This is a genomic window from Cupriavidus sp. PET2-C1, assembly GCF_054515855.1.
This window is the reverse complement of sequence record NZ_JBTNRJ010000003.1, coordinates 860,215-1,030,280: the sequence shown is the minus strand read 5'-3', so window position 1 is coordinate 1,030,280 and position 170,066 is coordinate 860,215. Positions and strand designations below refer to the sequence as shown.

General features: G+C 60.8%; 138 protein-coding genes, 2 tRNA genes and 23 pseudogenes (1 of these 163 running past the window's edge). 65 read left to right on the top strand and 98 right to left on the bottom strand.

Annotation, left to right across the window (positions count from 1 at the left end; genetic code table 11):
- Positions 1–11 precede the first annotated feature (11 nt).
- Positions 12–833: a cyclase family protein gene (locus ACX12D_RS38515; RefSeq protein WP_459377020.1), complete on the bottom strand. Its 822-nt coding sequence runs from the start codon at positions 831–833 to the stop codon at positions 12–14.
- Positions 834–874: 41 nt separating this feature from the next.
- Positions 875–1,807: a beta-keto acid cleavage family enzyme gene (locus ACX12D_RS38510; protein ID WP_447432955.1), complete on the bottom strand. Its 933-nt coding sequence runs from the start codon at positions 1,805–1,807 to the stop codon at positions 875–877.
- Between the two features lie 289 nt (positions 1,808–2,096).
- Here ACX12D_RS38510 and ACX12D_RS38505 point away from each other — a divergent pair, with 289 nt between their 5' ends.
- The gene (locus tag ACX12D_RS38505) at positions 2,097–3,011 is read left to right on the top strand and encodes a 3-hydroxyacyl-CoA dehydrogenase family protein (RefSeq protein WP_459377018.1); all 915 of its coding nucleotides are present in this window, start codon (positions 2,097–2,099) and stop codon (positions 3,009–3,011) included.
- Between the two features lie 34 nt (positions 3,012–3,045).
- Here the strand turns inward: ACX12D_RS38505 and ACX12D_RS38500 are convergent, their stop codons facing one another.
- A complete protein-coding gene (locus ACX12D_RS38500) occupies positions 3,046–3,795 on the bottom strand; it encodes an IclR family transcriptional regulator (RefSeq protein WP_276268219.1) in 750 nt (249 codons plus the stop codon).
- A 692-nt stretch (positions 3,796–4,487) separates the two neighbouring features.
- Between ACX12D_RS38500 and ACX12D_RS38495 the strand changes: the two genes are divergently transcribed.
- Positions 4,488–5,099 carry a type IV pili methyl-accepting chemotaxis transducer N-terminal domain-containing protein gene (locus tag ACX12D_RS38495; RefSeq protein WP_459377017.1) on the top strand — a complete coding sequence of 204 codons (612 nt, stop codon included), beginning with the start codon at positions 4,488–4,490 and terminating at the stop codon, positions 5,097–5,099.
- Here the strand turns inward: ACX12D_RS38495 and ACX12D_RS38490 are convergent.
- From ACX12D_RS38490 to ACX12D_RS38480, 3 genes and pseudogenes are all read right to left on the bottom strand, one after another.
- The gene (locus tag ACX12D_RS38490; RefSeq protein WP_459377016.1) at positions 5,083–5,835 is read right to left on the bottom strand and encodes a nucleotidyl transferase AbiEii/AbiGii toxin family protein; all 753 of its coding nucleotides are present in this window, start codon (positions 5,833–5,835) and stop codon (positions 5,083–5,085) included. The genes ACX12D_RS38495 and ACX12D_RS38490 overlap by 17 nt on opposite strands.
- Before the next feature lie 115 nt (positions 5,836–5,950).
- On the bottom strand, positions 5,951–6,571 hold the full coding sequence (locus ACX12D_RS38485; RefSeq protein WP_441639647.1) for a type IV toxin-antitoxin system AbiEi family antitoxin domain-containing protein: 621 nt from the start codon (positions 6,569–6,571) through the stop codon (positions 5,951–5,953).
- 454 nt (positions 6,572–7,025) lie between these two features.
- A pseudogene (locus ACX12D_RS38480) lies at positions 7,026–7,431 on the bottom strand (transposase); the annotation flags it as partial.
- A 454-nt stretch (positions 7,432–7,885) separates the two neighbouring features.
- Between ACX12D_RS38480 and ACX12D_RS38475 the strand changes: the two are divergent.
- The 5 genes from ACX12D_RS38475 (at position 7,886) to ACX12D_RS38455 (ending at position 24,141) form a co-directional block, all read left to right on the top strand.
- Positions 7,886–8,542: a TonB family protein gene (locus ACX12D_RS38475; protein ID WP_459377452.1), complete on the top strand. Its 657-nt coding sequence runs from the start codon at positions 7,886–7,888 to the stop codon at positions 8,540–8,542.
- Position 8,543: 1 nt separating this feature from the next.
- Positions 8,544–9,056, top strand: a complete 513-nt coding sequence (locus ACX12D_RS38470) for an RNA polymerase sigma factor (protein ID WP_459377015.1) — start codon at positions 8,544–8,546, stop codon at positions 9,054–9,056.
- Positions 9,057–9,170: 114 nt separating this feature from the next.
- Positions 9,171–10,157: a FecR family protein gene (locus ACX12D_RS38465; protein ID WP_459377014.1), complete on the top strand. Its 987-nt coding sequence runs from the start codon at positions 9,171–9,173 to the stop codon at positions 10,155–10,157.
- Positions 10,158–10,448: 291 nt separating this feature from the next.
- Positions 10,449–23,405 carry a filamentous haemagglutinin family protein gene (locus tag ACX12D_RS38460; RefSeq protein WP_459377013.1) on the top strand — a complete coding sequence of 4,319 codons (12,957 nt, stop codon included), beginning with the start codon at positions 10,449–10,451 and terminating at the stop codon, positions 23,403–23,405.
- 106 nt (positions 23,406–23,511) lie between these two features.
- Positions 23,512–24,141, top strand: coding sequence for an RNA polymerase sigma factor (locus ACX12D_RS38455; RefSeq protein ID WP_459377012.1), 630 nt, complete (start codon positions 23,512–23,514; stop codon positions 24,139–24,141).
- A 117-nt stretch (positions 24,142–24,258) separates the two neighbouring features.
- Here the strand turns inward: ACX12D_RS38455 and ACX12D_RS38450 are convergent, their stop codons facing one another.
- Together ACX12D_RS38450 and ACX12D_RS38445 are read right to left on the bottom strand one after the other, a co-directional pair.
- Complete coding sequence (locus tag ACX12D_RS38450) at positions 24,259–24,780, bottom strand: hypothetical protein (protein WP_459377011.1); 522 nt, start codon at positions 24,778–24,780, stop codon at positions 24,259–24,261.
- A 47-nt stretch (positions 24,781–24,827) separates the two neighbouring features.
- Positions 24,828–25,106, bottom strand: a complete 279-nt coding sequence (locus tag ACX12D_RS38445) for a ribbon-helix-helix protein, CopG family (RefSeq protein WP_459377010.1) — start codon at positions 25,104–25,106, stop codon at positions 24,828–24,830.
- Positions 25,107–25,503: 397 nt separating this feature from the next.
- Here ACX12D_RS38445 and ACX12D_RS38440 point away from each other — a divergent pair, with 397 nt between their 5' ends.
- Both ACX12D_RS38440 and ACX12D_RS38435 read left to right on the top strand, forming a co-directional pair.
- Complete coding sequence (locus ACX12D_RS38440; protein ID WP_459377009.1) at positions 25,504–25,941, top strand: universal stress protein; 438 nt, start codon at positions 25,504–25,506, stop codon at positions 25,939–25,941.
- A 131-nt stretch (positions 25,942–26,072) separates the two neighbouring features.
- Positions 26,073–26,495, top strand: a complete 423-nt coding sequence (locus tag ACX12D_RS38435) for an ACT domain-containing protein (RefSeq protein WP_459377008.1) — start codon at positions 26,073–26,075, stop codon at positions 26,493–26,495.
- Positions 26,496–26,636: 141 nt separating this feature from the next.
- Here the strand turns inward: ACX12D_RS38435 and ACX12D_RS38430 are convergent, their stop codons facing one another.
- Entirely contained in the window at positions 26,637–26,930 is a 294-nt protein-coding gene (locus tag ACX12D_RS38430; RefSeq protein WP_459377007.1) for a hypothetical protein, read from the bottom strand.
- Positions 26,931–27,131: 201 nt separating this feature from the next.
- On the bottom strand, positions 27,132–27,335 hold the full coding sequence (locus tag ACX12D_RS38425) for a CopG family transcriptional regulator (RefSeq protein ID WP_267600412.1): 204 nt from the start codon (positions 27,333–27,335) through the stop codon (positions 27,132–27,134).
- Between the two features lie 149 nt (positions 27,336–27,484).
- Here ACX12D_RS38425 and ACX12D_RS38420 point away from each other — a divergent pair, with 149 nt between their 5' ends.
- The 5 genes and pseudogenes from ACX12D_RS38420 to ACX12D_RS38400 all read left to right on the top strand — a co-directional run.
- A complete protein-coding gene (locus ACX12D_RS38420; RefSeq protein ID WP_459377006.1) occupies positions 27,485–27,865 on the top strand; it encodes an HPr family phosphocarrier protein in 381 nt (126 codons plus the stop codon).
- A 37-nt stretch (positions 27,866–27,902) separates the two neighbouring features.
- A complete protein-coding gene (locus tag ACX12D_RS38415; RefSeq protein WP_459377005.1) occupies positions 27,903–28,718 on the top strand; it encodes a fused MFS/spermidine synthase in 816 nt (271 codons plus the stop codon).
- Positions 28,719–28,783: 65 nt separating this feature from the next.
- Entirely contained in the window at positions 28,784–29,929 is a 1,146-nt protein-coding gene (locus ACX12D_RS38410) for a DUF1275 domain-containing transporter (protein ID WP_459377004.1), read from the top strand.
- A gap of 148 nt (positions 29,930–30,077) precedes the next feature.
- Positions 30,078–31,934, top strand: coding sequence for an RNA polymerase sigma factor RpoD (gene rpoD, locus ACX12D_RS38405; RefSeq protein WP_459377003.1), 1,857 nt, complete (start codon positions 30,078–30,080; stop codon positions 31,932–31,934).
- 4 nt (positions 31,935–31,938) lie between these two features.
- Positions 31,939–32,151 (top strand): annotated as a pseudogene (locus ACX12D_RS38400) (sigma-70 family RNA polymerase sigma factor); the annotation flags it as partial.
- Positions 32,152–32,283: 132 nt separating this feature from the next.
- Here ACX12D_RS38400 and ACX12D_RS38395 read toward each other — a convergent pair.
- From ACX12D_RS38395 to ACX12D_RS38375, 5 genes and pseudogenes are all read right to left on the bottom strand, one after another.
- Positions 32,284–33,734: pseudogene (locus ACX12D_RS38395) on the bottom strand (ISNCY family transposase).
- A 119-nt stretch (positions 33,735–33,853) separates the two neighbouring features.
- Complete coding sequence (locus tag ACX12D_RS38390) at positions 33,854–34,042, bottom strand: hypothetical protein (protein ID WP_459377002.1); 189 nt, start codon at positions 34,040–34,042, stop codon at positions 33,854–33,856.
- A gap of 352 nt (positions 34,043–34,394) precedes the next feature.
- Positions 34,395–35,603 carry a benzoate/H(+) symporter BenE family transporter gene (locus tag ACX12D_RS38385; protein ID WP_459377001.1) on the bottom strand — a complete coding sequence of 403 codons (1,209 nt, stop codon included), beginning with the start codon at positions 35,601–35,603 and terminating at the stop codon, positions 34,395–34,397.
- A gap of 176 nt (positions 35,604–35,779) precedes the next feature.
- Positions 35,780–37,270, bottom strand: a complete 1,491-nt coding sequence (gene pdxR, locus ACX12D_RS38380; RefSeq protein WP_459377000.1) for a MocR-like pyridoxine biosynthesis transcription factor PdxR — start codon at positions 37,268–37,270, stop codon at positions 35,780–35,782.
- A 197-nt stretch (positions 37,271–37,467) separates the two neighbouring features.
- On the bottom strand, positions 37,468–37,926 hold the full coding sequence (locus ACX12D_RS38375; RefSeq protein ID WP_459376999.1) for a GNAT family N-acetyltransferase: 459 nt from the start codon (positions 37,924–37,926) through the stop codon (positions 37,468–37,470).
- A 1,634-nt stretch (positions 37,927–39,560) separates the two neighbouring features.
- Between ACX12D_RS38375 and ACX12D_RS38370 the strand changes: the two genes are divergently transcribed.
- Positions 39,561–40,130: an inclusion body family protein gene (locus ACX12D_RS38370; protein WP_441641168.1), complete on the top strand. Its 570-nt coding sequence runs from the start codon at positions 39,561–39,563 to the stop codon at positions 40,128–40,130.
- Between the two features lie 625 nt (positions 40,131–40,755).
- Positions 40,756–41,142, top strand: a complete 387-nt coding sequence (locus tag ACX12D_RS38365; protein WP_459376998.1) for a nuclear transport factor 2 family protein — start codon at positions 40,756–40,758, stop codon at positions 41,140–41,142.
- A gap of 90 nt (positions 41,143–41,232) precedes the next feature.
- Here the strand turns inward: ACX12D_RS38365 and ACX12D_RS38360 are convergent.
- The 4 genes and pseudogenes from ACX12D_RS38360 to ACX12D_RS38345 all read right to left on the bottom strand — a co-directional run bounded on the left by ACX12D_RS38360 (position 41,233) and on the right by ACX12D_RS38345 (position 43,142).
- Positions 41,233–41,956: pseudogene (locus tag ACX12D_RS38360) on the bottom strand (IS6 family transposase).
- A gap of 52 nt (positions 41,957–42,008) precedes the next feature.
- Entirely contained in the window at positions 42,009–42,173 is a 165-nt protein-coding gene (locus ACX12D_RS38355; RefSeq protein ID WP_459376997.1) for a hypothetical protein, read from the bottom strand.
- A gap of 69 nt (positions 42,174–42,242) precedes the next feature.
- Positions 42,243–42,362, bottom strand: coding sequence for a hypothetical protein (locus ACX12D_RS38350; RefSeq protein WP_459376995.1), 120 nt, complete (start codon positions 42,360–42,362; stop codon positions 42,243–42,245).
- 657 nt (positions 42,363–43,019) lie between these two features.
- Positions 43,020–43,142, bottom strand: a complete 123-nt coding sequence (locus ACX12D_RS38345; RefSeq protein ID WP_459376994.1) for a hypothetical protein — start codon at positions 43,140–43,142, stop codon at positions 43,020–43,022.
- 534 nt (positions 43,143–43,676) lie between these two features.
- Between ACX12D_RS38345 and ACX12D_RS38340 the strand changes: the two genes are divergently transcribed.
- A complete protein-coding gene (locus ACX12D_RS38340) occupies positions 43,677–44,696 on the top strand; it encodes an extracellular catalytic domain type 2 short-chain-length polyhydroxyalkanoate depolymerase (RefSeq protein ID WP_459377451.1) in 1,020 nt (339 codons plus the stop codon).
- 331 nt (positions 44,697–45,027) lie between these two features.
- On the opposite strand, the gene ACX12D_RS38335 is transcribed toward ACX12D_RS38340, so the two are convergent.
- The gene (locus ACX12D_RS38335; protein WP_459377450.1) at positions 45,028–45,180 is read right to left on the bottom strand and encodes a hypothetical protein; all 153 of its coding nucleotides are present in this window, start codon (positions 45,178–45,180) and stop codon (positions 45,028–45,030) included.
- A 28-nt stretch (positions 45,181–45,208) separates the two neighbouring features.
- Positions 45,209–45,556 carry a hypothetical protein gene (locus ACX12D_RS38330; protein ID WP_459377455.1) on the bottom strand — a complete coding sequence of 116 codons (348 nt, stop codon included), beginning with the start codon at positions 45,554–45,556 and terminating at the stop codon, positions 45,209–45,211.
- 199 nt (positions 45,557–45,755) lie between these two features.
- Here ACX12D_RS38330 and ACX12D_RS38325 point away from each other — a divergent pair, with 199 nt between their 5' ends.
- From ACX12D_RS38325 to ACX12D_RS38300, 6 genes and pseudogenes are all read left to right on the top strand, one after another.
- Positions 45,756–46,736 (top strand): Bug family tripartite tricarboxylate transporter substrate binding protein, encoded by a 981-nt coding sequence (locus tag ACX12D_RS38325; protein WP_459376993.1) that lies wholly within the window; start codon positions 45,756–45,758, stop codon positions 46,734–46,736.
- 11 nt (positions 46,737–46,747) lie between these two features.
- Positions 46,748–48,229 carry an N-acyl-D-amino-acid deacylase family protein gene (locus tag ACX12D_RS38320; RefSeq protein ID WP_459376992.1) on the top strand — a complete coding sequence of 494 codons (1,482 nt, stop codon included), beginning with the start codon at positions 46,748–46,750 and terminating at the stop codon, positions 48,227–48,229.
- Between the two features lie 118 nt (positions 48,230–48,347).
- Positions 48,348–50,255: an amidase gene (locus ACX12D_RS38315; protein WP_459376991.1), complete on the top strand. Its 1,908-nt coding sequence runs from the start codon at positions 48,348–48,350 to the stop codon at positions 50,253–50,255.
- A gap of 125 nt (positions 50,256–50,380) precedes the next feature.
- Positions 50,381–51,340 (top strand): LysR substrate-binding domain-containing protein, encoded by a 960-nt coding sequence (locus ACX12D_RS38310; protein WP_459376990.1) that lies wholly within the window; start codon positions 50,381–50,383, stop codon positions 51,338–51,340.
- A gap of 735 nt (positions 51,341–52,075) precedes the next feature.
- Positions 52,076–52,339: a hypothetical protein gene (locus tag ACX12D_RS38305; protein WP_459376989.1), complete on the top strand. Its 264-nt coding sequence runs from the start codon at positions 52,076–52,078 to the stop codon at positions 52,337–52,339.
- 23 nt (positions 52,340–52,362) lie between these two features.
- Positions 52,363–52,482: pseudogene (locus ACX12D_RS38300) on the top strand (MBL fold metallo-hydrolase); the annotation flags it as partial.
- Here ACX12D_RS38300 and ACX12D_RS38295 read toward each other — a convergent pair.
- A complete protein-coding gene (locus ACX12D_RS38295) occupies positions 52,478–52,930 on the bottom strand; it encodes a heavy metal-responsive transcriptional regulator (protein ID WP_441639690.1) in 453 nt (150 codons plus the stop codon). The pseudogene ACX12D_RS38300 and the gene ACX12D_RS38295 sit on opposite strands and share 5 nt — an antisense overlap.
- 143 nt (positions 52,931–53,073) lie before the next feature.
- On the opposite strand from ACX12D_RS38295, the gene ACX12D_RS38290 reads away from it, so the two are divergent.
- Positions 53,074–53,967 (top strand): MBL fold metallo-hydrolase, encoded by an 894-nt coding sequence (locus ACX12D_RS38290; RefSeq protein WP_459376988.1) that lies wholly within the window; start codon positions 53,074–53,076, stop codon positions 53,965–53,967.
- A gap of 237 nt (positions 53,968–54,204) precedes the next feature.
- Here ACX12D_RS38290 and ACX12D_RS38285 read toward each other — a convergent pair.
- From ACX12D_RS38285 to ACX12D_RS38275, 3 genes and pseudogenes are all read right to left on the bottom strand, one after another.
- Positions 54,205–54,520 (bottom strand): annotated as a pseudogene (locus ACX12D_RS38285) (catalase/peroxidase HPI); the annotation flags it as partial.
- A gap of 108 nt (positions 54,521–54,628) precedes the next feature.
- Positions 54,629–54,814 (bottom strand): annotated as a pseudogene (locus ACX12D_RS38280) (hypothetical protein); the annotation flags it as partial.
- Positions 54,815–55,099: 285 nt separating this feature from the next.
- Positions 55,100–55,522, bottom strand: a complete 423-nt coding sequence (locus ACX12D_RS38275; protein WP_459376987.1) for a GNAT family N-acetyltransferase — start codon at positions 55,520–55,522, stop codon at positions 55,100–55,102.
- A gap of 436 nt (positions 55,523–55,958) precedes the next feature.
- Here ACX12D_RS38275 and ACX12D_RS38270 point away from each other — a divergent pair.
- Positions 55,959–56,212: pseudogene (locus ACX12D_RS38270) on the top strand (H-NS family nucleoid-associated regulatory protein).
- Here ACX12D_RS38270 and ACX12D_RS38265 read toward each other — a convergent pair.
- Complete coding sequence (locus ACX12D_RS38265; protein ID WP_459376986.1) at positions 56,101–56,625, bottom strand: plasmid pRiA4b ORF-3 family protein; 525 nt, start codon at positions 56,623–56,625, stop codon at positions 56,101–56,103. The pseudogene ACX12D_RS38270 and the gene ACX12D_RS38265 sit on opposite strands and share 112 nt — an antisense overlap.
- A 182-nt stretch (positions 56,626–56,807) precedes the next feature.
- On the opposite strand from ACX12D_RS38265, the gene ACX12D_RS38260 reads away from it, so the two are divergent.
- The gene (locus ACX12D_RS38260) at positions 56,808–57,311 is read left to right on the top strand and encodes a helix-turn-helix transcriptional regulator (RefSeq protein WP_459376985.1); all 504 of its coding nucleotides are present in this window, start codon (positions 56,808–56,810) and stop codon (positions 57,309–57,311) included.
- Between the two features lie 325 nt (positions 57,312–57,636).
- Here ACX12D_RS38260 and ACX12D_RS38255 read toward each other — a convergent pair whose 3' ends face one another.
- Positions 57,637–57,888 (bottom strand): hypothetical protein, encoded by a 252-nt coding sequence (locus ACX12D_RS38255; protein WP_459376984.1) that lies wholly within the window; start codon positions 57,886–57,888, stop codon positions 57,637–57,639.
- A 139-nt stretch (positions 57,889–58,027) separates the two neighbouring features.
- On the opposite strand from ACX12D_RS38255, the gene ACX12D_RS38250 reads away from it, so the two are divergent.
- Both ACX12D_RS38250 and ACX12D_RS38245 read left to right on the top strand, forming a co-directional pair.
- A complete protein-coding gene (locus tag ACX12D_RS38250; RefSeq protein ID WP_459376983.1) occupies positions 58,028–58,291 on the top strand; it encodes a hypothetical protein in 264 nt (87 codons plus the stop codon).
- A gap of 105 nt (positions 58,292–58,396) precedes the next feature.
- Positions 58,397–58,603 (top strand): annotated as a pseudogene (locus ACX12D_RS38245) (transposase); the annotation flags it as partial.
- 150 nt (positions 58,604–58,753) lie between these two features.
- Here ACX12D_RS38245 and ACX12D_RS38240 read toward each other — a convergent pair.
- A complete protein-coding gene (locus ACX12D_RS38240; RefSeq protein WP_459377449.1) occupies positions 58,754–59,965 on the bottom strand; it encodes an MFS transporter in 1,212 nt (403 codons plus the stop codon).
- Between the two features lie 119 nt (positions 59,966–60,084).
- On the opposite strand from ACX12D_RS38240, the gene ACX12D_RS38235 reads away from it, so the two are divergent.
- On the top strand, positions 60,085–61,041 hold the full coding sequence (locus ACX12D_RS38235) for a LysR family transcriptional regulator (protein WP_459376982.1): 957 nt from the start codon (positions 60,085–60,087) through the stop codon (positions 61,039–61,041).
- A 342-nt stretch (positions 61,042–61,383) separates the two neighbouring features.
- Here ACX12D_RS38235 and ACX12D_RS38230 read toward each other — a convergent pair whose 3' ends face one another.
- A complete protein-coding gene (locus tag ACX12D_RS38230; protein ID WP_459376981.1) occupies positions 61,384–62,583 on the bottom strand; it encodes a Fic family protein in 1,200 nt (399 codons plus the stop codon).
- A gap of 275 nt (positions 62,584–62,858) precedes the next feature.
- On the opposite strand from ACX12D_RS38230, the pseudogene ACX12D_RS38225 reads away from it, so the two are divergent.
- A pseudogene (locus tag ACX12D_RS38225) lies at positions 62,859–63,203 on the top strand (transposase); the annotation flags it as partial.
- 63 nt (positions 63,204–63,266) lie between these two features.
- Here ACX12D_RS38225 and ACX12D_RS38220 read toward each other — a convergent pair.
- The 13 genes and pseudogenes from ACX12D_RS38220 to ACX12D_RS38160 form a co-directional block, all read right to left on the bottom strand.
- Positions 63,267–64,427 carry a hypothetical protein gene (locus ACX12D_RS38220; RefSeq protein WP_459376980.1) on the bottom strand — a complete coding sequence of 387 codons (1,161 nt, stop codon included), beginning with the start codon at positions 64,425–64,427 and terminating at the stop codon, positions 63,267–63,269.
- A 712-nt stretch (positions 64,428–65,139) separates the two neighbouring features.
- The gene (locus ACX12D_RS38215; protein ID WP_459376979.1) at positions 65,140–65,871 is read right to left on the bottom strand and encodes an IS6 family transposase; all 732 of its coding nucleotides are present in this window, start codon (positions 65,869–65,871) and stop codon (positions 65,140–65,142) included.
- A gap of 177 nt (positions 65,872–66,048) precedes the next feature.
- On the bottom strand, positions 66,049–66,249 hold the full coding sequence (locus ACX12D_RS38210) for a DUF2905 domain-containing protein (RefSeq protein WP_459376978.1): 201 nt from the start codon (positions 66,247–66,249) through the stop codon (positions 66,049–66,051).
- A gap of 133 nt (positions 66,250–66,382) precedes the next feature.
- Entirely contained in the window at positions 66,383–66,703 is a 321-nt protein-coding gene (locus tag ACX12D_RS38205; protein ID WP_441639674.1) for a Rieske (2Fe-2S) protein, read from the bottom strand.
- Position 66,704: 1 nt separating this feature from the next.
- Complete coding sequence (locus ACX12D_RS38200; protein WP_459376977.1) at positions 66,705–67,073, bottom strand: SUF system Fe-S cluster assembly protein; 369 nt, start codon at positions 67,071–67,073, stop codon at positions 66,705–66,707.
- A 4-nt stretch (positions 67,074–67,077) separates the two neighbouring features.
- The gene (sufU, locus tag ACX12D_RS38195; protein ID WP_441639672.1) at positions 67,078–67,527 is read right to left on the bottom strand and encodes a Fe-S cluster assembly sulfur transfer protein SufU; all 450 of its coding nucleotides are present in this window, start codon (positions 67,525–67,527) and stop codon (positions 67,078–67,080) included.
- A complete protein-coding gene (locus ACX12D_RS38190; protein ID WP_459376976.1) occupies positions 67,527–68,795 on the bottom strand; it encodes a SufS family cysteine desulfurase in 1,269 nt (422 codons plus the stop codon). The genes sufU and ACX12D_RS38190 overlap by 1 nt, the downstream gene beginning before the upstream one ends.
- Entirely contained in the window at positions 68,792–70,123 is a 1,332-nt protein-coding gene (sufD, locus tag ACX12D_RS38185; RefSeq protein WP_459376975.1) for a Fe-S cluster assembly protein SufD, read from the bottom strand. The genes ACX12D_RS38190 and sufD overlap by 4 nt, the downstream gene beginning before the upstream one ends.
- Entirely contained in the window at positions 70,120–70,890 is a 771-nt protein-coding gene (gene sufC / locus ACX12D_RS38180; protein WP_441639669.1) for a Fe-S cluster assembly ATPase SufC, read from the bottom strand. The genes sufD and sufC overlap by 4 nt, the downstream gene beginning before the upstream one ends.
- A 78-nt stretch (positions 70,891–70,968) precedes the next feature.
- On the bottom strand, positions 70,969–72,417 hold the full coding sequence (gene sufB / locus ACX12D_RS38175; protein WP_459376974.1) for a Fe-S cluster assembly protein SufB: 1,449 nt from the start codon (positions 72,415–72,417) through the stop codon (positions 70,969–70,971).
- 23 nt (positions 72,418–72,440) lie between these two features.
- The gene (locus tag ACX12D_RS38170; RefSeq protein WP_459376973.1) at positions 72,441–72,914 is read right to left on the bottom strand and encodes an SUF system Fe-S cluster assembly regulator; all 474 of its coding nucleotides are present in this window, start codon (positions 72,912–72,914) and stop codon (positions 72,441–72,443) included.
- Between the two features lie 256 nt (positions 72,915–73,170).
- A pseudogene (locus ACX12D_RS38165) lies at positions 73,171–74,256 on the bottom strand (IS630 family transposase).
- A gap of 223 nt (positions 74,257–74,479) precedes the next feature.
- Positions 74,480–74,644 (bottom strand): FmdB family zinc ribbon protein, encoded by a 165-nt coding sequence (locus tag ACX12D_RS38160; RefSeq protein WP_441639666.1) that lies wholly within the window; start codon positions 74,642–74,644, stop codon positions 74,480–74,482.
- A gap of 272 nt (positions 74,645–74,916) precedes the next feature.
- Between ACX12D_RS38160 and ACX12D_RS38155 the strand changes: the two genes are divergently transcribed.
- The 5 genes and pseudogenes from ACX12D_RS38155 (at position 74,917) to ACX12D_RS38135 (ending at position 77,318) form a co-directional block, all read left to right on the top strand.
- The gene (locus ACX12D_RS38155) at positions 74,917–75,357 is read left to right on the top strand and encodes a hypothetical protein (RefSeq protein WP_459376972.1); all 441 of its coding nucleotides are present in this window, start codon (positions 74,917–74,919) and stop codon (positions 75,355–75,357) included.
- A 227-nt stretch (positions 75,358–75,584) separates the two neighbouring features.
- Positions 75,585–75,779: a hypothetical protein gene (locus ACX12D_RS38150; protein ID WP_441639664.1), complete on the top strand. Its 195-nt coding sequence runs from the start codon at positions 75,585–75,587 to the stop codon at positions 75,777–75,779.
- 36 nt (positions 75,780–75,815) lie between these two features.
- Entirely contained in the window at positions 75,816–76,163 is a 348-nt protein-coding gene (locus ACX12D_RS38145; protein WP_459376971.1) for an MTH938/NDUFAF3 family protein, read from the top strand.
- Between the two features lie 104 nt (positions 76,164–76,267).
- Positions 76,268–76,975 (top strand): annotated as a pseudogene (locus ACX12D_RS38140) (SDR family oxidoreductase); the annotation flags it as partial.
- Positions 76,976–77,069: 94 nt separating this feature from the next.
- A complete protein-coding gene (locus ACX12D_RS38135) occupies positions 77,070–77,318 on the top strand; it encodes a hypothetical protein (RefSeq protein ID WP_441639661.1) in 249 nt (82 codons plus the stop codon).
- A 199-nt stretch (positions 77,319–77,517) separates the two neighbouring features.
- Here the strand turns inward: ACX12D_RS38135 and ACX12D_RS38130 are convergent, their stop codons facing one another.
- From ACX12D_RS38130 to ACX12D_RS38110, 5 genes are all read right to left on the bottom strand, one after another.
- Positions 77,518–77,766 (bottom strand): H-NS histone family protein, encoded by a 249-nt coding sequence (locus tag ACX12D_RS38130; protein WP_459376970.1) that lies wholly within the window; start codon positions 77,764–77,766, stop codon positions 77,518–77,520.
- A gap of 66 nt (positions 77,767–77,832) precedes the next feature.
- Positions 77,833–78,132, bottom strand: coding sequence for a hypothetical protein (locus ACX12D_RS38125; protein WP_459376969.1), 300 nt, complete (start codon positions 78,130–78,132; stop codon positions 77,833–77,835).
- Entirely contained in the window at positions 78,129–79,475 is a 1,347-nt protein-coding gene (locus ACX12D_RS38120) for an MFS transporter (protein ID WP_459376968.1), read from the bottom strand. Before ACX12D_RS38120 ends, ACX12D_RS38125 begins: the two co-directional genes overlap by 4 nt.
- A gap of 10 nt (positions 79,476–79,485) precedes the next feature.
- The gene (locus ACX12D_RS38115; RefSeq protein ID WP_459376967.1) at positions 79,486–79,797 is read right to left on the bottom strand and encodes an alpha/beta hydrolase family protein; all 312 of its coding nucleotides are present in this window, start codon (positions 79,795–79,797) and stop codon (positions 79,486–79,488) included.
- A 285-nt stretch (positions 79,798–80,082) separates the two neighbouring features.
- Positions 80,083–81,237 (bottom strand): ATP-binding protein, encoded by a 1,155-nt coding sequence (locus tag ACX12D_RS38110; RefSeq protein ID WP_459376966.1) that lies wholly within the window; start codon positions 81,235–81,237, stop codon positions 80,083–80,085.
- Between the two features lie 358 nt (positions 81,238–81,595).
- Between ACX12D_RS38110 and ACX12D_RS38105 the strand changes: the two genes are divergently transcribed.
- Both ACX12D_RS38105 and ACX12D_RS38100 read left to right on the top strand, forming a co-directional pair.
- A complete protein-coding gene (locus ACX12D_RS38105; protein WP_459376965.1) occupies positions 81,596–81,856 on the top strand; it encodes an H-NS histone family protein in 261 nt (86 codons plus the stop codon).
- A 21-nt stretch (positions 81,857–81,877) separates the two neighbouring features.
- A pseudogene (locus ACX12D_RS38100) lies at positions 81,878–82,045 on the top strand (ISKra4-like element ISBte1 family transposase); the annotation flags it as partial.
- A 79-nt stretch (positions 82,046–82,124) separates the two neighbouring features.
- Here ACX12D_RS38100 and ACX12D_RS38095 read toward each other — a convergent pair.
- Positions 82,125–82,421 (bottom strand): hypothetical protein, encoded by a 297-nt coding sequence (locus ACX12D_RS38095; RefSeq protein WP_459376964.1) that lies wholly within the window; start codon positions 82,419–82,421, stop codon positions 82,125–82,127.
- Between the two features lie 393 nt (positions 82,422–82,814).
- Between ACX12D_RS38095 and ACX12D_RS38090 the strand changes: the two are divergent.
- The 7 genes and pseudogenes from ACX12D_RS38090 to ACX12D_RS38060 all read left to right on the top strand — a co-directional run.
- Positions 82,815–83,135: pseudogene (locus ACX12D_RS38090) on the top strand (transposase); the annotation flags it as partial.
- Complete coding sequence (locus ACX12D_RS38085; RefSeq protein WP_459377448.1) at positions 83,102–83,530, top strand: transposase; 429 nt, start codon at positions 83,102–83,104, stop codon at positions 83,528–83,530. The pseudogene ACX12D_RS38090 and the gene ACX12D_RS38085, both read left to right, overlap by 34 nt.
- Positions 83,531–83,876: 346 nt before the next feature.
- A complete protein-coding gene (locus ACX12D_RS38080; RefSeq protein ID WP_459377447.1) occupies positions 83,877–84,959 on the top strand; it encodes a type IV toxin-antitoxin system AbiEi family antitoxin in 1,083 nt (360 codons plus the stop codon).
- A complete protein-coding gene (locus ACX12D_RS38075) occupies positions 84,947–85,816 on the top strand; it encodes a nucleotidyl transferase AbiEii/AbiGii toxin family protein (RefSeq protein WP_459376963.1) in 870 nt (289 codons plus the stop codon). The genes ACX12D_RS38080 and ACX12D_RS38075 overlap by 13 nt, the downstream gene beginning before the upstream one ends.
- Positions 85,817–85,897: 81 nt before the next feature.
- Complete coding sequence (locus ACX12D_RS38070; protein WP_459376962.1) at positions 85,898–86,218, top strand: H-NS histone family protein; 321 nt, start codon at positions 85,898–85,900, stop codon at positions 86,216–86,218.
- 229 nt (positions 86,219–86,447) lie between these two features.
- Positions 86,448–86,753, top strand: coding sequence for a hypothetical protein (locus ACX12D_RS38065; protein WP_459376961.1), 306 nt, complete (start codon positions 86,448–86,450; stop codon positions 86,751–86,753).
- Positions 86,754–87,023: 270 nt separating this feature from the next.
- On the top strand, positions 87,024–87,245 hold the full coding sequence (locus tag ACX12D_RS38060) for a DUF3079 domain-containing protein (protein ID WP_459376960.1): 222 nt from the start codon (positions 87,024–87,026) through the stop codon (positions 87,243–87,245).
- Between the two features lie 504 nt (positions 87,246–87,749).
- On the opposite strand, the gene ACX12D_RS38055 is transcribed toward ACX12D_RS38060, so the two are convergent.
- Both ACX12D_RS38055 and ACX12D_RS38050 read right to left on the bottom strand, forming a co-directional pair.
- Positions 87,750–88,892: a 3-deoxy-7-phosphoheptulonate synthase gene (locus tag ACX12D_RS38055; protein ID WP_459376959.1), complete on the bottom strand. Its 1,143-nt coding sequence runs from the start codon at positions 88,890–88,892 to the stop codon at positions 87,750–87,752.
- Positions 88,893–89,150: 258 nt separating this feature from the next.
- Positions 89,151–89,477: an acyl-CoA thioesterase gene (locus tag ACX12D_RS38050; protein WP_459376958.1), complete on the bottom strand. Its 327-nt coding sequence runs from the start codon at positions 89,475–89,477 to the stop codon at positions 89,151–89,153.
- Between the two features lie 13 nt (positions 89,478–89,490).
- Between ACX12D_RS38050 and ACX12D_RS38045 the strand changes: the two are divergent.
- Together ACX12D_RS38045 and ACX12D_RS38040 are read left to right on the top strand one after the other, a co-directional pair.
- Positions 89,491–89,629 (top strand): annotated as a pseudogene (locus ACX12D_RS38045) (IS5/IS1182 family transposase); the annotation flags it as partial.
- A 455-nt stretch (positions 89,630–90,084) separates the two neighbouring features.
- Positions 90,085–90,369, top strand: a complete 285-nt coding sequence (locus ACX12D_RS38040; protein WP_459376957.1) for a hypothetical protein — start codon at positions 90,085–90,087, stop codon at positions 90,367–90,369.
- Between the two features lie 19 nt (positions 90,370–90,388).
- On the opposite strand, the gene ACX12D_RS38035 is transcribed toward ACX12D_RS38040, so the two are convergent.
- The 7 genes from ACX12D_RS38035 to ACX12D_RS38005 form a co-directional block, all read right to left on the bottom strand.
- Positions 90,389–90,760, bottom strand: coding sequence for a hypothetical protein (locus ACX12D_RS38035; RefSeq protein ID WP_459376956.1), 372 nt, complete (start codon positions 90,758–90,760; stop codon positions 90,389–90,391).
- A 19-nt stretch (positions 90,761–90,779) separates the two neighbouring features.
- Positions 90,780–91,403, bottom strand: a complete 624-nt coding sequence (locus ACX12D_RS38030; protein ID WP_459376955.1) for a PIN domain-containing protein — start codon at positions 91,401–91,403, stop codon at positions 90,780–90,782.
- Between the two features lie 684 nt (positions 91,404–92,087).
- Positions 92,088–92,309 carry an IS1096 element passenger TnpR family protein gene (locus tag ACX12D_RS38025; protein ID WP_459377446.1) on the bottom strand — a complete coding sequence of 74 codons (222 nt, stop codon included), beginning with the start codon at positions 92,307–92,309 and terminating at the stop codon, positions 92,088–92,090.
- Between the two features lie 650 nt (positions 92,310–92,959).
- A tRNA-Ile gene (locus ACX12D_RS38020) sits at positions 92,960–93,038 on the bottom strand.
- Between the two features lie 2 nt (positions 93,039–93,040).
- Positions 93,041–93,114, bottom strand: a tRNA-Gly gene (locus ACX12D_RS38015).
- 287 nt (positions 93,115–93,401) lie between these two features.
- Positions 93,402–93,725, bottom strand: coding sequence for an H-NS histone family protein (locus ACX12D_RS38010; protein WP_459376954.1), 324 nt, complete (start codon positions 93,723–93,725; stop codon positions 93,402–93,404).
- A 186-nt stretch (positions 93,726–93,911) separates the two neighbouring features.
- A complete protein-coding gene (locus ACX12D_RS38005; RefSeq protein ID WP_459376953.1) occupies positions 93,912–94,595 on the bottom strand; it encodes a hypothetical protein in 684 nt (227 codons plus the stop codon).
- Positions 94,596–95,878: 1,283 nt separating this feature from the next.
- Between ACX12D_RS38005 and ACX12D_RS38000 the strand changes: the two genes are divergently transcribed.
- The gene (locus ACX12D_RS38000; protein ID WP_459376952.1) at positions 95,879–96,067 is read left to right on the top strand and encodes a hypothetical protein; all 189 of its coding nucleotides are present in this window, start codon (positions 95,879–95,881) and stop codon (positions 96,065–96,067) included.
- 571 nt (positions 96,068–96,638) lie between these two features.
- Here the strand turns inward: ACX12D_RS38000 and ACX12D_RS37995 are convergent.
- The 6 genes and pseudogenes from ACX12D_RS37995 to ACX12D_RS37970 form a co-directional block, all read right to left on the bottom strand.
- Positions 96,639–97,129 (bottom strand): annotated as a pseudogene (locus ACX12D_RS37995) (DNA-binding protein); the annotation flags it as partial.
- Between the two features lie 239 nt (positions 97,130–97,368).
- Positions 97,369–97,620, bottom strand: coding sequence for a hypothetical protein (locus ACX12D_RS37990; protein ID WP_459376951.1), 252 nt, complete (start codon positions 97,618–97,620; stop codon positions 97,369–97,371).
- 797 nt (positions 97,621–98,417) lie between these two features.
- Positions 98,418–99,785 carry an AbiJ-related protein gene (locus ACX12D_RS37985; protein WP_459376950.1) on the bottom strand — a complete coding sequence of 456 codons (1,368 nt, stop codon included), beginning with the start codon at positions 99,783–99,785 and terminating at the stop codon, positions 98,418–98,420.
- Positions 99,786–99,796: 11 nt separating this feature from the next.
- Entirely contained in the window at positions 99,797–100,666 is an 870-nt protein-coding gene (locus tag ACX12D_RS37980) for a hypothetical protein (protein ID WP_459376949.1), read from the bottom strand.
- Entirely contained in the window at positions 100,654–101,682 is a 1,029-nt protein-coding gene (locus ACX12D_RS37975) for a hypothetical protein (RefSeq protein ID WP_459376948.1), read from the bottom strand. The genes ACX12D_RS37980 and ACX12D_RS37975 overlap by 13 nt, the downstream gene beginning before the upstream one ends.
- 201 nt (positions 101,683–101,883) lie before the next feature.
- On the bottom strand, positions 101,884–102,627 hold the full coding sequence (locus ACX12D_RS37970) for a hypothetical protein (RefSeq protein ID WP_459376947.1): 744 nt from the start codon (positions 102,625–102,627) through the stop codon (positions 101,884–101,886).
- A gap of 140 nt (positions 102,628–102,767) precedes the next feature.
- Between ACX12D_RS37970 and ACX12D_RS37965 the strand changes: the two genes are divergently transcribed.
- A complete protein-coding gene (locus ACX12D_RS37965) occupies positions 102,768–104,429 on the top strand; it encodes a hypothetical protein (RefSeq protein ID WP_459376946.1) in 1,662 nt (553 codons plus the stop codon).
- A 139-nt stretch (positions 104,430–104,568) separates the two neighbouring features.
- Complete coding sequence (locus tag ACX12D_RS37960) at positions 104,569–105,435, top strand: glycoside hydrolase family 75 protein (protein ID WP_459376945.1); 867 nt, start codon at positions 104,569–104,571, stop codon at positions 105,433–105,435.
- A gap of 32 nt (positions 105,436–105,467) precedes the next feature.
- Here the strand turns inward: ACX12D_RS37960 and ACX12D_RS37955 are convergent, their stop codons facing one another.
- From ACX12D_RS37955 to ACX12D_RS37910, 10 genes and pseudogenes are all read right to left on the bottom strand, one after another.
- Positions 105,468–105,869, bottom strand: a complete 402-nt coding sequence (locus ACX12D_RS37955; RefSeq protein WP_459376944.1) for a hypothetical protein — start codon at positions 105,867–105,869, stop codon at positions 105,468–105,470.
- Between the two features lie 71 nt (positions 105,870–105,940).
- Entirely contained in the window at positions 105,941–106,273 is a 333-nt protein-coding gene (locus tag ACX12D_RS37950) for a DUF5710 domain-containing protein (protein ID WP_459376943.1), read from the bottom strand.
- A 9-nt stretch (positions 106,274–106,282) separates the two neighbouring features.
- Entirely contained in the window at positions 106,283–106,729 is a 447-nt protein-coding gene (locus tag ACX12D_RS37945; protein ID WP_459376942.1) for a hypothetical protein, read from the bottom strand.
- 29 nt (positions 106,730–106,758) lie between these two features.
- Positions 106,759–107,406 carry a hypothetical protein gene (locus ACX12D_RS37940; RefSeq protein WP_459376941.1) on the bottom strand — a complete coding sequence of 216 codons (648 nt, stop codon included), beginning with the start codon at positions 107,404–107,406 and terminating at the stop codon, positions 106,759–106,761.
- 178 nt (positions 107,407–107,584) lie between these two features.
- Entirely contained in the window at positions 107,585–117,565 is a 9,981-nt protein-coding gene (locus ACX12D_RS37935; RefSeq protein WP_459376940.1) for a calcium-binding protein, read from the bottom strand.
- A 2-nt stretch (positions 117,566–117,567) separates the two neighbouring features.
- Positions 117,568–118,092 (bottom strand): hypothetical protein, encoded by a 525-nt coding sequence (locus tag ACX12D_RS37930; protein WP_459376939.1) that lies wholly within the window; start codon positions 118,090–118,092, stop codon positions 117,568–117,570.
- Between the two features lie 79 nt (positions 118,093–118,171).
- Complete coding sequence (locus ACX12D_RS37925; RefSeq protein WP_459376937.1) at positions 118,172–119,605, bottom strand: HlyD family type I secretion periplasmic adaptor subunit; 1,434 nt, start codon at positions 119,603–119,605, stop codon at positions 118,172–118,174.
- Complete coding sequence (locus ACX12D_RS37920; RefSeq protein ID WP_459376936.1) at positions 119,602–121,770, bottom strand: type I secretion system permease/ATPase; 2,169 nt, start codon at positions 121,768–121,770, stop codon at positions 119,602–119,604. The genes ACX12D_RS37925 and ACX12D_RS37920 overlap by 4 nt, the downstream gene beginning before the upstream one ends.
- 780 nt (positions 121,771–122,550) lie before the next feature.
- Positions 122,551–122,858 (bottom strand): annotated as a pseudogene (locus ACX12D_RS37915) (H-NS histone family protein).
- A gap of 255 nt (positions 122,859–123,113) precedes the next feature.
- Positions 123,114–123,563, bottom strand: coding sequence for a hypothetical protein (locus tag ACX12D_RS37910; protein WP_459376934.1), 450 nt, complete (start codon positions 123,561–123,563; stop codon positions 123,114–123,116).
- Positions 123,564–123,709: 146 nt separating this feature from the next.
- Between ACX12D_RS37910 and ACX12D_RS37905 the strand changes: the two are divergent.
- A pseudogene (locus ACX12D_RS37905) lies at positions 123,710–124,108 on the top strand (OB-fold nucleic acid binding domain-containing protein); the annotation flags it as partial.
- Between the two features lie 112 nt (positions 124,109–124,220).
- On the opposite strand, the gene ACX12D_RS37900 reads toward ACX12D_RS37905, so the two are convergent.
- The 5 genes from ACX12D_RS37900 to ACX12D_RS37880 all read right to left on the bottom strand — a co-directional run bounded on the left by ACX12D_RS37900 (position 124,221) and on the right by ACX12D_RS37880 (position 126,563).
- Positions 124,221–124,448: a hypothetical protein gene (locus ACX12D_RS37900; protein WP_459376933.1), complete on the bottom strand. Its 228-nt coding sequence runs from the start codon at positions 124,446–124,448 to the stop codon at positions 124,221–124,223.
- Positions 124,429–124,986, bottom strand: a complete 558-nt coding sequence (locus tag ACX12D_RS37895) for a hypothetical protein (RefSeq protein ID WP_459376932.1) — start codon at positions 124,984–124,986, stop codon at positions 124,429–124,431. Before ACX12D_RS37895 ends, ACX12D_RS37900 begins: the two co-directional genes overlap by 20 nt.
- A gap of 33 nt (positions 124,987–125,019) precedes the next feature.
- Positions 125,020–125,274 carry a hypothetical protein gene (locus tag ACX12D_RS37890; protein ID WP_459376931.1) on the bottom strand — a complete coding sequence of 85 codons (255 nt, stop codon included), beginning with the start codon at positions 125,272–125,274 and terminating at the stop codon, positions 125,020–125,022.
- 178 nt (positions 125,275–125,452) lie between these two features.
- A complete protein-coding gene (locus tag ACX12D_RS37885; protein WP_459376930.1) occupies positions 125,453–125,641 on the bottom strand; it encodes a hypothetical protein in 189 nt (62 codons plus the stop codon).
- Positions 125,642–125,843: 202 nt separating this feature from the next.
- Positions 125,844–126,563: a hypothetical protein gene (locus tag ACX12D_RS37880; protein WP_459376929.1), complete on the bottom strand. Its 720-nt coding sequence runs from the start codon at positions 126,561–126,563 to the stop codon at positions 125,844–125,846.
- Positions 126,564–126,846: 283 nt separating this feature from the next.
- Between ACX12D_RS37880 and ACX12D_RS37875 the strand changes: the two genes are divergently transcribed.
- The gene (locus tag ACX12D_RS37875; RefSeq protein ID WP_459376928.1) at positions 126,847–128,175 is read left to right on the top strand and encodes an HNH endonuclease; all 1,329 of its coding nucleotides are present in this window, start codon (positions 126,847–126,849) and stop codon (positions 128,173–128,175) included.
- A 7-nt stretch (positions 128,176–128,182) separates the two neighbouring features.
- A complete protein-coding gene (locus tag ACX12D_RS37870; protein WP_459377445.1) occupies positions 128,183–130,351 on the top strand; it encodes a phage integrase family protein in 2,169 nt (722 codons plus the stop codon).
- A gap of 274 nt (positions 130,352–130,625) precedes the next feature.
- Here the strand turns inward: ACX12D_RS37870 and ACX12D_RS37865 are convergent, their stop codons facing one another.
- Positions 130,626–130,877, bottom strand: a complete 252-nt coding sequence (locus tag ACX12D_RS37865) for a hypothetical protein (protein ID WP_459376927.1) — start codon at positions 130,875–130,877, stop codon at positions 130,626–130,628.
- A 138-nt stretch (positions 130,878–131,015) separates the two neighbouring features.
- Between ACX12D_RS37865 and ACX12D_RS37860 the strand changes: the two genes are divergently transcribed.
- The 3 genes and pseudogenes from ACX12D_RS37860 to ACX12D_RS37850 all read left to right on the top strand — a co-directional run.
- A complete protein-coding gene (locus ACX12D_RS37860) occupies positions 131,016–131,279 on the top strand; it encodes a hypothetical protein (protein ID WP_459376925.1) in 264 nt (87 codons plus the stop codon).
- A gap of 177 nt (positions 131,280–131,456) precedes the next feature.
- Positions 131,457–131,972: pseudogene (locus ACX12D_RS37855) on the top strand (DNA polymerase Y family protein); the annotation flags it as partial.
- A 9-nt stretch (positions 131,973–131,981) separates the two neighbouring features.
- Positions 131,982–132,362, top strand: a pseudogene (locus ACX12D_RS37850) (PHP domain-containing protein); the annotation flags it as partial.
- A 149-nt stretch (positions 132,363–132,511) separates the two neighbouring features.
- On the opposite strand, the gene ACX12D_RS37845 reads toward ACX12D_RS37850, so the two are convergent.
- The 10 genes from ACX12D_RS37845 to ACX12D_RS37800 all read right to left on the bottom strand — a co-directional run bounded on the left by ACX12D_RS37845 (position 132,512) and on the right by ACX12D_RS37800 (position 146,567).
- Entirely contained in the window at positions 132,512–137,620 is a 5,109-nt protein-coding gene (locus tag ACX12D_RS37845; protein ID WP_459376924.1) for a HEAT repeat domain-containing protein, read from the bottom strand.
- Between the two features lie 594 nt (positions 137,621–138,214).
- Positions 138,215–139,612, bottom strand: a complete 1,398-nt coding sequence (gene cap4, locus ACX12D_RS37840) for a CD-NTase-associated endodeoxyribonuclease Cap4 (protein WP_459376923.1) — start codon at positions 139,610–139,612, stop codon at positions 138,215–138,217.
- Positions 139,609–140,079, bottom strand: coding sequence for a M67 family metallopeptidase (locus ACX12D_RS37835; protein ID WP_459376922.1), 471 nt, complete (start codon positions 140,077–140,079; stop codon positions 139,609–139,611). Before ACX12D_RS37835 ends, cap4 begins: the two co-directional genes overlap by 4 nt.
- Entirely contained in the window at positions 140,079–141,809 is a 1,731-nt protein-coding gene (locus ACX12D_RS37830) for a ThiF family adenylyltransferase (protein WP_459376921.1), read from the bottom strand. Before ACX12D_RS37830 ends, ACX12D_RS37835 begins: the two co-directional genes overlap by 1 nt.
- On the bottom strand, positions 141,809–142,825 hold the full coding sequence (locus ACX12D_RS37825; RefSeq protein ID WP_459377444.1) for an SMODS domain-containing nucleotidyltransferase: 1,017 nt from the start codon (positions 142,823–142,825) through the stop codon (positions 141,809–141,811). The genes ACX12D_RS37830 and ACX12D_RS37825 overlap by 1 nt, the downstream gene beginning before the upstream one ends.
- Positions 142,826–143,225: 400 nt before the next feature.
- A complete protein-coding gene (locus tag ACX12D_RS37820) occupies positions 143,226–143,753 on the bottom strand; it encodes a hypothetical protein (RefSeq protein WP_459376920.1) in 528 nt (175 codons plus the stop codon).
- Positions 143,750–144,178 (bottom strand): helix-turn-helix domain-containing protein, encoded by a 429-nt coding sequence (locus ACX12D_RS37815; protein WP_459376919.1) that lies wholly within the window; start codon positions 144,176–144,178, stop codon positions 143,750–143,752. Before ACX12D_RS37815 ends, ACX12D_RS37820 begins: the two co-directional genes overlap by 4 nt.
- Entirely contained in the window at positions 144,168–144,545 is a 378-nt protein-coding gene (locus tag ACX12D_RS37810; protein ID WP_459376918.1) for a type II toxin-antitoxin system RelE/ParE family toxin, read from the bottom strand. Before ACX12D_RS37810 ends, ACX12D_RS37815 begins: the two co-directional genes overlap by 11 nt.
- A gap of 388 nt (positions 144,546–144,933) precedes the next feature.
- On the bottom strand, positions 144,934–145,242 hold the full coding sequence (locus ACX12D_RS37805) for an H-NS histone family protein (RefSeq protein ID WP_459376917.1): 309 nt from the start codon (positions 145,240–145,242) through the stop codon (positions 144,934–144,936).
- Positions 145,243–145,499: 257 nt separating this feature from the next.
- Complete coding sequence (locus ACX12D_RS37800) at positions 145,500–146,567, bottom strand: DNA-binding protein (RefSeq protein ID WP_459376916.1); 1,068 nt, start codon at positions 146,565–146,567, stop codon at positions 145,500–145,502.
- A 144-nt stretch (positions 146,568–146,711) separates the two neighbouring features.
- Between ACX12D_RS37800 and ACX12D_RS37795 the strand changes: the two are divergent.
- Positions 146,712–147,937, top strand: a pseudogene (locus tag ACX12D_RS37795) (tyrosine-type recombinase/integrase).
- Positions 147,938–149,230: 1,293 nt separating this feature from the next.
- Here ACX12D_RS37795 and ACX12D_RS37790 read toward each other — a convergent pair.
- Together ACX12D_RS37790 and ACX12D_RS37785 are read right to left on the bottom strand one after the other, a co-directional pair.
- Entirely contained in the window at positions 149,231–149,935 is a 705-nt protein-coding gene (locus ACX12D_RS37790) for a pyridoxamine 5'-phosphate oxidase family protein (protein ID WP_459376915.1), read from the bottom strand.
- Between the two features lie 331 nt (positions 149,936–150,266).
- Positions 150,267–151,010 carry a gamma-glutamyltransferase gene (locus ACX12D_RS37785; RefSeq protein WP_459376914.1) on the bottom strand — a complete coding sequence of 248 codons (744 nt, stop codon included), beginning with the start codon at positions 151,008–151,010 and terminating at the stop codon, positions 150,267–150,269.
- A gap of 2 nt (positions 151,011–151,012) precedes the next feature.
- Here ACX12D_RS37785 and ACX12D_RS37780 point away from each other — a divergent pair, with 2 nt between their 5' ends.
- The 4 genes from ACX12D_RS37780 to ilvA all read left to right on the top strand — a co-directional run bounded on the left by ACX12D_RS37780 (position 151,013) and on the right by ilvA (position 156,517).
- Positions 151,013–152,473 (top strand): amidase, encoded by a 1,461-nt coding sequence (locus ACX12D_RS37780; protein WP_459376913.1) that lies wholly within the window; start codon positions 151,013–151,015, stop codon positions 152,471–152,473.
- A 160-nt stretch (positions 152,474–152,633) separates the two neighbouring features.
- Positions 152,634–153,455, top strand: coding sequence for a pyrroline-5-carboxylate reductase (proC, locus tag ACX12D_RS37775; RefSeq protein WP_459376912.1), 822 nt, complete (start codon positions 152,634–152,636; stop codon positions 153,453–153,455).
- Between the two features lie 236 nt (positions 153,456–153,691).
- Positions 153,692–154,699 (top strand): nitrilase-related carbon-nitrogen hydrolase, encoded by a 1,008-nt coding sequence (locus tag ACX12D_RS37770; RefSeq protein ID WP_459376911.1) that lies wholly within the window; start codon positions 153,692–153,694, stop codon positions 154,697–154,699.
- Positions 154,700–154,954: 255 nt separating this feature from the next.
- Positions 154,955–156,517, top strand: a complete 1,563-nt coding sequence (gene ilvA / locus ACX12D_RS37765) for a threonine ammonia-lyase, biosynthetic (RefSeq protein ID WP_459376910.1) — start codon at positions 154,955–154,957, stop codon at positions 156,515–156,517.
- A 291-nt stretch (positions 156,518–156,808) separates the two neighbouring features.
- Here the strand turns inward: ilvA and ACX12D_RS37760 are convergent, their stop codons facing one another.
- Both ACX12D_RS37760 and pdxR (ACX12D_RS37755) read right to left on the bottom strand, forming a co-directional pair.
- Complete coding sequence (locus ACX12D_RS37760) at positions 156,809–157,567, bottom strand: maleate cis-trans isomerase family protein (RefSeq protein WP_459376909.1); 759 nt, start codon at positions 157,565–157,567, stop codon at positions 156,809–156,811.
- A gap of 266 nt (positions 157,568–157,833) precedes the next feature.
- Positions 157,834–159,450, bottom strand: coding sequence for a MocR-like pyridoxine biosynthesis transcription factor PdxR (gene pdxR / locus ACX12D_RS37755; protein ID WP_459376908.1), 1,617 nt, complete (start codon positions 159,448–159,450; stop codon positions 157,834–157,836).
- A 266-nt stretch (positions 159,451–159,716) separates the two neighbouring features.
- Between pdxR (ACX12D_RS37755) and ACX12D_RS37750 the strand changes: the two genes are divergently transcribed.
- Both ACX12D_RS37750 and ACX12D_RS37745 read left to right on the top strand, forming a co-directional pair.
- Entirely contained in the window at positions 159,717–160,415 is a 699-nt protein-coding gene (locus ACX12D_RS37750; protein WP_459376907.1) for a pyridoxamine 5'-phosphate oxidase family protein, read from the top strand.
- Positions 160,416–160,566: 151 nt separating this feature from the next.
- The gene (locus ACX12D_RS37745) at positions 160,567–161,091 is read left to right on the top strand and encodes a pyrroline-5-carboxylate reductase family protein (protein WP_459376906.1); all 525 of its coding nucleotides are present in this window, start codon (positions 160,567–160,569) and stop codon (positions 161,089–161,091) included.
- Positions 161,092–161,163: 72 nt separating this feature from the next.
- Here ACX12D_RS37745 and ACX12D_RS37740 read toward each other — a convergent pair whose 3' ends face one another.
- From ACX12D_RS37740 to ACX12D_RS37725, 4 genes are all read right to left on the bottom strand, one after another.
- Positions 161,164–162,033 carry a TauD/TfdA dioxygenase family protein gene (locus ACX12D_RS37740; RefSeq protein ID WP_459376905.1) on the bottom strand — a complete coding sequence of 290 codons (870 nt, stop codon included), beginning with the start codon at positions 162,031–162,033 and terminating at the stop codon, positions 161,164–161,166.
- 545 nt (positions 162,034–162,578) lie between these two features.
- On the bottom strand, positions 162,579–164,201 hold the full coding sequence (locus ACX12D_RS37735; protein WP_459376904.1) for an N-acyl-D-amino-acid deacylase family protein: 1,623 nt from the start codon (positions 164,199–164,201) through the stop codon (positions 162,579–162,581).
- Between the two features lie 8 nt (positions 164,202–164,209).
- Positions 164,210–165,178 (bottom strand): tripartite tricarboxylate transporter substrate binding protein, encoded by a 969-nt coding sequence (locus tag ACX12D_RS37730; RefSeq protein WP_459376903.1) that lies wholly within the window; start codon positions 165,176–165,178, stop codon positions 164,210–164,212.
- 92 nt (positions 165,179–165,270) lie between these two features.
- Positions 165,271–166,242, bottom strand: a complete 972-nt coding sequence (locus ACX12D_RS37725; RefSeq protein WP_459376902.1) for a Bug family tripartite tricarboxylate transporter substrate binding protein — start codon at positions 166,240–166,242, stop codon at positions 165,271–165,273.
- Between the two features lie 366 nt (positions 166,243–166,608).
- Here ACX12D_RS37725 and ACX12D_RS37720 point away from each other — a divergent pair.
- Positions 166,609–166,832 (top strand): annotated as a pseudogene (locus tag ACX12D_RS37720) (hypothetical protein); the annotation flags it as partial.
- Positions 166,823–167,505 (top strand): annotated as a pseudogene (locus ACX12D_RS37715) (helix-hairpin-helix domain-containing protein); the annotation flags it as partial. The pseudogenes ACX12D_RS37720 and ACX12D_RS37715, both read left to right, overlap by 10 nt.
- 249 nt (positions 167,506–167,754) lie before the next feature.
- On the opposite strand, the gene ACX12D_RS37710 reads toward ACX12D_RS37715, so the two are convergent.
- Complete coding sequence (locus ACX12D_RS37710; RefSeq protein ID WP_459376901.1) at positions 167,755–168,726, bottom strand: Bug family tripartite tricarboxylate transporter substrate binding protein; 972 nt, start codon at positions 168,724–168,726, stop codon at positions 167,755–167,757.
- A 659-nt stretch (positions 168,727–169,385) separates the two neighbouring features.
- Between ACX12D_RS37710 and ACX12D_RS37705 the strand changes: the two genes are divergently transcribed.
- Positions 169,386–170,066, top strand: the 5' portion of a protein-coding gene (locus ACX12D_RS37705; protein ID WP_459376900.1) for an NAD(P)/FAD-dependent oxidoreductase. It continues 618 nt past the right edge of the window; 681 of the gene's 1,299 nt are visible here — the first part of the coding sequence; its start codon is at positions 169,386–169,388; its stop codon lies off the right edge, out of view.

Here is a 170,066-nt window from a genome sequence, read left to right as displayed (position 1 = left end):
GGCCGCTACCGTTACAGACCGCTTTCGATACGGAAGGACTGGCTCTTGTCCTGCATCGCCACCACACGTACGATGCATCCGTCCCCCTTTACCCAGCGCCAGGGGAACGCCGCTATCGTTACCCGCTTCCCGGTCACCTTGTCGAGATCGCCGCCGACATTCTCGATACCAGGGATACCCGCTGCGAGCAGCGCCCGATGCGCCGGCTCCCAGTACGGGAAGTCCTGCTCGACGGAGCGGCCCGTTTCACGCTCATACTCCTCGCATACCCGCGGCAAGAGCGGGCCGACACCGTGGCGGCCGATCGCAGTGCCCAGCGGATGGTCAAGGGCTTGCTGGTCGACGCCGACCATCTTCACGCCTTTCTCGGCCAGCCATTCGCCCGCTTCCTTGTACAGGCCAGGAGAGTAGGCGTAGTACTGGCTGTTGTCGCCGTAGTGATGGTGCCAGCCGGTGTTGATCATGACGATGTCGCCCCTCTGGATCTTCGGATAGGCGTTCTCCAGGTCCTTGGCCGTGATCACTTCCCACTTTTTCTTGGGAATGCTGACCACCACGCCTGTGCCGAAGAAACGGTCCAGCGGGATCTCGTCCAGGAACGGCGTGCCTTCGATCACGTGGGCAGGCGCATCGATATGCGTACCGCTGTGCATGACGGTGGTAATGCGCTGCGTCAGCACGCCGGACTTCGCCATGTAGTGGATCCGTTCGATCTTCACGTCTTCGAAGTACGGCCAGTTCGGTACGCCGTGGCCCCAGGGGTGGCTCAATTCGACGAACTCGACGCCGTCGGTGTTGGAAGGGGGCGTGGCGGGGTATGCGGATGTCGACATGATGTCTCCGTTGTGGAAAGGATGGCGTGATTTCAATGGGTTCAGAACGCGACGTTGTCGCGCCCTTTGAGTTGCAGCATGGATCGCACTTCGGCGGGCGACGCGATATCGAAACCGAGTTCTTCCAGGATGTGGCGAATCTTCCTGACCTGCTCGGCATTGGACTGCGCCAGCTTGCCGCGCCCGAGGTACAGGCTGTCTTCGAGACCGACCCGCACGTTCGCCCCCATGATCGATGCGTAGGTCAGCAACGGCATCTGGTGGCGCCCGGCACCCAGCACGGACCAGTAATAGTCGCGTCCGAACAGGCGGTTAGCGGTCTCGCGCATGAACGTCACGTTCTCGGCCGCGGGCCCGATACCGCCCAGGATCCCGAAGATCGTCTGGACGAAGAACGGCGGCTTCACCAGGCCGGCGTCGACAAAGTGGGCCAGGTTGTACAAGTGCCCCACGTCATAGCACTCGAACTCGAACCGGGTCCCGCATCCTTCGCCAAGCTCCAGGAGGATGCGTCGGATGTCCTTGAAGGTATTGCGAAAGATCGTATCTTCCGTGCCCTCCACGTATGGCTTCTCCCAATCGTGCTCCCACCGGGCGATCTTCGACGCGACAGGGTGGATCGAGAAGTTCATCGAGCCCATGTTGAGCGAGGCCATCTCGGGTCGCGCGCGCAACGGAGGCGCGAGCCGCTCCTCCAGCGTCATCTTCGTGCTGCCGCCGCTGGTGATGTTGATCACGGCATCGGTCTGCCGCTTGATCTCCGGAAGGAACTGCATGAAGACGTCGGGATCGGCACTCGGGCGGCCATCCAGCGGATCGCGCGCATGCAGATGCAGGATCGACGCTCCCGCCTGCGCGGCGTCGACCGCCTGCTGCGCGATGTCCTGGGGCGTGATTGGCAGATAGGGCGACATCGTGGGCGTGTGGATAGCCCCCGTCACCGCGCATGAAATGATGACCTTCTCAGCTGCCATGGCTGTCTCCTGTTTATGTGTACCACAATGTGGTTATTGTGTATCGCTTTGCGGCTACTTTATGGATCGCCGTCGACGTTGTCAAGCGTGCCGGCAGTGGGTTTCCCTGTGACGCGTCCAACGGGAGACATGCAATTCCCTCGCAGCCCATGCCAGGACTGGGAATCCGGATGTTCGACGGCGTTTACCCTTGGTTGACCGATGCCGGTTTGCTGCTTATTGTTAACCGTTATACGGTACATGCGTACCGTATAACGGTTAATTAATGAGGGAGAAGATATTGAATTCAATGTGTATCGGTGTCGTCGGTGCCGGGCTGATGGGCCACGGCATCGCGCAGGTATTCCTGGAGGACGGCCGGTTCGATGTGTGCGTCTACGATGCCGCGCCAGGCTTGATTGAAACGGTGCAGGAGCGTATCGCTTCCAATCTGAAAGCGCTGGGACGTCCCGCTGCGTCTTTCGCAAAGCTCAAGCTGAGCGACGACATCGGCGAAGCTTTATCCGGCTGTCAGATCGTGTTCGAGGCAGTGCCCGAGAAACTCGAGATCAAGCATCACGTCATGCGCCAGATCGAGGCGGTCGTATCTGGCGAGTGCATCATCGCGTCGAACACTTCCGTCATACCCATCGGCCATATCGGCGAAGCTGTCAGCAAAAAGGATCGCCTCGTGGGAACTCACTGGTGGAATCCACCCTTTCTCATCCCGCTGGTTGAAGTCGTGCAGGCGACGGCAACGAACCGGCAGGTCGTCGAACGCACGATCTCGCTGCTGGAATCGGTCGGCAAGGTGGCGGTACACGTCAAGAAGGATGTTCCCGGCTTCGTCGGCAATCGCTTGCAGCATGCGCTCTGGCGCGAGGCAATCGCCCTTGTGTCGCAAGGCATTTGCGATGCGCGGACGGTCGATCTGGTCGTCAAGAACTCGTTTGGCCTGCGGCTGCCGGTATTAGGGCCGCTGGAGAATGCCGACCTGGTCGGGCTGGACCTGACGCAGGACATTCACGCCGTTATCCTGCCGACGTTGGATAGCACGTCGTGGCCGAACCGTATCGTGACGAACAGCGTGCGCGACGGCAACCTCGGCATGAAGTCCGGGAAGGGATTCTACGAATGGACGTATTCGAGTGCGCAGGGCGTCAGGGAGCAGCTCCTGGCGTATCTTGCCACCGCCCTAAAGGAACGCGGCGATGCCCAGACGTAAGGCGTAGCCTTGGGGAACAGGGCCGGAACCTGGGTCAGGCCCTGCGCAGCGGTCCTGCCAGGAGCCGCGCCCTGCATTCCACAAGCTTCTCGGTGAGAAGCGCTTCGCTTTGCACGAAACGGTGGGTCGGGGTCGGCACCGAGATGGCGATGCGCTGGTCCATTGGCCCGAGCAAGCCGATTGCGACGGCACAAATCCCCAATGAGTTCTCCTCGCGGTCCACGGCGACATGGGTGGCCCGCGTTGACTCAATATCCTTTGCGAGATCGTCCCAGCTGCGAAGGGTATGCGGTGTCAGCTGCTCGAACTTCAGCTTGCCTTTCACCTTGGCCAGGGCCGCGTCATCCAGCATGGCGAGCAGGGCCTTGCCATTCGCCGAGCAATGCAACGGGAAAGCGGCTCCGACAGCGGAAACGGCCCGCAGCACATGCGTGCCCTGTACCTGATCGATAAACACCGCCTTGTTCTGATCCAGTATCGACAAGTCCACCGTTTCTCCCGTTGCTTTCGACAAGTCGACAAGCGCATCGCGGACCAGATCCGCGATCTCGAACTTCGTCGCGTTGGCCAGTGAGAGGATAGCCGGACCCAGCCGCACACCACTGCCGCCCGAAGCGGACATTGTCAGACCCTCCGCGCCCAGGGCATCGACAATCCGCTGCACGGTGGAGCGCGGCAAATCCACATCTTTTGCAATGGCGCCAAGACTCAGGCCGCCTGGGTGGCAGCTCAACGTGCGCAGTATTTCCGCCGCCCGCGCAATGACCTGGATGCCCGCCCTCACGGCGCGGGGATCCTCTCCGGGGGATTCGGAGAGCGGGGTGGGGGACGGTGCCGCGGCGGCGACCGATGACTCTGACTTCCGCATTCTTCAATACTCAAATGGTTGCACGGATGTGGGACGGCGGAAGAGAAAAAATCTGCCAACTGCCACGCTGAGGCAGCTCCTTCGTGCTCGGCGCGCCGGTCCCTGGGCGGAATCTCATTGCAGCAGCGTTATGCATGGAGACTTATGGATGCATCAAGGACACCTGCTGCCCCGAAACACGGGTTCAGGAAAGCAGATGTGGATTATAGATCAACGTAGATTGCGCGCCTCACTTGACCGTCGCGCAAGAACTGTGCCGCTCCACCCCGCATTGGAATGCGGCACCCTGACAACCTGGGAGAACTTCTTATTTCGGTCGCATTCGAGCGCCGCGAACCATGACCTGAGCGGCAGACTCACAGCCGAAAAACGAGACGCTCAAGTGAGCCCTGTCATGATCGCATCGCAATACCCAGTGCTAACACCACGTGGATTCGTGATCGGCTGTGACTGGGTGCCACGATCGGGGGCATGGCTCAGCTCGCGCACCATCTTCGAAGAGTCCGAGAATGTAGTCGTGCACTCGCACTATCCGTGGATTGCGCATGGATACCTTGTTCCACACAAGGTGGAGGTATTGGTAGTCGACACTACCTGCAAGGCATGGCATGAACGCTTTCTCTACCCAGTCACCCGAGGCCGAAATGTCCGCCGAGACCATCGGCGGATTGATCAACCTTTCCGGAAGGCAGCGCATGCTGTCGCAACGGATCGTGCTCCAGATATTGCTCGCTTCGCGGGGGAACACTGCCGCGCTCGATATCGCACGCAAGTGCCTGTCAATGTTCGAATCGGCGCATTCGGATCTCGTAACGGGCAATGAGCGTTTGCCCGGCGCATTCTCCGGCGCTTTGCAGCAACTATACTTTGGTAGTCCGCGCGTTGACGCGCGTATCCGTAAATTCATCGCCCAGGTCGGAACAGCGATAGATGCACCACTGGCCGACACCAGCCGGCGAGCGCCATCCCTCGACGTGCTGGTGGCGCAGGCCACACCAATGCTTGAGCTGCTGCAGACCATCACGCTGGCCTACCAGGAGGAGATGCACCGTTGCGAGGTCGCTGTGCGCAAACGCCACACCGACCTCGTCGAGCGCCTCAGCGGTATGCCTATTGGCCGAAGGTCAAGGCCGCGGTGGAGAGCTGGACTGGGGCGGCGCGCTGAGCGAACTGAATCGGGCCGCCGCGTGCCGTCAATCTTAGTTAGGCGGCGGAAATAAGCCGTGCGCGAGCAGCGTGCGGCATGAGGAAGGCCGCGAGATCCGCGACAACGGTGTAGAGCGGGGGAACTGCCGCCAGGTCGCGGGCGAACGCGAGCCATTGCGTTTGCTTGGCTTTGTCGTTGGCGAAATCGGGCGATAGGGCAAACGGCGGATCGGCCGGGATATTTGTTTTTCGGCGAGCAAAGGTCGCAGCTATTGCCGCGGCCAATCGCCCGTCATCGAACTCGAAGCTTTGGCTGAGGAACCAGATGTCGTAGAAGTCTTTAAGACGGGTGTTCGCCATGCCAAGCATCACCATCGCTTGGAACTTCTCCGCAACAACGGTTTCCCGTGCATATGCGCGAAGGCGAGGCTCGGGTTGATCGAGCAAGACCCGAAGCTGGATCTCTTCTGTTCCTGGCTCGGTTGCATCTCCAAAGCCAATATCGATCACCACCGGGATTCTCGCACCGGCGAGCTGTGCGGTGGTACGCAACCGCAGACCTCCATAGTCAGTGTCCTCGCGAATCGCCTCTGCTCTCAGGCCCGCAGCGTCGAACGAGATGCCGTCGTCCGCAGCTAGCGCGCACACTTCGGCGAAGGTCGCTAACAGGTGGTCGGCTTCGGACTCGCCGAAGCCAAGGAAGTCGACGTCACGAGTTGGTCGATGCGGATCCTCGAACCAGCTTGTCATGAGCATCGCGCCTTTTAGCACAAAGCGGTCGCGGTGTACGGAGATGCCCAGTCGGAACAAGAGGCGCTCTATCGCATAGCGAGTGAGAAGCTAATCGAACTGCTGGCCTCGCTGGCGCGCGAGAGTCAGAAGTCGGGCGCGAACTGACGAACCAATGTCGCGAAGCGGCTTTTGCTCAGGCATGGGAAACCATTGCTGTTAAGTACGGTTCTAGAATCTTCCAGACACCGGCATCTGCTGCATGCTGGGCAATTTCTGCCGGAGTCGCTTTTTTCTGCATCAGGGCTTCGCGGAGCCCTTCTAGCGCGGTATTTAAGCCGACTTTCTTCCGGTACCGGAACAGGTCAGCAATCGTCCTGGCAACGCTAAAGACCGGAACCGATACGTTGTCGATCGCATGCCGCTCCGTGTCCGGGTCATCACGGGGGGCAGGAGATCGGATGAATCGGACCGGAGGATAGTCGAAGCTTGGCTTCCAGTCCTTCTGGCCAATAGCCATCCAAACCTTGGCTGGGATCTGGTCAGTTAGCTCATGGAAAGCCAACGCCGAAGTGAGGCAGATGACTCCGCTGGGCACAAGTTTTGACGCCAGCGCCAGGGTATGCTGTAGGCCCAGAGGAGCATCTGCGAGTTGGTAAACGCCCCGGGCCAGGCGAACTGCAACACCGTCGCGCTCAAGGCGGGCGATCGTCGTCGCTGTAACGCCGATCTCGCGCATCTCGCTTGCTCGCACCAGCCCTCTGGCTCGAAGTTGAGCTACTGCGCGCTCTCGCTGAGAGGATGAGGACGTTGACATTTTGATACAAAACCTCGGATGGTTTCCAATATTATCCGAGGTTTTGTATCATGGCAAGCTAGCCGTCATCCTCCGGTCTCCGACAGCGCACGTGCTTTGCAAGGCGCTTCTAACCTTCGGATACACCGCTATTCGCCAGACGGCTGGTTCTGGAACGGCTGCCCATTGGCCGCCCCCGTCTCCAGTAGCGCTCGCGCCTCACACGCCCTACGCAAGCCGGGATACCTCACCGAGATCGTTTCCAGGATGCGCAGGCGCAGAGCCTTCCGCGCCTCCCTTCTGGTTGTGTTGCAGCCATCATGGCACTTCGATGCCAACTGGCGGCTTCCGCCGCAGTCTCGGGACGGGAAAGTCCCTCCATTCGATCACCCCTGCCAGCGAACGATAGGGTCTTGCGTCTGTTCCGGGAAAACACCTTGAGCAGGCGCCCTCGCGAATGCATTGACATAACGCCCGGTCTCGCGCACGGTCATGCCACGGGCGTACATGGCGATGATCTTGTCGTCGAACCCGGTGAAACGCCGCTCGTGCTTGGGAATCAGGATCGGATCGAAGCTGCCGTCACGATCGCGCGGGATCTCTACCCGCAGCGGGCCGTCCTCGGTCAGGACGGTCTTGGCGCTCTTGCCGTTGCGTTGGTTGGCTATGCCCGCCGGGCGCCCAGCGCCCGGCGGGTAGCCTAGATGATGGCCTAGCTCGGCGCCCAGGGCCCGCTCGATCAGGGCCTTCTTGAACGCCATCGAGGCGTCCTGAACCGCCTCAGCTGTCATGGGGCCCTTAACGAAATGGGCGATCAGGTCTTCGGGAATGGCCGGCAGTTCACGGTCTGCGGCTTGGCTGGTCTTCGTCTTGCGTGGCATACATGCTCCTTGGCGACATGTTATGCCCTAAACACAAAATCTCTGACAGGCCCTCAAGTTTGGATGCAAATCAACACCGAACAGAAATCCTCTATTAATTAATAGCTTACGAGGACCCATCAGCGCTGATGATGGGCTTGCGAACCGTCGCACATTGCACCAAAATCAAAGCTCCCCCGAATTGGATAGCCGTCGATGTAACACGGTCGTCACATTCTGGCCCCACCATGGGCGTTTCCAAACATGGTGCATCTGCCTTGCCGCCTCGACCCGTCCCTCTGTTATGTACTCTGCAGCGCCGCTGTCGAGACGACGGCGTTCGCGGCAATGCGGGGCGCCAGGATCGGTCAGGGTGCGGGCGAACGCGGTAGGACTGAGCCGGCAGGGGCCGGCGCTCTGGATACTGTGCGGGCTCGCCGCCTCTGCATCGGCACACGGTGACAGCGCCCCAGTGATGCGTTCGGCCGGCGAGCAGCCCGCGTCCCCTGCCGCCCATCCACCCGGCCAACTCCTGGATTTCGACATCCCGGCGCAGCCATTGGCCGCGGCGCTCAACCGCTACGCTTCCCTGTCTGGATGGCCGATCCTGTTTCACGGCAGGATGGTAGCCGGGCGCACCTCGTCGGCCGTGCAAGGGCGCTATCGCCCAGAGGCCGCGTTGCAGCGCCTGCTCGACGGCACCGGCCTCGCGCCGGAGAAGGTGTCGGGCGGTCCGGCCGATGCCTACGTCCTCAAGGAGTCCGACGCGCAGGCGATCGTCGCTCGTGCCGCTGCGCCCGCGGTGGATCTCGACTATGGCGGCCGGATCCAGGCCCATATCTGGCAAGCTCTGTGCGCCGATGCGCGCACCGTGCCTGGAACCTACCGTTCCCTTCTGCGCTTTCGCGTGGATACGAGCGGCCGCGTCCACGCTGTGCGCATGTTCAGCTCGACCGGCGATGGGCGTCGCGACGCCGCAGTGCTGGAAACCTTGCGGCGTGTGCGTATGGACCGGTCGCCGCCGCCCGGGATGGCGCAACCGCTGACCATGCTTGTCCTGCCGCTCGATCAGGCTGGCGGGCCACGTTGCGTCGATGCCCGCATCGATGCCGATGCGACCGGGGCGTCCTGACATGACCGAAGACGCACGCATCGTGCTGACAGACTATTTGGCCAAGCACTATGGCAATCTCAGGCGGCGCCTGACATGGCTGCTGGGAAACGGCGACTTAGCCGGCGATGCGCTCCAGGACACCTGGCTGCGCCTGCACGCGAAGGAAAACGAAGGTCCAATTCAAAGTCCCGCCGGCTACGTGGTGCGCATGGCCGTCAACATCGCGGTCGACATCCAGCGCCGTCAAAGTCGGTCCGTGCCGTTCGATGAGGTCAGTGCCTTGATGGAACAGGCCGATCCGGCGCCCAACCCGGCGCAGACAGCCGAGATCCGCTGCGATCTGGAGACGATGCTCAAGCTGATGGAGCGCCTGCCCGAGCGCCGCCGCAAGATCCTCATGCTGGTTCGCCTGGAGCACCTGCAGCAGAAAGAGGTGGCCAAACGCCTGGGAATTTCGAAGAGCGTCGTCGAACACGAACTAAGGCGTGCCCATGATTTTCTGGACCGGCACATGCACAATGACAAAAAATAGTTGGAGGTTTTGCGTGCTGTCGTTCGTCCTAGCTTATGCCAGGTTCAACCGCCCGTCCCATGTTCCTGCCCGCGCATGCGGGCTGGCGTGGGCATTCGGCTTGACGCGATGAAGATGTCCGTCGACGATCAGGCCGGCTCGGCCGATGCGCTGCAGAGCCAGGCCCGGGTCTGGCTGCGCCTGCTCACCTCGACAGAGGTGAAAGCGTATGACACCGAGGGTTTCCAGCGCTGGCTGCGCAGCAGCCCTGCGCACCAGGCGGCGTTCAGTGAGGCCAGGCGACGCTGGGACGCGCTGGAGCCGGCATCCAGGGCATTCCTGCTCAAGCACCCCAAAGCGGCCCAGGCGCATGTCATCGCGCTGCACGAAGCGCACCACGGCCGCCGGGCGTTCCTGGCCAGCGTAGTCAGCGCGGCGGCCGTGGCTGGCGTGGCGTTTGCCTATCCGCCAGCAAGGCTCTGGCCCGCCCCCGCTGAATGGGGGGCGGACGACCGCACCCGCACCGGCGAGCAGCGCGCGCTTGCCCTGGCCGACCGGGTTCATGTCACCCTGAACACCCAGACCAGCATCCGGCGCCGGGCTGCCGGGGTCGGGACCTCGGGCATCGACCTGCTCGGGGGGGAAGCAGCCATCGACCTGTCGGCCGGCGGCCAACCCTTCGCCGTCGTGGCGGGCGCCGGCCGCAGCCTGGCGCAGTCGGGACGCTTCGAGGTCAGGTACCTGGACGGCAAAGTGTGCGTGACGTGTATCGCGGGAACCGTGCGGGTGGAGCATCCCGCGGGGGCGAGGGTATTGAATGCCCGCCAGCAAACTGCATACGACGCTCACGCGCTCGGCAGCGTGGCCAATATCGAGCCGGCGGCCCTGTCAGCCTGGCGCCGTGGAGAACTGGTGTTCAACGAGTCCCGGTTGATCGATGTGCTCGCGGAGATCAATCGCTACCGGCCAGGCCGCGTCGTGTTGATGAATGCCGCCGCGCGCAACGGCCCGGTCAGCGGCCGCTTCCTGATTGCATCCCTGGACTCGGTGCTTGCCCAGTTGCAGCAGATGTTCGATCTGCACGCGCGGCTGCTGCCGGGCGGCTTGCTCATCCTGACCTGAATCCCCGGCCAGACCGTGACAGCGGGACGGTGCGCACGGCGCACCGTCCGCTTCGTTGTGCCACCTCGATTGCGGCGTGGGCGAGCTGAATCTGCGCACGCGCGCGAAAGAGCAAAAAAAGTTGGAGGTTGTTGAGGTTGACGTTCGTTCTAGCGTATCGGGATATTTCTTGAGCGTTGGCGATCTGCAAGTTGCGCGTCTCGAAATCCCAAGGACATGGCTGTCCGTGACGCCGTTACCCGGCGGGACAGTCCATCGACGTTGATTTCAACTATCGGGCGGCAATTTCACATGAGCACACGCGGACATACCGGCGCAGCAGCGAGAGCAGGAAGCAGGGCGCAAGCGGGGCAGGCATTGCGGCTGGCGCCGGTGGCGCGCGCCATTGCCTTGACGCTGGCTGCCGGCGGCGTGATCGGCGACGCGCAGGCACAGCGGGCATTCAGCCCGGACTGGTTCGCGGCCAAGGGGGCTGCGCAGAACGCGGCGGCAGCCACCGGCAAACTGCCCAACGGCATGCCGGTGTCGCAGTTGGCCAGTCCGCAGGAGCAGCAGCAAAGGGCCGATGCCCAATTGCAGCGCTCCATCGACAACCTGAACCTGGCTGCGCGCGGCATCGCCGCGCAGCAGGCGGCACAGGCTGCTGCGCGCGAGGCTGCCCTGAAGGATGGCGCGGCGATTCCCGACGGGCTGGCCGAAGGCGGCCTGAAAGTCGACACCAATGCCTTGACCGCCGGATGGCACAACGCCAATGCCCCGAAGCAGACGGTGGCCGATGGCAAAACTACGGTCGCCATCGATCAGAGCGCCGACCGCGCCATCCTGAATTGGGAAACCTTCAACGTCGGCAAGAACACCACGGTAGCCTTCCAGCAACAGAAGGACTGGGCCGTGCTCAACCGCGTCAACGATCCCAACGCGCGTCCCTCGCAGATCCAGGGGCAGATCAAGGGCGATGGCACGGTGATGATCGTCAACCGCAACGGCATCGTGTTCAATGGCAGCAGCCAGATCGATACGCGCAACCTGGTGGCGGCCGCAGCCCGCATCGACGACGAGCAGTTCAGGAGCAATGGCATCTTCAGCCCTGGTACGGCCGCCAGCTTCACCAACGCGCAGGGCAAGGTCGACGTCCAGGCCGGCGCGCGGATCGCCACGCCGGCGTCCGCCAAGTCCACCGAGGGCGGCGGCTATGTGCTGCTGCTGGGCAAGGAAGTCCACAACGCGGGCGACATTGCCACCCCGAAGGGCCAGGCGGCCCTGGCTGCGGGCGACAGCTTTGTCATCAAGAAGGGCGTCGGGACCGGCGGCAACCAGGGCTCGACCACGCGCGGCAACGAGGTCACCCCGCAGTTCGATACCGGCAGCCTCGCCGGCAAGGTCACCAACACGGGATTGATCGTGGCCGGCGAAGGCGACATCACGCTCGCCGGGCGAGACGTGCAGCAACACGGCGTGGCGCTGACCACCACCACCGTGAATACCCGCGGTACCGTGCACCTCAATGCCATCGGCAGCGCCGGCAGCGCCGGCAGCGTCGTGCTCGGGGCAGGGGCCACCACCGCCGTAGTCATCGGAGATGACGGAAAGACCACGGCCCTGGACAGCCAGCGCGATGGCCTGCGCGGTCCGGCCGTGGCCAGTACCGAGAACATCGTGCTCGTCACCGACCGCCGCGACCAGTCGCGCATCGAGATCGCCAGCGGCGGCACAGCCGACTTCCAGCAGGACTCCCTGACGCTGGCCACCGGCGGCCAGATCGTGGTCAACGCCGCCCAGCGCAGCCTGGTGCGCGAGCGAGCCAGGATCGACGTCGCCGGCGCCGTGGGCGTGAGCCTGGCCATGGAGAGCAACAACATCAAGGTCAACGTCCAGGGCAACGAGCAGCGCGATGCGCCCGGCAATCGGGACGGCAAGCTGCTCAACAGCAACGACGTGTGGATCGACCGCCGCAGCCTGGTCTTCGTGCCCAAGGGCACCAACGGCTACGACAGCGACCGCTGGTACACCGCCGGTGGCTTGCTGGAAGTCGGCGGCTACCTGGGCACGCAGGGCCACAAGGTGGGCGAGTGGATGGCCCAGGGCGGCACCGTCAGCTTTGGCGGCAACGACGTCGTCACTCAGGCGGGCTCCAACATCAACCTCTCCGGCGGCACGCTCAACGTCCAGACCGGCTTCATCCATCAGACCTGGCTCAAGGGTGCCGATGGGGGCCTCCATGAAGTTTCCAGGGCGCCGGGCGACCAGCTCTACACGGGACTCTATAAAGGCTTCGAGGATGAACACAAACGGTGGGGAGAGAAGGCCACCGGGTATTTCTACAGCCCCCTGATCGGCGCGCAGCGGCGGCTGGAGAACGGCTACACGGTCGGCCGCGACGCCGGCAAGCTGGTCATCGCGACCGGCGCCGCAGTACTCGAAGGCGACATCATCGGCGAAGCGTTCCAGGGCGCGCGCCAGACCCAGACCCCGCAGGCGGCGCTGGACGGCTACAGCCAGTCGCACAACGCAGCGGCCGCAAGGGGCGGGCTCGTCGTCGGGCAGTACCTGCCCATGTACGACAAGCGCACCGGTTTGCTGCACCACAGCCTGGGCGCGGTCATGGGCCAGGTCGAATTCAAGGACACGCAGGATCGCATTGCGGCAGGCCTAGGCCTGGACACGGCATTGCCGGCGGATCGTCAGGGCAAGCTGATGCTGGACGCCAGCCAGCTCAATGGCTTCGAGCTGGGTGCGATCAAGATTGCGGCCAAGCACAAGATCCTGGTCGAAGCGGACCTGAACGTGGCCGCGGGCGGCAAGATCACGCTTTACGGCAACGACGTGGCGGTAAACGCCGGCATCACCGCGCATGCCGGCACCATCCAGCTAGGCAACGTGCTGAGCCAGATGGCCAGCAATGGCAGCATGGAGGACACGTTCCTCCCGGCGTCCGCTGGCATCCCCGCTGGCGTCACCGTGCGCGAGGGCATGACGCTGGACGCCAGCGGCTTGTGGAGCAACCTGCTGCTGAATCCGGGTGATGGCAGCGGCTTGCCCTACCGCAACGGCGGCAGCGTGGTCGTGCGCAGCAGCGGTGGCGTGGTGCTACAGACGGCAAGCGTGATCGACGTGAGTTCGGGGGCGGCCGTGCTGGCCAACGGCAAGACGCAGGGCGGCAAGGGCGGCGATGCGACACTGGAAGCCAATGCAAACAGCCCTGCCCACACGGGTGCGCTGACGCTCGATGGGGCGCTGCGCGGCCATGGCGTGGAGGGCGGTGGCACGCTGCGCGTGCGCGCGGGGAAGATCTGGATCGGCGACGCGCCGCACGACACGGGAACCGAGCCCGGCATGCTGGTGCTCGGCGGCGGCTTCTTCGACAAAGGTTTCTCGGCTTACGACATCGCTGGCAAGGCCGGCTTGACCGTGGCCGATGGGGCCCGGGTCGATGTGACGATGCCGGTGTATCGCTTCGGCGCGGATGCGCAACGCAGCGACAGCAAGGCGGGCGGTGCGCTCGCGCTGTGGACGCCCGCGTTGTATCAGGAGAACCCATCCAGGGGCGTCATGGCGCAGCGCAAGGGCGCGAGCCTGAGCTTGCAGGCAGGTGCCGCGCAGTCAGCTGCCGCGGACATGGCAACCGTGCAGGCCGTCATTGGCCGCGGCGCGGTGATCAACGTGGATCCGGGCCAGGCGCTCAAGGTCGCCAGCATCGGACAGCTGACGGTCGATGGCACATTGAATGCCTGGGGCGGCAAGATCGCCCTGACCGGTGTGACCGTGCTGTCGCCAGAGGCCGAATCGGCGGAGGCAGCGGGCCACGGCCGCTCCATCTGGATCGGCGAGCATGCGGTGCTGGATGCGGCGGCCCGCGCGTTCAGCGCAACGGATGCGCGCGGGCAACGCTATGGGCTGGTGCGCGGCGGAGGCAGTATCGTGATCGGCGGCGAGATCGATCCCGCCACGGGCACTGCTTCGGCCGGCAATTTGTTCGTGGTCGTGCGCGAGGGGGCGTTGCTGGATGCCTCGGGTACGCAGGCGCGCCTCGATATCGCGGGGCAGGGCGCGGCAACCGTCGCCAGCCATGGCGGCAGCATCTCGCTGGCATCGAACAATGGCCTGTACCTGGATGGCACCCTGAAGGCCGCGGCAGGCGGTGCGGGTGCCGCGGGCGGCACGCTCGCGGTAGCGCTGGATGCGCCGCTCTATCGCACGGATGCTGCCGCGCGTGTGCGCCAGGCGCGTGAGTTCATTCTGACCCAGGACCAGCCCGCCGGGCAATTGCCCGGCGGCGCCGACGCTGCGGCCAGCGGCCTTGCCTACGGCCACGCACGGCTGGGTGCGGGACAGGTTACGGCTGGCGGCTTCGACAACCTCTCCATCCTCAGCAACGGCATCGTCAGCTTCGACGGCAATGTGTCGTTGTCGCTCGGCCAGAGCCTGAATCTCTATACCGGCTCGCTGGCGCTGGCCGATGGCGCGGCGGATGCTTCGCGGATTCATCTGGCCGCTCCCTATATGCGGCTCGCCGGCGTGGGCGCCATCGCCGCCGCCGACGGCAAGATCCGTCCCACCGTGCGCGACGGCATATCGGGCCAGGCGTCCGCAGGGCAACTGCGGATCGAAGCCGGCGGCGTGCTGGATCTGCGCGACAACCTGAGCGTCGGCGCGCGTGGCGGCGTGGCAGCGACCGAGGGGCTGCCCGCTGTCGTCGATCGCCGCGCCTTCGACCGGCTGGAGCTGGTCAGCCACGGCGATCTGCGCTTGCTGGGCGGCACGGTCACGGGGCAGAACACGACCTTGAACACGCCGGCCGATCTCTATCTGGCCGCCGCACAGATCTATCCGGCGATAGGCGCCACCGCCACCGTGCGGGCGGGCTACCTGGGGACCAACTCCGACTTCGACCAGAACCGCAAGCTGGTGATCGGCCGTACGGCGGACGGCGTGCCGGCCGTGCCCTATTCCGCCTTCGGCACCCTCAACCTGGGCGCCGCCGTCATCGAGCAGGGTGGCGTGCTGCGCGCGCCGCTAGGCGGGATCACGATCGGCATGGAGACGGGTGCCAGCCGCGCCGCCACGCAATCGGTACGTCTGTTGCCCGGCAGCCTGACGTCCGTGAGTGCCGATGGCCTGGTGCTGCCGTATGGTGGCACCGTGGATGGCGTGACCTGGCAATACAACGGCGAGCAGGTGGGCCTGCTAGGTGCTGGCGGTACGTCCTTTACCGGCGCGCTTCGCGTGGGCGTGACATTACTGGGCCGCGCGATCGACGTGCAAAGGGACGCGGTGCTGGACCTGTCCGGCGGTGGCAGGCTGTTGGGCGCAGCCTTCGTCTCCGGGCGTGGCGGCTCCACAGATGCGCGCTACCATCCGCTGATGCAGACCAGCGCCGGTGGCAGCTTCACCTTGCCGGGGCTGGCGACCAATCCGGTCTATGCCATCGTGCCCGGCATGCAGCCCGTCGTGGCGCCTGCCGGCGGCGAGGGCGGCGCTGGCGTTCCCGCGCCAGGCCAGCAGGTCACGATTGCCGCGGGGGTGCCCGGCTTGCCGGCAGGTACCTACACGCTGCTGCCTTCCACCTATGCGCTGTTGCCGGGTGCGTTCCGCGTCGAGATCAACGGCCAGGCCGGTGCTGCGGCAAGCGCAGCCAGCGCCGTGGCCATGCGCAACGGCTCCTGGTCCACCCCGGGCCAGTTCTCGATTGCCGGCACGGGTATCCGGGACGCGCTGTCCCGCCGGCTTGTGGTGACGCCGGCCGACGTGCTGCGCACCTACTCGCAGTACAGCGAGACCAGCTTCGCCGACTTTGTCCGTGCCGATGCGGCGCGCGTGGGCGTCCCGAGGGCGGCACTCGAGGCGGATGCCAAGACGCTGAGGCTGCAATTGGTGGCGGGCAATGGCGCCGCGGACGATTTCAATTTCAATGGCCTGGCGCGGTTCCATCCGGCCGCGAACGGATTCGGCGGCACCTTGGCTGTCACGAGTCCTTCTTCGGATATCGAGGTACTGGCCGCCGGCGTACAGCCTGGCGCCGGCAGCAACACGGTCTCTCTCCATGCCGCGGACCTCAATGCCGTTGGCGCGGCGCGCATGGTCATCGGCGGTCTGCCGTGGGTGAAGTACGGCCAGGGCGGAAACCTCGTGCAGTTCGATGCGGTGGGGTCGGCAAACGCAGTCAACCTGCGCCAGGGCGCCAGCCTGTCGGCGGCCGAGGTGTTCCTGATCTCCACAGTGCGAGAGACCTCGCAAGCGGGTGGCATCCGGGTCGAACAGGGCGCCTCCATCAACACCCTGGGGCGCGGCAAGGCGGCCTACGATTCGGGCGACGGTTTTGTCTATCAGCCTGGCAACCGCGGCGTGCTGGCGGTGTCGAACGGCCGTTTGCAGATGCTGGCACCGGAGAGCATGACGAGCGGTTCGCCAGGCAGCATCCTGGTCGGCGGCTGCGCGCGGCCGGTCTGCGCCGGCACGACTTCCTTGTATTCGGAAGGCACCATTGCCTTCGCCACCAGCAACGAGTTCGAACTGGGCGATGCGGTGCGCTACGGCACCCGCCACCTGGCGCTAGCGGTTGGCGGCATCAACGTGGGCAGCGCCGCGGCGCTGGCCGCGGCGGCGGCGCGCCGGGCTCTGCCATCGGGGCTGACCCTCGACCAGGACGTGATGGATCGCCTGCTGCGCGGCGATACCAGCACTGGCGCGCCGGCCTTGCAAACGCTGTCCCTGACGGCTGCCCAGTCGTTCAACTTCTACGGCGACACCACGCTGAGCACGCTGGGCGCCAGCGGCAAATCGCTGCTCGACAATCTTGCGCTGACCACGCCGGCTATCTACGGCCATGGCGATGCCGGCGACGTCGCGCGCATCCGCACCGGCACGCTGGTCTGGAACGGCACCACGGCATTGCCGGGCGCGGTGGTGGCCGAGGGTGCCGGCACCGGCGCCGGCACCCTCGATATCCAGGCGCGGCGCATCGAATTCGGCTATGGCCCGGACACGCAGCCCGATACCGTGGCGGACGCTGCGCGCCTGGTGCTGGGATTTGCCAACGTCAACCTCAACGCCAGCGAGCGCGTCACCGCGAATCACAAAGGCAGCCTGGCGGTGTACCAGGCACAGGGCGCATACGAAACCGGCAAGGGCTTTGCATACAGCGGCGGCAACCTCAGTATCGCGACCCCGCTGATAACCGGCGAAGCCGGTTCGGTCAACCGCATCACCGCGGGCGGCGCCATCAACGTGTCGGCGCCGCCCGGCAGAGGGGCCGCATCGGCGATGCCGGCCATCGACGCCTTGGGCGCCGAACTGGCCCTCTCCGGCAAGCGCATCGTTCTGGACACCACCGTGGTGCTCCCGAGCGGCAAGCTGACGCTGAGCGCCGACAACGACCTGACCCTCGCCAATGCCGCCCGCATCGACGTGGCCGGCCGCAAGGCGACCTTCATGGACGTCGACAAGTACAGTTGGGGCGGCGATGTCATCCTCGAAAGCCGCGCAGGCAATATTCGCCAGGCCGAAGAGTCGGTCATCGATCTGTCGGCACAGCATAACCAGGCGGGTACCCTGAAGGCGGTGGCCGTGGCGGCATCGGCCGGACTGGTGGATCTGCAAGGCAAGGTCCTGGGCGGCAGCAGCGGCCGTTACGACGCGGGCGGCACGGTCATGCCGTACAAGGCCGGCGGCGTCGAAATTCGCGCCCAGGGCATCGGCGACTTCGCCGCCCTGAACCGGCGCTTGAATGACGGCGGGGTTTTCGGCGCGCGCAGCTTCCAGTTGAAGCGGGGCGATCTCACCATCGGCGACGAGATCAAGGCCGGCATGGTCAACGTCTCCGTCGATGACGGTAGCCTGACGGTGGCCGGCACCATCGATGCCAGCGGAGAGCGGGTCGGCAGCATCCGCCTGGCCGGCAAGAACGGCCTGACCATCGCCGGCACGGCTTTGCTGGATACGCATGGCAGCGCGCTGCGGGTGGACAGCTACGGCAAGATCATCGACGCGCCCAATCGTGCGTTGATTGAACTCAATTCGGGCAACGGCCCGCTGACCCTGGCCAGCGGAGCGCGCCTGGACCTGCGCCACGGCACCGATGTGGCGACCGGCACGGGCAAGGGCCAGAACGACGGGGTGGCGCGTGGCACGCTGGAGCTCAACGCGCCGCGGATCGGCAGCGGCGGCAAGGTCGACGACGCCAATGCCCCGACCTATGGCGACCTCGCCATCGATGCCCGTGACAGCCTGAGCATCCGGGGGGTGCGCGCCATCGCGGTGAACGCAACGGCCCGCTACACCGATGCGCTGCCTGGTACCTCGCCCGCCGCCAGCGGCCGCCCGTACCAGGTGATCGACCAGGCCTACCTCGATGGCAAGCACGCGGACAGCAAGGCGTTCATCGATGCCGCGCTGGGCAACGGCGCGTTGCTGAACGGCAAGCTGGCCGGGCTGAATAACGCCAGCTATGCCGATGCCTTCCACCTGCGCCCGGGCGTGGAGATCGTCAGCAAGACGCCGGATGGCGACCTGATCGTCAGCGGCGACCTGGATCTCTCCGGCTACCGTTATGCAGGCGTCAATCCGCACAACCGGAAGACCGCCGTCTACGGCTCGGGCGAACCCGGCTCCCTGGTGATCCGCGCCGGGGGCAACCTGGAAATCTACGGCAGCATCAACGATGGCTTTGCACCCCCGCCCGCCACCCCGGACGACAACGGTTGGGTCCTGACGCCTGGCCGCCAGGCCTATGGCGGCGACGTCGTGGTGCCCGGCGCCGGCGTGGTGCTGGCCGAAGGCACCTTGTTCCCGGCAGGCAAGACGCTGAACTATGCGTTGCCGATCCAGGCCATCATGATGGCGTCGGGGACGATTCTGCCTGTCGAAGGCACGCTCGGTGCGCCGCTGGAGTTGCCTGCCAACACCGTGCTCAGGGCCGCCGTGCGCGATAGCGCGGGCAACGTCGTCTATGCCGCCGGCACGCTGGTGGCCAAGCCTGTCACGCTTGCCGCGGGCATGAAGCTGGACGCCGGCACGCTGCTGCCCAACGCCGCGTCGCTGGCGGCCATGACTTGGCCTGCGGGGGTGCCGCTACCCGGACGGGCGAGCTTCAACACCAACCCGGACGGCGTGCTGTTGGCGGGTGCGCTGCCGCTCAAGGTGGGCGCGTTGATTCCCTCGGACACCAACGTCAAGCTGCCGGGCGATGCCTTGTCGGTGCCATTGCGTACCGTCACCGGCGCCAGCCAGGGCAGCAACTGGGCGGTCGCCGCGATGCTGCCCGAGGGTTCGCTGTCCTGGTCCATGCGCCTGGTGTCCGGTGCCGATATCCAGGCAGCCGATACGCGTGCTATCAAGCCGGCCTTCGCCGGTGATCTGGTTCTGGCCGATACGCACTATGCGCTGTACGAAACCCACGACAAGATCGTGATCCCCGGCACGCCAGCGCGGCCGGGCGGCGCCTGGTACTGGAACGCGCTGGGTGCGGAACTGGGGTTCGAGCCGGGCACGCCGGTCCCCGCCAGTGAAGAGAGCTGGTGCGCCGTGGACGCGTGCATCCGGTACAACTACGTATGGAACGAACTGGGTGTGTTGATCGATCCCGCCTTTACCGCGGGCAAGCCGGTTGAAGCCATCTATGAGTCGTTTTGCGGCGAAGGCGTGTGCACGTCGCTGGGCGAGCCCATACCCGCCGTACCTGACCGGGTCATCGTCGGCCCGGTCAAGCAGGTCTCGCCGATCAGCCAGCATTTCAGCGTGCTGCGCACCGGCACCGGCAATCTGGACCTGATCGCGGCAGGCAACGTGGCCATGCGTTCGGCCTACGGCGTGTACACGGCTGGCGTGTCCACGGCATCGCTGGCGGATGCTGTCGCGTTCGACCAGGCACGCAGCCGGTCGCGCGATGGCACGACGGTGCTCGGCAGTGGCGGGTCGGCCTACGAGCATCTGGTCAATGACAGTGCCGGCAGTCCGTATGCCGCGTGGTACCCCGACCATGGTGGCAATGTGCTGGTGCGCGCCGGTGGCAGTCTCACTGGCGATATCGTCAGCCAGCTCAGCCTGCCGCGCCAGGAAGACGCGCGTGCGCAAGCTGTCGCCGGCAACCTGGGCAACTGGCTCTGGCGCCAGGGCACGGGAGACACGGCTGGCGTCGATCCGATTGCCGCCAGTTGGTGGATCAATTTCGGCACCTACGTCAAAGAGGCCGGCGGCGCCAACACCCTCCATCCCGATCGCGACGTCATCAACGTGTTGCCGATGCTAGTGGGCTTCACCGGCGTCGGCACGCTGGGCGGCGGCAACCTGACGGTCGATGTGGGCGGCAATGCCGGCATGATGGCGCGGCGCGGCTCCAGCGACGGCACCTCCTCACCGCGCAGCGAGGGCCTGGTGCTCGCGGTGGGCAGCACCGGCCGCGTCGCGCCGGGCGGTCGGTTGCTGCTGACCGGCGGCGGCGACATGGATGTCCGTATCGGCGGTGACCTCAACCCCGGCTTGCGTGCGCGGGCGGCGATCAGCCCGGGCACGTCCTCTACCGCTTCGACCGACTTCTTCAACCAGAACGTGAATCTGAACGGCGTGCTGACCAACCTGCGCGGCGGCCTGGATCTGCAGACCGGCAGCCTGGGCGGCATCGCCATGAACTATGGCGGCATCCCACTGACCAACGACCTCAAGGAGGGGCGCGCCTACAACCCCTTCAACGCTACCCTGGGTACAGCGACTGGCGGTGTGGTGCTGATGCTGGGCGACGCTGCGGCGAGCCTCTCCACACGGGGCGACCTGGTGCTGTCGGGTACCGGCGATCCCGGGCGGATCTCGACCCGGAGTTCGTCGGGCTTTACGTTCGACGGCAAGCCCTACGCCGATGGCGGCTACGGCTGGTTTTCGCTGTGGACGGACCGCACGGCGATCCATCTCTTCTCCGCCGGCGGAAACCTGACGCCGAGCGTGCAGTTGGGAACCGTTAGGTCGCAGGTTTCGGGCAACGCCAGCGCCACCGATGGACGCTTCCTCTTTCCCTCGCAGTTGAGCAGCGTGGCCGCCAATGGCAGCATCTTCCTCGGCAAATCGGCGCTGGGCGGGCAGGACAGCTACGACACCGCGCACTCGCTGTCGCTCGCCCCCGCGGCTACTGGCAGCCTGCAGTTGCTGGCGGGCGATTCCATCTATGCCAGCGGATACGCCGTCACCCAGTCCGGCGCCAGTCTCTCCGCGCTCCCGACGCCGTTCAAACCGGCGTTCATCGGCTTCGACTACTACTCGCAAGAGACGGGTGCGATCCCCTATGTCACCAGCAACGTGGCCAGCGACGCGATCAGGCCGACCATCATACAGTTCCCGCTGTTCGCCTTCGGCGCCAACACGGCAGCGGCGCGAGCCGCCGGCGATCGCGATCCGGCGCGCTTCTACGCCGCGCAAGGCGACATCGTTGGCCTGCGCACCGGAGAGATTCTCGCCTTCACAAGTGGCCAGCGCACGGGACAGACCTGGTATGAGTCTGCCGGCCCCGTCTGGATGATGGCCGGACGCGACATCGTCAACGCCGGCACGCCATTGGGGCAGCCGGTATCGATGCCGCAAGCGATCGCCAATACGCTGGCCCAGTCTCAGGGCGGTGGCACCAGCGCTGGCAACCTGTTCGTGCACAACAGCCCGAACGACGTCTCGGTGGTCTCGGCCGGCCGGGATATCCTGCGCAGCGCGTTCAGCGTAGCCGGCCCCGGCACCCTGGAAATCAGTGCCGGGCGCAACATCCTGATGGAAGACAAGGCCGCGGTCACCAGCCTCGGCGCGGTGGTGCCGGGCGATGCGCGGCCAGGTGCCGGCATCGTGATGCAGGCCGGCCTGGGCGCCCGCGGCGCTGACTACGCCGGCTTCGTGAAGCGCTACCTCGACCCGGCCAACCAGGCCGAAGCCGGCAAGCCCCTGGCCGCCCAGCCCGGCAAGGTTGTCCATGGCTACAACCGCAGGCTCGCGCTGGCCGACTGGCTGCGCGCCGAACACGGCTACAAAGGCGAAGACAAGGACGCGCAAGCCTTTCTCGTCGCGCTCCAGGCCAAGCGCGATGCCGATCCCGCTCAAGCGAGGCGCCTGCTGGCCAACGACTACCAGCTGGCCGCTCAGTTGCATCTGGTGAACTGGCTGGAAACCCGCTACCGGTTCGACGGTTCGGAAGATGCCCTCGCGTTCTTCAACCGCTTGCCGCCCGAGCAGCAGCGCATCTATATCCGCGGCGTGTACGCCGCCGAGTTGCGGGCCGGCGGCCGCGAGCATAACGACGCCGGCGGCGCGCGCTACGGCAGCTATCTGCGCGGGCGCAATGCCATCGCGGCGCTGTTCCCGGGCACCGACGCGCAGGGCAGGCCCATCGCGTACCAGGGCGACATCACGATGTACGGCGCTGCCGGGGTCAACACCCTGTTCGGCGGAGATATCACGATGCTGACCCCGGGCGGCCACCAGGTGTTCGGCATCGAGGGCGCGGCCCCGCAACCGGTGGCGGGTGTCATCCCGGGCGTCATTACCCAGGGCGCGGGCAATATCCACCTGTATGCGCAGGACCACATCCTGCTGGGCCAGAGCCGGATCATGACGACCTTTGGCGGCCACATCATGGGCTGGTCGGCCGAGGGCGACATCAACGCAGGCCGCGGCGCCAAGACCACCGTGGTCTACACGCCGCCCAAGCGTGTCTACGACCAGTGGGGCAACGTGACGCTGTCGTCGGGTGTACCGAGCACCGGTGCAGGCATTGCCACGCTCACCCCGATTCCGGAGGTCCCGGCAGGCGACGTCGACCTGATCGCCCCGCTGGGCACGATCGACGCCGGGGAAGCGGGAATCAGGGTCTCCGGCAACGTCAGCCTGGCTGCCTTGCAGGTGGTGAACGCAGCCAATATCGCGGTCCAGGGCCGGGCCACCGGCATCCCCGTCGTGGCGGCGGTAAACGTGTCGGCGCTGACCAGTGCCAGCGCGGCCGCATCGCAAGCCAGCGCGGCCGCGCAGGACGCGCTGCAGCGCGAGCGCGCAACGGCTCGCCAGGCATCGCCTTCGATCTTCACGGTGCGGGTGATCGGGTTCGGCAATGAGCCGGTGCAGGGCGATGGCGCGATGCAACCAGCGCCTGCGGCCGGTGGCCAGTCCGGAGCCGCCCGATATGACATGGCGAACCCCGTGCAGCTCGTCGGCAATGGCCAGAACTTCGATGCCGGGGGCTGGGCGCGATTGACGGACGACGAGCGCCGGCAACTGCGGCAGGACCACTGAGCCAGTTTCAACGCGATGTTCCCGGCCTTTACCCGCACCGCGGGGGCAGGGCGGGAACCCCTTTGCCGACTTGACCCTTCGCCGACGAACACAGAAGCAGTCCGCCATGGCCATGAACATCCTGTATGACCTGGAAGCCCCTGAGGGGGACGAGGGAGATGAGGCGGCGAACGAGCCGCTGGACGAGGCGCAGCGCCGCATCCAATTGCAGGGCTTCCTCACCGCGAACTACGGCCTGCTGCGGCGCAGGCTGGCGCGCCATCTGGGTTGTCCCGACATGGCCAGCGAATGCCTGCACGACGCCTGGCTGCGTCTGGGTGACATGGACGTGCGCACGGCCGTGCGCAACCCCGAGGCCTACGTCTACCGCGCGGCCTGCAATGTCGCCATGGACCGCATGCGCAGCAACCGGTCCTGGCAGTTCACGGGCGATGCCGGCGCCGAGCTTGAACACCTCATGGACCCAGCGCCCGGTCCGGACCGTGTCGCCGAAGCCCGCCGCGACCTGGCAGCGGTGGAGCACACCATGCAGCGCCTGCCGCGCCGGCAACGCGCCGTCCTGATAGCCCTGCGCATCGACGAGATGACACGCCAGGAAGTAGCCGCCCGCTTTACCTTGTCACTGCGCAGCGTGGACACCGCGCTGCGTCAGGCCCTTTTCTACTGCGCCGAGAACACCGGCCAGGATGTGCACGCAGGGGTGAGCACGCCCCGGCGGCGTGCCCTGCGGCCGTAGCGGGCACAACCCTGAAACATGACCCTCCACCTTGGATGGGCTGCCTCCTGGCTGCGGCGGAAACTGGCCCTGCCGCCGCGCTGGCCTGCTGTCCAACGATGGGCGAGGGGCGGAGGCCTACAGCCGCGACGACGCCAGCCGCGCGGCGAGCCCAAGGAAGACCACTCCCGCAAACGCTCCACTACCCAACGAACCTTGCCCAGAGCGCCACATGAACGACGACAGCGCCATGGTCTCCCACATGACCATGAAGGAGTAGGCGTCGTCGGCCAGGATGACACCGGCCATGCTGGCCAGGAACAGGTGATATACCAGGCACAGCAAGCCTGGCGGCATGCCCTCGCCCTTGCGGAAAACTCCGGCTGCAAATATGGAGATGTCCACCGCAGCACCACCGATCACCATTAGGAAATAGGCGGAGAGGCTGTCGAGCCGGATGTGGAAGGGCAGTGCTGGCAGTCCAATAGTTAGCACGGCGACCTCGGGCGTGCCAAGCACAGCGGCAAGTGCCAGGCCGAAAAGCGCCAGCCCAAGCAATCCGCCGGGCGGGAAAAGAACGCGAGACACCAGGGTCAGCCGCTGCACAGCGGCAACGCCTGCGGCCCCGACGAGCAACCAAGCCCCCACAACAACAAGCATCCAGTCAATATGGGCCAGTGTGCGACAGGGGGCACGTTGCTCATGGCCTAGGCCTTGCGACGTGTGGCGCGCCGTCTGGTGGGGGGAGGCGCTTCGGGCTGCGCCGGCGCCTGGGCTTGCGGCGGTGTTCCGCCGTCAGCGGGCTCAGTATTGCCCACGTGCGACCCGCTGGGCACGTACTGGACCCCATGTTGAGCGAGGTATTCGCGGATGAGCTGACGCACCACCTGCGATGCCGTCAGATCCTGTTGTGCGCAAAGGCGCTCGAAAGCGGCCTTCTTGTTGGGATCGATGAGCAGCGTCATCCGAGCAGTCTTGATCTCCATGGCGCCTCAACATGCCAATACGATGGTCAGATGCGTCACATCATACATGAACGCCATGCGAGCCAAAAGTGCTTGCCGCCACCGCAGCTCACCGTTAACGAAGCGGCGGCAAAGATTGCTAATTGCCTGCGACAACCTAGCATACGGGATGAAGATTGCATATGCTATAGAACCTAATGCGATGCAGTAACAGTGTAATCTCCATGTTAATCTTATTAACATATTCCGTACCAAAATGACCTTGTGCGCAGGCGCGCCCTAGCCGGTCTTTGGAACCTTTGCTCACGTGGCATTTCGCGAGAATCCTCATCTGCCTGAGGGTGACGAGGCGTGATCGATAGGGAACGGTGATCGACTCTTTCGATGGTCTCGAATCCTGGCAGACAAGGAGAAAGATATGTTTACGCATCTTCTGCTCGCAGTCGATGGCTCTTCTCTGTCCGATGCCGCCTGCCATAAGGCGCTTGCCCTTGCGCAGCAAATGAACGCCCGGGTTACGGCGCTTCGGGTTGGCCCGAACTACCATGTTCTGACCTATCACACTGAAATGCTGACGGACACCCGAGAGCGTTTCACGCAGGAATCCTGGGAGGAAGCCACGAAATATCTGCAGGGCGTGGCGCAGGAAGCCGCTGCCGCAGGGGTGCCCTGTGATACGACGTATCTGGTCAACGATCACCCGTACGAAGCCATCATCAAGACGGCCGAGGATAAGGGCTGTGATCTGATCGTGATGGCGTCGCATGGGCGGCGCGGCGTGCAGGGACTCGTGATCGGCAGTGAGACGCATAAGGTCCTGACTCACAGCAAGATCCCTGTGCTGGTGTATCGCTAGGCGCCATGGCATCAAGGCGCGTTAGGCATGCCATGGGCGTTGATTCGCTTGGAAGCAAGCCGCGACAGGATAAGGAACCGACCGGGGTAGTGACCATTTCCACCGGCCGTGTGGAGGACGGAGACGCGACCATGGAACTGCTTGTGGAACAGGTGGAGGTTTGGGTGGCAGGGATTCCGGATAAGCCCGGCGGACTGGCCGGGGCCTTGGCCCCCTTGCGCGATGCGGGAGCCGACCTGCAACTCATCATCGCGCGGCGCAATCCGGACAAGCCTGGCGAGGGCGTTATATTTGTCACCCCGCTACGGGGTGATAGGGAGATCGTGGCAGCCGCACTGGCGGGCTTCAACGCGACACAAACGCTGCACTGCGTTCGTGTGATGGGGATCAACCAACCGGGTATCGCATCGGCGCTGACGGAGAAGCTTGCCGAAGCGGGTATGAATCTGCGCGGGTTCTCCGCTTCGGTGATCGGTACGCAGTTTGTTGCCTATGTCGCAGTCGACTCGCAGGCGGAAGCCAATAAGGCAGTTGAGCTTCTCCAGACTGCTTGAGGTTCCACGACCAAGCACAAAGGGGCGCGATGGAGGCCGATGAGATGTATTTCACATGGCCCGCTGAAGGGGCATTGATATGCGCTCCTGCGGCACCAAGGCCTATTGCCGAACTCGGCGCGTCGACACCGGCGCCATTGATCATAGGCTCGTCCTCAGCCCAATGCGTCGCAATAGTGCCTGAACAGCGGCTGTGGCGACGTCGTCCGTTTCTTTTACGTCCTTGAGCACCGTCTGAATCCGGAAGGCCAGCGCTTCGGCAAGCCTTGCTGCAGTGGCGCGCAGCGGACAAGAGTCGCCTCTCGCGTAAAGGGCAACATCTCTGAGCAGAGCGTCACCCCGATAGATGACCACCAGCACCTTCGGTTGGTAGCTACCGTCGTCGAGCGCTTTTGCGCGTGGCGTGACGCGATAAGTAACCGCCGGCTTGTACATGAATGTCCCCCGATAGTTGCCAGACCCTGGTTCCGGTCTCGGCATGCCGTAAAGCCAAGGATGAGCTTGAGGCCAGCACCACGCATGGAAGGCCCCGATTGGGGCGGTAGGCATCTCGGGATGCCTCGCAGTGGTCATTGCCAGTGCGATGCCGAGGCCGACCTGCAGGGTGAGGCTGGAAATCCGCTATGCGGGCATCGGTCACTCGCGGTCTTTCTTAGCCAGAACCGTGGCGCCAACCTGGGGCCGGGTGGCATAGACCACCCCATGCTGCTCCAAATAGTCGCGGATCAACTGTCGCACCACCTGCGACGGCGTCTGATCCTGCGCCGCGCACAGGGTTTCAAAGGCTTTCTTCTTCACGGGGTCGATCAATACGGTGAAACGGGCGGTCTTGGATTCCATGCGCTCTAGAATAGTATTGTATGATAATAGCATTATCATTATATACAACTGTGCGGACCGATGCAGCCTGTGGTTACATGGCTTCATGTCCCAAGATGTTGGCCCCCGACAGAAGCCTGGAAGGCATGGAAAGCCTCGCGATGTGAGCTATGGTGCGCTCGCTGGCATTGTTCGTGCATACCCAGGCGAGCTTGTTTGGCTGTTTGGCCAACGGTGGCAAGTCAGAAGGCCTAATGTATGCAAGTTGCTTAGAGGCCGCTTTTTTATTTGAGGGCGACGTGGTAGACGCGACAATTGAAATAACCAATCGCACGGGCTTGCAAGGTCGCGGCTCAGCGCGGCTAAGCTTTACCGCCGCCCAGTTCGAGTCCGAGATTCTGCTTGTCAGCAATGATTGCTCGGCGAACGCCAAGAATGTGATGGACGTGATGGGGCTCTCGGCGCGGGCGGGGACCCAGGTGCGTATTCAGGCCACCGGCCCGGATGAAGTCGCTGCCGTGCAAGTCATCGCCGCGCTGCTGATGGAGTGATGAATTGAATACCACCACGCCTGATCGAGCTCCCCACATGGACCCCAATCGCACGTCCTTTGAAGCCTACTTAAAGTTTCTCTCCGAAGCCCCTGACGACGGCACCCCGACTGTGCTGGAAACCCCGCTTGCGCTTTCACTGCATTTCGATGCGCTGGCGACCCAGAGCATCATGTCGCGGCATGACCCCGACAAGCTTGTCCTCGGCTACACACGGACGATGATGGCTTTTCTGCTGCTGCAGCCGGCACCCACCAGGATCTCGATGATTGGCCTGGGCGGGGGATCATTGCTCAAGTATTGCTATCGGCATCTTCCGCAGGCTAAGGTTGTTGCCATTGAAATCGATCCGGCAGTGATCGCCTTGCGCGATACGTTTCACATTCCGCCCGACGACGAGCGGCTCGAAGTGGTCTGCGCGGATGGCGCCGAGTATGTCAAGAGTCAGGACGCGCGGCCGGAGGTCATCCTGGTGGATGGCTTTCTCGCCCATGGCATGCCGGCGCAACTGGGGAACGCCGCCTTCTACGCAGCGTGCCATGCGCGGCTCGCCGACGACGGGGTATTGGTGGCCAACTACCTCGACAGCGATACCGATATCCCGTTCTACATGGAAGAGATCCGTTCGGTGTTCGGCGAGTCATTTTCCATTGCCCTGTCCGAGGACAGTTGCAACTACACGCTGTTCGCGTGGAAGGGGGCGCGGGCGCTTCCCTCCCAGGACGAGTTGCTGACGCGGGCTCGCATCCTGGAAACCACGCATCCGCTGAATTTGCGATCGGCCGCGCGTCGCCTGAAACAGGGCAAACGGCTCGCGTCAGATCACACATTCTGGCAAAAGCTCACGGGCTGATGAGCTTGCGGGCCGATGTTGGATAGACACGGTCTGAACCGAAGGTAACGCCCACCGATGCGACCATGCCGATCCGATACTTGCGCAGACTGACTGGAAGGGAGCGCAGTCCAGAAGCCAACCGGCAACTGGCGCGTTATCTTGCCTTTGTGGCGGGCGCCACCAATGCAGGCGGATTCTTGGCGGTGCAGCAGTACACCTCCCATATGTCGGGCATCGTGTCTGCCATGGCCGACAATCTGGCGCTCGGCAGTGTCGGGCTCATTCTGGACGGCCTCGGTGCCTTGTTATCGTTTCTGGCGGGCGCGGCCTGCTCTGCGATTTTGATCAACTGGGGGCGGCGCGAGCGCCTGCACAGCGAATATGCGCTGCCTTTGATGCTGGAGGCGGCGTTGCTGGTATGTTTTGGTCTGCTAGGCAGCAATCTCGAACATCACGAATGGCTGTTCGTGCCGGCGACGGTCATGGTGCTTTGCTTCATCATGGGGTTGCAGAATGCCATGATCACGAAGCTCTCGAAGGCCGAGATCCGGACCACGCATATCACGGGGATGGTCACCGACATCGGCATTGAACTGGGTAAGCTGCTCTACTGGAACCTGGCCAAAGCCGATGCTGCCAAGCCCATTGTGCTGGCCGACCGGAGAAAACTGCGTGTGCTCGTGACGCTGGTCGCACTGTTCTTCACCGGCGGTGTCGTTGGGGCTGTGGGGTTTCGGCATGTCGGGTTCAGCGTCACCCTCCCATTGGCCACCTTGCTGCTCGCCCTTGGCGCGGTACCAGTCATGGATGATGTGCGAATCCACATATTGCGCTCGGATTTCCTCCCGCGGCTGGCCGCACGCGCGCGCGCATGGGCACGCGAGGTCAAGCGAGACGTCCACGCGGTGTGGTTGGCAGCGCGTGATCCTCGCACGCCTTGGTATGCGAAAGCGCTAGCCTTGCTGGTGGCCGCGTATGCCTTATCTCCCATTGACCTGATTCCGGATTTCATCCCGATCCTGGGCTATCTGGATGATGTGGTGCTGGTGCCCCTAGGTGTGTTGCTGGTGGTCCGGTTGATCCCAGCTGAGGTGATGGAACAGCATCGCGCCGCCGCAGCGCTCGCTGCGGAGCGCCCCGTCAGTCGCGTTGCGGTCGTCGTGATTGTTGCGCTCTGGCTTGGCGCGGCCGCGATGGTGGTGGCCTGGTTGGCTCGCCTGCGTGTTTGACTCGAACGCTCGAAGCAGGAGTGACGTACCCACGGTCGGCCAACTTGGTGCCAAATTGGGAACGGCACGATGGCCTGGAGCCATCGATAACGTGCTTGGGGAATGCTGTGAATGGGTGCGCCTCCCGTGCCCGACTTTTGTGTGTCAGATGAACGATAACCAACAAACGAACCTGATTACGCTGATTGCGCTCGGCAAGGAGCGCGGATTCCTGACCCACGGTGAAATCAGCGACCATCTTCCTGACGGCAAGGACCAAGCCAGCATTACCGACAGAATTCTGGCGATGTTGGTGGAGCTTGGCATTGAGGTCGTGGATAGAGCGCCTGCCGACACGATGCTGTTAATCGAGGACGCGCCGGTCTCAAGCTCCGATGAGGCCACATTGGAGGAAGCTACCGCAGCCATCACGCAGAGCGATAACCGATTCGGTCGTACCACCGATCCTGTGCAGATGTATCTGCGGGAAATTGGCGCCGTCCAGTTGTTGACTCGCGAGAACGAGGTAGAGATCGCAACCCGCCATGAAGAGGCAATCATGGAAATGGTTGACGCAATGGCGAGGTGTCCAACCGTCGTCTCCGAGCTCTTAGCCATGGCCGAGCAAGTCGAGCGCGACGAGTTGGCCGTAGATGACCTCGCTGATCACGTCGTCGATGCCCAAACCGTTCCCGCTGACAATCCGGGCACGGATACCGGGTTACGGCTCGACGCCAGAGTAGGTGAGGAAGATGGAGAGCCCGATGATTGCGCCCAGAGTCCGAGCACCGCCTCGGAGGCGACGTCGACTGCCGCTCTGAAGCGTGACGTACTTGAGTGGCTCACCATCGTACGAGCACAGTTTATCGAATCGACCGCATCCCACGGGCCTCATGAAGGTGGCACGCTCCGGGATAGTCAGGCGCTGGCAGCGATTCGATGTGTGCTCGCCAAGCTGCGCTTCAGCCCCATCGCGATTGAGCGGCTCAGCCGAGTCCTCAATGTGCATCTTGAGGATGTTCGTCAAACGGAACGGCGACTTGCTGGGATCTTGATCGGTCAATGCGGCATGACACGCGATGAGTTCGCGCGGCGCTTAAAGGGTCGTGAAATCCAGTTCGACTGGCCGGAAGCGCTTGGGGCGGACTGTCCAACCTCCAACGGTTTGCTTCCGCGGCAGATTCTGGAAATCCAGGCGCTGCAGCAACAACTGCTTGCCATAGAATCTCGCGCCGCTATTTCCCTTGAGGATCTGAGGGAAATCGGCCGGCTGGTGACAGGAGCGCGGGTCAAGGCTCGCCGAGCAAGAGCCGAGATGATCGAGGCTAACCTTCGCCTGGTCGTCTCCATCGCCAAGAAATACGTCAATCGTGGCTTGCCACTGTTGGATCTCATTCAAGAGGGCAACATCGGGCTGATGCGGGCGGCGGACAAATTCGACTTCCGCCGTGGATATCGATTTTCGACCTACGCGACCTGGTGGATTCGCCAGGCGGTGACTCGCTCTATTGCTGACAAGGCACCCACCATCCGTATCCCGATGCACCTCGTGGAGGTCGTTGGAAAAATCAATCGGGCCTCGCGCGAGTGCTTCAGTGAAACCGGAGCAATGCCGACGTCGGATGTCTTGGCGGCCAAGGTGGGGATGAGCGAGAAGAAGATCAAGTCCATTTTAAACGTTGTCAAGCAGCCGGTATCACTTGATATGCCGGTTGGGGAGAGCGGGGATGCGTTGCTGGGAGACACGTTGGCGGACGAGATCACCGCCTCTCCTCTTGATGCGGCAGTTCAAGCGGGGCTCAAGCGGGACCTGGAAGCCGTCTTGTCGACGCTGGGTGCGCGGGAGGCGAAGATTTTGCGGATGCGCTTCGGGATCGGCACGGCGACCGAGTACACGCTGGATGAGATTGGCCTGCAATTCGGCGTGACCCGCGAACGTATTCGGCAACTGGAAAGCCAGGCCCTGCGAAAGCTACGGAAGCCCGAGAGCACCGAACGCCTGAATGCCTATCGCGGCGAGTCATGAATGCCTTCGCCTGGTCGTCTCCATCGCCAAGAAATACATCAATCGTGGCTTGCCACTGTTGGATCTCATTCCAGAGGGCAACATCGGGCTGATGCGGGCGGCGGATAAATTCGACTACCGCCGTGGTTATCGATTTTCGACCTACGCGGCCTTGTGGATTCGCCAGGCGGTGACTCGCTCTATTGCTGACAAGGCACCCACCATCCGCATCCCGATCCCAAGCTTCTCGGCAGCACGCCAGACCATCAGGCCGTCCTCCACGACGGGGGTGCGGACATTCTGATTTGGCCTTTACACACAAAATGTCCAGGCTGTTTTTAAATGTCAGTCGGCCGGCTAATTAGAAATGTCAGTGCGATCGTGCTTTTTGTGGTTTCCCCGTAACGCAGTCGAGCTGGCCGGAAGGGGAGAAGCCGGCACAGGGTGGGGCGGTGGTGCCGGCCAGGGCGCGCTCCAGATCCAGCCGATTGATCAAGCGCTGGCGCTTGGTGTTCTGGGCGGGGTGCGCCGGGCGCGGCGGATCGCCCGAGATCGTGCGCGACGGGCCGGCGGTTTGCCGGCTATCGCGTAACGCCTGGACCTTTGCCGCGATGGCCAGCACGTGCCCCAGCCGCTTGTGCTCGACGATCGCGCCCTGGTCGATCTGGGCCAGCCGGTCATAGGTGGTGTAGGGCAGGGCAGCGCCATCGGCCCACAGTTCGATCCTGCCGTCCGGATACTCGGCCACCTCGATATAGCGGTGGATCAGGCGGCGGTGCTCGGGCCGGTCCTCCAGCAGGTACATCACCTTGTCGTACTGCAGCGTCAGGCTGGCCGACACCTTGCGCCATTCGCGCCAGCTAAAGATCCGGCTCAGGTCCTCGTCGCCACGCAGCGGCCGGTGCGCATCGAAGTCGCTGCGCGGCGGCTTGGCGAAGCGCGCATTGAAGTCGCTGACAAAGGCCGGCGCAAAGGCGTTGGCGGCTGGCAGGGTGCCAATGCCGCGCAGGCGCAGTTCCTTGACCAGGCGATCCTGCAAGGTGCCATCATCCGCTCCACGCGGCCCTTGGCGGGGCTGGAATTGGCGCACAGGATGTCGATGTTCAGCTCGAACAGGGCGCGCCCGAACTGCGTGTAGCCGCGCCCCTCGGCGGCATCCTTGGCATTGACCCGGAAAATGCCCGCCTTGTCGCTGTAGAACGCCAGCGGCTTGCCGTGGCGCTCGACATAGGCCCGCGTCGCCTCGAAGTACGCCGGCGTCGATTCGGTCGGCACGAACAGCAACTGCATCAGTTGGCTGGTGGCATCGTCGACGTACACCAGCAGGGTGCAGGCCGGCGCCCGCTCCTCGAACCAGGCATGGTCGCTGCCGTCGATCTGCACCAGTTCGCCCAGGCAGGCACGGCGATTCCTCGGCTGATGGACCTTGGGCGGGCGCAGCTTGCGCGGCACCCAGAAGCCGGCGTCGATCATGATCCGGCGCACCGTCTCCGTGGCCAGGTCGATGCCATGGCGCTCGCGCAGCTTCTCGGCAGCCAGGGTCGGGCCGAAATCGGCATAGCTGTCGCGGATCAGGCCGCGCACGCGCGCTTCCAGACCTGGCGGCAGTTGCCGATTGCTATCACGGCCGCGCTTGCGGGAGGTCAGGCCGCTGGGCCCGTCTTCCTGCAAACGCAGCACCAGGCGCCGGACATGGCGCGCCGTCAGATCCAGGCGCTCTGCGGCGCGCCATTGCGCCAGCAGGCCCTCGGCCGTTGCCTGAATGACCTTGAAGCGGTCAACTTCGCGCAGACTCATGGTGATCAACCCTCGATCCTTCATGGCGCGCTCCCGTCCAACACAGGCGCTACCAGTATAGGTCTATCCAGAGGACATTCTGATATGGCTGAAACCGGACATTCTGATTTGGCCTTTACAACAAAGTTCGCCGATAATAAGGCTTATGTTAAATTTTGGAACGTGTTAGCAAATTGGAGGCAGGCCATGGACGCTGAACGCCCGAAGCCATCGACTGGCTGCTGGACCAAGCCGAGCGCCTGCGCCGCGGCAATCCGGACGCCCACCAACTGCTGCTGCGCGTTGGTCAGTTGCTGGACCTCGCCGGCGGCGCGATTGGTTAGCGCCGCCATTGACCGCTTGGTATTTCTCTCGTTGATTTACCATCGGTCGAATTGCCGAGCTGATTGATTTCAATTCAGGGCGCGAAGCTCGCAGTGGAGATCGCACTCCGCGGCGGCAGTTCCGGGCTGCCGGTGGATCGGGATCACCGCGCGATGGACGACTTCGAGCGAGGGAGCTGAAAGGATGCCGAATCTGGCGGCGCCGATGGCTGCCAAATCATGCATGGCAGTCAAACGCGCCAAGCCGCCGCCTGGCCGGGTGAATCACCTTGCTGTTTCGCACCAGAACGCGACTCAGGCCACGGCTCCCCGCCCACAGATGCGCGACGGCAGCGCGACGCCGTGGAGTGAAAATCTGCACTTACTTGGCCACGGCCGCCTCATTCAGTGTCTTGCGACCACCATAGATCAGCAGATGCACCACGAGGCCTGCCACGAGCCCCCAGAACGCACCGCCTACGCCCAGCAAGGTCACGTTGGCTGCCGTTGCCAGGAAGGTAATCAGTGCCGTCTCGCGTGTGCGGGCATCGGCCATGGCATTGGCCAGGCTGCCTCCGATGGCGCCGAGCAGGGCCAACCCCGCCAAGGTCGTGATGAAGGAGCGCGGCAGCACCATGAACAAGGTGGCCAGCGTGACGCCGAAGATGCCGACCGTGACATAAAGAATGCCGCACACCAGTCCGGCGAGGTAGCGTTTCGACGGATCCTGGTGAGCGTCCTTGCCGGTGCAGATCGCCGCGGTGATGGCCGCCACATTGAAGGCGTGCGAGCCGAACGGGGCCATGATGAGCGAGCCTAGTCCGGTCACGGCGAGAATCGGGGTGGCGCTGGTCTTGAAGCCGTCGTTGCGCAGCACCAGCATGCCAGGCATGTACTGTCCGGTAAGCGTGATGACGAACAGGGGTAGCGCCACACCCAGCAGCGAGCCCACGGAGAACTGCGGCATTTCAAAAACGGGAGCGGCCAGGCTCAGGTGAACGCGCTGCACGTCGATTCTGTCCTGCGCAATGAGCATGGCCATGCCGATGACCAGGATTCCGACCACGGCGAAGCGCGAGGTGAAACGGCGCAGCGCTGCGTAGGACACCACCAGCACGACGACCAGCAGCGGATCGGCGCTTGCGCCGCCGAACGCATTTACGCCGAACTGCAAGAGGATGCCGGCAAGCAATCCGGCGGCAATGCCGCCGGGAATCAACCGCACCAGGCGCTCGAAGGCGCCGGACATGCCGAGCAGAGTGAAGCCGATAGCCGAGATGACGTAAGCCCCGATCACTTCGCCATAGGGTGTGTACGGCATGATCGTTGCCAGGAAGGCGACGCCGGGCGTGGACCAGGCTGTGATGATGGGTTCGCGATAGCGGTAGCTCAGCCAGGCTCCGGTCAAGCCGACGCCGATGCTCACTGACCAGACCCAAGAGGCCGTTTGCGCCGGGCTGAGCCGGGCAAGCTGGGCGGCCTGGAAAACCAGGACGAAGGTACCACCGTAGTTGACGATGACGGAAATCAGTGCGGCGACCGCCGGTGCCACAAAGTCGTCGAGTCGTAGTCTTGCTCTTGATCTGGTCACGCGGGCCGGTCCTTCCTGATGGGGTTGCGGTTTCAGGGAGGAAAGTGCTGCCCTCCCCTCACCTCGAAGAGGGGTAGCTTAGCCTTCATCCGGACCGCTTCATCAGTCCAGTTCTTATGAAAAGACCAGACCGCATTGGCCATGCGGTCCGATGCGTTCCGCCCACCATCGAACAACTACGCAATGGCTCTGGCCAAACGCCGGGTGGCGGTATCAATCTCGTGGGGAGTGAGCGCGGAAAATCCGAGCAACCATCCACCGGCGACGGGGCGGTTGGCATAAAGACGGCTGAGTCCGGGTAGCTGGATGCCGGCCCGTGCCGCTTGCCTGACTGTGTCCTGCTCTGACCAGCCCTCGGTCAGCAGGCAGGGCATCTGCAATCCGCCCGGGGGCAAGTGGGCCGTCACGATGCCGGACAGGTGCCGCTGAACGGCATGGGCCATCGCTTCACGCCGCACCGCATAGATTCTTCGCATGGAGCGGACGTGAGCACCAAAATGGCCGGCGTCCATGAAGCGTGCCAATGTCAACTGGGCGATCTGCGGAGTGTGACCGTCCAGGATGCTTCTGGCATAGGTCATTGGTTTGACCAGTTCATGCGGCAGCACCATGTAGCCCATGCGCAAACCGGGATACAGGGACTTGCTGAATGTGCCCAGGTAGATTGTTCTCTGATACGTATCCAGCCCTTGCACGCAAGCGGTCGGTAAGCCTTCGTAGTGAAACTGGCTGTCGTAGTCGTCCTCGATGATCCAGCCCTGTCGCTCGGCCGCCCAGGCCGTCAACTCGAGGCGACGCTCCAACGCGAGCGTGGCACCCGTCGGGTACTGATGCGAGGGAGTGACGTAAATGGCATTGGCGCCGCTCCTGTCCGCGCGCAGGCGATCCGTGCGCAGCCCTTTCTCGTCCACGGGGACCGGCACGATCTTGAGTTGTGCCATCTCAAACGCCTTGCGCGCACCGAAATAGCCAGGGTCCTCCATAAGGATGGGCTGGTTGGCATCGGCCAGTACCTGGGCGCACAGGAAGAGTGCCTGACGGGTGCTGGTCAGCACCAGCACCTGATCCGCCGTCACCCTGGCCCCGCGCTCCTGATTGAGATAGTCCGCGATAACCTGGCGCAGCGGCTCGACGCCTTGCGGGTCGCCATGCAGAAGAACGCTGGAGCGGCAGTCCTTGACGGCCTGACGCTGCAACCGTTCCCAGATTTCCACAGGAAACGTGCGGGTTTCAGGCAGCCCCGTGGCGAAGGCCTTGACCACCTGCTGATCCGACACGCCGCCGTTGGCAAGGATATCCGCGCCTCTTCCACTGAGCGCCGCAGGCTGGGTGGCCTTCGGACGCAGCGCTGCGGACGTGCTGCCATGTCTCTTGCGCGTCCCCAGCAAGCCTGGCCCAAGCTTGTCCGAGACGAAACTGCCGGAGCCTTCGCGCCGGCAGATATAGCCGTCCAGCTGCAATTGGACGTAGGCCATCTCCACGGTATCCCGCGACACGCTCAATGATTGCGAGAGTGTGCGGGTTGCAGGCAGGCGGCAGCCGGGCGCGAGGGCGCCATTCAATATCAGTTGACGCAGCGCGCGTTGCACGCGGACACGCAGCTCCAGCGATGCCAGCTTCGGATCGGCAATGTGAATTTTGAGCGTTTCCAGTTCGATGCTGAGCATGATGCGGTCTGCCAATATTCGGCAAATCTATCTATAGAGCGGTTCATTCTGCCTGAATCGACCGGACTTCACTGGACAGGCCTGCCCTGCACCGTCACCACGCGGAAGCCTCTCGTGCCTTGCCGATGAAGTGTCCGGGCATGATCCCGGACGCGACCTTGACCAACAACGCTGAATCGCCCGCGTGGCTGGAAGTGCTATAAAGTCATGCGATACTCAATGAAACCGGAATCTTGAGCAACCCAGTTGTATAGCTTTTGAGCACGCTTATTGGTTGCGTGCGTATGCCAGTACAATCGCGCGCATTGGTGTTGTTGCGCAAAGTTTTGCACCCATTCGATCAGCAGCTTTCCCGTGCCTGCACCGCGAATCGTCGGCGCGACATATAGATCCTCGAGGTAACAGTAATCGGCCACTGACCATGTCGAGCGATGCAGCACCGAATTGACCAGGCCGATAATCTGCTTGTCCTTGACGGCAACGGAAGAAAATACAGGTTCGTCTGGATCGAGGAACCGATTAAAGGTCGATCTCGTGATACCTTCCTCCAGATTCACTTCGTAGAAATTCTGATAGGCCAGCCAGAGCTTCTGCCATTGCTCGTAGTCGCTGCCTTGAACTTCTCGTACTATCACCGAGCTCTGATTGTTGTCCATTGCGATCTTCCATACCAGGATTGAAGATGGAGAGCTTAGCCCTCATCTGGACTGCTTCATCAGTCCAATTTTCGGGAGAGGACCAGACCGCATTGGCGGTGCAGCCCGCGGGATGCCAGATGATTTGCGTCGCTTTGCAGCGTCGAGTTCGAGTCCCCATCCGCACGGTACTCATCTAGCGCATCCAAGAATAGGGAAGAATCTGGACTCAGCGCAGCGCCATTGATCAGTTCCCGCACTGTGAGTAGCGTGGCACTCTCGATTGCGGCCTGTTGCTTGAAGACGGTCGATTTTTCAATGCCAGGCTCGCCAAGCAGAACCACATAGGGCCAGTCCCGCAGATCGCTGACGACCTGTACGGTTGAATTTCCGTTTTTTGAGAATGCAAATTATCGAGATAAGTGCACATAAGCATACTTATGCTTCGTGTTATGCGCAATGCAGCACTTTTATATATTCTTGATAACTTTTTTATCAAGAACAGCATTTTTCATTTCTTCCGCATAGTTTTAAGTGTCTCATGCGACATCTATCCTCCGGGGCGACGGGATGGTGCGACTTTCACATATGAAAGTTATGAGTCGATACCCTCTAAATGCGCCTATTACGTCATGTACGGGGGACGTGTAAGTTGGAGGTATCCGTACTTCTACACAAGAATCCGGCGGTGATTGCCCAGTGAGCCCATTGCCCTCACGCCCACTTCTTACCGGTCGGGACCCAGGCTGGAGCCTTGCGGGTTCATGGAAAGCTTCTTTTATTCTGAGTGGCCGATCCGGATCGCTTGGCACCCTTCCTGACGATGTAAGTTGCCAGTTCGGGCGCCTTGCCGCTGCCGACATTCCGCGCCAATGTGCTGAGCGATGAAAACCCGGGCGGCGTCGGCGGGCCGCGACGCCGCCCATTGCCGCCGCGTTCGCCAACGCAGCTTCCCGTCTTACCGGAACGCGCCTCAATGCGATGCGGCTGGAACTAAAAAGGGACTGGACCGCTTGACTAGCTGAGAAGCCATATCCCGAATTTCCATTTCGCCAGAGCTGGGCCGATTGACCCCCTAGCGTTGATCGCCACACGCAACCATCGTGTACGACCCGATCGCAGAAAACCTCGACCGCCTCGCCGCAAGCCTCATCCACATGCTGCCTACAGGGCTTGCTGAGGCCTATCTTGATGGAGTACCCCCCTATATAGGGGATTCGGAAAAATAATAACTCTTTCGCGTTATGAAATAGCGCCTCAATGCTCGATAGTTACGTCTGATATAAGCCTGACGAATTTGCAATGAGTCACGCGCTGGCCTAGTCTCCACATCGTGACGAAACAAAACGCCGCGCTCCGGTGTCCGGTATTGATCGCCTGAATACCGATAATCAGAAAATACGCTGAATCATACCGCGCAAATCAGATTGAGCTCCGTTGAAAACGCGATGTATTTTTTTAATAAAATCGTCGCCGATGTTAGTTTTTATATGACCAATGAAGATTGGACTTCGATTTTAATTATGGGGAGGAGAATATATTTTTATTAGTTTTATATCAGTAATGATGTATTGATTTTTGACAATATTTATCGTGAAATTCACCGGGATTTCCGAAAACCGGAAAAAGAGTAGGCGCGAAGCGAGGAGACCATCATGGCAGAAGCTAATGCACCCGTCAAAGGCAAGGCAGCCGTAGATTCAACCCAGAGCATCACCATCAATGTGATGACAACGATGAATGTCGAAGCCATCATTGCTGCCAATGGCTCATTGAGTCAGAACCCAACGAGTCCCACATCGATCGGGCATGGGAACATCTACATGGTTTCCGACGACCCCCGCGGCTGGAGCACAGGGGGAGACCCCGGCAACATTTCGCTCAACGCCCACGTCAACGATACTCTGTCATTTTACTGCAGCAGCACGTCCGGAAACTCGGACAGCGCGGCTTTTATCTACAGCCTATCGGGTGGTGGTTCGGTTCTCAATAACCCGGTGGTTAACGTCATCACGCTTCAAGGAGCCGCTCAACCGACGTCGCCTAACGGCTATCCTTTCAAATTTGTTCCGGAGAGCTTCTCCAGGTGCGATACCCTAGTAGCTAGCAAAGGCACGGCGCAGAACTTCTGGGCTTGTGCCGCACTGTTCACTGTAGATGACGATAACGAAAACCAAGTGTTAGCTGGATACGTTACCTGGGACCCGACCGTGGTCGTGGCTTGATTATTTGACGGCTTTTTCGGCAATTGATGCGGGGCTGGCACTCTCATTTATTCTCCAGTCCCATCAAACCGCTCCATCCTCGCGCTCTTTACCAATATCAGCGTGAGGGGGGCGATCAATCTACCTGAGATAAGCGTCAACAAGATTGATAGGCAGCATGTCGAAGAGGCTTGCGACGAGGCTGTCAAGGCCTGGCGGACTGGGGGCGGGCAAGCACCGCCATGCGGTTGACGATGCCAACTAAACCTTGAGCATCGCCGCATAGCCGTGCACCACCTTCGCTTGCGCCGTAAGCCAAGAACGCCTGAGCCTTTCCGGAAAGGCGAATATGGGCACCACGGATGCGCCCTTGGGGACACCACCGTCATTCTTGGTAACACCCGGCGCGGCATCATCGCGATTGAAGCCATTCTGCGCGGCATCCTTGCATTGTTTTTGGCGCTGGGCCAGCACAGCCGGCGACGTACGCTCACGAAACGGTAGGTGTAGATCACATTGCGAGCCGCCCGCGGTTAAACCCAGACGTCAACCCCGGCACCACAGCCCTTGAATGGGGGACCATTGCGCTCTAAGTTGGAGACACCCGCCCCTGCGATCGCAGGGCCGGAGCGTGCAACCGGAGACAATGATGACAACCCCGATTTCTGTCGTGAAAACAGCCTATGAGGCGTATGGCCGCGGCGACGTCAATGCCATCCTCGATCTGGTGGCCGACCAGGTCGACTGGAAAATGGTAGGGCCACCGCAGATTCCCTACACCGGGCAACGCACCAACAAGGCCGAAGTCGCCAGCTTCTTCGCACAGCTCGCGCAGGCGGACGACACAGAAATCTTCGAGCCGCGAGAGTTTATAGAGTCAGGCGAGCATGTGGTTGTACTCGGCTTCTTGCGGGGAACCGCGCGTCCTGAAGGTAAGTTGGTTGAAACCGAATGGGTGCACGTCTTCACGGTCGCCGACGGCAAGATTCGGCGCTGGAAGGGCTTCGCCGATACGTCGATCCGCTTTCTATAAGGTAAGACCGGCAATTTTCTACCCGTCGGATTCCCAGGCTTTGTCAACTTGGCAATATCGACACAAGGCAGTGGGGAGCGTGCCCACTGCTCAGGAGACGGTTGACGGATTCTTGGCCACGTCAGTGAATTTATTCCAAGTAGCGAATCGCGCAACGAGGTGTTTGCGGTAGAGCGAAGCGCGTAGCAGATGCCGTTTCAGCACGAAGTGCTGCCGGATTGGCTCGAAGCTGGACAGGAAGTTTTGTATGCGCTTCGGATCGCGGAATCCACGCATGCGCAGCTCGCGTTCGCGGGTCGGCTAGTGGCTGTTCTCGGTGCGATTGTTCACGCGGACGGGGGCCTTTACGAACACGTGCCTGATGCTGGCCAATTCGGGGATGTCGGCCCTTGCGGCCGGGTAGCCGCGCAGCTGGTCGGTGACGATCTTGCGCGGCGCCGGGCACGCGCGGGAAGAAGCGTTCGGCGGCGGCCTTGTCGCGCCGCGTCTGCGGCAGGATGTCGAGTTCGGCGGCGCCATGGTCGTCGACCGCCCGCCACAGCAGGTAGAACTCGCCGCGCAGCGCCACGAAGATCTCGTCGAAATGCCACGTGTTGCCTGGCTTGCGCCGTGCGGCTTTCACACGATGCGCGAACTCCGCGCCAAAGTTTTCGCACCAGCGGCGGATCGTCTCGTAGCTGACGATTCCGGCGCGCTCGAACAGCAATTCCTCGATGTCGCGCAGGCTGAGGCGGAAACGGAAATACCGGCGCACCGCACAACTGATGACGACGGCGGGAAAACGGTGACCGTGATAGAACGAGTTCTTCTTCATCGCGCCATCCTACGCGACCTCCCCAACGTGACAGTGCCCGTGATCTCCCTCCTTAGATTTGATTGACCAGGGGCTGGAGCGTGAGCCGAAAGGCCGCACGCGCGGCGGCCTCGGCGCGGTCCGCGTCATCCTTGGCCGCCAGGCAGTCGGCCTCGGTCACGGTGGCATCGCCGTCGAGGAAGCGCAGCGTCAGCGCGATACCGCGCATTGGCTTCACGCAGCGCGGCGTACGCACCCGGGCAGGTCTCGGCGATCTGCAGGTTGAACGGGCCAGCACTCATGGTTCTCATCGATCCTCCACATTGTGGGGACGGCCTCGCATCGGTAGACGACGAGCGCAGGCACCGACGCGGAAATGCTCCACCGTCTGCCCGGCGTTGACAGCCCACTGCAGCCACGCCGGCATGGCGCAGCGACCGTCCCAGCCCTGCCCCTGCACGTTGCGCTAGCGTGCCGCGCAGGGCGGTGGCAGTGGCTTCGGCAACGCAGCCGGCGGCTTGCGGGTCGGTCAGGGTCAGACCGTGCTGGGCCATCTGGATGCGGAACCAGCCTATCGCTTGCGCGCGCTCGATATCGATCGATATGGCGTAGGTGAATGGATTTGGGGCGACGCCCGATGCCGCGTCGAGTCGTCTTGGAAAAGCATTGGGCTTCAAGGTTGTCCGGGGGCGGCTGTTGTGTCAATCCGCGCCGGCGGGAGCGTGTGGCTCGCCCTCTTTGCTTAAGCCTTAATCAAATCCGCAGAGGCCGCCTGCTACCTGCCCCCGCGCGGCTTGTCCACAGGCTTGTCCCCGCGTGCGGTGGATAAATCAGCCGACACCCCCGCCGTCCTCCCTTAGATCGGCCCGGGCTTGAACTTGGTGCGCGTCACCGGCATCCGGCGCTTGGCACCTACCAGGCGGCGCGTCGTGGAGGCTTCTGCGGCCCGCCGTACGGCCGCTTCCAGTTCCGCCTGCAACCCTTCTTCTGCCGCCTGCACTCGCTCGAACGCCTGCCCTGCCTCCGCCTGTAGCCGCGCCCGTTCCTCGGCTTCGGCCTCGGCGGCGTCTAGCGTCCGCGCCTGCTAGGCCTTCTGGCGCAGCGTGTGTTCGTGGTCGATCTCGCCCAGCGCGCGACGCTCGCTGGCCCGCTCCTGCGCCACTGCGACCTGCGCGCGCGTGTCCAGTTCCGTCGAGGACTGGAACACGCGCTTATCACGAGCTGCATGCGCCCTAATGCATTCTAAACGAAATTAAAAATTAATTATTTCAGATTTTATTTATTTTAAATTCTTGTCTCGGATGGAAGTTAACGGCCAATACATAGGTGTTTCACATGACAATCAGACGACACCGTTGCAAATATCGCACGCAAGCATAAATATAAGCTCGGCACTCTCTTGAAATGACGATAATGTTGCACAGCACAAGACCAAGCACAAGTAGGGGCCTTAAAACGTCGCAGCCCGGTATCGGTGCGCACAAATGCAGTGCATTAGCCAAAACTTCCTGTCGGAATTCGACGATGCAGGCGCTGCATATGGCCGTGATGTTGTGATGTCAATAGCCGTAGTCGGCTCCACATCGCGGATCCACAGCACGGCGCTTTTGAAGCACGACCGCGTATGCGAGGTCCCGCCCTCCTTTCGATTCGCCGGCGCCAATGGGCAATAGAGTTCTTAGTCGGTGTTGTCCTTTAGTGCAATTTCTGTTTCGACCGTTGTGCCACAGGAGCTACCATGATGAAATCGCTTCGCACCCTTACCATTGCTGCCTTTGCGCTCGCTGCTCTTCCTCATACGGCGTTGGCCGCCGATGCGCTGCCCTCCTTTGCTGGTGACCAATCGCAGACCTCAGTCTCCGGCCTATCATCGGGCGCCTTCATGGCAATCCAGTACCAGGTCGCATACTCGGGCTCGGTAGTCGGTGCAGGCGTTGTAGCGGGTGGGCCGTATTATTGTGCAGCTGGGAACATTCTCAACACGACCATCTGCATGGGGCAAGTGCCGTTCGTGCCACCGAATCCAGCATTGATGGTAGCCGCCGCGACGGGTTTTGCGTCGCTCGGTCAGATTGACCCCCTATCGAATTTGCAGAAGGCCAGGGTCTATGTATTTAGCGGAACCAAGGATACCGTCGTGTACCAGCAAGCAGTCGACGCGACAGTGTCGTTCTTCAAGGAGGCCGGCGTTCCTGCGTCTAACCTGCAGTACGTGAACAACGTGCCAGCCGGCCACGCATTCATCACGCCAGCGTTCGGCAACGTGTGCTCGGATAACGCATCTCCATATATCAGTCATTGCGCGATCGGCAAGCAAAAGTACGATCAGGCCGGCGCGTTGCTGCAGCAGATCTACGGCACGCTGAACAAGCCGGCGAAGAACTTGTCAGGGAGAATCGTGCCGTTCAACCAGCGCGAATTCGCGACGACCGCGACGGGCATGGCGGACACGGGCTTCGTCTATGTGCCAAATTCATGCGCTCAGGGGGCAACGTGCAAAGTCCACGTGGCATTCCATGGGTGCAAGCAGTCCGAAGCCGTTGTCGGAAATGATTTTTACGCGAAGACGAACTACAACTACTGGGCGGACACGAACAACATCCTCGTGCTGTACCCGCAGGTGAATTCGTCTACGGTTCCCTTCAATCCGCAAGGCTGCTGGGACTGGTTCGGTTATACCGGCTCCGATTACGCGCTGAAATCGGGGTCACAATTGAGCGCAGTAAACGCCATGGTCGGCAGGCTGCTCTCAAAGCCGTAATGCACGGCGGCTGCCCGTGCGCCCTTGGTGTTGCCTGTCGCAGCTGGCAACACCAGAGTTTGCGCCCGACAATGAGAAATGAGCCCAGCGCTCAAGCAACAGCTCGCGCTCGCGCTGGTGCTAGTGAATGTTGGTGACGTCGATGAACCGGTCAGCCATTTGGAAATGACTGGGCGATGAGCCAAGCGTCCTGTCGAATGCCGGTTTGCTGTACTGGAGTCCGATGTGTCGTTCAACTTTCCTTTGTGTTCGTGAAGCATGAACAACACAGAATATTGAACGAACGCCCAATGTATGGACATCTTCTATGTCTCCGGCTCCGATCAACTGGCTACCCTGACCTGGCGCTGGCTCTGCTGGCTTGCCGGGCTGGCGAAAACGCTTGCCCTCCGGAAGACGATTCGACAATTACGCGGTGCTGCCAGTCATCACCAAAGTCATAGTGATGTTCGAATTCGGTGGCCGAGCCGAGCGCACGGTTCAGCCGAGCGCCCTTCTCCGACCGCAGGCCTTCATCCAGTCGCTAGTCGCTGTTCGACAAAGGTATCCGCGGTGGCTGGCAGGCCCGACAGCCCGAGATACTTGGCACGGTCGCGCTCCCACTCCTTGGCGGGGATGAGCATTTGGTCGCCATCACGAAAGCGCATCGAGTGGTCAATGCCGTGTGGCCCACCAACGCTCAGCCCATCCTGGGCCATCCGGACGCGGATCCAGGTGATCGCTCGCGCGCGCTCGGCCACCGCAGCCACGCCAGCACAAAGCGTGGCGTATCCCACCCAGAAATGTTCCACGGTCTGTCCGGCGTTGACCGCCCGCTGCTGCCAGTCGGGGATGACGCCCCAGACTGGCGGTACGCGCACCGGGATGTCATCCTCGCCCGGCAATACATTCCGCCACGGAATAAATCACCACCGATATTTCATTTTGGCCCGGGACCGACGCCGGCCATACTGCAGGCACCAGATGGCACGCCGCAAGACACGGCGCCCAAGAGGGGCGCCTTGCCGGCCCGGACAGAATGCCACTCCAGCACTACCCATCCCCTGGAGGAATACCCCGATGACTTCGTTTGCGCGCCACCCCCTCGCCACCCTTGCGGGCACCGTCCTCGCCGTAGCGGCGTGGATGCCTTCCGCTCATGCCGCCTGGCCCGAGCGGCCCGTCCGGCTGATCGTACCCACCGCGCCGGGCGGATCGCCCGACTTGCTGTCCCGCCTACTTGGCAACGAGCTGTCCAAGCGGCTGGGCCAGCCCGTCGTTATCGAGAACCGGCCCGGCGCCAGCGGCAATATCGGCATGCAAGCGCTCTTCGCCGGCACGCCCGACGGCTATACCATCGCCTACGGCAACAACGCCACGCTCGCCACCAACCGCGCACTCTACGGCAAGTTGCCCTACGACCCAGATAAGCTGGTGCCCGTGATTGGGCTGGTGACCACCGTCAACCTGCTGGTGGTGACGCCGACACTTCCGGTGAAATCAGTGCCGGAGCTGATTGCCTATGCGCGCAAGCATCCCGGCGAGCTGTCGATGGGTTCGGCGGGCAACGGCACCACAGGCCATCTGAGCGGCGAACTGTTCAAGACCCTGACCGGCGTCCAGATCGTCCACGTGCCATACAAGGGCAGCGCGCCCGCCATCCAGGATCTGCTTGGCAACAATGTGCAACTGATGTTCGACAACATCCCCTCGATCGGGCCCAGCGTGCAGGCTGACAAGGTGCGCGCGCTCGCGGTGACCTCACTCAAGCGCTCGCCGCATTTCCCGCAGGTGCCCACGCTCGATGAGGCCGGCGTGAGGGGCTACGAAATGACCGCCTGGAGCGGCCTGGTGGCGGCGCCCGGGACGCCCGCCGAGGTGATCGCACGGCTGAACCGCGAGGTCAACGAGATCCTCAGGGAGCCGGCCTTCCGCGCCCAACTCGACAGGCTCTCGTTTGAGCCACTTGGCGGCACGCCGCAGCAGTTCCAGGCCCTGATCTCATCCGAGACCAGGAAGTTTGCCGAGGTGGTCCGCAAGAGCGGCGCCCGGATCGATTGAGTGCACTTGCCATGACCGTCATGACCGAATCCTCCGACTTGCCGACCTTTGACCTGCTAATCCGCGGCGGCGACCTGATCGACGGCACCGGCGCGCCGCGCCGGGCGGCCGACATCGGCATTCGCGACGGCCTCATCGCCGCCATTGGCGACCTGTCGGGCACCGGCGCGCGCGAAACCATCGACGCCACCGGCCTGGTAGTGGCGCCAGGCTTCATCGATAGCCACTCTCACGACGATTGGATGGTGTTCAGTTCGCCCGCGATAGCTGCCAAGGTCACGCAGGGCGTGACCACGGTCATCACCGGCAATTGCGGCATCAGCCTGTTCCCGCTGGTCACCGAGGAGACTCCACCTGCCCCGCTGAATATGATGCGGGGCGGTTACCGCTTCGATTCGGTAGGCGCCTATCGCGAAGCCTTCGCACAGCAGCCGGCGGCAGTCAATGTTTCGGTGCTGATCGGCCAATCAACACTGCGAGCCCGGCATGTTGCCGACCTGCAGCGCGCGGCCAATGACGAAGAAATCGCTGCCATGCGCGACGACGTGGCGCGTGCCATGCGCGAGGGCGCCATTGGCGTGTCCACCGGCACCTTCTATCCGCCTTCAGCAGCGGCACCGGAGGAGGAGATCGTGCGCATCTGCGAGCCACTCAAGCAACACGGCGGCGTCTACGTAGCGCATATGCGCGACGAGAGCGACAAAGTCAGCGAAGCCATCGACGAGACCGCCCGCATCGGCCAGGCGCTCGGCGTGCAGACGGTTATCTCGCATCACAAGCTGGTGGGCAGACGCAACCATGGCCGCAGCCGCGAGACCCTGGCCAAGGTCAGCGCACTGTCGCGGCAGATGCCGCTTTGCATGGACTGCTATCCCTACGCGGCGTCGTCCACCATGCTGCGTCCCGAACGCGTGGAGCAGTGTGAACGCATCCTTATCACTTGGTCCGGCCCACATCCAGAAGCGGCGGGACGCTACCTGGAGGACCTGGCACAGGAATGGGGCTGCTCGCGGCGCGAAGCTGCCGATGCCATGGTGCCAGGCGGTGCGGTCTACTTCATCATGCACGAGGACGACGTCCGCGACATCCTCAGCTACGCTGACACCATGGTCGGCTCCGACGGCATTCCCTACGACGAAACGCCGCATCCCCGCCTGTGGGGCACATTCCCACGCGTGCTCGGGTTGTATTCGCGCGACCTCGGCCTGTTCCCGCTGGAGCGTGCGGTGCACAAGCTGACCGGCCTCCCGGCGCAGCGCTTCGGGCTCGAGGGGCGCGGCGTGCTCGCCGCGGGCAACGTAGCGGACATCACCGTCTTCGATGCCGCACGCATCGAGGACCGTGCCACCTTCGAGGCACCGCAGGCACCCTGCGTGGGCGTGCACCATGTACTGGTAGCGGGGCAGCCAACGCTCGCTGAGGGGACGCCGACAGCGCAGCGCCCCGGGCGCTTTGTGACGTCGATATTGGTGTCGACCACGCCACACGGCTAACGCGTCCTGCGCGCCGCGCCCACGCGCAACAGATCAAACATCGACGCCGGAATGCTAGCGTCTTCCGGCGTCTTGCATGCTGGCCGCCGACACACAAGAGCTTCCAATGAACCTGCCAATGAAGAACCATTTGAGCCGCCTGATCCTTGCCGCGACCTCCCTTTCCGTATTGGTATCGCTAGCCGCCATAGCGAAAGTGCCCGCCTCGGCTACCAGCACCCGCGACGACGTTTTCGAGCGCTCCATCGACGAACTCCAGGCGGCGCAGGTCTCCGGCAAGACGGACTCGCGCCGCCTGGTGCAGGCCTACTTGGCGCGCATTGCCGCTTACGACCAGGCTGGCCCTGGCTTGAACGCCGTCCTACGCATCAACCCTGCCGCGCTGGCGCAGGCCGACGCGCTCGACCGCGAACGCCGCACCAAGGGCCCGCGCGGCCCACTGCACGGCATTCCGGTGCTGATAAAGGACAACTTCGACACCGCCGACATGCCGACCTCCGGCGGCGCGCTGGCGTTGGCCACCCTGCAACCCGCCGCCGACGCGTACCAGGTGCGCCGCTTGCGCGAAGCCGGAGCGGTGATCCTTGGCAAGACCGCCATGCACGAACTAGCGGCTGGTATCACCACGGTGTCGTCGTTGACCGGCGCCACTCGCAATCCATATGACACCAACCGAGTGCCCGGCGGCTCTAGCGGCGGAACAGCAGCGGCTGTGGCCGCCAGCTTCGCCGCGGCCGGCATGGGTTCGGACACCTGCGGCTCGATTCGTATCCCGGCCGCAAACCAGAACCTAGTTGGCCTGCGCGTAACCGCCGGGCTGTCCAGCCGCGCTGGCGTGATGCCGCTATCATCGACGCAGGACGTGGCCGGCCCGCTGGCGCGTACTGTGACCGACTTGGCGGTAATGCTAGACGCCACAGTCGGCGCCGATCCAGCCGACCCGGTCAGTGCCAACTCAGCCGGCCATATTCCCACCAGCTACCGCGACTCCCTGCGTGTCGATGCACTCAAAGGTGCGCGCATTGGCGTGCTGCGAAGTTTATTCGGAAATGCTCCGGAGGATGAGGAGATTGGCGGGATTGTGCGCAAGGCGGTGGACGCAATGCGTGCGCAGGGCACCGAGGTGGTGGACGTGACGGTGCCCGACCTAGACGCACTGCTGGCAGACAGCAGCGTGATTCCCTACGAGTTCAAGTTCGACCTGGCCGATTACTTGGCGCAAGAGCCCAACTCCCCGGTGCATTCACTCGACGATATTCTCGATCGCGGGCTACAGCACGTTCAACTGGACGCACCGCTTCGCCTGCGCAACCAGACCACCGTACGCGACAGCGAGGCCTATCGCCAAGCGCTTGCGAGGCGCGCCACGCTACGCGCGTCCGTGATCGCCGCGCTGGCCGCGCAGAATGTGGATGCGCTGGTCTACCCCTCACTGCGCCGCAAGCCTGTACGCATCGGCGAGGCCCAGACCGGCGCCAACTGCCAACTGAGCGCGAGCACCGGTCTGCCTGCCATCGCCGTGCCCGCTGGCTTCACGAGCGACGGCGTGCCGGTCGGCATGGAAATGCTGGGCGGCGCCTTTGCCGAGCCGCGCTTGCTGGCGCTGGCCTATGGTTGGGAGCAGGTCACACAGCCACGTCGCGCTCCGTTCAGCACGCCGCCGCTGGTGGACGGCCGCGCGCCGCACCCGCTGCACGGCGACGTGCGCATCGCCCAAGGGCATGGTGCCACCGCCGACGTGCGCCTGCGCTACAACTTACTCAGCGGCGAGTTGCATGTGACCGCCCGCGCACAGCGGGCGGCCCCGTCCGACGTGATTGCCATTACCCTGCAGCGGGGAGACGGCGAGCGAGCGGGCCCGGTGCTGGCAGTACTGACGCGCAGCGGCCAGTTGAAGAGTGACAGCACGCTGACCCTGCGTGGCCAGGACCGCGAGGACCTGCTGGCCGGAAAGCTCTACGTGCATCTTTACACGCGCGCCTCGCCGCTCGGAGCTGGGCGCGCACAAGTTCGCTTGATGCCCTGAAGATGTCGGAAGTACGCATCCGACAGGGCGCGCGCGGCACGTGCCTCGCGCGCCCTGTACTATGATGTCGGATCATTCGCGTCACCATTGGCGGCAATGGCCGATTGCCGCCCAGGAACCATCAAATGAGAAGCACCAGCGGCAGGCACCTGCCCGCCCTCACCCATCTGGTAGCGTTCGAAGCCACGCTACGCCTCGCCAGCGTGACCGAGGCCGCCGAGGAGTTGTGCCTGACCCAGAGTGCTGTCAGCAAGCAACTCACGGAGCTGGAGGACTACCTTGGCCTGCCGATGCTGAAACGTCGCAAGGGCTCAGTGACACCCACCCAAGCTGGAGAGCAATACCTGCACGCGGTTCGGCGGGTCATCGCCGATCTGGAGGAGGCGACCCTGGAAGTGATGACGGGTCGCGGCCGCGGAGGGCGGCTCGATATCTCGGTGCCGGTGTCGTTGGGTAATATCTGGCTACTGCCTCGCCTGCTGCGCTTTGCCAAGCAGCATCCCCATATCCAGGTCAACGTCACCACCAAGGTCGGCCCCGTCGACTTGCGCGCCTCCCGCCTCGACGCCGCCATCATGTACTGCGGTGGTCCTGCCGAAGGCCACTTCGGCGTCAAGGTGATGCCGCTAGCCCTGTTCCCCGTATGCGTGCCCGAACTCCTCCAGAGCGGCGAGAGCGGCGAGGCCGCGCTGCAGCGCCTGCCGCTGCTGCACCAAACCGCCGCGCTGGAAGCTTGGACCGCCTACTTCCAGATCATCGGCATTATGCCCCCGCGCGTGCTGCGCGGCCCTCGCTACGCGCTGCTGACCATGGGCTTGCAGGCCGCGCTGGGCGGGATGGGGGTGGCCCTGCTGCCAGAATACGTGACCGGCGAAGACCTGGCCGCCGGGCGACTCGTGCGGCTGTTGCCAGCCACTTATATCTCGCCCAAAGCCTATTACTTCGTCTGCCTGCAGGAGAAGTGCAACAGCCCCGCCGTCCAAATTTTCATTTCGTGGCTGCTACAGGAAACCGGAGGAAGCGCGCAAGACCAAGCATCCGACGCGGACAACCTTGGTGACCTGCCGACGTCACCCTCCCTGTAGGTTTGCTAAGGCAGTGGGATCGGTTAAGCGAACAAAGTTCAGAGTTGAGCGAATCTAGATAATCTAGCTGATGGAGGAGGTCAGGAAGCACGGGGGTATCGAGCTGTTCTGGACCTTCGGGGGCGGGACGGTCCCGATGCTCCGGTACCCTCTCGCTTTCTACGTCGGTGCACTGACTACAATTGTGCAACAGCTTGCTGCACAAATTCAGGCTTGGCGAACGTACACCTGGCTGTACCTCCATTCGAGCAACGGGCCTCGACTTAGAGACCGCGCCAAAGCGGGGACTGACTAAGCGGCAACGCGGTAGCTTTTTGTGCCCTGGCGATGAGGGATAGCGGCAGCTCAGGACTCCATACACCGGGCACGCGGCGCCTCGTCAGCATCCACAGCGTCTTCGGAAACGGTTCGATTCCGAAGGCGGCTGTGCATCGCCTCGCATCGGATCAACATCGTTGCCGCGGGATCCTCTTCAACGCCGGCACTGCCAGATTCCGCGGCGACCCACAGATATACTTGTCGGGAGACAAGGGCGACAATCACAATTGTCGCGCCGACGCCGAAGGCTCGGACTGCAATTTGGAGGTATTGCGCCATGGCTAAATTGGACCGTATAGCGGGAGGTGCCTGCAGTGAGACTACACGAGGATGTCTCGGGAGGGTGCCACGCCGTTGCAGGATTGACACAATACGTTTCGCCGCGGCGGAGTTGAATAGCACGTTGGGTGACAGCGTATGGCGGTACTGAAGAGAAAGTCCCAAAAAACAATTGAGGCCTTACCGACTGGCCGCTACTGGGCCACGCCACGCGCGCCCTTCCCGCTGGACGGTCCCAATGGCCATGATGAGGTCTTCCCCGGCGCCCAATGCGTGAGCGACGGCAAATGGGTCACCTTCTATAAGGACGGGGAAGAAGTCTGGGCGTGCAATGCCGTGTATGCTGCCGCCCATTTCGACTTTGCATCGGTTCCCACCCACCGCTCGCCGACGGACAACTAGCCATTCGAAGACCTCATCATGAACTGCAGCCATTCCTCGGCGGGCAAATCAGGACGATGGCATGCAGGCATGGAAAAGGAATGGTTGGCTTGCTGATGGAGCACGGCGTCGGCTACCTTATCGTGATGCCGGGAGAGCCTAGCCGCGCTTACTGCGGCGCGCTGAGATTCTCCTATCCGTATGCAACTTGGCCTTATGGATCGCGGGAGCCTTAGTCGCGGATGCAATGGTGACCGGAGCGTCCCGAGGACAGGACAGCGAGTTGGCCGTTGCGACCAACTCGTTTCTCAAGGACTGAAGCTCCTTGATATGAGCATCGATTTGTCCGATCTTGGCACTCAAGCGTTGCTCGATCTCGGCTCGGCCAAACTTGCCGTTAAGTAATTGCGGGATTATTTCTCGAATCTCCGCAAGCGAGAACCCGAGCGTTTGCGCGCTACGGACGAATTGAATGCGCCGGATGGCCTCTGCGTCGTATGAACGATAGCCATTGTCCAGCCGGGCGGGTGGCTCCAACAGTCCCACCTTTTCGTAGTGGCGTAGGGTATCCGTAGTTGTGCCAACTGCCCTCGCCAGCTCGCTGATATTCACCTATCCCCCGTCAATGCGACATGCCTGATATTTCTTGACCTTGGAGTGTACACCAAGGCTTAAGGTACGCGTGGGATTCAATCCACAGGATCCCAGAACCATTTGAAAAAGGTGACGCCATGCTTCGTAGGCTAGTTCTTCTATTGCTGTCCACCATTGCCATGCCGGCTATCGCCGCCAATGGCTCGCCACCAGGCAGCCACTCGACTTCGATCCAGCCCAAGGTGGCCTTTTCGATCATCAGAACTGCGGAGCTATCTGTTATAGAGGCTCTGGTCTACACAGGTGGGAGCTTCACTCGCAAGGTGAGCAATAACTTCTCTGCGTTCCTGGTGAAACACGGTAATGACACCTTCCTGTTTGACTCAGGGCTGGGCTCGAAGGTGGCCGATCAATATCGGAAATCTATGCCTTGGTGGCAAAGTCTATTTTTTAAATACGAGGACCCGGTCGATCCGGTGATCGACCAACTATTGCGCGCCCGCATGGAACCCGTTCAAACGATCATCCTAAGCCACAGCCACTGGGATCATGCCAGCGGCATTAGCGACTTCCCTAATTCCACGGTGCTGGTGCATCCCGCAGAACTGTCGATGATAGACGACCCTACTGATGGAGTTGGCGGCAGCTGGCGCTCGCAAGTCAGCGCGAAATCGATCAAATGGAAAACCCTGGCATTTGAACCGGTGCCGTACAGAGGGTTCGCGAGCAGCCGGGATCTCTATGGAGACGGCACGGTCGTGCTGGTTCCTCTTCTCGGTCATACGCCCGGTTCGATCGGCATGTTTATATCAGTCGACTCCGGTACACAGTACTTCCTGGTGGGCGATGCAGTCTGGAATGCGAAGGCATTGAAGCTTGGTGGCCCGAAGTTCTGGGCAGCGCGGTGGTTGGTTGATGGTGATATTGAACAAACACAAGATGCTGTGGAGCAGATTCGCGCGCTGATAGACAGACATCCAGATATTGTCGTGGTGCCGGCGCACGATGGGCACGTACAGACGTCACTGGGATACTTTCCAGCCTGGGTTGAATGAGCATTTGCCCGCCGGCGCTCGCGATCGCACCTTCTTGCCCTGAACCTCGTACGGAGCCTGGATTTCGGGACGCTCGGAAGGAGCAGCTAAGGTGCTACTCCAGCCACCAATGCGCCTCCTGGCGACTCTGTGCGCTGCATCACGCTCGCTGCCAGAACCAGGCAGCGATCACGTCTGTTCAAGCCCGGACGGGCGCCGAACGTGGTGCGGCGCCCATATTTGCCCCTTACTTAACGCTCATTTACGCAGATCGAAGCGGCCGAGGTTCATCACCTTGACCCAGGGCAGCGACGAAGTCCTTGACGAACTTATCCGCCCCGTCCTCGCTTGCGTAGACTTCGCACAGGGCCCAGAGCTGAGCATGTGAGCCGAACACCAGATCAACCCGCGATCCGGTCCACTTGACCTGCCCCGTCTTACGGTCACGTCCCTCGAACACATCCCGGGCGAGCGCCTTCCATTCCACGCCCATGTCGAGCAGGTTGCGGAAGAAGTCGTTGGTCAGCGTTTCCGGGCGGTCGGTGAAGACGCCGTGCGCATCTTTCCCTGTATGGGGTAGCTTTGATTTCGGTGCAATTTGCGACGGTTCGCAAGCCCAGCATCAGTGCGGGAATGCCCCCGTAAGTTATTGATTAATATAGAATCTCTGTTTTTCCATCGATCAACCGCAAACGGCGTCATTGCGAACTCGATTTCGGCACGCAGCGCTTGTTTTGGGTGCAGTTTGTGACGGCAGTAGTTGTCCGACGTAGCGCTCAACTGGGAAGCGAAAGACGCCCCGGAGATCGATGCCCTCTAGCCGTGTTCGGGCGATTGGCCCGAACGACTCGGGTGGCCATTTTTCGCGGAGCGTTTATTATTTCAAATTATTGAAAACGGATAAATATCGGAGATCCCGAAATAGCTGGATTGCAGATGTTTTCCTATTATAGAAATTCTGGCTTCTCGCTCTAGAGTCGAAAAATTATTATCCGACACTATATATAAATCCAAATCCGCTCAATTCTTTTCAAATGGAGCGGAGAGAGTAACGCTTTGCGGTCTGCTGCAGACCGAGTCCGGTCTGCGGAGCAGGCTATCATCTTGTCCAGATGAGAAAGTCACAGATAGTCACGAATGGCAAACTCGTAGCTTATGCAGACAAAAGAAAGTACGGCCCATCAGGTCCAAGCTCCTCTCGGAGAATTTGCCATCCTTGGGATTTGTAGAACTGCATTGCGTTAGCGTTGGCCTTGAGGCATTTGAGCGTCGGCGTGTTGGAGAAATACTTAGTACAGCTATCCAGGAGCGCTCGACCTACCCCTTGGCGTTGGGCCGTTGGATGAACAAATAGATTGTGCAAAAAGCTATCAGCTTCCCAGATTGAAGCAAAGCCAATAATCTCTATTCCTTCGATGGCTACTAGGATTTTCTCGCCGCTGGTATGCACATCAAAATCTATCGTTTGGTGTAACTCGACATGATTCCAGAAGAAAGTGGCGTTCCGAGTGATCACATATAAATGTTGCAATGCCTCTCGATCAGCCTCTTTAAATTCACGTATTAAAATACTCATCCTAAATCGATACTAGGGATAAACGTCTGTTCGTGGCCGGATGCGGGCTCGTACATTCTAACCCGCCGGATGCGTTGCGTGGCCGGTTGCGGGCCGCCGCCGGCATCGGTACCGTCACGCTCGCCAAGCAGATCAAGGGATTCTTCACGGCCTGCGCTGGTACGCTGCGGCTGGCTGACCCGCGCGGCGCGGCTGTATGCCGCTAGCACACACTGGCTGCGGCATACACATATTCCCATGCGCTGGCGGCCGGGGCGCCGCTCGAGGTGGTGCAACAGAATGCGGGCCACGCCTCGCTCGACACCACAACGCGCTACGTGACCACCGAGGCGGCGCGGCGCATGGCGGCGATGCAGGCCGTGTGGGATGCCGGCAATGATGATTGATTGTGCGGCCCAAATCGTTGCACCTTTCCGACTCCCAAAACGTTATACCTATGTCTCTTGAGATTGAGCGCGCCGCAGCCACGGTCTGGATCCGTGTGCAAATGGCCAGGCACGGCCTGACCCTGATCGACCTGCTGGCGGCCGGCTGCTTCGCCGAGAAGGCGGCGCCTCCGCACCCGCGCCAACGCGCACCTACCGCGACGCCGAAGGGCAGAAATGGGACGGGCAGGGCGAGATGCCGGCCTGGCTGCAGCGGGCCGTCAATGCGGGGCAGTCGGCGGAGCATTTCCGGGTCGGCGCGTAGCGGCCCTCTGCCTTCTCGCTGGTGGCGGCTCCTGGCAGCCCGCCAGGATGTTGCCGCAGCCTACGCCGCTCCACCCGTATCTCGTGGCGCCACCACGCATTGAAGTCAGACACATAGACGAAGCCTTCGTGTTCGCGGAGACGAAACGCGGTCAGCGGCAGTTCGTTTGCCGCGGTGGAGAACTGCAAGACGCCCTCATGAGCTTCGCCGTAACGCCTGCCACGAATGCTGAACGTGTGCGGATGCTCGTCGGCCCAGCCCATGACTACCTGGATGACATTGTGCAATTGTCCGAGCGTCAAGTGCTCAGGAACGAGGACGCGTCGCCAAACCGGCGGGCTCAGGCCGCTCAGGCTGATTCGCAACTGGAGAGCGGCGATCGCTGGTGGAGGAGGATCGAAGGACATGAGCATGACAGAAAGGCCGCCTGCGCCCCAGGGGTTAGGGTCCGTGGCGTCACAGTAAAGCAGTCCGCGGCCTGCAGGTGGGCCAGGGTCAGGCCGTGCTGGGCCATCCCTCTAGCAGGCCAATTACCGAAGGAACATTTGTCCGTAGATGTCGTCTATACCTGACACATCGATCGGAAATTCTCGCCATGAACCCTGCCCTCCTGGGTAATACCATTCAACACAAGCGGATCGCCCTTGGCCTGACCCAACAGCAACTGGCGGATATGGCCAAACTGTCGCGACAGTCCCTAAACGGCATCGAGCATGGAACCGTGAACGCCACGCTCGAGACGCTGGGCCGTCTGATGGACGTCCTCGGCCTGGCGCTTGATGTGTACGATCCCGAAGCCGACCGCCAGGCCAGGGGCACGCCGACCCGCGCGCTATGGATGGCCGTGAAGGGCGCAAACGTCGGTTACACGGGCGAGCTCACGCCTGAGCAGCTTGAATGGGCGCTGGCTACTGGCGAGGTGCCGGCGGAGTTTCGGCCGCAAGTAGCCCAGGTCTTGGATGAGGCGCCACTGCAGCTCGTCACCAAGGTAGTGGCCGAGGTGGCGGCGAAGCAGCACCGGAAACCTGCCGACATCTGGAAGAACCTCAGACGGCTCGCGCAGTCATTGACGGCGACACGCGGAGGGCTGTGGGCATGAAGATTGAGCACCAGGGTGACGTCTGGGAGAGCCAATTCCCCCACGCCTTCACGCTGATTGAGGAGATCAGGAAGCATGAGGTATCGAGCCGTTCTGGACCTTCGGGGGCGGGACGGTCCTGATGCTCCGGTACCCTCTCGCTTTCTACGTCAGTGCACTGACCAATTGTGCAGCAGCTTGCTGCACAGCTTCAGGCTTGGCGAACGTGCACCTGGCTGTACCTCCATTCGAGCGATGGGCCTCGGGAGACCGCGCCAAAGCGGGGACTGACTAAGCGGCAATGCGGTAGTTTTTTGTGCTCTGGCGATGGAGGGATAGTGGCAGCTCAGGACTCCATACAACGGGCACGCGGCGTCTCGTCAGCATCCGCAACGTCTTCGGAAACAGGTCGATTCCGCAGGCGGCTGTGCATCGCCTCGCACCGGATCAACATCGTTGCCGCGGGATCCTCTTCACCGCCAGCACTGCCAGATTCCGCGGCGACCCGCAGATATACTTGCCGGGAGACAAGGGCGGCAATCACAATGATGGCGCCGACGCCGAAGGCACGGACTGCAATTTGGAGGTATTGCGCCATGGCTAAATTGAACCGTACAGCAGGAGGTGACTGGCAGTGAGACTACACGAGAATGTTTCGGGATGGTGCCACGCCGTAGCAGGATTGACACAATACGTTTCGCCGCGGCGGAGTTGAATAGCACGTTGAGTGACAGCGCATGGCGGTACTGAAGAGAAAGTCCCGAAAAGCAATTGAGGCCTTACCGACTGGCCGCTACTGGGCCACGCCACACGCGCCCTTCCCGCTGGACGGTCCCAATGGCCATGATGAGGTCTTCCCCGGCGCCCAATGCCTCAGCGACGGCAAATGGGTCACCTTCTATAAGGACGGGGAAGAAGTATGGGCGTGCAATGCCGTGTATGCCGCCGCGCATTTCGACTTTGCACCGGTTCCAATCAACCGCTCGCCGACGGACAATTGAGAGTCTGACGATTCCCCTGGCCGTGGGGTACGTTTCGCACCCTACAAACAGTCGAGTCCATTTCTCGCGGACCGTGTCTCTATGCGGCTGCCCACCAGTGGTGGCAAGATGCGCGAGGATGGCGTGGTGTGCAACAAGGCGGTCTATCTAGTCTTGGGCGTGCTGTCCAACGGCACGCGCGACACCCTGGGCCGGTGGATCGAAACCACCGAAGGCGCCATGTTCTGGATGAAGGTCTTCAATGATCTCAAGATGCGCGGCACGCAAGATATCCTCATCGCGGTCGCCGACGGCCTCAAGGGCATGGAGGAGCGATGCTATGAACCTGTCCGGAGCGGCTCCCAATCTGATGCTCGCATTTACGGGGTCCAGCCGCGACAAACTCGCTCGCCTTGTGATGAAACGCAAGCATGTCGTTCTACGGCTCACGCGTGACGCCCTTCCCCCTGCTGGATCGAGAGTTCACCGACGCGGGCCAGACGTAAACCCATAGATGTTCGCGCGCCAAGCAGTGAGGAAACCAATCATCAGTATCAACAGCACTACCCAAGGAAAAGATTTAGCACCTGCGGACTCAAGCAGTATCCCGCCAATAATCCCGCTGCCGGCGAACGAGAGATTGAATACCGTTACCAGCATGGATTGCGCAACGTCAGCACCATTACCCGCTGCATCGGCCAATGCGGTTTGCAACAACGTCGGCGCACCGCTAAAGCTCAAACCCCAGATCGCCACACCAACGCATATGACTACAAGCGACGTGCTTCCCAAGCCGAATGTCAGTGAAACCAAGGCAAAAGCACCCAGTCCGGTCAGCACCAGAAGGCGCAGCCATCGGTCAACCAGAGAACCGACAAGCCATATGCCGAACATGGCAGACATGCCAAAGATAAGCAGTACGGAGTCTACATTGCCGGCTAGCCCAACCGATGCCAGGAAGGGAGCGATATAGGTGTAGAGAATGTAATGCGGAAGAATCCAAGCCATCACGACGAACAGCACAGGTCGCACGCCAGGAGTGGCAAGGACTTGCCTCATTGGCAAACGACCGTCGGCCGTCTGGCCGGGATAGTCGGGAACCGCCCAGAGAACCCAGCCCATTAACACCAGGGTCATTCCCGACATGATGCCAAAAACGCTGCGCCAGCCGATCATGGTTCCGAGCCAGGCGCTCAACGGTACGCCAACCGATAACGCTAAAGGGATGCCAACCATTGCCACCGCAAGCGCGCGGCCCTGCATGGACACGGGAACCATACGGCGTGCATAGGTTGCCAAGAGACTCCAGGCAAGCCCCGTGGCAAGCCCCACTGCGAATCGCGCAACCAGTGTCAGTACATAGTGCGAGGACGCTGCCGTTATCGCATTGCAAACGAGAAATGCAACCAGCACCAGCAACAGGACATGCCGCCGTTGCCATTTGCTCGTAGCTGCCGTCAACGGGATAGCGGCTATTCCTGAACCGAGTGCGCAGCTCGTCACAAGCTGCCCAGCCCAAGCCTCGGTCACATGAAATCCTTGAGCAATCTGCGGAAGCAAGCCAGCCGGCACTGTCTCGTTCGCCGTGGCAATAAAACTAGCCATCGTTAACGCCAGCAACCCTGACATGGGAAGCCGGCCTGCCGGCGCCACATACTCGATCCTCTCCGCTACCGTACCGCTACTCTCGTCCATCATGCCGTCCACCTCTCGCTGTCGTCTTTCAGTCAGGGTTGCAAGGACGTAGTTTGGCTGGTACATATAGATTTGATAATTGGGGCGTATATTGAATCAAATTCAAATCTAAATGAAAGATGGCGACCGATCGACTAGGTGATATGCGTTTGTTCGTGGAGGCGGCGGCACTTGGCAGCCTGTCTGCCGCGGGCCGCAAGCTGGGCTTTTCGCCAGCCGCTGCGAGTGCTCGGCTGACCAAACTGGAAGCTGCGCTCCGCACGAAGTTGCTCGATCGCAGTACAAGGCAATTGCGTTTGACAGAAGAGGGCCGGCTATATCGTCGACATTGCTGCATCGCCCTGAGAGCCATTGAAGACGCCGAAGACGCGCTCCATGCGAGTCAGAATGCGGTGCGTGGAAAAGTTCGTATTTCGGCATCAGCCGATTTTGGTCGTCATCAGCTTAATCAATGGCTGGAAGACTTCATCCGTGCGCAGCCAGAATTGAAAGTCGCCCTGACGTTGACCGACTCGCTCTCGGAGCTGCTGCACGATGACGTAGACTTCGCGGTTCGTTTTGGAAAGCCAGATAACGATTCGCTCATTGCACGTCGGCTCGCGCCAAACTGGCGGGTGTTATGCGCGTCTCCTGAATATCTGGCTAAACACGGTACGCCACGTACCCCGGCAGACTTGGTTACACATCAGTTCGTCATCCTAGTCACGGCTGCCGGCCCCCTGAACGAATTTCATTTTGCGTCAGCGGGAAAGCACTGGACTCACACGGTAGCGATGGAAAATGCGTGGGAAACCAATGACGGTGCGTTGGCCCGTGCATGGGCACTGGCAGGATATGGCATTGCCCGCAAGACGATCTGGGATGCGGCTGAGGATATTCGTGCTGGCACACTCAAGGCCCTGTTACCAGATTTGATCGAAAGCGAGCCAGGAATCTATGCTGTATTCCACCAGAATCGGTACATGACTCCCCGCGTGCGGGCGTTATTGGATTTTCTGATAGACCGATTTCAGCACGCATCCGACGATATTCGAGCCGATCTCCCTTCACCATTGACATCCGCAAAGACAGGTTGATGCAAGCGGGCGCGTCAGATGAATCAGGCCTTCGCGACTCGGTAGCCGGCGCCCGGCCGGGACTCCCATGGCTTAGCGAATGAAAGGGACTTCCCCGTCCCGAGGCTGCGGCGGAAGCCGCCAAACCGCATCAAGGTGCCATGATGGCGTGTCGAAATGCCATCACGACCACAGGAGGGGAAGCCTCATGTCCATTGTTACCGTGGGTATCGTGGAAGTCCCCCCATTCGATGACCCCTATCAGGACCCAGGACATCTTCAAGCGTTGATTTCTCTGGGCTGTTGACCAAGTTTGTAGCACCTTCCTTGTCTTGACGGCGCGCCGTCGTGACGGAAAAGTGGCTATACGGCCTCACCCGGATCGGGCTCCATAGCTACACCATGCGTCCATCCCGGCACGTTGATGTAATAGCGCACCGCTTTGCCCACACCGTGGCTCCACAATTGCCCGCCCGTGACCATCTCCGAAAGGTCGCGTGTAGCCGTGGCCTTTGATACGCCGGTCATCTTCATGTACTTCTCAGCGTTCAGGCCGCCCAGGAAGCCACCGTCCCCGTCGTCGAGAAGCCGCTGCAGCACCTTGCGCTGCCGCTCATGAATCCCGCTGCCCTCATACTTCTCCCAAAAGCGCCTCTTCTCGATCGCTTGGTCGATGACTTGGCTCGCGGCATGACATGCCGCCGTGCATTGGCGCGCAAACCACCGCACCCACGATGTCACGTTGGCGTCACCACGTTGAGCTTGATTGAGGGCGTCGTAATACGCCGAGCGCGAGGTCAGTAGCTGCCGCGAAAGACTGTAGAAGCGCACCGGTTGTCGCAGATGCTGTGCCATGGCCATATCAACGATGGCCCTCCCAATACGGCCGTTGCCGTCCTCAAACGGGTGAATGCTCTCGAACCATAGGTGCGCAATAGCAGCCCGAGCGAAGCCATCGATCAGCTTACTGTCCGACGTCAACGGCAAGGCCTGCGCCGGCGAGGACTCTGCAAACCACGCGAGGAAGCGCGTCATCTGCGCTGGCACGTCCTTTGATGGGGGTGCCTCGTAATGCACCACTTCACGGCCTGGCGGATCGCTTACGATTTGCATCGGATCGTCATGGTCGCGGTATCGGCCGACGGCGATTCGGTGGATGCCGGACGTGCCACCAGGGAATAGCGCAGATTGCCAGCGGTACAAGCGGTCCTTATCCAGGGGCAGATCAAACGCTGTTGTGGCATCGCTGATGACCCCAACCAGCCCATCGACATGGCGGTCGGTGGGCCCCGACGTCGCCAAGCCAAGCCGTCTCATCACTGACGACCGGACAACATCGAGCGACAGGCGCTCCCCTTCAATGGCGGCCGTGGCCACCACCTCATCGGATAGCGCATCCAGCGCGACCTGGCTGGTACTTCCAAGGCCAATGGCCATGGCCTTGCCTTCGACGACACCGTGCATCCGGTAGGCCTCCGCCAAGTCAGGCGCGATCATCTGCGCGTCATAAATGAAGTCAGGCCATTCTGCGCGGCGCCAGATCCAGGAAGAATTCGTGCTCATGAGCCGCATTTTGCCATATTCGGCTCACATAGTGAGCCGCTTTTCAAGATTTGCGGCTCACGTTTGACGCCACATGTGGGTTGTTTGTCAAGGTTGCTTGAATTGTCGTAGCGCCAGTTAAGTTCAAATGTCAGCACGGACGTGCCTTTTTTTGCGGGGTTGCGTTCTTCTATGGGTTGTCCCTACGGCGGTGGTGCTGCCGCGGCTGATTCTGATGGAATCGCTGCTCCATTGCGGCTAGCCATCGTCGCCATGTCGCGGGAAGGTACCGCCGAATGGGGGAATTGGGATTGAACCTGTCGACAAAGCGCACGCGCAAGCGCGAGTTCTTGGATGAGATGAGTCAGGTGGTCCCCTGGGCAGATCTGGTTGCCCTGATCGAACCCCATTGCCCCAATAAGAGGACCTGACGCCCACCATTTCCGATCGGGACGATATTGCGCGTTCACTTCCTGCAGCAGTGGTTCGATCTGTCAGATCCGGCCATGGAAGAAGCGCTTCATGATGTGCCGCTCTATCGCGAGTTCGCTGACCTGGACGGTGCCATGGCGCGGTTGCCAGACGAAAGCACGATCTTGAGATTTCTTCACTTGCTGGAGCGGCACGACTTGGCCGCCCAGCCGGGTCAGGTCACCAAGTCGTTTCGGTGACCGCTCGCCTGGCGCATCGCATTGCCGCGTTCTTCAGGACGTCAGGCCTCTGGCGCGGAGCCAATTCAGCCACGCTTGATCTTCGATCTCGTACGACCCTCGCGACTCTTTCCATACGATCTCGCGCTCACGAAGGGCGTCAATCGCATTTTGAACCGTCCCAGCGCTGACGCTCACATGATCCGGCACAAGGGCCTTGTACGCGGAAATGGCGCTCTCTCCGAAGGGAGAGAATTGACCATCCTTGCCAGCCATGACACGCACTACCGCCTGCTGAAGTGGCGACAATGATGTGAAGTCGTTTTCGACGTCATGCCACAAGCGCTCCTGGACGAGCGTCGCGTCATCCTTGAGCCGGGTACTGAGCTTTGGCGATTCGTTCGCCAGTGCGATCGTGCCAATCAGGTGGCGCAGCAACTCCGGGCGATGCCCGACCATCACGAAGGCTTCGTAGACGGCCTCCGGCTCAAACTGATTGCCCCCGGCGAGCGCCCGGTTCACGCTCTTGGTAAATTCGTCGGTAAAGTTTCTATCGAGCAGCGGGAACGGCGTCACCTGAGAGCCGTAGAACGGCATGCGTGAATTCATGACCAGGTGCGCGAGTTTGTCCCGGCTTGAGCCGGTGAAGACCAGCATGAGGTCCGGGGCCTTGCCCGAAACGTTCATCGCGTCACGCGCCGCCTTCAGGCCGAACATTGCCTCCACGCCCTTCTCCGTGGTCAGAGCATGCTGCGCTTCATCAACGATCAAGAGAACCGGTTGCTTGGCGGCCTTGCGCAGCGCCTCAAGGGTCTGCGTGAGCGTAACGCCCGCAGGCAATCCCGTGGTGGTGAGGTCTAACCCAAGGGTGCCCATGACGGTGACCTTGGTGAGGCCGACGGCCTTTGCGGCTTTGCCCACGACACCGGCGTGATCGGCAATTTTGTGCTTGATGGCGTCGGCGATCAGCTCGCCCGGGTCGTGCGCCTTGTTCGACCATAAGTCGACATACACGGTGACCCAGCCGCGCTGCTCGGCAGCTGGCGTAAGGTCCTCGCGCAGGAACGTGGACTTCCCTACCCGGCGCGGCGCCGCGAGGAACAGGCCCGAGCGGGCATCCTGGATTCCCTCACCGGCCAGGGCTGCGCAGAAGCTTGCCGCCAACGCGGGGCGGCGAAAGGTGTAACGTTCGGAGGCGGCGGACGGCTCGGACATGCGTCTTCCTGGTGCGTTTATCAGCATTTATCCTATCAAGATAATTTATCCTTTGCAAATAAATAATGATAAATGCCTGATGAGGCATATGCGCTCGGGAGCGGGGCGTCTTGGCGCCTCCCAGGAATACCCACTCACGTGGCCAGCAGATTACGAAGCGCGTTTTGCCGCCGGCATAGCACAGAAATCCGCTGACCGAGGGGCGCACCTAGCCCAGGTGCCGGGTGGAAGGTCTAATAGCACTGCCTGCCGGCTCAGCGCAACGTGGCCAGTTCGCCGTTGCTGCCTTTGCTCGTGGTTCGCCAGATTGTAAATGGTCGTTTTGAGAGCCCCCAACCCGCAGATGGCCAACTGTACGGTCAATTTCCGCTCGGCATCGTCCAGTCCTCCACCACTAGCCGAGGGACGCGCCGGAACGTCTGGTCATTAGTCACCAGCACCGCGTCAGCCTTGGCGAGTACGTCCTCCAGGCTGGCGCGTGCGACCGCCCGCTACCGTCACACAGGGGGGAACTGCGGATCGGTTAGGATTGCTGCGAGTTCAGGACGCCATACATCGGGCACGCGGCGACTCGTCGGCATCCGCAGCGTCTTCGGAAACAGGCTGATTCTGCAGGCGGCTGTGCATGGCCTCGCATCGAATCAACATCATTGCCGCGGGCTCTGTCAACTTGCCGATAGGAAGACAAGGCTGTGGCGAGCGTGCCCATTGCTCAGGAGGCGATTGATGGATTTTGGGCCACTTCAGTGAATTCGTGCCAGGTAGCGAATCTCACGGCGAGGTGCTTGCGATAAAGCGAAGCGCTAAGCAAATGACGCTTGAGCGCGAAATGCTGGCGGATTGGACCGAAGTTCGAGAGGAAGGCCTGGGTGCGCACCCGGTCGCGGAATCCACGCATGCGCCGCTCCCGCTCACGAGTCGGCTGGTGGCTGTTCTCGGCCCGATTGTTCACGCGGGCGGCGGCCTTCACGAACACGTGCTTGACGTTGGCCAACTCCGGGATGTCGGCCTTTGCGGCCGGGTAGCTGCGCAGTTGATCAGTGACAATCTTGCGCGGCGCCGGGCAGGAACGCAGCACGAACAGGAAGAAACGTTTGGCCGCGGCCTTGTCGCGGCGCCTCTGCGGTAGGATGCCGAGTTCGGCGCCATGCTCATCGACCGCGCGCCACGGCAGGTAAGGTTCGCCGCGAAGCTTTACGAACATCTCGTCCAGATGCCAGGTGGTGCCCGGCTTGCGGCGCGCAGCTTTGACGCGATGCGCGAAGCCCGCGCCGGACTTGTCGCACCAGCGGCGAATCGTCTCGTAGCTGACGATCACGCCGCGCTCGAACAGCAATTCGTCAATGTCACGCAGGCTGAGATTGAACCGGAAGTACCAGCGTACCGCGTGGCTGATGACTACCGGCGGGAAACGGTGGCCGTGATAGAGCGATTTCTTCCTCATCGCTCTATCTTACGCGACCGGCTTCCCAACGTGACAATGCCCGAACAACAACGCCACAGCCCGCGGATTGGCGGTTCGGTCCTAAGAGAGGCTGGTCTCGCGGGAAGGCCGGTCAACTGTGTGCGGTTCCTGCCGCAATCACGCGCCGACACCCGGGTAACAGACCAGGTGCCGGCTTCACCGACCTATTAACCAAAGAATGAACGATGCCGCCGCACTGACGAGCAGCGAAGTCGTAATCGGAAGGTACAGGTGAAAATTATGACGATGAATAACGATATCCCCGGGCAAGTGACCGAATCCGAGCCCGGACAGCCAGGGCCAGAGCAGTCCTCCAGCTACCACGATCAGGCCAAGGACGATAAGCATGCGCGACATGGCCGACCTCCGCATGTTGGATAGTGCACGGTATCCGCTCTCGCCGACGTCGCGTAGCGTGCGGCTGCCAACCGAAGCTGCTGCCCGGAAAGCTGAAGAGGGATTTGGGATTGGAGATGAAGCACGTTGCCACCTAGTCCCAGCGATCATCCTTGACCTGCACCTTGCCGCCCACGACCCGGACCGGGAAAATCGCCACCGGGTCGTATGCCGGAGGAGATAGCGCCGCCCCCGTGATGAGGGAAAAATGCGCGCCGTGGCGCGGGCAGACGACCTCCTGGCCTTCGACGTCGCCGCCACAGAGAGGCTCCGCCTCGTGGGAACACATGTCCTCGACCGCGTAGTAGTGGCCACCCACATTGAATACCGCGACCTGCAAGCCGTCGACGTCAACCGTGCGGCACGTCCCGGGCGCGAATTCGTCGGCCGCGGCGACATCGATCCATTCGCTCATCTCAGAGCAACCCCAGTTCCAGCCGCGCCACCTCGCTCATCCGCTCTCGCGACCAAGGCGGATCCCATACCAGTTCAACCTCGACCTCATCCACGCCGCCAACTTCCATGACGGCACTCTCGACCACGCCGGGGAAGGTCTGCGCCACCGGGCAGCCCGGCGCGGTCAGCGTCATGCGGATGCCCACCTTACCGGCGGATTCGTCCACGGACAGGCTGTAGACCAGTCCCAGGTCGTAGATATTGACCGGGATCTCCGGGTCATAGACGGTGCGCAGCGCCTCTATCACCCGGCCCTCCATCGTGTCGGGGCCAGGCTCGAGCCTGTCTTCATGCACCTCGGCCTTGCGCAGCCAATCGATCATGCTCATCGCATCACTCCGTTGAGACCGGCTGGGCGCTGCCTTGCAAGGCGGCTTGCATGGCATGCCAGGCCAGCGTCGCGCACTTCACACGTGCCGGAAACTCCCGTACGCCGCCCAGCACCGCCAGCTTGCCCAGCGGCGCGCCGGCCTGCTCCGCGCCAGATCCGGTCACGAGTGAATGGAAGCCGGAAAACAGCGCCTGCGCCTGCGCCTCGGTCTTACCCTTGAGCGCCTCGGTCATCAGTGACGCCGAGGCGGTGGAGATAGCGCAGCCGGAACCCTCGAAGCTCGCATCCTCGATCACGCCATCGCTGACCTTCAGGTACAGCCTCAGCCGGTCACCGCACAGCGGGTTGAACCCCTCGGCGCTGCGGTTCGCCCCCGTCAGCCGCCTGCAATTGCGGGGCGAGCGGCTGTGGTCGACCACAACTTCCCGGTAAAGATCGAGTAGATCGGACATCAGGCAAATACCTCCTGTGCCTTGCGCACGGCACGGAACAACGCATCCACTTCCTCTCGCGTGTTGTATAGCGCGAAGGATGCCCGCACCGTGGCAGGCACACCGAACCGCTCCATCACGGGCATCGCGCAATGGTGGCCCGCACGGACCGCAACGCCTTCCAGGTCGAGGATGGTGCCGGCATCATGGGGATGCACGCCATCCAGGACGAACGAGAGAATGCTCGCCTTTTCCGCGGCCGTACCGATGATGCGCAGGCCGGCAATCTGCGCCGCCTGCCCGGTGGCGTAGGCGAGCAGCGCGTGCTCGTGGGCCGCGATGGCTTCCAGGCCAACCGCGCTCACATAGTCGATCGCCGCGCCCAGGCCGATCACGCCGGCGATATTGGGCGTGCCGGCCTCGAACTTGAAGGGCAGCTCGTTGTAGCTGGTCTTGCGGAATGTGACCTCGCGAATCATGTCGCCCCCGCCCTGGTAAGGCGGCATGGCATCGAGTAGCGCGGCCTTGCCGTAGAGCACGCCAATGCCGGTGGGGCCGTAGAGTTTGTGCCCCGAGAATGCGTAGAAATCGCAATCCAGCGCCTGCACGTCAACCTTGAAGTGCGGCACGGCCTGGGCGCCGTCGACCAGCACCGGAATGCCCCTGGCATGCGCCAGTTCAATGAGGTACCGCACCGGGTTGACCGTGCCGAGGGCATTGGAGAGATGGGTCACGGCAACCAGCCTGGTGCGTGGGCCAAGCAGGCGCTCGAATTCTTCCAGCAGCAGTTCGCCCGCATCGTTGATCGGCGCCACCTGCAGGATGGCACCTGTGCGCTCGCACAGCATCTGCCACGGCACGATATTGGAATGGTGCTCCATCGCGCTGATCAGGATCTCGTCGCCGGCCCGCAGGCGCTGTCCGTAGCTCGCCGCCACCAGGTTGATCGCCTCCGTGGTTCCGCGCAGGAACACGATCTCCTCACGCCGGGCCGCATGGATCAAGCCTTGCGTAGCGTCGCGCGTCGCCTCGTAGGCATCGGTTGCTAGTTGGCTCAGGGTATGCACGCCACGATGGATGTTGGCATTGAGCGCGGCGTAGTAATGCGCCTCGCAGTCAATCACGCTCTGTGGCTTCTGGCTGGTGGCGGCGTTGTCCAGATAGACCAGCGGCTTGCCGTTGACCGTCTGCCGCAGGATGGGGAAGTCCCAGCGCAGCCGCATGACGTCCAGGCCAGCAGCCGGTGCCGTACCCCACAGGGCCCTGAGTTCATGCGCGACCGTGTTCATGTCAGCACCCTCAGCGGCTCGGGCAAGTGGCCGCGCAGGAGCGTCTCCAGCCGCGCGCGCAAGGAAACCACGCCTAGCCGGTTGACCATCTCTTCGGCGAAGGCGAAGGTCAGCAGCGCCCGCGCCGACGCATCGTCCAACCCGCGCGAGCGCAGGTAGTAAATCTGCTCGGGATCGAGCTGGCCGACGGTGGCGCCGTGGCTGCATTTGACGTCGTCGGCGTAGATCTCCAGCTGTGGCTTGGTGTCGACTTCGGCATGCTCGGACAAGAGCAGGTTGCGGTTGGACTGGTGCGCATCGGTACGCTGGGCATCGGCATGCACCACCACCTTGCCGTTGAACACGGCACGCGAGGCGCCGGACAGCACGCCTTTATAGAACTCGCGGCTCTTGCCTTCCGGCCTGGCGTGGTCGATACGGGTGTGGTGGTCGATATGCTGCCGGCCGCCGGTCATGTACAGCCCGTCGAGCGAGCATTCGGCGCGCTCGGCATTCAGCCCGACCTGGATGTCGGCCCGCGCCAGAGCGCCGCCCAGGGCGAACGCACTGGAGGTGAAGTGGCTGCCGTGCTGCTGGTCCATATTCACGCCGGCGATGTGGAACGCCTTGAGGCTCTCTTGCTGCACCTTGTGATGTTCGACGTGCGCGCCACGCGCGGCGATGATGTCGGTAACGCTATTGGTGAAATAAGCGAGGCCGTCCACACCCACGTGGTGCTCCACGATGCACACACGGCTGCCTTCTTCCGCCATCACGAGATTACGCGTATGGGTGACCAGCTCCGGCTCGGTGGCGATGAACAGCAGGTGGATCGGCGCGTCGGCAGCGGTGCCGGCGGCCAGGCGGATATAGGCGCCATCGGCCATGAACGCGGTGTTCAAGGCAGCGAAGCCGGACGGGTAGTCGCTCGCGGGGCGGCAAAGCAGCGCTTCCACAGGCTCCGGTGTGCGCTCCAGCATGGCGGCGAGGCTGAGGAGTTCAGCCCCTGCCGGCAGCATACCGATACGCGACCATTGCGGCTGGTGGCGGCCATTGACGAATACCATCAGGTACGCGCCGGGCAAAGCGAGCGTCTCGATCCGCGCAGCCAGGGCGGCGTCCGGCTTGTCGCCAGACTGCGCCGGCCCCGCGGCAAAGCGGCTTCGCTCGATCGCGGCCACGCTGCTGTATTTCCAGTCCTCGTGGCGCAGCGTCGGCAACCCGGCTTGCGCGAAGTGTTCCATTGCCTGCTTGCGCGCGCGCGCAAGCCAGGCCAGCCGCCGGCCGGGCAATGCAGCCTCGACGCGGGCGAATTCGGCAAGATAGTGTTCCACGCCGGTTGCGCTCATGCCGAGGCCTCCACGCCAGCGAAGGCCGGCGCCTCCATCCCCACGTAGCCATGACGCTCCAGTTCGAGCGCCAGCTCGGGCCCGCCGGACCTGGCAATGCGGCCCTGCGCCAGCACGTGCACGCGATCCGGCACGATGTAATTGAGCAGCCGCTGGTAGTGGGTAACCAGTACGATGGCGCGTTGGGGGCCGCGCATGGCGCCGATGCCGCTGGCGACGATCTTGAGCGCATCGATGTCGAGGCCGGAATCGGTCTCGTCGAGAATGGCGAGCCGTGGCTCCAGCACCGCCATTTGCAGGATCTCGTTGCGTTTCTTTTCGCCACCGGAAAAGCCCTCGTTCACGGCGCGGTAAAGCAGGCTTGGGTCCATCTCCATGAGCCTGAGCTTGTCCTTGACCAGCGCGAGAAAGTCCATGGCATCCAGCTCCGGCTCGCCGCGATGCTTGCGGATCGCGTTGAGCCCTGCCTTGAGCAGATAGATGTTCGAGACGCCGGGGATTTCCACCGGATACTGGAAGGCCAGGAAGACACCCGCGCGTGCCCGCTCTTCGGGCGGCATGCCGAGCAGGTTCGCGCCATCGTAGAGAACTTCACCCGCGACGACGACGTAGCGGTCCCGTCCGGCCAGCACATGGGCAAGGGTGCTCTTGCCGGAGCCGTTGGGGCCCATGATGGCGTGCACTTCCCCAGCCTTCACGGTAAGGTCGATGCCGTGCAGGATGGGCTTGTCGTCGACTGAGACGTGCAGGTTGCGGATTTCAAGCATGGCTGGCCTCTTGCTCCAATGTGGCTCCGACACGACGCCAATGCGGCTCCGAGGTAGCGCGTCCCGCGCGCTCCCTTCTTAGCCGATGCTTCCCTCCAGGCTGACGCCCAGCAGCTTCTGCGCTTCCACCGCGAACTCCATCGGCAGTTCCTTGAATACTTCCTTGCAAAAGCCGTTCACGATCATCGATACCGCGTCTTCGGGGCCGATACCGCGGCTTTGGCAATAGAACAGCTGGTCCTCGCCGATGCGCGAGGTGGAGGCCTCGTGTTCGACGCGCGCGGTGGCGTTTTTCACCTCGATATAGGGAAAGGTGTGGGCCGCACACTTGTCACCCAGCAACAGCGAGTCGCACCGCGAGTAGTTGCGCGCGCCGCCGGCGCTCTTTGCCACCTTCACCAGCCCGCGATAGGCGTTCTGGCCGTGGCCGGCCGAAATGCCCTTGGAGAGAATCGTGCTCCGGGTATTCCTGCCGAGGTGGGTCATCTTGGTACCGGTGTCGGCCTGCTGGTAGTGGTTGGTCAGCGCCACGGAATAGAACTCCCCGACCGAGTCGTCGCCCTGCAGGATCACGCTTGGATACTTCCACGTGATGGCCGATCCGGTCTCGACCTGGGTCCACGAGATCTTCGAGCAGGCACCGCGGCAGTCACCGCGCTTGGTCACGAAGTTATAGATGCCGCCCTTGCCATCCTTGTCGCCCGGATACCAGTTCTGCACCGTCGCGTACCGGATCTGCGCACCTTCCAGCGCGATCAGTTCCACCACCGCGGCATGCAGCTGGTTTTCGTCGCGCATCGGCGCGGTGCAGCCTTCCAGATAGCTGACATAGGCGCCCTCGTCGGCAATGATCAGGGTGCGCTCGAACTGGCCGGTCTTCTGGGCATTGATGCGAAAGTAAGTGGACAACTCCATCGGGCAGCGTACTCCTGGCGGGATATAGCAGAACGACCCGTCGCTGAACACCGCCGAGTTGAGCGTGGCGAAGTAGTTGTCGGTGTAAGGCACTACCGTGCCGAGGTACTGCCGCACCAGCTCGGGATGCTCCCGCACCGCCTCCGAGAACGAACAGAAAACAATGCCGAGCTCGCCCAGTTTCGCCTTGAAGGTGGTTGCGACCGAGACGCTGTCGAATACCGCATCCACGGCGACGCCCGCGAGCAACTCGCGCTCCCGCAAGGGCACGCCCAGCTTCTCGTAGGTGCGCAGCAACTCCGGATCGACCTCGTCCAGCGTCTTGGGCCCGGCTTTTTGGGAGCTTGGCGCGGAATAGTAAGCAATTGCCTGATAGTCGATGGGCGGGTGCCTGACCGTCGCCCAGTGCGGCTCGGACACCGTCAGCCAATGACGATAGGCCTTCAGGCGCCACTCAAGCATGAACTCCGGCTCGTCCTTCATGGCCGAGATCATGCGGATCACGTCCTCGTTCAACCCGCACGGCACCGTGTCCGTTGCCACGGACGTGTAGAAGCCGTGCTGATAGCCTTGGCTGATCAGTTCGTCGAGCTTGTGTGCGGGGGTTGCCATGTTCTGCCTTCGGTCGCCTTGCGTCACTCGAACGCCTGCTTACTACGGCCGGCCGCCTTCCAGGCGTGCAGCGCGCCGATATCCACCGGATGCAACGTCGGTTGCGTCATGTCCGCCAGCGTTACGCCATCTAGGGCATGAAAGATCGCCAGGCTGATTCGCTGCCAGTTCGCACGGACGGAACACATTCCTTCCTGGGCGCACAAGCCGGCCGCAATGCTGCATTCGGTCATGCCGGCAGGGCCTTCCATGGCGTCAATCACCTGCGCGATCGAGATCTCCTGCGGCGACCGCGCCAGCAGGTAACCGCCCTTCGCGCCGCGCAGCGAATGCAGCAGCTTTTGTCGCGCAAGCATCTTGAGGATTTTGCTCGCGGTGGGCATCGACACGCCAATCTCGGCCGCAACCTCGGCGGCACTGCAGATCCGGCCCGGATCGCGCGCCATGTGCGTCATGATCACCGTGCCATAGTCGGTCAGTTTGCTTAGTCTGAGCATCTTTACCCCAAGCTACTCCCTGCTAATTAGAACTGATCTGGTCCTGTATGGTTCCTATGAAGGGTTCCGCCGCGATGCGACCTCCAATCCCCCGCTTATCGAATCTGGCAAGTCACGCGTGACTCGGCCGGCAGTCAGAGCATGTCGGGTTCAGCGTATTGGCGCAGAGCCTGATTCGGATGGTCGCCGCCTATGTGGACCCAATGGTGATGAAGGAGACCTCTGTCGGTGGCACAGCCTGCGAGCCGGCATGAACCTAGTGTAGTGTTGCATTCTGTTTGGAACTTAAGCGGCGGTTGGCGCGAATGACCTTCTGCAGGATGTCGCGAGCGCTCTTGGTCGAGATGAACGGCTTGGGGTTGGTGTTGTGGTGAGCGATGTACCCATTGATGGCGGCGATCAGTTCCGGCACGCTGGTGAATACGCCGCGGCGAAGTCGCTCGGTCGTGATATCGCGGAAGAACCGCTCGACCATGTTCAGCCATGACGCCGAGGTAGGCGTGAAGTGCATGTTGAATCGCGGATGCTTTGCCAGCCAGTCCTGCACCGCAGGATGCTTGTGCGTGGCGTAGTTGTCGGCGATCAGATGCAGCGTTTTGTCCTTGGGCGTCTCACGGTCGATCTTGCGCAGGAACTTCAACCACTCGGTATGGCGGTGGCGCTGCTGGCACTGGGCAATGACCTGGCCATCGAGCACGTTGAGCGCGGCAAACAGCGTGGTCGTGCCATTGCGCTTGTAGTCGTGGGTCATGGTTGCCGCGCGCCCATTCTTCAGCGGCAGCCCGGGCTGTGTGCGGTCCAGCGCCTGCACCTGACTCTTCTCGTCGCAGCACAGCACAAGCGCGTGCTCGGGTGGCGACATGTACAGACCCACGATATCTTCAAGCTTCTCGACAAACTTCGGATCGCGCGAGACCTTGAAACCGCGCACAACATGGGGTTTCAGGCCGTTGGCACGCCAGTGCCGTGAGACGCTGGCCGCGCTAACACCCAACTCGACAGCCATCTTGCGAGTGCTCCAGTGCGTGGCCGCTTCGGGCTTGCTCTGGGTGGTCAGCTCCACGAGGCGAGAGACGTCCACCTTTACCGGCGGCGCTCCACGTGGAAGGTCACGCTCAATGCCCGAGAGTCGCGACTGGGCATAGCGCTCGCGTTAGCGCGAGATCTGCACCCGGCCCACGCTCAGTTGCTCGGCAATGTCCTTGCTCTGCATCCCCTCAGCCGCAAGCAGCACGATACGCGCACGCTGCACCAGCCTCACGCTGGTAAGCGTCGAACGAACCTGCCTCGTCAACTCGGCGCGCTCCTCGTCGGTCAGCACAATCTCAGGGGCAACTCGCATTCGCGCTCTCCACTCTGCTCCGAAGTTGAACATTGGAGGCATGCGAGCATCGTAAGCTCATTCAAGAATGCAACACTACACTAGCACAACACCCAGCCGGGCAACATGGCAAGGTAGGCCAGGCAGCCCGCGAACATGGCGGCCAACAGCGGAATCCCGGTTGCTACGGCATCCGTCCCCTAACCGTCACGATTTCGCCCTCGCCATCAAGGCTGGGCAGACCTCAGCTCTTTCTCGCCGTCTTCGCAACAAACGGCGTCGGCATGTGCTGTACCGTTTTGCTGCCGCACTTGGGGCAAGATGGGTGGGCGATTTCATGTTCGGCGAGATGTTCCGCGCGGTCGAAAACCTCACCGCATTTCTCACAACGGTACTGATAGGTGGGCATGACGCGCCTCCAGCCTGCTTGGTGCACGGACTCGCTGCATCTTGCGATGCCAGCGACTTCCGGCAGTTCGGCACTCCATTCTAGGATACCGTCTCGGGCAGCAAAGGCGATAACGGAATATCTTTTCCATGGCGTTCCCGGGTTTCCGTCCTGGCGGATCTCCTGGCAGTCTCGCATGCCCGGTACCACCCCGGTACCACATCAGGCACCTACGCTTCACAGCGCGCTCTTTGCGTGCTTATTATTGAAACATACGCGTGCTTGCACAAAGCATGGCCACGATCGTCGGTCAGGAGTTGACGATGAAAAAGCCGCACAAGGTGGACTCTGGCAAGACGCGGCGAACCGGATCACCGGTTCGGCCGCGCACGGATCGCACCATTCCCAGCATCCTGGATTCCACTGAACTGGAAGACGTGTGGGAGAACATCGAGGAGGCCGTTGACGAATTCACCGAACGGGCGGCGGAGCCGATCGATTTCCCCCATGGCCATGACCCAAACGAGGATGACGCGCCAGAAGAAAGCATGAACGAGATCACGCGCGCCGCCGAGAGTATTCCCGCGGATACCCCCGCGGACCGGGCGGACCGGAGCGCGGAGCGCGAAGAGCACCCGCCTGCGCCGCCCAACATCGATGACGTACTGGACAAGGACCTGATTCCCGATCCTGCCGACGATGCGCCACGCGCCGGGAAGCATCGCAAGCGTTAGGACACGCGATCCATGGCCGCTGCCCGCGCCCGCTCCAGCGGGGAACGGTCTGCCCCAGCTTGCAGGGTGCGCGGCCAGGCGTGCCCCCTATACTCAAAGCGTAACAGGCAATACCTCGCGTGACGGCGGCGCAGAACATGAAGGGCAATCGCGGCGTCATGCCAAGCGAGAACGCGGCAGCATGGCAGCCTGGAGCAGGCTTCGCTGCCAGCCGATAAGGATGCACCATGAGCAATCATCGGTACGTGGTCATCATTGACCAACCCAAGGACGTCTCGGACGAGCAGATGGCCGAATACATCAAGCTTGCCATCAGCGCCTGGGGCGCGGGATTGCCACCGCCGCCCCAGGACAGCCCATTCTTCGACCTGGACGTGGTTGCTGTAACCAGCACCGGCAAGCTACACAAGAACGAATCATGAGCCACTGTCACCGCCCGCGTCCCAGTGGAGGTACGTATGCGCTTCGAAGCATTTTCCTTTGGGTCCGTCTGTATTGACGGCGTGACTTATCAGCATGACGTGGTCATCGATCAGGGTGAGGTTCGCAAGCGAAAGAAGAGGCCATCCAGGCAATTCCGCGAAGCCTTCGGGCACACACCGCTATCAGTCAGGGAAGACATACCCTGGAATTGCAGCCAACTGGTTATCGGCACCGGCACCGGTGCATTGCCGGTGATGGAAGATGTGAAGCAAGAGGCCAGGCATCGCCACGTCAAACTGGTCATTCTTCCAACCGCCGAAGCCATCGCAAGGCTGGCGGAGCACCCCCGCGGCGCCAATGCGATCCTGCACCTCACCTGCTAGACACAATGTATTGACGCCAGCATCGAACTGGCCGCTTGCTTCATGCGCCGGGTGGCCATGATGTCCGACGCCGATGCCGCCCTCGCCGATAAGGAGGCGCCAGCATGGACAGCCAACCGATCACCGTCATCACCGGCGCGAGTCGCGGCCTGGGCCGCGCAGCCGCGAGCCATCTGGCCACCGTGGAAGGCCACCTGGTCGTTGCCACGGCGCGCAAGCCGGCGGACCTTGATGCGTTGCGAGCCCGGCTCGCGCTTACCGGCCACTCGCTCGCATGCCGGCCGCTCGACGTCACCGACACGCATTCGGTGGCCGCGCTGGCCAAGTGGCTGGCCGAACGCTTCGGCCGCGTGAACGTGCTGATCAATAACGCCGGCGTCTTGCTCGATCACGACAGCGCCAACTTGCTCGAACTGCCGCTCGAGACCTTGCGCACCACCCTGGAGACAAATCTCTTCGGCGTGCTGCGGGTCACACAGGCATTGGCGCCCCTGCTGCGCGCCAGCCGCGCCGGCCGGGTGGTCAATCTGGCTTCCGACATGGGCCAGCTCGCGGAGATGACCCGCGGCGTGCCGGCCTACCGTATCTCAAAGACGGCGCTGAATGCCGTCACGCGCATCCTCGCCGACGAGATGGCCAACAGCGGCGTCAAGGTCAACTCGGTGTGCCCTGGCTGGTGCCGGACCGACCTGGGTGGCCCCGATGCACCGCGTTCTCCCGAGCATGGCATCGACACCGTCGTCTGGCTCGCGACGCTGCCTGAAGCCGGACCCAGCGGTGGCTTTTTTCGCGATCGCCAGCCGATTCCGTGGTCGCGCGGCGCGCCCGAATGCGCGCCTTGCCACTGCAGCGTTGACGCTTGTGCTATCTTGGAAAAGTCGAGCGTTCAATATCGGGGGACGCCAAATGTCAGTGATCGCACCGGACGAAAAAGCGGATTTCGTCGCTATCTTGCATCGTCACCAGCTTGCCGAAGCCGACTTTTTGCTTCAGGAAACCGACACGCCCGACGTCGTCGACGAGGTCTACCCTCTCCAGGGCTATGTCACCATCATCCGCAAGTCGACGCTCAAGGAAAGGGAATACCGAATCGGACATGGCACCGCGTGGACCATCGAATTTGAAAAAGATCTGGCGCGAGGTACGTTCGGCTGAACGGGATCGGAATCGGGAGTGGCCAAATCCGGGGGCGCTTTTTGTGCAGCATGGCCCCCGCACTTGAGATGGGCGGCCCTTTCGCTCGTCGTTGCTGATCGTTGATCGATCTGCAGCGGGACCGATGGACCGCAGGCGTCGGGGAGACGCCGTCACGGTTCTGTCAAGGTTTGCCTACGCACATTGATAACCGACATCACTACCCGACCCGGTAAAACTCTTTACTCTGCCCCGCATTGACCGCCCGCTGCAGCCAGTCGGGCATGTCGCCCTGCCCGTCCCAACTCTGCCCCGCGGCATTGCGGTAGCAGACCGCCGGCGGCGGAGGCGACGGCGACGGCGGATCGAAGCATCCCGCCGCTTCCAGCTCCTCCATGGTCAGCCCATAGTCCGCCATCTGATCCTGGATCCAGCGAATCGCCTCCGCCCGCTCATTGTTCGCTGTCATTGCTGTCGTCACTGCTGTCGCTGCCGTCATCCGGGTTCGAGGCGGCCGTCGGCGCGCCCCTGCTTTTCATCTTGCTGTTCGCCCTGCTTGTCGCTCGGCTTCTCGGTCGACCTCCCACGCCTGGTAGAGGTTCGACGAGCCCTCCAGCGCATCGGGATACCGTGCGGCCATCAGGTCCCAGGGCGTCTTGTAGCCCTCCTGGAAGGACAGGCCCTTGCCGTAGGGGCCGTAGGTCATGATGACCGGGTACTCGCCCGGCGCGATGGGCCTGTCGACGTCGGCCCGCAGCACGATGCCATCGTCCATCTCGATCGGCACGTCCCAATCGATGGCCATGTTGGCGCTAATTTCCGCTGCTTGTGTCATAGCGCTGATACTCCTTGAACTTGATATGGAAGCCTCGGCCTCCGGGCGGCGAAGATCATGACGATGGCCGCGGCGGCATAGAGCGCGACCACCATGAGCAGGCTGGACGTGTTGCTGCCCGTCGAGGTCCGCAGCCAGGTGCTGATGGAGGGCGTCACCATCGGCGCGATGTTGGCGAGCGAACTCACCAGCGCGAGGCCGCTGGCCGCCTGTTCCTTCGGCAGGTACTCGCTGACGAAGGAGAAGAAAATCGGCGTCGTGGAAGCCGTGCCGATGGTCGCGAGCGAGAGCAGTGCGATCGACACGGCCACGCCGCCGTTCAGGCAAGCGATGCCGAGCAGGCCGGTCGCGATCAACGCCACGCCGGCCACGAAGTGCCAGCGCCGTTCGTTGTATCGGTCGGAGCTGCGGCTCATGAGCATCATGCCGACGGCGCCGACGACGTTCGGGATGGCTTGCAGCAGGCCGATGTGGAAGACGTCTTTCACGCCCCAGCTTTGGATCAACGTCGGTACCCAAAACACCAGCACGTAGACCGCGCCGAGGTACAGGAAACAGATGAACGAGAGCACATAGACCTTGGGATCGCGCAGCAGGGCTCCGAGAGCGCCGTGGCGACTGCCTCCCCCGGTCCGACCATCCCTAGCGAGTCGATCGGCCAGCAGCCTCTTCTGCTCGAGGGTGAGCCATTTGGCCTCAGCCGGGCTGTTACTCAGGCAGGTGTAGCAGAGAAAGCCGATCAGCAGGCATGGCGCACCATTGACGATGAACATCCATTGCCAGCCGTGGTAGCCAAGAAAGTCGTTGCCGAACTTTATCAGCGCACCATTGATCGGGCCGATGAGGATGCCGGAGATGACCGCAGAGGTCATGAACATTGCGATGGCCCGGCCGCGCCGGGCCGGCGGGTACCAGTAGGTAAAGTAGAGGACGACGCCGGGGAAGAAGCCCGCCTCGAAGGCGCCGAGCAGGAAGCGCAGCATGTAGAACTGCCAGGGTGTTGTAACCCAGGCCATGCCAGTGGCGCAGGCACCCCAAAGCACCATGATGCGCAGGATGGTCTTGCGCGCGCCGATCTTCTCCAGGAGCAGGTTGCTCGGCACCTCGAACAGCAGATAGCCGACGAAGAACATGCCCGCGCCGAGGGCGAAGACCTGATCGCTGAAATGCAACTCATGCTTCATCTGAAGCTGAGCGAAGCCGATGTTCACCCGGTCGATGAAGGCAAAGCAGTAGGCAACCAACAGCAAGGGCAGGATGTGCCAGTTGATCTTGGAGAAGAGCATTTTTTCCTCGGGGCTCTCCACCACAACGCCATCTTCAGGAAAGGAAAATGCGGCCATATACTCCCCGTCAGGCGTTGGCGCCCGGTTTCTTGTTCGATGAACCGCCAAGTTGCTCGGCTGCGAACTCCGCCGCCAGGGCGCCAGCGATTGTCAAGTCGTTCTGCTTGGAGTACAGGCTCGTGTGCGAGACGTTGGGCAGCACCGCCACGCCCTTCTTCACGATCGCCTTGGCGTAGTGCGGCATGACGATCTCCTTGACGTAGCACCAGCCACCGCCCATGACCAGCAGAGGGAACGGGCCCTCGCCTTCCGGCAACACAAGATCGGCGCGGACCTTGATGCCCTGGCTCAGGAATTCAACTTCGCGCTGAGTACTCATCTTTGTCTCCAATGTTCGATAGGTGGCGCGCTACCCCGCGCAGCGGCCAGAAATTACCGAAAAGCAAGACGGCTCGAAAACCTGCGTGGACCGAAGGCCACATCGAATTGAGGGTCGGCCGGGATTCGGAATCACCCGAATATGAGACGCGGACGAAGCGGTGACAACGTGGCTCGCTGCGCTAGAGCGAGCGCTCGAGCGGCCGACCCGTCGCGCACATAAAAGTCGCGTTCTTTATTACTTCCAGCCTTATGTGTCATTTCCGGCTTTATCCCGGCATGCGCCCTATGCCGCCGGCACTGGCTTCAGCATTCCCGCCTGCTGCATCAGACTCGCCAATCCGGTCTCCTCGAGCGCGTAGACGCCGCGCGCTGCCCGCCATACAAGCGCTTTGTCCTGGAGCGCAGAAAGCGCCTGCTGGGCATTCGAAACATCGACTCTCGCGTCGGCGCCCGGGTCAATCGCCTTCAAGACGGCGTCATACGCCTCCATGGTGGCCGCCTCGAACGGCGCGTAATTGCTCCCCCGAACGGCCATGACTCGAAGAACTGTGGATTGAAGCGGCGTCAGACTGTGAACCACGCGCATCTGTTCGGTGTTGCTGACCGCGATCTGCTCTTCAACCGCGGCCGCAAATCTCGCGGGGATGTCTCCTGCCGGAAGTCCGAATTCAAACCGAAGCGCATCAGCCGCGGCACCCAACAGTTCCGGGCGGAAAGCGGCTCGCTTGAACAGCTCGAACACCTCTGCCGGGTCGAGTTTGGCTCCCAAGTCAAGTCGATCACAGAACCATTGGACATAGGCCATGTCCAGCGCCGGGAAGTTGACGAGGGGAGCTCCGTAGAACGCCTGGTCTCGGCTATTGCGGAGCATGGCCAGCTTCTCACGATTGGAGCCCGTCGCGACGATTCGCAGACCCTTATGTCTGCTGCTATTCAGTTCATCCCGCGCGGCCTTTAACGCGAACAGGGCGTCGTTCCCCTTCTCACTGACAATCGCTTGCTGCGCTTCGTCGATTACCAGCACAATGGGCTTGCCCGCATCATCCGATAGGGCGGCAAGTGCCGCCGACAGGGAAATCCCTTCGCCAAGGCCAACCCGATCAAGGGAGAACGACATCCCGCCAACCGCGACTTTCTCCATTCCGGCAGAGCGAGCGAGTCGCTTAATGACGCCTTCATGGCTCGCGAGCTCGGCCCGCACGGCCCCGACAATGACCTCTCCTGGGTCAGCTCGGCGGTCTTCCCACAGATCGGCATAGACTACAAGGGCACCGAGGTTCTCCAACGCCGGCCGCAGATCCTCCCTTAAGAAGGTCGACTTGCCGGTTCGTCTTGGCGCCGCCAGAAAAAGGCCGGAACTGGACGCGGAAGTCGGTGAGACCGTCAGAATTTTGGTGGCCAACTCTGTTGCTAGTGCCTCTCGTTTGAAGACCTCCATCCGCGCGGTCCCTAGGAATATGTTCGATTAGACCAAACTATAGTCGATTATAGTCAAGGTCGCTAATTTGTGGAGTTTGGGCCGTATCTGTACGGTTTCGCCGCTCATTATGTAAATCTTGCAGCACATACTAGAGGGCGAAGCGAGTCTGTCGCGATGGAGCGCTGACGTGGCGGGCACTGGGTATATCCCAGGGCTCCTTTGGGGGAGCACGGCGGCAGTTGGGAACGCCACATTTCCTCGTAAGGAAGGCCGCGCCCTGTTTGGCCGCCGTCCCCCATCAACCCTGACGTCCAACGCTGTCAGGCGACGGCAAGACGCCAGATCCGGCGCTGCCCCAAATCTATTCACCTACACCATGTCGATCGAAATCGAGCGCGCGCAAGCGATTACCTGGATCCGCATCCAGTTGGCCCAGCATGGGCTGAGCCTGGCTGACTTGCAGGCCGCCGGCTGCTTTGCCGAGCCACCACCGACCCCAACGCCAGGAGCGGTGCGCTACCGCAATGCGCACGGGCAGGGCTGGGACGGCCGCGGCGCCATGCCGGACTGGCTGCAGCGGGCGATCCACGCCGGGCAGACGATGGAACATTTCCGGGTAACCGCGACGCAGCCATAGCTGATCACTGTCGCAGCGCCGGAGTCCCGGCCGGCCGATCGTATGTTGAGTTTCCTTCGACGTGAAGGTGTGCAACCTAGTCAACCGGTGACCTTCCTGTCGGACGGCGGGGATACCGTACGGTTTGCCCAGCTCGGCTTTGGTGACCGCGGTGAGTACGTTCTCGATTGGTTCCACATCGCCATGCGGGCAGGGGAAGTCCCTTCCATTCGATCACCCCGATGACGGCCTCCAACTCTGCGCTCGATCGGGTCAGCACGTATTGCCGCTACTTAACGTGCAGGATCACGAGTCCCTCTGAGATCGTTGGGGCACTTGCGCCGTTGCCTGCAGCGTTCTGTGCGATCCAATCCTTAGCCTTTTGGCTGCTTTCATCAACCCCAGTCTTGTCATTGCAAACGGTAACTGAGAAGCCAAATTCACCATCCTCGCTTCGGGCCAGTGTGTAGCTGACAAAGCCTTGGACCGAATGCATCAGCGATTCGATCTCAGGTGTGCGCCTCTCCAACAAATCGAAGAGTTCCTTAGTGCCTGCTCCCGAATATGCTCTTATTACAGTGTGCATGATATATCACTCACTTTGATGCCCTGGAGTTGGCGCGAATACGGTGCTGGGTGGAACCCTTAGTCAGTAGTCAATGCGGCCAAGAGGTTGTTCTACGCCCCGATTCATGTTGGCCAGTAGATGCCAGAAGGCTGCTTTACATAGGAGCTGATTTGCATTCGGCCCCCCATCAGGAACAACTTTGGCGGCGAATAGAAAAAATGCCAATGATTTCCGGAGAATTTCCGTCTGTCCGCCAACGGGCGAGGGAATTGAGGGCTATGAGTGACCTCCTGGTTCCTCCGGTCATCTGTACGAAGGTGTGCCGGTTCGTTCCGTCCTACCGCCAAATCTGGCCATCGACGAGAGCGGTGATGGATCCCTGGGCAGCGTGTCGTTTATTGAGCGCTTACGATGCTTCTGTTCCCATCGCAGGCATTGACTACCCTCGTTCCTTCGACGAATTCCAGACATGGTTTCAGTCCGATGCCGACTGCCTGGATTACCCGCGGTATCGAGCCGGGGTTGATCGGAGGACGCGCTCAAGGCAAGAAGGTACTAACCTGTATTGCAGTCGAGCTCCTGCAGCCCAGCGGGCTCGGCCGCTGCCGTATGGTACCCATTGCGAATGCCGCGACGGAGTCACTGCAGGCGTTCGTGTTAGCCAACGTGGAGCCAGGGGCAACGGTGGTCACCGACGGTTGGCCGGGCTACCGGGGATTGGAGCAGAACGGCTACATTCATGTAGCGTCGCAGCCAGCGGGCAGCGGGCAGCTCGCGCGCGTGGGGAAGACCCGGGCGCGCTGTTGCCAGGCGTGCATCGAATTGCATCCCTGGCAAAGCGCTGGCTGCTCGGGACGCACCAAGGAGCGGTGGACGCTGCGCACTTACCCAGCTATCTCAACGAATTCGTGTTCCGCTTCAACGGCCGACGTTCACGCAGCCGCGGGCTGCTGTTCTACCGGATCTTGGAACTCGCTGTCGCTCATGACCCCGTGCGCTACCAAGACCTGACGCACAAGAAGAGTCCCAAGGCCGTGCGTCCGACGCCACCTCGGAAACGCGGACATCCTCCCAGTCTCGATCGCCCCCGGCAAAATCGGCCGTGGAGACGTGATGACTCCGGTTAAATGGATACCCCAGATCTTTCTTATCATGAAACGGAAAAGTGCCGCTTACGTTGCCGTATGGCACTTTCGGGCCCGGAGGCCGTGGGGCTTACCGCTCTATAAGGGTCGCGCGACGGGGCTGGAGCCCCAACAGGCGCTGCCCTGTGGGACGTGATGTGGGCGGAAGACGCATCCATAGGCGTGACCGATGAGTTGCCTCAAGCAGATCTTTGCATCAGGTACGGGTCCAGGGGTAGATGAGTTTGCCCCTCAATTTCAACAGAATGATGTCTTTCAGCATCTGTTGAAAGCCTTAGCTTCAATGAAAGTTCTTGACGCATTTCACTCAACGACCTACATTCAGCAAATGCTGAAAACCGTAGATTCACTGAAGGACGCCAACATCCAGGGCCGAGAAGCCCTGGACCGTCTGCTTGCGCAGATCCCGATCATCGAACTCGATGAGGTCCGGGAGGAGCAGCCTATTGCAAATCACCGGATCGACCTGATTGCTAATATCCGGGCCGCCGGGCAGTCGTATCACCTGTTTTGCGAGGTGTTGTCCAACGGACAACCGCGCTACGTCAAGAACGCCCTGCTGATGGTTCGGGACGCTGCGAGCTATGGCGGCCCAGGAGCAGTGCCCCTCATCATTGCTCCTTACTTCTCTCCCGCAACCCGGGAGATGTGTCGGGAAAGCGAGGTGGGCTATCTCGATCTGGAGGGAAACGCCCGGATCGCGTTCGGTGGGGTTTTCATCGACCGCCAGGTCTCCGAAAAGCCAACCGTCGAACGCCGCGAGCTCAGATCCCTGTTCAGGCCGAAGTCGGCGCAAGTGCTTCGAGTGATGCTGCGCGAGCCAGATCGTCCCTGGCGCGTTGCGGAGCTTGCAGAAGCCAGCGGCGTAAGTCTGGGTCACGTGAGCAATGTGCGCACCGGATTGCTGGATAGGGAATGGGCCAAGGCGACCAGCGACGGCCTTTATCTGTCTCAACCCGGCGCCCTACTGGACGCATGGCACGACAGCTACGAGGCGCCAGCAGGCGAGCGCAAACGGTTCTACACAACGTTGCACGGGAGCGCGTTGGAGGAAGCTGCACGCGAAGTGATGGGCGGAGGATGCCAGAAAAGGGATGCCGTCTTTGCATCCTTTTCCGCTGCCAACTGGCTCGCGCCCTATGGCCGCACCGGTACACACTACTTCTATGCCACCGAGACAGGCCTCGAGAAGCTCAAGACAGCCCTGAAGCTAGCTCCCGCTACCAAGGGGGAGAATGTCATCATCACGCTTCCGAAAGACGAGGGCCTACTGTCCGACACCGTTGAGCCGGCGCCGAACGCCATCTGCACAAGTACAGTCCAGACCTACCTGGATCTATCCCTTGCTGGTGAACGCGGCGAAGAGGCCGCCCAGCATCTACGCCAAGAAAGGATGATATGGCAGGCATAGTCCCGCAGGAACCGCAGTCCGCAGCCGAATATGATGATCGCACTACCGCTGCAGTGAAATCGGTCCTTGTGGAAATCGGCCAGATCCTCGGCACCTTCCAGGGCAAGTTCGCTGTCATCGGCGGAGCAGTGCCCTGGCTGCTTCTCGACAACGAGGAGATGCGCCACGTGGGTACGATCGATGTGGACCTGAGCTTGGATGCCGAGGCACTAGCCAACAACGAGTACGCCACGCTCGTCGAAGCCCTGATGGAGCAGGGGTACATTCAACGTGAGGGGCTCAGACGTTTTCAACTCGTTCGCCAGGTTCCTGCGCAGGACAGCGGCCCGGCCATCGACGTCGTCGTTGATTTCCTGATGCCACGGCATGCCGAGATCGAGAAGAACATTCCCCCGCTGATCGATAACTTCGCAGTCCAACGCGCAGATGGCGCCGACCTGGCGACGCGCTTTTACCAGATGGTGGCGGTGTCCGGGCCAATGCCGAACGGCGGCACGAACAAGGTAGAAGTCGCTGTGTGTTCCATTCCCGCCCTGCTGGCCATGAAGGGGTATGCGCTGAATGGCCGTTTGAAGCAGAAGGACGCCTATGACATCTATTACTGCGTGCGGAACTACCCAGGTGGAATTGGTGCCCTGGCAGAGGCCTGCCGGCCGCTCCTTGACGAGAAAAGTGGTGCGACAGGATTTCGTTACATCGCCGCGAAGTTCGACGAGTTTGACGGTTTCGGGGCGACCTCGGTGAGGCAGTTCGTTGAGGACACCCAAGTCCTAGGCGATCGAAGCCCAGAGCAATGGCAACAGGACGCCTTCGGGCAGATCGACGCGCTTCTTCGTGAATTGAAGCTGCGCGAGTAGCGCGTTGACATAGTACAACGGCCTGCGTTGGGCTGATTACGGCCATGCTGTAGGATTACTCATTTCCAACGGAGAGAGAAAATGGCGACATACAAGCAACTATTGGCCGAGAAAGAGAAAGTCGAAGCCCAGCTGGTCGAAATCCGCGCCGCTGAGGTTGCTGATGTGATCGAGAAAATCCGCGTCCTCATGGCGGAATACGAACTCACGGTCGAAGACATTACGCCGAAACGCCGCCGCGGCAGACCGGCGGGAACGAGCGCAACGACCGCTGCCGCCCCAAAGACAGAATTGTCCCCGAAATATCAGGACCCCAAGACAGGCGCAACCTGGTCAGGCCGTGGCCGCGCTCCGGCCTGGCTCGGGAAGAACCGGGACAAGTTCCTGATCCCCGAAGCCTAACCGGAGCGGGCACCCTCCCCTGGGTGGGTTGGCGGCATCCGTCTACAGGTCGCCTAGACTGTTATGCCCTGCATCAAACAGGCGATAGCAGATCTCCGTGCCTTTGGCGGTCAGATTCACCGCTCCTCCATATATCTGATAATGTCCTTATCACATATAGCGGTGGTGTCCGATGACTGCTGTCAACCTGCCCCTATCCGGTCCCGTCCTCCAGGCAATCAGCCCGTGGATGGCCTACTTCCCGATGTTCGGTAGCCAGGTCGGATCCTACACCGTCAATGTTGGCGCCTCGTCCAATCCGGACATCGAGAAAGCGGTGCTGGATGTGGCGAGCTACGGCAAGCAGATCGGCCGGATCAGCGATGCATTTCTCCTGTTGCTCAAGCATGTCGACCTGAACGATCTGCCGCCGGAGGAGGCCGCCGCACTCGAGATCCTCAGGCAAATGCCCAAGGAAGCTCACGCGCTGCGCGACTTTCAGCACATGCTGGCCGGCATCGCGGAAGTGAAAGCGCGGCATGCGCGCCATGGGTGATTCGGCCATGAGCGACGCCGTCGTTGCCCGCGTTGCCAGGATTGCGCCGGCGCCTCTGCACCGATTGCCCGTGCTGGTCACGGCGGCTGGCGAGCGGGCCAACATGCGATTCATCGAGTTTCTTTGCGTTCGCGATTCGCAACCCGCACACGCGCCGGGCCTACGCGAGGGTTGGCCGCAGGTCCTACTGCGGCCTTGATCTCGGTCAAGCAGCCCCGCGCGTGATGGCAGCATACTGCCATCTACAGATGGCAGTCGAGGCTGTGTCCCATGGTCAAGAAATTCCCCCTCCACCCCAAGCATCCCGAGCGCGTTTGCTGGGGCTGTGACAAATACTGCGCCGTCCATGCGATGGGTTGTGGTAACGGATCGAGCCGCACGCAGCACCCAGCGGAATTGCTGGGGGACGACTGGTACTTGCATGGGGATTGGGACATCGACGCCAGCGAGACGACAGGGCCTACACAAGACATAGACCAAAACTCGGGCTGATCGATAGTGGGTTCGCTCTTGCGCGCCGGCTTCGCGTCAGTGCCTGAGAGAAGGTTTCTTTCGGTCCCCTAGAGGAGCGTTTCACTAGTCTTGGCCAGTCGCGCGGCGCTGAGGGTTGCCCAGTAATGCCCAGGTCTGCATGCCCCTGTCGATCGCCACTTCGAAAGCCATGTCGCCCGGCAGATCGATGTGCCGCAATGGGGAAGCCCTTGTAGTACTTTCCATGGAAAAATGGCGGTAGCGGAGCGCAGAGTCACCTGCAGCAAAGCAGGTCGCCGCAATGAGTCTCTCGCGTTCGGTGTATTTGTAAGTTCCTGATCGAATTATTATTCGTGACAAACAGCAAGAAGATGCACGGAAACCCACCATATACGGCGACCCGTGACATATGGATCATTGCTCATCCGCCTCAAGCGCCGGAACGTGGCAGCCAGCCAGGATGTTGCCGCAGCCTACGCAGCTCCACCCGTATCTCGTGGCGCCACCACGCGTTGAAGTCATACACTACTGCTTCGCATTGCGCCCGCGGCGCGCTTTGACGGCCTCGCTAAGCATGTCCAGTACTGCCACCGAGTCATCCCATCCGATACAGGCATCGGTAATGCTTTGTCCGTATGTCAATGCGGACGGATTGTGCTCGCCCGGGTTGAATTTCTGCGCACCGGGGACCAGGTGGCTCTCGACCATGACCCCGAAGATGGATCGATTGCCGCTGCTGATCTGTTGCGCCACATCGCGCGCGACATCGACCTGCCGCTGGTGCTGCTTGTTGCTGTTGGCATGGCTGAAATCCACCATCAGTAAGCTGTCCAGCCCGGCCGCTTCCAATTGCCTGCATGCGGCCGCCACGGACTCCGCATCGTAGTTGGGGGCCTTGCCGCCGCGCAGAATGACATGGCAATCCGGGTTGCCCTTGGTATGTACCGTCGCCACCTGCCCGTTTTTGTGCACCCCCAGGAAGTGGTGCGGTCGAGAAGCGGCCTGGATCGCGTCGATGGCAATCTTGATATTCCCGTCAGTGCCGTTCTTGAAGCCGATCGGCGCCGACAGACCCGAAGCCAGCTCGCGGTGCACCTGGCTTTCCGTGGTGCGGGCACCAATCGCGCCCCAGCAGATCAGGTCGCCGATGTACTGCGGTGAAATCACGTCCAGCAACTCGCCGGCCGCGGGCAAGCCAAGGCGATTGATCTCAACCAACAGGCTGCGTGCGATGCGCAGGCCCTCGTCGATGCGATAGCTCTCATCCAGATAGGGGTCGTTGATCAACCCTTTCCAACCGACGGTGGTGCGGGGCTTCTCGAAATACACACGCATCACGATCTCAATCGACTCGGCATGCCGCTGCCGCTGCGCCATCAACAGCCGCGCGTACTCGAGCGCCGCCTGCGGATCGTGGATCGAGCACGGCCCCATGATCACAAGCAGCCGGTCGTCCTCGCCATGCTGGATGCGTGCGATGCGCTGACGTGTCTGCGTGACCAGCGATTCGACGGCCGTGTTGCGGATGGGGAAAAAACGGATCAGGTGTTCTGGCGGAGGCAGCGGAATGATGTCGTCGACGCGGGCGTCGTCGGTCACGCTGGTGCGATCCGGCGGCGCTTGCCAACCCTCGGCGATGGTGGGCGGAGATTTTTGTGGGTCATTCATGGCTAGCTCTTGGAACGGAGAAAAAAACGCCGGTAAGTGCCGGCGGTCCAGGTTCGGCGGCGCCGCTTCGATCCATGCTCGGCACCTTGCTCCGCCGGTGCGGTGCGAGCGCCTGGCGAAGGAATTGAAACAGGATGGGCCGATCGGAAATCCTGCACCATCGGAACGGTAGGCGTCAAGCACGAAGCTGCATGGATGAGACCTTCCGAACATCCCGCCCATGCGTTCACCGTCCGCGTGCACAGCGGGGCAGACTGCTTACGGCTCGGAACGCGTCTCCCTGCCCGCCAAGGCCTCGATACATCGCTCACGGACGCTTGCCGGCGCGGGTGCGGATCGTCCGGATTGCTTGTCCACCCACACCCAGACCGCGGTTGCCGTAACGAAATGGATGTCGGGGTGGGACGCGTCACGTATCTCGAAGCAAAGGTCGACACTGCTCCTGCCAATCCGAGTGCAATGCACCGAGACACGCAGTGTTGCGGGATAGCCGATCGGCACATGAAACGTGCAGCCGACATTGGCGACCACCGGCATCAGTTCTGGGACCTCGGTCGCGGTCCCTAGCAGGCTCGCCCACTGCATCCGGGCCTCTTGGACTCACTCGTGGCCCCACAACTTCCGTCGTCTTCGCATTCGCTTCGATCGGCGGGCACGACATTCACGAAGCGCTCTTGAAACTCGGCTGCGCTCTCGTCTGCTGGAACAGCTCCAGGCGTACGGCGCAGCCTTATTGAACTGGCCTCTAAGCTCGATTGGAATCGCTTTGACATTGAGTTCGCACGTGCTACGCGGTACTGCGACCGTAATCCGCCCTCGACTGCCAGGGAGGCGACCCTAAAAGAATTGACGTCTGCAGCATTTCGGGAGTTTTTGATAGACCCCTTCAAGCGAGGAAGACATAACCCTCCTGGATCACTTAATTAGATATAAGAACGCCCCCAAACCAGCACAGACACAAGCCTTCTACGCGAATTTCGTGCAGGGTGGATCGCCAGAGTTGAGGAAGAAGGCGTGACCACCGCGACGGAAGTAATCGTCCTTACCCTACGTTCGACAGTGGCGGTGCTACGGGCCGGGTATGTGCCGGAGCTGCATCCGCCGGCTTTCGGCTAGTTGTCAGTTGATCGCCGACGTGATGAAGCCATGAAGACCGAGTACAGTCACGCATTGCCATCAACCGGAGCACATTGTGGACGACAAGCCAAGCGCCAGCTACAAGGGGTTCGACATTTATCCGCTGGTCTACCAGCACGCAGCGGTTCGGGAGTGGCACCAACCTAAGGCAGATCGGAGCTTCAATGCGTCCGTTGTCATTTGCCGCGAAGGGCAGAAGCCAGGTACGGAGCATTCGCGTGTGTTTCCTTCGTCGGCAAAGCCTTGGGAAAACATCGGTGCGGCACGGCGGGGGATGTTGTCATTTGCCCAGGACATCATTGATGGGCGTGTGCCAGGCCAAACGGTGGGTGGGCTGTAAGCCTGTCCTGCATCAACGCTCAGTTCCTCAATCCATGCGCTCGCTGCAGCACCTTCTTCGCAGCGGCAAGGAGCTCGGTGTCGGTGTCCACGTTCCGAACCAGTTCGATCACGACTGACTTGCCTTCACGCAGGGCAATGTCGATGTCCCTATGTATCTGGCGGAAACGCTTGCCGTTCCTTGGCGCTCGGCCGTCCTGCATTCTCCGCAGGTTGTCGTCATAGTTGGAAAACGGGGCTTTGGCACCGTCCCTGCTCATGCCAACGTAGATGACCTGCATGTCAGATGCGGCACCATCGACGATGCCGATTTGGAACAACAAGGGAAGCGAAGGGTCGACAGAGCTGGTGCGTAGTTCGAAGCCCAGTGGACTGAATTTCTTATCTGTCATGAAGCGGCAATGCTGTTGGCTAGAAGTGATAGCAAATGGCGTTGTTGGCTTCGGAGACTAACTTCCGGCGGAACATGTCGTCGACCAGGTCTGCCAGTTCCGCCTTGGGAAGTTTGTTGCCAAAGACGGTGCTCACATACTTGACGAGCGTTGCCTTCTTCCTCGGTCTCTTGTTCTTCTCGACCCTGCCGAGGTTGGCTCTTACGCGATCCAGTTCCTTGCTTGCCGGGGAAGACGTCTTTGGTGATGGATCGGGCGTCCTTACTGCTGCCGTGGGCGGAGCCCCGTATATTTCACTGACAGCAGCAACACGTCTGCAGGGCACGCCAAGCGTGCCGATGTGCTTGACCAGGGGGTCGTAGCCTTTGTCCCTGGCCAAGATGACGAACTCGTTGGCTTCATTGCGCTCAAAAACACGGCCGATATGAAAAGCCATGCAGAAATCCAGCGCATTCTTGCCGATGCCAGTTACGCGATGCCATTGCACCCGTGCACCGAGATTCTGGAGCCGAGTGGTCAGATCAAGAGAGGCGCTCTTCTGGTTAGTGCCGTAAAAGATGGCGATCCTGTAATCCGACGGGAGGAGATGGACATCGATTGTCTGAACATTCTCAAAATCCATCAGCAACAGCGGCTGTGCCATGTGACCCCTGATTCTTCTTTTCTTGTTGGGCGATTCTATCCGATTGCTGGCAATGCGATTGCAGCAGTAAGGAGGGGCTGGCGAACCGTCTGGCTCGCCCGGCACTGTTCGCAGGACGTGTTGGGCACCACCCTACCCACCGGCACACCAATTCTTACAATTGTCGCGTGTCTCTAACGGTATCCTCGAAGAAGAGTTACCTATTCCTGTAAGTGAAAGAGTTCATGAAACGCCTTGCCGTCCTGTCCGTTGCCGCCGCCGCCCTTCTGAGCGGCTGCGCCGTTGTTCCATACGATGATGGGTACTACGGTGGCTACTCTGCCCCGCACTATGGTGGATACCCTGCTCCCGGCTACGGAGCGTATTTCGATTGGAGCAACGGCGGGTACGAGGGCGGACGCCCAGACAGGGACCGACGAGAACGCCGTGATTGGGACCGGGGTGACCGGCGTGGCTCGAGCCAAGGGGATAGGGGGGGCTGGGGCTCCGGCGATGACCGAGGGGGAGGCCGTGGCTGGAGTCGGGATCGTGGGCAGGACCGAGGGGATAACCGTGCCGGAGGGCGTGCCCGTGACCAAGGGGGAGACCGTGGCAGGGGCCGAGGCGGCGACCGAGATGGCGGTTGAACTGGCCGAGCGTTAGTTCAAAGCGTCTCTGCCTCTCTCGTAGGTCACGAGGCTCCCGTTACCGAATCGCCCGCAGCCTCGCATTCACTGCATTGACATCAAAGCCGGCCGGGTCGAAGACGCCGCCCACCCAGCTTCGGAAGTCATCGTGTTGCGCATGGGTCTGGTCCTGGAGGGCTGCCAGGAATTCCGCATAACGGGGTAATCGTTCGAAACGTGCAAAATGTAACGGCGACTCCCCGGGAAGCCGCTTCCAGCAAGGCTTTCCGGTTCGCTTCACTTGAGAAAATTGCTTCTTCTGCAAGCTCTTGAATCACAAGCGTTTTGGGAGCCCAAACGTATCAATCTGCTCGAGAAGGACGATTACCCCAGAGCGGGCCGCGAGGGCCCGAATTTGGCGTACGTTGAGTTCGCGGCGCCCTTTCAGGATTTCCGAAACCACGCCTTGGCTGCCGATTGCCGCACTTGTTCCGCGATGACTCCGAATCGGTGAACGCTTCAAACAGAGTGGTGGTCGGGATTCGTAATTATGCTCCGCAGCGCATAATCCCTTTCCGGCCGACCCTCGGCATGGACCACGTTTATGGGAGAATCTAGCCTTTTCCCGGGCCGTGCGTCCCGGAACAGCTATGCCTTGAGGCTCCAGACCGCAGTATCGCGAAGGGGCATCGGTGTGTCTCGGATGCGTTGCGGCACCGCCCTCTTTCCGGGTTGCGGGTAGACGTAGGCGGGTAGATACTGACTACGGGTGACTAAGGGTTACCCGATTTCTTCATGGACGTTTGGCCCTCTACCCGCCCGGCTGAGGGCCTTTTTCTTTGTGGGCGTCTCTGCTGTCTTGCGGCCTGCCGATGATAAAAGCCTCTACAAGGCTGATACTACATTAAGCCAAAACGGGCGGAATCAGAGCGAGAGTAGCTCTTCGTTAATTGGTGGGCCTCCCGTGAGTCGAACACGGCACCAACGGATTATGAGTCCGCTGCTCTAACCAGGCATGAGCTAGAGGCCCGATGGAGCGGGTGAAGGGAATCGAACCCTCGTCATAAGCTTGGAAGGCTTCTGCTCTACCATTGAGCTACACCCGCGCGCGATGCGCGGCATGATAGCAGCTACCCCAATCGGTGTGGCACGATTTGTTCGGTTAGACAACCCTAACCGTTCTGCGCCACCCTCGAATTGCGGCCCCAAAGTAATCGGCTTGCCACGAGCGGTCATTAGGGGACGGCGCCATCTTGACGCCGCATTTATGGATAATCGGCTCCCCGGACTCCTTGGTATCGATGCCCCTCTTCGAACCAAAGCTCGGGGCTCAAGCGGCGCGGCTATCTGCCAATAACCGCGGCAAAACGACGGTCGTTGGGCCGCCCTGCACTCACGCTTCCGGAATCAAGAACTTGTCGCGATTCTTACCGAGCCAAGCCGGTGCACGGCCACGGCCAGTCCAAGTTGCGCCCGTCTTGGGGTCTTGATACTTTGGCGGCAGGGATGTCTTGGGTTTTGCCGGCGCCTTAGCCACCGCGTCTGCTGCGGGACGGCCACGGCGACGCTTTGGAGCGATGTCGTCGGCAGTCAACTCGTACTGTGCCATCAGGGCTCGAATCTGTTCGATAACGCCAGCGACTTCTGTTGCTCGCACTTCGACGATCTGAGCCTCGAGTTTTTCCTTTTCGGCAAGCAGTTGTTTGTATGATGCCATTGCTTTCTCCATTTCTATGGTAACTTCAGCATCGTACATTATTTTGAATATTGCAACACGTTCAAACGATATATCGAGGTCTACACCAATCAAGGGATAATGTAGCCCTAGCCTTCAATTCGCAATGCTCTTCGCATCGAGTTCCGTGCGATGTGAGAGCAGTGCGGCGTACAGCGAAAAACGAGTTCACGCTCGTCTCGCGCGCGGGTTGGCCTTGGCGTGTTCGATCGCCTTAAGTGTTTCTGAGTCGAGGACTGCCTGGGCGTCGGACGGAATGGCAAACAGTTTGCCATCGATGTCATGGACGTGTAGCGGCTCATGGGTGACCGCATCCGTCACCAGCGCGCGGCCGGTCAGGCGCAGGGCGGCTTGAAGATGTGATTGTCCCGAGACGATCCGGTAATTGCGCCCATCTGATCGTCTCACCACCGCGTCAGTGGGGATCTCGCTGAGCTCGATAGTGCCGAATCCGGGGAGCGACATTTCCTCGATGCGATTCTTGATGCAGGCGACCATCACGGCGACGCCGGGGCGCTCGGATGCCGCAAGCCGTTCATATTGCCCGAGGAGGATGTTGGCCTGTTCGATTGAGGGCGTTGTGTAGACATAGGATTGGATGGCGGTCGGCGGCCGAGTCAACCGGGTCGCCATGATTGCGAATGCCCAGTCCCTTTTGTAGTTGCAGTGTGGGCAAACCCAGCCGTACTTGGTGGCAATCAGGATGCCAGGGGCGCCACCTTCGACTCCGTGGCGATGGTCGGCGCTGTTCCTGCAGGTGAAGGCGTGCAGAACCGGGCCGCCGAGGCCGACCTGGTTCTCGTTAAGCTTCTGGACCTGATCGTCGGTGAACGGTGCGCGAATGTAGCTCATGGCATTTGAGAAGGCAGTTTCGGCGTGGTGTAGCGATCGCCGCGCGGTCGGCTCCCGCCACGCTCGGGAGTCTGCCCGGCGGCTAACAAATTGGGCGCCAGGACGTACTGCGGCCGCCGCCTCTTTCCAGTTTATGCCCGGGAGAAGGTCTATGTTGCCTTGGCCGGGTCCGAACCTCTTGTGTGCTCCGACCTAAATCCATTCCGCCTCCTCGAAGCAGCCAGGAAAATCTGCCCGTCCTGTTCGCGGCGATGGGGAGGGATGGAAACCGCCGTCCCCTTTGCCTCGCGCAGGAATCCGGCCCGCGGATATGTGCCCGCAGACTACACGCCACCGGCGCCCTGGGGCTCAGTGCCGCGTCAGTGGCCGCGATCTTTGGCATTGTCGATTGGCCTCCCGGCTCGCCGCGTCCAGCGCAGACTGCGAATCGTCGGATATGGCAACTGCCGACCATCGGCTTCGTGCGCTGCAGCATTTTCCCAGTGGCTGCATCTTGGGGTCTTCATATGTTCGATGAGATTTGGCCTGGGGCCAAGATAAGCACACGCGGGCGGAGATCGCGGCTTGGTCTGCTGGAGCGGCCCTCGCGCGAGCACATGACTCTGCTGATCGAACATCCGACCTAGCTAGACACCATAGGCGATTTTTCCGAGACCCTGGCCAAGCGTGCCCGCTTCGAGGCCGCGGTCCTTGGCGAGCCAGGCCATGAGCCTGGACGCGGCCAATCTCAAGGAGATCGTGCCGGAGAAACGTCACACAGTGGCGCTGTTCAACCATATACGGGTATGGGCACAGGACGATCCGACCGCGTGCTCGACATCGTCGCCGAGGGCAAGGTGCCCCCCTTTGGGCGATGTGGAGCGTCTACGAGAAGGCTGCGCCGAGGTCTGTGCCTTCAGCGACAAGAGCTATTTGCCCCTGCTGCGGCCGACCCAGCGCCTGCCCGTGCTCGCGGTAGCGGTCCATCCACTTCGTCAACATCACCACCTCATGCCGGGCTCCAGGCTTAGTCGAGAATCGGGTACGCAGTTCTATCTAGAGAGCAGATTGGCCGACTCACTTTCCCGGGAATCGCAGATATCTCCGCAGCACGGTCCGGAGCCGTCACGATGGTCCAATGTGCTCCGGACGAAAACTGCCACAGCTTCTCCCAGGCGACCGGGACCGATCCCCCGCCCCCTGCAGTGGGGTGACGTCACGGCCGCACGGGGCTATCATCAATACGCGTATCGTGACGCGCTATGACGCGATCGGACGTGTCCATGCAACGATGAGTACTGGTCATGGCACCCAAAAGCCTGATGTTTCCCTTAACAAAATGTCCGACGACGTCCGTAGAGGCACTAGTCAAGCAGATCCGCCGCCTGGACGCCGGCAAGGTAGTCATTATCGGGGGCGATCCGCTCAAGGCGCAGGCACTGAGGGACAAGCTCGCCGTCGGCGGCATGGTTGTGAACGTGGCCGCCCAGTGAATGGTCGGAGTTAGGCGACGCCCAGCGGGCAAAGGATCTCGGCGGACCGCGTTCGCCGGCGATGCGATGTTGGCCTTGGCCGTCGGACTCGCCGAGTCTGACGAGCCAGCAGCTCCCGGCACCGCCAAGGCGGCGGAGTTGGCGGCGGCGGCCTACGTTCGTCGAACTTCCAACGAGAGTCCGGTTGAGGTCAACGAAGTGCCCAAGATCGCGGGCGACAGAGCCCTGGTTCGAACGGTGTATGGCGCGAGGAAGGGTTGTACCGTAGGACTCGTTCGTGATCCGTCCGACGCGAAGTACGGGTGGTCCGTGCGATCCTCCTAGTGCTTTACTGGGGCTTGACCGGAGGCTTTTCCCCACCGCGATGTAGGCTAAGGTGTTATGGATTCTAAGGTGTTATGGATTGGTTTCCCGATTGCAGCCAGCCGCATATGGAGGGAGCGGCGCTAATGCTTTCCGATGATGCTCTATTAATAAGTGCTGTATTTATAACCCACAAAAAAACACCTCGATCGACTCAAGGTGGTATCCATTGGTCCGCTGCGCAGAAAGGAGAGAGCGACGCTCCTGGTCAGCCGAGCCGAATTGCGTTAGGTGCCGCACAGCGCTGGCTTGCCCCATCGTTGCCGTCATGTGGGCTGAGGGGGGGCGCCGGCGCACCCGGTTCTTCATTCGTGATCGGCCCTTGGCCATCGGCCTTCCGCCGCGCGCCCGTCCGCTCGCGCGACGCCACGCGCAATTCTGCCAGTAGCTGGCGCGCCAGCGCCGCTTCGGCTCCGGCCCGCTCGGCCTGGCGCTGCGCTCGCTCGACGACCACGAGCCGACCGGCCAGCGTCGCTGTCTGCGCCAGTTCCGTGCGAAGGTCTTTGGCCGCGTGCTCGCTCTTCTGCCTCGCGGCGCGTTCCTGGGCGATGCTCACCTGCCCGCGCGCCCGTTCCAGTCCGGTCGAGAATTGGGTACGTAGCTCCACCAGCGCACGGCCAGCTGACGGCTAGCTGCCTCCAGCTCCGCCCGCCCAGCCTCCAGCCGCGCCTGGGTTGCGGCATGCGCTTGCCGCTCGGCGTGGCGCACCTCCGATGTTGACCTTGTAACCCCGCTGCGGTAAGCGCCCTTGGCGAGGATATTCGCCAAGGCTGGGCGCGTGCGAGGGGCGTTTACGGGGACGTCCCGGCCCAGCCGCATGCCGGCCACAGCGCCGACCGTGATTCCGGAGTCAAATGGCACCAGGGCTGGCGCGCGGGACGGCCCATCAGCGTCACACACGGAGCGTGAATTGCAGACTGCTTACGTTTGCTGCGAGTTCAGGACTCCATACAGCGGGCACGCTGCACCTCGTCAGCATCCACAGCATCCTCGGAAACAGGCCGATTCTGCAGGCGGCTGTGCATGGCCTCGCATCGGATCAACATCGTTGCAGCGGGATCCTCTTCACCGCCGGCAATGCCAGCCTCAGCAGCGACCCGCAGATATACTTGCCGGGAGGCAACGGCGACGATCACAAGGATGGCTCCGACGCCGAAGGCTCGGACTGCAATTTGGAGGTATTGCGCCATAGCGAACTTGCACCGTATAGCAGGAGGTAATTGGCAGTGAGGCTACACGAGGATGTCTCGGGACGGTGCCACGCCGTTGCGGGATTGACACAATCCGGCTCGCCGCGGCGGGTCGGATCGCGCGTTGCGTGACAGCGCATGGCGGTATTGAAGAGAACGTCCCGAAAATCGATCGCGGCCCTGCCGAACGGCCACTACTGGGCCACGCCACAGGCGCCCTTCCCGCTGGACGGTCCAAACGGCCATGATGAAGTCTTTCCGGGCGCCCACTGCATCAGCGACGGAAAATGGGTCACCTTCTATAAGGGCGGGGAAGACGTATGGGCCTGCAATGCCGTGTATGCCGCCGGCCATTTCGACTTTGCACCGGTTCCAACCCGCCGCCCGCCGAGGGAAACTGAGGGTCGGATGTTCCCCAGGCCGTGGGGTACGTTTCGCCCCCTCCAAACAGCCTAGACATCCATTTTTCGGCGACCGGGCGTTATGTTCAATGCTGCTTCCGCGCGAAGACTAGTGCCTCTGGCAACTGTGCTGCCGCCGGTGTCCCGTAGTAGCTCCTCGTACATGCGTACGGAGAGTCTTGTAACAACGATAGAGGGTTCGGAGCAAAGGGATCGTCGCCGACGTCAGGCCGACTCACTGGCCGATATAGTGCAACAGCTGACGAGGCAGCGAACAGGTGCGCAGCCTCGGCCGGATCACCGAAGCGCCTGGCCGGGCTATCACAAGCCACGGTCGCCACCGGGCCGGCCTAGCCGACAGTATGGCCGCTTGCATGCAGGAAGACCCGTTGGATGTCAGCTCGTTGGAACGCCGTAGCGCTTGAATAGGGCCTCGAAGAATGCTTTCACGTCGGCCTTCGCTGTGGGCGGCTGCAGTTCCGCTGCCCCGAAGCGAAAAACTTCATAGCCGGCGAGCTTGAGTTCGCGGTCGGCCTTGACCATCTGTGCATAGCGCTGCGCGTCAGCGCTGCCCGTGGCGTCTGCATAGTGGTGCTTACCGTCGACCTCGATCACGACCCGCACGCCCTGCGGCAGCAGGAGCAGAAAGTCCATGCGAAACCTCAGAAGCGCATCTGGCCCTCGCTCTTTGACCGTCCGTGGGTCCCAATGCAACCAGACTTCGGGCAGCAGCGCCGGCAGTTTGGGCACAGCACTGCGAAACCCCTCGAAGAAGGCATCGAACAGCAAGATTTGCGGTGGAGAGTTGCGTGGCAAGCTGGCCTTGAGACGCGTGTACAGCGAGCGCTTGGCCTGCGTGGCGTCGGCGATCTGCTCTGCTTCGCCCCACCACTGCTGCAGATCGTTCCAGCGTAGCCCGTCATTGCCGATGGGCCGGTCATAGACGAGCACTTTGTCCGCATTGGTGACGATCTCGACGTCGTTGTCCAGCGCGTCGCGAAAGCGCAGGTCGGGCTTGTCGGGCGAGGCGAAGATGAGATTTTTCGGCTGGCCTTTGGTCGTTGCGTGCAGTGAGACCAAGGAGAAGATCGGGTAGCCGCCTTCCGAGTCGGTCTCGCGCAGCTCGACGCCGCAACTGCGCAGCGGCTCGTTAACACAGGCGACGAAGTGGCGTTGCGCGGCCTCGTCGGGGCGCACGTCGGCCGAAGCCAGTCCCTCCAGAAGCAGCGCGAATCGCAGGTCGGAGGCGTCATACGCGCCCAACTGGTCGAACAGCACCTCAGCCGGCCAGTCCTCCGGGTTGCGATGGACGTGCTGCTGGATTTCAGCGCGCAATCCCGTGGGCTCTACGCCCAACAGGTGCATCCAATCATCGGCATCCAAGATCCACAGCCGCTCCAGCAGTTCGTCGAACCTGCGGGCATCCCCATACAGCTCTTCGCTATTGAGCCTGCGCGCGACCTCGCGCCGATACCGCTTCGGAATAGGTGGACAGGGGCTGTCGCTCCAGAGGATGTCCTGAATCTGGTTGCGCGTAGTGGCGTTGGGTGCGTGGCGCACCAACAGCTTGCGTGCAACGGCCGGCAGGTCCGGGTCCGCTACAGCGTCGAAGCTGGCGGCTATGCGTTCGCGCTTGGAACCATCGGCGCCAGGCGCAGACAGCCCCAATTCTTCGCAAAGCGTCGGCAGCATGGTGTGGGTGCCGGCATCCTTTAGCGCGGTGACGAGAGGCTCCAGCAGGTTGCGAAGTCGCGCGTAGTCCATTGGCGTGCGACTCAACCTCGCAGCGCCATGGCGCGCAGCAGCGCGTCGATCTGCCCGAACGCATCCTGCTGCCACTGTTCGGGCGTGCGATCGCCCAGCGCATGCGTGTCTTCGACGAAGCGCCTCACGCAGGTGGGCCCGTAACCCTCGAAGGTGTCGAACTTGTCGGCGATGTGTCGGAAACCGCGCTCGCCACTGGCATGCCCCAGCAGTAGGCGACATTCCTGTGCCAGCACCTCGATACCGCCGGGGTAGTTTCGCACGCAGTAGTAGATGTCGTAGGCGTCCTTCTGCTTGTAGCGGCCCGCCAGTGCGTGACCTTTCATGGCCAAAAGAGCGGGAATTGAACACACCGCGATCTCCACCCGGTTGGTTCCGCCGTCGGGCATCGGCCCTGCCACAGCGACCAGTTGGTAGAACCGCATCGCCAAGTCGGCGCCGTCCGCCCGCTGCACAGCGAAGTCGTTGATCAAGGGAGGATCGTTCTTGACGATCTCCGAGTCGCGCGGCATCAAGAAATCGACCACGACGTCGATCGCTTCCCCACCATCTCGTGTCGCAACCTGGCGAACCAGCTGGAAGCGCCGAAGCCCCTCGCGCTGCGCGTATCCATGGCCTTGAAGCGCGCCAATCAAGGTCGCGTACTCGCCATCGCCGAGTGCTTCCGCATCCAGTCCTACGTCCACGTCGAGCGTGCCGACGTGCGGCATATCCTCGTTGGCCAGCAGCAGCCAAGGAACTGCGCCGCCAATGATGGCGAACTTGCCCTTGAAGCTGCCAAGGATCTGGCCGATCTCGATCAGCACCGACTTCACGGCTGCGGTCGTCCGGTCGTCGTATTCGGCGGCCGACTGTGGTTCCTGGGGTGTCATTTGGGCCATGAGAGCCTTTCTAGGCGCAGGTGCTCGGCGGCCTCAGCGCCGCGTTCGCCCGCAATGGATAGATCAAGGTAGGTCTGGACCGGGCTCGTGCAAATCGCGCCCGGTGCAGGTTCAACCGTGTCAGCGAGCAGACCCAAGTCCTTCGGGACGGTGACGACCACGTTCTCCCCCTTAGAGACAGTCGCGAGCTTCAGTGCGGCTTGGAGCTTGCGCAGACCGTCTTCGTCAGCGAAGAAGTAGTGGGTGCCGGTTCGCCCATAAGGCGCAAGCCACTGTGCCGCCGAAAAGGACGCGAAGGCAGTATGTCCCTGGCCGTCTTGTGTGCCCAACGCATTGCGGGCCGCGTCTTCCAGTGCGCTGCCATGCAATGGCGTGTAGAACCGCAGCCGCTCACCTGACGGCGGAGTGTAGCTGTCCCGCCATGCGTCAAGCAGTGCGTCGGGCGCTGAGAGGACGAGGCCATCGTCCGAGGCGCTCGCCCATTCCCGATCAATCAAGCCGGTGCGCACATTGCTGACGTGCCCCAGGCTGACTCCGGAAATTTCCGACAACTCGGTGACGCGCCAAGCACGGTCGGGCTCGCGCAGCATGGCGCGTAGAACCTGGGCCGACTTCGGCCTGAACAGCGACTTTAGTTCGCGTTGTTCGGCCGCGGGCTTGTCTGCCACCATGCGTTCGATGAACACGCCGCCGAAGGCGATCCGGGCGTTTCCCTCCAGGTCGAGATAGCCGACGCCCTTTTCTGCGCACAATTGCCTCACCGCAGGTGAGAGGTAGGGTGCGATAAAGACGGGCGTCGCCTGCGGGGCTCGCTCCGCCACGTAGTTACGCAGTTCGAGTAGCGCGGAACGGGCGTACCGCGGTTGGCCGTTCGACTTGTACTCGCAGATGAGCAGGTGCTGCCGCCCGTCCACGAGCAACCGGGCGATCAAGTCCGGGCGCCAATCGCCGGACACGGCGGCGGCATCGATGCCTTCGATCTTAAGGATCGGGATCTTCTCAAGCAGCCGTCGCAACGCCTCGCCAGCACGGGCTTCTGCCTATTTCATTGGATGAGCCTCTTTCAGCATTCGCTGAAAATACCATATTTTTTGAAATATGCCCAATATTTTCACTGAATCGCACGTTTTCACCAGATGCTGAAAGTTGCGTTTGCGGTGAAAGTCTGGGCATGGTAGCCGCCACGGTGAGCCTTACCGAGCCGCTTAAGAGGCTCATTAGGCACGGCCAACGACAGCACCGACTCTGCCGCACTGGCCTTCTTGCCATACCCGAAAGTGCGTCGGCGCAAGTACGAACTCTGGCAGGTCGACACGCCTCATCCGCAATTGCTGCTGGTGTTGATGCAGAACATCAACATCCGTCAGACCTTGGAAGACTTCGCGTCGAAGATCCGCAGTCTCCCAAAGAAGCTCCGAGACTTCCGTGAACTCAGCCTCAGCCATCCGTTCGAAAACAGCACCCTCGACCTTAAGTTTCAGCCCGTTTGAGGTGACATCCTCTTCGAGCTGGCAAAGTGCATCGACGAAGAGCGGAAAAACCGTGTCATCACTCATGGCCGAAGAGACGAATTTCAAGGTCTCTTGGACTCGCGTGACGATCGCCTCTCGCTCCTCCGTGCTCCGCTTGAAGAACCGCTTCTTGACATATTGGGCGACTTCGCCTGAGGTGAAACCCTTCAGGCTGTCGATCGGCACGCCATGGCGGCGAAGGGATGAGACGGTTGTCCCAACAGTGTCCTCGCGTCCAGCCAGGAACACGCGCGTCTGCCCCAATTCGGCGTTCAGTGCCTTGATGGACTCCACGAAAGGAACGAGTTCAAAGCTGGACGACATCATGCTTAGCAGCTCATCGATTCCGTCAATCAGGATCAGCAGGCTGCCGCTGATAAGCAAGAGGTCGAACACCTTTCGATTGGCCGGAGCGCGCATCGGCATGGCGCCGGCAGTGCTCAGCGCCATGGCATGAAGCTCGCAAAGCTCAAACAGCGAAGCAACATGCCAACCACGTAGCTTCACCCTACTTTGGTGGGGAGCGTAATTTTCAAATAGCGAGCGAAACTAAGAGTACATAGAAAAACCATCCGGTCCGGGAGAGTGCCATGATATTGAAACGTCTGCCCATCATGGCCGCTCTCACCACGGCTGCCTGCTGTGCAGCCCCAGTTGCAGAGTCCAAACATCAAGCAACGCCTGTTGAATTTGGCTATGTTGCGGAGCAAGGAAAGTCGTGCTCACCAGACACTGGCAACCTAGATGGATGCGTCAAGCAGATCAATGGGTTTCAAAAGAAGTACTGGCGCTTGGCACTGGTACCTGACGAAGGAATCACGAGGCCCGGATATACCCCGCCGACTACTTGGCAAAGCCTTGTACGCGGCATCCATAAAAGCGAAACCATTGTTGCGTCTTCGCTTTACGTAGAGCGAGCCGATGCCTCGTTCGAAGTTCCACTGGTAGCACTTAAGATCACCAACAACGAGCAAGCTAACGACACGTTGCCGAAACGGCCACAGATGCTAACACCATGGTTTCTCGGCGCGCGAGACGCAGTAGTGGACGCAAATGTTGCGCCAATGACAACTCTTGTCAGCAACAATACCTCAAACTTTGTCGACGTTGCTCGAGGCGCCGTTCAAGTTGTTGCCTTGTTCAATCCTGTCACTGCAGCGGTCCTGGCACTGCCCAGCACAAAGACCGGGCTCGACGGTCTCAGCCGTTTTGAAGAACGCATGAATGAAGCCCGCGCGGGATCGCATACGCTGACAGCCCAACTTCGTAGGATCTACCCCCAGTATTTGCGTGACATCACTGTTTACGAGCAAAACGTCACTGGTGAAGGGTCCAAGCAGGTGCTGTATCGCGTTCGGCCTGTCACGCGGGACTCGCTGTTTGTCACGTCCGTAACAGACGATCTGGCGCTGTCAAACATTCAAAGAATCAAGGTACCCTCTCCGTCCGGTCAAGCTGTTCCTCCAAGCACGACAGCTGGACAGGGGGCAAACGAGCCTCAAAGCGTACAGTTGCTCTCCTTGCTGTCCACTCAGTTTCCCATCCCCGCTACCGGTCAGATATCCACCGAAACCTGCGATGCGGTGCTGGCAAAGCTCTCTGACTATGAATACAACGAGCTTGATTCCTCGTTTATTACCGCGGCTTGGCTGTCAACGAAGGGATGGGACACCACTCTGAGTCGACGCGACCCGGATGATCATTGTTACCATCGCGTTGCCTCCGGCATGTCCGGAACCACCTACGCAGCTCGCCTACTCAAGCCTCGGGATGAACTGGATCGCACGCAGAAGGAAGAGGAGCAGGAAAGTCGCCAAAATTTGATGGCAACGTCACGAAAATTCTTCGACGAAATTACCGTATTACTGGATGGGAAGAACACTGAGCTTTCCAAAACGAGGTTTGCGGATAGCGTGACAATCTCTGCCGGTGCCAGCGCACCGGAGCTAGACACATTCTTCGATGCGGACCTTGCCAAAGCCCCGAGGGTCGCCTACGCGTCGGATCTAGCTGCGGTGCTGGCGAGCCCCGAAAAGCCTTACCTTTACTACAAGCGTAGCTCATTGGACAACTGCTACCAACTCCTGCCGAATACGGTCAGCTCAACAGTGCAAGCTCGGTGCTTCTACGTGCAGCGTGCCGACGGTACCAAGCAACGGTACTCTGTCATGATCGGGCTGGACCGCTCGTTGTCGGATACCGATGGTGCAGACGCCAGAATCGTTTCGATTCAATTTCAACAACCTTTATAGCGACAACCGAGCAACAACAACGTCTCATTGCCAAACGACTTACATAGCCAGCGCTACCGTGACATAGTGATTGCCACGGGGCAACGTAACGCGATAGGCAGCACCGCGATCTCAGACAATCGATAGTCAAGGACGTTACATGCACCCACTAGCATTCGCCTTCACCGTTGCGGCACTTGCCCTTCCAACTCACAGCAACGCGGAGACCTTCCAGCCCCTCCCTGCATCACGCGAACTGCTCAGCGGCATTGACCTATCTGGAAAACCAGTCGCTCAGAGTTTCAAGAAGGATTTCGATGATTGCGACAAGATTCCTCATCACGTTCGAGGCAAACCGCAGGCCCAGTGCATGGGACGCCGCAAAGTCCTCCCGAAGCCGGGCGGCAATGGTCAGCCGACATGGACAAAGGACGAGAAACTCCCTGGAGTAGACCCGAACAACAATACAACCCTATTGAAGCTGGTGAGTGGAGCAATACTCTTCGACGCTAAGATGGCCCTCGATGCGGACGGATCGGACTACGCCAAGAAGCGCGCCAAGTTTCCCGATAGTCCGGACACATCCTTACGGTATTCAGACCGCACGAGCCTTGACGCGGACAAGGTGGCGTATGCGGTACTGCCGCTGGGATTCCCCGAGGCTACAGGCCTAACTCTCGGAGATGTTGCTGCGATCATCTACCGAGACAAGATCACTTACGCGATCATTGGCGATCAAAGCAAGCCATTTCGGATCGGTGAAGGCTCCATCCAGCTTCATGAGGCTCTTGAGCAAAACGGCTGTCTCAGGCGAGATCAAACCGGTGTATGCACGCAACCGAAGGGCCATAGCATTCCCAGAGACGTCATCTATCTTGTGTTTCCGGGAACCAGATCCGCCCTGTGCCCAACATCACAAGCGCCCATCGACCCCCACAAGCTCTGTTCAGAGATCACGCCTGCCAACATCAACCAGCGTGTAGCCGAGGTAGGCAAGACTGCGTTTGAAGAACTAAAACGCAACTGATGACACGGGTAGCTTGGCACCTGCCTCTCGCCTTACCGGCAAACAGGCTTTTGAAGGCTGCGCGCTATCGCTTGTGACTCCGTGACAGTCTTGTATGCTTCAAGCTGCCCGAGGGCCGTATTGTACTTGGTCGCGGCCGCGTCGGCTTGCCTGACCTCGCTGAGACAGGAGACGTTTAGGGATCCGATCAGTGTGGATCGGCACTTAACGACTGCTTCCATTGCCTTGGCGTGCTCGTTCGCGGCTTCAGTCATCGTCCGCCCGACGTGCTCCACGTCGAAACCAGAGGACATGGTTTCGATCTTCCGATCGCCCTCCGCGCGCTCCTGCGCGGAGACACATTCCGCGCCCGGCGACTGCGCCATGGCCACCCTGCTTGCGAGTGCGATTGCTGTGAAGCCGCGGGCGAAGAATATTAATGATTTCTTGTTCATGTTCACTGTGTGCAAATGCGAGCCAGAGTAGGAGCTGCTTTTCCGAGAAGGCAAGCTCAGAGCCGGCGCTCCTATCGGAGCCAGCGCCGGAAGCGGTTCAGATCGGCACCGATGGGCGCCACCCAGATATTGTTGGCGAGATGCCTGCGGGCGCCCAGTGCGCGGGCACGATCAATGTCGGCGAGCGGCACGTTCAGGACGGTTTCCTGGACGGCCCACTCCGGCCGATATGCGGCGTGGCTATGCCGGTCGTGGATCAGGTGATTGATCTCTCCGTCGGGCAGACCCGCTGCCAACAAGCGCGCCTTCTGCGCATGGATCAGCGCGGTCAGATCGGCCCCGCTGTGCACCGCCTCACGCAGCAGGCTCTGGAAGACCGCCTTCTCTTCATCAAGGTTGAACATGCTTGGTCCTCACGTTTCGCCCCGCGCGGATCGCCATTGCACAATGGCCGGTATGACGAGGCCGGCGAGCCGACGCGTGTCAGCCTCTGTGCCCGAGTAGTTGAACGAAAGAGATATCGTTACAAGTGCGGCACGTTCGATGATGGAGCGAGCGCTCTGGAGAAGGTCTCGAATGTCGTCGTCGCTGCAGAGATCCCCGGTCGCCCACTTGTTCGATCGGTTGAACAGGTCAAGGCAAAGGTCAAAGATCAGCGGTCTGTCGAATTGCACCTGAGCAAGCTGGCCTGCATTGTCGTGCATGTACTCGTGGGCTCCGGCCTCGGTCAGCAGCCGTTCACCAAGGCCCGGCTCAGTGCCCGTTTGCTTGCAGAAGAAGTGCACCTCTGTCACCAGTTTCCGGATCACGGCTGGTGCGATAAATGAGTCGTATTGGATGCGCTCTTTGTTGCGAACCATTGCCTGGATTTCCGTAAGGTCGGCCGCTATCAGCCGTGCATCTTGCCGCGCGCTTCCACAGACGAGGTCAAGTCGCAAAGCACATAACAGAAGCCCGGAATATCCTCGGAGCGAGGAATCTGCCGACCAGCAGCGGTCTTGGCCTTGCCATCGCGAATTCGCTGGAGATACCCCAACGCCTGTTCGATGGGATCCTTCTCCTCCCCTTGTGCCGCGTCGTTTCTCATCTGCCGCTTGATTTCGATGATCGACAACGTCGCGGGCGGCGTTCTTTTGTCTTCGGCCACCAACAGACGTTCATCGAAGACATTCAAAATGCAAATATCCGGCTCTTTCGTCTCCACACAATCGGTTATCGGCAGTGAAGAAAGTGGGCGATCCGACGCCAGGAAATTGTGAAACGCGAGACGCTCATCAATCAGCCAAAGATTACAGCTATCGAGATGGATCTCATGTGACGTCTTTCGCAATGGCATAATGAGCTCATGAATTAACTCTTCCTTTGCGTACTTACCTTCAGCATCGCGCTCAATAGCCTTGTCCAGGATATCAATGATATCCTGGCGGTGAAACACATAGCTAGCCAAGTCAGATTTCTTAATATCGTCTGCCTTCTTCAAATACTCTGCCAATCTTGCCTGGTATTGAACTGGTGACTCACCGCTATTGAAGTTCATTACCGCGTGCCCTTCGGATAGAAAGCTGCTTTCAATCTCTGACAATTGCTGCGGATCGGACAGATCGACTGCTCTGCTAGATGGTCGCCTGTCTTGCTCGCTGGCTGGCTCAGAACTGCCGGGTGTACCTACAGCACAAGGGTTGTAGGTACACCCGCCGAATCTGCTTGACGCTACTTTACTTCCAGTTGGCGGCAATCGCTCCTTCTAATGCATCGCGGTAGTTTTGAGGAAGCGTGGACTGTCCGGACGCCGGCGGGCTGAATGCTGCCATGGCACTTACCAGATTCTCCACCTGGCTATCCAACAACAACTTCCCATCCGCCGTTTTGAACTGCTCCACGTGATAGGCCGAGCCGGAGTACCAGTTGGAGATAGTCACTTTGTCGGCGGAACCGATGACGTTGACTTCCAAGTCCGAGCTGACACGACGGAGCCACAGTTGATCGGCAGCGATGTCCGGGCCAAACTCAAGAACATCCGCATTACCGATCGCTGCATCAAATTCGGAAATGCGGTCTTGGCCTGCGGTCCTATCGAATCTGTACAAATCGTTTCCAAGGCCGCCGTCCAACACGTCATCGCCGGCGCCACCAATGAGAATGTCGTTGCCATTACCGCCATTGAGCGAATCGTTGTCGGCACCGCCATCCAGCAGGTCATTGCCGTCACCGCCATTGAGCGTGTCGTCGCCGGCTTCCCCGTAGACCTTGTCGTCGCCGCCGAGCGCCGAGATCGAGTCGTTGCCACCGCCAGCGTACAGCGTCTCGCCCACGCCGCTGAAGGAGAGGTTGTCCGCTCCCTCCGTCATCCGGATTGGGTAGGCCGCGTACAACTCGGCCACCGACAGCGTCTTGCCGTCCGAGAACTGGAACTGGTCGACCGCGTAGGCACTGCTGACAAAGTGATTCTGCAACGTCAGCCGGTCCGACTGGCCGTAGGTTAGGATCAGATCGTTGCCCGAACGGGTCACCCCGGTCAGGTCGGTCGAGTTGACGTTCTCGAAGCGCACAGTGTCGACCCGGCCTGCGCCGGTGTCGTACTGACTGATCAGGTCTTGCCCGCTGCCGACGCGGAACACAAAGGTGTCGTTGCCATTGTCGCCGCTCAGCGTGTCGTTGCCGGCTCCGCCATCCAGGACGTCGTTGCCGTTACCGCCATTGAGCGAATCGTTGTCGGCACCGCCATCCAGCAGGTCATTGCCGTCGCCGCCATTGAGCGTGTCGTTGCCGGCTTCCCCGTAGACCGTGTCGTCGCCGCCGAGCGCCGAGATCGAGTCGTTGCCACCGCCAGCGTACAGCGTCTCGCCCACGCCGCTGAAGGAGAGGTTGTCCGCTCCCTCCGTCATCCGGATTGGGTAGGCCGCGTACAACTCGGCCACCGACAGCGTCTTGCCGTCCGAGAACTGGAACTGGTCGACCGCGTAGGCACTGCTGACAAAGTGATTCTGCAACGTCAGCCGGTCCGACTGGCCGTAGGTCAGGACCAGGTCATTGCCAGAGCGCATCACCCCGGTCAGCCCGGTCGAGCTGACGTCTTCGAAGCGCACGGTGTCGATCCTGCCCGTGCTCGTGTCGTACTGGCTGATCAGATCCTGTCCACTGCCTATGCGGAATACATAGATGTCATCGCCAGCACCACCGTCAAATTTGTCGTTGCCGACTCCGCCATCGAGCACGTCGTTACCTGCTAGGCCTTCAACTATGTCGTTGCTACCGCCCCAAACAATCGCGTCGTCACCTGACGTGGCACCCGTTGCTATATTGCGAATGGTGGTTGTATCCCAGACAGTCTTGTCATTGAACTGGATTTGATCGATCTGATACCCGCTGACGAAGTGATTGGTGATCTTGATTTGATCGCTCGTTGTTCTCAGTGAGACGATCAGATCGTTGCCAACGCGATTCAGGGAGAGATCGCTAGGAGTGATTTCGGCGCCGAGCAACAGTGTATCGACCTTGCCCGCCGTGGTGTCGGCGCTGGAGACGGTGTCCTTGCCCGAGCCGCGGCCGAACAGGTAGACATCGTTGCCGGTGCCGCCGTCGAGCGTGTCGTTGCCGGCACCACCGTCCAAGGTGTCATTGCCGTCACCGCCGGACAGCCGGTCATCCCCGTCGCCGCCGAGCAGCACATCGGCCCCGGCCTCGCCGTTGAGCGTGTCGTTCTGCGTGCCGCCCAACAACGTGTCGTCGCCAGCGCCACCGTTCAGGGTATCGGCACCGTCGCCGCCATCGAGCGTGTCGTTGCCAGCGTACCCATACAGCGTGTCGTCGCCGGCCAGCCCGGAGAGCGTGTCCGCCGTGGCATAGCCTTGCAGCGTATCGTTGTCCGCGCTGGCCACCTGCACCAGCGCCTTGATGGCCGCCACATCCCAGGTCGCGCCGTCGGCAAAGCGGATCTGCTCGACCTGGTAGCCGTAGGTGGCGTCGTTGTAGAAGTAGTTGGCGACGGTGAGGATATCGGCGCTGCCCTTGAGGGTCAGCACCAGGTTGTTGCCGTCGCGCACCGCCTTCACATCGTCGGCGGTGATGCCATTGCCCAGCTGGATGACATCCTGCTTGCCCGCCGTGGTGTCGGCGCTGGAGATGGTGTCCTTGCCCGAGCCGCGGCCGAACAGGTAGACATCATTGCCGGTGCCGCCGTCGAGCGTGTCGTTGCCGGCACCACCGTCCAAGGTGTCATTGCCGTCACCGCCGGACAGCCGGTCATCCCCGTCGCCGCCGAGCAGCACATCGGCCCCGGCCTCGCCGTTGAGCGTGTCGTTCTGCGCGCCGCCCAACAACGTGTCGTCGCCAGCGCCACCGTTCAGGGTATCGGCACCGTCGCCGCCATCGAGCGTGTCGTTGCCAGCGTACCCATACAGCGTGTCGTCGCCGGCCAGCCCGGAGAGCGTGTCCGCCGTGGCATAGCCTTGCAGCGTATCGTTGTCCGCGCTGGCGACCTGCACCAGCGCCTTGATGGCCGCCACATCCCAGGTCGCGCCGTCGGCAAAGCGGATCTGCTCGACCTGGTAGCCGTAGGTGGCGTCGTTGTAGAAGTAGTTGGCGACGGTGAGGATATCGGCGCTGCCCTTGAGGGTCAGCACCAGGTTGTTGCCGTCGCGCACCGCCTTCACATCGTCGGCGGTGATGCCATTGCCCAGCTGGATGACATCCTGCTTGCCCGCCGTGGTGTCGGCGCTGGAGATGGTGTCCTTGCCCGAGCCGCGGCCGAACAGGTAGACATCATTGCCGGTGCCGCCGTCGAGCGTGTCGTTGCCGGCACCACCGTCCAAGGTGTCATTGCCGTCACCGCCGGACAGCCGGTCATCCCCGTCGCCGCCGAGCAGCACATCGGCCCCGGCCTCGCCGTTGAGCGTGTCGTTCTGCGCGCCGCCCAACAACGTGTCGTCGCCAGCGCCACCGTTCAGGGTATCGGCACCGTCGCCGCCATCGAGCGTGTCGTTGCCAGCGTACCCATACAGCGTGTCGTCGCCGGCCAGCCCGGAGAGCATGTCCGCCGTGGCATAGCCTTGCAGCGTATCGTTGTCCGCGCTGGCCACCTGCACCAGCGCCTTGATGGCCGCCACATCCCAGGTCGCGCCGTCGGCAAAGCGGATCTGCTCGACCTGGTAGCCGTAGGTGGCGTCGTTGTAGAAGTAGTTGGCGACGGTGAGGATATCGGCGCTGCCCTTGAGGGTCAGCACCAGGTTGTTGCCGTCGCGCACCGCCTTCACATCGTCGGTGGTGATGCCATTGCCCAGCTGGATGACATCCTGCTTGCCCGCCGTGGTGTCGGCGCTGGAGATGGTGTCCTTGCCCGAGCCGCGGCCGAACAGGTAGACATCGTTGCCGGTGCCGCCGTCGAGCGTGTCGTTGCCGGCACCACCGTCCAAGGTGTCATTGCCGTCACCGCCGGACAGCCGGTCATCCCCGTCGCCGCCGAGCAGCACATCGGCCCCGGCCTCGCCGTTGAGCGTGTCGTTCTGCGTGCCGCCCAACAACGTGTCGTCGCCAGCGCCACCGTTCAGGGTATCGGCACCGTCGCCGCCATCGAGCGTGTCGTTGCCAGCGTACCCATACAGCGTGTCGTCGCCGGCCAGCCCGGAGAGCGTGTCCGCCGTGGCATAGCCTTGCAGCGTATCGTTGTCCGCGCTGGCCACCTGCACCAGCGCCTTGATGGCCGCCACATCCCAGGTCGCGCCGTCGGCAAAGCGGATCTGCTCGACCTGGTAGCCGTAGGTGGCGTCGTTGTAGAAGTAGTTGGCGACGGTGAGGATATCGGCGCTGCCCTTGAGGGTCAGCACCAGGTTGTTGCCGTCGCGCACCGCCTTCACATCGTCGGTGGTGATGCCATTGCCCAGCTGGATGACATCCTGCTTGCCCGCCGTGGTGTCGGCGCTGGAGATGGTGTCCTTGCCCGAGCCGCGGCCGAACAGGTAGACATCGTTGCCGGTGCCGCCGTCGAGCGTGTCGTTGCCGGCACCACCGTCCAAGGTGTCATTGCCGTCACCGCCGGACAGCCGGTCATCCCCGTCGCCGCCGAGCAGCACATCGGCCCCGGCCTCGCCGTTGAGCGTGTCGTTCTGCGTGCCGCCCAACAACGTGTCGTCGCCAGCGCCACCGTTCAGGGTATCGGCACCGTCGCCGCCATCGAGCGTGTCGTTGCCAGCGTACCCATACAGCGTGTCGTCGCCGGCCAGCCCGGAGAGCGTGTCCGCCGTGGCATAGCCTTGCAGCGTATCGTTGTCCGCGCTGGCCACCTGCACCAGCGCCTTGATGGCCGCCACATCCCAGGTCGCGCCGTCGGCAAAGCGGATCTGCTCGACCTGGTAGCCGTAGGTGGCGTCGTTGTAGAAGTAGTTGGCGACGGTGAGGATATCGGCACTGCCCTTGAGGGTCAGCACCAGGTTGTTGCCGTCGCGCGCCGCCTTCACGTCATCGGTGGTGATGCCATTGCCTAGCTGGATGACATCCTGCTTGCCCGCCGTGGTGTCGGCGCTGGAGATGGTGTCCTTGCCCGAGCCGCGGCCGAACAGGTAGACATCGTTGCCGGTGCCACCGTCGAGCGTGTCGTTGCCGGCGCCACCGTCCAGGGTGTCATTGCCTCCATAGCCGTACAGGCTGTCTGCACCGTTGCCTCCGAGCATCGTTTCGGCCCCATCCGTGCCATTCAGTCTCTGACCGCTTGGTAGCGTGGCTGTCAGATTCGCAAGCACGGCTGCATAGTTCCAGCTGGTGTCATCGCCAAATTGAATGCGATCCACCGTGTAGCCCGCGGTGCTGGCACCATGCTGATAGAAGTACGAGGAGACGCGCAGGCTGTCGTTCGTGCCGTTGATGGTGACGATCAGGTCATCGTTCTCGCGGCGCAGCGTCACATCTGAGGCCTTCAGGCCCGTCATCTGGATCACATCCAGCTTGCCCGTCGTGGTGTCGTTCGGTGCGTAGTTGTTGATAGTGTCCTGGCCGGAGCCAACGCCGAAGACGTAAGTGTCCGACCCGTATCCGCCAGTCAGGCTGTCGTTGCCGGCGCCACCGTCGAGCGTGTCGTTCCCGTAGCCGCCGTCCAGCGTGTCGTTGCCTTCCTGGCCCAGCAGGGAGTCGTTGCCATCTCCACCGTACAGGCTGTCGGCACCGGTACCACCTCTGAGCGTGTCATTGCCGACATCGCCGTACAGGGTGTCGCTGCCCGCGCCACCATCCAGCACGTCATCGCCGCCCCTGCCGCGCAGCGTATCGTTGCCGTCCAGACCATTCAGCGTGTCGACCGTTTCATAGCCCGTCAGGCTGTCATTGTCTGTGGTCGCCAGCAGGACCCGGGTCTTCACCGTCGCGATGTCCCAGGCCACGCCGTCGGCGAACTGGATGCGGTCCACCGCGTAACCGTAGGTGCTGACCCCATCCTGATAGAAGTAGGATGAGACGCGCAGGCTGTCGTTCGTGCCATTGATTGCAATGACTAGGTCATCGTTCTCACGGCGCAGCGTCACATCCGAGGTCCTCAGGCCCGTCAGCTGGATGACATCCAGCTTGCCCGCCGTGGTGTCGTTCGGTGCGTAGTTGTTGATGGTGTCCTGGCCGGAGCCGACGCCGAAGACGTAAGTGTCCGACCCGTATCCGCCAGTCAGGCTGTCGTTGCCGGCGCCACCGTCGAGCGTGTCGTTGCCGTAGCCGCCGTCCAGCGTGTCATTGCCTTCCTGGCCCAGCAGGGTGTCGTTGCCATCTCCACCGTACAGGCTGTCGGCACCGGTACCACCTCTGAGCGTGTCATTGCCGACATCGCCGTACAACGCATCGCTGCCTGCACCGCCGTCCAGCACATCGTCGCCACCGCGCCCGCGCAGGGTATCGTTACCCTCCAGACCATTCAGCGTGTCGACCGTTTCATAGCCCGTCAGGCTGTCATTGTCCGTGGTCGCCAGCAGGACCCGGGTCTTCACCGTCGCGATGTCCCAGGCCACGCCGTCGGCGAACTGGATGCGGTCCACCGCGTAACCGTAGGTGCTGACCCCATCCTGATAGAAGTAGGATGAGACGCGCAGGCTGTCGTTCGTGCCATTGATTGCAATGACCAGGTCATCGTTCTCACGGCGCAGCGTCACATCCGAGGTCCTCAGGCCCGTCAGCTGGATGACATCCAGCTTGCCCGCCGTGGTGTCGTTCGGTGCGTAGTTGTTGATGGTGTCCTGGCCGGAGCCGACGCCGAAGACGTAAGTGTCCGACCCGTATCCGCCAGTCAGGCTGTCGTTGCCGGCGCCACCGTCGAGCGTGTCGTTGCCGTAGCCGCCGTCCAGCGTGTCGTTGCCTTCCTGGCCCAGCAGGGTGTCGTTGCCATCTCCACCGTACAGGCTGTCGGCACCGGTACCACCTCTGAGCGTGTCATTGCCGACATCGCCGTACAGGATGTCGCTGCCCGCGCCACCATCCAGCACGTCATCGCCGCCCCTGCCGCGCAGCGTATCGTTGCCGTCCAGACCATTCAGCGTGTCGGCTGTTTCATAGCCCGTCAGGCTGTCATTGTCCGTGGTCGCCAGCAGGACCCGGGTCTTCACCGTCGCGATGTCCCAGGCCACGCCGTCGGCGAACTGGATGCGGTCCACCGCGTAACCGTAGGTGCTGACCCCATCCTGATAGAAGTAGGATGAGACGCGCAGGCTGTCGTTCGTGCCGTTGATTGCAATGACCAGGTCATCGTTCTCACGGCGCAGCGTCACATCCGAGGCCTTCAGGCCCGTCAGCTGGATCACATCCAGCTTGCCCGCCGTGGTGTCGTTCGGTGCGTAGTTGTTGATGGTGTCCTGGCCGGAGCCGACGCCGAAGACGTAAGTGTCCGACCCGTATCCGCCAGTCAGGCTGTCGTTGCCGGCGCCACCGTCGAGCGTGTCGTTGCCGTAGCCGCCGTCCAGCGTGTCGTTGCCTTCCTGGCCCAGCAGGGTGTCGTTGCCATCTCCACCGTACAGGCTGTCGGCACCGGTACCACCTCTGAGCGTGTCATTGCCGACATCGCCGTACAGGATGTCGCTGCCCGCGCCACCATCCAGCACGTCATCGCCGCCCCTGCCGCGCAGCGTATCGTTGCCGTCCAGACCATTCAGCGTGTCGGCTGTTTCATAGCCCGTCAGGCTGTCATTGTCCGTGGTCGCCAGCAGGACCCGGGTCTTCACCGTCGCGATGTCCCAGGCCACGCCGTCGGCGAACTGGATGCGGTCCACCGCGTAACCGTAGGTGCTGACCCCATCCTGATAGAAGTAGGATGAGACGCGCAGGCTGTCGTTCGTGCCGTTGATTGCAATGACCAGGTCATCGTTCTCACGGCGCAGCGTCACATCCGAGGCCTTCAGGCCCGTCAGCTGGATCACATCCAGCTTGCCCGCCATGGTGTCGTTCGGTGCGTAGTTGTTGATGGTGTCCTGGCCGGAGCCGACGCCGAAGACGTAAGTGTCCGACCCGTATCCGCCAGTCAGGCTGTCGTTGCCGGCGCCACCGTCGAGAATGTCGTTGCCATTGCCACCGCTGAGGGTATCGTTGCCGGCGCCTCCCAGAAGAGTATCGTCGCCGTCCTGGCCGCTTAGGCTATCTGCCCCGCCTAGTCCAAAAAGAATATCGTTTCCACTACCACCAGTCAGTACGTCACTTGTGCCGTTGCCTAACCAAGTTCTAGACAACGATCGAATGCTCGTGAGAAACGATTCCTTCTGGACGGAGTCAGGAATGGACAACCAAAGCCGTTCAACTCGCTCCCATCCATCCCAGGCAGGCGGTAGTGAACTGCCATTGCTAATAACTCGATTAAAATCAATCAGGTCGGAAATCTGAGAAAAAATATCCTGGTTTGCTGAAGAATCAAATAATTGTTTCACGCGATCAAATGATAGCGTTGGATCTCCATTTTTGTCAAAAATCAACTCAATTGCCGCTATATGTGGCTTGAGTCTGGTCTGAGTTAACAGCGCGTCGTAAACCGAACCTTTGATGGCATCAAGGGACTGTTGTAGCAGATCGCGCCGGGTAGACCACAATTCGAGAGATGGCGAAGTGGTAAGGAGTGTTTCTGGTTCGGCCTTGCCATTAAAAATGGATGTGATGGCCAGAAGCCGTTCTTCCGCCAGAGTGACTGAACTGCTCGCGTTTGGATGTTGGTCTCTCCAACCCTGGACGAAACGGTGCGTACGATCATAGTCGAGATCGCTCGTTCTTGCCCATGCTTCAATCAGTCCGTCAAGAAGATCCAACTGCTCCTGCCTGCTTTGCGTACTTGCGTATTGGTGCAGTATTGCCCGAAGTGCGGTCCCGGCGGTCGTATCGAGACTCGCAGCCTGCCTTAGATCTCTGACGCGGCCTGACCCGTGCAGGTTCGGAAGTGCGCTAACGTCGTTGCGAATCGGAACGTTATCATCGTATGCCCGATGAAAAGTATCTTCACCCAGATCAACATCGGCCATGTTACCGACGTCCCCTAGGGACCCTGTACTCCCATCGCCACGGGTGAACGTTCCGATATCAGCAATGCGATTCCCGTCCGAGAGGATTTGATTATTCTTTTCCGCTTTCGTATTGAAGGCGGTAATCCCAAGCTGATCCAGTGATAACAACTCTCCAGCTTGACTGACGCCATCCTGATTGAGATCGCGCCACACGCGCAGTTTGGCCCAGTTAGCGTCCTGACTATTGACCTTTCCATCCCCATTGGAGTCTTGGTCTCTCAGCGCCTCAAAACCATCTCTTGCGCGCTGTCCAGACGCCATGATTGTCGAATCCCCGAACAACTCCCCACCGTTGTCGATCTTGCCATTGTTATTTCGATCGAACACCAGAAAGCCGTCATCCGGCCTCACCCAGCCCGTTCCATTGCGGATACCGTCGCCGTCGTGATCGAAGAGCACCCCGCTCGCGCTCGCCCCCACAGTCTCCAGGCCGTCTCCATCCAAGTCGAGCGTCAATGGATCCCGTCGTTGCTGCGCCCGCTGCGCCAAGTCGTAAGCTTGAGAAGAGGCATCGCTGATCGCGCCATCGCCATGGCCGAGCGCTTTCATCATTTCCGAGATGTTGGATGGAAACTTAAATACATTATCCCAAAATGGGATTGATCCTTCCTGGGGTATACCTAAACGGGGAGCAACCGAAGTCTCCCAAAGATACTCGCCGAGCTTGGCGCCAACGAGACCCATGCCCGCCGCGAGCCACCACGGTGCGGTAGTGGCTACCATGGCACCGACTGCCATACCTGCGAGGATGCCGAGTGCCTTCTCTCCAACCTCGTAGGAAGATGCGCTGGGACCTTTTATGGTGTTCAACAGATCTGCCGCATCGACAATCACGCCTAAATTCGAGCTAAGGGCTTTTATGTTCTGTGATACCGGGGCCGCTGTCCGCGAAAAATCGTTGTACCAATCTATGTTGTCAAGCGATTGAGTTACCGCTTGAATCCTAGACTGAACCATATCACTGCCATGCTGCTTCTGGAGAATACTAAGCTCGGAGCTTAGTGCTGATGTCACCCTATCCCACGCTTGGGCCATTTCATGGTTTACGATGGCTGAACGAATTTCCTGTCTAGCAAGATCGTTAGCGGCCGAGATAAGGCTATTGAGTTTTTCGGAAGCGCCCCCCAACATTTTCCCAAGATATTCCGCTGAACTGCCTGCGGCATCCCATCCGTCCATCTCATTCCAAGCCATGCTTATCTCCTTCCTTTGCGCAGAACTATGAATAAAAATTCAACCATGGCACAAGCACCACCAACCAGTGCGCCTGCATTTAGCCCGGATAGCCACCAACCGGTCAGATACAGTGCAGCCCTACTTCTATTTACTGGGGCTATTTCGAACTGCATTCCCGGATTTATAAATAAACAAAAATAGGCGCAAGTTAGTGCAATTAAAATAGTGGCAAAGAATTTTGAGGAAAAGCGCAGCTTTGATTTGCCGCGCGTGATCTCACTTCCATGATTAATGTAGAATTCTTTGGCGGCGAAGAATCCAATGATTGAGTATGGAATAGCTAGCGCCATCATCAGCGAGAAGTACAAAAATGAGACGCATGGAAATGACGATTTGATTGTATAAAATTTTATTGGCGGAAATGTAGATTGAATCCAGCCAAGTCGATTGACTAGACCTCCGTCGCAGGCCGCATCGCCAGCAAAGAAAGGAATTGCTCCAATTATATATATCGGCGCGAAGCAAATAAAACGTCGATAATTCATTTCTCTTGTTTATATCGGTGAGGTTGATGTGATTGATACAGAAGGTCGGTCTGAGTATGGATCGATATACAAATACCCTTCATCGCTCTTTCAAGCTCTCTGCTTTTTTAATTAGAAGCGGAGACAGGAAGAACTCGATAATTCGGCGCTCCCCCGTTTTTACTTCCGCGGTAACTGACATTCCGGGGGACAATCGCACTGATTTTCCATCCACGTCAATACTTGTCTTGGCCAGCCGAATCCGCGACGAATAGATCAACCCGCGCTTTTCATCGTTGATCGCATCGCTCGATACAGCAGCGACCGTTCCATCTATCGTTCCGTACTTCGTATACAGAAAAGTCTCGACCTTCACGGTCGCCGGCTGTCCAGCAGTGACGAAGCCAATGTCCTTGTTTTCCAGAAAGGCTTCGATTTCCACTGGATTGTCTTTGGGTACCACGATCATCAGTGGCTGTGCTTCCGTCACCACACCACCGACCGTGTGCACGGCAAGCTGCTGAACGGTGCCATCCACAGGCGCCACGAGTCGCGTCAGCATTGCCCGCATGCGCGCCTTGCTCACTTCCTGGTCAAGCGCAGCAATCCTCTGTTGTGCCTCATTCAGGCTATCGAGGTGTGTTCGCCGGGTCTCAGCCGCGAGCGCGGCCAGCTGACCACGCGCCTCTGCGATCGAGGCTTCGATCTCCCTGAATCGGCTGCGCTGTGTTGCCAGATCGCCCTCCTGTTCGAGGCGCACCTGCTCGCGTTCGTAGTAACCATGCCTGGACACGAAGTTCCGCTCGACCAGCTCCTTGAAGTCCCGCGCGCGCTGTTGGGCGAGGGGAACGGTCTGCTCAAGCTTGTGAATCAGTTCGGTGGTGGACTGACGTTCTGCCTCGCGCCGCAGAAGCTCGGCCTCCATGCGCGAGCGCCGGGAGACATATTCTGCATAGTGGCCCTGCAGTAGTATGCTGGCCTCCCGATACTCCACGTCGGGAATGCCAGCTGGCTGCGCCATGACAGGAGTCGCGCGGCCGTCAATTGCCGCGATCATCGCGCGGGATCGAGCGATCTGCAGGGTCGCAGCTGTGTGTTCGGCCTGAAGACGATTCTGATCCGCCTGGGCGGCAGTTGGGTCAAGTTCGACAAGTAAGTCGCCAGCCTGCACTTCCTGGCCGTCCGTGACATGGATCCCGGTGATTTTTGCCGTTTCCAGGGGCTGGATCACCTTGGTGCGGTCATTCGGCACGATCTTGCCCTGGGCGGTCGCGACGATATCGATCTGCCCAAGAACAGACCAGGCCAATGCGATAGTGGAAAACGAGATCAGCAGCCACATGACCACGCGGGGGGCCGGAGAGACGGGAGACTCCACGAGCGAGAGCGCAGCGGGCAGGAACTCGGCTTCCACGCTGCTGTATCCAGCTGGCTCCAGGCCCCTGCGTTCTCGCCAGACATGCGAGAACACTCGTGTGTAGCGTGCCAGAAGATCCGCTAATGCTTGAAAGCGTAGAACGAGGTTTCTCATCATCCGGCCTGTAACGCGTGCAGCTTGGCGTAATGCCCATCAGATTTCCCGAGCAGATCCGCATGCGAGCCGACCTCAACGATCCGGCCATGTTCCATCACGACGATACGGTCCGCATCCCGGACCGCCGACAGTCGATGCGCGATGATCAGCACTGTGCGCCCCCGGCAGATGGATTTCATGTTGTCCTGGATGATGCGTTCGGACTCATAGTCGAGTGCGCTGGTGGCTTCGTCGAAGATCAGGATGCGCGGATTGACCATCAAGGCACGGGCAATCGCGATACGTTGTCGCTGTCCACCGGACAGGGTGGCGCCATGTTCGCCGACCAGGGTGTCGTAACCCTCTGGCAGATCTGAAATGAACTCATGAGCGCCAGCCAGCCTTGCTGCGCGTATCACAGCTTCCAGCGGCACCCCTGGGTCCGTGAGGGCGATGTTTTCGCGGATCGTGCGGGCAAACAGGGTATTGTCTTGTAGTACGACGCCTATCTGGCGCCGCAACGAAGTCACATCCACCAGCGCCAGGTCGATGCCGTCAACTAGGATACGTCCCTGCTCCGGTGTAAATAGCCGTTGAATCAGTTTGGTAAGTGTGCTTTTTCCTGAGCCGGATCTGCCGACAATGCCAATAACTTCGCCAGCCTCCACGGAGAGCGACACGCTGCGCAATACCTCCGGCATGTCGGGCTTGTAGCGGAATACCACGGCATCTAGGTCTACACGGCCGCGGATCGGAGGTAGTGCGGATTTGGTTCCGACGGTCTCCGTGCGCGTATTGAGGATGTCACCCAGGCGCTGCACCGAAATGCCGGTCTGCTGGAAGTCGGTCCAGAGTTGCGCCAGACGCATAACCGGCTGGGCGACCTGTCCGGCTAGCATGTTGAATGCGATCAGCTGACCGACGGTAAGATCTCCGCCGATCACGAGCTTCGCGCCAAAGTACATTGTTGCCACCGTCACGAGCTTGCTTACCAACGTGACGCCGCTGTTGGCCAGCGTGCCGATCGTAGTGGTGCGAAAGCCGGACGACACATAGGCCGCCAGCTGGTTGTCCCATTTGCGAGTCCACTGCGGTTCGACGGCCATCGCCTTGACCGTATCAATTCCACTGACCGTTTCCACCAGGAAGGCCTGATTCTCAGCGCCCCGATTAAACTTCTCGTGGAGCCTGGCCCGCAGCATTGGTGTCCACGAGATCGATAGCAGCACGTAGCACGGTAGCGACAGCACGACTATCAGCGTCAGCCGGCCGCTGTAGTGGAACATCACCGCCAGGAAAACAAATGAGAACAGCAGGTCCAGCACCAGGGTGATGGCATTGCCTGTCAGGAAGCTTCGAATCGTCTCCAACTCACGCACGCGAGCGACGGAATCCCCAACCCGCCTCGCCTGGAAATAGGACAACGGCAAGGAGAGCAGGTGGCGGAAAAGCTTCGCACCCAACTCCACGTCGATCCTGCTAGTCGTATGCGAGAAGAGATATGTGCGGAGCGAGGTGAGGACAACCTCGAAGGTAATGACGACGAGGAGGCCAACCGCAACGACGTCGAGAGTGGTGAAGCCACGATGCACCAATACCTTGTCCATCACCACTTGAAAGAACAGCGGCGTGATCAATGCGAAGACCTGCAGAACGAGGGAGACGATCAGCACCTCACCTAGCAGGCGGCGGTATTTGACGACGGCGGGAATGAACCAGGTGAAATCGAACTTGGCGAGGTCGCCCGCGATTGAGGCTCGGGAGGCGAACAGGATAAGTTCCCCGGCCCACCAATGGCCGAATTCGTCAGTCGAGCGCACTACGGGGCGTTGTGATTCAGGATCGTGAATCAGGTATTTATCTTCATCCACCTTGGCGAGGACGAGGAACCTCCCATCCTTTCCGACGGCAATCGCTGGCAGCGCTGCTTTACTCAGACGCTGAGTACCTACGCGACTTGCCTTGGCGGACAGCCCCAGCTTTCTTGCCGCTAGCACTAATTCCTGTTTGGATAAACTGGCGCCGCTGCGGAATTCGTGGTCGATCTGGGCTTTCTCAACGGCCAGGGAGTGGAAGCGGGCGATCAGGCACAGGCATTCCAAGCCCGTATCTACAACGGATGGACGCAGTTCTTCCTGGGTCTCACCATTGTCGGAGACCAATGCAAGAGGCGGACGTTCGCTCATACCCGATCAGCCAAAGCAAGCTGTGAGCGGTGACCGTGGGCGGAAGATGGGAGGCGGCGGCATATTGCGCGCACGCGCGCATACCGCTTCAAGCTGAATGCAAAGCTGAATCATGACCACCCCGAAATTCCCTGAAGACTGCGTTTTGTCTATGTTGTTTCTGGCGGCCTGGGGCATGCGGAAGGAAGATTGATCAGGAAAGAAGACTGATCAACGAAACCTTCACGTAAGCCTCGGCTGCTCGTTAGCCGCGAGTCTGTCATGCCTTTGAATGTAGTTCAAGTGAAACTTATTACAGATGTTCTGTAAAAGATGCATTTGATTTTACGTTGTTAATTTCTGTAGTTAGTAATATTTAATTCTTTGCCCTCCCCCGTCCGCTTGCTGATCTGTTTATGATGCGGATCCATGTGATCGCTTGCGCGCGTTCGATTTCGATTGCCTTGGTGAGGGTGAAGAGATTCAGGACAGTTCCGGATCCCGCGGTATGCCGTCTTCTGAAAGCGCCGGACCGGCACGAAGGATTGCGGCTGTGGAGATTCGTGCCGACACTCGGCCCCCGCGCGGTGGATAAATGCCATCAGGCACCTCCCGCCCCCCCTCAGGCCAGGCTGGGCTTGAACTTGGTGCGCGTCACCGGCACCCGGCGCCTGGGCGATACCAGGCGGCGGGCCGCGGTGGTTTCCGCATCGGCTCGCTCAGCGCGCCGGACTGCAATCTCCAGTCCTGCCCCCAGCCGAGGGATAGCCGGGATTCGTCAAAAATCCGCCGCACCTCCGGCTAACCGTATGACTTCAAATCGGCACCTCCCCTCGCGGCGCGCTCCGTTACCCCGGCGATGGGCACCCGGAAATGTTCCACCGTTTGCCCGGCGTGGATCGCCCGCTGCAGCCAGTCCGGCATTGCGCCGCGGCCGTCCCAGCCCTGCCCGTGCGCGGGCGATAGCGTATCGCTCCAGGCGATGGGGTCGGTAGAGGCTCGGCAAAGCAGCCGGCGGCCTGGAGGTGTTCTAGGGTCAGGCCGTGCTGGGCCATCTGGATGCGGATCCAGGTAATCGCTTCGGCGCGCTCGATTTCGATCGACTTCATTTTAGGTGCACAGATTCGAGGAAGCTGCGGAGCAAGATCCTGCGTTGTCGTCTCAAAGACCGTTGGGCCTCCACATTGTGCCGGCGGATCGCTGGTGTAAGGCCCCCCGCCCGCTTGGGGATTGGGAATCACGTGCCCACCCCCTGCTCAAAAATGCATCAGACCCTGGGAGCCCGCCGGGCATCTGGTCCTCGCGCGGTTTGTCCACAGGCTTGTCCCTTTGTGCGGTGGACAAGTCCTCGCCCCCTCCCCTCCTCATGCCGACCCCGCCTTGAACTTCAATTTGGTCTTGGCCGCTGGCACCTGGCGCCTGGTCGTTGCCAGGCGCCGCGACGCGGTGGCTTCGGCTTGTGCGCGCTCGGCCTGCCGCAGCGCCGCTTCCAGTTCGGCCCGCAGCCCTTCTTGCTCCGCCAGCCCTCGTCCGAGCGCCTGCTCGGCCGCCGCCAGTTGCTGGCTAAGCGTATCGCGCTCGGCCTGCAGTCGCACCCGCGCCTCCGTGGCGGCCACGGCAGCGTCCTGCGCCCTCGCCTGCATGGCCACCAGCTCGGTGCGCAGGTCCGCGACCGCCTGCTCGGCCTCCTGCCGCAGCGTGCGCTCCTGGTCGATTTCGCGCAGCGCGCGGCGTTCGATGGCGCTGGCGCGCTCCTGTGCCACCACCACCTGCTCGCGGGTGCGCTCCAGGTCCGCCGAGAACTGCGTGTGCATCTCGCCCAGTTGCCGCTCCAGCGCCTCGACCTGACGCTTGCTCTCGTCGTGACGCGCCTGCGCGCCGCGTGGGCCTGGCGCTCGGCGTCCAGTTCCCCTTGTAGCGCCGCGCGCGCTGGACGGCGTCGAACTCGGCCTGCACGGCGGCGGCCTATCGATCGACGAGCTTGACCCTCAATCGGCATCCGCTGGCGCTGTTGCGTCGACATCTGGCCGGCCGGCGCTTTGAGCCGGCGGAAACGCTATTCCGCTATCAAGACCGGCAACTTGCACGCGGCGCTGGTATCGTGACCGTGCCGCAGCGCCCAGGAACCGCGAATGGTGTGCTGTTCATGACCATCGAGGATGAGACCGGCTCGGTCAACGTGATCGTTTGGCCGTCGGATCTGAAGCGGTTCCGCAATGAGGTGCTGGGCGCTCGGCTCATCAGTGTCCTGGGCCAGTGGCAGTGCGAGGACGAAGTGCGGCACCTCGTGGCAAAGCGGTTGGTGGATCTCACACCTCTGCTAGGCCATCTGGAAACGAGTAGCCGTGATTTCTGCTAGCGGACGGAAGCAGCTAGATTCAAAACACCATGCCAATAATGCAGTTATCGGCATGGACGCTGAGCAAAAAAAAGCCTCCCGAAGGAGGCTCGTCATGACGCTGCGCCCTGCCCTACTTGACTGTCATGCGGGACTTGCTGACCGTGACACGCAGGGTGCCGGTATAGGCGCTGCGCACCGGCTTGGATGGCTGGGCCTGGCTTGCCGCGGAGGCGGCCTGCGACAGCAGCGCTTGCAGGCCGCGCTGCTGCATGGCCACGACTTGCGGGCGCAGCTGCTTGCTCGGCTTGCTGACCTGCGTCGAGCGGGCCGGCAGAGTATTACGCGCGTTCAAAGCCATAGAAACCTCCTTTGTCCTGAGCCGGTCGAGTCACGCACCGGAACTTAGGGCCATAGCGCCCCTTCTCGAAGTGCTTGCCTAGCCTATTGTAAAGCAGATCCAACTGCCCCGATTGCGGCATGAAGAAATACTGCGGCACGTCCGGGTAAGCGGCGGCGTGGATAATCAGTGATCTGGCCAGCACATCACAGAACTGCCAGATCATCCCCGGCTCCGGCAGTGGCCAACTGAGCGGGTCGAACATGGTGTCGGCATCCGCTTCAGCCCGCATGAACTTCACCAGGCGCGCGCCCGCGGCCGGCGCGAAACCGTCCGCCCATTCGTCGGCGGTCTCCTGCACCCACTGGGGGTCGCCGCCGGCGTAGGCCAGCACGTCGGCGAAGAAGACCACGAAACGCACCGGGCCGAACGTGATCCCGATCGCCTCGATGCCACCGTCTAGCGGCGTCGGCTCCGTGATGCCGACGAAGGTGGGATCGTTTGCCGGCTGGCCCGCGAACAGGTCGACCAGCAGCGCCGGCGTGATGTAGTGATGCATGGATGCGTAGAGTCGGTCCGCCAAGTGGCTATTCTAGCGCTTGCGGAGTTGCTCGCGCTCCACCTCCGTCAGCTGGTCGCGGTGCAGGTAGGCGCCCGGAACTGGGGGCACGCTAACGAGCTTCGGCGCGACGCCGTCCTTGCCCTGCTCGGCGCCGACGAGCCCCACAGCCTGGCCTTCCGCCGTCAATCCCCAGGCAGCCAAATGCCATACCGTGGGCGGGCTGTTGGCCAAGACATGGGAATGGACAAAGAACCAGTCGGTGGCGGGAACGATCTGCGTGTACATCTGGCACTCCTCGTTGGGGGGGAAGAGGTACCTTACGGCACCTGGCCGCCGGAACTGAAGCCAATCCCCGAGGCCGTCGTGCGCACCGCACGCATACCATGCACTGGCCCGAAGCCTCTTGGTTCCGCCCCCTGACGCGCGTGACCGCGGCGTCGGGTGCTGGGCTTACGGCCATCGTTTAGCCGCGCTCCGGTGGTTTGCTGTGCTGCCGCGCCAGCAATCCGAAGCCGTCGGGCCCCTCCAAGCGAACGGTGTCCTGGCCCTGCTCTTCCCACTCGTCTTGCCGTTGCCCGCCATCGTTGGGCACGGGCACCGGCTCATTCCGCAGCACCGCGGACAGCACCTCGTATTGACAGTACAGGGTCACGTCCCATCGGGTGCCATCCGACCACACAACGTGCTGCAGGCGGCCCGCGCAGACCGCGTCCCCCCCGCGGCCGGGGCGCCAATCCAGCTCAGTAAATCGGCCCTCCAGTTCTTTGAGCGCGCGCTCGAAACGGAGGTGCCGGGCACGCGACCCTGGGCGATCCCACTTTGACACCCTGAACTCGGCCTCCATGGCCGGCAGATCAAGCAGCCGGCAAACATGGCGCTGGCGCCACAGTGGCAAGTCCACCGGGGAACTCACCATGGACGACGGTGGAGCGGAACCGCTTGCGCCCGTCGGGTCCGGGCAGTTCGTTGGCGACCAGCCGCCCTTCGGTGGGCCTCAGATAGCGACGGCCCGGTAGCGTGAGGCACTGGTGACGATTGGGCCAGATCTGCCGGGTCCAGTCCGCCTGCGCGTCGGCGTCGGAGACGGGAGCGCGCGAGCCCTTGGATTCCACCAGGCACACGGCGGCCGCCGCGCGGGCGCTGGCGTGGCGAAAGCAGACGAAATCGGGGTGGGCGCTGGCCGTCGGGCCGCCGCAATCCTCCCAGTGCGCCAGCCAGTCGTAGCCAGCCGCGGCCATTTGCAGCAGCGTCAGGCCGGCGCCGAGCGTGCCGGACAAGAACGGTTTCACGAAGTCCTTGAGCCGACCATAGTCGGCCGTCACAAAAATGCCGTCGCGGTCCGCGTCGCACACACTCAGCGCGGCCTCCGCCGTCGCGGCGGCGGCGGCCAAACCGGGGCCACCCAGGGTCAGCCCCAGTTTATTGGCCCGCTGCATGGCCAGGTAGAGCCTCCAGGAGCTGATGAGGGGGGCGCCGGTGGCGGACGGCGTGCCCTCGTCCCATTTTGGAACCGGGGGCGGCGTTAGGAGGTGGAATTCTTTGTGGATCGGGATCGGGACCGGGACCAGCACCATGACGAGGCGAGACGGGAGTGGGCAGTGCCGCATTGTCACCGATTGGGGCTGAAGTATGGTCTTGGCTCCACTTCTAAGACGTAAATGTACGTTTTCGCTGTACATGATAACTGTACTTATCAAGCACTATAAAAATAAGGTACGGGTCACCTAGCACACCCCACATGCCTCACCCTAAAATGTGACGAATTCGTTCGCGCACGACCGAGCAATTTCCTCCTCAAAGCTCGGAAACCCGCACCGGCATTGGGCTGGCGGGCTCGCGCGACCACCACGAGACCCCATGCCCGCCCGCGACCCCGACACCCTGCAACAACTCACCCGCGACCACTTTCAAGCGGCCGCCGAGGCCTGGAACGCCGGAAGGCGGGCAGCATCACTGCGCTCGAGCACCGACTGGACGGTCGAAATCGGCGGAAGTTGGTATCCGACCAAGGCGATCACCGGCGTCGCCCACGAACTCGCCGGCTTTGGCGAACTGACCCGCGCCACATTGGCCGGGGACGCCGCACGCCGCCGGTTAAAGGCGCTCGGCTTCGAACTCGAGCGACGTCTGTCCAAGGATGCCGTGAAAGCGGACCATGTCGAAGCCGCCGCCCGCGATCTGCTTGCCGCCGGTCAAACCGAGGCCTATGAATTCCGCGGCAACCGGTGGCTCGTCCAGGTCGGGGACCACTGGTACGGATACCGGAACCTTGTGCGCCGGGCCGCCCACTGGGCAGGCCTGCCCGAGATCCGTGACATGAACCTCACCGAACCGCAGGGCGGACGCTGGCGCGATCGGCTGCGCGAACTGGGCTTCCGCCTCAGCGACGAGGAGCGCGAAGGGCAGCCGATTGCGCCCCTGACAGAAGCCACGGCCGACGACCTGACGGCGGACGCGGTGCGCGCCGCTGCTGCAGCCTGGGATGCCAAGGACAGCGCTTTCCAGCAGGCGCATGCCTCTACCGGCTACAACGTCTGGATCGACGGCGAGCCCTATCCGCCTAAGTCGATCGGGGTGTTGGCCTCGGAGTCGCTCGGCCTGGCGCCGCCAACGGGGTACGGCTACGGCACCATGAACGGGCCGTGGTATCCGAAGCTGGCCGCGCTCGGCTTTCCAGTCCTGCCCAAGGGCGAGGCCCCGGAAGGGAACGGGCAACGGGAAAGCCGAACCGCCGCAGACGTGGAAGAGCTCAAGGCCGACCCATCGCTGGACGCCACCACAAAACAGCGCCTGGTGGATGCACGCCTGGGCCAGGGCCGCTTTCGCAGCCAGCTGGAAGGCCACTGGGATGCGGCGTGCGCCGTAACCGGCGTTCGTGTCCGCGCCATTCTGCGGGCCAGCCACATCCAGCCGTGGGCCGCCAGCGACAATGAGGAGCGACTTGACCCTCACAACGGCCTGCTACTGGTGGCAAACCTGGATGCCCTGTTCGACCGTGGCCTGATCAGCTTTACCGACGACGGCACGTTGCTGATTGGCAAGGGCCTGCCAGACGACGCCGTGCGGGAGCTCGGCCTGACACAGTTGCGCCTGCGGGATAGCGCCAAGGGGGATGCCGCCCGGCGTGCCGCATTCCTGCGCCGGCACCGGGCAAAGTACAGCTACGACGATGCCACGAGTGCCTGAACTGGCCATGGTCGCCGCCACGCAAGATTCCGAACTCGCCCCGTTGGAACGAGGCCCACGCCGCCGGCGGCGCTCTGTCACCCGCCGGCAACTGCACCGCGGCCACTTCGGCTTTTTGCGCGCCATCATCCAGGGCCTGCATGCGCGCCCTATGTGGGAACGCTATCTGCTGGACGAGGGCGAGATCGAGGCGGAAGCCGAACTGCCCGCCGCTGCGCCGGATGCGGGGGATGAAGGTGATGACGAAGCGCCGCTGGAGGACCGTGCCGCGCGGCGCTTTGCCGGCCACCCCAAAGTGCGGCGCGTTACCGTCTGGCTGCGCGGCGAACTGGCCGCCGCCGCCGGCCGCGCCGGGCGCTACGGCATGGCCCGGCTGGTGCGGGCCGACTTGCGCCCCGGTTTGCGCGACCCTGGGCGCCCCGGCGAGGGTCTGCCCGCGCTGGAAGCGTTCGCCGCCGAGGCCGGACTCAATGGATTTTCGCAGACCGAGCAGCTCGAAGCCTACCGCGCGCGTTTCGGCCGCGCCCTCGACCGCGAGGCGAAGCGCGCCGCGCTGATGCGCCGCCAGCTGGAAGCGCTCGACTGGCTGGAAGGCCAGTACGCGCAGCCGGTGCTGGCCGCCGACGCCTGCCGCGCATGGCTGGCCCATTCGCTGGCCACGCGGCTGGAAGCGGCGGGCGTGGCCACGCTGTCCGACCTGATCGACCGCATCAACGGCCTGGGCAGCGGCTGGGCCCGCAGCCTGCCGGCCATCGGCGCCGGCAAGGCGCGGGCGATCGAGGCGTTCCTGCGCACCCACGCGGAGACGCTGGGCAAGGGCATCGGCGCCCACGTGGCGGTGCCGCGCCGCCAGCGCTGCGCGCACGAGCTCGCCGCCGTGATGCCACGCGGCTCCCGCGAGGGGGCGTTGGTGCCCTTGGACCAGCTCATCATGCCCGCCGAGCTGGATGGGCGCGCCGGCGCCTACCGCCTGCCGCAGGCGCGCTGCCTGATCGGTGCCCACACCGACTATGAAGCGGTGCTGACCTGGCTGCGCTCCAAGCCCGGCCTGCCGCCCGAGCAGGTGGCGCGGCTGCGCGAGCGGCGCCGCGATCTGGGGTCGGTGCCGGGTCAGTTGGACTGGCTGCACTACTTGTCCAATACCCAGCGCGCCTACCGCAAGGAGGCCGAGCGCTTCCTGCTGTGGGCGCTGCTGGTCCGGCGCAAGCCACTGTCCTCGATGGACACCGACGACTGCCTGGCCTATCGCGACTTCCTGGCCGCGCCGCTGGCGCACTGGTGTGCGCCCCGCTCGCGCGAGCGCTGGAGCCCGCTGTGGCGCCCGTTCGAAGGGCCGCTCAATCCGCGCGCCCAGTCCTATGCCGTCGGCGTGCTGGCCAACCTGTACCGCTACCTCAACGACAAGAACTACCTGGCCGGCAATCCGTGGCTGGGCATCCACGTGCCGAAGCGCGCCAGACCGGAGCTGGACGTGGGGCGCAGCCTGACCGAGGACCAGTGGGCCTTCGTCACGGGCTGCCTCGCGCGCCTGGCGCCAACCTCCGCCAACCAGCGCCTGCAGGTGGCCCTGCCGCTGCTGTATGCGACCGGCCTGCGCCTGTCCGAGGTGATCTCCGTCACCACCGACGACCTGGAGCGGGTCAGCCTGCCGGGTGCCGACGGCGGCGAGCGCGAGGAAGGCTGGTGGCTGACCGTGCTCGGCAAGGGCAACAAGCTGCGCCGGGTGCCGGTGCCGGACGCCGTCATCGACGCCTTGGCGAATTATCTACAGGCGCGCGGCTTTGCCGCCGACCCGGCCGCGAACCGCCTGGCCGGCGGCGTGGCCCTGCTCGGGCATGCGACCGACCAGTCCGAGCGGGCGCCATGGGCCAGGCGAGATACGGCCGGCGCCGACGCGGGACTGGCCACGACGACCCTGTACCGGCAGATCAAGCGGTTCTTCCAGGCCTGCGCGGCCGAACTGGCGCCGGTCGACGACCGCAGTGCGAGGCGGCTTGCGGCGGCCAGCACCCACTGGATGCGGCACACCCACGTCTCCCATGCGCTCGCCGCCGGCGCGCCGCTGGAGGCGGTCAGGCAGAACGCCGGCCACGCGTCGCTCGACACCACCACCCGCTACGTGACCACAGAAGAGGCGCGGCGCATGGCGGCGATGAAGACGTTCTGGGCCCATTGAGTCGGCCGCGTTTTCGACGCACTACTAGGGATCCCATTGATTTGATTCAATTTGCGGGGTAGCGCCCCCTCCAAAGCGCCCTTGGGGAGGATACTCGCCATGGCTTGGCGCGTGCGAGGGACGCTTGCGGGGCGGTCCCGGCCCAGCCGCATGCCGGCCATATACGCGCCGACCGTGATTCCGGAGCTAAATGGAACCAGGGCTGGCGCGCGGGACCGCCCATTAGCGTCACACACGGAGCGTGAGCTGCAGACTGCTTACGTTTGCTGCGAACTCAGGACTCCATACACCGGGCACGCGGCGCCTCGTCGGCATCCGCAGCGTTTTCGGAAACAGGCCGATTCTGCAGCCGGCTGTGCATCGCCTCGCACCGGCTCAACATCGAATCTGTGGATTCCCCTTCAGCGCCGGCAATGCCGGCTTCAGCGGCGACCCGCAGATATACTTGCCGGGAGGCAACGGCGACGATCACAAGGATGGCGCCGACGCCGACGGCTCGGACTGCAATTTGGAGGTATTGCGCCATAGCGAACTTGCACCGTATAGCAGGAGGTAATTAGCAGTGAGGCTACACGAGGATGTCTCAGGACGGTGCCACGCCGTTGCGGGATTGACACAATCCGGTTCGCCGCGGCGGGTCGGATCGCGCGTTGCGTGACACCGCATGGCAGTACTGAAGAGAATGCCCCGAAAATCGATCACGGCCTTGCCGAACGGCCACTACTGGGCCACGCCCCACGCGCCCTTCCCGCTGGACGGTCCAAACGGCTATGAGGAGGTTTTTCCCGGCGCCCAATGCATCAGCGACGGCAAATGGGTCACCTTCTATAGGGACGGGGAGGAAGTATGGGCATGCAATGCCGTGTATGCTGCCGCCCATTTCGACTTTGCACCGGTTCCCGCCAACCGCTCGCCGACGGACAACTGAGGGTCGGACGGTTCCCCGGTCCGCCGGGTACATCGCCCCCTCCAAACAGTCGAGTCGATTTTTCGCGGACCCGGGCGTTATGTCAAATGAGCCGGCTTGCTCGGAGCATGTGGGGTCCCCCAACTACTGACCGTGAGAGCCCTGTTTGACCGTTTCCGGCAGCCACCGGCGCCGTTGCTCGGTCTCGACGCGCCGATGATCGCCGTGCGCCTGACCGTGACCGACGTCCAGGCCAAGGCGCCGCCCAGCGAGTCCTTGTTTCCGGAGCCGGGCGGCACGCCGGAGGACCATGCGCGCGTGATGGAGCTGCTCGCGGCGCGTCTCGGCGCCGAGAACATCCTGCGCCCCGAGATGCGCGCGGATTATCGCCCCGAGGTCGCCAATGCCTGGGTGTCGGCGGTCGGCAAGCCCGGGCCCGCAATGGAGGCGCCACAGTTGCCGCGGCCAGCCTGGTTGCTGGACAAGCCGATCGCCCTGCTGATGCGTGATCACCGTCCTTTCTACGGCTCGCCGCTGCGCATGGTCTCCCCGCCGGAGCGCATCGAGGCCGGCTGGTGGGGCGGCGAGCTGGTGACACGCGACTACTATGTGGCCGAGGGCCGCGACCACACGCACTACTGGGTCTATCAGGAGCGCATGGGGAGCCGGGATGGCGACGAGGCGCACTGGTACCTGCACGGACTCTTCGGGTGAGGTGTGTTGATGACCTCCCCTGCCACCGGCAGCGGCCTGCCCGACTATGCCGAGCTTCACTGCCTCTCGAATTTCTCATTCCTGGACGGCGCCTCCCGCGCCGAGGAACTGGTGGAGCGCGCCGTCCAATTGGGCTACAGCGCGCTGGCGCTCACCGACGAATGCTCGCTGGCCGGCATCGCGAGGGCACATACGGAGGCCAAAAAGCACGGGCTCAAGCTACTCGTGGGCGCGTCCTTCCAGCTGACCAATGCCGACGGCAGCCCTGCCCTGTCCTTTGTCGCGCTGGCCCGTAACCGCGAAGGCTACGGCAACCTCTGCGAACTCAGCACGCTGGCACGCACCCGCACGGCCAAGGGTACCTACCTGCTGACACCGCGCGATCTGGCTGGGTTTGAGAGTGGTGTTGTTGATGGGGTTGCGTACTGGAGCGTTCATCGTCGTAGTTGGAATATCGCGCATTTTCTTGGGCCAATCGACATGGGAGGCAAAGTCGCCCCCAAATGCTTGACATTTAAGGGGACAATGGCTAGCGACAGCTATGTGCGAAAAAGCCGGTCAGCCTCGTTCTCCAGGATGTCAACGATATCATTGCGGTAGTGCGTTAGCGTCCAGCGCCGGAACAACTGAGTCTCAATGGTGCGATACATTCGTGAACTTCGACATAGTGTCTTGAGCACATCATCGCGTTGGTGACCGTCCATCAGACCCCGCAGTATCTCCTCCAAACGGATGTCCCAGTCGCGTATGTTATCGAAGCGAGGGTGACGCGACAGTCGATGGAATGCCACCCAAAAATCGATATTCTCATTGTGCTGCGCGCTTGGTTCTGCCAGATTAAATCGACCGTGCCAGCGAGCAAGCAGGCCCTCAAGAACGTCATCGACAGCAGAAGATCTAATATGGCCCGCAACGGTGCACAGTCCCACCAAGAATGCATCGTGTCCTGAACCTAGATATCGAGTCAGAAACGGGACCATGCTTTCGTTCACCACAGGTTGGATGTTCTCGGCGCGGATTTTCGAACTCAAGATCGAAGGCATAAGGATACCCTCGTACCTCGCCATCTCCCGGTAAAACACCGTCAGATCACCGCACGCCGCGAGACAATCGACAAATTTGCCAGCATAAGCGTCAAACCTATCTTCCTCGAGCATTCTGCTATGCCATGGAATCGGCAGATCCCAACGATTAGCGGCAGCAATTGCTGGACGCAAGGAAGCTCTAAGATTCGCACGATTCTCCTTGCGGTTATGTTGGCCATCATTGACCAAATAGCCACTTGTCGTAAATCGCAGAAACGCAGGCTTTCGCGTCGAATCACGAACATAGTCATTTTCAGGGTCCAGATCGCGTATGAGTTCCTTGTACCGATCTTCGGACTCAAAGAACAGCCGGAGAGGTAGCGAATCATCGAGCTTTATCGAACCATCAAGGGCCGCTTCAATCTCACGAACAGTCACTTCGACAAATTTTCGTCTCACTACTTCCGGCGTCGTTGTTGATGTAGTTGCCTGCCCAGCCAATGGTTGCGAGACGACAATTCCAAACGTATCCGGTACGAGGTTCTGCATCAAACCATTTGATCTCCACGGGGACGCCGCGATGATTGCACCAACGCGCTCGCGTAGAGGGGGATCGTTGCGTTGGTTATGTCGGAGTTCCAGAACACAACGCATGAGGTACCACGCACTGTATGCGGTGCTCGCCTCTTCCTCGATAAGGTCGTAACGACCTGCCATGCGCAACGACCGCAACAAAGCAGCCTGCACAATGGGAATCTGCAGCCTGTCGATGAACGCATCCACCCCCGCTTTGGAGGAGGGATAGTTGTGAGCTATCAACTGCTCGTACATCCACGTGGCGACCTCTTGCCCCGGCGACAGTTGTCCTTGCAGGACAGCGTGAGGCAGGGTGTCATTGAACTGCTTCGCCACGAAGTCGACAAATTGTGCCTTCTCGTCCAGAAACTCCTCGAACAAAAACGGAAGCCCGTTGGACAACAGATTCAGGGCTAGCTCATGCCCTTCCAGATTGTATGTTTTATCACCGTCAAAAGGAGACCGCTCCTTGCTTAAAGACCCGCGAATCTTCTCGAGCGTCGGCTGCTCGGCAAGCCGGCCAGCCGCAAGCACTGCTGCACGCCTAACCTGCCACCGTTGGCTCATATCGGTGGCTACATCTGCAATCTCGCCTGCCTCTCGTACATCGCGCAATCGACCCGCCATGATGCTCCGCCAGATTCGCGCGGAAGGAACACGAGACCAATCAATCTGTTTCATCACCTCTGCATCTGGATGACTGGAAGCGATTGCGACAACGAGACCTTGTGCCATCGCCACATCAGTTTCTACGGCGAGCCGAGCCACAAGATCATAAAGTGCGTGTCTGTCTCGCACTTGCGCCAACGTGGTGATGGCAGCCACACGAACGTTTGGATCAGAATGATCGAGGGCCTCTAGGAGCAATCGACGAGCGTCTGTGCCTCCGAGCCGTCCAAAACTTGCGACGAGAGGTCCAAGTGTGATGTTCTTATCGCCCAACTTTATCTTCCGAGCTACAGCTGATATCCCTGCGCTAAACGGACGAAAAACCGACCAGTGCAGAATAAGAAACTCCCAAAGATCTGCGTTGGTTGGGTCACTCAGTTTCAGCTTCTCGAGCAATACTCCTATATCTGATCCCAACGCAAGAATGGGGAGAACTGCAGAAATTCTATCTTTTACTTCGACAGTGGTATCGAGGATTTTCTTCTCGTATTCAGCTCGATTGACAAGCCATGGAACCAACACTGGAAGGAACTCAAAAAATGTACGGGTTGACTGGTCGAATGTCTTCGCGCCATCACAAAGCTTAAGTAACGATGGTTCGCCTAGGGCTACCAATACGCGCGCGGCACCCTGCATGACCGCAGGCTCTGGGTCTGAATCCCTCAGCAGTTGAATACAGAACTTCCTCAGCGCATGACGCTGCGCCCAAATTAGTCCGAGGAGTGGTTCCAACAACGCGGATCTCCGCACGAGCATCTGCGAGCTATCCCGCGACGGCAAGGCGGCGAGAAACTCCCTGGTTCTGGCTAATTCAACCACATGTAACCGAATGCTGTGCGACGGACCTCGATCGCGCATAAGCAACCCAGGATTTTTTTCGAGAAACCCGAAGGCGACCCGCATCACATCCCGGTTTCCACTAGCGACAAAGATCGGTAACATACGACGCTTCGCGTCGGGGCTTTCACGGTTAAATAGGTTTACACATCCCTGCGAGAATGGAATGTTCGCTTGGGAAATGGCCATTTGCAAATATCCAAATCGCTGATCCCAGCTGGCGTCAGTCTCCGGTACCTCCAATGAATACTCCAGAAGCTGCAGCAACCTGTCTGAATCACTATATAGAATTGCCCGCATCAGGTTGCTGGTCCAAGAGAAATCAACGCTTGACTCAGGAGGTGACGATGTTCTAAGCAGCTCGATCAAAGCGTCTGCAACGTCCGGACTCGCGCCACCCTCAAAGAACTGGGGTAGAAAGTAGCTCCGACCATTCTCTTTGGCATAGGCAAACAGCCCAATTGCCTCCTCCTTGGAGATTAGCTGATGCGCCACAGCGTAGTCTCGCAACGCAGACCATGACCGTCCTTGAAGGAATTCATCCCTCGCCACCGCACAGGCTTCGCTATGACGATCCGCTGCATCAAGATGAAAAACCACAGCCGGAACATCCTGTCTCCGAGCGTACCAGTTTGCCAGTTCAGCATGAGCCGCTCTGCCGACACTGAGCGGGAGGTAACTCTCCAGTCCCGCTCTAACTGTCTCATGCATCTCGAAGGAGGTTTCGTCATAACGTCGAAGCAGTGCAAGGTCACGCATTTCAACGATCGCGCGCCGGACATTGTCGTTCGGGAAGGCGGACGCTGCCTCCGGGGCAGAAAAAGGTAAAACGAAACATACGAGCTTCTGAGCTGCATTCAGCGCCGCGATGGAAATACGCTCGAACCGTTCGACGTCCGCCCTTCCAATCATCTCTTCGGGCGATGCGCTATCCAGGATTTGTTGCGCGAGATTCTGGGACATGTCCGCAATACTTCTCGCTCTAGCCGCTACGAGCCCAGTGGAGCGCCCCTTTGTGACACGCCCAAACACGTTCCACAGTGATTCACGGGACAAACTTGACTGACGCGCTCTCGCGAGACGAAGAAACTCTTCGAACTCGAATCCGCGCACGTCGACCTGAACCACCCCGAGTGCTTCCCGATCAAACTCTGAAAATTCCTTGAGCGTTCGCTCCTGCCCCAAAGCAATAACTCGACAGCTCGCCTGCCCCTTCGCAATCTGACGCACAAATGTACAAAGGTCGCGCGAGAACTCCGAGTCGCAGCCTCCCTCCACAAGATCCAAAAATATGGATACCGGCCGATTGAGGTCTGAAAGGGCGCGCGCAACTCTAATCGCCGCACGTTCGTTCGAACTGGTTCCGTCGACAGCAGAGTCGAATGCGAAGTCAGCGCCAAAGCGACGCAGGCGAAACGTGAGACCAGCCAGTACATGCCGGAATCGCGTAGCCTTTCGTATCTCCACATAATATGAGAGATTCTGCTCGCCCTCCTTTTCGATACGCTTAATCGCTTCCGCGGCGAGACTTGATTTTCCAGAACCAGAGACACCAACGACCTCGACGATCTTCGAATTCGGCGCCAGAAGGGCCGAAGTTATGTCATTTCTGTTAATGTGGTCCGTCTCTAGCTCAGGAGGAACCTTGATTGGAATCATCTCGGGCCATACTGTACCGATTTCATAGTCAAACTCGTTACCTCCAAAACTTCGACCGTGCTGTTTCGAAATATCGCTGATGAATCCGCGCAAATTTCGAAACAACGTGTCCTTGACGATAGTCGGGTTTAGTCGATACTGTGCCGAAAGGCGTGTGTTCACCCGGTCAACCACTTCGCTCTCAATTCCGTTGCTCTCCTTTAACTCTATGCGACCAAGTAGTAAGGGCAGACTGACCTGCAACCCGTCGATAGCGCGCTGATAGACATCGAGTTCGATCGCGTCCAGCCCTCGTCTCTCTGCAACTAAGCGAAAGGCGGCAACCATCTCCTGAATGTTTTCTTCGATGGTGAAGCCAGATACGGGAGACGGTCGCCAAGCCTGTAGCCGCTTCTTCGCGGTTTTCCCCAGTCCCGCGAACTTGATGGTTTCGTTTCGCCCCAGAAGGTGTATCAAGGTCAGGTAAGCCTGAGCGGGTGCCGCCTGGCCGAGTTCGATAACGGAGGTGAGATCAGGGGAAACTTTATCGCCGAGAATCCAAATTTGGCGGCAAAACGGGCGTCGGAGCCGCTCGATGGACTGCGGGATCAGTTCGCTTACGGCCTCCGCTATCGTCCATGCGGAAGGAGAAAGCTCACCAGTCTCACTCTGGCGTGGCTTCTTGATTTGCACATGCACGACGTTTTGGATCGGCCCAAGCCCCTCGAACAGATCAAGGTCGTCCTCGCCTTCGGGTCGGACAAAGCCGTCCTCCCCCCACGTCGCAAAGTGGGTCATTATTTCGTCGAGTATCACAGTGGCCTGATAGTCAAAGCCACGTATCGCCGTTTCCCCGCCTGACATACTAATTCCCCTGAAAATCTTGGGCGTGTGACTTCCCAACTTGATCGTCGGCGTCTTCTTCGGATTAAGTCCGAAGCCGATGTTTACAACGATGCCGATAAGACCGCATCCTAGCGTCGATCGTAGACCAGGTGACGAGGCTGGCCAGAAGTTCTTGCTTGTTGGAAGAAAACGCCTAGTCGTCCGCGTTTCCGGCTCCGTTGAGACCGATCATTCGGGACCGCCGACATGTCCATGTGAGAAAAATGCGCCGTAGCCACCTGACCAACGCCGACAATCGAGTGACGGCAATGGCCGACCGTGCGACGGACACGGTCGCCGACGAAGGTCGGATTATCGATGCGGATTCAACGTTCGAATGTCCCACTGTAAGCCCAGGCCACCAACCGAAGCTGGCCGGACTCGGCCGCATGCCTTCCGGGCGACGGCCATCGTCGCAGACCGACGACCCCTTGCGGCCATTCGAGTTTCGCTTGGCCAACATCTGCTTTGCAGTGCGGCTGCGGTCCGTCGCTGCCGAAGCCAGTACTACCGCTACAGAGCATCTTGCTGTCAACCATCGCAGCGGCGGCGGGCCGCACTTAATGACAGGTATCCAGGCGTTTGCCGATACATCCCCTCACCGAATGATGCTCAGTCGAGCTGCACGGTTGGAATGTACTTCCCTTGGTCCCAGTCATAGAGCTGGATACACCCGACACCATTGAGCCGATGTCCAAGTCCCATGGCGAACAAGGCCGGTGCCTTAATAAAGAGGTGCACCCGCTGCAGTTGATGGCGCCCACGGAACTCGGATAAGGAAATCTTGGCCTCGCTCACCGCGGTATTCAGGCTTGCGATGTCTTTAATGACAGACGCTGACACCAATGATAGTTTCGGTGAGCGACTCAATCCGAAGGCGTTGGCATTGGCTGCAACATCAGCGTTCGAGCCGTTCGGAAAGCTTATGGAGGCAACCCCCTCTACACCCAGCGTCGACGCCGCGTCCTCGTTGACCGTGAAGAACGGTCCCGGAGCCTTGTCGTGCATTGAGGTGTCGTACATCTGGTCGTTGTGGTCCAGAGTGAGCGTGAAGTTCCGAGTTGCCGAGAAGCAGTAGCCCAGCAGGCAAGCTAGCGACATCCGATGCTTTGCCGACAGCCGCACCCCTCGACGCCCGCGGCTTGCGTGAAGGAAGTCTCCAACCTCGCTCAAGCGCTGCTGCAGCTGGACCCACGCCGTTTGGCCAAGGCTTCCTCGCTCAGGGCCATTAAACACTGAGACATCCAAAGCGAGAGGGCCAAGCTCGAATCCAGCGGGTGCCAGATGAAGGTCAGACGGCGTAACACGCCATTCGTCGGCAACGCTTGGCGCATAGTCCACGAGCGCTGCTTCGAGGTCCCGGCGGGTGACGATACCCTTGACCGAGGTGTCGACCAGTTCCTTGCACTTCGCCCGGAAGGCTGCGGTTTCCCGTCGGTTCATGTTCAAGCTGGGTAGATGCTCTTCCAGCCTAGTACCAAAGCCGGCATCGACGTTGTCGTCCCGGTACTGGACGAACGATACTCGATCCAACACGAAGCGCGCCATCTCAAGCGTCTGCCCGAACTTGACAATGGTATCCAGAATGTCGGCTTCTGCCGTGGCTCGAATGCTAGAGTCGGCATTGAGCGCTACTGCGGGGCCACGATACCGATTGAGCTTTCCGAGGAAGGCCTGGTACTCTCCAACGAAGTCGCCGCAGAGCAGCACGAATTGCACGTACTCCGCGGGGGACTTTTCGTGCAGCTCCCGAAAATGAGCGACCTCCGACCAGAGTTCGGTCTTCGTCAGTTGGTGGCGTTTTGCCTCATACAGCACGCAATACGTTCCGCCGCCTGGCCGGAAGTAGCGTATCTCGACATCTCCCAGCAACTCGCTGACAGCTTGGTTGAAAGCCCCTTGGGCGAGAAAGCGCGGAATGTGCTCGAGCAAGAACGCGTCCTGATACTCAAAGCCGTTTCGGGCCACTACGCCGCCAGTAGCCTGACGCTCAAAGAGTGCGGAGTTCATGGGTTGCCTTCAAAAACCAGAGTCGACAGCGCAAAGGAGCCGTCTGGGAGATAGGTGTGCGCACTGCCCTCTAGCTCATCCCGGCGTGAAAGCTTAAAGATGAGCAGGACCACAAAATTTGCCCCGACGCGCACGTCCTTCACGATATCCAGCATCGACAGGTGGTCCGTCGTGCTGGGCTGCACCGAGAAACTCGGGTGCGAGTGCCACTCGCCGAGGTAGTTGAACCGAGCGTAGTCATGGCCGGACTGGCGAAAGAACTTCCCGAGGGCACGCAAAGCTGACTGAGTATCCCTAATGAAGCTAGCGAAACGCCCTCCACCTTGCACCGTCAGATACCGGACGGCGAAATGACCCGGGCCCACGTGCTCTCCCATCAGGACGCCACCGCATTCGTCAGTGCCAGCGGCCTTGAGCGCCTTCCGCAGTGTCCGCTGCACGTCCGTCGGAATGCTGACCGTCAACATTACTTCGTGCCGAACACGTTGATGAGTTCTTTCAACGCCGACACGGATTCCCGTGAGTCAGCTGGTACCTCGGGGCCTTCCACGGCGCGCGGGCAAGCAATCGGGTGCGTGTCGAAAGGTGCCTCAAAAATCCAAGCCTTCTGGTAGCCAAACAGATAGGCGGAGTTGGGAAATCGAGGCGCCTCCGTACCCACTAGAGCGTCGATGGCGAACTGCGCCAACGACGCCGACAGAGCGCTTACCTCCGCGTCCCCAGCAACGAACACCTCGTCCTCCACCTCGGCATCGTAGGCTTGCGAATGCTGGAAGGGTGCTTCAGGCATGCCGGCGAGGTACGCATGAATCGCTCTGCGGATTTCCAATGGGTCCGCGTCGAAGCCGGGCAGGCTGCGCGCCATGAGAGCTCCAATGCCTCCGGCAAACACTTCGCCCCAGACGACGGGAACCTTGCGCCGTGTACAGATGGCCGCTATGGACGAGAACACTTTCGGGCTCGCTGTGGCATCGATGACGAGATCACACGCTGCGATTTGCTCAAGCACCGTCGTGTTGTAGGAGGAGCTCTCCTGCCCAGCGAAGCGGAACGTGCGGCACGCTACCTCCGCAGCGGGGCGAATCAACTGTACTGCGCTTTGGACCGCGTCCACCTTGTCGTAGCCCATCGAGGACCAATCCAGCTGATTACGCGTCAGATTCGATGGCTTGAGGATGTCGTCGTCGATGAGCAGAAAGCACGTTATGCCGGAACGCGCCAACGACACGGCGATCTTGCTGCCAACGGAACCGAGGCCGACAATCGCCACCTTCTTCTGAGCCAAGGTCGCATTGCGTTCCGGCTGCCTGACCTGGCCCCTGTCGGTGCAATCCACAGGGAAGTAGTCGAATACCGTGCTGCCCTCAGTGTTCGTGGCAACCGCGATGGGCCGAAGCCGAAGTTGTTCATCTGCCAACAGCAGGAAGCCCGATTGCAGATCGTCATTCGGCCACGGCCAGCAGCCCTTTGCCTTCAAGAACTCCCGAAGGATAGCCTGGTCTTTGACAACCTTAGGCAACGAGGCCCACTCGTCGCACCAGACGACGAACCCCTTTCTAACCCACGAAGAGGCCGCAGCCGGGTCAGAAAGCTCCTTGGGCACGCCCAACTGCGTGGGTGAAGCGTCATCACCGAGCTGAGTAGCCACCGCAACGAACTCGCGCCGTCGATGCAACGTCCCCACTGCAAGAGCAATGGGCGCCGTGCGGGGTGACGCTTCGAGGGCTGTCTGCAGCTCCTGCGTGATGAGGAACCGCAGGTACTCGTATCGCGCGCGCTGCCCAAGCGTCAACTCGTGCCGCGACGGCGCAGCCACGCCGATGACAGGTCCAAACTTCTCGTATGCCAACAGCTTGTGGGTGCTGACCATCAGGTCGGCGCCCGTCACGCCTGGGTGCCAGTTGTCCGGTCCCCACTCGAGGCAGAGCGTACCCGTTGACGGGTATTGATGCGCGCTCCATGACTCATCGGGTTTACGCGGCCGCACATACGCCGGCGCCTGGGGGAACAGGGCCGGGTAGACCAAGACCGCCTCATGCACCTTGTCGTTAACCGTGATGTCGAAGTCAACACAGACATCCTTGGCCTCGGTGAAACCCCATTCCAGCTTGGTCAGCCACCCGGAAGTGCCCGCGAGCTCATCTAGCCCGCGGGTTTCCGCGCGCATGCGAATTGGCTCTTCGAGCAGCAGCCGCATCACGCAAATCCAGCCGGTTTGTTCGGCGGTACTACGGCGATGGCTGGAAAGGCCAAGCCAATACCGGCACTGGCTGTGACCGCGGGACGCAACATGCCCGCCTTCTGGACAGGCTTGCGGAATCGGTCACCGAGAACCCGCTGCCAAAGGGTCAAGGCCTTGTCTGCATCGGTTTCCCGCTGGGCGCGACGCACAACCGCGGCGTGAGCTTCGGCCATGTCGTAGAACCGCTTGAACTCTTCCGGCTTGACTCGCGAGAACACGTTGTTGCCCGAGACGCTGGGGTCCTCCAGATGAGGTACTTGACCGGATTGGACGGTCCACATGTACTCGTCGCGAACTGCCTCGAGGAACTTGGCGAACAACTCTTCGTAGCTGGTCTCCTTGTAGTCCATGTGCTTGGCGACGAGCGTCTCCAGGATGAAACCCTTTGGGCGCTTGAGGTGTGGCAGGTTCTCGCGACGCCACCACTTCACCAGCTTCACAAGGGGAACGAAGTAGCCGTTGGCCTTCTTGTTCACAGCACTGGCCCACTGGTTATGTCCCATCGGATTGGTGACCAGCCACTGCTCCTCGCTCTTGTCCGCAATGAGCCAACCACCCTGTTGCCAAGGACTGGGGATGACTGGTACGACGTCCATCTCGACCGAGCCCAAGGATACGCAAATGGAGCGGCGATTCGCCTCGACGTCCGTGTATCCCAGCGATTTCACCGCCTTGCGCAGGGTGCGGATAACATCGCTCGGCAGATCGTAGTGCGCGTGGTTCGTGACAACAATGATGTCCACGTCTGGGCGGCGCACCGTACCGTCGGTTTGCCGCGGCCGCAGTGCCGTGTTACGGGCATAGGAGCCGGATAAGTACGTGTTGACATGGATGTCTTTGTAGGTCTCGTGCTTCTCCAGCTTCGCACGTAGGTTCGAGTGCGCGCTGATGCAAACCGACTTCGTCGTCGGGCTGGGCTCTATCTCGGACAAGAAGTCGATAAATTGCTGCTGCGTGGCCACGGGTCGCATCTCCGGAAATAGCTCTCGCGGCATGCGAGTTATCAACACTATATGCATGGTTACGCTGCAGGTCAACACACTACATGTAGTGTTTTTTGAAGAATTGGCTCTCTAAAACTCTTCCATATAGGGGTGATCGTACTTCCCGTGCAATTTCTGGCGGTTTGTCACGGAAAATGCCGATATATCGGGGACTTTCAAATACACCGATCGCGAGAGACTCGTCGCGGCGAAAAGCCTTGCTGCAGGCGACTCTGCGCTCTGCGACCGCCATTTTTCACACGGAAAGTACTACTACCCTGGTAAGGGGGTGGATGCACTTGGCATCGCTCCATTATGAACAAAGCCTCCCGCGTTGGGGAGGCTTTGTCAGCAGTCTGAAGCCCCGGCAAATCCGTGGCTCTTCCTTTTACTTTTTTGGTTGATGACTCTTCGGTACGCGATAAGAAGGAATTGTTGGGATGGGGACCTGAAATCGCATCGCCAAATCCTGGGCAAACTGTCGATAGTAAGGCCACAGGTGATAAGGCATGTTGTGCGAAGCAAACTCCTCAACGCCATCTTGCGGCAAATCGTCGGGCTTCACATTAGCGACCGCATACTCCACGGCGAATTCGGCCTGTAGGTCGAGGACCACATCCTCGTCATTAAGCTCCTCCGAATCGTCGGGTACGCCCTCCTCACCAATACGGACGATCCTAGTGCGCGTGCACACCAGAAACTTCATGAAGCTGGCAGCCCGCGCATCCTCGTCGCCTTCCCCTGGATAGGCGATCTCAGCAACAGAGATATCGCCCGTCGTCCAGTTAATTCGAGTAAAACTGCCAAAAACCTGACGGCGATCGAACCATGGTGCTACCTTGGCCTCCACCTTCGTGGGATAGGCGGCCTGGATATGCAAGTTGGGAAGCACCTTCTCTAGGGTTTCTTGATTCATGCTGCTTTGCGACGCTCAACACCCGAAGTGAAACTGTCGTTTGCACCTTTGACAAGCTTAAGCCGGTGGCTTCGCACGACAATTCCTTCCCGTGGCGCGAAGTCTTCATGCGCTGCGGTCACGCTGAATGTCTGCTTTCTCGAAGCAGGCGCGTTGGGCTCCAGCTTAATGTCAAGATGCATCTCCAGCGCATGCGCGATTTCCGATGCCGTCGCGATGGTTACGTTGTGGTTGCCACCGAAGAGGCGGCTCAGGAAAGAAGGTTTCTTTTCCAGGCGTTCGGCAAGAGCCTTTTGAGTCAGCCCCGATTTCTTCATTGCTTCAACGAGCTGGCGCGACAAGTCGAGTAGCGCGCGCTCCGTCCAGTACTCATGAGATTGCCGTGCCCGCTGAAACGCTTCCTTATAGCGGTTGCTAATCTTCATCGTCCTCTCCTTCGACATACTCCAGGGTACCGTCCTGCTTGGCTGCCTGATACTCAGCGTGCACTTTCTGCGCAGCCTTGATCAGGTCCTTGGAGGTCTTCCCAGACTTTCCACCAGCCTTGTAGAACAGCTTCGACAGCACAATCACCTTCCCTGCATCGTAAAAGTACAACAAACGAAGAGTGCCGGTGACATCAAACTGCCATATCTTCGGGTCGTCGCACACATGGTGCGTTCGGTTTTCAGCAAAGGCCTCTGGCCCGTGCTTTGCCGCATGCTCAAGGAACGCAAAGCATCGCTCAGCATCCTTGGCGGTCGCCAACCCGGCGAGCACGCCATCGCCACGAGCGTTTAACAACTCGTACACGGACCACGTGTCCTGGACAACGGCAGCTACTCGCAAGATATTAACTTATAAGTGAATCTTCAAGGGGGAAAGTACCACGGAATTGGTGGTTTTTCTCGGTGCATGCCATACGTGTGCCTCAAGGGCGGCACAGCGGACCTCATTCTAAGGCAGATGTGCTGCTTAGAGTCCTGGTATATTTTCCGCCCTCTCTAGGCTGACGAACCCGACCTTGGACACTGCACCGGCGTTAGCCGTTGATTCTGAATAGTTTTTCGCTGACACCCGCGTATGGGGACTGCAGCGCCGACGCCGAAAACCGCCTGTTTGCCGTCCTTCTCGAGGGATGGCCTAGATTCGTGTTTGTGCTCTTCAGAGCATAATCGTCAAAAATCCGCGACATTCCCCACTAACCGTTTGATTTCACATCGGAACGCCCCTTCACGGCGCCCCCCTTTGTTTCGGCGATGAGCACCCGGAAATGTTCCACGGTCTGCCCGGCATTGATCGCCCGCTGCAGCCAGTCCGGCATGGCGCCGCGGCCGTCCCAGCCCTGCCCGTGCGCGTTGCGGTAGCGCACCCCACCAGGCAACGTCGCAGGTGGCGGCTCGGCAAAGCAGCCGGCGGCCTGCAGGTCGGCCACGGTCAGGCCGTGCTGGGCCATCTGGATGCGGATCCAGGTAATCGCTTCGGCGCGCTCGATTTCGATCGACTTCATTCTTAGGTGCACAGATTTGAGGAAGCTGCGGGGCAGAATCCTGCGTTGTCGTCTCAAAGACCGTTGGGCCTCCACATTGTGCCGGCGGATCGCTGGTGTAACGCAACCCGCTCGCTTGGGGATTGGGAATCACGTGGTCACCCCGCCGCTCAAAAACTAATCAGACCCGAGGAGCCCGCCGGGCATCTGGTCCTCGCGCGGTTTGTCCACAGGCCTATCCCAGCTCGCGGTGGACAAATCCTCGCCCCCTCCCCTCCTCAGGCCGGCCCCGCTTTGAACTTCAACTTGGTCTTGGTCGCTGGCACCTGGCGCCTGGTCGTTGCCTGGCGGCGCGACGCGGTGGCTTCCGCTTGTGCGCGCTCGGCCTGCCGCAGCGCCGCATCCAGTTCGGCCCGCAGCCCGTCTTGTGCCACTTGCGCTCGCTCGAGCGCCTGCTCGGCCGCCGCCAGTTGCCGGCTGAGCGTGTCGCGCTCGGCCTGCAGCCGCGCCCGTGCCTCGGCACCGGCCACGGCCGCCTCCTGCGCCCTCGCCTGCATGGCCGCCAGTTCGGTGCGCAGGTCCGCGACCGCCTGCTCGGCCTTCTGCCGCAGCGTGCGCTCCTGGTCGATCTCGCGCAGCGCGCGGCGCTCGGTGGCGCTGGCGCGCTCTTGTGCCACCACCACCTGCTCGCGGGTGCGCTCGAGGTCCGCCGAGAACTGCGTGTGCATCTCGCCCAGTTGCCGCTCCAGCGCCTCGACCTGGCGCTTGCTCTCGTCGTGACGCGCCTGCGCGGCCGCGTGGGCCCGGCGCTCGGCGTCCAACTCCCCTTGTAGCGCCGCGCGCGCGCGCTGGACGGCGTCGAACTCGGCCTGCACAGCGGCGGTCTCCTGCTCGGCCACCACCACCGCGGCCCGCGCCTGGTCGCGCTGCGCTTCCGCCTCGCTCGCCTGTAGCCGCGCCTCCGCCCGCAAGGCGGCCAGCTCGCCGCTAGCGGCCTCGTTGGCGGCCTGCCAGATCGACTGCACGGCGTCGGCCGCGATCGCCTTGAGCGCATCCGGCAGCCCGGGCTGGTCAATGGTCACGCGCATCTTGCCGCGCAAATCCTGCCAGAACTGCGCCAGCACTTCGGTCGGCGTGCCCATGCTGCCCTTGCGCACCAGACCGTAGAGCTTGTTGGCGGTGGGCGTGATGCCATACCGGAAGAACAGCAAGGCGCAGACCTCGCGGTAGAGCGCGCGAGTCTCGGGGAACTGCGCGCGCAGGGTGGCCACGTCGGCGGCGAGCTGGGCCTCGGGGACGGTGTCGCTAGGCGTGGGCGGCGGGTGATCGAGCGGGCTGGCGGTCATGTTCTACATGGAACGTTCGTGGAGTTTTCTATTATATTACTACGTAATACGTTAATTTATTGAGTAAATTGCCATATTTTTAGACATAAGTGGGCTTCTGTCTAGAATTAGGTCTACACTCACGCCATGACGCCCGCCGCACCGATGGAACCCACCCCGCTCCCCCACCCTGTCTTCGCTGCCCTGCCGGCCACCCCGATCGAGCGCTTGCGCCTGCCCGCCGCGCTGTCCGGCGCCGCCGGCAGCAACCGGGCCCGCAGCGGCACCCCACAGATCTCGGCTGCCGACGATCTGGCCGCCGTCACCGCCTGGCTGGCTCGCTATACCGACACGCCGGCCACGCTGCAGACCTATCGGCGCGAGGTCGAGCGCTTGCTGCTGTGGGCCGTCCTGCAGCACGGCAAGCCGCTGTCCTCGCTCACCCATGAGGACCTGCTGCTGTACGAGCGTTTCCTGGTCGATCCCCAGCCGGCCTGGCGCTGGGTGATGGCATCGCGCAAAAAGCTCGCGCGCGGCGCGCCCGACTGGCGGCCGTTCGCCGGCCCGCTCTCCCCGGCCAGCGCGCGGCACGCGATGGTGATCCTCAATGCGCTGTTCGCCTGGCTGGTGGACGCCGGCTACCTCGCCGGCAATCCGCTCTCCCTGGCACGCAGCCGGCGCGGCCAGTCCAAGCCCCGCATCACGCGCTACCTCAGCCACGCCATGTGGCAGACAGTCAAGGACACCATCGAAGCGATGCCGGGTACGAGCGACAGTGCGACCGAGCGCGAGCGCCTGCATGCGGCGCGCTGCCGCTGGCTCTTCACGGTGCTGTATCTCGGCGGCCTGCGCGCGGCGGAAGTGGCCGAAACCCGCATGGGCGCCTTCTTCTGCCGGCGCGACCGCGACGGCGTGGAGCGCTGGTGGCTGGAGGTGACCGGCAAGGGCAACAAGACGCGGCTGGTGCCGGCGACAGATGAGCGATCGTGGAGCTGGCGCGCTATCGCGAGGCGTACGGCCTGCCACCGGCACCGCACCCCGGCGAGGCGCGCCCCATCGTGCTGCCGATCATCGGCAAGGAAAAGCCCTTGTCACGCGGTGCGCTGCACCTGGTGCTGAAGGAAGTCTTCGGGATGGCCGCCGCGCGCCTGCGCTCACGCGGCCCGGAGTGGGAAAGCCGGGCCGCGGTGCTGGCCAGCGCGTCGGCGCACTGGCTGCGCCATACCGCGGGGTCGCACATGACCGACCAGCAGGTGGACCTGCGTTTCGTGAGGGACAATTTCGGGCATGCATCCATCTCGACCACCAGCGCCTATCTGCATACGGAGGACGATGCGCGGCACGAGGCCACGCAGGAACGCCACCGGATCGGGTGGACGCGCGAAGGGTGATGGGCGCCGCTCTGGCCAGCATGCCTGCTTTGGTGAATGCCCGCCGCGGCTTGGGCGGCAAGGTGAATCGCGAGGGACGGCTACAATCTCAGCTCGTTTTTAATGGCTGGGCATGATAGGCTTCGAACAACTGGCGGCACTGAAGGAATAACTGGCAATGCAAGCCAAGGCCGCGCCACCGGCCAAGACGCGTTGCGCACCGCCGAGGGCTTCAGCCCGCCCGACTAGGCCCGTGAATGAGCCCGTTAAGCCCGTCGATCCGGTGCTGCAAGCCATTGTGAAGTTGCAGAAACGCTTCCCGGCAACCTTTCCGGGGTGATCGTACTTTTGATGCGAAATCTGGCGGTGTGGCACCAAAAATTCATACGAATCAATGGATTGCAAAAACGCCTGCCGCGCTTCGTGCGGCAGACCAGACAGCCTTGTTGCAAGCGACTCTACGACTGGCTACCGCCAGATTTGGCACCAAAAGTACGCCTACCCCTCTATCGGTACCTGGGAGCGTAAGGCGCGTCCACGCAGAGAGTCCAAAGCACATATGTCGGCCGTGTCGCGCGCACCTTGCCCGCTTCGCGATCGGGCAGCCAGGGACCGATTTATAGCGAACGCCTGTTTTCCTGCCACTCTGGTTTCATAGCGGGCCTCGGGGTAGGGTTTCGAATCACGGCTTGGCATCGACACGCCGACTCGGGCCCTGCATGCGCAATCCTTCCCTGCCCTGAAGGACTGAGCTGTCGCACCCTCGGTCATGACGGTCAAGCATGGGCACCGAACGAAACCAACACTACCAGGGCGATTTCCGCCAGTGAGCCAACGATTTTCTTTACGGTTTCCGGGATTTGCAAAATCATGTTCTGTGTTTCTTGAAAGATAGCTGCATAAAATAAGTATATCTATCGCCACGGTACTTTACCGGCGCGATTCGCAATGCTTTGGCTAGACGAAAGATCCACCAGACATAGAATATACCTTGCGCCGATATTGGTCAGCTGAGGGCCGCCTCAAAAATCGACGTCAGAATCAGATTTACCGGACAAATAGCACTGAGATTTTGATTAGGTCGCTTAATCGACGAATCTGGACTAAAGGCGCCCCCAAATGCCATGGTGATAAGCCAAAATATTTGCACCACTCCTGAATTCCTGCCACTTGCAGACCGAAAGGCATTCCGAATTCGTCGACCCCACATGGGGTGCTTATGGCAGGATGGGTTGTCAACGTTTATCGCGGAGGTTATGCACCCGCCTCCAACGACAACAATCGATGTCAATCTCTCCGAGCCAAAGTACATTCTTATTCTTTAGAAGAGTACGGCGTGCGGAGCTTTCCGGTGGACGCCAGGTTTGCTACGTAATCAGGGACGGCGATACCTGCGGGCAGGTCCGGGGCATCCTCTGCTCCACTGGTCTTGTAGGTCATAGGAATAGCGCCTGCCCACACCGGGAAGTTTGCGTCCTCCGGATCATTCGGGAAACCCTCGCGCGTTTTAGCAGTTGCTTCTTCGATGTCCATGTAAAGGATCGAGGTCGCCTTGAGTTCCTGCGACTGCATCGGACGCAACGTGTCCCAGCGTCCAGGGAAGAGACCTTCGATGAAGTGCTTCAACGCTGCCTTTTTCGCTTCCTCCCCTTCTAGAATCTGGGCCTTGCCAAAAGCCATGGCCGATCGGTACCGGGACGAATGAAAGAAGGCAGAACGTGCCAGAACGAAGCCATCCATGAAGCTGCACGTGACACATACCTGGGTGCCCTCCGCTTTCCGAAGAAAGCGGCTAGCCGATGAACCATGCCAGTACAGGCGGTCACCATCCCGCCAGTGCAAAGTGGGCGTCACGTAGGGTGCGCCATCAATGACGTAACCCACGTGGCACAGCGGGGCTTCGTCGAGAATTCGGTATACGTCCTCACGCCCATGCGAGCCCCTTTCGTGGAGTCGGCGAACTCGGGTGCGTTCGGTGGTGGGAAAGTCTTCCGTGGGTGTCGTGTTCTGTGTGCTCATAGCAGTCGATTCCATTGAGAACTTGCATTCTTGGAGAGCAGCGACACCATGAAAAGGGCCACTTAGCTGTATTCCTCTGGGCCGCTTGGAAGGTCTATCTGGCCGCTGCTCTACAGTGCGGCGCGCCGGGGCTCCAGGATGGCTAGCCCGCACGCCGCCGCGGCGCCGGTGGGGTCGTCATAACGGCGACGATTTCCCGCGAGCGCGGGGAGAGTGCAACAGCTATATCTCCAACTGCGAGAGCTGATTCTGGCTGGCGAGCTTTCCAGCAGCGCGAGGATGCCTTCGTCTCGTGTCCTGGCGGCAGAGCTGGGGATCGCCAGTCCGAAGGCTATTTGGTGAGCAAACTCGGGTCGAGAACGCCGGTGAGCGACAGCCCCCCGGAAGAGTTGCTTAAGGCACACGCGAATGTTTCCGAAAGTGTGGACTCGCCCCCGGCTGAAACACAGATATCCTCCAAAGATTTGGTAACGAAGCGGGGAATCCGATTCGACACTTCGATAACGTTGCTCGTCACAGAGATGCGTGGTGCCGCGACCGCCTCGTACATTGACATGCCGAAGTCCACGACATTGACGATGGTCTGCGTCAACGCCGAAGGAATCGCAGTGCCCCCCGGGGCTCCCAATGCCATCCACACAGCATCGTCTTTAAAGATCAGCGTCGTACACTGAGAACTCGTTCTACGCTTTCCGGGCCCGATTGATGCAGCTCGCCCCGGTCGTGGATCGAAGCCACTGAGGAGCCCGTTGTACAGAATACCGAGCCCGAAAGTAATGATGCCCGAACTGGTGCCAAGACTGTGCGTAAGTGAGACTGCACTCCCGTCGGCGTCTATCACGCACACTTGGGTTGTATCGCGCGGCTCGATGGGCTTCGCTGGAGATAGGCGTTCGACGTTGGCAACGCCACCGGCTCGAATATCCGTCACAAGCTCCTCCGTGTGCGACAGCAAAGCGCACGTCGCGTCGACCAGGGATGTTGAACCGGCTTGGAAAGGATTTCGCAACTGGCCCACTTTCCTGGTCCAATCTGTAGAACAGTGCAGTTTTTGTTTGCTGGAGAAGGAAACCATCCATGACCGCAGTGACGCAACTGACAGATCTGTCCGCCTCCCAACTCGCCGAAGCATTGCGGCGACACGAGTTTTCCTGTCGCGATTTGATGCAGGCGACGCTGACCCGGATCCATGCGCTCAACCCCGTCTTCAATGCGATTGTGAATTTGGCGCCGGACGAGTCATTGCTGGCCCAAGCCGACATGGCGGACGCTGACCTGGCCCGCGGCCGGGACCGCGGTTGGCTACACGGGATCCCCATCGCCATCAAGGATTTCGCAGATGCTGTGGGCTTTCCCACGACGAAAGGCTGTGAATTGCTGGCGGCCAACATGCCCCGTACAGATTCAATCATGACCGCGCGATTGAAAGACGCTGGTTGCATCGTAATCGGGAAGACTGCCACGCCCGAGTTGGGTCTGGGTTCGCATACCTTCAGTTCCCTGTGGGGTGTGACGAGGAACGCATGGGATACCGAAGTCAGTGCGGGCGGAAGCAGCGGAGGCGCTGCTGTATCCTTAGCGCAGCGCATGCTCCCTTTAGCAGATGGCTCCGATGGAATGGGATCATTGCGGAACCCCGCCGGCTGGAATCACGTCTTCGGCATGCGACCGTCTCAGGGTCGTATTCCGCAAGCCGGAACTTCCGATGTTTGGATTGACCTGCTTTCTAACGAGGGGCCGATGGGTCGCAGTATTCGCGACGTTGGTCGCCTGCTCGCCACTCAGAGTGGCTTCGATGCTCGGTCACCCCTGTCAATGCAGATGCCTCTTGGCTGGAATGAGGCCGAGCCGACAGATCCGGACCTGCTGAAGGGCATGCGCATTGGATGGCTCGGAGATATTGGTGGCCATCTGGCCATGGAGCCTGGCGTGCTAGACACGTGCCGCGACGCGTTGCGGCATTTTGAAGCCGCAGGAGCAGTGGTAGAGGAGGTCCCGCTTGGCTTTGATCCCGCCCTTCTCTGGGAATGCTGGCTCACCTGGCGACGTGCTGTTGCAGGGCCGCGGGTCGGCGCATTACTGCAACTTCCAGGTGCACGAGAGAAGATCAAGCCTGAGGCGCAGTGGGAGTACGAATGCTCCCAGGGCATGAGCTTTAACGACTTCCGCGAAGCTACGCAAGTGCGGACCCGCTACTACCAACACATGCACAGCCTGTTGCAGCGCTGGGACCTGCTGGTGCTGCCCTCCGCACAGTGTTGGCCATTCCATGCCGAAGAGCGTTGGCCAAAGCATATTTCTGGCCGCGAGATGGACACCTACCACCGCTGGATGGAAGTGTCTATCTACTCGTCATTGGGTGGATTGCCTTCCCTCGTGGTTCCCGCAGGCTTCCATTCAAATGGGCGTTGGCCAATGGGGATGCAACTGATGGGTCGCTATGGCGGCGATGCCGATGTGCTGCGCGCTGGGGCTGCATATGAACTGCTGCGGAGCGAATTCATCGCCCAGCGCCCTTCGTTGCCAACTGGCATCTAATACCAGCACGCCCTGTTTGATCCGCGCCCAGTGGCGGCAACCCTAACCGAGCCGCCGTTGTGCTCACCGGCGGCCTGAGGGCCGACCCGAAGATGCGTGAGTATTACAGCGCTTACGTCCATCCACCTAAACGACGAGCACGAGGTGCTCCATTGAAAGTATGGAAAGAGATCTGGAAGTGGCATTCGTTGGTGGCGGAGGCATGGCTACGGCATTGATCGGCGGCCTCCTGAGAGGCGGCATGTCGCCAGAGGAAATTCACGTCGTGGACCCGTCCGCGGCGGCACGCAAGCAACTAGCCGACAACTTCGGCGTTAGCGTGTCAGAGGGGCCCTGCGACCGACTCGTGCGATGTCGTATGGTTGTGTGGGCTGTTAAACCCCAACATTTTGCGGAGGCAGCGGGTCAGGTTGCGCCGTTCACCGGATCTGCTCTTCACGTCAGTGTGGCGGCAGGAGTCGCCGTTGCCACGTTGCGGCGCTGGTTGAGCGTGAAGCGGGTGGTGCGCGCCATGCCAAATACACCGGCGTTGATTGGCATGGGCATCACCGGCTTGTTCGCCCCCGAAGAGGTCAACGACAATGACCGATCACGGGTGGAGATGTTGGTAGCTGCCACTGGTAGATTCCTCTGGATGAATGAAGAACGGTTGATCGATGCGGTGACAGCCGTATCAGGTTCCGGCCCGGCCTATATCTTCTACGTAATGGAGAGCATGGTGCAGGCCAGCAAAGAGATGGGCTTGTCGAACGATCAAGCCACGGAGTTGGTGGGAGCCACCGTAGCCGGGGCGGCCGCGCTGGCGGCCCAGGCCGGCGAGCCGCTCGAATCTCTGCGCGCACGCGTAACATCCAAGGGTGGCACGACCGCTGCGGCCATCGAGTTGCTTCGATCTGCAGGGCTGCAGCAGACTTTCATTGATGCAATGTGGGCAGCAAATCGGCGTGCGGCTGAAATGAGCGCAGAGCATCGGGAGTCTTGAAGCAAGGCCCGTACTAGCTGATTCGAACTCTTACCCGCGAGCTTTGACCGCTCTTCGTTGCTACGCTCATCGGCAGCGCGGCAAAGGGGCCGCTCCAGAATCTCTGTGAGCAGGCCCCTGCCTATGGTGGCTAGCCTCCCAGTTCGGCCTGCGCCCCTGGCATAGCCAACAGCCGCTTCGATTCATAACCGGCCTGCCAACAATCTCCAAAGTGGCTTACTCACGTGAGTCTCCTCATGAGAGCCTCGCCTAGCGAAAGCCTGACAGCATATGAAAAAGTCTCCCGTCTGAGTCTGCGCAAAGCGCCCTTCGGATGCCCAGGCAGATATTCTCTTGAATTAATTATTCTTATTATGAAAATCGCTTTGTGCATCTATGATCTTGAAGCACCTTGCAAATCATATCTAGATTGGCTCGCCATTGTCGATGGATATGCAAAATCGTCCTCTAGTGCAAATACAGACCTTCTCGTTCTTCCGGAGCTCGTTGGCCTGCACTGGGCACACTATCTTTCGTCGGATCATTCAAAACCTCCATCGGAAGTTATTCGAGCGCTAGCTACCGATTCAACATCGCTAGTTTCCGACCTCACAGAAATCTCAAGTCGGAACAAAATTTCCATACTTGCGGGCAGTTTCCCCCGTATGCTCAACCAACAAGTCGTGAATCAGGCCATTCTCGTTGGCGAAAAAGGGGTGATCGCCACCCACGAAAAACTGTGCCTAACGCCGATTGAAAAGAAGGATTTTTTGATTCACCCAGGAGAGCGCCTGTCCGTGTTCGAAATCCAGGGATGGCGATGCGTTATCTTGACGTGCCTGGACATCGAACAGCCTTGGTTGTCTTGCCAGCTCAGCCAACTCGATATCGATCTAGTGTTGGTGCCAAGTATGACTATGACGTCCGATGGGTATCATCGTGTGTTCAGCTGCGCAAAAAGCCGTGCCGTAGAACTTCAGGCTGCCGTGTGCGTCGTGGGCGCTGTAGGCAACACACCTTACACACCCTTTCATCCTTCGAACTATTCTGGCGCGGCAGTCTTCGTGCCGTGCGAAGAGCCGTTGGGTAGCGATGGAACCCTCCTTAACGTTGCTCCCAGAGCAACTTCTGCGGGTACAGCGGACGCCTTCCTTCATATTTCAGCTATCCCACTAGCAGAAATTCGCAGGATGCGTAACGGAGGGGCCCGCGTATGGCCGGGCGCCTGGCGCCCAAGCTCGAAATTTCGAGTCGAGCTTCCCTAAGCCCGTACGCCCCCCCCCCGAACACATAGGTTAGCAAAGCTATAAAAATGTGGCGTCGCGAGAAGGGTCGTGAATCTACGATCTTTCACTGCAAGATTCCTAATAGATCTGACATAGAGCCGATTCCACCAATGAATCCGCGCTTGACTCTTGCTCGTTTCACCTGAACTTCGCTCCAATGTGAGCATTGAAGTCGGGCTAAGAATACTCGCAAAGCGTCAAGGGCGATGGCGCTTTTCAATGACCATAGTCCAAATGACTGAACTCCTAAAAACAGCAGGCGACGCGCCCCAACATCGCACGCTTAGCGGGGCCGATTACCTTCGCAAGATTCTAACCGCAAGAGTCTACGACGTTGCATCACAATCGGATCTAGTCGAGGCGCCGAAGCTCTCAGCTCGGCTAGGGCACACCATTCTATTGAAACGGGAAGACACACAATCAGTTTTTAGCTTCAAGGTTCGAGGTGCGTACAACAAAATGGCGCAACTTACCGCTGAGGAGTTGGCCCGCGGTGTGATCTGTTCTTCTGCAGGCAACCACGCCCAGGGTGTCGCCCTCGCAGCTCGGAAGCTGGGTTGCCGAGCCGTGATCGTTATGCCCACGACAACACCTGAAGTGAAAGTGCAAGGCGTCCTCGCCCTCGGCGGCGAAGCCGTACTCTTTGGCGACAGCTATTCAGACTCATACCAGCACGCGGTAGCGCTTCAGAAGACGGAAAATCTCACCTTCGTACACCCCTTTGATGACCCAGACGTTATCGCCGGCCAAGGAACCGTTGGGCTCGAGATACTGCGTCAATATCAAAGGCCGATTGACGCGATTTTCTGTCCGGTGGGTGGCGGCGGATTGATTGCCGGTGTTGCGAGTTATGTAAAGGCCGTACGACCCGAGGTAAAGGTGATCGGCGTGCAGACGACAGATTCGCGCGCCATGCTGAACTCCGTCGCTGCAGGTATGCGGGTCCAACTCAAGGAAGTGGGACTATTTTGCGATGGTACGGCAGTCAGGTTGGTAGGTGACGAAACCTATCGTCTCGTTCGCGAGTTGGTGGATGAATTCGTAGTTGTTGAAACTGACGCCGTTTGTGCCGCCATCAAGGATGTGTACGAAGACACCCGAGGAATTCTCGAGCCTTCCGGCGCGATGGCCGTTGCGGCAGTCAAGCAATACGCAGGGCAAGCCGTAGATCTTGGTCAAACGTTCGTGGCCATCACGAGCGGAGCGAATATGAACTTCGAGCGGCTTCGATTCGTCGCGGAGCGTGCAGTCCTCGGCGAAGAGCGCGAAGCCATCTTTGCTGTCACTATGGGTGAACAACGTGGCGAGCTCAAGAAATTCTGCAGCCTGCTCGGAGCACGAAACGTGACGGAACTCAACTATCGTATGGCTGACCGCGCTGATGCACGGGTATTGGTTCGTCTATCGATAGCTGCTCGAGAAGAGATTTCCCAAATGATGGAAATCTTTTCCATGAATGGATACTCTACATTAGACCTTACTGATGACGAGCTAACCAAGGAGCACCTTCGACATCTTGTTACGGGGCCTTCCAGTCAGCCGGATGACGAGCAACTTATTGAATTTAATTTCCCCGAAAAACCAAGAGCATTATCTACATTTCTCTCCTTGCTAGATTCGAAATGGAATATAAGCCTCTTTCATTACCGAAATCAAGGCGCCGATTTCGGTCGTGTTTTGGTTGGCATCCAGGTCCCTCATAAGGAGAATGAAAGATTTTCTTCGTTTTTATTGAAGCAGCCGTATAAGTTCACAGATTACTCCAACAATCTCGCCTACCGCATGTTTTTGCGTTGATGCTTAAGCTAAGGTTTTCTGATTGTTTTGCTCGTTAAGGATATGGGTCCCCACATCTCTCGCCGGCAGACTGGGAACGCGAAGGCACAGCGAAGGGGCGCCTTGCGAAGCCTGGACATGCGGATGCGCGAACCGCGCATCCGGATTACCTTATTTTTTATATGAAGGGTTGCTCGTGGGTACGATGCTCTGTACCCCGTTTCGAAAAACAACGGGCTGCCGGCTTTGCAACGATGAACGAACTGCGCCAATGTTCACCAATTCTTAAAAAGGAAGCCTACCCTCGCCTTTTCAGAGTCCGAACAGCCGTCCGAGCGACGGTCGCTTCTGTTCAATTCCCGCAAGCTTTTGCATATGCCAAGCAAGCGCATGATTACTGGAAGTGGCGGGCTTTCCCGTAATTCTCTCAATCTCGGGAAGAGCCTCAAAAGTGGGTAGTGTCGTACAGGAAATGAAGACACCGTCCACGTAAGAAGGCATCGGTCCGCCACCGTGGACAGCTGCCTCTACCACGCTCCGTGTTGCGATGAGTCCAACTTTCCTGTCGTCCGGCTCTTCAAATGACACGATCGAATCGACTTCAAGGCCCCGTGCACGCAAGCCATCTACCATTTTGCGATTGACGTCTGCTCGATAGGGCGTGATTAACTTAATACGCTTCATATGAAGAGCAGCGCATGCCGCGATGCATGCCGACACCGGCTCGGTCACCGCAGCCTTCGGATGGACGCTATGTACAATCTCGGCCACCTTATCCTCGCCAAGAACCATGGTGCCCGAGGTGCAGCCAAAGGCGACCACTTGCGCATTGAAGTCAGGCGGAAAAAGGGCCGCTGTTGGAGCAAGAAGGTCACCCATGGCCACCAAGCTCTCTGGCGTGATGTCGAATTCGTTGAAGATGCGACTATGGTATAGCGCGACGGGCGTTGAAGGTAAGCTGGCCCGAACTTCGCCTTCAAGCGTCCGATCTGTCCGGAGCACAATAAGTGCCATCTTGGCCATCTTTTCAATATCGGTACGGAATTCATATCCGAGTCGAGTCTGCTGCATAGTACGCATCCTGAGTTGAGAACTCCTTGCAGGATATGGCGTCGCTATATCATCGAACGGGCCAGTTACCTCAAACAGGACAGACCAATTGCCAGTCGATCCGTCGGAACGACGCAGCCGCCATCAAATCGCAAATCAGGGGATCAGCTCGGCTTCGAGTTGCGAGAGGCGCGCGCAGTTGTCGCCCCCCTTTCCTCCTTCGCCTCGATTTCGATGCCATAGCACGTGCGAACCCCGCTGAATTCGTCCACCGCGACAGCACAGGGCTAGAGCAATGCTTGCTTGATGCCGCTCCTGGTCCATACGGCCTCGAGCCTGTCCATTGCGATCTTCATCTGCGCTTCATTGCTTGCTGCGAACCCGAGTTGGAACCCCCTTAGGGGCTCTACTTCCAGGAAGTACTGCGACAACGGTGGGCACACGACGTTTTCGTCGAGAGCGCTGCGAAAGAATGCTAGATCGTCTATCGGAGAGCTTGCGACCGTTGCGAGGTTCAGGCCCGCCGCATCTGAAACCACGGAGAGCGATGCCCCAAATCGAACCCGCAGCATCTCTCGAAGCAACGCCTGCCGCCCAGCGTAAATCTCACGCATCCGTCTGATATGTGAGTAGAGAGTTCCACGGTCGATGAACTCCAGCATGGCAGCTTGAATCGCTCCCGGAGGGGAGCCATCGGACCAAGTTCGCATGCTCAGGAAGATGTCTACTAACTGATCTGGAATGACCAGGTAGCCAACCCGCAAAGAGGGAAACATGATCTTATTGAATGTGCCTGCGTAGATCACCTGGCAGCCCTCATCAGCGCCTTGTAGCGCCGGTAGAGGCGCGCTTCCATATCGAAATTCGCTGCTGTAGTCATCCTCGAAGATAAAGCACCCCTCGCGATAAGCCCATTCCAATAGGGCCTCGCGGCGAGCTACGCTCATCGTTATGCCCATAGGATATTGATGTGATGGCGTTGTGTAGAGCAGCCTTGCTCCATCCGAGTCGCCTTCGGTGGGCACTAACACCCCTTGCTCATCTAGCGGAATACCCCGTAACGAGAGCCCCGCGGAAAGCATTGCATTTCGCGCGCCAAGAAATCCGGGGTCTTCGATTAGTGCTGTGTCGCCTGGCTTTGTCAGTACACGCAGTGTGAGATCGAAGGCATGTTGAGCGCCTGACACAATGATAATCTGGTCAGCACTGCATCGGACCCCTCTGGCGCTCCCCAGATAGGCAGCAAGCGCTTCTCTTAGCGGTCGGTAACCAGCCGGATCACGAGTTTCCAACAGTGCGGAAGTGGCATTTCTCCAAGCCTTCGCTGCAAATTCGCTCCACTCCCGGTAGGGAAATTGGTCGATCGCCGGCATCCCAGGCGCAAACGGGATTGCGCTAGAGAGCAGCTGCATGTTTCTTTGCTGCGTACTGCTAATCAGCACGTGCTTCGGAAGCTTATCTCTCAGGTCACTGCGCGTTGAGTGTCCTTCGCGAGCCCGCCGCGGACGAGCCGACGTGCTGCTCGCGGATAGGGGCAGGTTCAAATCTGGAAGATGATCGGATTGTCTTGCCCGCACCCGAACGCCCGAACCTACACGCGTCTCTACAAATCCTTGTTCATCCAGACGAGTGATTACGGCCAGCGCAGTCGTCCTTGCAATGTGCAAAGTGCGAGACATTTCCCGCGTGGACGGCAATAAGTCTCCCGGCTGCAGGGCTCCATTTGTAATCATGCGACGAACTGCATGGACGATCTGATCGACTAGAGTCGAATCGTTTGACCGGTCTATTGTGATCAGATCCAACAATCGTGCCTTGGAGGCTCTTGGCTTGCGGCCCCCGACCGGTTGCAGCTGATCCTGCTCCAAGTGGCTTGCTTCAACTTCAATTAGTGGCTTGTCCACAGACTCCTCCTCTCTCTGAAAATGGCCCGGACTGATGGATAGAGGAAGGCGTCGGGGCGATGTTCTTCACCGCAAAGATAGCAAGTGGCGTGCTGGCTCGTCAACCAGGATGCCACTTCTTGCTCGCCAGCCACTTTTCATCAACGACCCGGACAGCATGTGACCGGCGAAGAGCTTGGCGGCAAACCGAAGGCCCATAGCATTTACCGCTGGCAACATTCCCAACCCGAGGCGGAATGTGTAACAAGCAATTGAAGGAAACCTTTATGAGCGAAAAATACGAAAGTACTCCCCGCACGACCCTGACCCGTCGGCCGCATCGCGGCATCTACGACAAGGACGTAATCCACGCGATTTTGGATCAGGGATATATGTGCAATGTAGCCTACATCCACGAAGGCTCACCGCGCGTACTGCCAACTGGCTACGGACGAATCGGCGACAACATCTACATCCATGGCTCCAACCAGAGCACGATGTTGAAGGCTGCATTGAGCGGCGAAGTATGCATTCTCGTTACCCACGTGGACGGCTTGGTTCTGGCGCGAGCGCTCTATAACCACTCGGTTAACTATCGTTCGGTAGTAATTTTCGGCTGCCCCGAGGAGGTGACAGACATCGACGAAAAATCCGCTTCCTTTGAGGCATATGCTCGCCATGTTTTGCCCGGTCGATACCAGGACGTGCGGCCGCCCAACGAAAAGGAACTAAACAGTACAACGGTCATGCGGATTTCCATTACGGAGGCCGTTGCAAAGATGCGTTCGGGTCCCCCAACTGACTTCGAGCATGATCTTGATAGAGACTGTTGGGCAGGCGAACTTTTGATCAAGCAGGTCCACGCGGGGGCTATTAAGGATCCCAATGGGAGGCAGGATGTACCGACTCCTGATTACGTGACTGGTTACGAAATCAAACCGGTAGTTGAATCACAGGATATCGCCAATAGCGCCGATAGTCTGTAAGTCACCGAGCCACTCCGGGCTTACCCACAACAAGTAATCGTGAGTCCGGATAAATTAACTGTCTTCTCGGCATGCAGTTGCGAAATCGTTGCCGCTCAGCACCTTGAGACGTTGGCTCGGGACCGAGCGGGTAGTCCGCGCAATGCCGAACATGGGTGCCTTGACCGCCGACGGCGTTACGGGTATGGCGGCTTCGGACGCTGTGTCTCACGCGGACAGGGCGATCGCCGAACGCGTGTTGGCTTCAACTGGCTACTGCTTCTGGGTGGATTCGGATGAGAGGTTCGATGCGGTCGCCGCCGTAAGCGGGAGCGGGCCGGCCTATGTGCTTCACTTTCTCGAGGTCTTTCAACAGGCTGCCCAGACGCAAGGATTCGAACTAGCGGTGGCACGTGAACTCGTCCTTCGAGCGGCTGCCGGCGCGATGGGACTGGCAAAGCTCGGAGAAAACTTCAATGTACTGCGAACCCGCGTCATCTCAAAACGGGGGAGCACCGAGGCGGCATTACGTGATCTGGACGAGTGGGCTCCACCACAGCAAGACGAGGTGTTGCTCCTTGGCCACAAGACTGAAGCGGTCAGCGCAAGGAGGTGCGTTCCTCGGACACTGCTCCGTTGCCAAGCCGTCACGCGGCAAGGGCGTGGGCGATTCGAAACGCAGGCGGACGAGCACTGAGACGAGGGCTGCACCAGCAATTCGCGCAGCATGATTCGCTACGCGGCTCATGTGCCAGCCCTACCCCGTGGTTCAGGCAGCCAGTGTCGATTCCGTCCCTTCATAGATACGCCCGCAGGGTTCACCGAGCACAGTGGTTCTCTCCAGGTGCCGCAATTCGGCGGGATCGTGGTCGCCAAGTGCGAAGTGCATAGTACACCGGTTATCCCATATCACTATGTCGTTGGCCTGCCAGCGATGACGATAAACCAATTGTGGACGCGTCGAATGGGCAATCAGGAAATCTATGATGGGACGGCTTTCCCGCTCGGTCATCCCTTCGAAGTTTTTAACGCCTTCGCATAGGAACAGTGATTTTCGTCCGGTTTCTGGATGCACCTTGACCAACGGATGGACAATCGGCGGGTTGAGCTTCCGGTTCTCGGCAGCCCACTCGGCCGACACGTTCTTTCTCTCGCGTACGTGCACCAGGTTCAGATCTTCAACTAGCGCCTTCATGCCTTCGGAAAGATCGTCGTAGGCCGCATACATGTTGGCGAACATAGTGTCGCCGCCACACGACGGCACGCTCAACGCTCGCAGAAGCGACGCCGAGGCCGGCCGCAGGGATGGTGCCAGGTCTGAATGCCAGACCTGCCCGATGTCACCACCGCGTTTGAGCCCCATCGCGCTGCGCTCGTTCGCGACAACGAACAGTTCGGGATACTCGGGGTGCCTGTCTAGGGGCAGCGCGTCGTGCCGATCCAACTCGCCGAAACGTCGGCTAAAGGCGATGTGCTGCTCCCTGGAGATACGCTGGTTGCGTAGCAGTAGGACTCCGCCGGAGTTTAGAAAGGCACGTTTGATCTCTTGGAATAGCGAATCGGAGACAGGCTGCGACAGATCGACACCCTGGGCCTCCACGCCGATCCTGTAGGACAACGGCATTAACTTGATTGTCATGATTTACTCCCTATAGATCGCAACTACAAAACATCACCTTTAAACAGCGTGGCTTGCGAAATTATCTGATTGTGATTCGACAGTGGCCTCCCACATCAGCACAACCGACCTCATGATCCGGGTGAAAAGTCCGGATAACCTTTTCTACCTCTACGCTCGCAGGTAAGCCGGTACTCGCCTACGCCGCCGGCATAGGGCAGAAAGCTGGCCTTCGATATTGGCACCGAGAAACTAGGATCGACCTTTAGACAGTAATGTGTCGCCGTGACACTCAAACTGCACGGGCTCGGACCGCTCACAACTGTGCTCGCGTCGATGCAATATAGTCCGTTTATGTTCATCGTATGCATGCGTCGTGACACGCAAGCCTTAAGAAAACAATGTGCCATGTAATTAGACTGTCTGCGATCCAGTCTGCGCGGTGCTCAAACGATGTAACCACGTGGGTGAGCACTGAAGGAAAAATGCCTCTCCCCTTGATGTTTGGATAGCGATCACGAAACATTATCAAACCTGCAGCGCATAACACTTTCGACACATCCGCATCATGTCCTGCGCAGCACCATGCCTGGTCGAGCCTCGGTCTGCTTGCAGTCACGCAGAACCGCCTGTCCATTAACCCAAACATGAAAAATTCCCGTGGAAGCTGCATCAGGATCACGCAATGTGGCGTGCGCGGCAATAGCGTCATTTTTAAAGACGACGATGTCCGCGTAATAGCCTTCCTTCAGTTGTCCCCGGCGCTCCAGCTTGAAACGAGTGGCCGGCACACTAGTTAACCGCGAAATCGCTTCAACCAGGGTTAGCCTGCCTGATTTTTGTACATAGTTTTCCAGGAACGTCGTAGCCCACGAGAAAGCGATGGGCGAAAAGCGCATCTGACTAAGGGCCCCATCGGCACTCTTAGTCACACCATCGGAAATTACCATGCAGCCAGGTTGCTCGATCAATTTGTCAATGTCCGGTTGGCGAGAAACACGACCACACCACATGAGTCCCGCAATGCCCTCGCCTTCATCGGCAAGCAGATCGCAGATACTGTCCCAGGGCAGCACACCGCGGATTTCGGCGATATCAGCGATCGTCTTGCCAACAAGATCCGGATTGGCTGCGCTGTAATACAGGACCAAAAGATCCCAGCGGGAGTCCGACAGCAGTTTCCAATTGGGAAACACGTTCTGCCCCATCTTATGCCGCTGCTCCGGTTCGCGCAGCGCTTTGAGCAGCAGTGCCGGAGGAAGCTCAAGCGCCCAACTGGGTAAGGAGGCGATGACCTTTGTAGGTCCCCACTCATCCGGAATCACGTCGAACCCCACGTCGACTCCATCGCCTCGCGCCCAATCGATCATCTCAATCACGCGATCAACAGCCTCGGCCGGCGCGCCGTGCTTGGGTGCGATGTGCGACAACTGCAACTTTGATTTCGTTGAGCGGGCTACACCCAGAACCTCGCCGACGCCCATTTCTATGAGCCAGTCGCGATTGCGGATATGAGTTGCATGAATAGCGTCGCGGCTAGCTGCAATGGCTCCAACCTGCATGAGTTCGGCCTGTGAAGCATACATGCCCGGGGTGTACTCCAGGCCGGTCGAGATCCCCAACGCTCCGTCGTCAAGCGCGTCGTATAGATAACGCCCCATCTGCTCCATCTCGTCCGCGTTCACGGCCGAACTCGAAGCGCGTTTGACTGCCAGTCGAACGGCCCCATGTCCGACATACGAACCTACGTTCAGTACGGGCTTGGCATCCTCCAGCGCGGCCAGATACTCGCCGAATGTGCGCCAGGTGATCTGGGTCGAATCATGAATACCTAGGATGTATTTGCGCAATAGAACGGGGTCGGCGCAAGGCGCACAGCTGTGACCACAGTTGCCCACGATTTCCGTGGTCACACCCTGACTAACCTGGCTGGCCGCCCGGCCGTCGCATAGCAACGCAGCGTCGGAATGCGTATGGATATCGATGAACCCCGGGGCGACGGTCATTCCTGTGCAATCGATCCTCTTCTTGGCCTGCACCTGCACGTCGCCCTCGGCCACCCAAAGGATCTGCCGACCCGAGACGGCGACCGTGCCACGGAACGGCGGCCGCTTCCCATCCCCTAGAATGACCGTCCCCCCTGCTAGCAGATAGTCGACTTCGCTCGACACTTCATTGAATGTAGCCATTTGATTCCTCAGTTGTCGATTTGGATATTTTTTCGCTTGATCAAGGCTGACCAGCGGCCGAACTCGGTATCGATAAAACGTGAGAAATCACCCCGAGACTGGGGCCGCACAACCATCCCTTGCTGGCGCAGCCCCTTAAGAACGGCTGGATCCTGCAGGACCCTATTAATCTCGTGGTTCAAGTAGTCGGCGATAGGCGCCGGTGTATTGGCCGGCGCCGCAATGCCGTACCAAAGGGAAACGTCGACGTCCAGTCCTTGCTCGGCGAGCGTCGGGACAGCCGGGTAAGCTTCAAGGCGCTGCGGGGCGCTTATCCCGAGAATGCTCAGTTTCCCGGCATTCGCATATTCGGTTGCAGGCTGCAGGCCAAGCATCATGAGATCTACCTGCCCGCCGAGCAGTTGCGCCGACGCTGCGGCCGTGCCCGGAAATGGCACATGCAGCAGATGCACATTCGCGGACTGCTCGAGCGAGGCGATGGCTAGGTGCGCGGTGCTGCCGATGCCCCAACTCGCGGCGGACACCGATTCCGGACTCCGCCGTGCAATCCGGAGTACATCACTGATGCTCTTGCCCATGTAGGTCGGACCAGCTACCAACGCAAACGGCCGTACTCCAATGAACGCCAATGCTTGAAGATCCTCGACGCGATAACTAATCGTCTTGTAAACCAGAGGATTAAGGACGTTGGTCTCCGGAAGCGCTAACATCAACGTATAGCCATCCGCCGGCGCCCGCGAGACGGCAGTTGTACCCACGATGCCATTGGCACCGGAGCGATTCTCGACAATCACGGGCTGGCCCACCTGGACCGAGAGTTTTTCTGAAACCAATCGTGCTATCGCATCCGTAGGACCGCCCGAGGGCCAAGGCACAACCAACTTGATTGGCCGGGAAGGAAATCCGGGCGGTTTAGCTTGGGCCGAGAAGCAGCACGCTAGGAGCAAGGTCGCACCTGCAAGCAGTTTTTTGAACATTGAGGCTCCAGATACAGGAAGAGAGGGCAGCCAAGCACCAGGATTGATGCATGTGCTCGCGCGTTGAACCTGCTGACACGAGCGGCCCCCGATCAGTTATTGATGTGAATATTCTTGGCCTTAATTAGCGTAGCCCAGCGCGTGGTTTCTTTACCGAGGAATTTGTCGAACCATGATGCCGATTCAGGCTGCACCACCATCCCACGCTTGCGCAGATTTTCCAGAACCATCGGCTCCGTCAGAACCTCATGAACCGCCTTGGATAGAAGATCTTTGATCGGCGCCGGCGTGCCGGCCGGGGCGACGATCCCATACCAGAGCGAAACGTCGAAACCAGGAATACCCTGTTCAGCGAAAGTCGGGATGTCTGAATAGGCTTTCATCCGCTGCGACGACGTGGCGGCGATAATTTTCACCTCTCGGCGCGAAGCATAGGTCGTAGCGCGCTCGGCTGACAGAAACATGAGATCCCCCTGCCCTCCGATGAGCTGCGTCAACGCTGGCGCTTCACCGGGATACGGTACATGCAGCAGTCTGACGTTGCCGGCCTGCTCGAGCAGTGCGATGGCGGTATGTGCGGTACTGCCGATTCCCCAACTGAAAGCGGAAACGGAGTTCGGCGCTTTTTTGGCCAACGCCAGAACTTCAGAAACCGTATTGGCCTCCAGGTTAGCCCTGGCAACTAGGGTAAATGGCAGGATCCCAATGAATGCCACCGCATCGAAATCTTTGGCGGTGTAAGTGATATTTTTGTATACCAATGGGTTCAGTACATTGGTTTCCGGCAGTGCGAGCATGATGGTGTAGCCGTCCGGCTTTGCTCGGGCAACTAGGTTCGAGCCAATTAGGCCGTTCGCGCCGGGTCGGTTTTCTACAACGACCTGCTGGTTGATACGAGCCGACAATCTTTCGGCCATTAGCCGTGCGATGCCATCGGTGTTCCCGCCGGCCGCCCAAGGTAGGACCAACCGAATCGGGCGCGACGGATAATCATCGGCCTTGGCGACACCCGTCGCAATTAAAATCGCCAGTAGAGGGCCGAGTAATAGCTTCCTCAAAGACATGTGGAGCCCCTTAAAATTGGTATGGATTTTGTGACAGCAGTACAATAATCACGCATAGAATCCGCACTCATGCGGACCACTTTAGATATAAGCAACAGGCCGGTTTCCTTTGCGCATTGTTGCTTTCGCGGCAATAGAAATCCGCACCAATCGCACTCGTAAGCGCACCATTTTGCGCCGAAAAAACCCAGTATCGTGCACGCCAGGCCCCATCTGGCCTGACAACGGGGGGTACGCATGACAGAGGACAAGCCGACAATTTCTTGGGCGGCACAAAATACAATTCCCCTATTTCGGAGCGATAGCATTTAGGTGATTACCCTCAATTGGAATTCCAATCCGTTCCTGCTAGCTAAGATCACCTTCGCGCTGGTGCGCGAAATGGTGTATGAGTCGTACTTCCTCACCGTGTAGGGCCTGATCCCCTTCGCACGCTCGAACGGGATCCTGTGCCAGGCCAGGGCCGCGGGTCGGCCGCCAATTCCGCGACCTGCTATTGCCTCGGGATCACCCAACTCGGTCCGGCGCCGGGCAACCTGCTATTCGAGCGATTCATCTCGAAGGAGCGCGGCGAGCCGCACGATATCGAACCGTTTATGATCTGGTGGTTGACGTCGCTGTCGTGTGGCGGGGGCCGGTCCACGGCGGCATGGTCCAGCAGCCGTATTTGCGCCCGCCGGCAAGGCAAGGAACCTGTCACCTACCCGAGCCCTCAGATGGAGCAGGCGCCGTCCCTGACACTTGTCGTGCCGATCTCAGGAGCATGTCCTGCAAGTCGCCATGGTTGCGACAAAACGCAAAGGAGGGCTGGAGCATTACTACGACCGCATCGTGACCGGCATGTCGAGCACGGCGACGAGCGCGAGTTTTCCGAGCGGATTCTTCAGCAGATCCAGAGCATCGGTGAAACGGCTTTCCGGAGAACCATTCCGCGAGCTTCGCGCTGCTGGTCTGTGCAGGCGCCGGGCTCAAATGCCACGAGCCGGCCGCGTTCCACTGCGCTCGGCTCCACAGCCGGCCTATGGGCTCCTACAGTCCTTCCTAACTGGCGCAGAATGCAAAACATCATGGTGTCACAGTGCTGCGGCGGACGTTGCGCTCAGCGGGTGGAGTTCGTCGTTGGAATGCCGATCGGGCGAACCATCAGCCGTCAGACTAGGGCTCTTGCCCCTGTGCGGCATGCGCCAGGACGCCATTCAACGGATCGAGGACGCGCGGGCTGTGCGTACCTTCACGACTGTCCCCGAGCGCGCACGTCGTGCGACCTGGATCTCCAGGCGCTCGCCGCAGGCAAACGCTGCGCTAACGAACAAAGGCCCGCTTCGGCGAATGAGAGTGACGTCTTGGTACGCCGGCTCGTCAAAGAGGGCAAGCGATTGAGGTGGCAGGCAGACATGGTCTGCCGGCTGAACCCGCCTGGGCAAGACGCGCGGATCCTACTAAGCACCTCGGGCGTCATCCCAGGCACCGCATCGCTGGCACCAAAAGTAAGATAACAGACGGCCGATGCCCTCAGTTATCGACGTGAATCTTTTTGTTTTTGATCAGGTTCGACCAGCGTGTATCCTCCTCACGTAGGAACTGGGAGAACTGCGCCGGCGATTGTGATTGCGCCACCATTCCCCGGTTGCGCAAGTTTTCCAACACGAGCGGGTCCTGCAGAATAGCTTGAATCTCCTTTGCCAAATAATCCTTGATGGGCGCAGGCGTTTGTGCCGGCGCTACAATGCCGTACCAGAGTGCCACCTCGACCTGGGGCAGTCCCTGTTCGGAAAACGTCGGGATATCTGGATAACCCTCGATCCGTTTCGGCGACGTCACGCCAAGTATTTTGACCTTCCCCTGTTTGGCATATGTAACGGCGCGCTCCGCCGAGAGGAACATGAGATCGCCCTGTCCTCCGATCAGTTGCGTAAGCGCTTGGGCAGTTCCAGGATACGGGACGTGAAGTAGGCTAATATCCGCTGCCTGCTCCAATAGAGCGATTGCCGTGTGCGCGGTACTTCCAACGCCCCAGCTAAATGCAGAGATTGATCCTGGCTTTTCCTTCGCCAGTTTCACCAGTTCTGGAATCGTGTTAGCCTTCAGACTCGGCTTTGCTACTAAAGCAAAGGGCAGGACCCCGATGAACGACACTGCGTCAAAATCTTTTGCAGAGTAGCTAATTTTCTTGTACACAACCGGATTTAGTACATTTGTCTCCGGCAGGGCCAGCATAAGTGTATAGCCATCAGGCTTAGAACGAGCCGCAACAGTTGCGCCGAGTATCCCATTAGCGCCGGGCTTATTCTCAACCACCACAGGTTGATTAACCCGGATTGCCAGATTTTCGGCGATTAGTCTGGCGACTCCATCAGTATTACCTCCACCCGGCCAAGGAACGACAAGCTTGATCGGTCGCTGCGGATAATTATCCGGCTGCGCACATACCGGCAGAACGAACATTGCAGAAAAAAAGCCGAGCAGCAGCTTACGCAAATCCATCTTAACTCCTTGTTTTCTCGTCATGATCGCCAAATCTACATGCCTAAATCCCTCTTTGGATATGCCACTTTGTACAGAGACTCGAGACCGGTTGAATGAAAAATTATCGGTGCACCCTAATGATTAATTTGCTGCAGTGCGCTGTATTCTTTGGGGCACTTTTACTGTGAAATGGTGCAGCACGTGTCTTTCTGTGCTTGGAATTGGTGCGTGAACAACATACCGCGTTGCGCGTGCCGCCGTGGCCTGCGATCGACACGTCTGGAAGTGAGTCCGATTCTTTATCTATGCGAAGCTGCCGAGACGTGCCCTTCCCCTCCGCATCGACATCTTGAGTGTTTGCCTTATGCCTGCCCCCTTATGGAAGCCGCTTGCTCATTGGCGACGCCGCTTGTGTCAGTTGCCGCCCCACCCGCTGCATCCGCGGTAATCGAAAGTGCGCAGGCCACGAGCAAGGCATGATATACCGCTATGTGAAACTTGCGTCTGGCCTGCGGCGGACTGCTAGTAGTCAAGATTGCACTGCGTCATCCCCATGCCTCACTTAGTGGCAATGGGCTGAGCGTAACGCGGCCGCTGGCTGATCCCTCAATGCCCACGCCACATATCCCATCGAACGCGAGAAATAGCGAGAGCATTGAATACGCTTTCCCGTTAGCATGTTCGCTCGAAGAACAAGAGACCCTCCTGAACGCAACTGCATGACAGCCCAGAATCGTGTCGTAGTAATTGGCGGTGGGATCATTGGGGCGTCATGTGCGTGGCACGCCAGGACCAACGGCCTCAAGGTAACCCTCGTAGACCCTGGTGACGAACAAGCCAGAGCGAGCTATGGAAATGCAGGTGTGCTTGCCACATGCGAGTACTTGCCGGTCGGCACGCCGTCCTTGATCAAGGAGTTGCCGCGCATGCTGCTCGCGAAGGATAGCCCTTTGCAATTTCGCTGGCGCTATCTGCCGACTCTCACGCCATGGCTTCTGCGCTTTATACGAGCCAGCAACCCCGCGGCTGTCGACCGAGCGGGGCTTGCATTGAAATCGTTGCTGTCCGAGGCAGTTGCCGCTCACCATGAAATTGCCAACGCCGCAGGCGCCGGCAACCTCCTTCGTGCTAGCGGCTGGATCAAGGCTTACGAATCCGCCAACACCTATCGCGCCCTTGAGTCAGAGCGACGTTACCTGTCGAGGCTTGGTGTGAATATGACCGCGTTATCTATGGGTGATCTTGACACATTGCTACCGGGGCTGCGTGGGATCTTTACCCACGGAACGCTGTTCGATGATTGCATGCAGGTGACCAATCCTGGCGCGTACCTAGCCCGTATCACGACTGCATGCCAG

Coding starts and splice junctions, on each gene's coding strand:
- ACX12D_RS38170 (WP_459376973.1), bottom strand. CDS start 72,914: ATGCTCAGACTAAGCAAACTGACCGACTATGGCACGGTGATCATGACG.
- ACX12D_RS37985 (WP_459376950.1), bottom strand. CDS start 99,785: ATGGACTACGCGCGACTTCGCAACCTGCTGGAGCCTCTCGTCACCGCG.
- ACX12D_RS37770 (WP_459376911.1), top strand. CDS start 153,692: ATGAGAGCCTCGCCTAGCGAAAGCCTGACAGCATATGAAAAAGTCTCC.
- ACX12D_RS38150 (WP_441639664.1), top strand. CDS start 75,585: ATGAGCAATCATCGGTACGTGGTCATCATTGACCAACCCAAGGACGTC.
- ACX12D_RS38305 (WP_459376989.1), top strand. CDS start 52,076: ATGGCGGTACTGAAGAGAAAGTCCCAAAAAACAATTGAGGCCTTACCG.
- ACX12D_RS38080 (WP_459377447.1), top strand. CDS start 83,877: ATGCTGAAAACCGTAGATTCACTGAAGGACGCCAACATCCAGGGCCGA.
- ACX12D_RS38115 (WP_459376967.1), bottom strand. CDS start 79,797: ATGAGTACTCAGCGCGAAGTTGAATTCCTGAGCCAGGGCATCAAGGTC.
- ACX12D_RS37900 (WP_459376933.1), bottom strand. CDS start 124,448: ATGGCTTTGAACGCGCGTAATACTCTGCCGGCCCGCTCGACGCAGGTC.
- ACX12D_RS38120 (WP_459376968.1), bottom strand. CDS start 79,475: ATGGCCGCATTTTCCTTTCCTGAAGATGGCGTTGTGGTGGAGAGCCCC.
- ACX12D_RS37815 (WP_459376919.1), bottom strand. CDS start 144,178: ATGAAGATTAGCAACCGCTATAAGGAAGCGTTTCAGCGGGCACGGCAA.
- ACX12D_RS38055 (WP_459376959.1), bottom strand. CDS start 88,892: ATGAATGACCCACAAAAATCTCCGCCCACCATCGCCGAGGGTTGGCAA.
- ACX12D_RS38210 (WP_459376978.1), bottom strand. CDS start 66,249: ATGTCGCGCATGCTTATCGTCCTTGGCCTGATCGTGGTAGCTGGAGGA.
- ACX12D_RS37965 (WP_459376946.1), top strand. CDS start 102,768: ATGATATTGAAACGTCTGCCCATCATGGCCGCTCTCACCACGGCTGCC.
- sufC (WP_441639669.1), bottom strand. CDS start 70,890: ATGCTTGAAATCCGCAACCTGCACGTCTCAGTCGACGACAAGCCCATC.
- ACX12D_RS37880 (WP_459376929.1), bottom strand. CDS start 126,563: ATGGTGCTGGTCCCGGTCCCGATCCCGATCCACAAAGAATTCCACCTC.
- ACX12D_RS38125 (WP_459376969.1), bottom strand. CDS start 78,132: ATGACACAAGCAGCGGAAATTAGCGCCAACATGGCCATCGATTGGGAC.
- ACX12D_RS37740 (WP_459376905.1), bottom strand. CDS start 162,033: ATGACAATCAAGTTAATGCCGTTGTCCTACAGGATCGGCGTGGAGGCC.
- ACX12D_RS38095 (WP_459376964.1), bottom strand. CDS start 82,421: ATGCACACTGTAATAAGAGCATATTCGGGAGCAGGCACTAAGGAACTC.
- ACX12D_RS37735 (WP_459376904.1), bottom strand. CDS start 164,201: ATGGCTACATTCAATGAAGTGTCGAGCGAAGTCGACTATCTGCTAGCA.
- ACX12D_RS38035 (WP_459376956.1), bottom strand. CDS start 90,760: ATGACAGATAAGAAATTCAGTCCACTGGGCTTCGAACTACGCACCAGC.
- ilvA (WP_459376910.1), top strand. CDS start 154,955: ATGACTGAACTCCTAAAAACAGCAGGCGACGCGCCCCAACATCGCACG.
- ACX12D_RS38515 (WP_459377020.1), bottom strand. CDS start 833: ATGTCGACATCCGCATACCCCGCCACGCCCCCTTCCAACACCGACGGC.
- ACX12D_RS37925 (WP_459376937.1), bottom strand. CDS start 119,605: ATGATGAGAAACCTCGTTCTACGCTTTCAAGCATTAGCGGATCTTCTG.
- ACX12D_RS37955 (WP_459376944.1), bottom strand. CDS start 105,869: ATGAACAAGAAATCATTAATATTCTTCGCCCGCGGCTTCACAGCAATC.
- ACX12D_RS38220 (WP_459376980.1), bottom strand. CDS start 64,427: ATGTCCGAGCCGTCCGCCGCCTCCGAACGTTACACCTTTCGCCGCCCC.
- ACX12D_RS38010 (WP_459376954.1), bottom strand. CDS start 93,725: ATGGCATCATACAAACAACTGCTTGCCGAAAAGGAAAAACTCGAGGCT.
- ACX12D_RS38030 (WP_459376955.1), bottom strand. CDS start 91,403: ATGGCACAGCCGCTGTTGCTGATGGATTTTGAGAATGTTCAGACAATC.
- ACX12D_RS38495 (WP_459377017.1), top strand. CDS start 4,488: ATGAACGCTTTCTCTACCCAGTCACCCGAGGCCGAAATGTCCGCCGAG.
- ACX12D_RS38005 (WP_459376953.1), bottom strand. CDS start 94,595: ATGAGCTACATTCGCGCACCGTTCACCGACGATCAGGTCCAGAAGCTT.
- ACX12D_RS38190 (WP_459376976.1), bottom strand. CDS start 68,795: ATGAACACGGTCGCGCATGAACTCAGGGCCCTGTGGGGTACGGCACCG.
- sufU (WP_441639672.1), bottom strand. CDS start 67,527: ATGTCCGATCTACTCGATCTTTACCGGGAAGTTGTGGTCGACCACAGC.
- ACX12D_RS38250 (WP_459376983.1), top strand. CDS start 58,028: ATGGCGGTACTGAAGAGAAAGTCCCGAAAAGCAATTGAGGCCTTACCG.
- ACX12D_RS38470 (WP_459377015.1), top strand. CDS start 8,544: ATGACCGAAGACGCACGCATCGTGCTGACAGACTATTTGGCCAAGCAC.
- ACX12D_RS38475 (WP_459377452.1), top strand. CDS start 7,886: ATGCGTTCGGCCGGCGAGCAGCCCGCGTCCCCTGCCGCCCATCCACCC.
- ACX12D_RS38420 (WP_459377006.1), top strand. CDS start 27,485: ATGGTGCGCTCGCTGGCATTGTTCGTGCATACCCAGGCGAGCTTGTTT.
- ACX12D_RS37940 (WP_459376941.1), bottom strand. CDS start 107,406: ATGAACTTCAATAGCGGTGAGTCACCAGTTCAATACCAGGCAAGATTG.
- ACX12D_RS38215 (WP_459376979.1), bottom strand. CDS start 65,871: ATGAGGAAGAAATCGCTCTATCACGGCCACCGTTTCCCGCCGGTAGTC.
- proC (WP_459376912.1), top strand. CDS start 152,634: ATGGAAAGAGATCTGGAAGTGGCATTCGTTGGTGGCGGAGGCATGGCT.
- pdxR (WP_459377000.1), bottom strand. CDS start 37,270: ATGCTCAGCATCGAACTGGAAACGCTCAAAATTCACATTGCCGATCCG.
- ACX12D_RS38410 (WP_459377004.1), top strand. CDS start 28,784: ATGCCGATCCGATACTTGCGCAGACTGACTGGAAGGGAGCGCAGTCCA.
- ACX12D_RS38265 (WP_459376986.1), bottom strand. CDS start 56,625: ATGCTCATGTCCTTCGATCCTCCTCCACCAGCGATCGCCGCTCTCCAG.
- ACX12D_RS38310 (WP_459376990.1), top strand. CDS start 50,381: ATGAGAAGCACCAGCGGCAGGCACCTGCCCGCCCTCACCCATCTGGTA.
- ACX12D_RS37760 (WP_459376909.1), bottom strand. CDS start 157,567: ATGCAGCAGACTCGACTCGGATATGAATTCCGTACCGATATTGAAAAG.
- ACX12D_RS37785 (WP_459376914.1), bottom strand. CDS start 151,010: ATGGTTTCCTTCTCCAGCAAACAAAAACTGCACTGTTCTACAGATTGG.
- ACX12D_RS38365 (WP_459376998.1), top strand. CDS start 40,756: ATGATGACAACCCCGATTTCTGTCGTGAAAACAGCCTATGAGGCGTAT.
- ACX12D_RS37820 (WP_459376920.1), bottom strand. CDS start 143,753: ATGAATCAAGAAACCCTAGAGAAGGTGCTTCCCAACTTGCATATCCAG.
- ACX12D_RS38275 (WP_459376987.1), bottom strand. CDS start 55,522: ATGAGTATTTTAATACGTGAATTTAAAGAGGCTGATCGAGAGGCATTG.
- cap4 (WP_459376923.1), bottom strand. CDS start 139,612: ATGAACTCCGCACTCTTTGAGCGTCAGGCTACTGGCGGCGTAGTGGCC.
- ACX12D_RS38430 (WP_459377007.1), bottom strand. CDS start 26,930: ATGTACAAGCCGGCGGTTACTTATCGCGTCACGCCACGCGCAAAAGCG.
- ACX12D_RS38145 (WP_459376971.1), top strand. CDS start 75,816: ATGCGCTTCGAAGCATTTTCCTTTGGGTCCGTCTGTATTGACGGCGTG.
- ACX12D_RS38455 (WP_459377012.1), top strand. CDS start 23,512: ATGGCCATGAACATCCTGTATGACCTGGAAGCCCCTGAGGGGGACGAG.
- ACX12D_RS37875 (WP_459376928.1), top strand. CDS start 126,847: ATGCCCGCCCGCGACCCCGACACCCTGCAACAACTCACCCGCGACCAC.
- ACX12D_RS38230 (WP_459376981.1), bottom strand. CDS start 62,583: ATGAGCACGAATTCTTCCTGGATCTGGCGCCGCGCAGAATGGCCTGAC.
- sufD (WP_459376975.1), bottom strand. CDS start 70,123: ATGAGCGCAACCGGCGTGGAACACTATCTTGCCGAATTCGCCCGCGTC.
- rpoD (WP_459377003.1), top strand. CDS start 30,078: ATGAACGATAACCAACAAACGAACCTGATTACGCTGATTGCGCTCGGC.
- ACX12D_RS37950 (WP_459376943.1), bottom strand. CDS start 106,273: ATGTTCAACCTTGATGAAGAGAAGGCGGTCTTCCAGAGCCTGCTGCGT.
- ACX12D_RS37780 (WP_459376913.1), top strand. CDS start 151,013: ATGACCGCAGTGACGCAACTGACAGATCTGTCCGCCTCCCAACTCGCC.
- ACX12D_RS38510 (WP_447432955.1), bottom strand. CDS start 1,807: ATGGCAGCTGAGAAGGTCATCATTTCATGCGCGGTGACGGGGGCTATC.
- ACX12D_RS37830 (WP_459376921.1), bottom strand. CDS start 141,809: ATGCGGCTGCTGCTCGAAGAGCCAATTCGCATGCGCGCGGAAACCCGC.
- ACX12D_RS37710 (WP_459376901.1), bottom strand. CDS start 168,726: ATGGATTTGCGTAAGCTGCTGCTCGGCTTTTTTTCTGCAATGTTCGTT.
- ACX12D_RS37750 (WP_459376907.1), top strand. CDS start 159,717: ATGAGCGAAAAATACGAAAGTACTCCCCGCACGACCCTGACCCGTCGG.
- ACX12D_RS38260 (WP_459376985.1), top strand. CDS start 56,808: ATGAACCCTGCCCTCCTGGGTAATACCATTCAACACAAGCGGATCGCC.
- ACX12D_RS37980 (WP_459376949.1), bottom strand. CDS start 100,666: ATGGCCCAAATGACACCCCAGGAACCACAGTCGGCCGCCGAATACGAC.
- ACX12D_RS38050 (WP_459376958.1), bottom strand. CDS start 89,477: ATGCAGTGGGCGAGCCTGCTAGGGACCGCGACCGAGGTCCCAGAACTG.
- ACX12D_RS38460 (WP_459377013.1), top strand. CDS start 10,449: ATGAGCACACGCGGACATACCGGCGCAGCAGCGAGAGCAGGAAGCAGG.
- ACX12D_RS38205 (WP_441639674.1), bottom strand. CDS start 66,703: ATGAGCGAATGGATCGATGTCGCCGCGGCCGACGAATTCGCGCCCGGG.
- ACX12D_RS37920 (WP_459376936.1), bottom strand. CDS start 121,770: ATGAGCGAACGTCCGCCTCTTGCATTGGTCTCCGACAATGGTGAGACC.
- ACX12D_RS37910 (WP_459376934.1), bottom strand. CDS start 123,563: ATGCACACGCAGTTCTCGGCGGACCTGGAGCGCACCCGCGAGCAGGTG.
- ACX12D_RS38485 (WP_441639647.1), bottom strand. CDS start 6,571: ATGTCAACGTCCTCATCCTCTCAGCGAGAGCGCGCAGTAGCTCAACTT.
- ACX12D_RS38160 (WP_441639666.1), bottom strand. CDS start 74,644: ATGCCCACCTATCAGTACCGTTGTGAGAAATGCGGTGAGGTTTTCGAC.
- ACX12D_RS38135 (WP_441639661.1), top strand. CDS start 77,070: ATGTCAGTGATCGCACCGGACGAAAAAGCGGATTTCGTCGCTATCTTG.
- ACX12D_RS37960 (WP_459376945.1), top strand. CDS start 104,569: ATGCACCCACTAGCATTCGCCTTCACCGTTGCGGCACTTGCCCTTCCA.
- ACX12D_RS38000 (WP_459376952.1), top strand. CDS start 95,879: ATGGCACCCAAAAGCCTGATGTTTCCCTTAACAAAATGTCCGACGACG.
- ACX12D_RS38155 (WP_459376972.1), top strand. CDS start 74,917: ATGGCCACGATCGTCGGTCAGGAGTTGACGATGAAAAAGCCGCACAAG.
- ACX12D_RS38255 (WP_459376984.1), bottom strand. CDS start 57,888: ATGGCGCAATACCTCCAAATTGCAGTCCGTGCCTTCGGCGTCGGCGCC.
- ACX12D_RS38105 (WP_459376965.1), top strand. CDS start 81,596: ATGTCGATCGAAATCGAGCGCGCGCAAGCGATTACCTGGATCCGCATC.
- ACX12D_RS38340 (WP_459377451.1), top strand. CDS start 43,677: ATGAAATCGCTTCGCACCCTTACCATTGCTGCCTTTGCGCTCGCTGCT.
- ACX12D_RS37790 (WP_459376915.1), bottom strand. CDS start 149,935: ATGAGCACACAGAACACGACACCCACGGAAGACTTTCCCACCACCGAA.
- ACX12D_RS38315 (WP_459376991.1), top strand. CDS start 48,348: ATGAAGAACCATTTGAGCCGCCTGATCCTTGCCGCGACCTCCCTTTCC.
- ACX12D_RS37990 (WP_459376951.1), bottom strand. CDS start 97,620: ATGGCGCAATACCTCCAAATTGCAGTCCGAGCCTTCGGCGTCGGAGCC.
- ACX12D_RS38070 (WP_459376962.1), top strand. CDS start 85,898: ATGGCGACATACAAGCAACTATTGGCCGAGAAAGAGAAAGTCGAAGCC.
- ACX12D_RS38320 (WP_459376992.1), top strand. CDS start 46,748: ATGACCGTCATGACCGAATCCTCCGACTTGCCGACCTTTGACCTGCTA.
- ACX12D_RS37860 (WP_459376925.1), top strand. CDS start 131,016: ATGGCAGTACTGAAGAGAATGCCCCGAAAATCGATCACGGCCTTGCCG.
- ACX12D_RS38110 (WP_459376966.1), bottom strand. CDS start 81,237: ATGGAGGTCTTCAAACGAGAGGCACTAGCAACAGAGTTGGCCACCAAA.
- ACX12D_RS37895 (WP_459376932.1), bottom strand. CDS start 124,986: ATGCATCACTACATCACGCCGGCGCTGCTGGTCGACCTGTTCGCGGGC.
- ACX12D_RS38325 (WP_459376993.1), top strand. CDS start 45,756: ATGACTTCGTTTGCGCGCCACCCCCTCGCCACCCTTGCGGGCACCGTC.
- ACX12D_RS38370 (WP_441641168.1), top strand. CDS start 39,561: ATGGCAGAAGCTAATGCACCCGTCAAAGGCAAGGCAGCCGTAGATTCA.
- ACX12D_RS38235 (WP_459376982.1), top strand. CDS start 60,085: ATGGCGACCGATCGACTAGGTGATATGCGTTTGTTCGTGGAGGCGGCG.
- ACX12D_RS38350 (WP_459376995.1), bottom strand. CDS start 42,362: ATGCCGGCGTGGCTGCAGTGGGCTGTCAACGCCGGGCAGACGGTGGAG.
- ACX12D_RS37945 (WP_459376942.1), bottom strand. CDS start 106,729: ATGGTTCGCAACAAAGAGCGCATCCAATACGACTCATTTATCGCACCA.
- ACX12D_RS37935 (WP_459376940.1), bottom strand. CDS start 117,565: ATGGCTTGGAATGAGATGGACGGATGGGATGCCGCAGGCAGTTCAGCG.
- ACX12D_RS38415 (WP_459377005.1), top strand. CDS start 27,903: ATGGACCCCAATCGCACGTCCTTTGAAGCCTACTTAAAGTTTCTCTCC.
- ACX12D_RS37890 (WP_459376931.1), bottom strand. CDS start 125,274: ATGTACACGCAGATCGTTCCCGCCACCGACTGGTTCTTTGTCCATTCC.
- ACX12D_RS38390 (WP_459377002.1), bottom strand. CDS start 34,042: ATGGCGGCGCTAACCAATCGCGCCGCCGGCGAGGTCCAGCAACTGACC.
- ACX12D_RS37865 (WP_459376927.1), bottom strand. CDS start 130,877: ATGGCGCAATACCTCCAAATTGCAGTCCGAGCCGTCGGCGTCGGCGCC.
- ACX12D_RS37835 (WP_459376922.1), bottom strand. CDS start 140,079: ATGTTGACGGTCAGCATTCCGACGGACGTGCAGCGGACACTGCGGAAG.
- ACX12D_RS37805 (WP_459376917.1), bottom strand. CDS start 145,242: ATGAAGTCGATCGAAATCGAGCGCGCCGAAGCGATTACCTGGATCCGC.
- ACX12D_RS37730 (WP_459376903.1), bottom strand. CDS start 165,178: ATGTTCAAAAAACTGCTTGCAGGTGCGACCTTGCTCCTAGCGTGCTGC.
- ACX12D_RS38240 (WP_459377449.1), bottom strand. CDS start 59,965: ATGGACGAGAGTAGCGGTACGGTAGCGGAGAGGATCGAGTATGTGGCG.
- sufB (WP_459376974.1), bottom strand. CDS start 72,417: ATGGCAACCCCCGCACACAAGCTCGACGAACTGATCAGCCAAGGCTAT.
- ACX12D_RS37970 (WP_459376947.1), bottom strand. CDS start 102,627: ATGGCGCTGAGCACTGCCGGCGCCATGCCGATGCGCGCTCCGGCCAAT.
- ACX12D_RS37825 (WP_459377444.1), bottom strand. CDS start 142,825: ATGCGACCCGTGGCCACGCAGCAGCAATTTATCGACTTCTTGTCCGAG.
- ACX12D_RS38375 (WP_459376999.1), bottom strand. CDS start 37,926: ATGGACAACAATCAGAGCTCGGTGATAGTACGAGAAGTTCAAGGCAGC.
- ACX12D_RS38130 (WP_459376970.1), bottom strand. CDS start 77,766: ATGACAGCGAACAATGAGCGGGCGGAGGCGATTCGCTGGATCCAGGAT.
- ACX12D_RS37930 (WP_459376939.1), bottom strand. CDS start 118,092: ATGAATTATCGACGTTTTATTTGCTTCGCGCCGATATATATAATTGGA.
- ACX12D_RS38425 (WP_267600412.1), bottom strand. CDS start 27,335: ATGGAATCCAAGACCGCCCGTTTCACCGTATTGATCGACCCCGTGAAG.
- ACX12D_RS37870 (WP_459377445.1), top strand. CDS start 128,183: ATGGTCGCCGCCACGCAAGATTCCGAACTCGCCCCGTTGGAACGAGGC.
- ACX12D_RS38060 (WP_459376960.1), top strand. CDS start 87,024: ATGGTCAAGAAATTCCCCCTCCACCCCAAGCATCCCGAGCGCGTTTGC.
- ACX12D_RS38200 (WP_459376977.1), bottom strand. CDS start 67,073: ATGAGCATGATCGATTGGCTGCGCAAGGCCGAGGTGCATGAAGACAGG.
- ACX12D_RS38440 (WP_459377009.1), top strand. CDS start 25,504: ATGTTTACGCATCTTCTGCTCGCAGTCGATGGCTCTTCTCTGTCCGAT.
- ACX12D_RS38435 (WP_459377008.1), top strand. CDS start 26,073: ATGGAACTGCTTGTGGAACAGGTGGAGGTTTGGGTGGCAGGGATTCCG.
- ACX12D_RS38445 (WP_459377010.1), bottom strand. CDS start 25,106: ATGGAGATCAAGACTGCTCGGATGACGCTGCTCATCGATCCCAACAAG.
- ACX12D_RS38075 (WP_459376963.1), top strand. CDS start 84,947: ATGGCAGGCATAGTCCCGCAGGAACCGCAGTCCGCAGCCGAATATGAT.
- ACX12D_RS38065 (WP_459376961.1), top strand. CDS start 86,448: ATGGCCTACTTCCCGATGTTCGGTAGCCAGGTCGGATCCTACACCGTC.
- ACX12D_RS37745 (WP_459376906.1), top strand. CDS start 160,567: ATGGGTGCCTTGACCGCCGACGGCGTTACGGGTATGGCGGCTTCGGAC.
- ACX12D_RS38465 (WP_459377014.1), top strand. CDS start 9,171: ATGTCCGTCGACGATCAGGCCGGCTCGGCCGATGCGCTGCAGAGCCAG.
- ACX12D_RS38505 (WP_459377018.1), top strand. CDS start 2,097: ATGTGTATCGGTGTCGTCGGTGCCGGGCTGATGGGCCACGGCATCGCG.
- ACX12D_RS37800 (WP_459376916.1), bottom strand. CDS start 146,567: ATGACCGCCAGCCCGCTCGATCACCCGCCGCCCACGCCTAGCGACACC.
- ACX12D_RS37725 (WP_459376902.1), bottom strand. CDS start 166,242: ATGTCTTTGAGGAAGCTATTACTCGGCCCTCTACTGGCGATTTTAATT.
- ACX12D_RS38450 (WP_459377011.1), bottom strand. CDS start 24,780: ATGCTTGTTGTTGTGGGGGCTTGGTTGCTCGTCGGGGCCGCAGGCGTT.